At 60.5% G+C, this 230,686-nt stretch carries 180 protein-coding genes, 2 tRNA genes and 1 pseudogene (1 of these 183 only partly in view); 91 read left to right on the forward strand and 92 right to left on the reverse strand.

All coding sequences use genetic code 11. The features are described from left to right. Window positions 1–156: 156 nt before the first annotated feature. The 3 genes from VSP_RS25595 to VSP_RS25605 are packed head-to-tail and all read left to right on the forward strand — an operon-like array spanning window position 157 to window position 2,383. Window positions 157–681, forward strand: a complete 525-nt coding sequence (locus VSP_RS25595; RefSeq protein WP_009964288.1) for an RNA polymerase sigma factor — start codon at window positions 157–159, stop codon at window positions 679–681. Further along, the gene (locus tag VSP_RS25600) at window positions 678–1,136 is read left to right on the forward strand and encodes a hypothetical protein (protein ID WP_009964289.1); all 459 of its coding nucleotides are present in this window, start codon (window positions 678–680) and stop codon (window positions 1,134–1,136) included. Before VSP_RS25595 ends, VSP_RS25600 begins: the two co-directional genes overlap by 4 nt. A 41-nt stretch (window positions 1,137–1,177) precedes the next feature. Next, window positions 1,178–2,383 carry a PDZ domain-containing protein gene (locus tag VSP_RS25605; protein WP_009964291.1) on the forward strand — a complete coding sequence of 402 codons (1,206 nt, stop codon included), beginning with the start codon at window positions 1,178–1,180 and terminating at the stop codon, window positions 2,381–2,383. A 69-nt stretch (window positions 2,384–2,452) separates the two neighbouring features. Here the strand turns inward: VSP_RS25605 and VSP_RS25610 are convergent, their stop codons facing one another. The 4 genes from VSP_RS25610 to VSP_RS25630 all read right to left on the reverse strand — a co-directional run bounded on the left by VSP_RS25610 (window position 2,453) and on the right by VSP_RS25630 (window position 5,453). Continuing rightward, window positions 2,453–3,946 carry an arylsulfatase gene (locus VSP_RS25610; protein WP_009964292.1) on the reverse strand — a complete coding sequence of 498 codons (1,494 nt, stop codon included), beginning with the start codon at window positions 3,944–3,946 and terminating at the stop codon, window positions 2,453–2,455. Continuing rightward, window positions 3,946–4,248: a ribonuclease III domain-containing protein gene (locus VSP_RS25615; RefSeq protein ID WP_009964293.1), complete on the reverse strand. Its 303-nt coding sequence runs from the start codon at window positions 4,246–4,248 to the stop codon at window positions 3,946–3,948. Before VSP_RS25615 ends, VSP_RS25610 begins: the two co-directional genes overlap by 1 nt. A gap of 170 nt (window positions 4,249–4,418) precedes the next feature. Further along, window positions 4,419–4,601, reverse strand: a complete 183-nt coding sequence (locus VSP_RS42585) for a hypothetical protein (RefSeq protein ID WP_156346483.1) — start codon at window positions 4,599–4,601, stop codon at window positions 4,419–4,421. A gap of 174 nt (window positions 4,602–4,775) precedes the next feature. Continuing rightward, complete coding sequence (locus VSP_RS25630) at window positions 4,776–5,453, reverse strand: hypothetical protein (protein WP_009964296.1); 678 nt, start codon at window positions 5,451–5,453, stop codon at window positions 4,776–4,778. Between the two features lie 178 nt (window positions 5,454–5,631). Here VSP_RS25630 and VSP_RS25635 point away from each other — a divergent pair, with 178 nt between their 5' ends. From VSP_RS25635 to VSP_RS25645, 3 genes are all read left to right on the forward strand, one after another. Continuing rightward, the gene (locus VSP_RS25635; RefSeq protein WP_009964297.1) at window positions 5,632–5,883 is read left to right on the forward strand and encodes a hypothetical protein; all 252 of its coding nucleotides are present in this window, start codon (window positions 5,632–5,634) and stop codon (window positions 5,881–5,883) included. 137 nt (window positions 5,884–6,020) lie between these two features. Continuing rightward, entirely contained in the window at window positions 6,021–7,220 is a 1,200-nt protein-coding gene (locus VSP_RS37415; protein WP_009964299.1) for a sensor histidine kinase, read from the forward strand. Next, complete coding sequence (locus VSP_RS25645; RefSeq protein WP_009964300.1) at window positions 7,217–7,927, forward strand: response regulator; 711 nt, start codon at window positions 7,217–7,219, stop codon at window positions 7,925–7,927. Before VSP_RS37415 ends, VSP_RS25645 begins: the two co-directional genes overlap by 4 nt. A gap of 7 nt (window positions 7,928–7,934) precedes the next feature. Here the strand turns inward: VSP_RS25645 and VSP_RS42590 are convergent, their stop codons facing one another. Then, window positions 7,935–8,171: a sulfite exporter TauE/SafE family protein gene (locus tag VSP_RS42590; protein WP_156346485.1), complete on the reverse strand. Its 237-nt coding sequence runs from the start codon at window positions 8,169–8,171 to the stop codon at window positions 7,935–7,937. Between the two features lie 960 nt (window positions 8,172–9,131). On the opposite strand from VSP_RS42590, the gene VSP_RS40045 reads away from it, so the two are divergent. After that, window positions 9,132–10,019 carry a sensor histidine kinase gene (locus tag VSP_RS40045; protein ID WP_198141230.1) on the forward strand — a complete coding sequence of 296 codons (888 nt, stop codon included), beginning with the start codon at window positions 9,132–9,134 and terminating at the stop codon, window positions 10,017–10,019. A 119-nt stretch (window positions 10,020–10,138) separates the two neighbouring features. Here the strand turns inward: VSP_RS40045 and VSP_RS25665 are convergent, their stop codons facing one another. The 4 genes from VSP_RS25665 to VSP_RS25680 all read right to left on the reverse strand — a co-directional run bounded on the left by VSP_RS25665 (window position 10,139) and on the right by VSP_RS25680 (window position 16,273). Then, window positions 10,139–10,861 carry a superoxide dismutase gene (locus VSP_RS25665; protein ID WP_009964305.1) on the reverse strand — a complete coding sequence of 241 codons (723 nt, stop codon included), beginning with the start codon at window positions 10,859–10,861 and terminating at the stop codon, window positions 10,139–10,141. A gap of 143 nt (window positions 10,862–11,004) precedes the next feature. Continuing rightward, on the reverse strand, window positions 11,005–11,748 hold the full coding sequence (locus VSP_RS25670; RefSeq protein WP_157211062.1) for a superoxide dismutase: 744 nt from the start codon (window positions 11,746–11,748) through the stop codon (window positions 11,005–11,007). Window positions 11,749–11,969: 221 nt separating this feature from the next. Then, a complete protein-coding gene (locus tag VSP_RS25675) occupies window positions 11,970–13,391 on the reverse strand; it encodes a DUF1501 domain-containing protein (RefSeq protein WP_009964308.1) in 1,422 nt (473 codons plus the stop codon). A 20-nt stretch (window positions 13,392–13,411) separates the two neighbouring features. Then, window positions 13,412–16,273 carry a DUF1549 domain-containing protein gene (locus tag VSP_RS25680; protein WP_009964309.1) on the reverse strand — a complete coding sequence of 954 codons (2,862 nt, stop codon included), beginning with the start codon at window positions 16,271–16,273 and terminating at the stop codon, window positions 13,412–13,414. A 131-nt stretch (window positions 16,274–16,404) separates the two neighbouring features. On the opposite strand from VSP_RS25680, the gene VSP_RS25685 reads away from it, so the two are divergent. The 3 genes from VSP_RS25685 (at window position 16,405) to VSP_RS25695 (ending at window position 19,886) form a co-directional block, all read left to right on the forward strand. Continuing rightward, window positions 16,405–16,965 (forward strand): sigma-70 family RNA polymerase sigma factor, encoded by a 561-nt coding sequence (locus tag VSP_RS25685; RefSeq protein WP_009964310.1) that lies wholly within the window; start codon window positions 16,405–16,407, stop codon window positions 16,963–16,965. Beyond that, window positions 16,962–18,422 carry a DNRLRE domain-containing protein gene (locus VSP_RS25690; protein WP_009964311.1) on the forward strand — a complete coding sequence of 487 codons (1,461 nt, stop codon included), beginning with the start codon at window positions 16,962–16,964 and terminating at the stop codon, window positions 18,420–18,422. Before VSP_RS25685 ends, VSP_RS25690 begins: the two co-directional genes overlap by 4 nt. 120 nt (window positions 18,423–18,542) lie before the next feature. Beyond that, window positions 18,543–19,886 carry a Gfo/Idh/MocA family protein gene (locus VSP_RS25695; RefSeq protein WP_009964312.1) on the forward strand — a complete coding sequence of 448 codons (1,344 nt, stop codon included), beginning with the start codon at window positions 18,543–18,545 and terminating at the stop codon, window positions 19,884–19,886. 87 nt (window positions 19,887–19,973) lie between these two features. Here VSP_RS25695 and trpD read toward each other — a convergent pair whose 3' ends face one another. Next, window positions 19,974–21,011 (reverse strand): anthranilate phosphoribosyltransferase, encoded by a 1,038-nt coding sequence (trpD, locus tag VSP_RS25700; protein WP_009964313.1) that lies wholly within the window; start codon window positions 21,009–21,011, stop codon window positions 19,974–19,976. A gap of 165 nt (window positions 21,012–21,176) precedes the next feature. Between trpD and VSP_RS25705 the strand changes: the two genes are divergently transcribed. Continuing rightward, the gene (locus VSP_RS25705; RefSeq protein WP_029190758.1) at window positions 21,177–21,734 is read left to right on the forward strand and encodes a YqgE/AlgH family protein; all 558 of its coding nucleotides are present in this window, start codon (window positions 21,177–21,179) and stop codon (window positions 21,732–21,734) included. A gap of 225 nt (window positions 21,735–21,959) precedes the next feature. On the opposite strand, the gene metG is transcribed toward VSP_RS25705, so the two are convergent. From metG to VSP_RS25735, 6 genes are all read right to left on the reverse strand, one after another. Beyond that, window positions 21,960–23,543, reverse strand: a complete 1,584-nt coding sequence (gene metG, locus VSP_RS25710) for a methionine--tRNA ligase (protein WP_009964315.1) — start codon at window positions 23,541–23,543, stop codon at window positions 21,960–21,962. Window positions 23,544–23,613: 70 nt separating this feature from the next. Beyond that, window positions 23,614–23,970 (reverse strand): tetratricopeptide repeat protein, encoded by a 357-nt coding sequence (locus tag VSP_RS25715; protein WP_009964316.1) that lies wholly within the window; start codon window positions 23,968–23,970, stop codon window positions 23,614–23,616. Window positions 23,971–24,011: 41 nt separating this feature from the next. Next, window positions 24,012–25,568 carry a peptidyl-prolyl cis-trans isomerase gene (locus VSP_RS25720; protein ID WP_009964318.1) on the reverse strand — a complete coding sequence of 519 codons (1,557 nt, stop codon included), beginning with the start codon at window positions 25,566–25,568 and terminating at the stop codon, window positions 24,012–24,014. Window positions 25,569–25,678: 110 nt separating this feature from the next. Next, window positions 25,679–29,548, reverse strand: coding sequence for a tetratricopeptide repeat protein (locus tag VSP_RS37425; protein WP_009964319.1), 3,870 nt, complete (start codon window positions 29,546–29,548; stop codon window positions 25,679–25,681). 133 nt (window positions 29,549–29,681) lie between these two features. After that, window positions 29,682–30,332: an NAD(P)H-dependent oxidoreductase gene (locus tag VSP_RS25730; RefSeq protein WP_029190759.1), complete on the reverse strand. Its 651-nt coding sequence runs from the start codon at window positions 30,330–30,332 to the stop codon at window positions 29,682–29,684. Between the two features lie 105 nt (window positions 30,333–30,437). Next, on the reverse strand, window positions 30,438–31,562 hold the full coding sequence (locus tag VSP_RS25735) for a citrate synthase (RefSeq protein ID WP_009964321.1): 1,125 nt from the start codon (window positions 31,560–31,562) through the stop codon (window positions 30,438–30,440). Between the two features lie 261 nt (window positions 31,563–31,823). On the opposite strand from VSP_RS25735, the gene VSP_RS25740 reads away from it, so the two are divergent. Both VSP_RS25740 and VSP_RS25745 read left to right on the forward strand, forming a co-directional pair. Continuing rightward, window positions 31,824–33,077 carry a hypothetical protein gene (locus VSP_RS25740; RefSeq protein WP_075087367.1) on the forward strand — a complete coding sequence of 418 codons (1,254 nt, stop codon included), beginning with the start codon at window positions 31,824–31,826 and terminating at the stop codon, window positions 33,075–33,077. Between the two features lie 56 nt (window positions 33,078–33,133). Beyond that, window positions 33,134–33,898 carry a DUF2238 domain-containing protein gene (locus VSP_RS25745; protein ID WP_009964324.1) on the forward strand — a complete coding sequence of 255 codons (765 nt, stop codon included), beginning with the start codon at window positions 33,134–33,136 and terminating at the stop codon, window positions 33,896–33,898. Between the two features lie 66 nt (window positions 33,899–33,964). Here VSP_RS25745 and sucD read toward each other — a convergent pair whose 3' ends face one another. The 3 genes from sucD to sucC are packed head-to-tail and all read right to left on the reverse strand — an operon-like array spanning window position 33,965 to window position 36,512. Next, window positions 33,965–34,873, reverse strand: a complete 909-nt coding sequence (gene sucD / locus VSP_RS25750; protein WP_009964325.1) for a succinate--CoA ligase subunit alpha — start codon at window positions 34,871–34,873, stop codon at window positions 33,965–33,967. A gap of 42 nt (window positions 34,874–34,915) precedes the next feature. Beyond that, window positions 34,916–35,293, reverse strand: a complete 378-nt coding sequence (locus tag VSP_RS25755) for a VOC family protein (RefSeq protein WP_009964326.1) — start codon at window positions 35,291–35,293, stop codon at window positions 34,916–34,918. Between the two features lie 31 nt (window positions 35,294–35,324). After that, complete coding sequence (sucC, locus tag VSP_RS25760) at window positions 35,325–36,512, reverse strand: ADP-forming succinate--CoA ligase subunit beta (RefSeq protein ID WP_009964327.1); 1,188 nt, start codon at window positions 36,510–36,512, stop codon at window positions 35,325–35,327. Between the two features lie 166 nt (window positions 36,513–36,678). Between sucC and VSP_RS25765 the strand changes: the two genes are divergently transcribed. The 7 genes from VSP_RS25765 to VSP_RS25795 all read left to right on the forward strand — a co-directional run bounded on the left by VSP_RS25765 (window position 36,679) and on the right by VSP_RS25795 (window position 44,226). Next, window positions 36,679–37,125 (forward strand): ATP-binding protein, encoded by a 447-nt coding sequence (locus VSP_RS25765; protein ID WP_009964329.1) that lies wholly within the window; start codon window positions 36,679–36,681, stop codon window positions 37,123–37,125. Beyond that, window positions 37,122–37,478, forward strand: a complete 357-nt coding sequence (locus VSP_RS37430; protein WP_009964330.1) for an STAS domain-containing protein — start codon at window positions 37,122–37,124, stop codon at window positions 37,476–37,478. Before VSP_RS25765 ends, VSP_RS37430 begins: the two co-directional genes overlap by 4 nt. Before the next feature lie 19 nt (window positions 37,479–37,497). After that, a complete protein-coding gene (locus VSP_RS25775) occupies window positions 37,498–39,441 on the forward strand; it encodes a SpoIIE family protein phosphatase (protein ID WP_009964331.1) in 1,944 nt (647 codons plus the stop codon). 87 nt (window positions 39,442–39,528) lie between these two features. Beyond that, window positions 39,529–40,236, forward strand: coding sequence for a pseudouridine synthase (locus tag VSP_RS25780; RefSeq protein ID WP_009964332.1), 708 nt, complete (start codon window positions 39,529–39,531; stop codon window positions 40,234–40,236). A gap of 252 nt (window positions 40,237–40,488) precedes the next feature. Next, entirely contained in the window at window positions 40,489–41,010 is a 522-nt protein-coding gene (locus tag VSP_RS25785; RefSeq protein ID WP_009964334.1) for a hypothetical protein, read from the forward strand. A gap of 89 nt (window positions 41,011–41,099) precedes the next feature. Next, complete coding sequence (locus tag VSP_RS25790) at window positions 41,100–42,845, forward strand: amidohydrolase (RefSeq protein WP_009964336.1); 1,746 nt, start codon at window positions 41,100–41,102, stop codon at window positions 42,843–42,845. Window positions 42,846–42,885: 40 nt separating this feature from the next. Next, entirely contained in the window at window positions 42,886–44,226 is a 1,341-nt protein-coding gene (locus VSP_RS25795; protein ID WP_009964337.1) for a dipeptidase, read from the forward strand. Between the two features lie 16 nt (window positions 44,227–44,242). Here VSP_RS25795 and VSP_RS25800 read toward each other — a convergent pair whose 3' ends face one another. Then, window positions 44,243–44,941 carry a protein-L-isoaspartate(D-aspartate) O-methyltransferase gene (locus VSP_RS25800; RefSeq protein WP_009964338.1) on the reverse strand — a complete coding sequence of 233 codons (699 nt, stop codon included), beginning with the start codon at window positions 44,939–44,941 and terminating at the stop codon, window positions 44,243–44,245. Between the two features lie 159 nt (window positions 44,942–45,100). Here VSP_RS25800 and VSP_RS37435 point away from each other — a divergent pair, with 159 nt between their 5' ends. The 4 genes from VSP_RS37435 to VSP_RS25820 all read left to right on the forward strand — a co-directional run bounded on the left by VSP_RS37435 (window position 45,101) and on the right by VSP_RS25820 (window position 48,893). Then, complete coding sequence (locus tag VSP_RS37435) at window positions 45,101–45,763, forward strand: TetR/AcrR family transcriptional regulator (protein WP_009964339.1); 663 nt, start codon at window positions 45,101–45,103, stop codon at window positions 45,761–45,763. After that, on the forward strand, window positions 45,760–46,707 hold the full coding sequence (locus VSP_RS25810; RefSeq protein ID WP_009964340.1) for an HlyD family secretion protein: 948 nt from the start codon (window positions 45,760–45,762) through the stop codon (window positions 46,705–46,707). Before VSP_RS37435 ends, VSP_RS25810 begins: the two co-directional genes overlap by 4 nt. A 23-nt stretch (window positions 46,708–46,730) precedes the next feature. Then, a complete protein-coding gene (locus VSP_RS25815; RefSeq protein ID WP_009964342.1) occupies window positions 46,731–47,651 on the forward strand; it encodes an ABC transporter ATP-binding protein in 921 nt (306 codons plus the stop codon). 105 nt (window positions 47,652–47,756) lie between these two features. Continuing rightward, window positions 47,757–48,893, forward strand: coding sequence for an ABC transporter permease (locus tag VSP_RS25820; RefSeq protein ID WP_009964343.1), 1,137 nt, complete (start codon window positions 47,757–47,759; stop codon window positions 48,891–48,893). A 76-nt stretch (window positions 48,894–48,969) separates the two neighbouring features. On the opposite strand, the gene VSP_RS41410 is transcribed toward VSP_RS25820, so the two are convergent. Next, window positions 48,970–49,155: a CsbD family protein gene (locus tag VSP_RS41410; protein WP_009964344.1), complete on the reverse strand. Its 186-nt coding sequence runs from the start codon at window positions 49,153–49,155 to the stop codon at window positions 48,970–48,972. Window positions 49,156–49,281: 126 nt separating this feature from the next. On the opposite strand from VSP_RS41410, the gene VSP_RS25830 reads away from it, so the two are divergent. Next, window positions 49,282–50,040, forward strand: a complete 759-nt coding sequence (locus tag VSP_RS25830) for a TVP38/TMEM64 family protein (RefSeq protein ID WP_029190763.1) — start codon at window positions 49,282–49,284, stop codon at window positions 50,038–50,040. Here the strand turns inward: VSP_RS25830 and VSP_RS25835 are convergent. Then, complete coding sequence (locus tag VSP_RS25835) at window positions 49,946–52,360, reverse strand: endonuclease/exonuclease/phosphatase family protein (RefSeq protein ID WP_009964346.1); 2,415 nt, start codon at window positions 52,358–52,360, stop codon at window positions 49,946–49,948. The two genes, VSP_RS25830 and VSP_RS25835, sit on opposite strands and share 95 nt — an antisense overlap. A 40-nt stretch (window positions 52,361–52,400) precedes the next feature. Beyond that, the gene (locus tag VSP_RS25840) at window positions 52,401–53,663 is read right to left on the reverse strand and encodes a glycosyltransferase (protein ID WP_009964347.1); all 1,263 of its coding nucleotides are present in this window, start codon (window positions 53,661–53,663) and stop codon (window positions 52,401–52,403) included. A gap of 134 nt (window positions 53,664–53,797) precedes the next feature. Here VSP_RS25840 and VSP_RS25845 point away from each other — a divergent pair, with 134 nt between their 5' ends. Next, entirely contained in the window at window positions 53,798–54,217 is a 420-nt protein-coding gene (locus VSP_RS25845; protein ID WP_009964349.1) for an ATP dependent DNA ligase, read from the forward strand. 86 nt (window positions 54,218–54,303) lie between these two features. Next, window positions 54,304–54,723, forward strand: a complete 420-nt coding sequence (locus tag VSP_RS25850) for a hypothetical protein (RefSeq protein ID WP_009964351.1) — start codon at window positions 54,304–54,306, stop codon at window positions 54,721–54,723. Window positions 54,724–54,732: 9 nt separating this feature from the next. Here VSP_RS25850 and VSP_RS25855 read toward each other — a convergent pair whose 3' ends face one another. Then, the gene (locus tag VSP_RS25855) at window positions 54,733–54,930 is read right to left on the reverse strand and encodes a hypothetical protein (protein ID WP_009964352.1); all 198 of its coding nucleotides are present in this window, start codon (window positions 54,928–54,930) and stop codon (window positions 54,733–54,735) included. 181 nt (window positions 54,931–55,111) lie between these two features. Between VSP_RS25855 and VSP_RS25860 the strand changes: the two genes are divergently transcribed. Then, complete coding sequence (locus tag VSP_RS25860) at window positions 55,112–56,254, forward strand: ATP-binding response regulator (protein ID WP_009964353.1); 1,143 nt, start codon at window positions 55,112–55,114, stop codon at window positions 56,252–56,254. A 29-nt stretch (window positions 56,255–56,283) separates the two neighbouring features. Here the strand turns inward: VSP_RS25860 and VSP_RS25865 are convergent, their stop codons facing one another. Continuing rightward, window positions 56,284–56,526: a hypothetical protein gene (locus VSP_RS25865; protein WP_009964354.1), complete on the reverse strand. Its 243-nt coding sequence runs from the start codon at window positions 56,524–56,526 to the stop codon at window positions 56,284–56,286. Window positions 56,527–56,723: 197 nt separating this feature from the next. Between VSP_RS25865 and VSP_RS25870 the strand changes: the two genes are divergently transcribed. Beyond that, window positions 56,724–58,442 carry a 4-alpha-glucanotransferase gene (locus VSP_RS25870; RefSeq protein WP_157211065.1) on the forward strand — a complete coding sequence of 573 codons (1,719 nt, stop codon included), beginning with the start codon at window positions 56,724–56,726 and terminating at the stop codon, window positions 58,440–58,442. A 53-nt stretch (window positions 58,443–58,495) separates the two neighbouring features. Here VSP_RS25870 and VSP_RS37440 read toward each other — a convergent pair whose 3' ends face one another. Further along, window positions 58,496–59,479 (reverse strand): L,D-transpeptidase, encoded by a 984-nt coding sequence (locus VSP_RS37440; RefSeq protein WP_009964356.1) that lies wholly within the window; start codon window positions 59,477–59,479, stop codon window positions 58,496–58,498. A gap of 152 nt (window positions 59,480–59,631) precedes the next feature. Here VSP_RS37440 and glgX point away from each other — a divergent pair, with 152 nt between their 5' ends. After that, on the forward strand, window positions 59,632–61,764 hold the full coding sequence (gene glgX, locus VSP_RS25880) for a glycogen debranching protein GlgX (RefSeq protein WP_009964358.1): 2,133 nt from the start codon (window positions 59,632–59,634) through the stop codon (window positions 61,762–61,764). Between the two features lie 101 nt (window positions 61,765–61,865). Here the strand turns inward: glgX and VSP_RS40050 are convergent, their stop codons facing one another. The 7 genes from VSP_RS40050 to VSP_RS25915 form a co-directional block, all read right to left on the reverse strand. Then, window positions 61,866–62,450 (reverse strand): HD domain-containing protein, encoded by a 585-nt coding sequence (locus VSP_RS40050; RefSeq protein WP_053332391.1) that lies wholly within the window; start codon window positions 62,448–62,450, stop codon window positions 61,866–61,868. Between the two features lie 241 nt (window positions 62,451–62,691). Then, window positions 62,692–65,859 (reverse strand): efflux RND transporter permease subunit, encoded by a 3,168-nt coding sequence (locus VSP_RS25890; RefSeq protein WP_009964361.1) that lies wholly within the window; start codon window positions 65,857–65,859, stop codon window positions 62,692–62,694. A gap of 24 nt (window positions 65,860–65,883) precedes the next feature. Beyond that, window positions 65,884–67,149 (reverse strand): efflux RND transporter periplasmic adaptor subunit, encoded by a 1,266-nt coding sequence (locus VSP_RS37450; RefSeq protein WP_009964362.1) that lies wholly within the window; start codon window positions 67,147–67,149, stop codon window positions 65,884–65,886. Then, window positions 67,146–67,784: a TetR/AcrR family transcriptional regulator gene (locus VSP_RS25900; RefSeq protein ID WP_009964363.1), complete on the reverse strand. Its 639-nt coding sequence runs from the start codon at window positions 67,782–67,784 to the stop codon at window positions 67,146–67,148. The genes VSP_RS37450 and VSP_RS25900 overlap by 4 nt, the downstream gene beginning before the upstream one ends. Window positions 67,785–67,891: 107 nt before the next feature. Continuing rightward, the gene (locus VSP_RS37455) at window positions 67,892–68,980 is read right to left on the reverse strand and encodes a YncE family protein (RefSeq protein ID WP_157211066.1); all 1,089 of its coding nucleotides are present in this window, start codon (window positions 68,978–68,980) and stop codon (window positions 67,892–67,894) included. 188 nt (window positions 68,981–69,168) lie between these two features. After that, the gene (locus VSP_RS25910; RefSeq protein WP_009964365.1) at window positions 69,169–70,530 is read right to left on the reverse strand and encodes an ABC transporter ATP-binding protein; all 1,362 of its coding nucleotides are present in this window, start codon (window positions 70,528–70,530) and stop codon (window positions 69,169–69,171) included. Window positions 70,531–70,538: 8 nt separating this feature from the next. Further along, window positions 70,539–72,287 (reverse strand): ABC transporter permease, encoded by a 1,749-nt coding sequence (locus tag VSP_RS25915; RefSeq protein WP_009964366.1) that lies wholly within the window; start codon window positions 72,285–72,287, stop codon window positions 70,539–70,541. 231 nt (window positions 72,288–72,518) lie between these two features. Here VSP_RS25915 and VSP_RS42595 point away from each other — a divergent pair, with 231 nt between their 5' ends. The 3 genes from VSP_RS42595 (at window position 72,519) to modA (ending at window position 75,298) form a co-directional block, all read left to right on the forward strand. Then, window positions 72,519–72,935: a winged helix-turn-helix domain-containing protein gene (locus VSP_RS42595; protein ID WP_044133663.1), complete on the forward strand. Its 417-nt coding sequence runs from the start codon at window positions 72,519–72,521 to the stop codon at window positions 72,933–72,935. A gap of 94 nt (window positions 72,936–73,029) precedes the next feature. Further along, window positions 73,030–74,496, forward strand: coding sequence for an alginate export family protein (locus VSP_RS25925; protein WP_009964369.1), 1,467 nt, complete (start codon window positions 73,030–73,032; stop codon window positions 74,494–74,496). Between the two features lie 19 nt (window positions 74,497–74,515). After that, the gene (gene modA / locus VSP_RS25930) at window positions 74,516–75,298 is read left to right on the forward strand and encodes a molybdate ABC transporter substrate-binding protein (RefSeq protein ID WP_009964370.1); all 783 of its coding nucleotides are present in this window, start codon (window positions 74,516–74,518) and stop codon (window positions 75,296–75,298) included. A gap of 180 nt (window positions 75,299–75,478) precedes the next feature. Here the strand turns inward: modA and VSP_RS40055 are convergent, their stop codons facing one another. Continuing rightward, a complete protein-coding gene (locus VSP_RS40055) occupies window positions 75,479–76,306 on the reverse strand; it encodes an FHA domain-containing protein (RefSeq protein WP_009964372.1) in 828 nt (275 codons plus the stop codon). 117 nt (window positions 76,307–76,423) lie between these two features. Between VSP_RS40055 and VSP_RS25940 the strand changes: the two genes are divergently transcribed. From VSP_RS25940 to VSP_RS37470, 8 genes and pseudogenes are all read left to right on the forward strand, one after another. Further along, entirely contained in the window at window positions 76,424–76,930 is a 507-nt protein-coding gene (locus tag VSP_RS25940) for a hypothetical protein (RefSeq protein WP_009964374.1), read from the forward strand. An 83-nt stretch (window positions 76,931–77,013) separates the two neighbouring features. Continuing rightward, window positions 77,014–77,286: a 30S ribosomal protein S20 gene (gene rpsT / locus VSP_RS25945; protein WP_009964375.1), complete on the forward strand. Its 273-nt coding sequence runs from the start codon at window positions 77,014–77,016 to the stop codon at window positions 77,284–77,286. A gap of 124 nt (window positions 77,287–77,410) precedes the next feature. Then, window positions 77,411–77,647: a hypothetical protein gene (locus tag VSP_RS25950; RefSeq protein WP_009964376.1), complete on the forward strand. Its 237-nt coding sequence runs from the start codon at window positions 77,411–77,413 to the stop codon at window positions 77,645–77,647. A 497-nt stretch (window positions 77,648–78,144) separates the two neighbouring features. Further along, the gene (locus VSP_RS25955) at window positions 78,145–78,918 is read left to right on the forward strand and encodes a TorF family putative porin (protein WP_009964377.1); all 774 of its coding nucleotides are present in this window, start codon (window positions 78,145–78,147) and stop codon (window positions 78,916–78,918) included. Between the two features lie 672 nt (window positions 78,919–79,590). After that, complete coding sequence (priA, locus tag VSP_RS25960) at window positions 79,591–81,909, forward strand: replication restart helicase PriA (RefSeq protein ID WP_156345291.1); 2,319 nt, start codon at window positions 79,591–79,593, stop codon at window positions 81,907–81,909. A 76-nt stretch (window positions 81,910–81,985) separates the two neighbouring features. Continuing rightward, window positions 81,986–82,831, forward strand: coding sequence for a transglutaminase-like domain-containing protein (locus tag VSP_RS25965; protein WP_009964379.1), 846 nt, complete (start codon window positions 81,986–81,988; stop codon window positions 82,829–82,831). Between the two features lie 72 nt (window positions 82,832–82,903). After that, window positions 82,904–83,836, forward strand: a complete 933-nt coding sequence (locus VSP_RS25970; RefSeq protein WP_009964380.1) for a cation diffusion facilitator family transporter — start codon at window positions 82,904–82,906, stop codon at window positions 83,834–83,836. Between the two features lie 806 nt (window positions 83,837–84,642). After that, a pseudogene (locus VSP_RS37470) lies at window positions 84,643–85,811 on the forward strand (DHA2 family efflux MFS transporter permease subunit). 224 nt (window positions 85,812–86,035) lie between these two features. On the opposite strand, the gene VSP_RS25990 reads toward VSP_RS37470, so the two are convergent. Beyond that, window positions 86,036–88,126, reverse strand: a complete 2,091-nt coding sequence (locus VSP_RS25990; RefSeq protein WP_009964385.1) for a S9 family peptidase — start codon at window positions 88,124–88,126, stop codon at window positions 86,036–86,038. 199 nt (window positions 88,127–88,325) lie between these two features. On the opposite strand from VSP_RS25990, the gene VSP_RS37475 reads away from it, so the two are divergent. Beyond that, the gene (locus VSP_RS37475) at window positions 88,326–89,462 is read left to right on the forward strand and encodes a PepSY-associated TM helix domain-containing protein (protein WP_009964386.1); all 1,137 of its coding nucleotides are present in this window, start codon (window positions 88,326–88,328) and stop codon (window positions 89,460–89,462) included. A gap of 323 nt (window positions 89,463–89,785) precedes the next feature. On the opposite strand, the gene VSP_RS26000 is transcribed toward VSP_RS37475, so the two are convergent. After that, complete coding sequence (locus VSP_RS26000; protein WP_009964387.1) at window positions 89,786–90,763, reverse strand: hypothetical protein; 978 nt, start codon at window positions 90,761–90,763, stop codon at window positions 89,786–89,788. A gap of 261 nt (window positions 90,764–91,024) precedes the next feature. Here VSP_RS26000 and VSP_RS26005 point away from each other — a divergent pair, with 261 nt between their 5' ends. From VSP_RS26005 to VSP_RS26015, 3 genes are all read left to right on the forward strand, one after another. Next, window positions 91,025–93,307 carry a TonB-dependent receptor gene (locus tag VSP_RS26005; RefSeq protein ID WP_009964388.1) on the forward strand — a complete coding sequence of 761 codons (2,283 nt, stop codon included), beginning with the start codon at window positions 91,025–91,027 and terminating at the stop codon, window positions 93,305–93,307. A gap of 47 nt (window positions 93,308–93,354) precedes the next feature. Then, window positions 93,355–94,047: a Fe2+-dependent dioxygenase gene (locus tag VSP_RS26010; RefSeq protein WP_009964389.1), complete on the forward strand. Its 693-nt coding sequence runs from the start codon at window positions 93,355–93,357 to the stop codon at window positions 94,045–94,047. A 113-nt stretch (window positions 94,048–94,160) separates the two neighbouring features. Beyond that, entirely contained in the window at window positions 94,161–95,300 is a 1,140-nt protein-coding gene (locus VSP_RS26015) for a PepSY-associated TM helix domain-containing protein (protein ID WP_029190769.1), read from the forward strand. 460 nt (window positions 95,301–95,760) lie between these two features. Here the strand turns inward: VSP_RS26015 and VSP_RS26020 are convergent, their stop codons facing one another. Beyond that, window positions 95,761–96,993: an aspartate kinase gene (locus VSP_RS26020; RefSeq protein WP_044133664.1), complete on the reverse strand. Its 1,233-nt coding sequence runs from the start codon at window positions 96,991–96,993 to the stop codon at window positions 95,761–95,763. Window positions 96,994–97,239: 246 nt separating this feature from the next. On the opposite strand from VSP_RS26020, the gene VSP_RS26025 reads away from it, so the two are divergent. Next, window positions 97,240–97,767, forward strand: coding sequence for a C40 family peptidase (locus tag VSP_RS26025; protein WP_009964393.1), 528 nt, complete (start codon window positions 97,240–97,242; stop codon window positions 97,765–97,767). Window positions 97,768–97,844: 77 nt separating this feature from the next. On the opposite strand, the gene VSP_RS26030 is transcribed toward VSP_RS26025, so the two are convergent. Beyond that, complete coding sequence (locus VSP_RS26030; RefSeq protein WP_009964394.1) at window positions 97,845–98,414, reverse strand: c-type cytochrome domain-containing protein; 570 nt, start codon at window positions 98,412–98,414, stop codon at window positions 97,845–97,847. A gap of 214 nt (window positions 98,415–98,628) precedes the next feature. On the opposite strand from VSP_RS26030, the gene VSP_RS26035 reads away from it, so the two are divergent. From VSP_RS26035 to VSP_RS26050, 4 genes are all read left to right on the forward strand, one after another. After that, on the forward strand, window positions 98,629–100,398 hold the full coding sequence (locus VSP_RS26035) for a polyprenyl synthetase family protein (RefSeq protein ID WP_009964396.1): 1,770 nt from the start codon (window positions 98,629–98,631) through the stop codon (window positions 100,396–100,398). Window positions 100,399–100,458: 60 nt separating this feature from the next. Further along, window positions 100,459–101,868 (forward strand): NADase-type glycan-binding domain-containing protein, encoded by a 1,410-nt coding sequence (locus tag VSP_RS40065; protein ID WP_009964398.1) that lies wholly within the window; start codon window positions 100,459–100,461, stop codon window positions 101,866–101,868. Between the two features lie 92 nt (window positions 101,869–101,960). Next, window positions 101,961–103,277: an NADase-type glycan-binding domain-containing protein gene (locus tag VSP_RS26045; protein ID WP_009964399.1), complete on the forward strand. Its 1,317-nt coding sequence runs from the start codon at window positions 101,961–101,963 to the stop codon at window positions 103,275–103,277. Further along, on the forward strand, window positions 103,274–105,907 hold the full coding sequence (locus VSP_RS26050; RefSeq protein ID WP_009964400.1) for a CapA family protein: 2,634 nt from the start codon (window positions 103,274–103,276) through the stop codon (window positions 105,905–105,907). The genes VSP_RS26045 and VSP_RS26050 overlap by 4 nt, the downstream gene beginning before the upstream one ends. Before the next feature lie 325 nt (window positions 105,908–106,232). On the opposite strand, the gene VSP_RS26055 is transcribed toward VSP_RS26050, so the two are convergent. Beyond that, entirely contained in the window at window positions 106,233–106,670 is a 438-nt protein-coding gene (locus tag VSP_RS26055) for a hypothetical protein (protein ID WP_157211068.1), read from the reverse strand. A 195-nt stretch (window positions 106,671–106,865) separates the two neighbouring features. On the opposite strand from VSP_RS26055, the gene VSP_RS37485 reads away from it, so the two are divergent. From VSP_RS37485 to VSP_RS26110, 11 genes are all read left to right on the forward strand, one after another. Next, window positions 106,866–107,690 (forward strand): hypothetical protein, encoded by an 825-nt coding sequence (locus VSP_RS37485; protein WP_009964402.1) that lies wholly within the window; start codon window positions 106,866–106,868, stop codon window positions 107,688–107,690. Between the two features lie 193 nt (window positions 107,691–107,883). Continuing rightward, a complete protein-coding gene (locus VSP_RS40070; protein ID WP_009964403.1) occupies window positions 107,884–108,762 on the forward strand; it encodes an alpha/beta fold hydrolase in 879 nt (292 codons plus the stop codon). Window positions 108,763–108,809: 47 nt separating this feature from the next. Then, on the forward strand, window positions 108,810–109,058 hold the full coding sequence (locus tag VSP_RS26070; protein WP_009964404.1) for a hypothetical protein: 249 nt from the start codon (window positions 108,810–108,812) through the stop codon (window positions 109,056–109,058). A 38-nt stretch (window positions 109,059–109,096) separates the two neighbouring features. Then, window positions 109,097–109,378: a hypothetical protein gene (locus VSP_RS26075; protein WP_009964405.1), complete on the forward strand. Its 282-nt coding sequence runs from the start codon at window positions 109,097–109,099 to the stop codon at window positions 109,376–109,378. A gap of 12 nt (window positions 109,379–109,390) precedes the next feature. Beyond that, window positions 109,391–109,642, forward strand: coding sequence for a hypothetical protein (locus VSP_RS26080; RefSeq protein ID WP_009964406.1), 252 nt, complete (start codon window positions 109,391–109,393; stop codon window positions 109,640–109,642). A gap of 139 nt (window positions 109,643–109,781) precedes the next feature. Continuing rightward, window positions 109,782–110,237: a GatB/YqeY domain-containing protein gene (locus VSP_RS26085; RefSeq protein WP_009964407.1), complete on the forward strand. Its 456-nt coding sequence runs from the start codon at window positions 109,782–109,784 to the stop codon at window positions 110,235–110,237. Between the two features lie 119 nt (window positions 110,238–110,356). Further along, window positions 110,357–111,103, forward strand: coding sequence for a 2-C-methyl-D-erythritol 4-phosphate cytidylyltransferase (gene ispD / locus VSP_RS37495; RefSeq protein WP_009964408.1), 747 nt, complete (start codon window positions 110,357–110,359; stop codon window positions 111,101–111,103). An 86-nt stretch (window positions 111,104–111,189) separates the two neighbouring features. Continuing rightward, window positions 111,190–113,733, forward strand: a complete 2,544-nt coding sequence (locus VSP_RS26095; protein ID WP_009964410.1) for an MFS transporter — start codon at window positions 111,190–111,192, stop codon at window positions 113,731–113,733. A 101-nt stretch (window positions 113,734–113,834) separates the two neighbouring features. Further along, a complete protein-coding gene (gene rplU / locus VSP_RS26100; RefSeq protein WP_009964411.1) occupies window positions 113,835–114,149 on the forward strand; it encodes a 50S ribosomal protein L21 in 315 nt (104 codons plus the stop codon). Window positions 114,150–114,197: 48 nt separating this feature from the next. Then, window positions 114,198–114,455, forward strand: coding sequence for a 50S ribosomal protein L27 (gene rpmA / locus VSP_RS26105; protein ID WP_009964412.1), 258 nt, complete (start codon window positions 114,198–114,200; stop codon window positions 114,453–114,455). Between the two features lie 444 nt (window positions 114,456–114,899). Next, a complete protein-coding gene (locus tag VSP_RS26110) occupies window positions 114,900–115,340 on the forward strand; it encodes a hypothetical protein (RefSeq protein WP_009964413.1) in 441 nt (146 codons plus the stop codon). A 767-nt stretch (window positions 115,341–116,107) separates the two neighbouring features. On the opposite strand, the gene VSP_RS26115 is transcribed toward VSP_RS26110, so the two are convergent. Then, window positions 116,108–116,641: a lipocalin family protein gene (locus tag VSP_RS26115; protein WP_009964414.1), complete on the reverse strand. Its 534-nt coding sequence runs from the start codon at window positions 116,639–116,641 to the stop codon at window positions 116,108–116,110. Window positions 116,642–117,328: 687 nt separating this feature from the next. On the opposite strand from VSP_RS26115, the gene VSP_RS26120 reads away from it, so the two are divergent. From VSP_RS26120 to VSP_RS43205, 4 genes are all read left to right on the forward strand, one after another. After that, window positions 117,329–117,826 (forward strand): hypothetical protein, encoded by a 498-nt coding sequence (locus VSP_RS26120; protein WP_009964415.1) that lies wholly within the window; start codon window positions 117,329–117,331, stop codon window positions 117,824–117,826. Window positions 117,827–117,993: 167 nt separating this feature from the next. After that, window positions 117,994–118,644 (forward strand): hypothetical protein, encoded by a 651-nt coding sequence (locus VSP_RS40075; RefSeq protein ID WP_009964417.1) that lies wholly within the window; start codon window positions 117,994–117,996, stop codon window positions 118,642–118,644. A 275-nt stretch (window positions 118,645–118,919) separates the two neighbouring features. Next, window positions 118,920–119,462 carry a hypothetical protein gene (locus tag VSP_RS26130; RefSeq protein ID WP_198141232.1) on the forward strand — a complete coding sequence of 181 codons (543 nt, stop codon included), beginning with the start codon at window positions 118,920–118,922 and terminating at the stop codon, window positions 119,460–119,462. A 78-nt stretch (window positions 119,463–119,540) separates the two neighbouring features. Continuing rightward, window positions 119,541–119,996, forward strand: coding sequence for a hypothetical protein (locus VSP_RS43205; RefSeq protein WP_009964419.1), 456 nt, complete (start codon window positions 119,541–119,543; stop codon window positions 119,994–119,996). A 100-nt stretch (window positions 119,997–120,096) separates the two neighbouring features. Here the strand turns inward: VSP_RS43205 and VSP_RS26140 are convergent, their stop codons facing one another. From VSP_RS26140 to VSP_RS26155, 4 genes are all read right to left on the reverse strand, one after another. Then, window positions 120,097–120,315, reverse strand: coding sequence for a hypothetical protein (locus VSP_RS26140; RefSeq protein WP_009964420.1), 219 nt, complete (start codon window positions 120,313–120,315; stop codon window positions 120,097–120,099). A gap of 382 nt (window positions 120,316–120,697) precedes the next feature. Beyond that, window positions 120,698–121,369 carry a TVP38/TMEM64 family protein gene (locus VSP_RS37510; protein ID WP_009964421.1) on the reverse strand — a complete coding sequence of 224 codons (672 nt, stop codon included), beginning with the start codon at window positions 121,367–121,369 and terminating at the stop codon, window positions 120,698–120,700. Between the two features lie 15 nt (window positions 121,370–121,384). Continuing rightward, window positions 121,385–121,996, reverse strand: a complete 612-nt coding sequence (locus tag VSP_RS26150) for a riboflavin synthase (RefSeq protein ID WP_009964422.1) — start codon at window positions 121,994–121,996, stop codon at window positions 121,385–121,387. A 61-nt stretch (window positions 121,997–122,057) separates the two neighbouring features. Continuing rightward, entirely contained in the window at window positions 122,058–123,608 is a 1,551-nt protein-coding gene (locus VSP_RS26155) for a putative Na+/H+ antiporter (RefSeq protein WP_009964424.1), read from the reverse strand. Between the two features lie 116 nt (window positions 123,609–123,724). Between VSP_RS26155 and trxB the strand changes: the two genes are divergently transcribed. Then, on the forward strand, window positions 123,725–124,645 hold the full coding sequence (gene trxB, locus VSP_RS26160; protein WP_009964425.1) for a thioredoxin-disulfide reductase: 921 nt from the start codon (window positions 123,725–123,727) through the stop codon (window positions 124,643–124,645). Window positions 124,646–125,106: 461 nt separating this feature from the next. Here the strand turns inward: trxB and VSP_RS26165 are convergent, their stop codons facing one another. From VSP_RS26165 to nuoD, 17 genes are all read right to left on the reverse strand, one after another. Further along, window positions 125,107–125,862, reverse strand: coding sequence for a hypothetical protein (locus tag VSP_RS26165; RefSeq protein ID WP_009964426.1), 756 nt, complete (start codon window positions 125,860–125,862; stop codon window positions 125,107–125,109). Window positions 125,863–126,033: 171 nt separating this feature from the next. Next, window positions 126,034–126,924: a hypothetical protein gene (locus VSP_RS26170; RefSeq protein WP_009964427.1), complete on the reverse strand. Its 891-nt coding sequence runs from the start codon at window positions 126,922–126,924 to the stop codon at window positions 126,034–126,036. Window positions 126,925–127,118: 194 nt separating this feature from the next. Then, on the reverse strand, window positions 127,119–128,636 hold the full coding sequence (gene trpE / locus VSP_RS26180) for an anthranilate synthase component I (protein WP_009964428.1): 1,518 nt from the start codon (window positions 128,634–128,636) through the stop codon (window positions 127,119–127,121). 727 nt (window positions 128,637–129,363) lie between these two features. Beyond that, the gene (locus VSP_RS26185) at window positions 129,364–130,830 is read right to left on the reverse strand and encodes an NADH-quinone oxidoreductase subunit N (protein ID WP_009964430.1); all 1,467 of its coding nucleotides are present in this window, start codon (window positions 130,828–130,830) and stop codon (window positions 129,364–129,366) included. Window positions 130,831–130,841: 11 nt separating this feature from the next. Further along, the gene (locus VSP_RS26190; protein ID WP_009964431.1) at window positions 130,842–132,326 is read right to left on the reverse strand and encodes a complex I subunit 4 family protein; all 1,485 of its coding nucleotides are present in this window, start codon (window positions 132,324–132,326) and stop codon (window positions 130,842–130,844) included. A gap of 39 nt (window positions 132,327–132,365) precedes the next feature. Further along, window positions 132,366–134,219 (reverse strand): NADH-quinone oxidoreductase subunit L, encoded by a 1,854-nt coding sequence (nuoL, locus tag VSP_RS26195; protein ID WP_009964433.1) that lies wholly within the window; start codon window positions 134,217–134,219, stop codon window positions 132,366–132,368. 42 nt (window positions 134,220–134,261) lie between these two features. Further along, complete coding sequence (nuoK, locus tag VSP_RS26200) at window positions 134,262–134,579, reverse strand: NADH-quinone oxidoreductase subunit NuoK (RefSeq protein WP_009964434.1); 318 nt, start codon at window positions 134,577–134,579, stop codon at window positions 134,262–134,264. Window positions 134,580–134,621: 42 nt separating this feature from the next. Beyond that, window positions 134,622–135,185, reverse strand: a complete 564-nt coding sequence (locus VSP_RS26205) for an NADH-quinone oxidoreductase subunit J family protein (RefSeq protein WP_009964436.1) — start codon at window positions 135,183–135,185, stop codon at window positions 134,622–134,624. Window positions 135,186–135,251: 66 nt separating this feature from the next. Further along, window positions 135,252–135,785, reverse strand: a complete 534-nt coding sequence (locus tag VSP_RS26210) for a NuoI/complex I 23 kDa subunit family protein (RefSeq protein ID WP_009964437.1) — start codon at window positions 135,783–135,785, stop codon at window positions 135,252–135,254. Window positions 135,786–135,813: 28 nt separating this feature from the next. Next, window positions 135,814–137,007: a complex I subunit 1/NuoH family protein gene (locus VSP_RS26215; RefSeq protein WP_009964438.1), complete on the reverse strand. Its 1,194-nt coding sequence runs from the start codon at window positions 137,005–137,007 to the stop codon at window positions 135,814–135,816. Between the two features lie 3 nt (window positions 137,008–137,010). Next, entirely contained in the window at window positions 137,011–138,741 is a 1,731-nt protein-coding gene (locus VSP_RS26220; RefSeq protein ID WP_029190775.1) for an NADH-quinone oxidoreductase subunit G, read from the reverse strand. Window positions 138,742–139,535: 794 nt separating this feature from the next. Beyond that, complete coding sequence (locus tag VSP_RS26225; RefSeq protein WP_009964440.1) at window positions 139,536–139,775, reverse strand: hypothetical protein; 240 nt, start codon at window positions 139,773–139,775, stop codon at window positions 139,536–139,538. Window positions 139,776–139,810: 35 nt separating this feature from the next. Next, complete coding sequence (locus VSP_RS26230; RefSeq protein ID WP_009964441.1) at window positions 139,811–142,081, reverse strand: protein kinase domain-containing protein; 2,271 nt, start codon at window positions 142,079–142,081, stop codon at window positions 139,811–139,813. A gap of 64 nt (window positions 142,082–142,145) precedes the next feature. Then, complete coding sequence (locus VSP_RS26235) at window positions 142,146–142,619, reverse strand: type III secretion system chaperone (protein ID WP_198141233.1); 474 nt, start codon at window positions 142,617–142,619, stop codon at window positions 142,146–142,148. Window positions 142,620–143,286: 667 nt separating this feature from the next. Beyond that, on the reverse strand, window positions 143,287–144,678 hold the full coding sequence (nuoF, locus tag VSP_RS26240) for an NADH-quinone oxidoreductase subunit NuoF (protein ID WP_009964444.1): 1,392 nt from the start codon (window positions 144,676–144,678) through the stop codon (window positions 143,287–143,289). Further along, complete coding sequence (locus tag VSP_RS26245) at window positions 144,678–145,178, reverse strand: NADH-quinone oxidoreductase subunit NuoE family protein (RefSeq protein ID WP_009964445.1); 501 nt, start codon at window positions 145,176–145,178, stop codon at window positions 144,678–144,680. Before VSP_RS26245 ends, nuoF begins: the two co-directional genes overlap by 1 nt. A 36-nt stretch (window positions 145,179–145,214) precedes the next feature. Continuing rightward, window positions 145,215–146,474 carry an NADH dehydrogenase (quinone) subunit D gene (gene nuoD / locus VSP_RS26250; RefSeq protein WP_009964446.1) on the reverse strand — a complete coding sequence of 420 codons (1,260 nt, stop codon included), beginning with the start codon at window positions 146,472–146,474 and terminating at the stop codon, window positions 145,215–145,217. A gap of 275 nt (window positions 146,475–146,749) precedes the next feature. Between nuoD and VSP_RS26255 the strand changes: the two genes are divergently transcribed. Continuing rightward, complete coding sequence (locus tag VSP_RS26255) at window positions 146,750–147,961, forward strand: serine hydrolase domain-containing protein (RefSeq protein ID WP_009964447.1); 1,212 nt, start codon at window positions 146,750–146,752, stop codon at window positions 147,959–147,961. A gap of 806 nt (window positions 147,962–148,767) precedes the next feature. Here the strand turns inward: VSP_RS26255 and VSP_RS26260 are convergent. The 4 genes from VSP_RS26260 to VSP_RS26275 form a co-directional block, all read right to left on the reverse strand. Then, window positions 148,768–149,151: a hypothetical protein gene (locus tag VSP_RS26260; protein WP_009964449.1), complete on the reverse strand. Its 384-nt coding sequence runs from the start codon at window positions 149,149–149,151 to the stop codon at window positions 148,768–148,770. Window positions 149,152–149,196: 45 nt separating this feature from the next. Beyond that, a complete protein-coding gene (locus tag VSP_RS26265) occupies window positions 149,197–149,556 on the reverse strand; it encodes a YciI family protein (protein WP_009964450.1) in 360 nt (119 codons plus the stop codon). Window positions 149,557–150,141: 585 nt separating this feature from the next. Then, entirely contained in the window at window positions 150,142–150,657 is a 516-nt protein-coding gene (locus VSP_RS26270; protein WP_009964451.1) for a DUF1801 domain-containing protein, read from the reverse strand. Between the two features lie 237 nt (window positions 150,658–150,894). Next, window positions 150,895–151,602, reverse strand: coding sequence for a 3-keto-disaccharide hydrolase (locus tag VSP_RS26275; RefSeq protein WP_009964452.1), 708 nt, complete (start codon window positions 151,600–151,602; stop codon window positions 150,895–150,897). 183 nt (window positions 151,603–151,785) lie between these two features. Between VSP_RS26275 and VSP_RS26280 the strand changes: the two genes are divergently transcribed. Further along, on the forward strand, window positions 151,786–153,621 hold the full coding sequence (locus VSP_RS26280; protein ID WP_009964453.1) for an NPCBM/NEW2 domain-containing protein: 1,836 nt from the start codon (window positions 151,786–151,788) through the stop codon (window positions 153,619–153,621). Between the two features lie 337 nt (window positions 153,622–153,958). Next, window positions 153,959–158,053, forward strand: coding sequence for a choice-of-anchor D domain-containing protein (locus VSP_RS26285; protein ID WP_009964454.1), 4,095 nt, complete (start codon window positions 153,959–153,961; stop codon window positions 158,051–158,053). Window positions 158,054–158,362: 309 nt separating this feature from the next. Here VSP_RS26285 and VSP_RS26290 read toward each other — a convergent pair whose 3' ends face one another. Next, on the reverse strand, window positions 158,363–159,742 hold the full coding sequence (locus tag VSP_RS26290) for an L-serine ammonia-lyase (RefSeq protein ID WP_009964455.1): 1,380 nt from the start codon (window positions 159,740–159,742) through the stop codon (window positions 158,363–158,365). A gap of 121 nt (window positions 159,743–159,863) precedes the next feature. On the opposite strand from VSP_RS26290, the gene VSP_RS26295 reads away from it, so the two are divergent. The 7 genes from VSP_RS26295 (at window position 159,864) to VSP_RS26325 (ending at window position 170,763) form a co-directional block, all read left to right on the forward strand. Next, entirely contained in the window at window positions 159,864–160,790 is a 927-nt protein-coding gene (locus VSP_RS26295) for a dihydrodipicolinate synthase family protein (RefSeq protein WP_044133668.1), read from the forward strand. A 33-nt stretch (window positions 160,791–160,823) separates the two neighbouring features. Next, on the forward strand, window positions 160,824–162,152 hold the full coding sequence (locus tag VSP_RS26300; protein ID WP_009964457.1) for an aminopeptidase P family protein: 1,329 nt from the start codon (window positions 160,824–160,826) through the stop codon (window positions 162,150–162,152). Next, window positions 162,149–163,087, forward strand: a complete 939-nt coding sequence (locus tag VSP_RS26305; protein ID WP_009964459.1) for a proline racemase family protein — start codon at window positions 162,149–162,151, stop codon at window positions 163,085–163,087. Before VSP_RS26300 ends, VSP_RS26305 begins: the two co-directional genes overlap by 4 nt. Before the next feature lie 129 nt (window positions 163,088–163,216). Beyond that, a complete protein-coding gene (locus VSP_RS26310; protein ID WP_009964460.1) occupies window positions 163,217–165,544 on the forward strand; it encodes a prolyl oligopeptidase family serine peptidase in 2,328 nt (775 codons plus the stop codon). A 204-nt stretch (window positions 165,545–165,748) separates the two neighbouring features. Then, the gene (locus VSP_RS26315) at window positions 165,749–167,230 is read left to right on the forward strand and encodes a peptide MFS transporter (protein ID WP_009964461.1); all 1,482 of its coding nucleotides are present in this window, start codon (window positions 165,749–165,751) and stop codon (window positions 167,228–167,230) included. Between the two features lie 36 nt (window positions 167,231–167,266). Next, window positions 167,267–168,514, forward strand: a complete 1,248-nt coding sequence (locus VSP_RS26320) for an NAD(P)/FAD-dependent oxidoreductase (protein WP_009964462.1) — start codon at window positions 167,267–167,269, stop codon at window positions 168,512–168,514. A gap of 1,466 nt (window positions 168,515–169,980) precedes the next feature. After that, window positions 169,981–170,763 carry an AraC family transcriptional regulator gene (locus VSP_RS26325; RefSeq protein ID WP_009964463.1) on the forward strand — a complete coding sequence of 261 codons (783 nt, stop codon included), beginning with the start codon at window positions 169,981–169,983 and terminating at the stop codon, window positions 170,761–170,763. Between the two features lie 454 nt (window positions 170,764–171,217). On the opposite strand, the gene VSP_RS26330 is transcribed toward VSP_RS26325, so the two are convergent. The 5 genes from VSP_RS26330 to VSP_RS37515 form a co-directional block, all read right to left on the reverse strand. Continuing rightward, the gene (locus VSP_RS26330) at window positions 171,218–172,501 is read right to left on the reverse strand and encodes a PQQ-binding-like beta-propeller repeat protein (protein ID WP_009964464.1); all 1,284 of its coding nucleotides are present in this window, start codon (window positions 172,499–172,501) and stop codon (window positions 171,218–171,220) included. Between the two features lie 94 nt (window positions 172,502–172,595). Further along, entirely contained in the window at window positions 172,596–173,849 is a 1,254-nt protein-coding gene (locus VSP_RS26335) for a PQQ-binding-like beta-propeller repeat protein (RefSeq protein ID WP_009964465.1), read from the reverse strand. A gap of 222 nt (window positions 173,850–174,071) precedes the next feature. Beyond that, window positions 174,072–174,677 (reverse strand): CDP-diacylglycerol--glycerol-3-phosphate 3-phosphatidyltransferase, encoded by a 606-nt coding sequence (gene pgsA / locus VSP_RS26340; protein WP_009964466.1) that lies wholly within the window; start codon window positions 174,675–174,677, stop codon window positions 174,072–174,074. A 144-nt stretch (window positions 174,678–174,821) separates the two neighbouring features. After that, complete coding sequence (locus VSP_RS26345) at window positions 174,822–175,175, reverse strand: hypothetical protein (RefSeq protein WP_009964467.1); 354 nt, start codon at window positions 175,173–175,175, stop codon at window positions 174,822–174,824. 145 nt (window positions 175,176–175,320) lie between these two features. After that, window positions 175,321–175,725 (reverse strand): molybdenum cofactor biosynthesis protein MoaE, encoded by a 405-nt coding sequence (locus VSP_RS37515; protein ID WP_009964468.1) that lies wholly within the window; start codon window positions 175,723–175,725, stop codon window positions 175,321–175,323. A gap of 230 nt (window positions 175,726–175,955) precedes the next feature. On the opposite strand from VSP_RS37515, the gene gnd reads away from it, so the two are divergent. The 3 genes from gnd (at window position 175,956) to VSP_RS26365 (ending at window position 178,781) form a co-directional block, all read left to right on the forward strand. After that, window positions 175,956–177,395, forward strand: coding sequence for a decarboxylating NADP(+)-dependent phosphogluconate dehydrogenase (gene gnd / locus VSP_RS26355; RefSeq protein WP_009964470.1), 1,440 nt, complete (start codon window positions 175,956–175,958; stop codon window positions 177,393–177,395). Between the two features lie 771 nt (window positions 177,396–178,166). Then, window positions 178,167–178,472 (forward strand): hypothetical protein, encoded by a 306-nt coding sequence (locus VSP_RS26360; RefSeq protein ID WP_009964472.1) that lies wholly within the window; start codon window positions 178,167–178,169, stop codon window positions 178,470–178,472. Between the two features lie 18 nt (window positions 178,473–178,490). Next, entirely contained in the window at window positions 178,491–178,781 is a 291-nt protein-coding gene (locus tag VSP_RS26365; RefSeq protein ID WP_075088443.1) for a hypothetical protein, read from the forward strand. 538 nt (window positions 178,782–179,319) lie between these two features. Here the strand turns inward: VSP_RS26365 and VSP_RS26370 are convergent. Further along, a complete protein-coding gene (locus VSP_RS26370) occupies window positions 179,320–180,684 on the reverse strand; it encodes a glycosyltransferase (protein ID WP_009964476.1) in 1,365 nt (454 codons plus the stop codon). Window positions 180,685–180,771: 87 nt separating this feature from the next. Here VSP_RS26370 and VSP_RS26375 point away from each other — a divergent pair, with 87 nt between their 5' ends. After that, complete coding sequence (locus tag VSP_RS26375; RefSeq protein ID WP_009964478.1) at window positions 180,772–183,882, forward strand: glycosyltransferase family 4 protein; 3,111 nt, start codon at window positions 180,772–180,774, stop codon at window positions 183,880–183,882. Here VSP_RS26375 and VSP_RS26380 read toward each other — a convergent pair. From VSP_RS26380 to VSP_RS40085, 5 genes are all read right to left on the reverse strand, one after another. Continuing rightward, window positions 183,879–185,249 (reverse strand): hypothetical protein, encoded by a 1,371-nt coding sequence (locus tag VSP_RS26380; RefSeq protein ID WP_009964480.1) that lies wholly within the window; start codon window positions 185,247–185,249, stop codon window positions 183,879–183,881. The genes VSP_RS26375 and VSP_RS26380 overlap by 4 nt on opposite strands. A gap of 564 nt (window positions 185,250–185,813) precedes the next feature. Beyond that, window positions 185,814–187,949: an elongation factor G gene (gene fusA / locus VSP_RS26385; protein ID WP_009964482.1), complete on the reverse strand. Its 2,136-nt coding sequence runs from the start codon at window positions 187,947–187,949 to the stop codon at window positions 185,814–185,816. 873 nt (window positions 187,950–188,822) lie between these two features. Further along, window positions 188,823–191,126 carry an AAA family ATPase gene (locus VSP_RS41780; protein WP_009964484.1) on the reverse strand — a complete coding sequence of 768 codons (2,304 nt, stop codon included), beginning with the start codon at window positions 191,124–191,126 and terminating at the stop codon, window positions 188,823–188,825. A 13-nt stretch (window positions 191,127–191,139) separates the two neighbouring features. Then, complete coding sequence (locus VSP_RS40080; protein WP_009964486.1) at window positions 191,140–194,364, reverse strand: AAA family ATPase; 3,225 nt, start codon at window positions 194,362–194,364, stop codon at window positions 191,140–191,142. After that, entirely contained in the window at window positions 194,361–197,657 is a 3,297-nt protein-coding gene (locus VSP_RS40085; RefSeq protein ID WP_198141234.1) for an AAA family ATPase, read from the reverse strand. Before VSP_RS40085 ends, VSP_RS40080 begins: the two co-directional genes overlap by 4 nt. A 232-nt stretch (window positions 197,658–197,889) precedes the next feature. Here VSP_RS40085 and VSP_RS26405 point away from each other — a divergent pair, with 232 nt between their 5' ends. Together VSP_RS26405 and VSP_RS26410 are read left to right on the forward strand one after the other, a co-directional pair. Continuing rightward, window positions 197,890–198,630 carry an RNA ligase family protein gene (locus VSP_RS26405; RefSeq protein WP_009964488.1) on the forward strand — a complete coding sequence of 247 codons (741 nt, stop codon included), beginning with the start codon at window positions 197,890–197,892 and terminating at the stop codon, window positions 198,628–198,630. A gap of 31 nt (window positions 198,631–198,661) precedes the next feature. Beyond that, entirely contained in the window at window positions 198,662–199,780 is a 1,119-nt protein-coding gene (locus VSP_RS26410) for an AAA family ATPase (RefSeq protein ID WP_009964489.1), read from the forward strand. 969 nt (window positions 199,781–200,749) lie between these two features. Here VSP_RS26410 and glnD read toward each other — a convergent pair. Together glnD and VSP_RS26425 are read right to left on the reverse strand one after the other, a co-directional pair. Then, window positions 200,750–203,554, reverse strand: a complete 2,805-nt coding sequence (gene glnD, locus VSP_RS26420) for a [protein-PII] uridylyltransferase (protein ID WP_009964492.1) — start codon at window positions 203,552–203,554, stop codon at window positions 200,750–200,752. Window positions 203,555–203,606: 52 nt separating this feature from the next. After that, on the reverse strand, window positions 203,607–204,143 hold the full coding sequence (locus tag VSP_RS26425) for an adenine phosphoribosyltransferase (protein ID WP_009964494.1): 537 nt from the start codon (window positions 204,141–204,143) through the stop codon (window positions 203,607–203,609). Between the two features lie 170 nt (window positions 204,144–204,313). Between VSP_RS26425 and ccsA the strand changes: the two genes are divergently transcribed. From ccsA to VSP_RS37540, 5 genes are all read left to right on the forward strand, one after another. Then, entirely contained in the window at window positions 204,314–205,093 is a 780-nt protein-coding gene (gene ccsA, locus VSP_RS26430; RefSeq protein WP_009964496.1) for a cytochrome c biogenesis protein CcsA, read from the forward strand. A gap of 90 nt (window positions 205,094–205,183) precedes the next feature. Continuing rightward, the gene (hemA, locus tag VSP_RS26435; RefSeq protein WP_009964498.1) at window positions 205,184–206,272 is read left to right on the forward strand and encodes a glutamyl-tRNA reductase; all 1,089 of its coding nucleotides are present in this window, start codon (window positions 205,184–205,186) and stop codon (window positions 206,270–206,272) included. Window positions 206,273–206,300: 28 nt separating this feature from the next. After that, complete coding sequence (hemC, locus tag VSP_RS37535; RefSeq protein ID WP_009964501.1) at window positions 206,301–207,257, forward strand: hydroxymethylbilane synthase; 957 nt, start codon at window positions 206,301–206,303, stop codon at window positions 207,255–207,257. 61 nt (window positions 207,258–207,318) lie between these two features. Next, a complete protein-coding gene (cobA, locus tag VSP_RS26445) occupies window positions 207,319–208,845 on the forward strand; it encodes a uroporphyrinogen-III C-methyltransferase (protein ID WP_009964503.1) in 1,527 nt (508 codons plus the stop codon). A 36-nt stretch (window positions 208,846–208,881) separates the two neighbouring features. Continuing rightward, entirely contained in the window at window positions 208,882–209,700 is an 819-nt protein-coding gene (locus tag VSP_RS37540; RefSeq protein WP_009964505.1) for a biotin--[acetyl-CoA-carboxylase] ligase, read from the forward strand. Window positions 209,701–210,541: 841 nt separating this feature from the next. Here the strand turns inward: VSP_RS37540 and VSP_RS26455 are convergent. The 6 genes from VSP_RS26455 to VSP_RS26485 form a co-directional block, all read right to left on the reverse strand. Next, window positions 210,542–211,588: a heparan-alpha-glucosaminide N-acetyltransferase domain-containing protein gene (locus tag VSP_RS26455; RefSeq protein ID WP_009964507.1), complete on the reverse strand. Its 1,047-nt coding sequence runs from the start codon at window positions 211,586–211,588 to the stop codon at window positions 210,542–210,544. A gap of 1,495 nt (window positions 211,589–213,083) precedes the next feature. Further along, entirely contained in the window at window positions 213,084–213,653 is a 570-nt protein-coding gene (locus tag VSP_RS26465; RefSeq protein ID WP_009964512.1) for a polysaccharide biosynthesis/export family protein, read from the reverse strand. Window positions 213,654–213,692: 39 nt separating this feature from the next. Continuing rightward, the gene (locus VSP_RS26470) at window positions 213,693–215,891 is read right to left on the reverse strand and encodes a GumC family protein (RefSeq protein ID WP_009964513.1); all 2,199 of its coding nucleotides are present in this window, start codon (window positions 215,889–215,891) and stop codon (window positions 213,693–213,695) included. A 139-nt stretch (window positions 215,892–216,030) separates the two neighbouring features. Further along, window positions 216,031–217,251 (reverse strand): outer membrane beta-barrel protein, encoded by a 1,221-nt coding sequence (locus VSP_RS26475; RefSeq protein ID WP_009964515.1) that lies wholly within the window; start codon window positions 217,249–217,251, stop codon window positions 216,031–216,033. 113 nt (window positions 217,252–217,364) lie between these two features. Beyond that, entirely contained in the window at window positions 217,365–217,892 is a 528-nt protein-coding gene (locus VSP_RS26480; protein ID WP_009964518.1) for a hypothetical protein, read from the reverse strand. 37 nt (window positions 217,893–217,929) lie between these two features. Beyond that, a tRNA-Gly gene (locus VSP_RS26485) sits at window positions 217,930–218,003 on the reverse strand. Between the two features lie 308 nt (window positions 218,004–218,311). On the opposite strand from VSP_RS26485, the gene VSP_RS26490 reads away from it, so the two are divergent. Continuing rightward, the gene (locus VSP_RS26490) at window positions 218,312–218,959 is read left to right on the forward strand and encodes a tetratricopeptide repeat protein (protein ID WP_009964521.1); all 648 of its coding nucleotides are present in this window, start codon (window positions 218,312–218,314) and stop codon (window positions 218,957–218,959) included. Window positions 218,960–219,379: 420 nt separating this feature from the next. On the opposite strand, the gene VSP_RS26495 is transcribed toward VSP_RS26490, so the two are convergent. Both VSP_RS26495 and VSP_RS26500 read right to left on the reverse strand, forming a co-directional pair. Beyond that, complete coding sequence (locus VSP_RS26495) at window positions 219,380–221,248, reverse strand: ABC transporter ATP-binding protein (RefSeq protein WP_009964522.1); 1,869 nt, start codon at window positions 221,246–221,248, stop codon at window positions 219,380–219,382. Further along, window positions 221,245–223,311, reverse strand: coding sequence for an ABC transporter ATP-binding protein (locus VSP_RS26500; RefSeq protein WP_009964524.1), 2,067 nt, complete (start codon window positions 223,309–223,311; stop codon window positions 221,245–221,247). Before VSP_RS26500 ends, VSP_RS26495 begins: the two co-directional genes overlap by 4 nt. Window positions 223,312–223,906: 595 nt before the next feature. Here VSP_RS26500 and VSP_RS26505 point away from each other — a divergent pair. The 3 genes from VSP_RS26505 (at window position 223,907) to VSP_RS44030 (ending at window position 227,232) form a co-directional block, all read left to right on the forward strand. Beyond that, window positions 223,907–224,665, forward strand: coding sequence for a hypothetical protein (locus tag VSP_RS26505; protein ID WP_009964527.1), 759 nt, complete (start codon window positions 223,907–223,909; stop codon window positions 224,663–224,665). Window positions 224,666–224,755: 90 nt separating this feature from the next. After that, on the forward strand, window positions 224,756–226,768 hold the full coding sequence (locus VSP_RS26510; RefSeq protein ID WP_009964529.1) for a GNAT family N-acetyltransferase: 2,013 nt from the start codon (window positions 224,756–224,758) through the stop codon (window positions 226,766–226,768). 17 nt (window positions 226,769–226,785) lie between these two features. Then, window positions 226,786–227,232 (forward strand): ASCH domain-containing protein, encoded by a 447-nt coding sequence (locus VSP_RS44030; RefSeq protein ID WP_425509799.1) that lies wholly within the window; start codon window positions 226,786–226,788, stop codon window positions 227,230–227,232. On the opposite strand, the gene VSP_RS37545 is transcribed toward VSP_RS44030, so the two are convergent. The 5 genes from VSP_RS37545 to VSP_RS26545 form a co-directional block, all read right to left on the reverse strand. Next, complete coding sequence (locus VSP_RS37545; protein ID WP_009964531.1) at window positions 227,184–227,495, reverse strand: Fic family protein; 312 nt, start codon at window positions 227,493–227,495, stop codon at window positions 227,184–227,186. The genes VSP_RS44030 and VSP_RS37545 overlap by 49 nt on opposite strands. 120 nt (window positions 227,496–227,615) lie before the next feature. Next, on the reverse strand, window positions 227,616–227,915 hold the full coding sequence (locus VSP_RS37550; protein WP_157211071.1) for a hypothetical protein: 300 nt from the start codon (window positions 227,913–227,915) through the stop codon (window positions 227,616–227,618). 356 nt (window positions 227,916–228,271) lie between these two features. Continuing rightward, entirely contained in the window at window positions 228,272–228,937 is a 666-nt protein-coding gene (locus VSP_RS26525; RefSeq protein WP_009964537.1) for a hypothetical protein, read from the reverse strand. A 525-nt stretch (window positions 228,938–229,462) separates the two neighbouring features. Further along, window positions 229,463–229,536: transfer RNA gene (locus tag VSP_RS26540), tRNA-Arg, on the reverse strand. Between the two features lie 391 nt (window positions 229,537–229,927). Beyond that, window positions 229,928–230,686, reverse strand: the 3' portion of a protein-coding gene (locus tag VSP_RS26545; protein ID WP_198141235.1) for a substrate-binding domain-containing protein. 339 nt of this gene lie beyond the right edge of the window; only the last 759 of its 1,098 coding nucleotides appear in the window; its start codon lies off the right edge, out of view; the stop codon is at window positions 229,928–229,930.

The following is a 230,686-nucleotide window of genomic DNA, read 5'->3' on the forward strand; positions in this document are numbered from 1 at the left end:
CGCCTGCCCCCAAGACAGGCCAGGTAATTTCATTTATCCCCGCAACTCGCCGTCCATTTTTCCGGGCCATTTGAGGTCCTGTCTCAACATTTCTCCCTTTCTACAGACAAAAGTCCGCGCCCGTGCCGCTATCCCCGTGAATCACCTCACGCCTGCGTGGACGCCACCCCCTCAATCTCAACCACCTCCTGGAACTCGTGGCTTGGCCAACGCTCCCGCCAGTTCCTGCTCTTCGCCCGGTCTCAGACGCGGTGCGAGGCGGACGCGCACGACGTTCTTCAGGATTCCCTCGTGGAGACGTGGCGGCGAGCCGGACACAAGGCACCGGACGACGCCCTGGTGTACGCCACCATCCGCCGCCGGGCCATTGATCTCTTTCGCAGCACGGAACGGCGGCAACGCCGGGAACAGACTGCCTATGAAATCCTGTGGCTGGACCAGCCAGCGGACGGCTCCGGCATCGACCCCGACCTGGACGAAGCCGTCCAGCGCCTGCCCAATCACCTGAGGGAGGTGCTCATCGTCCGGATCTGGGGCGGGCTGACCTTCCAGCAGATCGCCCTTTCTCTGGACATTCCCGCTGACACCGCCGCATCCCGCTACCGCTATGCCCTGGACCATCTGCGCAAGGCGATGAAACAAGCTGAGGGCAACCGGCCCGCCTCCCCCCATTTGACATGAACATCGAAGATGACGAACTCGAGCGCCGCCTCCAGCCCCTCCAGCCTGCGGCGGTCCCTGAACCCCTGGCCGCACGGCTTCAGCAGGCCCAGCCGAAACGGCCTCACTGGTGGCACCTCACTGCGGCCATGGCTGGCGTGGCAGTGCTTTTTCTCGGATTTCTTCCTCCTGAAGAGGTCACCTCCCCCGCGCCCACTCTCGTTTCCCCTGTCACTGCCCAAGCCCCTGCTGAACCCCTCGAAGACCTGCGGGTCTTCCTCCCGATCGAGCAGACCAGCACTCTGGTGAAAGTGGAAAAGGTGGGCGTTCTCGAGACTGACCCCGAGCGACCCATCCAACTCATGCGCACCTTCTGGGTGGATGACGTGACTTACCGTGGTGACGACGGCGTCAGCACCTTCCAGCGCCAGGAATCGCGCACAGAGATCATCCCCGTAGCCCTTCAGACCTACTAGCCAGCCCTGACATTTCGCCATCCCCCGCCTTCCTCGATCCTATGAAAACACCACGCTTTGTATTTGCCGGGCTGCTCGCCTGCTCCCTGCCGCTGCCGTTTGTCTCCGCTCAGGAGGAAACGATCTTCGTCCCCGACAATGCCGGGACGGTGCCCCCCTTCATCCACCAACCGGCGGACACCCAGCCGACTCTCCCGCCTGAACTGGAAAGAGAATTCCTCCCCGTGCTGGCCGCAGCGGGACCAGATTCACCCGAAGGCCCCGTGCCCACGAGAGGTGCCAGGGAGTTCTCCATCAAGATTTCCCCTCCCGAAGAAGGGCAGACAGAAGCCGAGGTTCATATCCACAGGGATGGCGAAGAAATCATCCGCCGCGTGAATGTGGGCAATGCCCGCAAAGTTTTGATCGGCGGGGGCAAGATGCTCGCCGAGCGACTGCCGGGGCCTCACGGGCTGGCGATCGCGGGCGTTCCCGCCCTTCCCGCTGCGCCAGCCACCCCTCCGGTGGCCACGACCTGGCTGGGAGTCGCCACCGATGAAGCACCAGAGGAGGTGCGAGCCCAGCTGCCGCCCCTGACCGCTGGCACTGGCATCCTCGTCCGCAGCGTGGTGCCAGACAGCCCCGCGGCCAAAGCTGGACTTCAGCGCTACGACATCCTCGCCAAGCTGGATGACCAGTTGCTGGTGAACCCTTCCCAACTGCGCGCTCTCGTCTCGGGGAAGAAGGAGCAGGACACCATCAAGCTGACCGTCTTCCGAAAGGGCATCGATCTGGTGCTGGAGGTGAAATTGGGCATCCGCCTGGGAGGAGACGATCCGTGGAGCGTGTCCTCCTTTGTGACGAACACCCCGAGCGTGGCCGGTGCCTATATGGACCCTCTCATTTTCCAGACCAGGGCCCTCGTGGTGGATTCCAAAGGCAACGTCATCACCGCCACCACGGATGGGAGCCACGCTCCAGTGGAGCTTGAGCGGGTGCAGGAAGCCTTGAAGAAAGCCGGCGTTGGAGCCGACGTGATCAAGTCCGTGGAGAAGAATCTTGTGGACGTTCGCAAGCAGCTGGAGAAGTCCAAGACAGACCTGGAGCGCAACAAGTCCGAGACTCTGAAGAGACTGGAAGAGAGCGCCGAGAATCTCGCCAAAGCTCTGGAAAATGCCCGTGCCGCTGCGGAAAAGGCCCGGAAAGAGGCGGTCGAACGCCTCCATGATGACGCTGGGAAATCACCGGCACAGGAAATAAGACCCTGAGCCCCTTCCCCGCAAGCCTCCCCGGCTCCAGCCTGCCCATGACGCGGAGGCTGGAGTTTTTTGTCCACTCTATTCCGGCTGGGTTTGCGGTGCCCGCCAGGCTTCTTTCATATACCCCTCCAGCTCACTGACGATCCCGGGTTGGAGACTGGCGAGGTTGTTTTGCTCCCCCACATCTTCCTCAAGGTTGTACAGCTGCACTTCCAGAGACTTGGGCTGAACCGGCTGCGGTTTTCCACCTGCGTTTTGACCCATGCGAGCAGTCCCCGTGTTCAGATGAATGAGCTTCCACGGCCACCTGAGCACGGCCCGTTTGCCCCCCTGTTCATCGAAGTTCCAGAAAAGGTATTTGTGCTGCTTTTGCTCCCCATCCTTGCCGGTCAGAGTGGGCACCAGAGAGAGTCCGTCCGTTTCCCCTTCCAGCTTGGCCCCTGCCAAGTCCGCCACGGTAGGCAGCAGGTCCTGGAATCCGGAGACATGTTCACTCTCCCCCCTGGCCTTGATGGCAGCGGGCCAGCGCGCCACGAGCGGCACCCGGATGCCGCCATCCGTCATGCTCCTCTTGATCCCACTGAACGCGCCGTTGGAGTCAAAGAAATCCGAACTGTGCCCACCCTCAGCGTGCGGGCCATTGTCAGAGGTGAACATCACCAGCGTGTTCTGATCCAGGCCCGCTTTTTTCAAAGCCGCAAGCACGGCCCCCACCTGGTCATCCACAAAGCGCATCGCACTCGCAAACCCCTTTTCAACATCCGGCCAGTCCTTGTTCGCATATTCACCATAGGAGGGCACTTCCATGCCGTGCTTCAGCGGCGAATTCTTGCCCGCCTCATTGTTGGCGTGAGGCATGTTCAGGGCATAGTAAACAAAGAATGGCTGCTTGCCCGCAGCCCGGTCCCGCAGGTAGGTCTGGAGTTCATCGGCGATCAATTGCGGAGCAAACTGCCTCCGGCCATCCACGGTGGCGAAGCCAGTGTCTTCATGCCCTGCCTTGCGGCTGCCAGGCTCGGTGACGTTGTTCAGGGCCACCCTCTGCCCGTTGCGGATCAAATAAGTAGGATAGAAATTGTGGGCGTGGCTGGTGTCCACGTAGCCGAAGAAGGTGTCGAACCCCTTGCGGTTGGGATCATCATCGGGGAGCGGTTTCCCCAGACCATATTTGCCGAAGCAGGCCGTGGCATAGCCCGCCTGCTTCAACAGATTGGGCACGGTGACGTCGCTGTCTGGCATGGTCCACAGCCCGTTGCCACGCACCCTGCAGTGCCCCGTGTGCAGCCCGGTCAAGAGAACGCAGCGGGAGGGAGCACACACGGTGCTTCCCGCGTAGTGACGGGTGAGTTTCATTCCCTCAGCCGCCATGCGGTCAATATGGGGAGTCGTGAACGTCTTCTGGCCGAAACAGCCCAGATCACCATAACCCATGTCATCCACGAGGATGTAAATGATATTGGGCCGGTCAGCAGCAACCACCACCGAGGTGCCCGAAATCATCAGGAGCAGCCCCAGAATGCTGGATGCCCAGGACGCGAGTGTGGATCGAGGAGAGAGAAAGGCAAATGTCATCAGCGTTGCGAACGCTGGCGCTTGCCCTCTTGTTTCACGAACAGGGGCTCGATCTTTGCCTGAATGTGCGCAAACGCGCCTTCCAGGCCCTGTTCCTTGTAAACCCGGCCCACCTCAGCCTCCACCATCGTGGGTTGCCCCAATGAGTTGAGAAACTGGTTGCTCGTGAAGCGGCTCTTCAAATCCGCATCCACCTTCCCGTACTGTCGCAAGATCCACGACCGGGCATAGAGCTCCAGCACAGCATCGCCAAGCCAGGCGTCTTCCAGGTGGGGTTTGATGCGATCTTTCACTGCGGGCATGCCCCAGCATTCGCAAAAATTCCTCAAAACTCAAAAAACAAAATTCAGGTCCTTCCTGAAAACAGGGTTTTGGGCTCATCGCCATCTCTTCAATGGGGCAACACCAGCCACCGACATCAAAAAACGTGCCAGCTTTCGCCGGCACGTTTTGGAGGAAGACATCCCGGCCGTCAGTAAGCCCGGACGGTCTGAGTCTCTGTGACCCCTACCGAGGGACTGCGGTAGGTGGTCTGCTCTGTAGTGGTGGTGGTGGTGGTGCGAGTCGGGGGCGCACTCTCTTGCACGGTCTCACAGCTTGTCAGGCACAAAAGGGTTCCCAGAACCGCGGCGACAATCATCAAAATGGATTTCATAAGTTTGGACTCCTGGGGTTACTTGGAGGAATGGGTGGTCATCGATGTCGTTTCCATCGATCTCGACGTTTGGGTTTGACGGGTGGAGCTGCAACTGGTGAGCCAAAGGCCTGCCAGGATCAGGGTCCAGATAAGGGAGGATCGTTTCATCTTGTTTTTGTGGGCACGGACCGATTAACGGTCTGTTGAGGTTTCCGTGGTGGTGGTTTTCTTTCGCTCAATTTCCTGAGTGGGAGCCAGCTTCCCCTTTCGTACCACTACTCGGGAGACTACCATGGAGTCACCCACCTTCGTGTAATAGACCGTGACAGGGACCCCAGTCTTCACCACCGACACATCCACGGGCTTGCCGTCTTCGTCTAGGTAGGTGGTTGTCTTGCCATAGGTGTAGCTGACAGGATCGGGACTGCCTTCCGACTTGATCAAGAACCTTGACTCTCCCCACTCGCTGACAATCCCCGCAGCGTTCATGGCAGACTCCGCAACGATTTGAGCGGCGGCGGAGGAATTCACCACCTGGGCTCTTCCCAGCACGACTTTTGTTGCCACCAGCGATTCTCCTGCCCGGGTGTAGTGGACGGTCACCGGCAGTCCGGATTTCATCATGGCAATTTCCACTGGACTCCCATCCGCATCCACATAGTGAGTTGTCTCACTGGACAGGTATTCCACTGGTGCCTCCCCGGCGGCCTTGGTGATGATAATGGATTGAGCCGAGACTTTGCTGACAATCCCTTCCGATGCTACAGGGGCAATGGTCACTTCCACCAGCTGGGCTTGAGCGTGACTGAACGAAAACAATGCTCCTGAGAACACGATGGTCACGAGGAACTTCCGAGTAATATTGTGCATGGTCCCAACACTCGCTGATGCTCGCGCAGGTCGATATGGGGTGTAACCCTACCGGCTGGGTCACTCTTAACAAACTTCTGGAGACAACGAGAAATTTACGACAGTCTCCAGGTCCTCAATCGAAACCCATGGGCACTTCACCCCATTGGGCATTCCGGCATATCGCTTACATTTCTGGATGAGCACCCACTTCCGTTCATCATCCCGACGGGGAAGCATCGTCATCTTCCTGCTTTTTCTAGCCATCGCCTACCTGTTCAGCTTTGGCCCGGTTCAGGCCCTGTACTCCAGCGGCCGCATTTCCGGTCCCATGCCCAGAGATCTGGTGACGTTCTACAAACCTTTGCAATGGTTCTACTTAAACTCACCCATGGGCGCACCTATGGCCCGTCATGATGCATGGTGGGGTCGCCAGCTTAAGCGCTCCTAGCTTTTTAAACGTTTGCCCGCCTGCCTCCTTCCGATGATGCCCCCCAGGCATTCACGATCTGGTGCAAATACCCAACGAAAAGGGAGAAAACTGGGTCCAATCAGGCAACCGCCTTGTCGTCGAATCAGGGAAAATGCATGAACACAAAAAAATCTTCCCTGTCACAGACCTACCGGGCATCCCTCCGTGAGCATCTCGATCACCGCGGATCCGGTGAATCTGGCCTGAAGAACGCCCGACTCTTCGGCATCCAGGCTACAAAATCCGGCATGGAAACGCTGGCCCTTGCAAAGATCCATGAGGGGGCTCTGCGAAGCTTGCTGTCTGATGAAGCCTCACCGGCTCGCAAAAAAGCCAAAACGCTACGGGGAGCCGCCTTCTTCACAGAGGCCATTACCCCCATTGAAGAGACCCACAGGAGCATGCGGCAGGCCAACAGACGCCTGGAGAAACTTGTCAGCAGTCTGACCCGCCGGACTCATCAGCTCGCTGCATCCAACGACAAACTGAAACACGAGATCATCCACCGCAAATCCGTGGAGGCGTCCCTCATCACCAGTGAGACGACCTCCAGCCAGTTGCTTGCAAAATCCCGCCACATGCAAGAGGACCTGCGCCACCTCTCCCGCCGGCTGCTTACCGTTCAGGAGGAGGAGCGCAAACGGATCAGTCGTGAACTGCATGACGTCGTGGCCCAGGCCCTGACCAGCATCAATCTGCGGCTCATTACTCTGAAGACAGAAAGCAACTCAAACGCCAGAAACTTGCGTCGGCGAATCGCCATGACCCAGCGAGTGATTGAACGTTCCGTTGAGATTGTTCATCGCTTTGCCCGTGACTTGCGCCCCACGCTTTTGGATGATCTGGGATTGATTCCCGCCCTCAAGTCTTATCTGACCGCCTACATGCAGCGAACCGGCATCAGGGTCAGCTTCTCGGTTTCTCCCAACATTGAAAGCATCGACAGCACCCGTCGCACCGTTCTCTATCGCGTCGCCCAGGAGGCTCTCACCAATGTCGCCCGCCATGCTAAAGCCAGCCAGGCAAATGTCTCGATCCGCCTGCATGCGAACAACGTCAACATGCAGATTCATGACAACGGTTGTGGATTTCAGGTGGAGGGCAACGCCTTCGCCAGAAGCAGCAAATGCCTTGGCCTGCTGGGCATGAAGGAACGGGTGGAAATGGTGGGTGGCACCTTCGTCGTGGCCTCCGCACCCGGCAAGGAAACGACCGTCCAGGTGGAGCTTCCTGGCAAGAAAGTCCCCTCTCGTCCCCGCCCCTCCAAACTCGCTGCGGTCAAAGAACTGCCTGACTCGGCCCATCACTCCCCATGACCCCCATCACCGTACTCCTCGCAGAGGATCACACCATCGTCCGAGAGGGTCTGCGTGCTCTGTTGGAGCTTGAACCTGACATCGTCATTGTGGGACAGGCGGAGAACGGCCATCTAGCTGTGGAGTTCTGCCTCACCCTGTGTCCGGATGTGGTTGTGCTGGATATCGCGATGCCCCGCCTCAACGGACTGGAGGCCGCACGCCAGATCCTCAGGAGCGCAGCCCCTCCCAAGGTTCTCATCCTTTCCGCCCACAGTGATGATGCCTATGTCGAGCAGGTGATGGAGCTGGGCGCGTCCGGTTACCTGATCAAGCAAACCGCCGCCCATGCCCTCACCAAAGCCATCCGGGAAGTCTATAAGGGCAATAGCTTCTTCAGCCCCACCATCTCCCGACGACGGAATCACCATGCCCAAAAGGCCTACAACCAGGGGGATCTCCCTTCAAGAAAAGCCCCCTCCCGGCTCAGTTCCCGGGAAACGGAGGTGCTGCAACTCATCGCGGAAGGCAAGGCCAACAAGGAAACAGCGGAGATCCTTCACATCAGTGTGAAAACGGTGGAAAAGCACCGCCAGAGCCTCATGGAAAAACTCAACATCCATGACACCGCCAGCCTCACCCGCCACGCCATCGCCACGGGCATCATCGAGAGCAGCGTGCAAGTGACCATCCTGCAGGCCCTCCCTCTTCATCAGGGGCGCGAGTAATAACCTCCTAGTACCTTCTGGAAGACTGGCCCCCATACACGCTTCCACGCATCGTCCGTCCGTGGGAATCCCCGTGTTGTTCGAGATCGCTGTTGTTCCGTCCTGAATGGCGGCGGTCATGATTGCGATCGCCATCGTGATCATGACCGGCATGCCGGTCATTGTGATCATGGGTGTCCACGCAGCTCGCCAAGCTCAGAAGGATGGCTGTACCAGCCAGCTGTAGATAGGTTTTTGTTTTCATGGTCTATTTTCGGGAAGAGTTCGACAGGTCTTCCCAATATGGGATGACAAAGGACAACCCGGTTTCCCGGCTTTCACCTCGCACGAAGTTACCTGCAGTCGCCCGCACCCACCATGGGGTGTACACCCCATGGTCCGGCCTGCGTCGATGGGACTAAGTTAGGGCACAATGAGAGTTTTCCTGGTTCCATGGCTCCTGAGGCTTTGCCCGCCCGTCCGGGCAATTGGAACAAGGGTTGGGATTATCAACACGACAAGACTTGCGGTGATGGCGACCAGGACCGCTCCATCAGCAGGCATCTCACCTATTCTCAAGAGTGGCACCCAGATCCTGTGCGCAAATAAGCACGCCTGAAAACCAGGGCGGCACAGCTCACGGGTGGGCATACACCCCATAGCGGCAAACGTCAGCATCAACGATCATCTCTCCATGAAGATCACCATTCGACCACCGCACACCTTCAGACCACGTGGCTGGTCAGCATCGCATCCAAGCCCACCCCCTGCTGACGCCGAAACAGCAACCCCTGCAACGACGGATGCTGCGTGTGAGCCGGAAAAGCCAGCAGCGACGACCACGGGCTTCACATCCAAATCCATCTCCGCAGTGTACGCGTCCTAAACACGAGCCCGCCCGCCGTCCCACTTGGCTGAGGCCAGGGTTCCGCCCCATTCTTTTAAGCTTCTTCGCATGCACACTGACGAATCCATCTCCTCCTCCAGCTTTGGCGCCCCCCACAAGCAGTCGGAGATGGACTGGGTACCTACAGAGTTTCTTCCAGGCTTTGACCACCCGCAGCCCCGGCACGCTCCCAGCCTGGAGATGGTCCAACCGAACCTCTCATGGCATGCCCCGGCTTGCCCCCTCCGGAATGACCAGGCAGTTTCATATAACCATGCGAGTCTGGCAGCGGAGGCTGAAAGGAGGTCTCCCCAGGGGGGCCGTTGCCCGGGCTCCGCCATGAATGACGTCGTGCCCCCACGCATGCCGACAGTGATGGTGGGGGAGAGGTGTCGGGAGCTGGACTGTCTGGAGGCAAAACGCCAGAACAGCATCAAGGATCATTTTCTTGCCGTTCTCGCCCACGAGCTTCGCACCCCTCTCCAAGCCATCATGGCCTGGACGGAAGTCCTCGCCACAAGCTCTTCAGCCCCTGCTGAACTGGCTCAGGGTCTCGCGGTCATCAGGGAGAGTGCCAAAGGTCAATCCCGCCTGATTGAAGACCTTCTGGACGTGAGCAGGATGGTCTCTGGAAACATCCGGCTTGAGGTACAGCCCGTGGACCTTGCCGCGATCATTCAGCTCTCCGTCGATATGCTCAAGCCCCTGGCATGCTCCAGAGAAGTCCTGGTTCAAACATCACTCTCCCGCAGCCTCGGGATGGCTCACGCCGACCCCATTCGACTTCACCAGATCTTTGGGAATCTCCTGACCAACGCGATCAAGTTCACCCCACCAGGCGGTCACATCCATTTGCATCTGGATGGCACCCCATCCCATTTCACCTTCAAAATTGCTGACAACGGCCAGGGAATCAATGCCGCCTTTCTCCCCTATGTATTCGATCGCTTCCTCCGCGGCGATACCGGCACCACCCGGAGGCACGATGGTCTCGGGCTGGGCCTTTCAATTGTGAAACACCTCGTCGAACTGCATGGCGGCAGTATTCAGGCGGCCAGTGATGGATTGGGCAAGGGAGCCACCTTCACGGTATGGCTCCCCATCATCACCCCGCCCGCCCGCCCTGCCGCCAGTGCCAATATCCCCCTGCCGTTCAGCCAGCCACTCGAGATGGTCGTGGCGGCGGGCCAACATGCGGTGGCAGAGAGCAAATCGGCGGTCGCGTGATCGCGAGCAAGCAAACAGGCCAACAGTTCTTCAGCCTGAAAAAGAATCCCAATCCTGTCAGATTCACGACAAGATTGGGATTCGTTCAGACTCAGACTGAGTATCAGTGCTTTTCACTGTCAGGCAGCCGCGGCGGCATAGCCCTTGGCCACCTCGGCCCAGTTTACCACATTCCACCAAGCGGTGATGTAGTCGGGCCGCTTGTTCTGATACTTGAGGTAGTAGGCGTGCTCCCAGACATCGAGCCCGAGGATTGGCGTGCCCAGATCGCCGTCCGGTACAATGCCCTTCATCCAAGGATTATCCTGGTTGGGCGTGCTCGTCACTGCCAGCTTGCCGTCCGCTTTCACCACCAACCAGGCCCAGCCAGAACCAAAGCGCTTGGTGGCCGCTTCACCGAAGAGTTTCTTGAAATCATCCACACTTGAGAAAGTGCTCTGGATCGCGGCACCCAACTTGCCATCCGGGCCCTTGGCAACGCTGCCGGCAGGGGCCATCCAGCTCCAGAAAAGCGTGTGATTCACGTGGCCGCCGCCATTGTTGCGCACGGCGGTCTGGGAATCCGTCGGGAGGGCGGAAAGGTCCTTGATCAGTTCAAGTGCATCTTTGCCGCCCACTTTGGCAGCATCAAGCGCCTTGTTGAGATTGGTCACGTATGCGGCGTGATGCTTGTCGTGGTGAATCGTCATTGTCTGGGCGTCGATGTACGGCTCAAGGGCCTCCGGCGCATACGGCAACTTGCCCAGCTCCAGCGGAAACGCCGCGGCGGCTTGCAGAGGGGACGGCAACACGGAGCCCGCGACGGCGGCTCCACCAGCAACAAGGAAACTGCGGCGGTTCATAATGGGGAAGGGTGTGAATGGATTATTTGCCCTGCGTTGCCGCAGAAGCGGGAGGGAACCTCCTCCTCGTGGATCGAGGAGGCTAAGGTCCCCTTCTATACGCAGAAAAGCGCCAGTTTGGACTTCTTATTTTTGCCAGGGTATCATCGGGCAGTTGCCACGGCAAAACTCTGCTCCACCCGCGTCCAGTTGACGACGTTCCACCATGCCGATACATAGTCCTGACGTCGGTTCTGATATTTCAGATAGTAGGCATGCTCCCACACATCGAGGCCCAGAATGGGCAGTCCGCACTCCTCGTCAGGGACCAGCCCACACATGGCTGGATTATCCTGATCAGGCGTCGAAGTCACGATCAATTTCCCGTCTTCTCTCACGCTCAACCAAGCCCAACCTGAGCCAAACCGAGTCATGGCTGCCGCAGCAAAGACGGACTTAAATGCATCAAGGCTGCCATACTCTTTCTGAATCGCCTCCGCGAGACGCCCTTGGGGCCCCAGGGGAGACTTGCCCGGGGGCGTGAGGATCCGCCAGAAGATGGTGTGATTCACATGCCCGCCCCCATTCTGACGGAGGGCCATCTGCAATTCCGGAGTCACCCCGGCAGGTGGATGATTGAGCCCCCGAATCAACGAAAAGGCATTCGCGGCCCGGAGATTGCCCTTGCGAAGCGCCGCCTGCAGCCGGCTCAGGTAAGCGGCATGATGCACCTGATAATGGAGGCGCATGGTCTGGGCATCAATGTAAGGCTCCAATGCCTCCGGCTCGAATGGCAGAGGTTCAAGGTGCAACGGCACCCCTTGTGCGATAGGCGGAGTGGCCCCTTCGGAATAGACTCCCCCCACCATGGATCCTCCAGCTAGGGCGAGAAATGCACGACGATTCATGTGGGCAAGCGCGAGTTATTTTCGAATTTCGCAAAATTCTAGGGGGAGTAGCCTTCCCTCGACAAGGCTTTTTGAGACCCCGGCTGATTTCATTCTGCCCCCCAGACATCGCCAAGAGCTTATGGGATGAATTCGCAAACGATCGCGTCGGCAAAATTCCCGGGCCAGGGGGCCTTCAACCAGGGGTTTTTTTTCAACCCCCGCCGCACGGGAGGAGGGCCTTAGGCAAAGATCTCGCGCACCACGTGGCCGTACACGTCCGTCAACCGGAAGTCGCGGCCCGCGTAGCGGTAGGTCAGGCGCTCGTGATCAATGCCCATAAGATGCAGGAGTGTGGCATGCAGGTCATGCATGTGGACCTTGTCCTTCACTGCATAGTAGCCAAACTCGTCCGTCTCCCCGTGGGCATGACCGCTTTTCACGCCGCCGCCCGCAAGCCACATGGTGAAACCTTGTGGATTGTGATCCCGGCCATTCACCCCTTGCACGATGGGCGTGCGGCCGAACTCTCCGCCCCAAACCACCAATGTGTCTTCCAACAGGCCCCGTTGCTTGAGGTCCGCCAGCAGTCCGGCGATCGGACGATCCACCCGGGCACAGTTGCTCTCATGCCCTTTCAACAGCCCAGAATGCTGGTCCCAAGTGTAGCCCGTGGATACCTGAATGAAACGGACACCCGCTTCCGCAAAACGGCGCGCCAGCAGGCACTGCCGCCCGTAGTTGTCCGTGGGCTCCCTGCCGATGCCGTACAGATCCTTGATGTGATCAGGCTCACCCGCAAGGTTCATCACCTCCGGAGCCTCCTGCTGCATGCGAAACGCCAGCTCCATGGACGCGATCATGCCCTCCACCGGGGCCAGCCGCGTGCGCTCCAGATTTTCACGGTTCATGGCCTGCAACAGTTCCAGCTTGCGGTGCTGGCGCTCCGGGGATGAAGCAGAATCGAGGAAGCGAAAAGTCGCCTCCTTGCCCAGTTTCCCACTTCGTCCCACCGTCGTACCCTGGTGTGCCGCCGGGAGGAAGGCGGAACCATAGTTCCGCGGTCCCCCGTGACCGGCCGGGGGGCTGATGCTGACAAAGGCCGGCAGGTTGGCGTTCTCCGTGCCCAGCCCGTAGCTCACCCAGGCGCCGAGCGAAGGGCGCACAAAGTTGTCCGCGCCGGTGTGCATCATGCACACCGCCTGCCCGTGCGACTGCCCCTTGCTCTGCATGGAGCGGATGACGCACAGGTCATCCATGTGCCGGGCGACATTAGGAAACAACTCACTGCACCACAGGCCGGACCCGCCATGCTGCTTGAACGCCCAGGGAGAACCCATGAGTTTGGCCTGGCTGGCGGCCGCAGGATCCAGGTTGTCCGCGGGAGCAAAGGGCAGGCGTTTGCCGTCATCTGCCTGCAGCCGGGGTTTGTAGTCAAACGTGTCCACCTGTGACGGCCCGCCATGCATGAACAGGAAGATCACCCGCCGGGCTCGCGGTGCATGATGCAGACCGATGGGCAGCGCGCCTGACGCGCCCCCCGCAGCGGCCGAGGCCAGGCTGGAGAAGGCCAGTGATCCAAACCCACAGGCAGCGGTCTTCAACGCCGTGCGACGGCTGAAGGTGGGGGCGTCAAATCGATGGCAGGCAGAGACAGAGTTCATGGCAGGAAGGACGCAGGGTTTCAATCGAGGAAGAGAAATTCCGTGGAGGCGAGCAGGACATGGGCAAGGTCTGCCAGAGCCTGTTCGCGGTCCCTCCCTCCGTCACTCACGAAGCTGACGGCACGTTCCCGCTCCGCCGGATGAGGGGGGCGGCCGAGCACGCGCCGGTACAGATGGGTTACCCCATCAGGATTGTCGAAGAGATAGGCACCGGCACCCAGTTCTCTTGCCTGGGCCTGGAGCACCTCGCTGTTCAACAGATAGAGCGCTTGCGTGGGCACGGTGGTGGGGGTGCGCTCGCCCACCGTCACCTCGGGGTTGGCCGCATCGAACACCTCCAGATCGGCGGCCAGATTGTTTCTCGCCATCGGCAGATAGACACTGCGTACCGGGAGCTTGGCGGCATCGATCTTCCCGTCGAGGTCCTCGCCGTAGGAGCCTGCCGTGGCGTTGCCCCTTTCCAAGGTGAGCCGCCCTCCCAACAACAGAAGGCTGTCCCGGATCTCCTCCGCCGACAGACGTCGGGGCTGATGCCGACCGAACAAGCGGTTTTCCGGATCGACTGCGGCCAGCTTCGACTCTGGAGCTGCCGCGAGCCGGTAGGTACGGCTCAGCACCATCTCACGGATAAGTGCTTTCATGGAACCCCCACTTGCGCGAAACCGCTGGGCCAGATGCTCCAGAAGTTCTGGATGAGTCGGGGTCTCCCCCTGGATGCCAAAATTGTCCACCGTCCCCACAATGCCCCGACGGAAGAGCTGCGCCCAGAGGCGGTTCACCATCACCCGGTCCAGCAGACCGTTCTGGGGTCCGGTGATCCAGTTGGCCAGCTCCAGCCGGCCGCTGGCACCGGAGGGAATGACGGGCGGAGGCCCGGAGTACAATACCTGCGGGAAGTTCCGCGCCACCAGCGGTCCGCGCTGCGCCACTTCCCCGCGGATGCGGAGGTGGCAGTCGCCCGCATCCTCGGCATCGCGGGGTGCCATGGCCAGCTCCGCGTCTTTGAGTTCGTCGATCTGCTTCGTCAGCGCCTTGGACAGCTCTCCGGCCGACATCTTGAAGATGGGATCCGCCCCCCCTCCGCTCATCGCCAGCACTTCCGCCTCCCTGGCAATGTCCTTCACGGCCACAAACTGCACCGCGTCCACCATCACATAGCCGCTGGTGCCCCGGTTGCTGAGGATCACGTTGGCACGGGCCCCTTTCTTGAACTCAAACCGTCCCACGGGCTGGAACAATCCGGCCACGGCGGGCTCCTTCGTCTGGTCAAGGATGATTTCATGAACCCCATCGCCCGCTTCCACCGTGACCGGCACCGACTGGCTGCGGTTTCCACCCGGGCTGTAGGCCACCCGTACTTCATACACGCCGCTCTCCGGCAGGCTGCCGCGGAACAGCGCCTGTCTGCCGCCCTTCTCCTGGCGGTCGTCATGGATGTACGTTTCCCCGAACCGCTTGGGTGAGAGCGTTGAACTCTTCCACGCTCCCGTGAGCTCTGCATCCGCCTCATCGTACACCACTCCCGCCAGTGGCAGGTCATCCAGCGTCTTCTTGCCACCAGATTTCTGTTTGAAGTCTTTCTCCACCTTCAGCCTCATGATCAGCTCCAGGCGGGACACCTGTTGTTCCAACTCACCCCGCTGGGGCTCGGGCACCGGCAGCGGACGCTCCACCCAGCTGGCCACATTGACACAACCGTTGCGGGTCCCCATCACCACCTGGGTGGAGCGGAAGATGCCGGCTAAAGCGTAGTAATCCTGCTGGCTCACTGGATCAAACTTGTGATCATGACACCGGGCGCAGCCCAACGTCAGACCGAGGAAGGCCCGCCCCACCGTATCGATCTGCTCGTCCGCCACATCGAGCCGGATCTTCTCCTTGTCCCGCTCTGTGAGCATCTTGGGCCCCAGAGACAGAAAGGTGCTGGCAACGAGCTGCTCACGCCTCTGGGAATCAGTTTCCCAAGGCAACAGGTCCCCTGCGAGCTGCTCTTTGACGAAGGTGTAGAAGGGCTTGTCGGCATTGAAGGCACCAATGACATAGTTCCGGTACCGCCATGCCTGATAGTACGTGTAGTTGCGATCCCCGCCGTTGGAGTCGGCATACCGCGCCAGATCCAGCCAATGCCTGCCCCAAGTCTCGCCAAACGACGCATTCGCCAGCAACCGGTCCACCAGAGTCGTCAGTGCGGCCTCTCCTTCACGGTTCATGGAATCAACAAAAGCGTCAGCCTCCTCGGGAGACGGGGGTAGGCCGGTGAGGTCATAATACAGCCGGCGCACCAGGGCCCGGGCCGGTGCATCTGCGGCAGGTTGATGCCCTGACGCCTCCAGGCGGGCCAGGATGAAGTGGTCCATTTCTTCCCGAGGCCAGTCCGCCTGTTTAACGGCAGGCACCGCCACCGGTGCCGCATGGTGCTCACGATAGGCCCACGTCTTGCGGGCGGCAGCGAAGTCGATCTGCTTCTTTTGCGTGGCGGCCTCGAGTGCAGCTTCTCGTGGATCCGGGGCCCCCATGGCCACCCACCGCTCCAGTACAGCCACCTCCCCCGCGTTGAGTCGCGACTTGGGAGGCATCTGCAGATCGGGTTTCTCATAACGCACTGAGGCAATCAAGAGGCTCTCCGCCACCTTGCCCGGCACCACTGCCGGCCCCGCATCCCCGCCCATCGCCCAGCCTTCCCGTCGGTCCAGCAGAAGTCCGCCCTTGGCCTTGCCAGACTCCTGCGAGTGGCATTCGTAGCAGTACTTCACCAGCAGCGGGCGAACCTCATTTTCAAAGAAGGTGGTCCCTCCCACATCGTTGGCGACCGCCGATAGTGCGGATAGCAACGCCACCAGGATGCCTGGTCCAAGAACGCGAATGAAGCAATTCGAGCGCATGATTTGCTGAAAAAGGCAAAACCACTACGCGTTGGACACCTCTTTTTCTTCTGGATGTCCCAACAGGATAAAAATCTGCCGTGTCCAATGAGGTCAAATCATGCCTTGTTCCAGTAGTTGCGCCCGCTGCCATGAGCCCACCTTCCACTTTCACCCCACCTCCACCCGAGGACCGCACCGAGGCCTTCTTGCGGTTGCTGACCCAGCATGACCGTCAGCTCGCCCTGTACGTCACCGGCCTGGTACCAGCGGCTCAGGACGCCCAGGATATCCTGCAGGAGGGCAAGGTGGTGATGTGGCGTTGTTTTGACCGCTTCGAACTCGGCACCAATTTCCCCGCCTGGGCGCGGAAGATCCTTTTCCACCAGGTGATCGCGCACCGTCGGCGGGTGAAAAAAGAGAACACGGAGACCATAGGAGCACGCGCCCTGGAGCTGCTCAGTGATGAAGCAGAGTCAGCCATCACGGAAGGCCGCTGGGTGGCCCGCGAGCAGGCTCTGGCCCAGTGTCTGGCCAAGCTCAATGCCGATCATCGCAACATCATCCAAATGCGATATCGCGACGAAGCCTCGATCGACCGCATCGCCCGCGCCGTGGAAAGAACAGAGACTGCCGTGTACCGCCTGCTCAGCCGACTGCGACAGAACCTTTATCAATGCGTAGAACGCTCCAGCCAGACCCAGACCCCATGACCGACGCTGAACTCCAACAACTGGCGGACCTCGTGCATGCTCACATCGAGGGGCGGCTCACCCTCACCCAGCGCGAGGCCCTGGAAGTGGCCATCGAGGCTGGCGGAGCATCCCGTCGCATCATCGCGGATCTACTGCGAGATCACGCGGTGCTCCATTGGGACCACGTGGGACCGGAGGCGCAGGCCAATGGCATTGAACAATTCAGAGAAGGAGTTCATCCGGCTCCGGAAAGCGCCACCAGACCAATCAAGCTGAAGCGTGCCCTGTGGTTGCCGCTGACTCTCGCCGCGAGCGTGGCCCTCCTGGCGCTGGCGGCAGGGATGTTGATTGGCAGGCAGGTAGCGGAGCCTGCCACCTTTGCCACGCTGGTGCATGCCGACGCCGCCACCTGGGGCGGAGGCAGTCTGCCCACCGCCGTGGGGTCCCGCCTCGCCAGGGGCAAGTTTCGACTTGAAGAGGGGCTGGCCACCGTGAAATTCGACTCCGGGGCCACCGTGACCTTGGAGTCGCCCGCGGAGTTTGAAATCCAGGACGCCATGAACGCCAGCCTCGTGGCGGGCACCGCTGTCGCAGACGTGCCGGAGTCTGCGCACGGGTTTAGGATCGTGACCCCTTCCGCCCGCGTCGTCGATCATGGCACCCGCTTTGCCATCAACGTGGAATCGGACACCGGTGCCACACGCACGCACGTCTTTGAGGGACTGGTGGAGGTGGAGCACCCTACGACCGACAAGGTGGTACAACTACGCACCGGCCAAAAAAATCGTGTCGAAGGAGATCATCTGGACCCCGTGAGTCTGGGACCCGTGGAGGAACGGTGGTCCGCCCAACCCGCCACGGTGCTCCAACGGGGCAGGGAATGGAAGCTGATCTCTACCAGGGACGGCCGAGGCAAAGACGGGTACACCGCATCCGTTATCAACGAGCATACCTCCACCACTCAACTGCTGGTGAAATCGTCTGAGCAGAAGAGTGGTCCTCGCCGCAAAGCCTACCTTGGTTTTGATCTCTCCACTATCCCTCGCCAGAACATCAACGCTGCGGAACTCATCCTAACCTTTGAACCCACAGGGTGGGGGCTGGCCTCCGCCGTCCCCGACTGTGAATTTGAAGTCTATGCCATCACCCGTGAGGAACTCGAAAACTGGGATCCTAACCACCTCCCGTGGGCTTCTGCACCTGCCAATGTGACAAAAGGAAATGCAGTGGACCTCGCTGCCGCCCGACTGCTGGGAAGCTTCACGGTCCCCCGCGGGGTCCAGAAAGGTGAGTTCACTCTCCAAAGTGAAGCCTTGCGAGATTTCCTCCGGGAAGACGCCAACGGTCAGGTGACGTTGATGATCTTCCGCAAGACAATAGAGATCAACGACAACGGCCTGGTGCACGGCATGGCATCCTCCAGGCATCCGTACCTGCCGCCCCCTACTCTGGCGCTCAAGCTGGCAGACCCCTGAGAGCGCCTTGCCCATGAACCATCAGCTGCGTCATCTAAAGGTGGACAGTTTCTCCACCATCCCGTTGTATTTCCGACGGTTGTGTCAGTAGTGCCGCCGTTCCCGCGTTTGGGAGGACCCATGAAACGCCGCCGCTTTCTTGCCAAAGCTTCAGCCACCGCTCTGAGCCCACTGGCGTTTCCTGCCGTCGTCCGGTGCGCGGCCCCCAACTCCAAACTGCAGGTGGCATCCATTGGCGTGGCCCGAATGGGGGGCAACACCATGCGCAGCGTCTCCACCCACGGGAAGGTTCAGATCGTGGCCTTGTGTGACGTGGACGAACGCCACCTCGCCCAAGGAGCCCGGGAGTTTCCCAAAGCGAGAAGATTTCGGGACTGGCGTGATCTGCTCGCCAACCACGCAGACCAGTTCGACGCAATCACGATTGGCACGCCAGACCACATGCACGCGCCCATGGCCGTGCTGGCGCTGCGAGCCCGGAAGCATGTCTATCTCCAGAAGCCGATGGCCCCCACCGTGCACGAGTGCCGGGTGATCGCCCGGGAGGCGGCCAAAGCGGGCGTCGTCACTCAACTGGGCAATCAGGGGCGGTCCAGCATCGAGAGCCGCCTGATGATCGAATTGCTCCGCACCAAGGCGATCGGCCCTATCAAGGAAGTGATCCTGTGGGAGAATAAACCGCTCAACTGGTGGCCAGCCAACACGAACTTGCGCAAGCGGTCCGATCCCATCCCCACTGGACTGGACTGGGATGCCTGGTTGGGTGTTCGAGATGCCCGCCCCTATCATGACAGCACCTACCACCCCCAGTTTTGGCGGGCTTGGCGCGACTTCGGCGTCGGAGAATTGGGGGACATGGGCTGCCACCACTTTGACAGTACGGTGGACGGTCTCAATCTGGCCCCACCCTCCCGCGTCCGCCAGACCGCCACGGGCGAGTCCGGCGAAGGCCTCTGGGCGAAGCAGCGCCGGGTGGAGTTCGAATTCGGCGGACAAGCCGCCAACGACCTGATCGACGGGGACACTTTGAAGCTGTCCTGGACGGATGGCGACCTGACGCCTGATCCTTCCCGAATCCCCTTGCCGCAGGGCATGACCAAATTCCCCGTTTCAGGTGGGATTTGGATTGGCACCAAAGGCTCCATTTTAAAGCCCTACACCGTGCGCCCCTTCGTGATGCCGGAGAGCAGTTTCCCGGCGGAAAAGTATCCCAAGGGATTCGGCCGCCAAGATCACTACCATGACTGGGTTGACGCCATTTTGCAGAACGGGAAGTCCTGCGCCGACTTCGCTCATGCCGCCCGGCTTACAGAAACCGTGCTGCTGGGCACCCTCGCCGAGCACGCCCCCGGCCAGTGGCTGGAGTGGGACCGCTCCAGCATGACCGTGCCACATCGACCCGAGCTAAACGCGCACATCAAGCGCCCCTACCGGAATGGCTGGCAGGTGGAGGGATTGGGGTGAAGGGTTATTGGGTTGTCCGCCGCTCCCTGCAATCACAGCACGAGGAGCAAACGTGTGACTCAATAACCCAACCATCTGCCCTCCTCCCTAAATCCAATCGTGCAGCGCCCGCAGCTTCGCATGAGCCGCACCCCGATCGAGCAGCTCCTCGGCCATAGCGCGGCCCTGCCTGATGTCGGTGGCCTTGCCGACAATGACAAAGCCAGCAGCCGCGTTTAACACCGCGAGATCCCGCCGGGCACCTTTGATGGTTCCCGCGAGCACCCCTTCCAAAACATCAGCGTTTTCAGAGGCGGACCCACCTTCCAGTTCGCTCAGGCTGCCTTTGGGGAAGCCATGGTCGGCGGCATCCATCTCAAGGTGGCTGATAGTACCGTTCTCGATCTTCGCAATTGTGTTCTGGCCAAGCGTGGAGATTTCGTCCATACCGCGTCCGTCTTCCGTGCGCCCATAGACGACCCAAGCCGCCTTCCGCCCCAAGCGCTGAAGGATTTCTGCAAAAACCGGCACCAGCTTTTCATCAAACACCCCCACCAGTTGGTAAGGCGGTCTTGCGGGATTCAGCAAGGGGCCCAGAATATTGAAGATGCTACGCTGCCCCTCCGCGGCGAGGAGTTTCCGGGCCTCCAAAACCGCCTTAAAAGCGGGATGATAAATTTGGGCAAAAACAAAGCCGATCCCCACATCGCGCACACAGCGGGCGAGCTCAGCGGGAGGAAGATCGATCTTCACCCCCAGAGCCTCCAGCACATCCGCTCCGCCGCTCTTGCCAGTGATGCCACGATTCCCGTGCTTGACGATCGACACCCCGCCCGCAGCGAGAATGAACATGGCTGTGCTGGAGACGTTGAACAGGTTCAGCTTGTCCCCTCCTGTGCCCACGACATCCAGCATCGGTCCGGAAAGCGTGGCCGGATCAATCCCGGGAGACAGCGCATGCTCCAGAAACTCATTCACGAACCCAGCAATTTCAGCAGGCTTCTCCCCTTTCTGGGCCAGAGTACGCAGAAATGACGCCTTGCAGGTGGCCTCAGGCTCCGGATCAAGGAGGAAGGCTGCAGCTTCCCTCACCTGGGCGGGCGTCAAATCGTTTCCGGCTTTCAGATGTTTCTCCAGTTCTTGCATGCAAGAATACTGGGACAGGGCGGAGAGCCTCTCAAGCCTCAAACATCAAACTTCGCGTCAACTCCGTGAGTCGTATCCAAGACGTAGATTTACCGGAGGCTCCTTGCCATGCCGGGCAATGCACACTATCCTGCCGCAGGGCCAACCTTTTTCTGTCATACCCTCATGAATCTTGACGACAGCAAGCCTGAATCTCTCAGTGGTTCGCTGCTGGTGGCCTCCCCAGCATTGCGGGATCCCAACTTCTTTCACACGGTGCTTCTCCTTGCCTCGCACAACACCGAGGACGGAGCGTTTGGCTACATCCTGAACCGGCCGCTGGACAAGCGAGTGGCAGACCTCCTGGATGACAAGGATCTGGGACGTCTTGGCGAAGTTCCCGTATTCCTCGGCGGGCCGGTAGGCACCAACAAGCTTTCCTTTGCCGCATTCAACTGGAACTCCAAGAAACGGGAATTGCGGATGCAGACCCACCTGTCCACGGAACAAGCGATGAAGGAGCTGGACAAGGGCCGGTCGGTGCGGGGTTTTGTGGGCTATTCCGGGTGGTCAGAGGGCCAACTGGAGAATGAGCTGGAACAGAATTCCTGGATCACCTGCGCTCCGCTCTCCAAAATCGTAACGGCCCAGCCATCGACCGACTTGTGGACAACGGTGCTCGACGACCTGGGCCCCTACTACAAACTCCTGGCTCGCATGCCTGCGGATCCGTCGTTGAACTGAGTCAGGCTTGTTTGGGGAAAGCTGAGGGCGCTCCGCCAGAGGAGTGCCGTGCTCACCAGCGACTTCGGAAGCTCAAACGAGCCCCCCTCACACCCCCTCAACATCGGGCCCCACTTGCGGGGCTAAGGAGTGCGGCGTGAAGAGAACCACCAGGGGCTTTCGGTCGCGTTACTCCCTCGACCCCCGGCTGGCTGATTGAAATGCCTTCGGCATCTCTTCTGGTGGCTACTTGGCCTCCGCTTCCCCGAACTCAATACGCGGGAATAGGGGCACCGGTTGGCCGAGCTGATGCCCTTCCGACAGCAGCCCCCAAGCCAGATCCTTCACCTGAAACCCTTCCGCAGGCGTCCACCCCAACTGGAACTGCAATTTCTTGCAGGCTTCTGGCATGATGGGGCTCAGCAGGATGCTGACATGAGCGAGTGCTTCGGCCAGATGGTAGAGCACGCTGTCCAGGCGGGCAGCCTGTTCCGGGTCCTTGGCCAGCTTGAACGGCTGGGTCATGTCCACGAACTGGTTGGCATGGGTCACAATCTTCCACGCCTCAGCGATCCCGTTGTGAATCGCCCAGTTGTTCATTTCCTCGACATAGGCCGCAGGAGCCGCAGCCACGGTCTGACGGAGCGCCAGGTTGACCTCGTCGTCATACCCGCCGCCCGTGGAGAGGACGCCCTCGCGATATTTCTGGCACATGTTGAGCGCCCGGTTCAGGAGGTTGCCAAGTCCCTTGGCTAGCTCGTTGTAAGCAATCTGCATGCGTTCCTCACTGAGGTCCGCATCGTAGCCAGTGGACATGTCCCTCATGAGATAGTAGCGCAGGGCTTCAGGAGTAAACACGTTGGACACCTCATTGGGATCCACCACATTTCCGAGAGTCTTGCTCATCTTCTGCCCCTTGATGTTCCACCAGCCGTGGACAATGAGCTTGGGCATCTGGTCATCCGGGAAGCCCAGGGCATGCAGCATGATGGGCCAGTAGATGGCATGCGCCGGCACCAGAATGTCCTTGCCAATGACATGGGCATCCGCAGGCCAAATGCTCTGGAACTCAGGAAGCCCCTCATTGCCGACCTCGTCCGAAAGGTACCCGGCAAAGCTGATGTAATTCGTCAACGCATCGAACCACACATAGTTCACAAAACGCTCGTCGAACGGCAGCGGGATACCCCAGCTCAGGCGCTCTTGGGGGCGGGAGATACAGAGATCCTGGCCCACCGAGTTTTCAAGCGCATTGAGGACGTCGTTGGTCCGGAAGGCGGGAAAGATGAAATCCGGGTGGGACTTGATGTAGGCACGCAGCCAGTCCACATGCTCGCTGAGTTTGAAGTACCAGTTTTCTTCCTGGAGCTCAACCACCTCACCCCATTCCTCACCAAAAGTGCCATCAGGCCCACGCTCCTTGTCCGTGAGGAACTGTTCCTGACGCACACTGTAGAAGCCCGTGTAGCTCTGTTTGTAAAGCTGACCGGCGTCGTGCAACTTTTGCAGCATGGCACGGACGACTTTCTTGTGAGGCTCCGCCGTCGTGGCAGCCCAACCGTCGTACTGCACGCCCAGCTTTGCCCACAGTTCGATGAACTTCTGGGAAATGTCGTCCACGAACTGCTGTGGACTCACGCCTGCTTTGTCAGCGCTCTTCTGCACCTTCTGGCCGTGCTGGTCCACCCCGGTGAGAAAGTACACCTCGCGCCCGTTCAGCCGCTGGAAGCGGGCCATGACGTCCGCCAACACCTTCTCATAAGCATGGCCGATATGCGGCGGTGCATTGGTGTAGTCAATGGCGGTCGTGATGTAATAGGGCTTGGGCATGGACCTCCTTCCATGCTGCAAAAAGCTGCCTCTGTCATGGGGAAAAACACCCCCAGGCGTTCGCTCACGGCTAGACTCCGTCTTTGGGAGCCTGCACCACTTTCCCCCCCAGAGACAGGATCCGAGCTTTGCCTTTGGCGTCTTCCGCCTCGGCAATCTGGCCATTTTTCACGTACATCTGGGACAGGGCGGTCCAGGCGAGAAGATCGTTCGGGCGGAGGGTGGTGGCCATCAGGCCCGCACCGATGGCCTCTTTGACCTGTCCCGATTTCAGCAGGGCCATGCCCAGGGCATGCCAGCCGTCAAAGTAGGCCGGATCCAGCTCCACGGAGCGTCGGTAGAGGGTCACGGCCTCCTCAATTTCTCCGATGGCGACGAGGCCACTGGCCTCGTCATAGAGAAAGTCACGATCGGGGTTGTCACTCATGATCACATGTGTTGGCCACCCCGATCTCAGGAATCTGCCGGTTACTGAATGCCAAGAAGTCGGCGCTGAAGCGGCTCGGCATTTTCCTTGCCCTCGTCACGGCGACGCTGGAACCAAGCACGGAAAATGTCACCCTGCATCATGCCGTCGAGGGACTTCTCAATGTTAGCCTTGGTAGATGCGCCGTCATCACGCTTGCGAAGTTCCTTGGAGATCACGTACACGAGCAGAACGCCGTTCTCAGTCGGCAGGGGCTTTGTGAAGTGGCCTGCTGGCGTGGTACGAGTTTCGGCAGCAATTTCGCGTCCGTTGGTGCGATCCATCAGCGGGTTGGACGGGGAGAACTCAGGCAGCTGTTGAGGCGTGAGATTGGCTTCCTTGGCCGCTTCATCGAACGTCTTGCCGCCTTTGATGGATTCCTCAAGCTTCTTGCGAGCCTCGCTGGCCGCCTTGGTCATCAGTTCCTGGGCTTTCTGGCTGGTGAGCTGCTCTGCGACCTTTTCCTTCACCTCAGCCAACTCCTGCTGCTTGGGCTCTTCTTCCTGGGTCACGCTGAAGAAATAGTAGCCCTTGGCCCCCTCCACAGGATCACTCACCGGACGGTTTTGGGGGTCGATGCGGAAGATTTCGGAGACCAGGCCGGGCTCCTCTTTCAGGGCCTCAGGGGGAGCTTCCATGGTGAAGAGAGGCTCCGTCTTGAGTTCCACCTTGGCGGTTTTGGCCACGTCTTCAAGCTTTGCCCCAGGGGCGATCGCTGCCACCCCGAAGTCGTTCACCCTGGCAGCAAACTCGTTGCGGGCTTTGACAGTGTCTTCTGCATTGAGCTTTTCCACATCCGGCTTCGCGAACAGCACATAGGAGACAGCGCGCTTGGGTGCGGTTTTGAAAGCTTCCTTTTTCTCTTCGTAATACTTGGCAATCTCTTCATCCGTCGGCTTGGCGTCTTTTTTGAAGTCGTCCGTGATGAAGGGGATGGAGGCGGCTTTGACCGTCTGGAAGGTGGAAGCGTAGAGCTGCTTGGAAACATTGTTGTTCAGCACCGCGTTGCCAGCGACAATCTCGTGCAGGCGCTTGAAGCCAATCCAGTCACGCAGAACGTCGAAGACATCGGTGTCACGCAGCCCCAACGCGCCGATGTTGTTTTGGAACTGCTCGGCCACGTTGCCATCGAAGTTCCCGTCCTTGTTCTGGAAAATGGGCAGCTTCCGGAAGGCTTCACGAGCTTCTTCGTTGGTGGCTTGCACGCCGTTTTTCTCCAGTTCCTCACGAAGCACCAGGAGGTTGAACGCAAAGTCCACGGGGATCATCCCCTCAGCCTGGTATTTCTGAACCACAAAACCCATGGTGCTGGCGAAGTCGCCGCGCCCCGTGGGGGAAGAAAGCCCCATGCCATAGGCCAGACGGTAGAGTCGTTCCAAGCGGGACTGCTCAGCAAAGGTGTGCTCCTTGCCGTAAATCGTAAAGGCGGTGTCCTCTGCGGAATGCATGCCCGGCTCTTTCCGGTTGGTCTGCCCTCCCCAGAAGGTGAACGCAATGATGATGATCGCGGCAAGCGAGATCATGATGGGCTTGGTCTGGCGGCGAAGAAACTCGAGCATGGGAAGCGGGGTGTAGAGCGAGCGGCGAAGAAATGCCGCCCGCAGTCACGGTCAATCAGTTTTTACAGGGAAGCGCAGGCTTGGAGCAGTCAAATGCCCTCCATGGGCCATCAATAGGGGGCAGTGGCGGCCGTCTCCCGGGTCTGCACGGCGGGTTTGGGTGCCTGGGTGTCACGAATCAGCTTGTCCATGGTAGGATCAGCTTTCACCCCACGGGCCAGGGCATTTTTATAATGCTGTCTGGCCAAAGCCCAGTTGGGAGGATTGGAGGTGGCATAGAGGACCGCGAGATTGAAGTGAGCATCCCCGTAGCCGGGATCGATGGCGAGCGCTCCTTTGAACTCTGCCTCCGCCTTCGCACGGTTGCCCATTTTGGTGGCGATGATGCCCATATAGTGACGGGAGCGGGCGTTGTCGTTGCTCTTCTCCACGCTCTTGGCGAACATGGCATAGGCCTCATCCATCCTGCTCTGTTGGAAGTAGCTCACGCCCAAGCGGTAAAAGGCCACGGGATTTTCGGGATCGTACACCAGGCACTTCTGGAGCATGACTTCCGCCTCCTCATACTTGCCTTCTTGCAGGCGGATGCCAGCCAGACTGGTGAGCGCGGTGATGTTCTTGGGATTGGCACGGAGAACATCCTGGTAGGCCACTGCGGCCCCAGCATAGTCGGCGCGAATCAGCACCTCTTCCGCATGAGCCATGAGGCGCTCTTCCTCAGATGCATCATAGGCGAGCACGCGGCGGGGTGCCGCAACGGCCCCGGCTGAGGCGGGAGAGCGACCACTGGTGGTCTCCAGCGTCACATTCACCCCACTGGCAGCGAAGATCTCCTTCAACTGGGGTTCACTGAAGAGTGGCTCTTCCTCAACGGTGACCATGATTTTGCCTGCCGTCATCTCCTCAAGGTTCTGCATGAGAGCGATGGAGGAGTTCTCAAGCTTCTTCATCTCCCCAATGACGATCTCCTTCGCCTGGCGCTGGCGCTCCTGCTGCCGCAACTGGCGCATGATGATATTGCGGAGCATCTCGTTCTCCTGGGAAAGTCGGGCCGATTCTCCCGGACTCACAGTGCCAGCCACCTGGGTCTTCGGCTGCTTGTCCAGCTCACGGCTCAGCTCCTTGAGCTTGACGGTGAGATCTGCCACCTGGGTCTGGTAAACGGTGTTTTCCTGACGCAGCCGGACCAGTTCGCCCTGGATGCTCGTGATCTGAGTCTTGAGAGCGGAAATTTCAGCATCCTTGCGCATTCCTTCGTCTTTCAAATTGGCCACATGGAGAGAGGCCTCTTCCAGCTGTTCTTTGAGGCGCTGGTTCTCCGCCATCAGGCGACGCAGGTCTTCTGCCTTGGGAGCATCCTTTGTAGCGGCAGCCAGGGCTGCCTCCAGCTTCCGCTGCGAGGCATCTTTCTCCGCCAGCTGCATGCGGAAGTCGTCACTGCGGATGGAATCTTCCAGCTTCGTCTCAGCAAGCTCCTGCTGGAGCTGCTTGTAGAGAGCTTCTTTGTCAGCAAGCTGCTTCTTGAGTTCGTCGGCCTGCTGGGCCATGCGACGGGCCGCGGCCAGATCGATCTCCATCTTGATGAGATCTGACTCCAGCTTCTTTTCCGTGGCCGCCTTGCTGGCGGACAGCTTGGCCATCTCCTGCGACTGGAATTTCTCCTTCTTGGTGCTCTCAAGCTCCAGGCGCACCTTGGCGAGATCCGCCTCCAGCTGCTTCTGGGCGGCATCCTTTTCGACAATCATTCGCTTCATTTCTTCCGCCAGCGCTGCACCACGACGGGCCTCCACGAGTTCGGCCTCCAGACGGGTCAGTTCATCCTGCAGCTTCTTTTGAAGTACATCCTTGTCCACCATGGCCACGCGCAATGCCTCAGCCTCGGCGGCACCTTGTTTGGCCGCAGTGAGTTCAGCCTCCAGTTTCTGCTGGGTGGCCTCCATAGAAGCGATGCTATTGTTCAAGTCCGTGGATTTCACGGCCGTGTTGTTGGCCGATGCCAGCTCTACCCGCAGCTTCGCCAGATCCCCTTCCAGCTTTGCTTGGAGCGCATCCTTCTCCATGATCGTCTTTTTCAACTCGGCTGCCTCTTTCGCCGACTTTTGGGCCTGAGCCAGATCAGCCTCCAGCTTCTTCTGGGCGGCTTCTTTCTCGTTGATGGACTTCTTGAGTGTCGATGCTGTAGAGGCATCGGTTTTCGCCGTGGTCAACTCCTTGCGGGCAGCGGCCAGGTCCGTCTTCAACTTGGCGAGCTCTGCCGAAAGTTTTTCACTGGCCTCGTCCTTCTCCACGATGGAAGACTTCAAGCCCGGCACTTCCCCAGCTGTCTTCTTGGCGGCAGCAAGCTCCCCCTCCAACTTGGTTTGCAAGGCCTCCTTTTCCTTGATGGTTTTGCGCAAGGCGGTGGCACCAGCCGCATCCGCCTTGGCCGTCGTCAGATCTTTTCGCGCTGACTCCAGATCCGACTTCACCGCAGCCAGCTCTGTTTCAAGCTTCTTGCTGGCTGCATCCTTGCTGGCGATTGAAGCTTTCAGCTCATCCACTTCCTGGGCAAACTTCCTGGCATCGGCGAGTTCGGACTCCAGCTTCTTTTGAAGTGCTTCCTTTTCCGCGACGGTGCGGCGCAGTTCAGCAGACATGACCACGCCTTTTTTTGCGTCGGCGAGATCCACTTCCACCCGGGCAAGATCGTTTTCCAACTTCTGGCGCTCCAGATCCTTCTCCGCGATAGTCTTCTTGAGTTCCTCGGACAACATGGCATCCCGGCGGGCGGAGGCGAGTTCAGCTTCCAGACGACGCTGGGCCACCTCCTTCTCCGCCACGGTCTTTTTCAGATCCTCGTTCTCCTGGGCCTTCAGCCTCGCATCGGCGAGTTCGGACTCCAACTGCTTCTGAAGCGACTCCTTCTCTGTGACGTTTTTCTTGAGCTGAACGGAGACGGGCGATCCACTCTTGGCACCGCGCAGTTCCCCCTTCAGCTTCTCGATCTCGCTTTCCAGGTTCTTTTGAGCGGTTTCCTTTTCCGCAATGGTCTTGCGCAGATCGAGCGCTTCCTGGGCTCCTTTACGAGCCTCGACAAGATCGGCCTCCAGCCTCTTCTGGGCGGTGTCCTTGTCCGCCAGGAGCTTTTTGAATTCATCCGGCTTGTCCCGCTTGATGATGTCAATCTCGTTTTCCAAACGCCGCTGAGTCGCCTGTAGGGATTCCTTCTCTTTCAGCAAGGAGTCCATCACCTTGGTGGACTCTGTGAGCTGATTTGTGGTCTTTTCCAGGAGGTCCGACACCATCTTCACCTCGCTGCGCGCCTTCTCCAACTCAGACTTGGAGGTCGTGTCGCGACTCTTGGTTTCCCGGCCCAGGGAATTGACCTTCTCATTGAGGTCCTTCATCTGACGCTCAAGGAGCATTTTCTCCTGTTGGGCGCGGTTTTTTTCCTGGAGGGTGGCGTTGTAGCTTTCGTCGTAGGCCTTGATCTGTGCTGCCATCTCCGAGTTCTTGCGTTGCAGGGCAAGGTACTGCTTGGTGAGGTCTTCCACTGCCATGTTCCCCGCGGGCAATGCAGGCGGCTCGTCCGCAACGGAAGGACGGGACGCACCAGCCCCCCCGGATGATCGAGGGGAAATCGCCTTTGGGCTGGCAGGAGCCGCCGCAGTTGCCGCCGCCGCTACGGGAGCAGGCCTGGCCCCGCCCAGCTTGGCGGAAAGTTGTTCCAGGGACTGTTCAATCGCCTTGAGACGATAAGTCACCACTTCTGGCTGCCATTGTGGAAAATCCTGCGAAACCTTGGCGACCAGCTGCCGGGCTTCTTCGTACTTTGCTTGAGCACCCCCCAGATCATTTGATTGCTCCAGCTTCTCCGCCTCGTTTTTCAGCATGTAGCCCCTGAAGTAGAGCTCTCCGGCCTCGCCTCCACCGCTTTGCGCCAGGGCGGCAAGCGGGCCGATGGCCAGCCAGCACAGTACGAGAGAAAGATAAGTGCGCATGATGGGAAAAGGAGTCGGGATCATAAACTGCCGCCCTCCGCTTGTCTATCAAGCGGAATGCCACCCAGTCTCCTGATATTTGTGAATTGCCATGGGAATCCAAGGACAATTTAGCGTTAAAACGCCGTGAATTTCAGACATGCTCGATGACGTCTTCTGGCTGGAACCGCACCTTGGGCAGGTAGGCGTAGCGGTCATCCTCTGACCGATAGCCTGCGGGGCAGAGAACTGCCGTGGTGTAACCACGGGTGGCGAGCCCCAGCGCTTCGTCCATCTTTGCAGGAACAAAACCCTCCATGGGACAAGTATCGATGCCCAAAAGGGCCGCCACTGCCATGAACTGGCCCAGGGCGATGTAGGCCTGGCACTTGGCCCACTGCGCGAGGTCTTCCTGAGACATGCCGTGCACCAACGTCTTCATGACCATGTTTTTGAAGCCCATGAGCGCGTCTGGAGTGCCGCCACGCACCTCCGCCATGCGGAAGAGGTTGGCATCCACATCCGTCTCGGCATAGCCGTTACGCACGGCCAGAACCACGAGATGTGAAGCATCCGCAACCTGTCGCTGACGCCAGGCGTGAGGCACCAAGGCCTCCCTCACCACGGGATCAGTGATGACCAGGAACTTCCAGGGCTGAAGCCCATAGGAGGAAGGCGTCAAGACCAGCGACTCTTCCAGCACCGCCCAAGTCTCTGCCGGGATCTTCTTCGAGGGATCAAACACCTTGGTGGCGTAACGCCACTGGAGGGCCTCGATGACGGAGGAGGAAGAAATCGGAGTCATGGCCGGAAATACAAGACAAAAAAAGAAAGGGCCCAGGTGATCCAGGGCCCTTTGTTTCAAAACGCCCAGGACCAGTGGGTCAGAGGGCTCTACATCCACCTCGTCCTAGCGCTCGTCAATGGGAAGCACTTTCTGGCCGTAGGCCTTGCCCACGTACTCACTCAACGGGCGGAACAGGCGGTTTTCGGACCACTGCTCCAACACATGCGCGGTCCAGCCACTCATGCGGGAGATGGCAAAAATGGGGGTGAAAAGATCGGTCGGGATGCCGAGGCTGTAGTAAACCGTGGCGCTGTAGAAATCCACGTTGGCATTGAGTCCCTTTTGATCGCGCATGATGGTGGCGATGCGCTCTGACATCTGGATCCATTTTGGCTCACCCAATTGGTTGCTGAGCTTGATCGCCATTTCCTTGAGATGAGGTGCGCGGGGATCCAGGACCTTGTACACGCGATGGCCAATCCCCATGATCTTTTTCTTCTGAGCCAGAGCGTCCTCGACCCAGGAGTCCACTTTGTCCACGCCGCCGATTTCCTCAAGCATGTGGATCACACCCTCGTTGGCACCACCGTGAAGCGGGCCTTTGAGAGCCCCGATCGCAGCGCTGATGGCCGAGAACATATCCGAAAGGGTGGAGGCAACCACTCGGGCAGTGAACGTGCTGGCATTGAAGCCATGCTCCGCATGCAGCACATAGGCCACGTCGAGAGTCTGTTCAGCCTCCTTGCTAGGCACCTCACCCGTGATGAGATAAAGGAAATGCGCAGCTTCACCAAGATCCTTGCAAACAGGAGGAAGGGAGAGGCCCTGGCGGGCACGATGAAAATAGGCTGCCACGATCCCGATCTGGGAGACGAGCTTGATGGCGGTGGCCAACTCTGCCCCCATGTTCAGATCATGGCGCTGGGTGTCATAACAGCCCAGCATGGACACGGCCGTGCGCATGATGTCGATGGGCTTGGCGGACTTCGGCGCATGAACCAGGAAGTCGATTACCCCTTGGGGCAGCTCACGCTCGGCCCGCAGGGCGGTGGTCAGCGCGTCCAGCTCCGCCCGGTTGGGCAGGCGCTGGTGCCAGAGGAGGTACACCACCTCTTCATATGAGACCTTGCCAGCCAGCTCATTGATGTCGTACCCGCAATAAAAGAGGATGCCTTCCGCACCCTTCACTTCGCCGAGCCGCGTTTCCGCAGCAACCACACCTTCGAGACCTTTTGATACGACAGCCATGACAGAGAGTTGGTGAACGTTGAAAAGTATGCCCGTGATGCCTCCGCCAGGAGATCCTGTTCCAAGCGCGGTCACGGACAGGATTGTGTTAGCTGCGGGCCGGATTTCACTCAAGCGAAAACCGCGCCATCCGAGCCCCGATTTGCGCTTCTCTCATCAACTATGCCTTTGGCAAACCTGAGGCATACGGAGAGGTTTGCAGACATTCTTCTTACAATTTCAGATTTCCCCTGATTCTTCGGAAAAGACTACCCTGGGCTCATGAGAACTTCATTTTTGCCCTTGGTGGCTGTCCTCGCGACAACTGCCGTCGTCTTGTCGGCCGAAAACTACCACGTCCACGAGTGGGGGACGATGACCCAAGTGGCGGGATCTGACGGAGCGCCGCTGAAGTGGCACCAACCTTCGTCCGACCTTTCAGGCCTGCCCGGCTTTGTCGGACTCAATCTCTTTCAAGCCAAAAATCTGGGCAGCGCTCTGGTACGCATGGAGACGCCGGTGTTGTACTTCTATCCCCAAAGTCCCCTAAAAGGCACCGCGAGCGTGACGATGGAGAACGGCCGGATCACTGAGTGGTACCCTTTTCCCGCATCGCCCCCCACCAGCCTGACGGCTAAGGTGGGCGAACCCGTCAACCTTTCGGCCCCTGTGGAGTGGCGATTTGAGCTCCTGCCTCCGGATGACAAAACAGCTCTTGGCCAGATCCCTCCAGCGCCTCGCGGCCGGGGCGATCACTATGCCCACGCGAGAGAGGTGCCAGACGCCTGGATTGTCCGGTCAACCCATCCCACTGGCTCGACACAGGCAGATAAGTTCATTTTCTACCGGGGCGCTGCAGACCTGAACATCCCTCTGCTCGTCACCGCCCCCTCGGATACGGAACTGAGGCTGATCAACACCTACTCTGAGCCCATCACGAGGGCGTTCCTGCTGCGGGTGGAAAACAACCGTGCCTCCTGGCGCAAGCTGGAAACGCTTCCCGTGGCACCAAAGGACTCTCCCACGCTGGCGATCGAACCACCCGCAACCTCTGTGAACGAGGCAGCCACTTCATTGGCAGAAGCCGTGAAGCAGGAGCTCACCTCCGCAGGACTGACTCCTGCCGAAGCTGCCGCGATGGTCGCCACCTGGAAGGAAGCCTGGTTCAAGGAGCCTGGCACACGTGTCCTGGCTCTGCTGCCTGAAAGCTGGGTAAATGCGGTACTCCCCCTGAAACTGTCCCCAACACCCACGAAGGTGAAACGGGTCTTTGTCGCCAGAATGGAAGTGTTCCCCCCTTCCCAGGAAAAGGCGGTGGCCGCCTTGCTGGACCAGGCCGTGACAGAACGTGCCACTCCAGCCCTCGCAGCAGCCTTTCAAAAGCTCCAGATGGGGCGGTTTGGCTCTGCCGGACTCGAAAGGGCTGCGGCCATGAAACGATTGGCGCTACAGACAGCCTTCTACGAGCTGCAAGCCAGTGCCCAGAAGCTCCAGGCCTCTGCCGACGATACCCCTCCGTCTGCCTCCTCCAGATAATCACTGCTGAATTGCCCGCTTGACGCCGGGACACCTGGCCTGCCATGCTTCTAGCCATGGCAGGCAAAGCGGCTGCATCACCGCCAACCGACAACAGGGGCGCAACACTCGCCGCCAACCAGAAACACCGCCGCCATGTCCTGCGGTTGGCCGGGATCTTTTTGTTGGCGATCCTGCTTTCTGGGTGGGGCCCGCACTACCGTCACGACTGGCTGCTGGAGAATGCCCTGGTCATGGCTGCCATTCCAGTGCTCTACGCCATCTACCGGAAGCTCCCCTTCTCGCGCATGTCCTGGACTCTGGTCTGCATTTTTCTCTGTCTGCACGAACTGGGTGCCCACTACACCTACGCAAGGGTGCCCTACGATGCCTTCTTCCAGAACGCCTTCGGCATTTCCCTAAACGAAGCCCTGGGATGGGAGCGGAACAACTTCGACCGCGTGATCCACTTTATGTACGGCTTCCTCCTGGCCTACCCGATCCGTGAGATCTTCCTCTCACTCGCCAATGCCAGGGGATTCTGGGGTTATTTCCTTCCCCTGGATCTCACGCTTTCCACGTCCGCCTTGTTTGAACTCATTGAGTGGGCTGCGGCGGAGGTGTTTGGTGGCGACCTCGGAGCGGCTTATCTGGGCACCCAAGGGGATCCTTGGGATGCCCACAAAGACATGGCGCTGGCGGCTCTGGGCGCCCTGATCGCCATGGCCGCCACCGCCATCATCAACTTGCGGTATCATCGCGACTTTGCCCGTGAGTGGGCAGAGAGTCTTAGGGTGAAGAGGAAAGGCGTTAGACGTTATGGGTTAAGGGTTAGGAGTTGAACTTCGGCACCGGAGCGCCAGCCCACTCTTAACCCACAACACCTAACGCTTAACATCTAACCCATTCTACAACTTGCCCATGACCCGAAGGAGGGTCACGGCCATGTCAGCCGGGGAATCCGAGACGGCGATGCCACACTCTGCGAGGATCTTCTTCTTGGCCTCTGCGGTGTCTTCTTCACCGCCCACGATGGCACCGGCGTGGCCCATGCGACGCCCGGGAGGGGCGGTGGCTCCGGCAATGAAGCCGGCGATGGGCTTTTTGCAGTTTTCCTTGGCCCAGCGGGCAGCCTCAGCTTCGGCGCTTCCGCCGATTTCACCGATCATGATGATGCCTTCGGTTTCCGGGTCTTCGTTGAACATTTTCAGCACGTCGAGGTGGGAGGTCCCGTTCACCGGATCACCACCGATGCCAACGCAAGTGCTTTGGCCATAGCCGCGAGTGGTCAACTGCCAGACAGCCTCATAGGTGAGGGTGCCGGAACGCGAGACCACGCCGATATTGCCGCGCTTATGGATGTATCCCGGAGCGATGCCGATACGGCAACCGCCGTAAGACTTGTCGCCGGTACCAGGAGTGACGAGGCCTGGGCAATTCGGTCCGATCAAGCGGGTTTTGCTGCCCTGCATGGCGGACTTCACCTTGATCATGTCATTGACCGGGATGCCTTCGGTGATGCAAACAACGAGATCAAGTCCGGCGTCCACACCTTCCAAAATGGCATCGGCAGCGAAAGGCGGCGGCACAAAGATGACGCTCACGGTCGCCCCGGTCTGCTTCACCGCTTCATCAACAGTGTCATAAACAGGTACTTTGTGGGTGCCGTGATCGAACGTCTGGCCACCCTTGCCGGGAGTGACACCCGCCACAAGCTGCGTGCCGTAATCGAGCGACGCTTTCGCGTGGCGTGAACCAAAGTCGCCAGTGATACCCTGGACGAGAATGCGGGTGGAGGGATCAACGAGAATAGACATGGGGAAAGGGATAAGGGAAAAGGGTCAAGGCAAAAGGCTGGATTAAGAATGTCCCGGTTTTCGTTTATGGATGCAGATGGAGTTGCCGTCGGGATCGCTGATGAGCGCCATGTGGCACACGGGAGATTCGAAGGGCTCGCTATAGAAGGTGACGTTTTTGGACTTCAGCCATTCCAGAGCTTTATCAAAGTCCTCAACCTCGAGGGCCACGCCACCGCCATCCTTGCTGGGTTTCCAGTCGAGACTCATGTCTGTGATCGCCAGGACATGAGGTCCAACTTCATACTCAACCCACCCGTGGCCATCGTGTTCAAAGACGGAGGCCGGGGCAAGGTTGAGCGCCGTTTCGTAGAATTCACGGGCTCGAACCAAGTCGGTCACTGCGTAACCGGTGAAGGCAAATTCGGTGACTTTGAGCATGGCGGCGGTGGGAAGGGGAAGAGGTTAAGAGTTATGCCGCTGCAACAGCCGCGACAATTTTCTGCGCCGCGTCCGTCAGGTCATCTGCACCAGTGATGGCGAGACCGCTGTTGGCGAGCGTTTCCTTGCCTGCTGCCACGTTGTTTCCTTCAAGCCGGACCACGAGCGGCAGGCTGAGGCCGGTTTCCTGGGCGGCGGCGATGATGCCGGTGGCAATGACGTTACAGTCCATGATGCCACCAAAGATGTTCACCAGGATGCCCTTCACATTGGGATCGCCCAGGATGATCTTGAACGCTGCGGCCACCTGGTCTTTGGAAGCACCACCACCCACGTCCAGGAAGTTGGCAGGCTCGCCGCCGTGGAATTTGATGATGTCCATGGTGGACATGGCCAGACCGGCACCATTCACGAGACAGGCGATATTGCCATCCAGACCGATGTAGCTGAGGCCGAACTCACTGGCCGCCACTTCACGAGGATCTTCCTCGCTGGTGTCACGAAGCGTCACGATGTCCTTCTGGCGGTAAAGGGCGTTGTCGTCGAAGTTGAACTTGGCGTCCAGAGCCACGACCTGGTTGTCGGTGGTGATGGCCAAGGGGTTCACCTCCACCAGGGAGCAGTCGCTCTGAATGTAGAGCTTGTAGAGGGCGGTGAACAGCTTCACGGCCTGGGTCATGAGCGCACCGCGCAGACCGAGTGCGGCGGCGATCTTGCGGCACTGGTAGGCCTGAAGCCCGAGCGTGGGGTGCACGAACTCCTTGATGATCTTCTCTGGAGTCTTCTCCGCGACTTCCTCAATGTTCATCCCGCCTTCGGTGCTGGCGATGATGGCATGACGGCTGGAGCTGCGGTCGAAAAGGATCGCAAAATAGTGTTCCTTGGCGATGTCCACCGACTTGGCGATGAGCACCTTGCTCACCAGCTTGCCTTCTGGGCCGGTCTGGTGGGTCACGAGCGTCTGTCCGAGCATTTTCCCGGCGATCTCCTGGGCCTCTTCAGCGGTGTTGATGACGTGCACCCCGCCTTTGAAGCCATTGGTGAAGGTCCCCTTGCCACGGCCGCCAGCATGCACCTGGGCTTTCACGACCAGTCCGGTTCCTCCGATTTCGCGGGCGGCCGCTCCGGCCTCCTCCGCAGTGGCTGCCACTTTCCCCTTCGGGGTGGCGACTCCAAACTTCTCAAAGAGTTCCTTGGCCTGGTATTCGTGAATATTCATGGAAAAATGCCGTTGAATCTGCGGTGAACTGCACCTTGTACGGGAGACCGCGACTATGGAAACTGGCGCTCAAGCGTCAAGCAGGGAACCCAAGGATCTTATGAAGTCCTGTCCGCCCCGAGGAATGCCTGCTTGCACAAACCCTTAAGCAAGCAATAATTCTGCCATGCGGCCCGGTAGCCTCAGCACCAAGCTCAATGTCCACCTCCGCGAGACGGAACTGGTGGGCAAGATTGTGCGGGAGTTCGGCCAATGGCACGATGTGCCAGAGCAGACGGTGTTTCTGGTCAAGCTCTCACTTGATGAATTGGTGACCAATATCGTGGTCCACTCCGCCGGACAAATCCCCTGCGTCCGGGAGATTGTGCTACGCCTGACCACCAACCAGCACGAGCTTTGGGCGGAGGTTGAAGACGACGGTTGCGCCTTTAACCCTCTGGACCTCCCCATCCCGGATGTTGCCGCACCCCTGCAGGAGCGATCCCCCGGCGGCCTCGGCATTCACCTCGTCCGCAGCCTGATGGACCGGGTCAACTACAAACGCGTAGGCCAGCGCAATCTGCTCGTCCTGTCCAAGAAAGTGACTCAGCCCTCCGCCGTCGAACTGCCATGACCCTCGAATCCGAAATTTTGCCCGACCTGACGCTGGCCAAGCTGAGTGGCCAGGTGGACACACTGACTGCTGCAGAGCTGGAGATGAAGCTCGGGGACCTGGCCGAAGTCACAAAACGCGCCCTCCTCGTGGACTGCTCGGATCTCACCTACATCAACAGCGCTGGCCTGAGGGTCTTCCTGATTGTGGCCAAGAAGATGGAAACGGCTGGGGGCCTTTGCGCCTTCTGTAGCCTGACCCCGAACGTGCGGCTCGTGTTCGAGACCATCGGATTCGACCGCATCCTCAAGCTGTACGAAAACAGGGCGGTGGCACTTGAGCAAATAGCCCCACCCCAGGCGCAGGCCGCCTAACACCCCCTCTTTTCTCCAGGTGTTGTTCAGGCGGCTGCTTCAGGGATCTCTTCAATCGCGGTTCACGCGGCTGATCGTCATTCCCTCGGCCGCCTTTTTGCTGCTCGTGCTGGGTCTGGTGACGGCCCGTATCTTCCGGAGCGCTGTGGAACAGGCCCAGGGCGCGGCCCTGAATCTCGCCCGCATTCATGCCACGAAACTGGACCGCGCTCTGGCCGAGGCCGCCCGCGTGCCCGAGATGCACGCCCGCCTGCTGGAGAGCGGCTTGATCGAGGATCAGCAGACTCTCCACCGCTACCTGACGGATGTGGTCACCCGGACCGGAGGCATCTATGGAAGCTGCCTTGCCTTTCAACCCAACACCTTCGCCCCAGCCGAGCGCAACTACTGCCCCTACGCCTACCGCTCCGGAGGGAAGACAGAGTTCTCCCTGCTCACGCCACCCGCCTACGACCACTTTCTCTGGGACTGGTACCAACAGCCCAAGCGACTGGGTCACGCCATGTGGATCGAGCCCTTCTTCGATGAAGGGGGTGGCAATGTCCTCATGATCACCCGGGCGGTGCCGTTCTACCACACCAAGCCGGACGGCTCGAAGGGCGATTTGAAAGGCGTCGCCACGATCGACATCTCCCTCGACCAGATCACTGCCGGACTGAGTTCCGTCAAAGTGGGGGAAACGGGCTACGCGATGCTCCTGAGCACGGAGGGCCGCATCATCGCCTGCCCGGATGCCTCCAAGGTGATGAAGGTGCGACTGGAGGACCTCAATGCGGTGCTGGCCCATTCCATGATGCCCGGCAGCGAGGGCTTCATCAACACGTTCAATCCGCTCGACCAGAAGGAGGCGTGGGTGGCCTTTGCCCCAGTACAAACGGCCAACTTCATGCTGGCTCTGGTGTACCCGGCTGATGAGGTCTTTCGCAATGCCTATCGCCTGCTGGGCGAGATGCTCATCATTGTCTTTGTGGCGGTGTCGGGACTGTTCGTCAGCCTCTGGCTGGTGGCGCGATCGGTGAGCCGCCCGGTAAACAAACTGGCCGCCGCGGCACGGAGGATCGCTGGAGGTGATTTGGATCACCGGTTCAACGAGGCGGTGAACATTCACGAAGTGCATGATCTCGCCTCGGCCTTCACCAAGATGACGCGGGATCTAAAGATGCGCATGGAGGAGCTGCGCCACACCTCCGCCCTGCGTGAGCGAATGGAGGGGGAGCTCAATGCCGCCCGCCGCATCCAGATGAGCATGCTGCCCAAGCAGTGGTCGGACCGCGCCGACTGGCCCGAGCATGCCTCGATCGCCCTGCACGCCATCATCCAGCCGGCCCGCGAAGTGGGAGGCGACTTCTACGACTATCGTTTCCTGGATCCCGAAAGGCTCTCGATCCTCATCGGTGACGTCTCCGGCAAAGGGGTGCCAGCCGCCTTGTTCATGGCCATGACCCAGACCCTCTTCCAAGCGCATGCCAGCCCGGAGCGCACCGTTTCTGGCATCATGACCAGGGTCAATGACGCCCTCTGCGACGAGTCCCACACGGGGATGTTTGTGACCCTGCTTTACGCCGTGCTCAACGTGCGCACTGGAACTCTGGAGATCTGCAATGCCGGCCACCCCCCACCCTACCGCCTCAGCGCCGCCGGAGAACTCGACACCATGAAGAGCGACCGCAACCCCGCCCTGGGTCTGGTGCGCAACTTCGACTTCAGCACCGGCAGCTTCCAGCTCACCCCTGGAGACCGGCTGTTCTTCTATACCGATGGCGTGACCGAGGCCTTCAACACCGCCAAGGAGCTCTACACCCATCAACGGCTCGAAAACCTGCTCGCAGCCCACGCAAATCTCTCCGTGGACCAGCTCACCCAGACCGTCATCGCCGACGTGCAACTGCACAGCCTGAACCATGAGGCATCGGATGACTTGACCGTGCTGGCCGTCGGGTATGTGGGAAGAAAGCAAGGTTAGGAGTCAAGGGTTAGACGTTCAGAGCCTGCGCCTCCATCCCGGCTTCCCCTCTCATAGCGCATAACTCATAACTACCAACCTGCGTCCATGTTCCTCTCCCGACTGATTGCCAGGCACAAGGGCATGGGAAGGACGGCGGCGATGCAGGCCATCGCGGGCAAAAGGGTGAAGGTGGAGGATCAGGTGGTGACGGACGGGCAACATGAAGTGGATCGCTTTTCCACCGTCTGGCTCGATGACACCCTGGTCCAAGAGGGCGAGTCCGCGCTGTACATCATGCTGCACAAACCGGTCGGTTACCTCAGCGCCACCAGAGATCCTCAACACCCCACGGTCATCGACCTGATCGACCATCCCGCACGAGAGACCCTGCACATCGCTGGCCGACTGGACCGCAGCTCTTCAGGCCTGCTCCTGCTGACCAATGACGGACGCTGGTCGAGACGTCTTACTGAGCCTGGGGAAAAAGTGGACAAGGTCTATCTGGTCGAAACCGCCGAGCCCATTGCACCCGAGGCCGTGGAGCTGTTTGCCAAAGGGTTCTATTTTCACACCGAAGACCTGACCACCCTGCCCGCGGAGCTGGGAATCCTGGGAGAGCGTCTTGCGAGAGTCACCCTGCATGAAGGACGCTATCACCAGATCAAGCGCATGTTCCACCGGGTGGGGAATCGCGTCATTTCCTTGCACCGAGAAAGCATTGGATCACTCGTGCTGCCGGTGGAGCTTTTCCCCGGGCAATGGCGGGAGATAAGGCGTGACGTCCTTCGTTCCCAACCGACCCAAAAGGGATAGTGTCTCCTCGATCACTGCTTCCCACTCAGCCATGTCACTCGTGGCTGCGTTCGTAAAAGCGCGGTCAGGCCACTCACAGCCCAGTGCTTTCTTCCCACCCACGAGACCGCGCCAGCCACCGCACTCTGACGAGGCCAGCCAAATGCTCATCCCTCGCCCTCGCTCACAGCCCCGAGCACAGCTCCCAACCTGTCGATAGAGCCACCTATTTCTCCTGGGATTTCGCACGCTCTGTGCTAAGAATTCAGCCATATGATGCTCATTCTCGGCCTCGGAGCTTTGGCATTCATCGCCCTGGCGATGGCCAAGGGGGTAACCCGTTGGTTTGTGGACCGACAGATCGATCCTCTCTTTGCGCCGCTGCCGGAGGATGATACCAAGAAGGATGCCGATGCCCCCAAGGCGGCCCCTCATCAATGGACCATTCAAGAGCAGGTGGACAACAAGGTGGACCTGCAGACCCCTGAGTTCGAAATCCGCGTCTGGCTGGGGGCTAAGCACGGCATCGTGGGAGACGATGCCGCGGCTTGCATTGAAAAAGCCCGGAAGCGACAATCCGGTGCCGTTCGCGGCAAGTCGGCACTCGCCATGCTGGCCTGCCTGTCCGTCATGGTTGCCACGGCGATCCCCGTCGCGAGTGATTTCAAGAATCGAGAGATCGTGATGGCCAAGGACGCGCTGCTCCTCATGGGCCTGAGCTGTAGCACCATCCTCTTCGGCCGTTACCTCATCCGCACGATCACTGGCAAAAGCGACGAGCCCGTGCAGTCCTGAGAGGCAAGGCCGCGCTATGCGCCTCCCCACGCAGGGAAGGATCCTCCACGAGATGCACGAACGGCCCTTGTCCGTGCGTTTGTTCGTTCATGCGTCCGCTTCTCCTTCTGCGCACGGCATTTGCCGTCACGCTGTTGTCAGCCGCCTTCAGCCCATGCTGGGGCCAGACTGCCGCTCCCGCGTTGATCCTCCATCATGGCAGGGTCCTCACGGTGGATCCAGCCTTCAGCATCCGGGAAGCCTTGGCCGTGGATGCGACTGGCCGCATCATTGCCTGCGGCGGTAATCAAGAAGTGCTGGCCCTCAAAGAGACCAGCACGCAATTGATTGACCTGGCCGGGAAAACCCTCATGCCCGGCCTCATGGACTCCCACGTTCACCCCGGCGCTGCTCTCACGGAGTACGACCATGAGATACCCGTCATGGAGACCATCCAGGATGTGCTCAACTACATCGCCGCGCGGGCCAAAGCCACGCCCGAAGGTTCGTGGATCCACATCCGGCAGGTCTTCATCACCCGGCTGAAGGAACAGCGCTACCCCACCCGCCAGGAACTGGACGCAGCGGCACCCAAACATGCGGTCAACTTCTCCACGGGACCGGACTGCCTGCTGAACAGCCTGGCACTCCAACGGAGTGGCATCACCCGAGATTTCAAGATCACCGACGGAGGCCCTGGAAAAGTGGAGATCGATCCCGTCGCGGGTGAACCCACCGGCTTGCTGCGTGAGATGGGTCGCTTCGTAAAAATGAAGCAGCAGGTGAAGTCGCCCACTCCCGCTGAGGTCTATGAGCGCACGCGGGCGCTTTTTCAGGACTACAACTCGGTTGGGCTGACCGCGATTGGAGACCGCGGAGCGGGCCGGGCATCGCTCGACCGGTACGAGGAAATGAAGAAACGGGGTGAGTTGAGCCTGCGGGTGATGTGCTCACACACCTTCAACACCGTGGGCATGTGGCGCACCATCGAGCAGGGCATCGACGAGATTATCGCCCACCCGTTGTGCAAAGGCGATGACCGACTCCGCATCATCGGCACCAAGGTCTGGCTGGACGGCGGCATGCTCACCGGCAGCGCCTACATGAGCCGACCCTGGGGCATCAGCCAGGTGTACGGCATCTCTGATCCCGCCTACCGGGGCACGCTAAACATCAAGCCGGAGAGTCTGCAAAAGATGGTTGACAAGGTTACCGCCGCAGGGCTGCAATTCACCGCCCACAGCGTGGGCGATGGCGCGGTGCATACGCTGCTGGATGCGTATGAAAAGGTCAACACCGCCCACCCGGTGCGGGACACGCGGGCCTGCATCACCCACAGCAATTTCATGAGTGAGGAAGCTGTCCGCCGTGCTGCAGGCTTGGGGGTGATGATGGACATCCAGCCCATCTGGTTGCACCTGGATTCCCGCACGCTGTTGGGGCAGTTCGGCCAGGCACGCACCCGCTGGTTTCAACCGCTCAAGAGCATCTTCGCCGCTGGCGGTGTGGTGGGAGGTGGCAGTGACCACATGCAGAAGATCGGCTCCTTCCGCTCCGTGAATCCCTACAATCCCTGGCTGGGCATGTGGATCGCCATCACCCGGACGGCCCGCTTTCTCGACGAACCCATGCACGCCGAGGAGTGCCTGACCCGCGAACAGGCCATCCAGATGTACACGATCAACAATGCGAAGTTGTTGTTCCTTGAAACCCAGACGGGCTCTTTGCAGACGGGCAAACAAGCGGACATGATTCTCCTGGATCGCGATCCCCTGACCTGCCCGATCAATGAACTGGCTCAGACCAAGGTGCTCAAGACCTGGCTGGCGGGTCAACTGGTCTATCAGGCCCGCTAGTTTCAAAAATCCCCCCCTCACTTTGCCCGCCTCTGCACCCATGTCACTCTCCCGCCGTCAGTTGCTTCGTCGCACCGTTCACACCGCCTCGGCCCTTGTTGCTGCCCCATTGTTCAACATCCATGTCCGGGCCCAGGAAGCCGGAGGCATCTGGCGAACCGGGAACGACGTGATCGACCGCGCCCGGGAAACTGCGTTGAGCCTGCTCAAGCCCACCCCGGCCCAGTTGGAGCGGGCATGGGAACTGCATTACCAATCACTGGTCCTGGACAGCTACGGGTTTGCCCCGCGTGCCGCCATTGATGGAGAGAAATTTCAAGCCGTTGTGGAGGCCGGGGCAAGCCCAGCAGAACTGGTGGACCTGCGCGAGGAGATGTCCATGACCCGAAGCGCCACCGATCCTGCGGAACGAAAGGAGTTTCTGGAAGCCTTCCGAGCCGCAGGGGTCACCTGCATCTTTCAGAATGCGGGTGAGGAGGGCAACGATCCCCTTCGCTTGATCAAGCGGCTGGCCCGATTCACCCAGAAGACGGACCTCATGAAACCCGAGGTGACCAAGGCGGTGACTGCAGAGGATGTGGAAAGCACCCGAAAGGCAGGCGGAATCTGCCTGCTGTTCACCACCAATGGTGTACCTCTGCGCGGTGCCTGGGAAAGCACCCGTGATGAACTCCGTCTTGTGCGCATCTTCCAGCAGCTAGGGGTGCGCATGATGCACGTCACCTACAACCGCCGCAATCCGCTGGGAGACGGCGCGGGCGAACCCGACAATGGTGGCCTCAGCGACTTCGGGCATCAGGCGGTGGCGGAGCTTAACCGCGCCGGTGTCATTGTGGATGTGGCCCACTCCGGCTGGCGGACCAGCCTGGAGGCCGCCAAAGCCTCCACCAAGCCGATGGTGGCCAGTCACACCTCGTGCGCCAGCCTCTACAGACACATCCGTGGCAGGCCGGATGAAGTCATCCAGGCTATCGCCGACACGGACGGCCTCGTGGGCGTCTGCTGCATCTCACGCTTCTTGGGCGGCAAAGGGGACATCGTTGCGATGATGGATCACCTCGATCACCTGCTGAAAAAGTTTGGCCCTACCCATGTGGCCATCGGAACAGATGTGGGGTACCTCTCACGTTTTGACAAAGCGGAGCGTCTCAAAGTGAAACGTCGCGCGGACGGCAGCTCCCCACTCAGCGCCCCCGGCCCCTCCTGGGAGCACCTCTGGCCCAGGGATGACTTTCAAACCACCCTGGAGGCGGAGCAGAGCCTCGCCTGGACCAACTGGCCCCTCTTCACCCTCGGCCTGGTGATGCGTGGGCACAAGGATGAGGACATTCGCGCGGTTCTAGGGGGGAACATGCTGCGGGTGCTGCGGGCGCAGGCGTAGCAGAGCCCTGAAACAACTACTCCTCCGCCTTCCCCGTCATGGGCACAAACCGCACGTCCATCACCTGCTCCCGCTTCAGCTTGCCGTCTATTTTGCGAATCAGCACCAGGGACTGGGCGCCTTGCCCTCCCACGGGGATGATGAGGCGGCCGCCTTCCTTCAGTTGGTCGGTCAGCGGCTGGGGCACATGATCCGGCGCACAGGTGACAATGATGGTGTCGAAGGGGGCCTGCTCCGGCCAGCCGGCATAGCCGTCACCGACGCTCACCTGCACATTGTTATACCCTAGACGCTTGAGATCCTTCTCCGCCCGCCGGCCGAGGGGTTCCACGATCTCGATCGTAAACACCTCTTTTACAAGCCGGGCCAGGACCGCGGCCTGATAGCCGGAGCCGGTGCCGATTTCCAGCACCCGATGGGTGGGCTTGGGATCCAGCGCCTCCGTCATGAAGGCCACGATGAATGGCTGTGAGATCGTCTGGTCATGGCCAATGGGCAGCGGGCGGTCATCGTAGGCGTCAGATCGGAACTGTACAGGCACGAACTCATGCCGGGGCACCTCCAGCATGGCTTTCAACACCCCTTTATGCCGGATGCCACGGTCCGGGGCCTGAAGTTGAGTTTCCACCATGCGTCGCCTCTCTGCCGCAAAACGCCCTTCCCCGTCCGCCGCCTGACTGGCGGTGGGCAGCACGGGATCACAACCTGCGTTCATGGCCAGGAGACATGCGCAGCCTAGTGGTAGCAGTCGCATAGAGGAGTGGGTGCGACTTCGGCGCTGGATTGTTCAAAAATCCGCCCCCTAAACAGCGTCAGCAAAAATAATCCACTTTTTTTAGTCGCGCGTATAATTATACGACTGTATAGTTCCCTCATGCCCCGCCCTTCCTCCCATGTCGATGAGAAGCTCCTGGCTGCCGCCCGGGAGTTGCTCCCCTCAACGGGCTGTCATAAACTCAGCCTCCGCCAGGTGGCCAGCCACGCCGGAGTCAACCTGGGGATGTTCCACTATCACTTTGGGAACAAGGAAGCGTTTCTGGAGACGCTGATCAGCCGCACCTACGATGAGATCCTGGCGAGGCTGGAGCACACCTCCCAGCCCGAGGCCTCACCCTTGGAGAACCTGCGAACGGCACTCAATGCCCTCGGCCGCTGGGCCCGAGACCATCGAGAGCTCCTCATGCGGCTCGCGGCGGACGCCATGGCGGGCGAGCAGGTGGTGGTCAACGGTTTCGTCAAGAACCAGCCCCGCATCATCGGTACCATGGTGCCCCGTATGATGGCTGCGCAGGCTGCGGGGCAGCTTCCGCCGATTGCGGTGCCCCAGCTGATTGGCTTCATCGCCGGCAGCATCACCATGCCTTTCGTTGTGGGCACGGTGATGTCCAAGTTTGACCTCGTACCCGCCCCGCTTCTCGAGGGGCTGGAGAGCGCTGTCTTCAGTGATGAGGCCATTTCCCAACGCATCGACATGGCGCTCGCGGGGCTGCAATCGGCCCTGCCTCAAGCTCCCGTCTCCAACCCGAAACCGACATGAAAACTCTGCTTCCCATGCTTCTGGCCACGTCGCTGGCCCTCCCTGCATGCACCAGGAGCGATCCCAATCTGCTCAACGGCTACGTGGAAGCCGACTACGTCAGGGTGGCAGCCCCGGTGGCGGGCCGCCTGGTGAAACGCGACGTCATGCGGGGCGATGAAATCACTGCCGGAGCGCCGCTGTTCTCCCTGAATACAGATGATGAACTGGCTGCACGCGACGAGGCGGCGGCAAAAGTGGCCACCGCCGAGGCCCGCCTGGCCGATCTCCTTAAAGGTGACCGCACCGAGGAACTGGTGGCCAAGGATGCGAGCCTTCGCCAGGCGCAGGCTGCGCTGGATCTCTCTACGGCCGAATTGAAACGCGTGGAGCCGCTGGTGCGGTCCAAAGCGCTCGCCGCCGCAGACCTGGATCAGGCCCGCTCCAATGAGCACCGGGATCGGGCCAGGGTGGCTGAGCTCTCCGCACAGATTGTGGTGGCCAAACTCGGGGGTCGTCCCGATGCCATCGGAGCCGCACAATCCGAAGTGAAGGCAGCGAGAGACCAGCTCGCCGGGGCAGAGTGGAGGTTAAAGGAAAAGTCGCAGACCGCTCCGGCTGCCGCCCGGGTGGAAGACACCCTCTATGAAGCCGGGGAATGGATTCCCGCAGGCACACCCGTGGTAACCCTGCTGCCACCGGCGAACGTGAAAATCCGCTTCTATGTGCCGGAGACTCAGCTGGCCCGCCTCACCAAGGGGGCCAGCGTGGCGATCCACATGGACGGTTCCGCCCCCGTGCAGGCGACGATCAGCTTCATCTCCAACCAGGCGGAATACACCCCTCCAGTGATCTACAGCCGGGAGACGCGGGAGAAGCTCGTCTTTCTGTGCGAAGCCCGTCCGCAGGCTGCGGATGCCCCGAGACTGCACCCCGGTCAGCCGGTGGAAGTGCATCTCCCTTAGGAAACAACCCAAACATCGCGACCATGAGTGCCGTCATCGATGTCCGACACCTCACCAAGGCCTTCGACGGGCGGAAGGTGGTGGATGATTTCTCCATACGGGTGGAGGGAGGCCGCATCCACGGCTTCCTGGGCCCCAATGGCAGTGGCAAGACGACGACGATCCGCATGCTGTGCGGGCTGCTGACTCCGGATGCAGGAGAAGGCACCTGCCTGGATTACGACATCCGCACCCAGACTGCCGAGATTAAAAAACACGTCGGCTACATGACCCAGAAGTTCAGTCTCTACGAGGATCTGAGCATCTCGGAGAACCTCGACTTCATCGCCCGCATCTATGCCGTTCCCCGGAGAAAAGAGGTGGTGGCAAAGACTTTGGAGCGTCTCGGCCTGGCGACCCGCAGCCGGCAGCTCGCCGGGTCCCTCTCCGGCGGTTGGAAGCAGCGCCTGGCGCTCGCCGCATGTTTGCTCCACGAACCCAAGCTGCTTTTGCTGGACGAGCCCACCGCAGGCGTGGACCCCAAGGCCCGACGGGACTTCTGGGAGAACATCCACCAACTCGCTGCGGAGGGCATGACAGTGCTGGTCAGCACCCACTACATGGATGAGGCCGAGCAGTGCCATGAGCTGGTGTACATGGCCTATGGCAGGAAGGTGGTGGAAGGCACCGCTAGAGAGGTCGTGGACCGCTCCGGACTGGACATCTGGGAGGTGTCCGGCCCGGACCTTCCCAAGCTCTCCCGTGAACTCAGGCAGCTGTCCGAAGTGGAAATGGTGGTGCCCTTTGGCCTCACCCTCCACGTGAGCGGGCGCAACCATAGTGCCCTGGAGCAAGCTCTAACCCCCTTCCGCCAGCGTCCGGGCCTGGCCTGTCGCCGCATCAAGCCCGGTTTGGAGGATGTGTTCATCAGCCTGATGGACAAGAGCGTGGATAATTTTGGTTAGGGGTTAGATGTTGTGAGTTAGACGTTAGATGCCCCAGGCAACCCCAAATCAGACTCCACCCACACCTCATAACTCTTAACCTCTAAACCATAACTCTTCACCTCCATGAGTCACCGCTTCTCCCTCACCAGGGTTCGGGCCATCCTAGTCAAGGAGTTCATCCAGGTCCGCCGGGACCGGCTCACGTTTGCGATGATGATCGGCGTGCCGCTCTTGCAACTGCTGCTCTTTGGGTACGCGATCAACTCCGACCCCAAACAACTGCCCACAGCAGTGGTCTGCGCCGATCCCGGGCCCTTTGCGCGGAGCATGGTGAGTGCACTGGAGAACTCCGCGTACTTTGAAGTGACCCACAAGCCCGCCAGCGAGGACGAGGGTGACCGGCTGCTGGCGCTTGGCGAGGTGCAGTTCCTTCTGGTGATCCCCGCTGGCTTTGACCGCAGCTTGCAACGCGGTGAGCGCCCCAACGTCCTGCTCGCTGCAGACGCCACGGACCCTTCGGCGACCGGGAACGCCCTTAGCGTGATCAGCACCCTGGGCCGCCAGTCCATCAACCGGGAGTTGACCGGACCACTGGCGTCACTAAAGACCAGTGAGGACCCTTTTGAGGTACGCGTGCAGCGGCGCTACAATCCCGAGGGGCTGACGAGTTACAACATCGTACCCGGCCTCATGGGCGTGATTCTCACCATGACCATGATCATGATGACCGCGCTCTCCGTCACCCGCGAGCGGGAAAAGGGCACCATGGAAAATCTGCTGGCCACTCCCGCTCGCCCGCTGGAGGTCATGGTGGGAAAGATCATCCCTTATGTGGTCATTGGCTACGTGCAGGTGGGCGTCATCCTGATCGCCGCCAAGGTGCTTTTTCAGGTACCCATGCTGGGATCACTTGCCCTGCTGGCAGGTGCGGCAGGTCTCTTCATCGTCGCCTGCCTGGCCGTCGGGTTCACGTTCTCCACCCTGGCGAAAAGTCAGTTGCAGGCCATGCAGATGACCATGTTCTTTTTTCTGCCGAACATGCTTCTCTCAGGATTCATGTTCCCTTTCCGCGGCATGCCGGAGTGGGCACAGAACGTCGGCAGCATCTTCCCGCTCACCCACTTTCTCCGCATCGTCCGCGGCATCCTGCTCAAGGACAACACCCTGTATGAAGTCCTGCCCCACGTCTGGCCCATCCTTGCCTTTGTGCTGGTCGTCTCCTCCCTGGCGCTCAAGCGCTACAAGATGACGCTGGATTGATCAGGGCACAAAAGAAAGCGCCCAGCTGCAACCGAAGTCACAGCCGGGCGAGAATCTCACATGACAGATGCAGAAATCAAAGTTCCGCGATGAACTGGCGGACATCTTCCTTGCTTCTGCCAAGTCGTTTTTGAAGTCGGCCAAGAAGTTCGTCTTCTTTGCCTTCTTCAAACTTGAGGTCGTCGTCAGTCAGCTGACCATATTTCTGTTTCAGCTTGCCTTTGACCTCGTTCCAAGTGCCTTTCATTTGTAGCGTTGTCATGCCTCTGATTCGCGACATGGTGACGGCGTGGATGTCTCATGATTTTCAGGAAGAGCAAGTCTGCGGCAACCGTCCCCATCCAGTCACGCGATGGATGATTGAAGGGTGCAACCTTTTCCCGCCATCATGCCGACGCCCGCATCCAATCCCAAACCCGAGGAGCATCGCGAGCCGGGCATTTCCCTGCGGCAACAAGCCGCAGCCTGGTGGAAAAGACTCCGCCTCGTCAAAATCACCCTTCATCAGTGGCGACTAGCAGCCTTTCTGGTTGCCGCGTTGTTGCTGGTCTCGTGGTTGTACCGGCAGATTGATGTCGCGGGGCTACACGACCGCGCTGCCCACATCAGTGGGCCAGTGGTGTTTATCCTGATGACCGTGCTGCCACTGCTGGGATTCCCCGTGAGTGTGCTTCACGCGGTGGCGGGTCTCCGTTTCGGGCTGGGCTGGGGATTCGTTCTGGTAGCGGTTTCCATCTTACTACAGCTGCTTGCTGCACATCGCATCGTTGGCCTCGCCCCGAACTTCTTTGCCCGTCGGTTGAACGCCCTGCGCCGTCGTTTGCCGGATGCGGCGCATCAGCCTCTCACCATCTTCACCATGCTGCTGCCTGGTGCTCCCTATTCCGCACAGATCTATGTGCTGCCTCTGGTGGGGGTGCCGTTGAACATCTATCTGACGTGGAGTCTGCCCATCAATGTCGCCCGCAGCATTGTCGGTGTTGCGTTCGGCGAATTCAGCGACCGGCTGAGCCCGCTAACCGTCAGCCTGTTCCTGCTCTATGGCGTCATCATCATGGCTCTTTCGGCATGGTCGTTTCAGCGGCTGCGGAAGAAGATAGCCGCAGGTCGGCCACCAGCGGAAGATGATCCGAAGCCACCCGTGTGACTTGAGTGCGAGGAACGCGCAGCTTCTCCACCGTGAAGTGCGAGGAAATGAAGACGTGATCCAGCCGGATGAAGGGCTGTAGAGAGCTGAAGGTGTTCACCGGACGCCACCCCTTCGTGATGCTCTGCACATCCCGCAGAGCGGTGATCGCCAGTTTGTAGCCAGGGCTCCCCACCCCAAAGTTGAAGTCACCACAGAGCACGACCGGCTCCGTTTCCACCACAGGGCCGAGCCAATCCGGCCCCAGCAGGGACAGCATCTGGGCGACTCGCTCCCTGCTGCTGAGCCCAAGATGCGTGGCCACCATATTCACCACCTGTCCCTCCAGCGTCGTCCTCACCCAGATGGCGGACCGCGGCTCTGGCCACCAGTTTCCCGGATCGGCAGGGAGCAGCCCGGTCTTCACCACCTCCACCGGGCGACGACTCAGCAAGGCATGGCCATAGCGCTCCGCGGCGCGGGTAACCGTGGGACAAAACACCACCTCGTACCCCGTCAGCTCTGCCACCCTCGTGGCCTGGTCCTCCCCCCGAGAGCGTGATCGCCCATGCTCCAGCTCCTGCACTGCCACCAGATCAGGGGAGTAGTGGTTGATCACCCGGGCGATGCGTCGCGGCGAGACGCGTCCATCCATGCCGATGCAACTGTGGGCGTTGTAACTCATCACCCTGAGAACGGGTCCCTCCCCTACATCCGCATGGGGTTCGAGGTCACTATCACGTCCCAGATGATGCAGGGCGGCTGCCCGGAGTCGGTCCGGGCGGACAAAACCTGCTCCTCCCACAAGGCCGCGAGTGGCAGGCGGCACAAGCAGGAAGCCCTGCGTCTCCTCCGACCCCGCCCCGGCATGCGACCCGCGCTCCGCCGCAAAGGTCCAGCTCCGGTCCTCTGGCCCCCACCCCAACAGGACGAGGTCGCCTGAATTGGGGTTGTTGCTAAGCGTGGCCAGATCCTTCGCCAGCACCTCCCGCATGCTCTCTGGATGCCGGGCAAACAATCCCACGGCCCCGTCTGGCACTGAAGCCTCCCCGCCCGCGTGAAACCAGGTGATGCCGCCTTCCCGTTGTTTCATCAACACCCCCGGCACCTGTTTTTCCTGAACCAGCTGTCTGGCCAGGCGGATGCGCTCCTCGTCCTCCACGGGCCGGTTGAAATAGACATGCCCCACCGGTCCCACAGCCACCACGGAGAATCCCCGCCTCGCCTCGCCCTCAGCCACGGAAGCATCCTGATGGGAGCGCCGCTTTTGCGCCTGGGTATTGCACGAGGGATTGGACGTCACCGTGGCGTCACTATGGCGTGCCGTGGGCGGATCCACCCCCAGGCAGTCTGCAATCACCGCCTCAATGCCGCCTTTGACTTCCGTGGCAAAGGAGCGAGACCTCTCCTGCCCGTGATCGGAGAAGATCCACACCTGGTAATCCCGCCGGCGGGAGCGATGGGCGGCGCGATAGAGATTCTTGATGGCGCGGTCGATGCCCTTCAGCGACCAGTGGGCGAAGTGCGAACCCGGCCCGCGGCGATGGGCAAGCTCGTCGTAGCCCAGGAAGTTCAGGTGCACCACGGGAAGCCCGCGTGTGACATCCACCTTCCCGCCGATGGTCACCACCTCGCGCAGCCCGATGCCGATGAAGGTGCGCGAAAGCACCATCGACATCTCACGCCCCCAACCGTGCCCTTTGATCACTCCCAGGAGGGCCAGCGGCACTGCGATCACCAGCTCCAGCAACAAGAGTCCCAGGATGCGCAGGACAGCAGGGACGTTCAGCACCGCGAACACCAGCATGTTGCGAAACTTGCCTGACCGCCACATGTCCCCCAGACCATTGCTCGCCGCGCAGAAGTGGCTCTCCTCCAGGTCTGCGCCACCGGAGTAGATGTTGGACCATGAACTGCCTCCTTTGAGCAGGCCTTCGGCACGCGCTTGAAATTCCGCCTCAAACTTCTTCGCCCACTCGGAGCAGAACATCATCCCGGTCTCCCCAGTGGACCGATCCCGGAAGCTGAAGGCCGGCACCCCAGCGTGCACGCCGTAGTAAAGCTCCGCCTGCACCGCCGGGGTCGTGCTGGGCAGGCCGGAGTAGAAGGTGGTGAGATGATACTCGCTACGATCCACCAGCCGCTTCAAAAAAGGCATGCGCCCCTTTTTCAATGCGGCCTCCAGCTGATGACGGGCCAACCCGTCGATCTGGATCAGCAGGAGCCCGGGCTCCTCCCCCGTGTCTTCGGAGGCCCTAAGCCCCAGATGGCGGATGGCCCACTCACTGCGGCTCACGCGGCGACGGAGCCGGTGGAAGAAGGATTCTATGCGGTCAAACATCTTGGAAGGTGTCTTTCTTCAAACCCAACGAGTCATTTCCTCATACCATCAGCGCACTGACTACGGCATCTGCCCGTTCCGTAATGAGCCGCCACTCCACGCCGAGACGCTCCACCAGGGTGCCCCAGGGGCTTTGTTCGATCTCCTTGCGCTGACGCAGGGTCCCGCGTCTCACCTCCGCATAGAAGTCCAGCGCCATCTTGGCGCATCGCTCTTTCGAGAAGACATTGGCGGTCTCGCGGGCAGCCATGGCGCAGGTCTCGCGCATTGCCGGGTCGTCATGCAACTGCGTCAGAGCCTTGGCAAATGTCTGGACCTCTGCATCAGCAGGGAGCTGAATTCCATTCACCCCATCTTTCAAGACTTCCCTGGCTCCCGGAGCATCCAACGCCACCACGGGCAATCCTGCGGCCATGGCCTCTGCAAGCACGAGCCCCTGAGTTTCACTCATCGAGGCGAACGCGAACACATCCATGGCATGATACGCGGCCGCCAGCCTTGGGCCCGTCAATTTGCCCGCCAGATGGAGCCGGTCTGCCACTCCCTCCCGGGTGAGCGCGGCCCGCACTGTCTCCTCCGCAGGGCCGCTGCCCACCACCAGGAATCTGGCCCCCGGATTGATCTTCAGGAAGATCCCCACGGCTCCGGCCAGGTACTCCAGATTCTTTTCCGCAGCGAGCCGGCCCAGGTGGCCCACCACAAAGGCATCATCCGGGATCTTCAGTTTTTTCCTCATCCCCCGACCGTCCCCTGAGGAGAAGGCCTTGATATCTATACCGGTGGGAACCACCTTGACCGGCGACTCCACCCCACGCTCCTTGATCATCGTAGCAATGCTCTCGCTGGGAGCAATCACGCCGTCACAGAGATTGGCAAACTGGGTGGACAGATTGACCGCGACCTCGCGAAATGCTGGCGAATCAAACGGCACATAGTGGGTGTAGTCCTCGTACCGCGTGTGGTGGGTGAAGACGACCGGCACGTTCTTGCTGGCTCCCACCCGGAGTGCGGTGGCCCCAAGCAGGAATGGGTGGTGGGCATGGATGATGTCGGCCTGAAATGAGTCCAACCGCTCATTGAGGGCTCCTGCCATGGGCAGACAGACGGAAAAATCGCTTCCGTTGAAGTTCTGGATCGCCGGCACCCGCTCCACGTAGGACTCGTACCGCTTCGGTGGGGGCCGCCCCTCAAATGTAGGCGCCACCACCAGCACCTTGTGGCGCTGTTTCCGGTATTCCTCCGCAAAGGTGCTCACCGAGCGGGCCACCCCGCCCACAAGGGGGAGGTAGGTGTTGGTCATCATGCAAATATTCATCTGAAGTCTCTCCTGCGTATCGCATCAGACTGCCAGTCACGTGGCTTTTCCGTTACCAAGCTCAAGTTGATACCCGCAGCAGAAGAGGCACTTGCGTAGCTCCGAAAAAACCAACCTCCCTCATGACACTTTGCACCAGCCTCGTTCCTGCCGCGACATCGCTCTCTTCCTCCAAGCGCTCCCCCCTTCCTATCCTTTTTGCCGGGGGCCAGCTTCCAGTCTGGATTGGAGGCTACATTCCCGCGGGAAGAACGTTCGAGTCCCTGCTCGTGGGAGTGTGGGAACGCAAGGGCCTGCGCTACATTGGCTGCCTTCAAAAAAAGTGGAGCGAGCGCGAAAAGGCGGAAATCCTGGCGCAGATTGAGGAGATTCCCCTCAACCGCTGCCCTTTTCACAACCTCGAATCAGGCTCCGCCATCTTTCCAAAAGGCACGTCGCCACGCTGGCTCTTTCCCTCACTGAAGCTGACGGCCAAAGCAGAGGATCTGACGCCGGCCAACACTCAAGACCAGCCTGACCTCGCCCCTTTTCTCACAGCCTGATACGCCTTCTCATTGGGCGGTGATTTCCCTCCATCCATGGCGGGAGCACCACCCGATTCAGTGGGGGTATTCTCATCCTCACGGCTATGAAAACTGATTTTGACGAGTTCAAAGCGGCATTCGATTCCTACCTCGACCTGTGTGAAGAGCCTGTCGAGGGCATCCTCTTTCTGCGATACGAAGATCTGGAGGCAGCCAGCCATCTCCACACCATCCAGGATGAAGGTTTCACCCCGATCGTCGCCCTACAGGATCACATCGACACGCTGACAGACTGCCAGAACTACGCGGTGGAGCATGGCGTCACATCCACCTACATTTTTTTTAAATCGCACTCCTATCAACAGTGGCTGAATGCCCGCGAGTGGGTGGACAGCCCCGCCCATCGCGCCCAATGGGCTCAGGAGCAAGTCGATGTGGAGATCGTCCCGCACGCCTCCCGTGGCATCATCTGGTTCTACAGCACCGGGGTGCCGGTCCGTCAACTCGTGGATGTGCTTGAGTAGGCGGGCAGTTCAATGGGAGGCTTCGCCCTGGTCCGTAGGATTGGGCTGGCCTGTCTCCTTCATCTCCTCATACGCCTTTTCCCGGTCCTGACCGGTCACAGTCTCGCGTCCGTCGCGTTTTGCGATTTCTGCCGCACGCAGTTCCAGCTTGTCCGCACTGGCGGGTTGGGGCGGATCTTCTTGGGTCACAGCAGGTTTTGTCTTCATGTAAAGGGAGCTTTCCTAAGGCATCGGCTCCCACCTTCACCTCGGCCGCATTGGCTGGAGCATCGATTCTGGGCCAATCTGCCGCTACCCAGCCGGTAGCCCTCGATGACGGCTCAAGAGTTTCTGAATAGCACTCTCATTTGCCTACGATCACCCATCGGACACTTTGCGATAAACGATCATGCAGGTCTTGTCTTCAGGCGTGGCGATTAGCGGATTGGTACTGGTGGTGGATGATCAGGTCCGGAACCTCCAAATGGTGACCAATCTGCTCACGCATCGTGGATTTGAGGTCATTACCGCCTCGGGAGGCCGGGAGGCCCTGAACTGCCTCGCGACCAAGATCCCCGACCTCATTCTTCTGGATGTGATCATGCCGGAGATGGACGGCTTTGAAGTATGCCGTCAGATCAAGAGCAACCGGGCTACAAGCCATGTCCCTGTGGTGTTCCTCTCGGGCAGTGCCGATCAGTCTTCCATTGTACGCGGATTTGAAACTGGGGGTGTGGACTACATCGCCAAACCGTTTAACAAAGCCGAGTTGCTTGCCCGCGTGCTCACGCATGTGCAACTGGTGCAGGCCCAGCGCCGTCATGAGGCGCATCTTATGGAGCACAATCGCACACTCGGCATGATCGCAGAGGAGTGGCATCAGCCTCTCCAGCACATTGCCCTGCTGACAAAAAAAATCGCTGGACTCCATCGCCCGGGGGAGACATCGCTGGCCATGGAGGCGAACGCCCAGGTGGAATCCATGCTCACCTCCGTAGAACGCTTTCTGCACAAGCAATCGCGGGAGCAGGCAGGTCTTCATGACTCTTCCGCCAACACGGAACAAATCACCTCGAACCTGGAGACCCTGGCCGGCCGCTGGTATCTCACAGCCAAGCGCAAATGTGTGGACATGCGCATCACCAGCCCTTCGCAGGAGCCGCTGGTAGCGGCCTCCCCTTTCGCAGTGAGACAGATTGTAGATGCCCTCCTCTCCAATGCCATCCATCACACCCCCAGAGACGGCATGATCCAGGTAACCATCAACCGCAACAATGGGCAGGTTCTCTTCCAGGTCGAGGACAACGGGGCAGGGTTTCCGGATGATTATTTAAAGGAACCGTTCCACCCCTACGTGCGAGGTCAGGACCAGTCTGATGCAGCGGCCCTCGGCCTGGGACTCGCCGCCGCCAAGCGCACCGCAGACCGCATTGGTGCCACTTTCTCCATCAGCAATTCCACCCAAGGAGGGGCACTCGCCACCGTGAGCTTCCCCCTCCCGGCGGCATTGGTATCGTTTGCAGATCCGGCTCTGGCCGGAGCCGGTGCCTGATCACGGCAGAAACGAAGAGGGAGCGAAGGTCACACCCGGTCCTTCAGCCCCTGCTCACCGGCATGCTTGGCACAGTGGGCGCAGCAATAGATGCCATCTTCTGACTCAAGCCCATGACCGACGATTCGGCAGCCACAATGGCTGCACTGGGGCGCAAGCGCGTGGATGGCGCATTCAAAACTGTCAAAGGTATGGCGCTCGCCAGCGATGACGACTTCGAAGGCCTTGTCATAGACATTCCCGCAGGTTTCACAAGCAGTGGCAGCAGACATAAGATCCTCCTTTTTAATGGGGATTCGTGTGCCCCTGCCACGCCGGCTGTTTCCAAAACGTCGATGGTACTGTCATTGAGTGACAAAGCGCGAAAGTGGCCTTTCGCCCGAACCTTTTGGTCAGGCTGCCTGCTCAAGCCTCATTTGAGCCAGGGGATGGGCAGCTCTTCCCTGCCGCCAAACCGACCTTCTGGAAAATGTCCGCCCCCACCTTCAACAAGAATCTCGCGGGACTCCTCGTGCCCGTCTTCGCCCTCCGTCACGCCAATGACTTTGGCATCGGCGACACTCTGGCCATGAAAGAAGCCGTGACTTTCTGCAAAGAGAATCGCCTCGCGGTGCTGCAGACCCTTCCCATTCATGAGACGATTGGCGACCACAGTCCCTACAACCCCATTTCATCCCGCGCACTCTCCCCAGCCCTGCTGGACCTCTCTCCAGCCAATGTACCGGGGCTCACGGACGGCGTGCTCAGCCACTTCGCACCGGGTGCCTGGCTGGCACAACTCCGCGAAGGGACAGTGAAACACCACACGGTGCAACTCTTGAAGTTGCACATTCTACTGGCCGCGTTTCATCGTTTCAAGGCTGCGCAGGCGGAGAATGTCGACCTCTGGCATGAGTTCGAGGAATTTCAGAAGAATGCGGCAGACTGGCTGCCGGTTTACACCCTGTACCGCCTGCTCATCCGGGAATATGAGGGCAATCCGAACTGGACCCAGTGGCGGCCGGAGCACCACCGGGTAGAGGCTGCTGAAGGGTGGTTCGAGTCCCACCCGGAGCGGCGGTATCTCACCGAGCTGCGCCAGGGTTTCGCCTATGTGCAGTGGGTGGCCTGGCGTCAGTGGCAGGAGGTCCGCCGCCATGCAGACGCCTGTGGCGTGATGCTCATGGGAGAAATGTCCTTCGGCGTCTCAAAATCCAGTGTCGATGTGTGGGCCAGTCCAGAGCTGTTCGATGTGGAGTGGAACATGGGGACGAGACCCATCGTGTACTTCGATACCAACAAGGACTCCGAGCGGTGGGGCCAGAACTGGGGGCTTCCGCCTTACCGGTGGGAGAACCACCGATCCAGCGGCTTCGCCTGGCTCCGTGGGCGCATCGCCTCGGAGCGCCAGTTCTTTCACATCTGCCGGCTGGATCATCTCAGGGGTTACTTCCGGGCCTACATGTTCCCCTGGGCTGGCGGAGCCCGGCATACGGAGTTCGCGACGTTAACCGACGATGAGGTGCTCCGCCGTACTGGGGGACGCATGCCCCGGTTTGTCCCCGGCCCGGATGAAGATCCCGTCAGCGCCCGCATGAACGAGCTGCAGGGCCATGAGATCATCTCCGTGATGAAGGAGGCTGCGGGGGAAATGCATCTCATCGCAGAGATCATGGGAAACATGCCGGACTACATGCGCCGCACGCTGGATGACCTGGGGGTGGCCAATCTCGTCTTCCCCCAACTTGAACGCACCGACGACCGCACGCTTCTGCCTCCCTCCACCTACCGCCGCCCCAGCCTGGGGGCCTATGCCAACCATGACCATGCCCCCCTGGCCGCGCTGTATGAGCACCTTCAAGCCGGGGCCAAGGCAGATCTCCATGGTGATGCCGCCAAGGATCTTGCAAACCTGCTGGGCTTCGCCGGATGGTCGGCACCAGCACCCGACACGCTGACGGATGAACTCCTCCTGGCCCTCCAGGAGGCACTCTTCAAGACTCCGTGCGACCTCACCGTGCTCATGAGCAGCGACCTCCTCGGCACTCCACAACGATTCAACCTCCCCGGAAGCTATGGCACAGAGACTTGGAACGAGCGGCTGGATCACCCGCTTTCCACCTTCGCCAAGCACCCCGTCTTCGGTCCGCGCATCTCCCGGGTCCGAGAGTTAATTCAACGAACCCACCGCCTGCCAGAACAAGGTTGAAAACGAAACTCCACCACCTTCCAACCCCCAACCCTTGTAACCTTTAACGCCTCCTACTTCACCTCCACCTTCACCCCGGCCTTGACCAGACCGGCGAGGCGAAGGACATCCCAGTTGGCAAGACGGATGCACCCATGGCTGTCTGCCCGGCCGATCGAGTCCGGGGCCTTGGTCCCGTGGATGCCCAAGCCTTTGCGATCCAGCTCAATCCAGATCACTCCCACATCATTGTTGGGGCCGGGCGGAATCATCAGGAACTTACCGCTGCGCTCCCCTTCTTTGAGCATCTTTTCGTCGCGACGGAACTTGGGAAACCTCTCCATGCCCTCGATCGTCCAGATCCCCGTCGGCGTGCCGGTTTCCGTTGAGCCAATTGTCACGGGGAACGCCGCGGCAATCTTGTCTCCTTGAACCACCTCCAGCATGTTGTTGCTGCTGAGCACTCGCACCAGCGTTTTCCCCTGTCCCTCGGGCATGGCATGGCCGGGTGCAAAAGTCTTCACCGTGTTAACGTCAAAGGGCTCCACCTTGGGAACCAGCACCTCATCACCTTCCTTGAGAGCATCTGTCTTGCCCCCGTTGAGCTGGCGGAAAAATTTCTCGTCGCAGTGGAACTTCTCAGCCACCGCCTCGACCAGGCTGGCATACGGCAACCACTCCCGTTCCGCCTGATCCTCCGGCTTTGCCGGGACATCCCCCACCAGAGCCGCATCCTCCTTGGTCACCACATAGTGTGTGAGGGCTGATGACCCCTCTGGACCCACACTCGCAGTGGTGGCATCCACCTCGGGTTCCTGCCGGGGTACGGGGCCGTGGACTCGCTCGTAAATCTCACGGGCGGTCTGCGTGAACAGGCCGCCTTTGCCGTCGATCTTCCCCGGCCCATAGCCAGCCCGATCCAGAAACACCTGTAGCCTGAGCATGGACTCAGTCTCCGCAGTATAATAGAACTCAGGCACCTGGGCCACGCAGACATTGCATGCACCGGAAATGAGGAGCAGGGTGCCAGCCACGAGATTGCAGGGCCATGATTTCATGCTTCCGAATCGCGTCACTACGTGACCATGGCCGGGAGTAGAAAGGGCGAGAGCCCAAGCCCCGGAAATGAGCCCTGCTGGAATTCATCCGACCGTTTTCGGGGATTGCTCCGATAGCCCTGTGGACAACCCCAATGGCCGACTATTCTCCTATGTTCCCTACTCGATCTCCCATCCGTCCCGGAATCCACTTCCCACTAGGTGCCACTGCCGGACTGGACGGCACCAATTTTGCCATCTACTCCGCTCATGCCACCCGCATGGAGCTGTGCCTCTTCGATGGGCCCAAGCTACAACGGGAGACGCGCATCTCCCTGCCCGAGTGCACGGATCACGTCTGGCACGGCTTTGTTCCCGGCGTCAAGGCCGGCCAGGTGTATGGCTACCGGGCGCACGGTCCCTATGAGCCCGAGATGGGCCACCGGTTCAACCCCCAAAAGGTCCTGCTTGACCCCTATGCCAAGGCCATAGGTCGACCCATGGTCCGCTGGGGCCCCTCCCTCTTCGGCTACCGTACCGGGGCTGCCAGGGAGGACCTGAGCATTGACCGGAAAAACTCTGCGCATCTGGCGCCTCTGGGCATGGTGATGGACACACGCTTCGACTGGGGGGGCGACGAACCGCCCCGCGTGCCCTGGAGGGAGACCGTCATCTATGAGGCCCACGTGAAGGGTTTTACCAAGAACCTGGCCGCCCTTCCGGAACATCTTCGCGGCACTTACGCTGGCCTCGCTTCAGATCAGGCCATCCGGTTCCTGAAGGATCTGGGCATCACCACGGTGGAGCTTTTGCCGGTGCACCACCACCTGGATGACGCCTTCCTCCTGGAGAACGGCCGGACGAACTATTGGGGCTACAACACACTCTCTTTCTTTGCCTTTGAGCCGGAATACGCCGCCTCCCGTGATCCCCATGAAGCCATGCGCGAATTCAAAGGCATGGTGAAACGGCTTCATCAAGCCGGGCTGGAGGTGATACTGGATGTCGTGTACAATCACACTGCGGAAGGCAGCCAGCGCGGGCCCACCCTCTCTTTGCGCGGGCTGGACAACGCCTCTTATTACCGGCTCTCACCGGCCTCCGCCCGCTACTGCGAAGACTTCACCGGCTGCGGAAACACTGTCAACACCATGAACCCCGCCGGACTCCGGCTCGTGATGGACAGCCTCCGCTACTGGGTGACGGAGATGCATGTGGATGGCTTCCGCTTTGACCTGGCCAGCGCCCTGGCCCGTGAGGCGCATGGCTGGGACAAGCATGGATCCTTCTTTGATGCCATCGGCCAGGATCCCGTGCTCAGCCAGGTCAAGCTCATCGCCGAACCCTGGGATATCGGCATGGGCGGCTACCAGGTGGGCAACTACCCCACAGGATGGGCGGAGTGGAACGGCCGCTATCGCGACCAGATCCGCCGCTTCTGGAAAGGCGTGGATGTCGCCAACGACGCCGCCTTCCGCTTCAGCGGCAGCGCGGATCTCTACAACCATAGCGGACGGCATCCCCAGGCCAGCATCAACTTCATCACTGCCCACGATGGCTTCTGCCTGCGCGATCTGGTGAGCTACAATGACAAGCACAATGAGCGCAACGGGGAGGACAACCGCGACGGAGCCAACGATAACGAGAGCTGGAACTGCGGACATGAGGGTGACCCCGCCCCGCCGGAGGTGCAGGCACTCAGGAAACAACAGGCCAAAAACTTCATCGCCACCCTCTTCCTCTCGCAGGGTGCCCCCATGCTCGTGGCCGGGGACGAACGCTGGCACACCCAGCAAGGCAACAACAACACCTACTGCCAGGACAATGAACTGACCTGGCTGTCCTGGGACTGGCAGGACGACGCGGTCGAGATGCGGGACTTCACCCGCAGCGTCATCGCTCTGCGTCGGGAGGAAGCCGTCCTCTCCCGCAAGTACTTCCTCACCGGACAGTCCCATGGCCCCAATCTGCCCAAGGACGTCATCTGGTGGAACCCTGAAGGCAGGGAAATGGAAGGAAGGGACTGGGAGGCAGGATTCACCCGATGCTTCGGCATGCTTCTGCCCGGAGCCGCCCTGCAGTTGAAGCACGAGGACGGCTCCCTGCTAAGGAGCAATACCGTGCTCGTACTGATCAACGGGCACTATGAAGATCTCACCATGGTGTTGCCCGCCACAGACGGCACAGGGGACTGGACCTTCCGTCTTACCACCTGCGACCGCGTGCCAAGGGAGAATTTCGTGAGCGGAGCTGAGGTCAATCTCCCGGCACGGAGCCTGACTGTCTTCACCTCCGCGCCTGAATGAGCCCCTCAGGCAGTCAGGCCCCGCCGACACCGGCGGGGCTTGACCGTCCTCCCTCACCCCAAGAGGATCAGGAGATAGACTCGCAGGGTGCATGGCCCCGTTTACGGCTTTACCTGCAGGATGGTATTTGCCAGCATCTGCCGCGCCACCCGGAGATTCACAGGCAAAGGAGCACGTTTCATGGCTTCGAGGAACAAAATGGCGTTCTCGATGGTGTGGATCAGGTCGGGCGAGTGGAGCCGGGCAATTAGATTGTCCATCAGATCTGCCACCTTCACCGCCACTGCCACATCCGAGCCTTGCAGCACCTGGGTGATGTAGTCAGCTTCAGGCATCTCTTCCTGACGGGTGAGAGCCTGCACTGCCAAGGCCACACTGGTACCGAAAACGGCCTCCACCAGACCGGGGTCTGTGGGAGTCTTCTCCAGCACATCATGCAGCAGGGCCACCACTGAATACTCGGGAGCATCCAGCAAGAGGACGTTGTGAACAATATTGGCCACGCGATAGGCATGATCCGCCTCCGGTTCGTCAGGATCACTGCGGCGGAATCCATCCAGATGGCGATTGGCGAAGGACGCTGCCTTCAGCACATCAGAGTCGGTGGAATCAAGGTAGAGGAATTGCGCCATCCCTACCACAGGATTGGCGTGGGCCTGGAGGGGCATGCTGGATAGAAGGGTCATGCGTCAAATGGGGGTTTGGGGAGCGCGAGGGCCCGATGGCCCGCGCACTCTCACTTGGACGGAAATCGCATGCCAACGCGCAACTGGGTGCAGTCGTTTCATCCGAATCCACCTGCCCCTGAACGAGTCACCAGCCCCTCCCCTGGTATTCTTTCGCCAATGTGGCGACAGCCCCCTGCGACTCCCCCTGGCATCCCGGCTTCGCCTTTCTCACAGCAGAAGCCGGGGACAACTCCGTCATCTAGCCTGCATGCCCTGGCACCGCCGCGGAGGGCGTCTCCGCCTCCGCCTCCTTTTTCGGCGGTCCAGAGATCTTTTCCGCCAGAGTCTGGACCTCCTTATAGAGCCACGGGATGAAGAAGACTCCGATCAAGGTGGCGGCAGTCATGCCAAAACACACCGCCGTACCCAAACTCTGTCGGCTGGCTGCACCGGCCCCGGAAGAGAGCACCAGAGGCACCACCCCCAGGATGAAGGCCAGGGAGGTCATGATGATCGGCCTCAGCCGGAGCTTCGCCCCTTCCAGCGCTGCCTCCTCAATGCCCATGCCAGCTTCCCGCCGCACCTTGGCAAACTCCACAATCAGAATGGCGTTCTTCGCCGCCAGACCAATGAGCATCACCAGACCGATCTGCACGTACACATCATTGGTCAGCCCCCGCATCCAAGCACCGAAGAAGGCTCCGAATACGCCAATGGGCAGGCCAAAAAGGACCGCAAAGGGCACAGCCCAGCTTTCATACTGGGCAGCCAGCACAAGGAAGACGAACAAGAGAGCCAGACCTAGAATGATGCCCTGCTGTCCGGCCGCCTGTTTTTCCTGCAGAGCCGTGCCCGTCCATTCGTAGCCGTAGCCGTCCGGAAGGTTTTCCTTGGCCAGCTCTTCCATCGCCTCAATGACCTGGCCTGAACTCACTCCAGGAGCCCCGGTGGCCGTTATTTCCGAGGTCCGGTAGAGGTTGAAGTGAGGCAGCAGATCCGCGCCGGTGCTGGACTCCACCTTGGCGAAGGTGCTGAAGGGCACCATGCTCCCGTCTGCGCTGCGCACGTAGATGTTGTAGATGTCCTCCGGCACCATGCGATAGGCCGGCTCTGCCTGCACCTTCACCTGGAAGCTGCGGCCAAAGAGGGTGAGATCATTCACATACAGCCCACCCAGATAGCTCTGCAGGGCGCCAAAGACGCTGTCCAAGGGTACGCCCAACGTCTTGATCTTGTCGCGATCCAGATCCACAAAAGTCTGCGGCACCTGCGTGCTGTAGAAAGAGAACACCCGCGCCAGATCCGGCCGCTGGGACGCGGCAGCCAGCATTTTGTTGGAGACCTCCTGCAATTCTTCGGGGGAGCGGCCGCTCCGGTCCTGTAGTTCAAACTGCACGCCCCCGGCATTGCCCAGCCCCTGAATCGGCGGGGGCGAGGTCGGGATGATCATTGCTTCCGGGATCTGGCTCACCTTGGCATAGATGGCAGGAACGATTTGTGCCACCTGCTCAGACGGGTCGGGCCGCTCCTTCCAGTCCTTCAGCGAGACAATGCAAACCCCGGCATTGGAACTGCGCGCCCCACTCAGGAGGTTCAGACTGCCGATCGTGATCACATCGCTGACCCCAGGCGTCTTCGCGAGGATGTCCTCCACCTTCCGGAGCACCTTGTCTGTCCTCTCCTGAGAGGCTCCATCAGGCAGCGTGGTGATCACAAACAGGTAGCCCATGTCCTCATCAGGCAGGAAGGAGGTGGGAAGTTGTTTCAGCAATCCAAAGGTTCCGGCGTAAAGCCCTGCCAGCAGCACGAGGGCGATGACCGCATAGCGGATAAGCCAGCGGCAGATGCTTACATAGTGCCCGGTGACGCGGTCAAACCAGCGGTTGAACGCAGCCAACCCCCGCCCCAGGGGACCCCTGGGCGGCTCCCGGTGGCGCAGCAGCATCACGCAGAGTGCCGGGGTCAGAGTCAATGCCACCAGCGCGGACAACATCACCGACACGGAAAGGGTGATCGCAAACTGCTGGTAGAGCTTGCCTGTGATGCCGCCCATGAATGACACCGGCACAAAAACAGAACACAATACCAGGGCAATGGCGATGACCGGCCCCGACACCTCGTGCATGGCCTTGCGTGTGGCGGCCAGCGGGCTCAACCCCTTCTCGATATGGTGCTCCACCGCCTCCACCACCACGATGGCGTCATCCACCACCAGACCGATGGCAAGCACCATGGCGAACAGGGTGAGGGTGTTGATGGTGAAACCGAGCGGTCCGAAGATGGCGAATGTCCCGATAAGAGACACCGGCACCGCCAGCATGGGGATCAGGGTGGCGCGCCAGTTGCCCAGGAAGATAAACACCACCACGACCACCAGCACAAAGGCCTCCGCCAGGGTGTGAATCACTTCCTCAATCGACGCCGTCACAAACAGTGTCGTGTCGAAGCTCACCTTCACCTCCATCCCGCTCGGGAAGGCGGTGGCCAGCTCATTCATGCGCTTCTTGCAGGCCTCTGCGGTATCCAGCGCGTTCGCGGTGGGGAGCTGGAAAATCCCTATGAGCGCTGCCGGAGAGCCATTGATGCGACCGAAGCTCGCGTAATCCTTGCCCCCCAGTTCCGTCCGGGCCACGTCTCGCAGCCGTACTACGGTGCCGTCCGCCAGCGTGGTCAGCACAATTTCCCCGAACTCATCCGGCTGCACGAGCCGGCCCTTCACATTCACGGAGAACTGGAATTCCGTGCCTTTCTCCGCTGGCGGCGCACCGATCTGCCCTGCCGCCGCCTGCACGTTTTGCTCGGCCAGCGCCTTGGAGACATCATTGGCAGTCAGCCCCAGTTTGGCCAGCTTGTCCGGCTGGAGCCAGACCCGCATGGAGTAGTCCTTCTGTGTGAAAATCTGGACCGCCCCCACCCCTTGCACACGGGCAAGCTCAGACTGCAGATTCAGGAAGGCGTAGTTGTTGAGAAAGAGGTCATCATAGGTGCCGTCTGGTGAGCTGAGAGCAAAGACCAGCAGCATGTCTGGAGACTGCTTGGTCACGGTGATGCCGTTTTTTGTCACATCCGTGGGCAGTTTGGGCTGGGCCCGGGCCACGCGGTTCTGCACATCCACGGCTGCATCGTCGATGTTCTTGCCCACCTTGAACGTCACCTTGATGGAGCTCTGGCCATCACTGGTGCTTCCGCTGGACATGTAGAGCATGTCCTCCGCGCCGTTGATTTCCTGCTCCAGCGGGGTGGTGACCGTCTCCTCCACCACCTTCGAGCTCGCCCCCGGGTAGGTGGCGGTCACCTGAATGGTGGGGGGCGTCATGTCGGGGTAGCGGGCGATGGGCAGCGAGCGCAACCCCAGCCAGCCTACCAGCAGGATCAAAATCGAGATGACCATCGCGAACACGCGACGGTTGATGAAGAACTGGGCCATGGTGGTCTCCGGTGAAGGTGGATGTTACTTGCCGTCGTTCGCTGCCGGTTTCTCTCCCGAGGGAGCCGCGGGTGCAGAGGGTGGGACAGGGGCGGCCTCCGGCGCTTTCCCTGGAGCGGGTGCAGTCGGCGGAGCAGGCTTGCCCCCCTCGTCCGTGCTGGCCTGTTGCGGGTTCACGACCATGCCAGCCCTTGCTTTTTGCAGCCCTTCCACCACCACTCTTTCGCCTGGCTTGAGTCCGTTCGTGACGATGAAATAATCTTCAAACCGGTCCTTGGCCACGATGGAGCGCTGCTCGACCTTGTTGCCCTCGCCCACCACCATCACCGACTGTACGCTCTGTGTGTTTACCACCGCCCGCTGAGGCACCAGCACCACATCCGGCCGCTCCTCCGTCATAGCCCGCACCCGGCCAAACTGGCCCGGCTTGAGAAGGCCTTCGGCATTCGGGAAGGACACCACAATTTTCAGCGTTCCCGCCTTGGCATCCAGTGCACGATCCGCAAACTCAAATTTGCCGATATGCTCATAAGTTGTGCCATCACTGAGAAGCAGGCGGAACTGCATGGCCGCGCTGTGTTTTTCCCGCGCCTCGTCATCCCCCATGAACCGGCGTTGAAAGCGGATGTAGTTCCCCTCCGGCACGTTGAACTGCACCCGCATGGGATCCACGATGGACACCACAGCCAGCAGCATGGTGTCAGAGCTGCTGCCCACATAGTTTCCTACATCCACGAGGCGGGCTCCGATGATCCCGTCAAACGGGGCCCTCATCACCGTGTACCCCAGGCTGAGTTCTGCGGAGGTCAGGGCCGCCTTCAAGGCCAGCACCTCGGAGTCTGCCACCCGGGCATTGGCATTGGCCGTGTCCAGATCCTGCTGGGAGATCGCATTCTGCTTTACCAGAGGCACCAGCCGTTTGGCATCCGCCCGGGCTCTTTCCGCAGTGGCTTCAGCTTTGGCGACATTTGCCCTCGCCTGCTCCACTGCGGCTTCGTAGGGCTTGGGGTCAATCTCAAACAGCAGATCCCCTTTCTTCACCAGCCCCCCTTCCCGGAAGGGTGCCTGGGTGAGAAACCCCTGCACTCGCGCCCGGATCTCCACCGTGGCCGCCGCCTGCGTCTGCGCCACGCTATCTACAAAAATGGGCACCGTTCGCTGGATCGTCTGGGCCACGATCACAGCCGGGGGCGGCGGAGCCATGGTCTGCTGCTTTTTTTTCCCACAGGCGGGGAATAACACGGCAGCGGTCAAGACTGCCGCCAGGTGGGGAACTGCTTTGAGTTTCATGGAGGAGTGGATCGGGAGATGGAACGGAGCGCACATTCGGACACAAACCGGGCCTGGGCCTTCCACGATTTGGGTGACAGCAGCCCTGACGCCCACTGGCGAAACAAGGCCACGACCATCCCCTGGATGACCATGGTAAAGAGCCGGGGATCCCCCGGACGGAACTCACCTGCCCTCTGCCCTGCCGCAATGCGGGCAGCGAGCCAGGATTCAAACCTGTTTCTCAGGGCCTCCAGCCGCTTCTGCGAGGCGGGCTCCTTCATCACCTCCACCCCTTCCGAGAAATAAATCTGGATGAGGCTGATATCGCGGCTCGCATACTCAACCTGAGACTCCACCACCACTCGCAGTGCCTCATGCGGACCCGCCGCGGCCTTCACCGCCTCTTGAACATGGCGCGTCACGCCAGACATCTGTCGCTCCAGCAGCCCCATGAAGAGGTCCTCCTTTCCGGAGAAGTAACGATAGATCGCACCGGTGGCATATTCCGCAGCTCGGGCAATATCCTCCATGGAGGTGCGATGGTAGCCCTTCGCCGCAAATTCCTGCGCCGCTGCCGACAGCAGCCCCTCGATCTTCCTTTCCCGTTCCCGGGTCCGGCGATCGGCTGTCTGTAGCTGTGAATGAGTATTCACGTTCCTGAATACGTATTCACTTTTGCAATTGGATGTCAAGCGACGAAAAAAATGCCAACCCCGTCTCGAGGCTGGCATCATAGACTCTTAGAGGCGGGCGCCTCAGGCTATTTCTTCGCCCAGGCCAGACCATCAGCCACCTTGCCCACATCCACCAACGACTCCACCTTCCACGCTTTTAGATCGATCACCGCCACCTGGGCGCTGGCGTCACAAGACACATAGGCCTTGGCTCCATCGGGGCTGACAATCAATGCCTGGGGAGCGGCGGGCACGTCCACGGCACGGCCCAGCTTCATGGTGGCCAGATCCACTTCCACCACCAGGTTGCGGTTGATGATGGTCACCAGCAGGGTTTTGCCATCAGGGGTGGCCGCTGTGCCATAGCCGTAGTCCGGCAGAGGAATGCTGTTCTTTACCGTGTTCGTCGCGGTGTCCACCACCACCAGGAGCGGCTGCACCTGATCCGAGGTAAAGGCCAGCTTGTCATCCACAGACAGGGAGATGCGCTGGGTACGCGGTGCCACCTTGATGCTGGTGAGGAGCTTCCGGGCCTCCAGATCCAGCACCGAGACCGTGCCGGATTCCACATTCGCCGTGTAGCCGCGCTTGCCGTCTTTGGAAACGGTCAGCATGTGGGACTCAGGATGTCCCGTCGGCACGGAGCCTAGAATCTTGAAAGTCTTGGGATCAATGACGGCCACCGAGTTCTCCAGCTCTGTGGTTACGTAGAGCAGCCCCGTCTTCTCGCAGGTGATCGGGCAGTGCGGCCGCACCCCTTTGCCAAAGTCGATCGTCGCCACAATGGCCTTCTTTTCCAGATCGATCACGCGAATGAGCTGGCCATCCGTGCCCGGCTTGCCCACGCCCGAGTTCCCAAAGATGGGGACAAACGCCAGCTTGCCGTCCGCCGAAGCTGACACCTCATGCCCGGTGATCCCCTCTTCCGGCACCACCGCGATTTGTTTATTGGTCTTGGGATCGATCAACGATAGCGTGCGGTCCCCTTTGTTGGTGACGAGCACGGTGCCCTGCACCACAGGGGCGACAGTGCTCTCCGCAAGGGACGCTCCGACAAAGGCCAGCAAGGAAAGGGCCCCCAATGAGATGACCTTGAGGATGCGGGGACGCGCCACGGGGAGACTTGCGCCAGGAGGCAAAGAAGGGATGGCAGACGAGGTGTTGCAGGTGCTCATGAAGGAAGGAATGAACGAATGAGAAATGCGAAACGAGGGATGGGGCCAGCCCGCATTCTTGCCCTTCCCGCGTGCGGTTGAAAGCGCAAAAAAAGGGCGGCCTGCAGGTTGGCAGGCAAAAAGAACGCCCGCCCCACGGGTGATCTTGCCGTCTCCGGCAAACGGGACGGCGAATTGTCCCGTTGGGTTCACGCCTCCTTCTCTTCGGCCTCGTCCAGCGGGACAAACACAGTCTGCGAGTTTGCATTGTAGTCCATGATCCCCGCATAGCGCCCCCAGGCGATCATCGTCTGGAGGATCTTCTCCGGATTGTCGTAGGGCAGAGCGGTGGCAATGTCCTTGAGGATACGTTCGGCCTCCACCTCATCCTCCAGCTTGAGGTATTCAATCACGATGTGAAACAGCCTGAGCTTGTACACCTGGTCGGAGAAAATCTTCTTTCGCCCCTCCCGGTCGGCTGCCAGGAATTTCAACCCCAGTTCGGTGAGGTACACATCGTTTTTCGGCGTGTCCACCAGCTCCAGGATCTCCGCCGCCTTCACCAGGGAGATAGTTTCCCAGAACTCACGGCCAATCTCATTGGAGATGTCGTAGATGTTTGTGAAATCTGGAGAGTCCCTCAGGATGCTGAGCAGGCCGAGAATCTGGCCCACCGGCACCAGGGGTATGGATTCCATGCGGCTGCGCGCCCGGGACACTGGCCGGCCTGAAACCAGAAGCGGCTCAGGCGGCAGGTCTGGCAGTGTAAGGGTGGTGATGGTTTCGTGAATTGTGGCCACAAGCCGTTGGAACTCCGGATCCCGCGAATCCCGCGGATAGGGCAGGTTGTTCTCCAAAACCAGGCCCAGTCTGCCGGGACGGGGAAAGAGAATGCAGATCCGGGTGGCCATCTCCACGGCCTCCTCAATGTTGTGAGTGACCATGAAAATGCTTTTCAGCCCGGAGTCCTTCTTCTGCCAGAGGCCGATCATCTCCTGGCGCAGGTTCTCCGCCGTGAGGACGTCCAGGGCACTGAATGCCTCATCAAGGCACAGAATCTTTGGCTGGGAGACAAGAGCCCGGGCGATGCCCACCCGCTGACGCATGCCACCAGAGAGCTCCCGCGGATAGGCCGTGTGGTAGTTGCTTAGACCAATGGTCTCGATGGCCTTCTCTACCGCGATGGCCTTTTCAGCCCGAGTCATGCGGCGGGACATGAGCCCCACCGCCACATTCTGCTCCACCGTGAGCCAGGGATAGAGGGCAAACGTCTGGAAAACGATGGACGCATTGGGATTGATCCCCTTGAGCCGCTCCCCGTAGCAGAGCACCCTCCCGGTGCTGGGCTCCGCCAGTCCGGTGAGGCATCGCAAGATGGTCGACTTGCCAGATCCTGACTGGCCCAGCAGGGCGAGGAGCTCACCCTCATGCACCGCCAGGTCAATCTGGTCCAGCACCTTGAGTTCCCGGCCTCCCGCCAGATTGAAGGTCTTGGAGATGTTGCAAAGCTCCGCGATAACTGGACGGGCGGGACCCGCATCAGACGGCAGGAAGGCAGAAGTCGCATTCATGGCAGGGTTCAATCAAGGCGGAAACGGCGCTCCGCGAGGCGGTAGAGTCTCCGCCAGAGCACGCGGTTCATCAGTACGACGAAGAGAGACATCATCGCGATGCTGCAGATGATGACAGGCTTGTCTCCCTGGTGGGTGGCCTCGGCAAGAGTGGCCCCCAGCCCATTCGCCTTGAGCTGTGTTGGTCCCCAAGTCGCCAGTTCGGCGACGATGCTCGCGTTCCAGGCACCTCCGGCTGCGGTGCAGGCACCCGTCACCCAATAGGGAAAAATGGCAGGCAGGATCAATGTGCGCCACAGGTTCCAACCACGGAGCCCATAAGTTCGCGCCGCTTCCTTGAGGTCGTTGGGAATCGCCATCGCCCCGGCCACCACATTGAAGAGGATGTACCACTGGGTGCCCATGGCCATGAGGAAGATGCTCCCCCAGCCCATGGGAATGTGCCAGGCCACATAGAAGCCCACCACAAAGGGGAAGGTCATGTTCACCGGAAAGGAAGCTGCCATCTGAGCCAAAGGCTGGGCAAACCGCGCCACCCCAGGCCGCAAGCCAATCCAGACCCCCACTGGCACCCAGATCAGCGTGGCCAGGGTGGTCATCACCAACACTCGCAGCAACGTGAACAGGCCCGCCATCGCGATGTTTCCCATTTGAGCCGGAGAAACATGGTCTCTAACGTTCACAACCGCCGCCACCAGGCCAGTGGCGCATTTGCTCCCCACCCACGCCAGCACGACGAGCCCCAATCCCCGCACCACCAGAGACCCCATCGGCACCCGCGATTGCGGTCTCGAAGGTTCCACGGTCGTCAGGCGGAAGGTCAGATGACGGATCCAGTCACACAGGGGCTCAAGGCGGTGGTTGAACCACTCAAAGACATACGCCCTCCTGAGCAGGTCATAGAGCCAGGAACGGGGTGGCGAGCCGGACTCCGTCAGCTCCATCCTGTACTTGTCCGCCCAGGCGAGCAGCGGCCGCCAGACCAGTTGGTCACTGGCCAGAATGATGAGCAACATCGCCGCAACCGCCCACAGGGCCGCCCGGTTGTCGCCCGTTTCCACCGCCGAAGCCATGTAGGAACCCAGCCCCGGCAGCTTGATGTTCTTGTTCATGACGCTGATGGCCTCGCTCTGCGCCACAAAGAACCACCCCCCGCCAAAGGACATCATGGAGTTGAAGATCAGGCTGTGCATGGAGGCAGGGAGCTGCACCGTGGTGAAGCGCTGCCAGCGGTTCAGCCCATACGTGGAAGCCGCCTCCTCCATGTCTGCAGGTATCGTCACCAGGGAGTTGTAAAAGCCAAAGGTCATGTTCCAGACCTGGCCGGTAAAGATGGCAAAGATGCACGCGCACTCGACCCCAAACAGGCTTCCAGGAAACAACGCCATGAAACCGGTGACCGTGGCGGAGAGAAACCCCAGCACGGGCACGGACTGCAGCACATCCAGCGCAGGCAGGATCACAGCCCGGGCCACGCGATTTTTCGCAGCCGCATACCCCACCACAAAGGTAAAGACCAGGGAGCAGGCAAAGGCCATCCACATGCGCAACAGCGTGCGCCCCGCGTAGTAGGGAATGTTCCAGACAGAGGTGTCCAGGGGTGGAGCCTTGGCCTCGTCAAAATGCACCCACATACCCCTGCCAAAGTGGAGCACACTCCACAACAGCCCCAGCAGGGCCAGCATCACCACCAAGTCCACCCAGCCAAAACCCTGCCTGCCACCAGCAGGCGTGAGGTTGGCAGATGGGGCATGCATCTCTATTCAGACTGCTGCGGGGTCGGAGGCCGCTCAGGCCGCAACGCGAGGGTAAGCCCAACACCGCTCTGGTCAACCACTGCCGCGACAATGAAAACTTTTCCATCCCGCGGATCGCTCTGCGATTCTGACGGCTCACACTGGCCGCGTTCAGGCCCCCTCGTATTTTTCGGCCCCTGTCAGCCGCACCTTGGAGGTTGCCGCTCTGGCGGAATCGCTCTACGCTTCCCGATGCAAACGCCTGTTGACGTCGTCCCAGGATTCAATCTCCAGCCACGACTGCGAGTCTTTGCCGGCTCGGAAATGGTCCTTGGCTGGGGCAAGATCATGCTGCTCAAGCTCATCCGGGAAACCGGTTCCATCGCGGAAGCAGCGCGAACCATGGACATGTCCTACAACCATGCCTGGAACCTCATCAGGATCATGAACAATAATTTCAAAGATCCCCTCGTGGCAGCCTCCCGTGGGGGCAAAGGCAAAGGCGGTGCCCAGGTGACGGAGGCAGGCGAAAAGGTGCTGCGCCTCTACGAGGAAATGGCGGAAGAGTGCCTCAAAGCCACCCGCAGCCAGTGGCGAAAAATGCAAAGTCTGCTGCAAACCTCCACCCCCCAACCGACGTCCCAAACACAAAATTCAGCAGAGGAATGACTCGAATGAATATACTTTCAATTGGATATCATTGACAGAATATATAGCCTGCCTTCTTCTTGCGGCACCGCTCACAACCGGCGGCACTCCCCATATGAAAGCCAGGCCTCTGCCTCTCAAAACACTGCCTCTGGCCTTGGCCGGACTCCTCCTGCTCGGCCACACGGCAGCAACCGGACTCCTGGCTGGCACGACTGCCGCCCCTGCCGCGGACAAAAAGCCCCTTAGCGCCGGATTGCTCAATGATGCGCTACGCCTGCAGAACCCGGCGTTTGATGCCTGGGACATCGGCGGCCAGTTCCGTTTCCGCTATGAGTTGAAGGATGATGCCGGAGTGGTCGCCAGCCAAGACTTCCTCAGCCGTGGGGTGGACAATGACAATGATGTCTTCCTGTTTCGCGAGAAGCTGCACATTGGCTGGCAGCCGGAGTCCTGGCTCAAGCTGTTTATGGAAGGCCGCGGGGCTCAGGCGGAATCCGACGACCGCGATCCCAGCCCTGAGCAGGATGTCTGGGACCTTCATCAGGCCTATCTTCATTTCGGCGATCCCAAGCTCTTCCCCCTGACCCTGAAGCTCGGCCGCCAGGAGATGACCTACGGCGACCAGCGTTTCGTCGGCATCGGCGACTGGAGCAACACGGGGCGAAGCTTCGACGCTGCGGTGCTCCGCTACTCCTTCAGCAGCACGAGCTGGATCGATGCCTTCACGAGCCGCGTCGTCATTCCCCGGGATGATTATTTCAATGAATCCAACGAGTACGACCAGTTCTCCGGCCTCTACGCCTCCGCCCAGAGTCTCTGGACCGGAGTGGAGACGCAGGCGTTTTTCCTCGCCCGCAACGTGAGCGGCAAGTCCCCCAACGCCATTGCCCCCGGCATCGGCGGCCCTACGGAGCGCGACGTGTACACCTACGGCGTGCGCCTCAAGTCCCTGCCGGACAAGTTCGGCCCCTGGGACTTCGCCTTTGAAGGTGCCGGCCAGTTTGGCGACATCGTCACTGCTGGGGTGGAGCGCGACCTCCAGTCCTTCGCCCTCACGGGCACAGTGGGCTACACCCTCCGCGACGTCTGGGCCAAGCCCCGTATCGCCCTCGGCTACGACTACGCCAGCGGCGATTCCAATGGCAGCGACGGGGATCACGAGACCTTCGAGCCCCTGTTCGGCACCAACCACTCCTTCTACGGAGTGATGGATCTCGTGGGTCTGCGCAACCTCAGCAGCCCCAGGATCTCCTTCTCCGTGAAACCCGCCAAGGGGCTCGCGCTCTCAGTGGACTACCTCCTCTTCTGGCTCGCCGATACCAGCGACTCCTTTTACCCGGAGTCCGGCTCTGCCCGCAGCAGCAATGGTTACGGGAAAAACCCACAGTACAGCTCGTTCGTTGGCTCTGAACTAGATATTGTGGCCAAGTATGCCTTCAACTCCGCCACGGAGTTCCAGCTTGGCTATGGCCACTTCTTCCCGGGCGACTACATCAAGAGCTCGGTGGGCAACGTGCCGACGAACGGCGGTGCCACCGGAGGCGACTGGCTTTACGTACAGGCAGTATTCAACTTCTAACCGCCCCCACATTGCCCGGATGAAAACACGCACTTTGGTATCCGCCCTGACCGCTCTGGTAATGGGCAGCCTGATTCCCCCTTCCCTCTTCGCCCAGACGAAGGAACTACGGGTGTCGGCCGCCGCGAGCCTGGCTGACGTCCTCAAAGAGATTCACACCGGGTTTGAGAAGACCCACGGCATTAAAGTAGAACTCAATCTTGGTGCCTCCAGCGCCCTGGTCAGGCAGATCGAGGCCGGAGCGCCGGCGGACGTCTTCATTTCAGCCGACGCCTCCAAAATGGACCAGCTTGAGAAGGCCGGGCTCATCAACACCGCCACACGCGAGGACCAGCTGTCCAACGCCCTCGTGGTGGTGGTGCCTGCGGACAGCAGCCTGGCCATCACTGGAGGCAAGGACCTGCTGAAGCCGGAAATTCGCATGCTTGCCCTAGGCGCCCCCAAGGCCGTACCCGCCGGAGTGTACACCAGAGAATGGCTCACCAAGCTGGGCCTCTGGGCTCAAGTGGAGCCCAAGGTCCTGGCTACGGACAACGTCCGCTCCGCCCTGGCTGCCGTGGAGTCCGGCAACGTGGAAGCTGGAGTAGTGTACAAAACCGATGCCGCGATCACCACCAAAGTGAAGGTTGCCTTTGAGGTGTCGGCCACGGAAGGACCAGTCATCACCTACCCCATGGCCGCCCTGAAGGAGGCAAAGAACGCCGATCTGGCCAAGCAGTACCTGGAGCACCTGGACACGCCGGAATCGCATACGCTCTTCCAAAAGTACGGTTTCATCGTGCTTCCTGAGCCGAAGCGCTGAGTATGGCAAGAAGAAGGGGGCAGGGCCCGCACCCGGCGAAGCGCTGCCCCCCTCCCACCATAAAAAAGCCGGAGCAATTCGCCCCGGCCAGTTGAAAGGATCGCTTTCTGGACCATTGGCCGCCGCTGGGCAGGACACCCTTGCCCCATCGGCTCCATCATCAACTCATACGAACACGTCCTAGTTCATTTCCATCATTGCCGGAGCCGCTGGTTTGGGGGCCATTTCCGACATGGTGCCATCCCCACTCATCGCGGGGGCCATGTTGGACATAGGAGCATCTCCATTCATCATGGAGGGAGCGGCGGGCGCAGGTGCCGGCTTGGCTGGCGCACTGGCACGCGGAGCTGGTGCTGGTGCTGGTGCTACAGGGGCCTTCCCCTCGCCTTTGGTGGCGGGAGCGGCATCTTTCTCCACTCCGTCACTGGCCTTGTCCCGCACTTTTTTGATGACATCGCCAATCAGGAAACCACCTGTTTCCACCCCGTGCCGGACATGCAGCCCCACTGCGAAGGCCAGGACCAGGAACAAGAGGAAAGTCAAAAAGCCAGCACAGCCCGAGGACTCCTCATACTGTTGCACCGGGCGCGTAGAGCGACGCGGACCTGGGGCGACCGGCATCGATCGGCTCGTGGCGTACTTGGACGCCACCGGAGCAGTGGCTGCCAGGGGGACCGGGATGGGGACCGGGGCCGTGGGTACGCCCCGGGTGATCGGGGCCACGGAAAGGTGCACCACGGCGGGAATATCGCCGAACATCAGCTGATCCCCGTCTTCTAAACGGGCCTCCTCCACCTCCACTCCATTCAGGCGGGTGCCATTGGTCGTGCCCAAATCCTGCACGTAGTAACTGTCCCCCCGCTGCCGGATGGTCGCGTGGTGACTAGACACTGAAGAACTCGGCAGCACCACGATGCTGTCGGTGTGACGGCCGACCGTGATGACTTCGGCATCAAGCTCGATTTCGATTTCCGTGCCGTCTTCCAGAGTGAAAACTATCCGCGCCATGGTGGTGCTATAAGGTCAATGTTGGGGTGAGAGGCGTTTTCGTTTGAACAATCGGATGCAATCCAAAGCATATTCTCTATACTTTGCGGAAAGCGGCGGATACTAGCCCTGTTTTTCATGAGCGCGAATGCTATCTTTACAAAGAGCCTGCTTGGAGCAGGCCGGTCATCGGTGCTGGAGTTTCTCAAGGCAACCACCTTGGTGGTCGCCGTCTTTGCCCTGTTCGCCGGTGGCGAAACCAGGGCTGATGAGGCGGACGATTCCGAGGCCGCCATTATCAAACTCGCGGAGCAACAGGAGAAACTCGGATTCGATTTCCGGGCGGACATCTGGCAACGGGAACTGAAACCCGACCTTGGAAAGGCGGTGCGCATCCAGCTTTTCAAGGGCAACGAATACCGGGTGTGCGTGGCCGTTCCGCCGAAAAGCGGTGTCCAGATTGCCGCACACGTCCTGGATGCGGAGGGCAAGCCTGTCGAGTCCAAGGTGGAAGCTTCCGAGGGCGGCTGGGGCGTGACCCTTCATGTCACCCCCAAGCGCACAGGTGTCTTTATGGTGGCCATCCGCCGCTCCGGCGGCAAGGACAAGGCGACCATTTGCGCCATGATCAGCGGGTACAAGTGATACTTCCCGCCAGAAACTTGGATCATGCGCTTGACAATTGTTTGGGCATGATCTAAACACTTCCCCCTTTCATTTAGCTCCCTATGGCCAACATCCGCTCTTCAGAGAAAGACATCCGCAGAACGCAGACCCGCACACTGCGCAATCAGGCGAACAAAAGCCGGATCCGTACACTGCGTAAGAAGGTTCTTGGAGCCGTGGCCAAAGGTGACGCGACTGCAGCCCAGACCGCGTACAACGAGTTCGCCTCCGCTGCCGACAAGGCCGCCAAGACCAAGGTGCTTCACAAGAATACCGCTTCCCGTCTGAAGAGCCGCGTCGCCGCCCAGCTTGCCAAGGTTGGCGCTGCCAAGTAATCTCCGGGAGTCGCTGGCACATCTTTTGTTTGCAAAAGGCGCGGTGCATGCCGCGCCTTTTTTTGGTTCGCATGCAATCTTTAGTGCCCAGACGTCGCAGGCAACGTAATACTCAGCACAACCCATGAGTTCCCCAAGCGAATCCCATCGTGAGCGTCTGAAGCAGGCTCAGAAAATCATGGAGCAGCCGTTGGACTACAAAGTGTGTGAAGGCTGCGGCTCCATCGTGACGGTAAGAACGACGGCGTGCCCCAGTTGCCACGCCTACAAATTCGATGAGACAGAAGTTCGGGTCGTGGCCCAAGCCAAAGCTTTGGCCAAGCGCCAGGCCAACTCGGTTTTGTCCTCAGATCTCGCCTAATTTCCATTTGAGCGAATAGCAGACCTTGATCCAACAAGGTCAGGGTTCAGCACCTCCCCCTTTCAGCCCAGCAGGAGCCTGAAGGGGTTGCGGGATTCATCCCTCTGAAAAAATCAGGTTCCAGCCCCCCCTCTTCCCCATCGGCGCTTTCAACAGCGTGCGGAATGAATGGCAGGAGGGCGCTTCGCAGAATTCAGCCCCCTTTCAAGACGGGGCTCTCTGTGAGCTTTCCAGCTCGGCGAAAGTTTCCCCTACACAGGTGGCATTCTCAATACTGCCAACAACTTCTCAATATTAAGCGGCACGTAGGCACATTGTGTGGCCCAACGAATGTTCAATCTTGGGCAAAAAAAACACAAAAACACTTCACAGCCCAGAGTTTACTGCTAATTTCGGGCATCCAAATACAGCAATTTCCCACACCACTGTTCATCACAGCGCTGCGGGATGTTGATGCGCTTCGGATGCCCAAACAACAACCAAACACAACAAACTGCATGAAATTGAATACCTTGCTCATCCCAGCATTGAGCGCGGCGTTCGCAGCCTCGGCTTACGCCGGCGCTCCCGCCAAAGCTCCCGCCCAGGTTCAGCCCCCGATCGTTGAGGAAGACACCTCCCTTGGTTTCTCCCTGACGGCTGGCTATGACACCGACTACGTCTATCGTGGTGTGCGTTTCGCCCAGAACCTTGTGACGGTTGCTGTTGACGGCAACATCCCCTTCACGGACGTCCTCTCCTTGAACGTGGGCGCCTGGTTCGGCACCTCCGCTGACGACTCCTATGTCGGCACCGGTGACTCCTACCATGAACTCGACCTCTACGCCGCCCTTCTGGCCGACCTCGGCCCGGTGACCGTGGGTCTGAAGTACCAGTACTACCTCTTCGAAGGTGACGCTGGCGACGTGCTCGACGACATCAACGAAGTCGGCGTGCTAATCTCCTCCACCGTCGGCCCTGTTGACGTGATTGGCGGCGCTTACTACGACGAATCCGCTGATGGCTTCTACTTCGAAGCTGGCGTTTCCAAGAACATCGCCATCACCGATCGCATCAGCCTCGTTCCTGCGGCGCTCGTGTCCTACGCCATCGACTACTACGGCGTGGACGGTTTCAACCACATCAAAGTTAGCCTGGCCGCTCCGATCAAGCTGACGAAGACCGCTACCCTCACCCCCTACATCGCTGGCAACATTCCGATCGACGCCCTCGATGACCTTGGTGAAGAAGACCGCGTGTACGGCGGCGTGAGCCTCAGCGTCAGCTTCTAATCGAAGCCTGACCAGAGCAAACGCTTCCAACTCCTTTGGAGTTATCCAGCCCCCCGGTGCAAGCCGGGGGGCTTTTTTGTGTCGGGTTGAGAGTCTGATGGAACTGACCAAGGAGCGAGCGTTGCGCCTCACCCATCCCGCAACGCGCATGGTTGTCAGGTTAGCGAGATGCAAAGCCCGGGCGGAGGAGCATCCCATTTCTTCATGGCCGGAAGCCCCACGCCAAAGGCGTGATACACAATAGGAGCACGGGGTCAGACCGCGAAGCGGTCGCCACCCCGGGTAGCAGGAGGTAGTGATGGAACTCCAAAGGAGTTCTACAAACCGTCCAGATCACCTGCAGACGACCGATCTGCATACGACGGACAACTCAGGGACTCGGCCACGGTTTGTAGAACTCACTTCGGAGTTCCAGTTCATCCGCCCATGTACCCAGGGTGGCGGCTCGTTCCTCACCTGACCCTGGGCTTCTATTTTGTATGACTCCCTTGGCGTCAGGGTGCTCGCGCTTGAAAACAATGAGCCTCTCAACCTGGCCCATACGCGTATGACCAGGGCGCAGCCCCTCTCAACCAGCGCATCGTCTCAACCAGCGCATCGTCTCAACCAGCGCAGCGTCTCAACGTGCCGCTTGCGGCCCACTCCCAACAGGGCATGATGCCCCCTCCCCGCATGAACGAATCTGCCAGCTCTCCACGCAACGAACAACCTCAGTTGTTCGCAGAGCTTGCAGGGTCGGGACCGGAGAAGGTGGCCCAGACTTCTCGCGGCGTTGCGCGGGTGTTGCTCGAAGAGACCGCCCTCGAGCTCGATTATCTGATCCCCGAGCAACTCGCCCACCGCGTCAGCCTTGGTTCGCGGGTTCACGTCCCTCTTCAGGGGCGCAAGGCGGTGGCAGTGGTCGTTCAGTTGCTCGATTCCTCCCCATTTGGCGGCAAGCTGCGCCCAATCTCGGACACGATCACCTCCCGGCCCATGTTCACCGGGCCTCTTCTCAAGATGGCCAACTGGATGGCCACTTATTACCTCTGCCCGGTGCGGCAGATCCTGCGCACCATGCTTCCGGAGGCCGTTCGGAGCAAACCAGAGAGCTTCCTCTCAGACAGCCACATCACCCTGGTGGGGAAACTCTCCGCGGAAGAAATGGCCAAGCTACACAAGGCAGCCCCCGTCCAGGCCCGCATCCTGGATCTGCTCCAGGCCAACAGCAACGAATCGACGCTGAGCTACCTGCGCAAGCAACTGCCCCGGGCAACACAGGTGATCCACGTACTGGTCAACAAAGGTCTCGTCACTCGCAGTGAGGTTCGCGTGGAGCGTGATCCGTTTCAAGAGGAGGAGTTCCTCCCCTCCGCCCCGCTCACGCTCACAGAAGAGCAGGCAGTCGTGTTTGCCGGAGTGCTGAAAGCACTGGAACAGCCCTCAGAAGCGCGCCCCATTCTGCTGCACGGGGTCACGGGCAGCGGCAAGACAGAGGTCTATCTCCAGGCCATCGGAAGGGTGCTGGAGAAGAACAAAACCGCGCTGGTTTTGGTTCCCGAGATCAGCCTGACCCCGCAGACAATCGAGCGCTTCAAGTGCCGGTTCGCGGAGCGAAAGCAGCGCATCGCCGTGCTTCATAGCCACCTCTCGGATGGCGAGCGGCACGACGAATGGTTCAAAATCCACGAAGGACGCGCCGACATCGTCATTGGTGCCCGCAGTGCGATCTTCGCCCCGCTGGAGAACTTGGGCATCATCATCGTGGATGAGGAGCATGAGCCCAGCTACAAGCAGGAGGAGGCCCCTCGCTACAACGCGCGGGACCTTGCCGTGGTTCGCGGAAAGATGGAAGGTTGCGTCGTCCTGCTCGGCAGCGCCACTCCCTGCCTTGAGACCTTTGAGAATGCCCGGAACGGCAAGTATGACCTGCTGGGCATGACTCGCCGGACTGATGGCAAGGAGTTGCCCCTCATCCGCATCGTGGATATGCGCCTGGAAAAGCGGAAGACCAAAGACGGCTTCAGCATCCTGAGTGAAAAGCTCCGCCTCGCCATTCAGGGCCGTCTGGACAAGGGGGAGCAGACCATTCTATTCCTGAACCGCCGGGGCTTTCACACCGCCCTCTCCTGCATGGAGTGCGGTGTGGTCTGCCAGTGTGAAGACTGCGCAGTACCCTTCACTTTCCACAAAAAGGAAGGTCGGCTGGTCTGCCACATCTGCGGCATGCGGCGGCTCGCCCCTCGCAAATGTGAAGCCTGTGGTGAACCCAAGCTCAGCTACACCGGCTATGGCACGGAACGCGCCGAGGAAACCATCCGCACGGTGTTTCCTCAAGCCCGGCTTGCCCGCGTGGACACGGACACCATGCAGCGCAAGAACCAGCTCCGCGACACGCTACGGGCTTTTCGCAGCCAGAAGCTGGACATCCTCATCGGCACCCAGATGATCGCCAAGGGTCTCGACTTCCCCAATGTGACCCTCGTGGGCGTGCTCAATGCCGACCTCGCCCTGAGTATGCCGGACTTTCGTGCGGCAGAGCGCACCTTCCAATTGCTCACCCAGGTGGCGGGCCGCGCCGGCCGCGGCGAGCGCAAGGGGGAAGTGTTCATCCAGACCAGCACCCCGCACAGTCCGGCAGTGCAGTTCGCCCGTCACGGGGACTATGTTGGATTCACGGAGCAAGAACTGGAGCAACGCCAGCAGTGGCACTACCCACCGTACACCCATGTGGTCTTGATCGGATCCCGCGGCAAGCAGGCCAACCTCGCGGAATTCGCCCTCCAGACTCTCGCTGGACGACTCAAGCAAAACCTGCCTTCGGAAACCCGCATGGGTGAACCCTGCCCCAGCCCCCTTGAGAAAGCCCACGGACAGTACCGGTTCCAACTCATGCTCCGGACAGAAAAGATCCGGCCTCTTGTCGCCCATCTCCAGCGTACCCTTTCCGAGCTTACCTTTCCCGAGGAAGTCATTGTCACTTGGGATGTGGACGCCATGTCCCTACTGTAATGCTCTCACTCTCGCATGCCCCTCAGGCTCAAGCTTCCCGCTTGCCATGCCTCCCACGATTTGCTAATTCTTGACTATGCAGACCGCAAAAACCGACCTGCGCCATTTGCTCAAGCTGCTGGATGACGACACCCCTGTCGTCCGGGAGGCGGTGCGCACCCGACTGGCCTCGCTTCGGCGGGAGCTGCCTGAACAGCTCCTTGCTTTGGGCGAGCCGCTGGATGAAGAGCAGGAGCGGTTGCTGAGTGAAATTTTCGCACCGGTCTGCCGGGAAGAGCTGGAGGACACTTGGTTGTCCTGGCGCTGGCTTTCCACGCCGCAGGCTCGTCTTGAAGAGGCCCTGGCGCACCTCTCAGCCTTCTTGAGCGGCTGGCAAGCACGCGCCGATGAACTGGGCCGCAAGCTGGATTCCCTGGCCGAACAAGCGGTAAAAAAGGGCAATGCCTACGATGCCCGCAAGCTGGCCGAGTACCTGTTTGGCGGTCGCGGCCAGGAAGCCTGCCTCCGCGGCAACAGCAAGGATTACTACGCCGCGAACAACAGCAATCTGCTGTGGGTGCTGGCAAACGGTCAGGGGAACCCCCTTTCCCTCTCCTGCATCTACATATTGGTGGGCAAGCGTCTTGGGATCAAAATCGAAGGTTGCAACTTCCCCGGCCACTTCCTGGCCCGGGTGGAGCACGACGGCCAAACCTGGCTGGTAGATTGCTTTAACCGGGGCCGCTTCATGCTGGCGGAGGATGTCGCCAAGCACCATCCCGCGGCCAATCCCTCCATGGAGGAGATCGTTCACGAATCTGCCACCGTGGAGACCGTGGTCGCCCGCGTGCTGCGCAATCTGGACGAGGCCTTCGAACGCGAAGGCAACATGACGCAACGGCAGGTGGTGCGCCGCCTGATGCTCAAGCTGATGGAAGAATAAGCGCCCCGGACGGGGTGCCTTCGTTGACTTGAGGCACCCGCAGACCATGGTGCCTTCCTCTCTGTTGCGCCCATGGCCTCCGCCCCCCCACAACTGACCCAGCATCGCATTGCCATCCGCACGGTGGTGAGAAGCATCATTGCCAACGCCACCCTGGCGTCGGTGAAGATCACCACTGGCGTGGTCGGGCATTCCTACGCGCTGGTGGCGGATGGGATCGAATCGGTTAACGATATCATCTCCTCCATCATGGTCCTGATCGGCCTGAAGGTGGCCCAGATCCCCCCCGATGCCGATCACCCCTACGGTCATGGTCGCGCCGAGCAGCTCGCCGGGTTGTTTTCCGCCCTGTCACTCCTATCGGCTGGCGGCGTGATCGCGTGGGAGAGCATTCACAACATTCTCCATCGCCACACCTCGCCTGCATGGTTCACGCTCCCCGTGTTGATCCTCGTGATCATCGTCAAGGAATCCATGTCCCGCTACGCCCTGAAGAAGAGCAAGCTAGCGGGCAGCACCGCCTTGCATGGGGACGCCTGGCACCACCGGGCAGATGCCATCACTTCCGCCGCAGCCGTAATCGGCATCACGATCTCCCTCATCGGAGGAGATGGTTATGAGATGGCGGATGACATCGCCGCGCTCGTCGGTTGCAGCATCATTTGGGTGAACGGCTTCATGCTGCTCAAAACCGCCCTTCATGAAACCATGGATGGCGTACCTCCACAGGAACTGCAGGACGAAGCCCGCACGATTGCCTCCTCTGTGGCAGGTGTGGAGATGATCGAGAAGCTGCGCATGAAAAAATCCGGCCTGGGTTATCTCATGGACATTCACGTGCAGGTGGAGGGATCACTTTCCGTCGTTGAAGGGCATCGCATTGGTCATGAAGTGCAGCGCACGCTCGTGAACTCTGAGTGCCACATTCTGGATGTGGTGGTGCATGTGGAGCCGTATTCGGGAAGTGCGCAGCGGGCACCCGTGGCCCAAGGTGCGGTGCGGTGATGGGTAGGTGCCGCGAGTACGGAATGAGCTAAATGTAGTGCCGAAAAATGGGAGATGCCGGCCCGCCAGCCCCCGCCGTTACGAGAACGACCTCTTGCAACTGCGGAACTTGGCTAGCCCGCATTTGTCATGCCAAAGGCATCCCTGGCGGCAGCCAGGGACCGGGCGATTTTGACGAGCCCTGTCCCTGGGAACGCGCCTAATAATTTTGCACCCTGTGGGGTGCAAGAATGGCGGTGCCTTCGAGGAAGGCCATTCCATTCTCGCACGCATTCGTATCGGTCATGCCGAAGGCATCCCAGAAGGTAGCCAGGGACCGGGCGAGTGAAACGAGCCCTGTCCCTGGAACGCCCGAAAATGTTGCATCCTGAAGGGATGCCAGCGAGGTTGTTTTCTCGATCAAATCAACCACCATGCCCGGCACTTCTACGTCCTTGCATTACCACTTGGTCTTCAGCACCAAGAATCGTGAACATTGCATTTCCCGCGAATGGATGGCCCGCACACCACCACGAATATCTGGGTGGCACAGTACACGGACTTGGCGGCATTCCTGAAGGCATCGGTGGCGTCGCAGATCACGTCCACCTTCTCGTGGGTCTGAAGGCAACGCACTGCCTCTCGGAATTCGTGCGAGACACCCCCGTCCGTCCGCGCCGCCGTTCATGATCGTCACCGACCCGTCCCGCCTTTCGCCGCTGGCCGCCCGCCAGGGGTGGCTGCCGTGGGCCGTCCTGATCACCGCATCTCTGGGAGCCATTCTGGAGGTCATTGATGTCAGCATTGTCAATGTGGCTCTCACCCACATGCAGGGGAACCTGGGGGCCACCCTCTCAGAGATCAGCTGGGCGTTCACGGGCTGCTCCGTGGCGAACGTCATCATCATACCCCTCACTGCGTGGCTGGGGCGGCGGTTTGGCCGGAAGACTTATTTCCTCTTCTCCCTTGTCCTCTTCATCGCCTCTTCCATGCTCTGCGGCCTGGCGACATCGCTGCCCGCATCCTGCAAGGTTTGGGCGGTGGCGTACTGCTGGCCAATGCCCAGTCGGTGATCTTTGAGTCTTTCCCTCCCGAGCGTCGGAGCCTGGCCCAGGCGGTGTTCGGACTGGGGGTCATCACGGGCCCTGCCATCGGCCCTATTCTGGGCGGCTACCTGACCGACACCCTCGGCTGGAGGTGGATCTTCTTCATCAATCTGCCCGTCGGCATTGTTTCCGTGATCCTGGCCATCACCTTCCTGCCTCAGGACGATGCTTCTCAGAAAAAGACTGGGGAGAGCGTGGACTGGCTCGGAATCGTCCTCCTCACGATCGGCCTCGGCAGCCTGCAGACCCTGCTGGAGGAGGGGCAGCAGGATGACTGGTTTGCTTCCCGCTTCATCACTGGTCTGGCAGTAACCAGCGCCGTGGCCGCCACCCTCTTTGTGTGGCGGCAGCTCACAGTGAGTCATCCAGTGGTAGATCTTCGGGTACTGCGCCACCGCTCCGTCGCGGCGGGCAGCCTGTACTCCGTCGTGCTCGGGGCTGGTCTGTATGGGGTGATCTTTGCCGTGCCGGTCTTTGCGCAGAATTACCTTCACTTCAATGCCATGCAGACGGGCAATCTCCTCGGCCCGGGAGCGATCACCTCGGCTGTGGTCATGATCATGCTGGCCAGGGTCACGAAGTTTGTGGATCCCCGCATACTGGTCGCCATGGGGGGCCTGCTCACTGCCCTGGTGGCGTTTCAACTCTCCCACATCACCACCCAGTCAGGAGCCAATGAACTCTTCTGGCCGCTGGTGATGCGCGTCGGGAGCAGCGTGTTGATGTTTCTGCCGCTTGCCCTGCTTCCCCCTGACAATGCTTCTGGCAACTTCACCAAGGTCGTCCAGCGCGTACCGGTGAAGATCACTTTCGACCCCACCACCCTCTCCGGCATCCGCCAGCAGGTCCGGCCAGGACTTTCGGCCATTGTAAGCATCGCGGTGAAGTGAAAAGCAATTTTATTTAACCACAGAGGCACAGAGAACACAGAGGAATGAATTTTTAGACAGAATTAACGGAATTAACAAAATTTAGGTTCCCGATTCAGGTCTCTGTCTTCCAGAACCTGAACCCCAATTCCGTTAATTTTGTTAATTCTGTCTAAACTTCAGTTTCAGTCTCTGTGTTCTCTGTGCCTCTGTGGTTAAACCCAATAACCCCTCCCAACCCAGACTCACTTCCCGAGCTCCCTCAAAATAAACACATACCTCCGCGCCACATCCTCCAGCTGGGCGTAGCGGCCGGTGGCACCGCCGTGGCCGGCGTCGAAGTTGGTTTCCAGCAGCACGGGGTTCTTTCCTTGATGCAAGGCACGGATCCTGGCCACCCATTTGGCAGGCTCCCAGTAGGCCACCCTGGGGTCATTCCAGCCGGTGGTCACGTAGAGGGAGGGAAAGACCTGGGGTTTGACATTCTCATAGGGCACATAGCGCCGCATGGCATCAAACACCGCGCGATCCTCTGGATTGCCCCACTCCTCATACTCGCCCGTTACGAGCGGGATGGCGGGGTCGAACTGGGTGTTGAGCGCATCCACAAAGGGTACATCCGCCACCACGGCACGGAAGAGACCAGGCGCCCGGTTCAGGATATAACCCATGATGAGCCCGCCGGCACTGGCACCGTAGCCGACCATGCCCGCTGGAGCGGTGTACTTGAGCTCCACCAGCCGCTTCGCGCACGCAAGGTAGTCGGTGAAGGTCACCTCCTTTTTCAGCACCCGTCCGGCTTCATACCAGGTCCGGCCGAACTCCCCTCCTCCGCGCACCTGCGCCGTCGCCAGGGTCACGCCGCGATCCAGCAGGCTGAGCCCACTGGCATCAAACCACGGATCGCTGCAGGAGCCGTAGGAACCGTAGCCATCCAGCACCAGACCCGCAGTTCCATCCAGCGGCAGGTCCTTGCGCCGCACAAGCCAGACAGGAAGCTTCACCCCATCCTCCGCCGTAGCCTCCACCTTCTCCACCACATACTTTGAGGCATCATACCCCGATGGGACTTTCTTCTGCTTGAGCACCTTCAACGTCCCGGTCTTCAAGTCCAGATCCGCCACAGTGTAGGGTGTAAGGTACGAGGTATAAGCCACCCTCTGGGTGGAGGTTTGATAGTCAGGCGTATCCTGGGCATCCATCGAGGCCCCCTCCACGGGCGCCGTCACCCAGCGCTTCTCCATGGTTGCCGCATCCACCAAGAAGACTCCCGGCACCCCTTGATTTCTCGCACCGACCACCAAATGAGTGGCATAGGCCTCCACCCACTGCAACGCCTCCTTTTCATCATAAGGCCAGAGTTCCTCCCACTTCGCGATGCCCCCCTCTGCGTCTGAGGCCACCAAGAGGCTGCCGTTGGTTCCCTTCAGGTTGCTTACGGAGTACCACTTGCCCTCCCGGTGTGCCAGATTGTGCCGCATGCCGGGCTGGCGCGGGATCAACACCGTGGCCGCATCACCGGGACGATCCAGGGAAAGCACCCGTGTTTCCGTGGTGTTGGTGCTGTTGCATTCGATCAGCAGGTACTTGCGGTCTTTAGACGGGAAAATGCGTACATCGAACTTCCGGTCGGTCTCTTCATACAGCACCACGTCTTCCTTGGCAGGAGTGCCCAGAACATGGCGCATGACGCGGTAGGACCGCTGGACCTCGTCAGGGGTGGTGTAGAAGACGGTGCGATTGTCATTTCCCCACACGGGGCCCATGGAAAAGGCGGTTCCAGGAATCACATCTGGCAGCAGCTTCCCGTTTGCGATCTCGAGAAAGTACAACGAGTACACGTCGGTCCCATCGTGGTTTTCCTTCCAGGCCAGCAGGCGGTCGTCCGGGCTGACGGACGCTTCTCCTCCAAGGAATACAGGATGACCTTGAGCACGCTGGTTGAAGTCGAGCATGATTTCCTCGACTCCTCCTGCCGTCTTCTTCCGGCACAGGGTCTCATACTCGCTGCCGGCCACATACTTCTCATAGTATAGGTAGGCTCCGCGCTGGACGGGCACACTGACGTCCTCATCCACCACGCGCGCGCGCAGTTCTTTGAGCAGGGTCGAATAGAGAGGCTGGAGCCGTTTGAAGTATGCGCTGGTGTACTCATTCTCCGCCACCAGGTACTTCCGCACCGCCGGATCATCGCGATTCTTCATCCACGAATAGTCATCCGGACGGGCCTCCCCATGCTCCCGATGCAGGAAAGGCCGTCGTTCGGCTTTGGGAATCGAATCTTTCCCTACAAGAGGGGTCACCAGCACGAGGGAAGCGAGGATTCTCCAGACCATGCCCGCTCATAACCCTCTCAGTCGAAAGGTCAACCATCGGCCAAGAAGCTCAACAAGGGAAAGCAAATGCCTATTGCATTTGAGACCCAGACGCAATATCTCTAAACCTGTCCAACCTCTCTCCCACCCCCTCACTCCACAACATCGGCGTTCCCGCCTGCCTCCCGCAGCCCTGCAACCAGACGCCCCTTAGCATTCCATGAAGCGCTTCCTCTTCAATCTTCACTCCTGGATGGGCCTGATCGCCGCGCTGGGACTCATTGTTATCGGTCTCACGGGCAGCATCCTTGTCTTCAATGAGGAGATTGACCGGAACATGGCACCGGGAGAAGTCATCGTGAGCCCGACCCCCGAAGGGAGGCTGCCTTACGATGCCCTCCTCGCCAGTGTGCGCAAAGCCGTCCCCGGCTACGTCGTCACGGGGTGGTCAGTCGCTAATTCTCCCACCAAGGCAGACCAGTTCTACGTGGTGCAGGAGGGCACTAGCGAATGGCGCTCTGTGAGGGCGAACCCGTACACGGGTGAAGTCCGGGGTACACCCACGGAGTCCAGCAAGACGCTGACGGGCTGGCTTCTGGAGCTGCACTACACGCTCTTTGCAGATCACGCGGGACTGATCATCGCTGGCTTGTTCGCCACGCTGCTGTTCTTTCTTGGCGTCACCGGCGTCTGGTTGTACCGGGGGTTCTGGAAGACGCTCTTCCTGCTGCGCTGGGGTCGCAGTGCCCGCATCTTCTTCTCAGACACTCACAAGATGGTGGGCATCACCACCGTGGTGTTTAATCTGATCCTGGGCTTCACCGGAGCCTGGTGGAACTTCAGCCACATCTTGCATCACATGCTGGAAGAAGAGCATGTAGAAGAAGATCCTCCGATACATCGCACCTTCGAGGCCCCTGGCACCTCCATCGACGCGCTGATCGCCAAGGCGGAAGCCAAAGCCGCCGACTACATCCCCGGCTATATCTCCCTGCCTACCACTGAGAAGGATGACCTCGTTTCCTACGGCAAGCTGGCGTCCTATGGCCCCTTCCGCAGCAACTATGGAAGCGTCGCCACCTTTGATGCCAAGTCTGGTGAGCTCAAGGACTTCACCGATGTGAGCCAAGGGGGGGCTTGGGCTCAAATTCTGGACAGCTTCACCCCTTTGCACTACGGCACCTTTGGCGGCCTTCCGGTGAAGATCCTCTGGTGCATTGGCGGCCTCGCCCCCGGCATCCTTTCCATCACAGGCTTCCTCATGTGGTACAAGCGCAAGTTTCCCAAACGCCGGAAACAAACCGTGAGTGAACCCGTGGGTGCCCGCGAAAAAGGCGAACTGGAACCAGCCAACTGATCCGGTTTTAAAAAGCAAATCCTCCGAGCCCGTGTCAGTTCTCAAAACGGCCTGTGTCCGGGAAGCTCGGGGAGAGCACGCAGCACATGACATCACATCCGCCTGACGTTGAGGTGGTGATGGCGGTGGGGAGGAAGCGGATGCAGAAGCCCCCCCCACCTGATCATCTTCTTCGGAAGTACCCAACGTTGGCCTGTGTTAGAGATCCCCGCTGGGGATCAACTTCGAGCTGAGACGGGCACCTCCAGATAGGTGCAAGCGATGGCTTGATGCTTCACCAGCGATCGTCTCAAACACGTCCTCGGGAAAACTCCCTTCCCCCATCACTTCAGATAGCTCTGCCAGGCTTTGGCACTGGCCTCGCCGGGGAACCAGCAGGCGATGCGTTTGTTTCCTTTGAAGTCCTTGTAGGGGGCGACCTCCTTCGTGCCCAGATCTCCCAACCAGCCATCCTGATCCTTGATCTTGATCAGGCCCGGCCCGCTCCCGCCCGTGCTCCGGGTGGTCCGTTGCCCCAGAGCTGGCCGACCCGTCTCTGCCGCAGGGTTTGCGGCCCCCAGTCGGAGTGTGATGGCATCGTCCATGAACGGACGGATGGCCTCCAGGGTTTTCCCCGCTTCATGGCCTTCATTGGGATGATCACCGATGGCCCACACCGCACCACTTTTGCGCGCCTGGGTCCAGGAGTCCTGGTTGCTCTTGCGCCAGTCTGGCTTCTCCTTTGCCCCCGTCGTGAGGAGCACTGGCACCTCCAGTGCGTCGCGCACGTCAGACGGGCCTCCTGCGGTGGCCTTCGTCACGGCCATCACCACCACCCGCTTGGAGTGCAATCCCGTGAAAACCCGGCTCAAGTTTGCCCCCGCTGAGTGCCCCCAGAAAGCAAGCGGCCCCGTCGCGATCTCCGGATGCTGCGCAACCTTCGCCGCCTCCGCCAAGGCCTTTTCCAGAAGTTCCACAGTGGCCGGCATCATCTGATACCCCGCCTCTTGATCATCGTCCTTCAGGTTGCACGCCAGCAACGCAAAGCCGTTCTTGGTCGCCCAAGCCTGCCAGTTCGCATCGCCCGCCAGACCACGACCGTCCCCGTTTTTGCCCGGAATGAGGAAGAGCGTACCCCGCAACATCCTGACATCATCCGGGGACCAAACTCGAAACTGGGCTGCCTCCAGATCGAGAGGAGTCTGGGGACCGAGATCGATTTCACCGCCGCCCGCCACAAGTTTCGAGCCAGTCGATACCACAAGGGAAACGACCACAATCAACGCGAATCGTTTAAAAGGAATGATTTGCGTCAATTTCATGTTTGTATTTTCTCGACAGAAAAGCATAAAACTCAAGTTTTACCAAGTTAATTCGAGGAACACTTCTTGACCAAGGCCGGGCTAAAAAAGGTGACAATCCGATCAGAAACGGGATTGACTATCTGTTGCGACTGCGTCTTGATTGCGACGCAATTGAGACCCAATCGCGCCTACTCCCCTCAAGGGCCGGTCAGCATCTCTTTTGCACTCTCACAACAACCTGTTCCGCCCGGCACCAACCGGCGGAAGTCCCGCACATAAATGAAGCAACGCAACTCATCCAAGACCAAGCGTCAGCGCATCGCCCGCGAAAGCGTGGCGGTCACGACGCTTCTCGCCACCGCCAGTTCTCTGACGGCTCAGACCGCCCCGGCTCCCGCTCCAGCTTCCGAACCGACTGGCACCCAGCAGCTTCCTGAGGTCGTCGTTTCCGGCGCTCAGGTGCCGCTTTACAAGCCCCAGGCAGTGTCTTCTCCGAAGTACACCGGCCCCCTTCGCGACGTTCCCCAGACCATCACGGTCATCCCGCAGGAACTCATGAAGGAACAAGGTGCCACGTCTCTGCGCGATGTGCTCCGCAACGTCCCCGGCATCAGCATCCAGGCGGGTGAAGGCGGCGGCGGCCCTGCTGGCGACAACTTGTCCATCCGCGGCTTCAACGCCAAGACGGACCTCTTCATCGATGGCGTTCGCGACTTCGGCGGTTATTCCCGCGACCCCTTCAACATTGAGCAGGTGGAAGTGGTGAAAGGCCCGTCCTCCACCAACGCCGGGCGTGGATCCACCGGTGGCTCCGTCAACCTCTCCACGAAGCAGGCCAAGCTTGATCCCTTCTACAGCGGTGAATTCACCGGCGGCTCGGACAATCTGTTCCGCAGCACGATCGACATCAACCAGCCGCTCTGGGTGAATGAAGGCAACCCTGGCGTGCAGGGCACCGTAGGCGGCAAGGGTGCCAAGGCCGTCCAGCCCGTCGCTCCCACGCCGACCACCGGCTCCGCCCTCCGCATCAACGGATTGTACCACACCCAGGATCTTCCTGGCCGTGACTACGTGGAAAACGAGCGCTGGGGCGCTGCCGCCTCCCTCGTTTTCGGTTTGGGCACCGACACCCGTCTGTCCCTGAACTACCTGTACCTTGAGCAGCACAACGTGCCGGACTACGGGATCCCCTGGATTCCTGAAACCGTCACCGATCCCCGCCTCACGAAGTACCACAACAAGGCGGCCCCGGTCTCCTACAGCAACTTCTACGGCATCCTGGACCGAGACTACGAAGATATCGTGACCCACATCGCCACGGCGATCCTTGAGCACGACTTCTCCGCCAACCTCAAGCTGCGCAACGTGACCCGCGCCGGACTCACCACACGGGACTCCGTGACCACGGCTCCCCGCTTCGCAGGCACCGGCTCCACTCTGAACCGGCAGTTCCAGTCCCGCGACCAGGAAGACGGCATCCTCTCCAACCAGACGAACTTGATCGCCGAGTTCGACACCGGTGCCCTCAAGCACACGCTCACCACGGGTGTGGAATTTTCCTGGGAACAATCGGAAAACAAAGCCCGCGTAGCTGACGCAGCTCCCCAGACGGACCTGTTTCACCCGAACGCCCTCGACCCCTACACCGGCACGATCCGCTACAACGGTGCCCGCCAGGAAGCTGATGTGTTCTCCGCTGCCGTTTACCTCTTCGACAAAGTCGAGCTGGGTGAACACTGGGAAATCAACGGCGGTCTGCGCTATGACTACATCGACACGGACTACACCTCCGTGGACGACCATGGCTCCAGCACCGACCTCAACCGTGAAGACAACCTTCTCAGCTGGAGAGCCGCCCTCGTGTTCAAGCCCGCCGACAACGGCAGCGTGTACTTTGCCTACGGCACCTCCTTCAACCCGGCTACCGAACTGCTCGTGAGCAGCTCCGCATCCTCGATCATCAACCAGTTCGACACCGATCCGGAAGAAAATCGCAGCTATGAACTCGGCACCAAATGGGACCTCCTCGACGAGAAACTGTCCTTCACCGCCGCCCTGTTCCGCACGGAGAAGTCCAACGCCCGCACCGCAGACCCGGCCGATCCTACCGCGTTTGAGCTGAGCGGCGAGCAAGTGGTGCAGGGCTTCGAAGTGGGCTTTGCCGGTACCATCACCGACAACTGGCGCATCTTCGCGGGGTACACCTACCTCGACAGCGAGATTGAAGAGTCCCTCAACCCGGAAGAAGTGGGCAAGCACGTGTCCAACACGCCTGAGCACTCCTTCAACCTGTGGACGGTCTATGACCTTCCCGCTGGCTTCCAGATCGGTGCCGGTGCCCAGTTCGTGGACTCCCGCTTCAACAACAACATCAACCAGCGTCTCGCTCCCAGCTACTGGGTCTTCGACGCGATGGTGGGGTACAAGGTCAACGAGAACGTCTCGCTCCGCGTGAACTTCTACAACCTGGCTGATGAAGAGTACATCGACCGCGTGGGCGGTGGCCACTTCGTCCCAGGCGCCGGCCGCTCCGTGGCCGTCTCCGCTGCGATCAAGTTCTAAGCTCGCATCCCTCCAGACATAGACATCTGTTTAAATAGCCTTACTCCATGCTGATTCGCATCCCTGACGTTCTCACCCCTGAACAGGTAAAACACGCCAGAGCGCTGCTGGACAAGGCGGAGTGGACTGATGGCCGGGCAACCACCGGCTATCAGTCCGCCAAAACTAAAAACAACATGCAGCTCCCCGAGGGGCATCCCGTCGCCAAAGAGCTGGGAGGCCTGATCTTGGAAGCACTGGGCCGGAACTCCCTTTTCATGGCCGCGGCGCTCCCACTCCGGGTCCTGCCTCCCATGTTCAACAGTTATGCGGGAGGCCAGGCTTTTGGCACCCATGTGGACAATGCCATCCGGCAGATTCCTGGCACCGGCCAGCGCATCCGTACAGACATCTCAGCCACGCTGTTTTTCAGCGAACCCGAGGACTATGACGGCGGGGAACTCACCATTGAAGACACCTACGGTGTCCAACAGGTGAAGCTGCCCGCAGGACACATGGTCCTTTACCCTTCCACAAGCCTCCACCAAGTGACCCCGGTCACACGTGGGGCGCGTGTCAGTTCGTTCTTCTGGATCCAGAGCATGATCCGTGATGACGGCCAGCGGTCCCTCCTGTTTGACCTTGATCTGTCCATCCAACGGCTGGCACGGGATCTCGCAGGAAACCCTGCCGCGGACAAGACTGCGGTCCAGCTTACCGGCGTGTATCACAACCTTCTGCGGCAGTGGGCGGAAATGTGATGACGGCGTGAGCCTCCAGATGAAACTTCTCTACGTGACGGCACACCGGACAGGGTGCCGTCACTTGCATATTCACCTCATTTCAGTTGCTCGTAGGAAAAACTGCCTTCTTCATGACCGCCGTCGTTCGACTCCTTCGCAAAACCATTTTCTGGCTGCACCTCATCGCGGGCTGCGCAGCGGGCATGGTCATCCTGCTCATGTCCCTCACGGGTGCCACGCTCATGTACGAGCGACAGATCCTGGAGTGGGTGGACGGTTACCAAGTCACACCCACGGTCAACGCCAGCCGACTGCCACTGGAAGAACTGGCGGCAAAGGCCACTGCGGCCAATCCCAAACAAGCCCTGACCGCATTGACAGTGGAGTCCGATGCCCACGCCGCCGTGATGCTTTCGTATGGCCGTGAAGCCACGCTATACGCCAACCCCTTCACAGGAGAACTTCTGGGCGCAGGGGCAGCGAAAGCGCGGGACTTCTTCCATTTCGTCACGGAACTGCATCGCTGGCTGGCCTTGGAAGGCACGTCACGCGACACCGGCAAGGCCATTACCGGTGCCGCCTGTCTCGTCTTCCTGTTCCTCGTGATCAGCGGTCTCTACCTGTGGTTCCCCCGCCGTTTCACCTGGCATTTCATCAGGCGCATTATTTCCTTTGACCGCCGGCTGACGGGCCGAGCCCGGGATTGGAACTGGCACAACGTCTTTGGCTTCTGGGCCTGCCTTCCCCTCCTGTTCATCATTCTCACCGGGCTCGTCATGGCCTATCCATGGGCGAACAATCTTCTCTTCACCCTCACCGGCAATCCACCGCCCCCGCCTCGCGCCCAGCAGGCCCGGCCTCAGGGCGGGAAACCCGAGCCCGTGGCATTGAGCGGCCTCAACCACGCGTGGGACACCGCCGTGGCCAAGGTGCCCACCTGGCAGAGCATCACCGTCCGCCTTCCAGCCAACGCCAAGGCCCCCGCCATGCTCTTCATCAGCGAGAGCCATCAAGGACGCCCCGATCTGAAGTCGCAGCTCAACGTCAATCTCGCCAGCGGCGAAGTCGTCACCTGGGAGACCTTCTCCACCCACAACCTCGGCAAGCAGTTGCGCTTCTGGGCTCGCTGGGTCCACACAGGTGAAGCTGGTGGCTTCATCGGTCAGACGATTGCAGGACTCGCCGCCCTCTCTGCCGCCGTGCTCGTGTGGACGGGCATTTCCATGTCCTGGCAGCGCTTCCGGCGTCGCAAGGGCGTGGCGGCGAAGTAGGAATGGTTAGCTCTTGAAAGCGGTTTGTAGTTCAAACTTTAGTTTGCCTCAGTCCGCGAAAGACCATCTGAAGCAAACTAAAGTTTGAACTACAAACAGAGCCCCGCCAAAGCGACTGCAATTCTACGTTGGGTGGGGAGAACAGGGAAACTACTCCGCAGGAGTTGCGGCGGCCTGGCGGACGCGACCGTATCGTCACTTCCGCGAACCCCACCTCCGCTTCACCTTCATTGGTGCTGGACTCACACAGGACTCCCCAAAGCGGTGGTTCCCGGTCGCACTCCTAAAACCGACTTCGTCGTCAGGTGTTGAATGAGTTGGACTCTCCCAAATAGCGTCGGCTTGCGATGCCTCAGAACCGCTCGCCCCGACGGGGATCGTCGGACTACGCCTCAAACACAAAAAAGGCCGGACTTCTGCAAGCCCGGCCCTTTCAAAACTTCGATGATCGTTAGCCCAATCAGGCCGTCGGCGCTGCGCCATCCAGGCCGAAGGCCTCGTGCACCACTTTGGCGGCTTTTTCGATTTCCCCTTCCTCGACGGTCACGGCCGTCTTGATTTCACTGGTGGAGATCATCTGGATGTTGATGCCAGCGTTGGCCAGGGCACCGAACATCTTGCTGGCGACGCCGCTGTGGCTGCGCATGCCGATGCCGACAATGCTAAGCTTGGCCACACCCGTCTGAGAGCGAAGCTCGACCTTGTCACCCAGCTCAGCCAGCACAGCCTGCAGGGCGGCCTCAGCCTTCGGCAGATCGGCGGCACTCAGCGTGAAGCTGATGTCGGTCTCATTGTCCCAGCTCACGTTCTGCACGATCATGTCGATCACGACGCCCGCCTTGTGAATGGCACCGAAGATCTTCGCGGCCACACCCGGACGGTCCGGCACATCATCAATCGTGATCTTCGCCTGATTGCGCTCAAGGCTCACACCACGGACGACGACGGATTCCATGCCAGGTTCTTCTTCTTTCACAAGGGTGCCAGGGTTGTTGTTCATGCTGTTGCGCACCTCAAAGCGTACGCCAAATTTCTTTGCAAACTCGACGGAGCGGCTCTGCATCACCTTGCTGCCGCTGCTGGCCATCTCCAGCATTTCATCATAGCTGATCACATCGATCTTCTGTGCGGTGGGCACCACACGGGGATCGCAGGTGTAAACGCCGTCCACATCCGTGTAGATCTGGCAGAGATCCGCCTTCACTGCTGCCGCCATGGCGATCGCCGTAAGGTCCGAACCGCCGCGACCAAGGGTCGTGATGAGGCCATCCCGGGTCTGCCCCTGGAAGCCAGCCAGAATCACGATATTGCCCTCATCAAGCATCTCGTGGACTTCGGTGGGCGTGATATTGGCGATGCGGGCCTTCGTGTGCACGCCATCGGTCTGGATACCGGCTTGGGCACCCGTCAGGGATACTGCCTTGCCACCTTGGGCATTGATCGCCATCGCGGTGAGCGCAATGGTCTGCTGCTCACCCGTGGAGAGCAGCACATCGAGCTCACGCTCCGTCGGGCTCTCAGAGACATCTCTAGCCAGCTTCAGCAGGCTATCGGTGACGCCAGACATGGCGGAGACCACCGCGATCACTTGATGCCCGGACTTCTGAGTCTCCAAGACACGACGTGCCACATTGCGAATGCGCTCGGGCGTGCCCACCGAGGTGCCACCATATTTCTGAACGATCAATGCCATGTGCTTAGCGTGCGTGCGGAACGTAAAATCCAGCGAAAAGAGCGCGGATTCTGGCACAGACGAAGCAGGGTGCAAGTGAAGCTTTACGCGGAAGACACCTCCAGCCCACCCCAGATTGCCTTTTGCGCAGTGAGGTCGGCCGGCGCGCCCCCTATCCATCCGCAACGCCATATTAGTTTACACCACTGAATTATTTTATTGTATTTATGGTAAACAGGGTTATTATTGCACCATCTCCATACGGTTATGGTCTCCAAGCCTGCACTCCCAATCTCCAGCCTCCGCCGCGTCACTTCGTGGTGGCCGATTGCGCTGCTCATGGTCTTCCTGCCGTCCGCATTCCAGTCCACATGGGCGCGGGAGTACTTGGAATACAATGGGCGGCTCGCCTTTGCACCTGCGTCCGTACCCAAGGCCGTCCACCACGCCGTAGCTGCTGCCAACTCTCTCCAGCGCAAACCGTATCGGTACGGGGGAGGACACCGGGTGCTGCATGATCGCGGCTACGACTGCTCGGGCACGGTTTCCTATGTGCTCTACCACGCGGGATTGTTGCGGGGTCCCCTGGCCTCCACCCAGTTTCGCAACTACGGGGCCCCCGGTCCCGGCCGCTACATCACCCTCTTCGTGAAGGATGGCCACGTGTTCATGTCCGTCTGCGGTCTGCGTCTGGACACGAGCGACTTTGGGGCCGGACGAGGCGACGGCCCGCGCTGGCGCCCCACGGCACGTTCTTTCAAGGGATATCAATTGCGGCATCCACCGGGCCTGTAATCTCCGCCTGGCCGTGTTCAAAAAACGGCCCGCCCCGTTCTGGGCGAGCCGCACAGTAGGGTGGAAGGAGGGCAATCTTACTTCAACCCGGCCTTGGCCTGAGCCTGACTTTCCGGGGAAAGCTTGCTGAGAGGGTAGTTGTACACCTGCCCGTTGGCCATGCGGAGCACGACGTTCTCGCCGTCCAGCTTGAGCATGGTCGCTTGAATGATCCGGCCTTCGGTATTGGTCCAGTTTTGGATCGCCGCAGGTGGAGGCATGGCTGCCGCCGTCGAAGGTGCGGCAGGCTTTTTGCTGCCATCCAGAGAGGCCCCTTCTTCAATCCACTGTTTGATTTTGGCGATGTTCGCCTCCGCCAGATTTTTCTTGGGTGGCATGTGGGCATCGTCATCCAGCTCCACCACCAGCGTCGTGTAGAAGTGGCTCTCCTTCAGGTTGCCGGGCTCAATGGTGCGGCCAGGCCCAATGTCCTTGGCAAAACGCTCCAGATTGTCGAAGACGAATCCCCCCTTTTCCTTGCCCGACTCCTCAGAGTGGCACTTGTAACATTCGGCTTTCAAGATGGGCTGGATGTCACGCTTGAAGTCCACCGCATGGACGGCAGCGGCGGGGAGAGCGACGAGGGCGGCAGGCAAAATGAATTTCATGGGCGGAACAAGAACGACGGTCCAATTGGCCCCCTTAGCAAAAAATGGGCAAAGTTGGACAATTTCAGACCGATCCAGCCCATGCCTCATTTGCCCGCATTTGCCATGACTTTCTGCAAGACAACCTCATCTCAAAACGGTTAAGACAAGGCGGTGCTCCGGTTCGTAAACGTAACAGCCGCTTCATCTCCCCTTTTTGCCTGACTCCCCCGCCATGTCCACGGTCGCCGTCCGCTCCGCCCAGCTCCCGCCCGCAGTGCCCATCACGGTACGGCGTTTCCGCCAGCCTAAAAAAAACATCCCGCAGACGAAGGTCGAGCGGGATCACATCCTGGGCACCATCCGCAAGTATCTGGAGACCGCCAAGCTCGTCCCACCGGCTCCCTTGGATGAGATGCGCTACCACGCGGAGAAGATCGTGGCCGACAACAACTTCAACCCGATCTATCGCGACTACATTGGGGTGCTCCTGAGCAATGAGCTCTGGCGTGAAACGCTGGCCACCATCCCCTACGAGAAACGGTTGCTCCTCATGCCCAAGTGCCTGCGGGTGGAGAGCAAGTGCCCGGCCCCGTTTGACGAATTTGGCCTGCTCTGCAAGCAGTGCGGCCTCTGCACCATCCAGGACTTCCAAAATGAGGCGGAGAAGCTCGGCTACGCCGTCCTCGTGGCTGAAGGGTCCGCCATCGTCATGAGCCTCATCCAGACCGGCAAGATCGAGGCCATCGTGGGCATCTCCTGCCTTCCCGTGCTGGAGCGCACCTTCCCCTATGTGGAAGCCGCCGCCATCCCGGCCGTGGCCGTGCCCCTGCTCCAGGACGACTGCATCGACACCACCGTGGACATTGACTGGGTGTGGGACTACATCCACCTCACCAGTGAGGACAAGACCCGCCGCCTGAACCTCAACAAGCTGCACGAGGATGTGCGCGAGTGGTTCACCCGCGAGAGCCTCGATGCCCTCCTCGGCAAACCGCACGACCGGACCGAGGAAATCGCCCGCGAATGGCTGGCCCGCGCCGGCAACCGCTGGCGTCCCTTCCTCACAGTGGCATCGTATCAGGCCCTGCGCGAAGATCCCGAAGGTCCGCTCAGCGATGACCTCAAGAAAGCGGCCATTGCCGTGGAGTGCTTCCACAAAGCCTCCCTCGTTCACGATGATATCGAGGACAACGATGCCCAGCGCTACGGAGAAGCCACCCTCCATGCGGAGCACGGCATGCCAGTGGCCCTGAACGTGGGCGACCTCCTCATCGGCGAAGGATACCGCCTGCTGGCCGACTCCAACGTCCGTGCGGACTACCGCACAGCCATGCTGAAGATCGCTGCGGAAGGCCAGCGCGAGCTCTGCCGTGGCCAGGGTGCCGAGCTCCTCTGGAACAATCATCCCGTGGCGCTGAGCAGCACCCAGGTGCTGGAGATCTTCCGCAGCAAGACCGCACCGGCCTTTGAAGTGGCCCTCAAGATCGGCGCTGCCCTCAGCGGCCGTCTCGATGAAGTGGAAGAGGCTCTTCATGAGTACAGCGAGGCTCTCGGCATCGCCTACCAGATCCATGACGACCTTGATGATCTGGGCGACGACTCTGCCACGGACAACACTGTCGCCATCCGCCCCAGCATCGTGCTGGCCCTCATCCGCGAGCGCGGCAAGGGAGAGATCAAAGACACCATGGAGAGGCTCTGGAATGGCGAGCTCAAGGAATCTCCTGACAAGGCCACGATCCGCGCCTGGGCAGAATCCAGCACCGCCCATGAGAAGGCCATGCTCCTGCTGGAGAGCTACAAGGAACAGGCCGTACGCAGCCTTCAAGGCGTGGACAACGCCAACCTCAAGGGGCTCCTCCGTCGGGTGATCGGCAAGATCTTCAACGACCTGGAGATCAAAGGCTGGTGCCGCGAGTTCGAGGTGAAGAATGCCACGACCGAGGCCAAGGAGGCGGGTGCGGTTGCGACACCTGCTCCTGAGCCCGCCCCTGCCGCCTGATGCCTCGGACGTCAGCCTTTTCTCTTTGCCATATCAGCCGCTGCCCTTACGTGTAGTGTCATGCACACGCGTAAGTGGCTTCGTCTCGTCTTGGGCGCAGGTCTTGTGGCCCTGCAATTTGCGACTCCTGTCCTCGGCAACGGGGGAGGCTACGTCAAAGGTCTGGCCTCCAGCGGGGCTTTCAAACCGCTGAACATTGAGCAGGTCCAGATGTTGTCTGAGAAACTCGACATCGATCTGCACATCGAGCACGCCGAGATTCGCATCGAGTACGTCCTGCACAATCCCGGTCCCAAGGTCACGGTGGAAGCGGGGTTCCCCTCAGCGATCGCTGTGGATCCCTACGGCGAGGTGGATGCGGAGCCCATGACGATGAAACGGCTCGCGACCAAGCTGCCCCTGGAGGCGTTTGAACTGAAAGCCGACAGCAAGTCGGTGAAAACCACCATCAAGCCCGACGACCTGAAGCTCGATTCAGTGGAGTCCCTTCCATCCGATGGTGAGGATGGCGGCATCACAGTCAAAGCCTGGCACATCTTCAAGCTGGACTTCGCCCAAAGGCAGACCCGCAAGGTCACTGTGAAGTACCGCAATCCCTACTTCGGCAGCTACATGTATGTGTCTGACGACAGCCGGATCAGCCCCCTGACATTGACGTATCTTTTCTCCAGTGCCGGCGCGTGGAATGGTCCCATCAAACAAGGCAGCGTGACGGTGAAGGCCGTGACGGCCAATCCAGAACTGATCCAGTTCAGCCATCCCAAGCGATTCGAGAGGGACGGCAACACCTGGCGGTGGCTCTTCACAGACTTCGAGCCCACCCTGGAGGACGATCTCGTCATCACCACGCGCCCCTTGTGCTTCGGGCAATCCGTTTACAACCAGAACCCCAACGGCGAGGTCGAAGACTACAGCCGCACCGAGTATGTGGGATGGGGTGCCGTCAAGAACTACGAGGGCAAGATGGGCGGCAAGTGGGAGTTGCATCGCTACGACTACAAGGCCACCGCGTCTTCCACCCTCACTCCGGGCAGCGGGCTCCGCTATGATCCCCAGCTTCTCGCTGAAGACGACTCTGACAGCGGGAGCACGGCGTGGGTCGAAGGTGCCAAGGGCGATGGCATTGGCGAATCCGTGACGCTCACGCTGGCGCAACCCGCCAAGCTCAGCCGAATCGGGATGGCCAACGGCTACACCAAGTCGGAGGACATCTACCTCAAGAACAACCGCGTGGCCCGGCTGGATGTGAGCATCAATGGCGGGAAGAGCTTTCCGGTGGAAGTTCCTGATGAGCGTCTCACCTCCGAGCTCTTCTACTTTGACCTGCCTGCCCCCACCGAGCCTGTAATTTCCGTGAAGCTCACCATCGCTGCCGTGTACAAGGGCACGAAGTACAGCGACACCGCCCTCTCGGAAGTGGTGCTGGTGTCCCCGTTGGAGAAAGAGCCAAAGATCCGGGCTTCGCGGTGACAAACGTGCATACGCCCTTTCAAACAATGGGAATCTTGCACCGCACGTGCCGTTTGTGGAGTGCACTATTGTTCGGCGCTTTCAGCCTCATAGTGACATCGGCTCATGGCAATGGCGGAGGTTACTCGCAAGGGTTGCTGTCCACAGGTGCCTTCAAGCCCTTCGGGGTTGAGCAGGTGGAAATGCTATCCGAGCATCTCGAAATCGATCTCCACATCGAATATGCAGAAGTTCGCATCGAATACGTCCTGCACAATCCGGGGCCGAAAGTTACCGTCGAAGCGGGATTCCCCTCTGCAGTGAATGACTTGAGGTGGGGAGTAAATTCTCTTGTGAAGACTCCCTTTGAAACATTGGTGAAGCTGGAGAACTTCCATCTCGCCTCCGACGGCACGCCTCTGGAAGTCTCCACCGTTGCTGACAACCTCAAGCTGGGCGGCAAAACGATTGGGGGACCTTCGGACAACCGGACCACTATTAAAGCGTGGCATGTCTTCAAACTGGACTTCAAAAAGGGGCAGACGCGACGCCTGATCGTTAAATACCGCAACCCCTATGCGGCGTTTGTCACAGCGATCTCGAGTGGGTGGAGCCGGAGCGCCACCAGCTTGTCCTATGTGTTCTCAAGCGCCGCTTCCTGGGCCGGACCAATCACTCAAGGCACGGTGATCATCAATCCAGTCTCAGTGGATGCCGGGCAAGTCGAGTTCAGCCATCCCAAACGATTTACAAAAGATGGCAACCGTTGGATCTGGAGGTTCTCTGACTTGGAGCCGACACTCGAAGATGACCTGACGGTCATCACTTCTCCTGCTTGCGCCATCCCCGATGACGTGATGTTCGTTGATCCCAGCGATCAAAAAAATGCATCTACCGCTTATTATGTGTGTAGGGGAGACAGCCCTCGCGACGGCGGCGGACGCTGGGAAGTTCATTCAAAGGATTACCAAATCGATGCCACATCCACCCTCCCTCCCGAGGGTTCGCTCAGTTTTGCCGCCGAAGCACTCAGGGACTTCTCTCGCAAAACCTGCTGGGTCGAAGGTGCTCCTGACCCTGGCATCGGAGAAGCAGTGACCCTTACCCTGCCCAAACCGGGCAAGGTGGCCAGAGTCGGGCTGGTCAATGGCTACGCCAAAGACCAGCAGCTCTATGAGGCTAACAATCGGATCAAACGACTCGATGTGAGCGTGAATGGCGGCAAGCCCTTCTCAGTCTCCGTACCGGACGAACGTCTCACCACTGAGCACTATTATTTTGACCTGCCGCAGCCGAACAGCGCCGTCAAGACGATCAAGCTCACCATTGCCGAAGTGTACAAGGGCACCCAGTTCGACGACACCTGCCTGACCGACATCGTATTGGTCACCCCTCTCTCCAAGGCCCCCAAGCTCTCTCCAACAAGGTGACCAAGATCATTCCATCGGTTCTGCGCCAACCCTCTCGCCTGTTTTTATCCTGTGCGGCACTGACGTGCGCAAACCTCCTCCACGCGGCAGCCCCGTCGCTCCCTGTCTGGATCGAGGAATCCCATGCAGGCAGCTTCTATTTCCTCGCCCAGACGCTTCCGCTGAACGAACCGCACACCCTGGTGCTGTTCGACGCCCACAGCGATGCCTCGGCCATCGCCAATTCGGATCGGATCCGTGAGGCCATTCGCAAGGTGCCCTCTGTGGAAGACAGAGCCGCCCGGCTGCAACGCTGGCGGCGGCAGGGCGCCATCCAGTGCTTCAACTGGATCGAGCCGCTGATGCCCGCCCCGATTGCGGAGGTGATCTGGGTCTCGGCACGCAGGCTGCCCGCGGAAGAACGCGCGAGGCTGGAACAAGATGCCCGCGAGTATCTGGATGCGCATGAGGAAGGTCTGCCCCGCGATGCCGGCCCCCTTGCCCCCAAGTTTCGAACCCTGGACTTCGAGCAATGGCAGGCAGAATCCGGTGCCTGGCCGATCGAGCGCCCCTTCATCGCCAGCATCGACCTGGATTACTTCGCCGCGCTGCCAGATGAAAAGCTCGCACCCGAGGTTCACGAGGTCGTGACATCGGTGCTCGACAAACGCGGCCTCAAGGCCCTCTGCTGGGCCCTCTCCACCCCCTGGCTCAAGTCCCCCGAACAGGCAGACAAGCTGCTGCACGCGGCTCTGGACGAGAGCTGGCGCATCTCCAATGCCGAGGTGCGCTGGGAACCCTTCGCCATCACAGGCTCTGATCGCTCAATGATGGCGAGGCTCAGGGAGCGGAAGGGAGAACAGATGCCGTCGTTCGACCTCAGTAAAGCCTCGTTGGCTCTTCGCACCAAGGCTCTGCAACGGTGGCGACCAGCTCACACAGAATACGAGCGGCCACGGCTGGAAGGAATGCTGACCGACTGGAGGGCTGACTCGTTTCTGCCTGACATTTCCATGTCCGATCGCCCCCGGGAGCCAGACGGCAGCTACCGGCTTGAGGCCGGTCAATCAGCCGTTGTCACCATGAACCCTGCCCCCACCGGTGCACGGGTGCGCTGGTGGGCCCTGCAGCCGGAAAAATCCGTGTACCGCGTCACTGATGTGGACTTTGGGTTTGCCAGCAAGGCCCCTCGCTGGATTCAGCAACAGCCCAGATTGATCGCTGAGGGCACCGTTCTGGGAGAGTTGGATGTCGCCGCGTTGAGGCCCTTTCTGGATCCGCACCATCACTGCGGCACCGTCCCGATCTATGCGGAGGTCATCCGCGATGGTGAATCGCGATTCAGCAACGTCCTGACTCTGCGCGTGAAAGCAAACGGCTCCAGTGGTCTCCACGCCGCCTGGAGCGAGCAGTTCGTCCTGCCTTACATCTTTGGCTCCACCTGGATTCAAGATGGCCAGCGCTCAGGGCCGGAGACCGGCTGGGGCGCAGATTGCGCCAACTTCCTGATCGCGGGATTTCACGCGCAAGGCTGGCGTCTGCCCTGGGGCAGCCCGAGAGACCTCCGGCAATTCCTTGAACCCTGGCAGGGGCCCGTGGAGAGCGACAAGGGCTGCGTGATCGACTTTGGTGCCCATGCCGCCGCACTGTGGCAGGATCTCCCGCCTCTTGGCGAGCTCAACGATGCCGACCTCCTGGTGCACCAGCTTGAGGGAACCGCTGCCGTGCTTCCCTTGGGCGAGTTGAAGCAGGGCCGCCCTGTTCCGAAGATCCTGCAGCTGCGCCAATCCAAAAAGACACTCACGACCGTTTTTGGAGGGGATGTGATGCTGGGCCGCCGGGCAGCAGAGACGCTGAATCGAGGAAACAATCCCCTGGCCTCCTTGAACACCCCGCTGAGCGCCGCCGACCTCGCCGTGATCAATCTTGAGTGCGCCTTGCTGCCCCAAGGTGCCAGCCCAGATGCCAAAGCTCCGCTCTCGGCGCCAGCCCGTGCGGCCCGGTTGCTCAAGGAAATGGGCGTGGACGCCGTGACCCTGGCCAATAATCACTCCATGGACCGCGGCGCAGCAGGGCTACAGACAACAGTTTCCCTCCTCGATGAAGCCGGGCTGAAACACTGCGGCGCAGGAACATCGGGCGAAGCCTCCCTGCAACCACTCATCCTGGAAGCCCAAGGACTGAAGATGGCCCTCTTCTCCGTGTATGATGATGAGGGGACCACTCCTTCGCGCAATGAAGGCCCCATGATCGCCACCACCGCCTCTTCCGATGCCCTCATGAAAGCCATCGCGGCAACACGGGCAAAGTCGGATCTTATTGTCATCATGCCCCACTGGGGCCGGGAACACACCCACACGCCCACTGTTGAGCAGCGAGCCCTTGCCGCAGCCTGGCTGGATGCGGGCGCGCATCTGGTTGTCGGCACAGGCCCCCATGTGGTTCAGCCACTGGAGCACCTTTGGGGCGGCAGCGTCGCCTGGTCCTTGGGGAATCTGGTGTTCGATGGCCCCGGCCCCACGCGCGAATGGAGCCGCGGGGCACTGTTGGAAGTGACGTGGGATGCCGAAACGTTGCGGTTAATCCGGGCAAGGTTGCGGCCCGTTCAGATTGCGGATGATGGGACCGCGGCGCCTGCGGAAGGGTGGTGAATCCTCAACGTCTCGCCAAAGTTCATCAGGACAAAAAGTCCGACTTCAGGGAAGACTTGGACAACGTTCAGGGTTGGCAGTCAAAAAAATTAAAGAAGGCTGAAGACGCGACCTCGTCAAGCCTGCCCGCCTCACACATCTCCGCCTGTGACCCTGACGAGAAGTGAATGGCACTGGGCATATCGCAGAGTGCAAACTCGCGGTGGCATCAGTCGTCATACGCTCTGACCGCTTAAAAGCGGAACTCCAACCCGCTCCGCTCCCGCCAGAGGAGAGGAAGGGACACAGCCGTCCCAGTTGTGCGTGTTACCGGCGTCCCGCCGGTTCAAGTTCGGACAACACCCTGTTCATTGTTGCAACTCCAACGCCACCAAAGCCCTGCCCCCACCCAAAACAGCAGCATCATGGGCTTGTCTGGCAACCAAGGATGATCTTGGGCTAGAAATACATACCTATGATTAAGGAAAAACACCTTGAAGACCAATGCAGTCACCAGCAGCCCAGCGAAACACCATGCACCTCTCTCCGAGAGCGTCCGTCGCGGCCACACTCCGGCATGTCTGCCCAGGACGGTCAAAACTGCGATCTGCACCAAGTATGCCATGAACCGCAAAACAGGCTCAATATCGTCATGCCAGCATGCCAGAGCCGCGCCAGCAGTGATTGCCATGAGATAGAGAAAACGAAGATAGCAGTTTGCACGAGCCATCCCCGCCGGGAATGGAACCTCAATGTCGGTCGGTCGAGCAGGATTGGGATTCATGATGTGATACACACAAAACTGACATCCCTCCGCGAAATTGGCAAGGCAAACGCAGCAAAACGGGCACAGCTACCGATGAAACAGCTGTCCCGGTTGTGCGTGCTACCGGCATCCCGCTCGTTCGCGAGCAAATCATGCAAACGTTTTCGTCATGCGACTCACGTATGCTGAAACCGACGCCCCGCACCCCGCCTCATGTCGTCTGCCCCCCTCGACGCAGGCACCATTGACGCAGGCATCATTGACGTGATCAATACAACCTGGGGTTTTATCAATTCGCCAGTGAACGGGTGTGGAAGCTACTTGCGACTCATGAAAGCCAGGTCCATCGACACCTCCCCGCCCCCGTCCCAGCCTCAAGTCTCTGACCTTGCGTCTGCATCCGCCCGATGGAAACTCCCCGCGACGCTTCGGTGGGGTTTCACCGCCTTCATGGCGGTGCTGGTGCCGATCTACTGGGTGCACTACGGACCCGCGAACTTTCTCTACTTCTGTGATGTGGCGTTGTTCCTGGCCCTGGCGGCGGTGTGGACGGAGCGACCGATCTACGCCTCCATGGCAGCGGTGGGGGTGCTGGTGCCGCAACTGTTGTGGTGCGTGGATCTGGTGCTGCATCTGGTGGGGTTCAACTACGCGGGCATGACCAACTACATGTTCGACGCCAACAAGCCGCTCTACCTGCGGCTCCTGTCCCTCTTCCATGGCTGGCTGCCGTTTATGTTGCTTTTCATCGTGGCGAAGCTGGGGTATGATCGACGGGCGCTCAAGGCCTGGACGACGGTGGCGGTTGTCCTCTGCCTGGTGGGCTTCTTTCTGCTGCCAGCTCCAGGGGAGGTCCCGGCGGGGAGCCATGATGCAGTGAATGTAAACTACGTGTATGGCATCTCTGAAACCAAGGCGCAGACCTGGATGGCCCCGGGGCTCTATCTCATCTCCTGGATGGTCACGCTTCTTGTGGTTTGCTACCTGCCCGCGCATGCGTGGCTCAGGGCTCGCTACGGGAAAGACACAAGAGTTTAAGACGTGAGGAAAATCTTCAAAAGCCAAACTTCAAACTTCAATGTTCGAGCCTTCACTGGACGAACTGATTGAAAAGGAACTCTGCTTACATCGAACCTAGATACAGCTTCCGCAGGCTGAAGACTGTACCCTGTACAACTTCCCGCCCATCGCCCACAGGATTACTGAATCACCGAATTACTGAATTACCGAAATGCCTTTTCTTACGCTCCAGTCTGGGCGAAAGCTTGCCTATGAAGAGTACGGGGACCCGGCCGGGGTGCCTCTGCTTTATTTTCACGGCTGGCCAGGCTCGCGGCTTCAGGGGGAGTTGTTTCATTCTTCCGGCGTGAAGCACGGGCTGCGCATCATTGCATGTGACCGTCCGGGGCTGGGCAAGTCGGATTTTCAACCCGGGCGGCAGCTCCTGGACTGGCCGCCTGTGATGCAGGAATTGGCGGACCACGTGCAGGCGGAGAAATTCCATGTCCTGGGAGTGTCGGGTGGCGGGCCATATGTGCTGGCAGTGGCGCATGCAATGCCTGAGCGACTGCTGAGCGCAGGAGTCATCTGCGGAGCGCCCCCGCTGAAGCTCGTGGGCACGCAGGAACTGATGTGGACCTACAAGCTGGCACTCTGGGGGCAGAGGTACACTCCCCTGCTCCTGGGGCCGGGCCTGGCAGTTGCTGCACGGTTCCTGGGGCTGCCTCAGAACCACAGTGCCACCCGGTTGTACATGAAACAACAGTGCGACCGGGACCGCCTGGCGATGAGCGATCCAGAGCTCTACCGCATCATGACCCGTGCCGGCCGGGAGTCCTTGCTCTCCGGGGCCAGAGCCGTCAGTACCGATGGCAATATTTACTCCTCCGACTGGGGCATCGACCTCGCCTGCGTGCAATTCCCCCTGCGCTACTGGCATGGGGCGCGGGACAACAACATCCCGCCCGCCCTGGTGGAACGGTTTGTGAAACGTCTGCCCCAGGCCACGCTCACCATCCTGCCGGAGGAGGGTCACTACTCCCTGCCCATGCTGTGCGGCGGCCAGATCGTGGCGGAACTCCTTGGAAAAAACAGTGGGACTGAGACCTGAAAAGATGCTAACTGGAAGGTGAAGAGCCATATTGGGAGGATCCCGCCATGAGTGAACACGACGCTGATTCCAACTCCCAGTCTGGCTCAGGGGGATCCGGTTGGCTGTTGGGCGTGGTGGGAGTGCTGATTTTCTACCTCCTGAGTCCTGGTCCCCTGGTCGCGGTGTATGGAAAGTCCACCATGCCGCCCGCTTGGGTGATTGCGTACATCACCCCGATTGCCTGGTGCTGCAAACACTCCAAGCCCATCGAGAAGTACTATGGCAAGTATCTGGAACTCTGGCGTCCCCGTTAACGAGTTGTCCACCGCCACCCACCCAACCCAGTTCCGCCATGCAGCCCCAGCCTGAAGACACCCACGTTGAAAGTGGCCCGGACTTCTCCCACGAGCGAGAATCCTCTGCCGCCACATTCTGGGTGTGCGGCATCCTGGCGGCCCTGGTGTTGTATATCCTCAGCCCGGGAGTCTTGGTGTACTACCAGCGTTCTGGCAGCCCGCCACCTCCAGAATGGATTCGCATGGCTCTGTACCCCTTGGAGTGGTGTTATGAGAATTTCGGGCCCGTGAAGGTCGCCTATGATGCCTATTTCAGAGCTCTCTCGGGGCATCCCTAGCCTCCCGCCCCCATGCGCGATCCTGATGCTCCCACCTCATCTGCGCCACCCAGTTCGGGAGCGGCCTGGCTCTGGGGCGTTGGCAGTTTGTTGATCCTCTATCTCCTGAGCCCGGGGCTCTTCGTCGTATTCCACCATTTCGGCGCAACTCCGCCGCAATGGCTGAACTCCGTCCTGACCCCCATTGCCTGGGCCTGCCAGGAGTTCCCGTTCGTGAGCCGGCTGTACGATCTCTACCTGGCCTTCCTGGGTGCCCCGGTGTAGCAGCCTCCCCCGGAACGAGAGCCGGGACGGCCCTTCTACAATGAGCTGAGCCACCCCCACCAAGAACCCAAGCACAACGCACCAAGAACCCTTCTTCCCATTTGCCTCCTTCCCCAATCCAGTCGAACACATCCCCTCTATGAGCCAGATCTCTGCACGCATCACCGAAGACATGAAGACCGCCATGAGGGCGAAGGACACCGTGGCCCTGAACGTTGTCCGCGCCCTGAAGTCCGCCATCAAGTACGCCGCCATTGAGAAACACGGTGCCGATGGCGATCTGGACGACGCTGAGGCCCTGGTGGTGGTCCGCCGCGAGATCAAGAAGCGCCAGGACTCCATCTCCCAGTATGAAGGTGCCGGCCGCACGGACCTGGCGGACAACGAGAAGGCCGAGGTGGCCGTCCTGGAAAAATACCTGCCCGCCGCCATGAGCGAGGCCGACCTGATCAAGCTGGTGGAAGACGCGATCGCCGAAACCGGGGCCGCCTCCAAAAAGGACATGGGCAAGGTCATGAAACTCGTTCAGGAGCGCAGCGAAGGCCGCGCCGACAACAAGGCAATCAGCACCGAGGTCTCGAAAAGGCTGAGTTAAGAGTTCTTGGTTCTTGGTTGCAACGCTGGTCGCAACCAAGGACTCCTCGAACCCCGAACTGCCCACTGCCCACTGCCCACTGCCCACTGCCCACTGCCCACTGCCCACTGCCCACTGAAATGCCCGCCAGCCCCCATTCCACTGCGCGACCCAGAACCACCGCCATCATCGTGGCAGCGGGGAGCAGTCGGCGCATGGGGTTTAACAAACTGACGGCGGAGTTGCTCGGCCAGCCGGTGCTGCGCTGGACGCTGGCGGCGTTTGATGCCTGTCCGGACGTGGATGACGTGCTCGTGGTGGTGGGCGATGCCACCCGCCCCCTGGTCACCGCGTGGGTGGCGGAGGGCGCCTTCACCAAGCCGGTGACCCTGAGCGAGGGCGGCGCGGAGCGGCACCTGAGCGTGCATGAGGGCCTCAGGAAACTACCGCCGGGCACCACCATCGTGGCCGTGCATGACGGGGCCCGGCCCCTCATCACTCCGGTGCAGATTTCCGCCTGCATCACCCGGGCCCGGGAGGTGCAGGCCGTGGCCTGTGCCCGCCCCGTGGTGGAGACGCTCAAGCGCGTGAACTCCCAGGGTGTGATCGAGGGCAGCATTCCCCGCGAGGGGGCCTGGATCATGGAAACGCCGCAGGTGTTTGACCGCGAACTGCTCTGCACCGCCTATGAGCGCGTCATCCTGGACGGCCTGCTGGTCACGGACGAAGTCTCCGCCGTGCAGCACCTGGGTGTGCCCGTCCAGGTGCAGGACAATCCTTCGCCAAATCCGAAGATCACCTACCCGGCGGATTTGGAGCTGGCGGCACAGTTGCTTTCCGGCTACGCCGGAGACACAAGACTTGAAGACAAAAGACCTGAAGAATAGCTCTTGGAGCGCCTCGTTCATTCCACGATTTTGCCATCCTGCGGAGCCGCTTTTCCCTTTTCCCCCTTCCCTTTTCCCGTTTCGATATGTCTTCTTCTCCGGTTTCCTCCATAGACGCCGCTGCCACCCCGGAGCTGGACGGGGTCGCCACGCTGCCTGCCGCCAACAGCCGCTCGTTTTCCGCGATGATCGCGGTGCAGGCGCTCAACGCGTTCAACGACAACTTCGTCAAGATCCTGTTGATCGCGTTTGCCGGCGTGGTGGCGAAGGGGACGGACCTGGGCACCTCCATGCAGCTTTATCTGGGGGCAATCTTCTCCTTGCCGTACATCATTTTCGCCCCGGTGGCGGGCTGGTTGAGCGACCGCTTCTCCAAGCAGCAGGTCATCTTCTGGATGCAGGTGGTGCAGGTCATCATCTTCGCCTTCTTCCTCGCCACGTTGTTGCTGAAGCAGGCCCAGCTCTCCCTGTTGCTCAGTCTGGGCTGCTTCTTCCTTTTGGCCACCCAGGCGGCGTTCTTCAGCCCGGCCAAGATGGGTATTGCCAAGGAGCTCGTCGGCTCCCGTCGCCTCGGCTCTGCCAGCGGCATCCTCCAGTTGACCAATTTCATGGGCATCCTGGGCGGCATGGGTGTGGCAGGCTACTGGTTCAGCCTGCGGCTCAAGTCGGGGCTGGATCCCTGGGACGCCGTCTGGCACCCCATGGTGGTGGTCACCATCGTGGCCATCGTACAGATCTTTGGCTCCCTGCTCATCATGCGCACGCCGGAGCATCGTGACGTCAAGTTTCACAAGGGGGTGTGGATCGAGCACTTCGGCCACATGAAGCTGCTCATCTCCCAGCGGCCGCTGCTGCTGGCCGCCATCGGGGTCACCTACTTTTGGTTCATGTCCTACACGGTGGGAGCCATCCTGGTAACGCTGAGCCACGACTTGCACCCCAATGATCCCGCGGCAGCCACCCAGGCCATGTCCATGATGCCCGCCATGCTCGGCATCGGCGTCATGGCGGGCAGCCTCCTCGCCTCTGCCATCTGTCGGCGCCGACTTGAGCTGGGTCTCGTTCCACTCTCAGGTTTCGGCCTGGCTCTAACGCTGCTCTGGACCGGCCTTGCCCCGGTCAGCCCGTGGATCTACATGGCCCTCGTCGGTGTTGGCCTGGCAGGAGGTGCCTTCATGACCCCGCTCTACGCCTTCGTGCAGGATCGAGCCCGTCCAGATGAGAGGGCCCGCATCCTCTCCGCCATGAACCTGATGGACAGCATCGGCGGCGTGGTGGCGAACATGGTTCTGGTGAAGCTCATGATTCACTTCGGCGTACCCTCGGCCTGGCAAATCCTGGTGCTGGTGCCTCTCTCGATCGCAGCCGCCATCTTCATCACCAAGCTGCTCCCCCGCAGCCTCCTCATGATCATCGGCCGCGCCATCGTGGTCGCCATGTACCGCCTGCGCTCCCACCATGAGGAGCGCACGCCAGACAAGGGCGCAATCCTCCTCCTGCCCAACCACACCAGCTACACGGACGCCCTCATGATCGGGGCCACCTGCGAACGCAAGGTGCGCTTCGTCATTCTGGAGTCGCTCTATGAGATCAAGGCGATCCAGTGGGCGCTCCAGGTCTTCGGCACCGTGCCCATCTCACCGGTCCGGGCAAAGGATGCCATCCGCACCGTGGCGGATTCCCTGAAAGCGGAGCAGGCGGTGGTGCTCTTCCCCGAGGGGCAGCTCACCCGCAACGGTTACCTGAACCAGATCAACAAGGGCTACGAGCTCATGGCTCGCATGGGTGGCGATGTGAAGGTGCAGCCGGTGTGGATCGATGGTCTGTGGGGCAGTGTCTTCAGCTTCGACCAGGGCCGCTTCTTCACCAAGCGCCCCCGCACCTTCCGGTACGCGGTGAGCACGTGGTACGGCCATCCCATCCCGGCCAAGGAGGCCACGGTGGAACGCATGCGGCAGGAACTTCTGGCGCTGGCGGCGGAAGCCTTTGCCGCCCGGGCGGCGGTGCAAAAGCGCCCAGGCTACACCACGGCGGAGGGCAGGAAGCTCACCGAGACGGAAGCCCGCATCACCCAGCTGAACACCCTGCGGGTGCTGCACACGGCCCTCATCTGGAAGGATGACAGCCTCCTGTGCCTGCTGCCAGCCAGCCACCCGCTCCACGCCACCTTCACCACCGGCCTGCCCGACCACCAGGACGTGACCGTCTTCACCCGCGCCCAGGACGTAGTGGTGCAGGAGGGGAAGAAGCTCGTCGTCATCGGCGATACCGCCAGCCTCACTGGCTACACGGCACCGGCCGGAGCTTTTGTGCTGCATATCCTTGAGACTGCGGACGTCCCTGGCGGGGTCAACACCCTCCCTGAGGTGCCCAAGGCCCTCTACGACGCCGCCACCGGGGCGTTGCTGACCCTGAGCGTGCCCCACCCCGACATGCCCATCGGCGAAGAAGGCCTGCAGGTGGGATACAAGGCTGGCAGCTTCGGCCACTTCCTGCCCAGCCTGGCCATGAGCTCCGAGAGGGGCGACCTGGTTTTTGGTGCCATCCTGCCCGGTGGCGTCATTGAGACCCGTGTGGTGCTTCCTGGTGCCCAACTGGACGAAATGGGCTTTGTTTTCCCCGGGTCATGAGCAGTGAATTGCAAAAATTCCTTGCCCTCACCCCCACCCTGTGCCAATCTCCCGGCCCTCCGCGTACCCTTTGGAGGTTCTAATTAGTGTTTCCCAGGCTTATGTCATACGCAGTCATCAAAACCGGCGGCAAACAGTACCGCGTCAACGTCGGCGACAAGTTCGACGTCGAAAAGCTCGTGGCCGGTGAAGGCGACGTGGTCACCTTCAACGAAGTTCTCGCTGCCGGCGAAGGCGAAGCGATCCGTTTCGGTGCTCCCTTCATCAGCGGTGCCACCGTCGAGGCCAAAGTGCTCAAGCAGCACCGCGCCGACAAAGTGACTGCGTTCAAGTTCCGCCGCCGCAAAGGCTATCACCGCACCAAGGGTCATCGCCAGTTGATCACCCGCGTGCAGATCACCTCGATCAACGCCTAATCGCGACCGAGCTCACCCCACCCCACTTCACGAGAGAAAGGAACCGATATGGCTCATAAAAAAGGTCAAGGTAGTGTTAAGAACGGACGCGACAGCCAGAGCAAGCGTCTCGGCATCAAGAAATTTGGTGGCGAAGCCGTCATCGCCGGCAACATCATCTGCCGCCAGCGCGGCACCAAGTGGAAGCCCGGCACAGGCGTCGGCCTTGGCAAAGACTTCACCATCTTCTCCCTTGTGGACGGTAAGGTGCGCTTTGACCAGGACGGCCGTCGCGTGAACGTGGACGCCGTTGCGGTTTCCGCGTAAGCGACCCGGCTTACTTGAAGAAAAGTTTCAACCCTGCGTGTGCTAGTGCCACGCAGGGTTTTTTTGTGCCTGCGCGGACGGGGATCAATTTGGGTGCAAGGACAGACCCGTCGTGCGCTTGGAGGCGGGAAGGCCGCCAACATCCGTTTTCTCCCACCGCCATAACACCCCCACATCAGGCGGATGCGATATTGTGTGCTGGCTGACGTTCGCGGCAAGATGCCGCGAACAGCGCGCAGGGATGCGTGCGCTCCCCGAGCTCCCCGGGCAGCTTCCAAACTCCCTTGAGCGCGACCGATGCCACGGCGGCCCCCGGCGGTGCGTGCGGCCAGCGTACCACCTGTTCGGTTCAGTTCAGTTCATGTCATTTTAGGTCCGCGCAGTCCAGGCTGGTGTGATTCATCTGAACGCTTGCCGCGAAAGCTGCATCTTATCTGAGCAGCGATGAAAAAACTCCCCCGTCCGGTATTCGTCTTGGTGCTGGTGTTTGCCACACTCCTGGGGTCATTCGTCAGCGGTGCAGGAGCCGTTGAAACCGCCAAGTGGAACTGGAGCCCTGAGATCCCTGCCGCTTACACAGCCAAATCCTCTGCGCGCGCGCATCGGACCGTGGCGGCGATAGAGGCCTACTTTAAAGAAAACCAGGGCGCGCCAGACATTCAGAAGATGATTGCCCACTTCGGCACGCCCGATGGCGTGAGTAGTCAGTTCATGAACTCTCTGACCAAGGGAACTGCCGAGACCTCAAAGAGCGCGTACACCCTCCGCTTTGTGCTTGATGACGGCGGCGAGATGCACCTCTGGGATGGCAAGGGCGATGGCACGAGGCCCGGCCTCGTCATCCGGTACGAGGAGGGCGGGAAGGGGCATTTGTTGTGGAAGTAGGCAGCGGTGAGTGAGTGAATATCGCCCCTTTGCTCCGGCTGAGGACAGCCGGACTACGATCTCGGGTCCGTAGCAGGGTTGGAGTACCGTCCCGCATTCGGGACGAATGCCATCAGGGAAAAGGTTGGGCAGAGCGATCAACGCCGTTGCATGATGAAACTGAGGACCAACGGACCGGAGTCATACCAGCCTGGGGCAGCGCCCCAGATTAGGGGTTGAAAGAGAATCGGAGGGCTGAAGGCCCGGCCTCATCCATCCTGCCCACGACGAGCATTCCTGAATGCCCCCGGGCCTACAGCCCTCAACATCTATAACCAACGCCAACCTTGGGCGTTGCCCAAGGCTGCTATCATGCCGGGCTTTCAGCCCTCAGCTCGTTCGCCAAAGGCGAATCTTCGACCTGACCAGCTTTTCCCTGATGGCGTTGGCGTTTATGCGGTCAATTCACGTCACCCCAGATGTCGCAGCGAAGGCAGGGGTGAGGACGGGAGTAACCGTGTCCATGGTCGTGAGTCAGTCATCATTTGGCGTGACCGCGTAAACGCGGAACTCCAACCCTGTCGGCGATGTCGGGAGGAAGTTGGACAGATTGGGGGCCAGAATCGTCTGGAAGAGGTGCGATTGAGATCTGGAATGAGGAATGAGTATGGGGAGATTGGATGTTGCTTCCCTCCGGTCCGGCACCGGGGTTGGAGTGCCGTCGCAACACCGATCCCCCTCCCTTCAGCACAACCTCTTTCCTATTCCCCCCTCATCCCTTTTCCCTTTCACCCTTGCTCCACCTTTTCCAACAGACCCACATCGTACCCGATTTCTCTCGCCCGATTCACGAGCGTCTCATAAACCTCTTTGTCCATCTGCGGTGTCCGGCTGAGGATCCAGAGGTATTTCCGGCTGCCCTCGCCCACCATTGCCCATTGGTAATTCTTGTCGTCCAGGGCAAGCACCCAATAGTTTCCTGAGGGCAGGAAGGTGAAGAACTTGACCTTGAGTTTGGCACCATTGCTTCCTGAAACCGGGGTGGCCACGCCCTCGATGCTGTCCGGCTTGCCATTCTTCATGGCGCGGTTCACCACCTTGACCGTCCCATCGGGCATGGAGAGGTAGTTCGCGGTAACATGGCTGGCCCCCTTCTCAAAGGAATGCGGGAACCGGGCGATCTCATACCAGGTACCGGTATAGCGTTTCAGATCCACTGAAGCCACGGTGGGCGGGGGACCGACGTTTGATTTGGAGCCAGTGGCGCAAGCTGCCAGAGCCAGGAGACCGATGCCACCAAATATCAGCGTAGAAGTTTTCATTGTAGGGAGAAAAATGACGAATCTTTAGTCCGTCCCAGATACGTCTGCCCCCCCTTCCCCGGTTGTTACCCGCCTGTCAGGTGGCCAGTTGAGTTGGCTCGACGGAGTTCCCTTTGGCGCAGCCCATATGCCATGCCCCCCCCCGGGGGGGCCAGACCTACGACAGGCTGCCGGACCCAGAAACTGGCTGGGCATAATGAAAAATGCAGCGCACTCGGGCCCCGGCACTGAGCGTCAAGGGCGAGAAGCCTTTCGCAAAATGGGTCTGGATGGCTCTTCGCATCCCCCGCAGGACACGGACGAGTTGCGGGAGGGGTGTTGGCAGCCCGCTTGGACAATCCGGTGAGCGCAGCCTGCCGGGTCGTCCCCTCCTCGCTGGTGCCTGTAGCTGGTTTTGAAAATTTCTGTAACCAGCGACTGCTCCCGGTCAGACTTCCCATTGCGGAGATGCGGCTCCGGCCGGTTTTCTGCCAGTCTGCTAGTGAGTTGAGCGTTCAGTCAGTCAGTTTGTTGGTCGGTCAAATAGTCGAATTGCCTGTGGGTAGGCACTGCGGCCGGTTGCGTCCTGGGTCAGGGAAGCAACCGGCCCTTTCTTTTTTGTAGGTCTGCCCTGAATTTGTCGTTCCATTCCGGCCAGCCTGTGCCTAGGTGTGCCGGCCTTTTCCTTTTCCCAGCTCTTCTTTTTCCATGTCCCGGCTTTCCTCCCTCCTGCTCGCCGCCACCCTGCTCCTCACCCTGGCCAGTTGCGCGGACCCTATGATCCAGCAGCAGATGGACGCCCGGAAACTGCAGATCAACAACGAGCCACGCGGGGACTACTTCATTGGCCGCCGCTACTACATTGAGCGCACCCAGTTCTGGGGTTACATCCGCCGTCCGGGCCAGAGCTGGGACACCTCCCGCCTGGTCGTCATTAACGAGAACCAGAAGAGTGCCCCCGATCGCCTGCCAGAGATGCCCGCAGACGGCGGCAATGCCCACGGCTACGATCACAACCGCGAGTACCGAATGTGGGGCCGCTTCACCGGCCAGACCATCTACGACCCGAACAGCGACCTTTTCCTGCCTGAGTTCCAGCTCACGAATTATGAGTTGATTTCCCCCGCCCCCGGCTGGCTCTTCCACCCGAAGGAGAAGTCTGACGGCAAGCGCCTGCTCCGCTTTGAGAAGCAGGAGTATCCGTGAGACGGAGGCCAGTGCGTCAGTGGGCAGTGCGTCAAGGCTTTGGGTGGGAGGTCGTAGATGGACGGGCCTGAGCCGATGGTTGTGAGGGGGAGACCTTGCAATTCCTCCGGGTCAGAATTCCCTGCCATTTTTGTTGCTCTCTCCTCCCCCTTTCCGCATCTGATCCCATGACCTTGGAGCAACTCATTCAGGAAGGTCGTAAACTCCAACGACCCTGCGTCTTCCTGCGCCCAGAAGGCGAAGGCCCTCCAGCTGCCATCTGGCATGAACGGGAGGAGAACGAAGAAGAGATCGATTCCACGGGACATCGCCGCTGGCTCACGATTGACACGCGCCATGTGCCGAATCTGCTCCCCACCGCCTCAGGCTGCATGAGCATTCTGACGGACGAAGAGACCTTTCAGTCTGGACGGGTGGAAGCGGCTCCTGACCTCGACTCCATGCACGGCACGGCTCTGTATGCCCACCTGGCCTCCGTGCTGCCGCCACTGGAGGCTCTGTTTGCAAGACCTTCCGACGCCGTGCGAGAATGGATCCTCTCCCACGGCTGGGAACCCGGTTGGGGCTACGAAAACAGCTTCAAAGGCAGCAATCTGGCGGATGATTACCAGCGCCTCTGGCAACAAGAGCATCCGATGTATTCTGACTCTGACATCTATGCGGTGCTCGGAGGCTGGCACTTCCCCATGCCAGACGGGGATTGGAAAGACCTGATCGATGAGCATCTCCTGGTCTTCACCCTGCGCGATTCAGAACCCTGGGTCGAGGCGTGGCGCACCCGTGCAGGGGACTACAAGGTCATCCAACGGACCACCTGACAGCACCAAGACGCTTCGCGACTTTTTGGAAACGCTGGAACGGATGGGGCTCTTCAAGAGAGGGCATCACCCACCGCGAAAAGGGGCGGCCTTGTTACTGGCCTTTTTCCCCAACCTACCGCAAAATAGGACACCCCTAGATGAACGCGAATTCAACTCCACCCCCTCCCACTCCATGTCATGTGCGCGGTGGTGCACGCATTGGGTTCGTCAACTACACGTGGCCGCTCGCCACCCTGGATTGTGATGCCAGCCAGCTTTGTGTGGCCACCACGATGTTCGGGCTGTTTGAAATGGGCCGGTATCGGCTGACTCGCGATCAGGTTGTTTCCATTGAACCTTATGGGTTCATTCCGGTCATCGGGGACGGGATTCGCATCCGGCATAAATCGCCCGATGTGCCGGAGAAGATCATCTTCTGGTGCAACCCGGACTCAACCCTCAAGGCCATCACCAATACGGGCTTTATTCCTGCCGGGCAGGCAGGTGGAGCGTCATCAGCCAAGGCATCACGTGGATTTCCCCTGCGCATTGTTCCCATCGTGATCGCGGTGGCGATCTGGAACGCGCTTTTCGTCCTGCAGATTTTCCTTGGGGACAGCACCAACGCTTTTCCCGGACCGCTCATCCTGGCCGCGGTGGCCTTGCTCTTCGGCACTTCGGTCGCAGCGCTTCGGCTACCGGGCTTTCAGGCATTGCTGCTGAAACCGGGCCGCAGCTTCGAGGAAGTCCGTCCTGTTTTCCTGCTGCTGACGGTCATTTCAGGACTGATGCTACTGGTCTTCACCCTGCGCTGGGCAGCCAAACTCTTCACGTAGCCCCCAAACCAAGCACTAGGCACCCAGAACCTCCCTCCTTTACATCCTCACCCTCCCGCCTACTTCTTCCTCTCGTACATGAGCACGCAAAGTCCATATCATCGCAAAGGAACACCGGGCGGTCCGGGATGCCGGGTCAACCTCCTCCCTGTACAGGGCCCGACGGCCCAGGGAACGACCGCGAACTTCGCCCTGCTGGATGCGGGAAAGGAAGCCTCTGAGGTCGAGTTGCTGCGCACCATCGTCAAAGGTCTGGGTGTGAAGTGGGGCAACGATGATTTCGGCTGGTGGGCGGCAGTACCGGAGAAGCCGATCAGCGCCTTTGCAGCGGCCCTCTACAAGGCCGCCACGGATCCTGCCGTGGCGAACAGCCCACACTCCCTGTATCGGGAAGACGACAACGGGGGTCGCTTCCACGTCGGCGATTTCGAAACCCGCCGCGCTGCGGAGGAGCGCGCCAAGGAGCTCGCCTCCGGCGGACACAAACAGTACTTCTTTGTGGAGCCAATTGTGCAGCCTCCGGGCCAGGCGTGAGGAGCACGAGTGCTGGATGATGCACCAGCCCGGGTCTGGAGATCACTCAAAATCTCCAGACCAGACGCTCCACCGCGGAAGTGACCCACCTCGTGCCGCCTCACTTCTGAGGCTTGTCCCGCACGATCTCCATGGCGGCAGCATAGCCCTGTACGTAATCGGTCAACAGCACCGAGCCGAGAGTCAGCCTTGTCCAAGGCGCATTCAGAGTTTCCTGCACAGACTTGGCATGCGTAGCCACTTTGTCCTCTGCGTTTGCCGATGACAGGACATTGACCAGCGCCGACAGGATTAACAAGAGAGGCAATGGACGGTTCATGGTGGTGAACTTAAAAGCTGATGCTACTCCAATAGCGCATCGCGCAGCAAGGCGACATCCTCAATGGGAGAGTTCTCCGGGAACGCGATTTCAACGAAGCGTTTCCACTCAGGGTGAAGCTGGTCAAAGGGGTGCCGCTCCAGAGGAAGTCGGATGAAACAGAGTTCTCCCCGACGGCACCCAACCTCACCAGCTTAGCCGCCAGCCATGTCTGGGTGCCGCCCGACTGGCATCCCCGGCAAGGTTCCGGAAATTGCACGCAGCATGCGTGCGCCCACCGGGACTCCCAAGACTCCCGCAGGCACCAAGGCGCTCCCACTTTCCATCCAGCCTCAACACCTTGACTGCTGACGCACTGCCCACTGACGCACTGACGCACTGGCTATTTCCTCAGCTTCTTCAGCTTCCCGGCCGCCAGTCCGTACAAGGCCACGGGGGCGAGCGCACTCAACACCACGGCCAAGCCCGGACGATCATGTCCCAGGTCACCGATGGCGGCGAAGGTGAACCCCAAGGGAGCGGTGCCGCACAGAAGGCTCACCCAGAATCTGCGCCAGGACATCCCGGTGAGACCGGCCATGCAGGCCACGGCTTCTGGCAGCACGGGCATCCAGCGGGACAGCGCGACAATCCAGCCTCCTTTATTTCCTTGAAACACTTTCTCCCCTTTCCTCAGCCCGGCGTCGCCCGCCAGCCAGAGGGCGGCGCGGTGGCCGAAAAGGCGGCAGAGCCAGTAGGCCACGATCCCGGAGAGAGCGGACCCGACGATGCTGGCGACACCGCCCCAGAACCAGCCGTACACCAGGCCCAGGGCAGACATCACCACGGTGCCAGGCACGGGCAAAACGAGGTCCCCTACCAGCAAGACGATGCCTCCCACCCAGGCCCAGGGACCCAGAGATTCCATCCAGCGGCGGGCGCCTTCCAGGGAGAAAGTTTCCTCAAACCACTGGCCCCAGATGCAGAAGGGCAGGATGATCAGCACCAGCAACACCACGGCCAGCAGCCAGAAGCGCGAGCGATGCGGGGCACGAGCGGGCGGATCTCCAGCCATGGCGGGGTGGTGTCGTCAGGAGCCCACGGTCGGTTTCACCTGTACCAGGCGCTCAAGGTGCTTCGCCAGCATGTCGAACTCCAGGTTCACCCGATGGCCCTCCTGTTTGCCAGGCAGGTGCGTGACGGCATGGGTGTGAGGAGTGATCCAGAAGGTCATGCGATCAGGCTGCAGATCCGCAATGGTGAGGCTGATGCCATCCACGCAGATCGAGCCCTTGTGCACCACGAGATGAGCCCACTCCGGGGCAAGGCCCACGGTGAACTGATGATCCATGCCCACTTTTTTCAACGCGAGGATGGGCGCGGTGGTGTCCACATGCCCCTGCACAAAGTGGCCACTGAGCCGGTCACCCAGGCGCAGCGCCCGCTCCAGATTCACGAGGCTCCCTTCCTTGAGTTCACCCAGGCTGGTGACCTTCAAGGTCTCGATCAGCAGATCGAATGCCGCCGTCTGGGCCATCCCATCGAACTCCGTCACTGTCAGGCAGCAACCGTTCACCGCCACACTCTCCCCGAGGCTCAGTTCCGCGGCCATGGGCCCCACCTGCAAGACGAGACGCGCCCCGCCCTCACGGAAGACGATGCTCTGAACAGTCCCAACGATTTCAACAATGCCTGTAAACATAAACAAACGGAACTATGACAACAACGGGGATGAGGCAGAAGAACTTTCCTGAACCCTCCACCTAGCCCATGAGCGGGCTGCGGAGGATCAACAGGATGAAGATGCATACGACCGTGGGCAGGAGGGCGGCCAGGGCAAGTTTTCCGGGTTGAATATTGCCCGCGAAGTGATGCCCCAAAAGGCTCTGCCCCGCCGGGTTGGGCGCATTGGCGATCACCGTCATGCCCCCTGCGGCCACAGCCCCGGCCACCACTGCGTATTTGGCAAAGTCCCCCAGTCCAGGTGCCTGGGCGGCCAGGTAGGTGATGGCGGCATTGTCGTTGAACATGGTGAGCACGGCCGCACCCAGCAGCAGCCCCCACTCCGGCAAATCGGCACTGGTGAGGAGCGGCTCGATCCACCAGGACTGGCACCGCCCATGCACGATGAGCGCCCCCAGGAAAAAGCCCACCAACAGCGGAGACCGCAAGGAGACAGGGCTCTGGTGGTGGCGCGTGGCTTCCACGAACCCGAGGAAGAACAGGAACCCGCCGACGAAGAGGGCCGGGTAGTGATTGGTAAACACCGTCCAGGCCAGGAAGGCCAGATGCACGGCCGTCACCTCCCGTGGCACCGGCTCCTCCACCCGGTCATCCGCCTTGGCCCGAGCCCCAGCCGAGGCCAGCGACTTCAGTTCCTTGCGAAACACGAGGAAATACGCGGCGTTGTTGATGGCGATGGCCACCACCATCTTCCAGCCAATGTTGCCGAAGACGATGGCGGTGTCCCACTTCCACGGGGCCGCCACCATGAGAATGGGCGGTGCGGCAAAGTGTGTGAGCGTGCCACCCACGCTGATGTTCACGAAGAGCAAGCCCAGGGTGCCGTAGGCAAGCATGCGACTCGGCACGAGCGCGTAAAGGCGACGGGAAAGAAGCAGGGCCGCCAGGGTCATCGCAGCAGGCTCGGTGATGAGGGAACCCATGAGCGGGGCCACCGTCAGAATGGCCAGCCACCATGCTGCAGGAGTGCTCCGCCCCAGGGCCGCCACCCGGCCAATGCAGGCCTCAGCGAACTTTACCACCGGACGGGAGGCGGCAATGGCCATGATGACAATCACAAAGAGCGGCTCCGTGAAATTGACATCGTGCCCAAGGTAGTTCCGCAGATCCGCCCACCCGTGGAAGAACAGAGCAGTCCCGGCGAGGGCTATAATCCACAACCCGAAGACGGCCTCCACTTCGCCAAAGAAATGCAGGGTCACCGCCCAGAAAGAGACTCTTTCCGTGTCATCACCGTGTTTTTCCAGATGGCGCTTTTCCAGATCATGCGCCCACTCCCGGAAGATCCCTGCCACAAAGGTGTGGATCACAGCCAGGACGAAGATGATGGTGGCGGCCACGTTGAACGGATCCTGCGCCGCCCGTTCCTTGATCATCTGCCAGGCACCTGCGCCCTCCACATGTTCATACAGCGACAATGGCTTGGGAAAGTGGGAGAACTGCGGGTGCCCCTCATAGACAGGCGTCCCCTGCTCCGCCGCCCATCCGGTCCCCAGAAGTGTAAAGAAGAGAAGGAGGATGGCAGCCCAGTTCCCGAGCGGTCGTATCAGAGAGGGGGATGGATTTCTCATGGAATAACAGGAGCGCCCCCCCCTCCCACCGTCAACCAAAGTCGGTCTGGAAGGGTGCGAAACCCGTTGCACCCCTTCACCCCTGCGCTAGGTAGAATCGTATCCAATTGCCCACCATGGAAAACGTCATCATCATCGGCACCGGCTGCGCTGGCTATACCGCAGCCATCTACACCGCACGAGCCAACCTGACCCCGCTGCTCCTCTCCGGCAGCCAGCCCGGCGGCCAGCTTACGACCACGACTGACGTCGAGAACTTCCCCGGCTTCCCCGAAGGGATCATGGGGCCGGATCTGATGATGAAAATGCAGGCCCAGGCCGAGAAGTTCGGCGCCCGCATTGAGTACTCCCAAGTCGAGAAGGTGGAAAAGACCCCTGAGGGTCACTTCGACCTCACCATGGCCGATGGCAAGGTCCTACAGTCCAGGACGGTGATCGTGGCCACCGGGGCCTCCCCACGTCACTTGGGCCTGCCCAATGAGAAGTCCCTCATCGGTCGCGGTCTCACGAGCTGCGCCACCTGCGATGGCGCCTTTTACCGCAACGTCCCGGTTGCCGTCATTGGCGGCGGCGATTCCGCTGCCGAGGAAGCCAACTTCCTCACCCGCTTCGCCAGCACCGTGTACCTTATTCACCGTCGCGAGGAACTCCGCGCCTCCAAGATCATGGCAGACCGTGTGCTGGCCAATCCGAAGGTGAAGCCGATCTGGAACAGCACGGTCAGCGAGTACCTCACCGACGAGAAAGGCGAAATGCGCGCCGTGACGCTGAAAAACCTCGTCACCGGCGAGGAGAACGAGCTGGAACTGAAGTGCGTCTTCGTCGCCATTGGCCACGTGCCAAACACCCAGTTCCTTAATGGTTCCGTGACCACGGATGAAAATGGCTACATCGTTCAGACGGAAGGCACCCGGACGAACATCCCGGGCCTCTTCGCCGCTGGAGACGTGGCTGACCACGTGTACCGCCAGGCCATCACTGCTGCCGGCCAGGGCTGCGCTGCGGCGCTCGAAGCGGAGCGTTATCTGGCCCACTGATCTGGCCCTGCTGAAGCCAAAAGGCTGGAGGACCGAAGACCAAAGACTTGAGAAGCGCAGGAGCGATTGGCTCCTGCGCTTTTTCGTTTCGTGCGGGGAAAACTCGCGCCGCATGCAATCCATCTCCCCTTGGTGAGCGCAGATACACAGCTCCACACCCAGCCTTCACACGCAGGGGACGAGGGTGAGGGAGGGAGTTTTGACCTCCGTCTCGCGGTTCGAGATTTCACGGCATCAGGGGCAGAGCGTCACCCAGATGCGCGAGGGCCTGCGAGCCGGCGTCATTCAGAGGAGGAGGAGGAGGACGTCACGGGCACGATGCGGAATGAGCGGGGCGGGAAGAGGATCATGGGACGTTTGATGCCTGAGCCGGATGGCACATCCGGACTACGCCTGTGGTGACCTCATCTGCACAGAACTCCTGTCTTCTGTCTCGCCTTTTCGCGGGGGTCAGGGCCGGGTCACGGTATCACCACAGGACGTTCGAGGATTTTATCCTCGTTCTCGCCATCGAACACCACGCGCACGCTGCTGATCTTCTCGCGGTACTCGGGGTGCGACTCGACGATCCACTTCTGCACAAACTGTTCGATGTCTTTGCGGGCAGTTTCTTTGACCACAGGGACATGCTGGTTGGCGCGACGTTCCAGCTCCGGAGTGAGGTTTTTCTCCAGTTCCGCCAATAGCTGGGATCCATCGAAGCGGAACCAGCCGTCCTCCGACCTCTTTTCCACCCCGGACGTGTCAAACGCTACGGGCAGGCTGGGATAAATGGCAGGCACTCTGACGACGAGCACTTTATCTTTGATCTGCGTGCCCTTCAGTTCGGAGAGCTTGATGTGAAAGCGGTAGGAGGCGGGCACCTTAATCTCGCTGGTGGAAGTTCCGAGGTACACCTTGCCCCACGCAGCGAACCGGGCATCGCTCTTGCTGAAAAGCTCCATCGTCTTCAGCGGCGAGGCGACTTCCAGCACATCGCCATGGGTCCGGCCAATATCCACCAGCACGCTGCTGGCCTTGACCGTGGTCACGCGGCTCACAAAGCCGCCAGACAGCTTGTCCACCATATCCCGGGCCGCACCGCCCACCACGAATACCAGAATCACACCCGTCACCACGACCGTGATGAAAATGATCAAAAACGCCTTTAGACAGCCCGACATGGACTGCGATTTTGGCGAGGAGCGCCGGGAATGGCTGGTGGCGTAATTGCTCATGACCTAGTGGAACTCGACACGGTCAGGGCGGCCGTCTTTCCCGTCAAGCAGAAGGAAGGATGGTGTGGGTAGCGATGGATGCAGCCGCCCGCAGACAGAAAAAACCTGCCAGAGGGGCGGTGTGCAGCAACCATCTCGGCCAGGCGGGCCATCAGGAAGCAGCCCCAGGCGTCAGCGAAGCTGGCGGCCGCTGCCATTCCCGCGGAACCAGTCATCACGCTGACGGCGCAACTCCTCAAGCCGGGAGGCCACGAGATCCTTGTCGCGCCCTGCCTGCTGGACAAAGTGGTTGTTGGTGCCGTAGGCGCGCCAAGGGCCATTGGGGACCTCGTCCACCTCAACGAAGCGCCAGTCGATCTTCGTGTTGGTCTTGAAGCCGAGATAGTCCCGGACTGCCGGGGAGACATCAATGCCCGCCCCATTGTTCTTGGGGTTGGTGGGCCGGCCATCTCCAAAAACGTACTCCACGTCATCAGTCAGGAAAGGGCCGCAGTCGCTCCACTGGGCGTAACAGACACGGTCACCAGCCCGAATGGCAATCCACCGATCTCGGCAGACCGATTTGCCCGACTCCCGAAACTTCTCTTTGAACCAGGGAATGAAACGGGCTGCGGTGGCCTTGGTCGTTTTGTAGTCAATACAGTCGTTGTAAGGCAACGCCACGTAGAACGGGTTTTGCTTGGGCACGAAGCCCGCAGGGCGGTAGTCTGGAGCCCGCCGGGAGGGATCGGGATCGTCGTACCCGCCAAAACTAGCCGTCCATTGAGTGTCCCAAGAACTCGCCGTATTGGGCGTCGGATTGTTCTCCGTGGGCAGCTCCCCCACCCAGAACACCGTGGCCACGATGTCAGTCTTCCACGGATACCGGGTATAGGTCGTCCGGGGCAGAGTGGGCGCGAACACCCGCGGCAGCGGAGCGAAGGCAGGGGGGGCCGTTTGGGACTCCAGCGTCTGACGGGATACGGAAAGCGCTCCCAATGAGGCACTTTCACTGGTGATATTGGCGGCGACCGGCGTCAGCGTTTGCGTTTGGGCAAAGGCGGCTGATGCGGCTAGGGCCACCAGCGAACAAATTAACGGTTGGGTCAACTGTTTGCTAATCATGATTTCCGCAGGGGGTCGGGCGTAAAGGTGATTTTACCATGACCAAGCTTCGAGGTGCAATCCTCGAAGCCAGATTTGTTATAAAATTTCTACAACTCGCCCTCGATGACCGGGCAATGGAATAAACGTTCCCCGCCCCCCGGTGGTTGTCATTATTTTGAGGAAGACAACTCTTTCGCTCTCTGAAGACCCCGAAGCATGCCTCTCGCTTTATTCAAGGTCTCTTGATATTCATAGGTTGGATCAGAATCAGCCACCACACCAGCACCAGCCTGGACGTAGGCCTTGCCATCTTTCAGCACGCAGGTACGCAGGGCGATGCAGCTGTCGAGAGTTCCATCGAACCCGAAGTAGCCCACGGCACCGGCATAGGCGCAGCGCTTGCTCTTCTCCACCTCGTTGATGATCTCCATGGCGCGTACTTTCGGCGAACCACTCACGGTACCGGCCGGGAAGGTGGCGCGCATGACATCATAGGCACTGCGCTCCGGGGAGAGCGTGCCCTCCACATTGGAGACGATGTGCATGACGTGGGAGTAGCGCTCGATCACCATCAGTTCGTTTACTCGAACCGTGCCGTATTCGGAGACTCGGCCCACATCGTTGCGGGCCAGGTCCACCAGCATGATGTGCTCCGCACGCTCTTTGGGATCAGCCAGCAGCTCCGCCGCCAGTGCATCATCCTCGGCCGGAGTGGCCCCCCTCCAGCGCGTGCCGGCGATGGGGCGGATCTCGATCTTGCCGCCGATGCACTTCACGTGCACCTCCGGGGAGCTGCCCACGAGGGAGAAGCCGTCCGGGAAGTTGAGGCAGAACATGTACGGCGAGGGGTTCACATGACGCAGTGCGCGGTAGAGGTCCACCGGGCTGCCGGTGTATTCGGTCTCGAACCGCTGGGAGGGCACGAACTGGAAGATGTCCCCCGCCTTGATGTACTCCTTGCCCGCCAGCACCATGGCCTCGTACTCGGCCTGGGTGGTGTTGCCGCTGGGGGCGGGCACGTTGTTTCCTCCTTCCGGCGCAAACGCCTGGAGGGTGCGCACCTGAAGCGGGGCCTCGAGCTTGGCCACCAGTTCGTGGATGCGGGTGTTCGCCCATGCATACGCGGCCTCAGGCGTAGCGTGGTCGGGCATGAACACATTGGCCACGATGGTGAGCTTGCGGTGCTTGTGGTCAAAGATGATGACCGTGTCCGCGATCATAAAGACCATGTCCGGCACGCCCAGCTCGTCCTTGGGCGGCGGCGGCAGAGTGGGTTCAAAGAAACGCACCATGTCGTAGCTGAGATAACCAACGGCCCCGCCGTGAAAGACCGGTGAGGGTGGCGGCATGGCCGGCTTGAACGCGGCCATGATGTCCTCCAGTTCCTTGAGCGGGTCGCCTTCTGCCGTGTAGGTGCGGGTGGCCCCCTTTTCCTCAATAGTGATCTCCCGCCCACGGGCGGTGAAGACCAGACGCGGGTCACTGCCCAGCAGCGAGTAGCGGCCAGAGTGCTGGGTCAGTTCGGCCGACTCCAGAAGAAACGCGTGCCGCCCGTCGTGAATGCGCTGGAACGCCGAGAGCGGCGTCTCATAGTCGGCAGCCAGCTCCACCCAGACCGGCACGAGATTGCCATGAGCGGCACGTGCCTTGAAAGTCGCGAGATCGGGTTGGAGATACGGGGTGAGCATAAGAGCGAGATTTGAGCACGAACGCAGAGGGCCTGCACTGTGCACCCGGCTAGGAGAGCGTGCAAGTTCGGTGCGTCGGTGCGTCAGCGGGCAAGGTGTTGGGAGTGGAGGTGAAGGAGGAGGCCGGGGGGGCCTGCGAGTGGTCTTGGGGAAACTGGATGTCGTACCAATTTCGGTTTACTCAGGGGCGTGGCGGCTCGGTCCGGCGTCCCTCCGGGACGCGAGGTTGAAGGGGACGCGGGATCCGGTGGTTGTCACCACCGGCTACAGTCCGACGTCCCTCCGGGACTGAATACAAAGGCCAGCGAGTGCGCTGGGAATTGGGCGCCCGGGTGGGTGGGCGTACTGGGCACGAGCGAGGGCTTTGAAATTGTACGGAGTCCGGTGTCGAATGCGGGATTGCCTCAGGCGGTCAGGGGTAATGCGAACTGAGCAAACTAAAGTTTGTACTACAAACAGCTTCTGGCTTCCGCTGAGGGGGGAGGTTGAGGGTGCGCATCCCATTCGACTGAACCGGCGGGACGCCGGTGTCACCGAGTGCGGGTCCCGTCCCGGAGGGACGATGGATGGTAGCCGGTGGTGACAACCACCGGATTGCGCCATTTCCATCTGCCTCGCGTCCCGGAGGGACGCCGGACAGGACGGCGGTCGGCGTCCTCGAATCCAGTTATCCGGGCACAAAAAAGGGGAGCAGCGCTCCCCTTCTCTGAAAACTAAAAACACCCCCTTACTTCACTACCGCAAACCGAATCAGATCTGGGTACACGCCCACCACCAAGATGGCCGCGACGAAGACAGCGAGGCTGACTTTTGAGAGCAGGCCGAGATCGGGGTTGGGGCCTTCGGTCTGGCCGTCGGCCTTTGAGTAAACGGCCAGGATGACCTTGAAGTAGTAGTAAAAGCCCGTGGCAGCACCGATCACGGCGATGGCGAGGTAGGTGTAGTACCCTTCCAGCACAGTGGCGAAGATGACGAAGAACTTGCCCATGAAACCGGCGGTGAGGGGCAGACCCGCCAGGGAGGCGAGGGCGATGGCGAGAGCAAGACCGAGGGTTGGGTTGGCGCGGCCGAGACCCTTGAGGGAGGCGATGTCTTCCCCGTAACCCTTGGCGCGCATGGCGCTGAGGATCAGGAAGCAGACAAAGGTCATCGGCAGATAGGTGGCCAGGTAAAACGCGGCGACTTCACCGGAGGTCATCTTCAACCCACCTGTGTGAACGCAGGCGAGGGCGACGAGGAGATAACCGGCGTGGGCGATGCTGGAGTAACCGAGCAGACGCTTGAAGTTGGTCTGGGCAATGGCGGCCAGGTTGCCGAGCAGGATAGTTGCACCACCGAGAATGAGCAGGATCTGGATGACCGGGCCAGCAACTACCGAGCCGGGCGTCAGGAAAGTGCCCACGATGCGGGTCAGCACCACGAACCCGGCTGCCTTGGAGCCGACCGAAAGGAAGGCCGTAACCGGAGTGGGGGCACCTTGGTAAACGTCCGGAATCCAGATGTGGAATGGGACAGCACCCACCTTGAAGGCGAGGCCTGCCAGCATGAGCCCGGCGGCGAAGAGGATAGGAGCGGAATTGCCTTCCCAATGGGCCAGCTTGTAAGCAATGCCGGAAAGCGAAAGCTCACCCGTCATGCCGTAGAGCCAGGACATGCCGTAAACCAGAAGACCGGTGCTGAGAGCCCCCAGGATCAGGTACTTCACCCCGGCCTCCAGGGAGGCTGCGCTGCGGCGCATAAAGGCGACCAGCACGTAGAAACTCACGGTCACCAGTTCCAGTGCTACGAAGATCGTAATCAGGTCCACGGCGGAGGCCATGACCATCATACCCACGCAGACAAAGAGCGGCAGACTGTAGAACTCACCCAATCCCGCTTCCTTGGTCCGCTCTGGGTGAGTGGCCACGAATTGGTTGATGATCGGGGCGTACTCCAGGGAGATGATGATGGTCGCCAGCGTGGCGATGATGGCAAAGCCCTTGTAAAAGAGCGCCAGGGGATCCACCACATAAAACTCTTGGAGCGAGTCCGGGACGCTGCCAGCGGCACCGCTCACGACGACGGCCAGGGCTGCAAGCAATCCGCCAATCGCCGCGTAGGCAATGAGCTTGCGGGGCATGTTGGCAAAGGACTCCACCAGCAGGAGCACGAGGCCGAGCAAGCCGAGACCGAGTTCGAGGGACAAGGGAGACATGGCAGTTTACTTCACTTCAAACCGGTCGCCGCCAAGGAGACCTGAACAACGTTCAAAAGAATGGCAGGATAGAGCCCGACCACCAGGAGCACGGCGGCAAGGAGGAACATCGGGACGCGCTGCAACAGCGACGGATCGCTCATAAAATGGCCGGCGGAAGGCTGGCCAAAGAAAATCTTGCGATAGGCACGCAGCATGTAAACAGCGCTAATGACCACACCCCAGAGGGAAAGTATGGTCGTGACCTGCAAGAAGGTGAAACCCTCGCTGGCCTGGAAGTTCTTGAAGGTGGAGAGGAAGATAAGCACCTCCCCGGCGAAATTGGCCAGGCCGGGCAGACCGATGGAGGCGAAGGCACCCACACCAAAAATCAGGCTCAGGAAGGGCGCATTCGCCGCCAGGCCGCCGAGCTTGTCGAACTCCAACGTGCCGAGCTGATTGCGCAGGCGGCCGCAGAGCATGAAGAGAAGGGCCACAGAGATGCCGTGGGCGAACATGAGGAGGACCGCACCGTTCTGTCCCAGAGCGTTGCCAGAGGCCAAGCCCAGAAAGATGTAACCCATGTGCATCACACTGGAGTTGGCGAGCAGACCGTCCAGGCGGCGCTGATGCAGCGTCACAAAACCCATGACGAGGATGTTGCCCAACAGCATGTAGAGCAGCGCGTGCTGCACCCAGGGGGTGTTCGCTCCGGTTGGCAGGAGCGGCAGAGCGATGCGAATGAGACCGTAGAGACCGAACTTCTTGAGCACGCCCGCGTGCATCATCGCGATCGGTGTGGGAGCCGCGGCATAGGCCGGAGCCGCCCAGCTATGGAACGGAAAGAGACTGACCAGAGTGCCGAAGCCAACGAGCAGGACAAAGAAGTTCGCAGCAGCGTATTTGGCGTACGGAGCATCAGCGGCCAGCGGCTTGAGGGCCAGGAGGTCAAACGTGAGCTTGCCCTTCTCCGGGCTGCAATACCAGACCACGCCCAGAAGACCCGCCAGGAGGATCAGACTGCCCACGCCGAGGTAGATGGTGATACGCCACGCGGCGTCCTTCTTGTCCCCATGGCCGAAGAGGGCAATCATGAGGAAGGTGGGGATGAGCGCCAGTTCGTGGAAGGCGTACAGGAAGAAGATGTCCGTGCAGAGGAAGGCCCCAAGAGCACCGGAGGCAATCAGCAAGGTGGAGGTGTAGTAGATGCGCTCCTTGTCCACCAAACTCCAGACGGCGGCCAGCGTCACCAGCACGGTGAGCAGCGCCATGGTGAGACTCAGGCCATCCGCCCCCACGGCGAACTGGATGTGCGGGCTGGTGAGGACGGTGCGAGCGTGGCGGAAGGCCATGGCCCCATCTGCACCATGCAGCGACTGGTAGTTCAGGAAGGCCCAGCCCACCAGCACCAGGTTCAGTAGCGACGCCGCCAGCGCCGTAACACGGGCGGGCGAACCCAGCCAGATGACCAGCGCGGCCAGCAGGGGCAGCAGGATGATGATTTCGAGCAGGCTCACAGTCTTGAGTAAAAAGGGCTTCGCTTAAAGGCTTGGGACTCAGGGTTTCGTGGAAAAGAACACCGCCAGGTAAACCACGACGACAATGCCCAGACCGAGCACAAAGGTATAGGCCTGAAGGCTGCCGGACTGTAGGCCGCGCATCCAGCCCCCCAGTCCACTGGCCAGTGCCGCAGGGAGGCGCACGGTCAGACCGTCCACGAAGATTCTTTCCAGAGCAGTGACCAACCAGGCAAAACGGTCCTGTCCATACTTCACGAGACCAGCGTAGAACTCGTCGATGTAGAACTTGTTGGCGAAGAGCGGGATGTTCACCGGATCCTTGTCCGCGTTCTTGTAAAGGCGAGTGGCGGCGAGGAAGCCAACGATGACGGCCACCAATGAGCAACCCATGACAATCTTCGCTCCAGCACCTTCATGATGATTTGGCACGAGCGCTTGAAGCGGCTCTGCCAGGAAGTGGTAGCCCGCCAAAACGGAGGGGAAGGCCAGGACCACCAGAGGCAGGATCATCACCAGCGGAGCTTCGTGAGCGTGATCTGCATCCTTGCTGCGAGCTTTGCCAAAGAACGCCACCACGACCAGGCGGGTCATATAGAAGGCGGTAAGCGTGGCAGTGAGGACAGCCATGGCAAACAGGATGCCATTGCCGTGGCCATGCTCAGGATACGCCACCGCAAGAATGCCTTCCTTGCTCCAGAAACCAGCCATAAGAGGCACACCCATCAGGGCAGCAGTGCCGATGGCGAAAGTCCAGAACGTGACCGGCATCTTTTTCCTCAAGCCACCCATTTTCCAGATGTTCTGCTCGTGGTGGCAGGCGTAGATCACCGCACCGGAGCCGAGGAACAGCATCGCCTTGAAAAATGCGTGCGTGTAAAGGTGGAACATCCCCTCTTTGGGTCCGCCCAAGCCCACCGCCATGACCATGTAACCGAGCTGGGACAGCGTGGAGTAAGCGAGGATCTTCTTGATGTCGCTCTGCTGGGTGGCCATAAGGGCCGCCATCAGCGCGGTGATGCCGCCGATCCAGGCGATGATGTCCCCCGTGACATGCGAGGCACCGATGATGAAATAAACACGCACCAGCATGTACACCCCGGCCGCCACCATGGTGGCGGCGTGGATGAGGGCGGACACGGGCGTGGGGCCTTCCATGGCGTCCGGCAGCCAGACATGCAAGGGAGCCTGGGCGCTCTTGCCCATGGCACCAAGGAACAATCCAAGACCAGCGAGGGTGATGACCCACGGGAAGTGGTCCTTGATGTGATTGAGCGCGCCGCTTTCCATCGAGCCCTGAAGCTGGGAGATGGAGACGTGGCCGGTGAGCCCGAAGAGGATGAGAATGCCCGCCATGAAGCCAAAGTCACCCACGCGGTTCGTGAGGAAGGCTTTCTTTGCGGCATCGGCTGCCTCGGGTTTCTTGAACCAGTGGCCGATGAGCAGGTAGGAACTGACGCCGACCAGCTCCCAGAAGATGAACATCATCACCAAGTTGTCCGCCAGAACGATGCCGTTCATGGAGAACATGAAAAGTGAGAGCGCGCCAAAGTAGCGGGCGCGCGCATCGTCATCCTTCATGTACCCGAGCGAGTAGATGTGCACCAGCATGCCGATAAAGGTCACGATGAAGAGCATGCCGCGGCTCTGCGTATCCACCACGAACCCTATGTCGGCTGTAAAGGTGCCTACCTTCAGGTACTCATACAAAAGCAAGCCGTTGGGCTGGTCTGCCGCATCCAGGAAAATGAGCGCACAGCCGAACATGATGACGGACACGCCGGTCGAGACCAGGTGCGCCACATTCTTGAGCAGGCCGTGAAACAGCAAGATGACCAGCGCCGAAGCCAGCGGCAGCAGCAGCACGGTTCCTGTCAGTGAAATGGGTTCCATCGTGACGATATGAGAAAAGAAAATGATCCTTAACGGCGCGGGTTAGCCCTTGAGCTTCTCCACCGTGGTGATGTCCACACTCTGACGCGCCCGGAAGAGCGCCACAATGATGGCCAGACCCACGGCCACCTCAGCGGCGGCCACGGTGATGGTGAAGAAAACGAGCGCCTGCGCATTGTAGTCCGGCAGACCTTCCACAAGGCGGAAACGGGAGAACGCCACGAGCGTGAGATTGGCGGCGCTCAGCATCATCTCCAGGCACATGTAGATGGTCAGGATGTTGCGGCGGACCACGACGCCAACTAGGCCGATCGAGAACAGCAGGCCGCTGACAAGGAGATAATGGTTGAGGGTGACCATGGGAGGCTCTCGGCAGGAATCAGTTCGCTCAGTTGACCAGGCTTAGTTCACTTCACGCTTGCTCAGGATGACGACCCCGATGGTGCCAACGAGCAGGAGCGCCCCCATCAACTGGATCTGGAAGGGGTAGCGGTGGAAAAGGGCCATGCCGACAAGCTTCGTGTCTGGCAGAGACTTCTTGGCGAGGTCTTCTTTGATGGTCGGAAGCTTCTGGGTCTCAGCCGCAGCCTCAAAGTGAATCGGCACATCGGCGACGGTCTTCTTGCCAGCCTCAAGGCCGCCCAAGATCATGCCAAGCTGCACAATGAAGACGATGGCCAGCAGCGCCCCGCCCACCACGGAGAAGGCGTTCACCTTTTTGAGCGCCTCCGCCTTGATGTCCAGGAGCATGATGATGAAGAGGAACAGCACCATCACCGCGCCGGCGTACACCAGGATCTGGATGATACCGATGAAATAAGCGTCGAGGCTGATGAACAACGCCGCGAGACCCGCGAAGCTCATGACCAGGGAGAGGGCGCTCGCCACCGGGTTCCGCAACACCACCACCATCAGGCCAAAGACCAGGGTGAGCGCAGAGAAGAGGTAAAACAGAACGGCGGGCATGAGATGCGAGCAGGAATGATGCGAATGCGGTCGGGAGACAGGAGAAAAATTAGGGGCGGGACTGGACTACTTCAGCTCGTTCCACTTGTTGACGAGGCCTTCACGCACCCCGCCGATTTCATAGAGCTTCTTCTTGTCGTGGACCATTTCCGCACGGCTCAGGCCCGTGATGGCGTAGTCCTTGCGCAGGAAGATGGCCTGCTCCGGGCAGACTTCCTCACACATGCCGCAGTAGATGCAACGGATCATGTCGATGTTGAAGAGGCGCGGGCGCTTTTCGACCTTGGCCCAAGGATCCGTGGAGGGGATCTCCTCCGGGATGATGGTGATGGCGCGCGGGGGGCAGATGAACTCGCAGAGCTGGCAGCTCACGCAGCGTTCACGGCCATGTTCGTCAGTGACGAGGGCGGGCGCTCCGCGGTAGTGGTCAGGCAGGTTCGCATCCCACTTTTCCTCGGGATACTGCATGGTGACCTTCTTCTTGCCCCTGAGAATGGCAATGGCGTGGCCAAGCGTGATGAGCAGGCCCTTGGCAAGCGTGGAGATGAACCACTTCTCGTGCCATTTGAGTTTGGGGCGTTGTACAACAACCGTTGCCATAGGGCGTGAGGGAATCAGGTCAGAAAAATCAGTTCGGGAGCCACACGATGAGCGCGGCAGTGAGAATCACGTTGGCGAGCGCCAGTTCAAACATGACCAGCCAGCCTAGCTTCATGAGCTGGTCATAGCGGAAGCGGGGCAGGGTCCAGCGCACCCAGATGAAGAAGATGATGAAGCAGACCACCTTGGCCAGGAAGCAGCCGATGTGCAGCAGGCCGAGCCAGATGGGCGTGGCCCCTTCCACATAACCGAGACCAATCTGGGAACCCCAAGGGATGCTCCAGCCGCCGAGGAAAAGGGTTACCGCAAGACCGGACCCGATGATCATGGCCGCGTACTCGCCCATGAAGAACAGGGCGAACTTCATGGAGCTGTACTCCGTGTGATAACCGGCCACGAGTTCCGTTTCGCACTCTGGAAGGTCGAACGGTGCCCGGTTGGTCTCCGCGAACATGGCGACCACGAAGATAATGAAGGAGATGAAAACGGGGATCCAGAGGACGAGGCGCTTGAAGGTGAGCCCTTCACCCCAGAGCGGGAGGAGGAGCCAGCCGTTCTTGTCCTGGTACTGGGCGATCTTGGAGAGGTTCAGGTCTCCGAAGATCATGAGCACAGGGATGATGGAAAGGCCCAGCGCGATCTCATACGAGATCATCTGGGAGGTGCTGCGCACGCCGCCGAGGAAGGGGTACTTCGAGTTCGAGGACCAGCCTGCGAGCACGATGCCGTACACCCCAAGGGAGGCGATGGCGAAGATGTAGAGAGGGCCCACATTGAGGTCGGCAATGACCAGCTTGATGGGCTTTTGCAGCCAGGCACCTTCCACGCCGAACTTGGCCAGCCAGCTCAGGTCCAGCTCACTGCCGAAGGGCACCACGGCGGCGGTCATCATGGCCGGCACCATGACCAGCGCGGGCGCCAGCCAGTAGTAGAATTTCTTGACGTGGGCGGGAGTGAAGTCCTCCTTGAGGAAGAATTTCAAACCATCCGCCAGCGGCTGGATGAGGCCCGCCAGAGGGATGTCCTTCTTCCCGCCGAAGAGGGTGAGCGGGATGCCAGTGCGGTTTGGCCCCACACGGTCCTGGATGATCGCACTCACGCGCCGCTCAGCATAAACTGAGTAGGCGACCATGGGCAGGATGACCATGAAGCTGAAGAAAACGATCTTCACCGCCGCAGCGATGATGAAGGCGAGATTGATGCTGTCCAGAAAGCTTCCCATGACTTATCCCACGATGATGCCTTTGGCCTTGCGCTCGCGTTCCCGCTCCAGCAGAGGCACTTTTTCGCCCGTTTCCATGACCTGCACACCCAGTTCGCCGATGCGGGCGAGCGTCAGACCACTGAAAATTTCCACGTCGCCAGCCATACGCTTGAAGACGTCTTCCACGCTGTGAATGCCGTTGGAGCCAGCATAGGCGAGGATGATGTCGCGCAGGATTTCCCAATCATCGCGGGCCTCGCCCGGCGAGTTGACGGCCTTGCTCAGACGCTGAAGGCGGCCCGTGACGTTGATCATGCTGCCACGCTTCTCGGCATAGCTCGCCGCAGGAAGCACCACGTGAGAGAGCTCAGCGGTGGCGTTGGCCAGGATGTGTGAGGAGGCCAGGAAAGTCAGCTTTTCAAGAGCGGCCTTTTCCAGACCAGCCTTGATGAGGTTCTCACCCAAGGCGAGCACCACCTTGATGGCCCCGCTGTTGATGCCAGCGATAATCTGCGGGAGCTTCGCACCCGGTTCAGTGCCCCAGATGGCGCGTACGCCGTTGCTGTTGGGGTTCTGGTCGTCCGCGCGGAGGTAGTCGTCTCCACCGCCGGTGCGGGGCACAACGTCGTAGTTCTCGATGCCAACCGATTTGACGAGAGCGTGGGTGAGATAGAGCTCCTCATTGGTCATGCGACCGGAGGCAATCACCGCAATCTCGGTGGCTTTCACGCTCCGGAGTGCCTCGGCGACCTGATTCACGGCCAGTTTCCACGTGGTAGGATGGTGGCCGTTGCTCTTCTTGACCAGCGGCTGCGTCAGACGGTAGTCACTGTTCACAAAGTGGAAGTCCAGGCGGCCCTGGTCACACATCCACGTGGAGTTCACGTCGTTATTCTCCCGTGGCGTCTGGCGGTAAACTTCGTTCTGACGGCTGCTGATCTCAATATTGCAACCGCGGCCGCACTTCGTGCAGAGGCTCTTGGTCTCCTTCAGGAACCAGACTCGCATCTGGAACCGGAAGTCATTGGAGGTCAGCGCTCCCACCGGGCAGATGTCCACGGTGTTGAGGGAGTAGTTGTTCTCCAGGCGCTTGCCAGGGTGCACTGCGAGCGTGGTGTAGCTCCCGCGCTCGGTGAAGCCCAGCACGGGATCATCGGCGATCTCCGCCGTGAAACGGATGCAACGGGAGCACATGATGCAGCGCTCGTCGTCCAGACGGATGCGCGGCCCGATGTCCACGTTTTTCGGCTTCTTGACCTTCTCTTCACGGAAGTGGCTCTCGCCATTGCCGTGCTCGACGCTGAATTCCTGAAGGCGGCACTCGCCAGCCTGGTCGCAGATAGGGCAGTCCAGCGGGTGGTTGATGAGCAGCAGCTCCATCACCCCTTTGCGGCACTCCTCGCTCAGCTTGCCCTCGGTGCGGATCCCCTGCCCTTCGGCCACGGTGTTCGCACAGGCAATGACCGGACGCGGCATCCAGCCGATCTTGGCCATCCCAAATTCATCTTTCTCCGGCTCCTGCCCGGGTGCGGGACGCGGGGGCATCCCCATTTCCACGAGGCACATACGGCAGTTGCCGGGCGACGTGAGCTTGGGGTGGTAACAGTAGTGCGGCACCAGCGCCCCTACCTGACGGCAGGCTTCAATCATGCGCGTCCCCTTGGGGAACTTGTGCCAGACCCCATTAACCTGCACGTTCACCAAGTCCACGGCGGGTGGTGAAGCGGGGGCAGTTACGGCAGTGTTGCTCATGGAATGTGGTATCGCCCCACTATTTGTTTCAGGGAAGATCCAGCAAGCTGAATTTGTGAAATTTTTCACAAAGTCGGGTGTTGAGCCAGTGCGGCAATGGGCAGAAGCCAGTTGGCAGTAGGCAGTGCGTCAGTGGTCAAGGTGCTGAAAGCGGGAGGATGAGAGGGAGTCAGGGGGCTTGCGTGGGTTTGGTTCTTGGTTCGCCCGGGACTCGGACGCCGGGAGGCAGGATGTGCGTCAGGGGGCAACGATCCGGCGTCCCGCCGGGACGCGAGGGCCAGGAGATGGCGAGGTCCGGTGGTTGTCACCACCGGCTTCCGTCCGATATCCCTCTGGGACTGGCAGCAAGTGACACCGACTTCCTGTCGGTGCGTGGTACCGGCGTCCCGCCGGTGCAGTGGGCGAGCGCGGACTCCCGGAGGGTGTGGAGCAATCCGCCGCTCTTCGATCCCCTGCCTCACTATTACCCCTCGCCACCCATCGCCTCAGGTCTTCTGTCTTGTGTCTTCAAGTCTTGTGTCTCCCGCGCTGCGGGTCGGACTACGCCCGCAGCGTCGCCACAGGGGTAGTCCGGTTGTCTTAACCAGCTCAGGCAACGGAGGGGCGAGATGGTGCACACGACCGATGGAGGACCGGCGCAGATGGCCGTGCGCCCGTCCCGGAGGGACGCCGGAAAGCGAGAGATCTCCGATGGACCCGCGATTCCCCTGCCCTCCCATGAAGCACCCGATACCGCAGCTGAACCGGCGGGACGCCGGTAACACGCACAGGCGGGACGCCTGTGTCACCTCCTCTCAGATGTCGCCATCGATCTTCGAAGATGAAGCCCCGTTGGGAATGGGATGCTGGAACTGCTGCCCGGGGAAGAAGGCCTCCACCAGGGCCACGCCCAAACCCTCGGCACAGTTCCCAGTCCGGCCAAGGTCGTCGTTGATCCCCTGGCCCAGCATTTCGACGAACTGCTCACTGTTTTCGAGTCCCCGATGACATCCCGGCACGATCTTCCCAGGCCCGGCGGCCGCGCCGGGTTTCATGAAATCACAAAAACTCCACGAGGCATGCGTCACAATCAGAGCTGGGCGACCCGCTTGGCGGACTCCTCAATGGCAACACGGCTGCTGCCAGAGGAGGTCAGTATTTTAACAAACTCCCGCACCTGCGGGTTGTCGAGGGCCAGCTCGCTGAAGTAGGGATCATCGAGCGCCTGCGCCACGCTGATGCGCTGATCTGGATCACGGTGCAACAGCTTGTCGAGCAGAGCATCGAGACGCTCATCCGTGGGCGGCAGAGTGTCGGGATGATCCTTAGCCCAACGTTCGAGACGATATTCCGTAAAGGTCTTGGTGCCATCCTGGGCGTACTCAGCGATGTTGGTCGTGGTGCGCCCGGAGTTGCTGCCTTCAAACGGGGAGCCGCTGCCGTGCTCACCCGAGTAGGCCAGCTCACACATCGTGATGCCGAGCGCCCAGACATCCACTTTGGTGACATCCAGAACCTGGCCCGTAGTCACGCCTTCGCTCCTCTGAAGGCCCTTTGCGAGGGCGTCCAGCCCGCGGGTGGCCTCGCGCCACGCGGCCACCAGTTCATCCTTGTTGGAGTCCTGCAGTCCAGCTCGTTGTTGAATGTCCAGAAGCGTCCCCTTGACGCGTTGGAACTCCTCGATTGGCGCCTGATTTCCCAGTTGCCCACAGGCCGCCTCATAAGCCTCAAGATCGATGGAGGTGATCCACTCCTTGTCCATCAGACCGCGCAGCAGGGACTTGTGCGGGGGAAGTTGCATGAGTTCCAGAACCTCTGGAGGCAGATACGAGGGGGCATCAGGGAAGTGGTAATTCGTCGGCACCTCAAAGCGGCCCTCCTGCAGCCTCACCCCGGTGCCCAGGTCCCCCACTTTGCCCACACCATCGCGCCCCAGAAACACGTTCACCCCCTTGAAGTCAAGGTGCCCCACCCCGTTCTGATGGATGTGCCCCAGACCGCGGGCCATATCCCGGCACATCAGCCCCATGGCTTGCTGGCGCACGCGCCCCTGCTGGTCAGGCGAGAGACCAGTGAGCATTTCTGAGTCCCACAGCTTTCTGCCCATGCCGGAAACATCCCCATTCGGGCAGTACTCAAGGCAGATGGTGGTGTTCTTGCCATTGTGAATGATTCCCTCCAGGCGGACGAGGTTTTCGTGCCCGGCCTCGCCCTGAGCCTGACGGTGAATCTCCGCTTCATGGTGGGATTCACGGGCCTTCTCCCGCAGTTTTTCCGAGCGCTGATCCCCCACCATTTCGCTCACACCTTCGTCCAGCGGCTCTTTGACCACGATCGCGCCCCCGTCCTGCCCCTCGTAAATGTACACGCTGCCGAAGCCGCCTTCGCCAAGTGCGGCACCTCCTGCGCTGACGGGGACATCCTTGCCCCCTACCCCGCCCTTTGGCACATAGTGTGATTGTCCCACGACGAGACTGCCATCCGGGAGAATGCCGCCATGCGCATCCGTCAAGCCATTCACCATACCCGCATAGAGTTGGTCCATGGCCGTTTCCACCATGTCCCAGGCACGATCAGAGCCATTCATCACCTCATTGGACCGGGGCTGCGAAACAAAGATCTGGTTAAACAACTGCTCCTTTAGCTTCGTGCCAGAGCTGTTGGCAAACTTGTCCCCATCCACACCACGATGCCGCAGATCGACGACCAGGCGATTTGCCATGTCCCGAACAATCCCATCAAGCACCTCCTGGTTGCCCGTTTCCACAGCAAGCATGAAGGGCTCATAGGTCTCTGAGAGAGTGCCTTGGGGGCCATAGACATCTGATCCCAGATCCTGCAGCCCAGGTTCCTGCATCTGCGCCTTCAGCTTGAGCAACTCGCCGCGCACGAACTCCTTTAAGCCCGCAATGCGATCCGCGAGCCGGGCCTTGGTGGGCTGGCTGCCATAGTTGTCCAAAGCATCGGACAATCGTTGCAACACTTCCATTTTTTCCCCGGGAGCGTGGGATGGCAGATTTTGATATGCGTCTGCCATTCGTTTGATATCCTGGAGATGGCTGCTTCCGGTCCACTCAGTGCGACCCATTTTGCCGGGGAAGATACTGAGAAAATTGGACAGACGACGGCTCGCCATCTCCTCCGGCGTCTTCTTGAGGAGAGCCTTGATGCCCGCCCGGCTGATGACCTGATCCGACTCGATGCCGCGGTCACGCAATGGTGCCAGCGACTCCATCTGCAGGGCCTTCCCCTTGATCCTGGCAGCAAGGGAGGGATGGATCACTTCCGTCTGGCCCCCACCCTGTTCGGGTAGAGGAGCCAACTGAGTGACGGGAGTGTGATGAACATTGGCAAGGTTCATGAAGTCAGGCGATAGAAGGGTTGCGGGCGCGGTCTCGTGGCGACATGGAGGGAGGCGGGCCTCATCAGATGCGGACGAAATTACCCAGGGCCGGCTCCATCTCCGTGCGACAGGAGGATTCCGGCATCGTGATGGAGACCCCGCCCCCGGCCAGACGCTGCTTCCAGTGCACGGCCCAGTTTACAAACTGGTTCAGCACTTCCACAAACTCCTCCGCCGAGGCATCGGCGAGCGAATAACTGCGGTTTAGGAAGACCTCGCCCGTCTCACGCAACAGGCCAAAGGAGGTGCAGGGGCCGATCTCGCTGTCGAAAAGCTGGGCCTCCAGCAGGACCTCAAAAAACGCCTCCCGCCCACTGGCGGGCACCGCCCCGAGGGGGGCGTACACCACCACAGTCTCATGATTGAAGGGGGACCTCTCCAGCAGCACCGTGAGCTGGTCATCAACGCGCAGGGCGGCTACTCCAGTTTCCGCAAGCGAGAGAGATTCCAGAGCCAGTTCGTGGGCCGTCAGTTCGAGAAGGTCTTCGAAGTTCATGTAGAGCATGGGCTTGAATGACAGTGCATTCAATCGAGGCACCGTGTGATCCATACTCTGACTGGCTGGGTATAAACGTTACACCACAGATTAAAGAAACTGCAATCCCCCGCCCGGGTCCAGGCCTGACTCTGGCAAAGTCTCCAGAACACGATGCGCCACCCTGTGAAAATCGCCCGCATGCATCAGTTGGGACAGGCAGCTATCTCAAGACTGAACCACGCCCAGCCACCGCTTGCGCCACTTCCCTTCGCACCTCTCAAGGGTGGGGGCGCCCGAGAGCCGGGAGAGCCTGAGCAGAACGGACCGACCGCGCGCGTTTGGGGTGGATGCCAAGGAACCAGCCTTGAGGCGGCCGCCCCAGATCGAAGCTGATCCCCAGCGGGGATCTCTACGATGGGCACCTCCCAGGACGATGATCAGGTGGGAAGGCCGACCGCATCTGCTTCCCCCCCACATTAACACCCCCACGTCAGTCCCCAGCTTCCTTGGCAGGCCATGCTCTTGGCAGCAGATAAAGCAAGATCACATCCTGAAGGGATCCCTGCGCATATCGCCGTCAGACATCAACGGCTGAACTGGCGGAAAGCCTCTGTCACTGCCCAGACACAAAAAAGGGGAGGCATCGCTGCTTCCCCTCCAATGAAAACTGAAATCTCCGCCGCCCCTACCTCAGGCCCGCCGCAGCGAGCAAGGTCTCAGGATTTACCACCGCTTGTTCCAGCTCGGGCTTGGTGTCGCCGATCATCTCCTCACGGAACTTCTTCACGAAGCTCTGAGTGGGCCAGGAGCAGGCTTCACCGAAGGCGCAGATGGTCTTGCCTTCGATGTTGTTCGCCACGCGCTCCAGCTCAGCCACGTCGGAGGGGCTGGCTTCGCCGGCCACGATGCGGTCGCTGATCTTCTTCATCCACAGGGAACCTTCACGGCAGGGCGTGCACTGGCCGCAGGATTCGTGGGCGTAGAAGTTGTTCAGGTTGTTGATGACCCAGGTCATGGAACGACTGTCGTCCATGATGATGACGCCGCCGGATCCGGCCATGGAGCCGCAGGCGGCCATGGTGTCAAAGTCCATCGGGATGTCCATGATGCCCAGCTCGCGACCGTCGCGCAGCTTGAAGACTTCATCGGCGCGGAGCACCTTGGCGGAGGATCCGCCGGGGATGATGGCCTTGAGCTTGCGGCCGGGCTTCAAGCCGCCGCAGAGGTCGTTGATGACCTCGCCCATGGTGACCTTGCCCACCTGCACTTCGAAATAACCCGGCTTCTGCACATCGCCGCTCACGCAGAGGATGCGGGTGCCGGTGTTGTTGGGAGTACCCAGCTTGGCGTACTCCTCACCGCCCATCTCCAGGATGTGCTTCACGTGGCAGAGAGACTCCACGTTGTTCACAATCGTGGGGCACATGTAGAGTCCTAGCGCCGCAGGGAAATAGGGAGGCTTGATGCGCGGATAGGGGCGCTTGCCTTCCAGGGACTCGATCAGGCCGGTCTCCTCACCGCAGATGTAGGCACCAGCGCCGCGGTGGACGAAGATGTCCAAGTCATACCCGGTGCCCAGGATGTTCTTGCCCAGGAAGTTGTTGGCCCGGGCTTCTGCCAGCGCTTTCTCCAGGATAATGGCGGCTTCAGGAAACTCCTCCCGCACGTAGATGTAGGCCAGGGTGGCCTTCACGGCGAAGCAGGCAATGACCATGCCCTCGATGAGCTGGTGCGGATCCTGGTGAAGGATGTAGCGATCCTTGAAGGTGCCGGGCTCGGATTCATCCGCGTTGCAGATGAGGTACACGGGCTTCGTGTTCGTGGGCGGGATGAACCCCCACTTCACGCCGGTGGGGAAACCCGCACCGCCACGACCGCGCAGGCCGGATTTCTTGACTTCGTCAATGATGGCCTGGCGCTCCATGCCAACGGCCTTCTTGAGCATCTCATAGCCCCCGTTCGCCACGAAGCTCTCGATGGACGGGGTGTACCCTTCACGATCGATGTTGCGGAAAATCAGGCGATGCTCCCGCGCGTGGGGCTGCTTGCCGGCTTTGTAGGTAATGGCGGCGCTCATCACTGATATTGCTTCAAAAGTTCTGCCGCGGCCTGAGGCTTCACGGATTCATGGAAATCGTCTTCCACCATGCACACGGGGCCGAAGCCGCAGCTCGCGAGACATTCCGCGAATTCGATGCTGTACTTCCCGTCCGCGCTGACGGCGATGGGGTGGTGGTGGTCCACATGGGAGCGGTCGATATCCGCTGCCTTGCAGAGGGACTCCATCAACTCATAGCTGCCAGCCATGGCGCAGGAGAGCGTGCGGCAGACGCGGATGTGGAACTTGCCCGGGGCGCTCTGGCGAAAGCCAGGGTAGAAGGTGACCACCTCCAGCACCTGAATGGGCTGCAGGCCGAGCTTGGCCGCCACCCAGTTCACCGCATCATCCGTGATGTAGCGGTACTCATGTTGCATGAGGTGAAGCAGAGGCAGCACGGCACTGCGTTTTGAGACGGGGTAATGCGTGATTACCTCATCAATCTTGGCTTCCAACGCTGCGGGCACTTCTAACGCCATAAGGGAAAGGGAACGTACGATCCGGAAAATAGGGGCTTAGCGGTCACACTCGCCCATCACGAAGTCAAAGCTGCCAAGGATGGCAGGCACGTCACTGAGCATGTGCCCGGGCAGGATCTTGGGCAGGATGCTCAGGTTCACAAAGGAGGGGCTGCGGATCTTCAGGCGATACGGGACGCCGCCGCCCTTGCTGCAAATGTAGAAACCGAGCTCGCCCTTGGGGTTCTCCGCACCGAAGTAAACCTCACCGGCAGGGGCATCGAGCCCCTGGGTGGCGACGATGAAGTGATGGATGAGCTCCTCCATCTTCATGAGCACGCCTTCCTTCTTGGGCAGGCGGTTCTTGGGGTCGCCCACGTTGACGGGGCCGCCGGGCAGGTCGGCCAGCACCTGATTCAGAATGCGGATGCTCTGGCGCATTTCTTCCATGCGGCAGAGGTAGCGGTCGTAGCTGTCGCCAGTGGTGCCGACGGGGATGTCGAACTCGTACTTCTCATAACCGAGGTACGGGTGCGCCTTCCGGATGTCGAAATCGATGCCGGTGCTGCGGAGGTTCGGCCCGGAGATGCCGAAGGAAAGGGCGTCCTCCTTGGTGATGATGCCGAGACCCTGGGTACGGTCGAGGAAGATGCGGTTGCGGGAGAGCAACGCGTCCATCTCATCAATAACCGGAGGGAGCTCCTTGAGGAAGGTCTTGAGGCCGGAGATAAAGGCCTCGTTCATGTCCCGCGTCTGGCCACCCACGCGGGTGTAGCTGGTGGTGAATCGGGCACCGGTGAGCTGCTCGCTCAGGTTGTAGATCTTCTCACGTTCCGTGAAGGTGTAGAGGAAGACGGACATGGCGCCCACGTCCATGGCAAACACGCCCACCCCGAGGAGGTGGGAGGAGATGCGGGCCATCTCACAGCAGATCACACGGATGGCTTCGCCACGCTCAGGCAGCTTCCAGCCCATGAGCTTCTCCACCGCCATGGCGTAAGCCACGTTGTTGGCGAGGGGGGCAAGGTAGTCCAGACGGTCGGTGTACGGGACGAACTGGTTGTAGTGCATGTTCTCGGCGATCTTTTCATCGCCGCGATGCAGGTAACCGACGTCCGGGTCCGCCTTCGTAATGATCTCACCATCAAGCTCCAACACCAGACGCAGCACCCCGTGAGTGGCTGGGTGGGAGGGGCCCATGTTGAGCACCAGTTTCTCGCCGATCATGTCCGACACGGCTTCTTCGTGACCCTGAGCATACTGCGCAGCCTTGGCTGCGTTGTCGGGCGCTTCGATTTCTTGGACCGTCGTGGGCATGCTGGATGGCGGGAAGTCTGGGACTACTCTACTAAAACGGACAGTGCGCGAACTGGCGACAGCGGCAAGCCTAATTTGTGAAAAATTTCACAAGCGCGGGGTGAGGGAGTCAGGGCTGACAGGGAGCTTCTGGGAGGAAACTTCAAAATTCAAGAGGGAGCTTGTTCTCCTGCCGTCCAATGCCCCCACTCCATCACTCCATCACTCCATTGAAGTTTGAACTTTGAAGTTTGGCTTTTGAAATTCCCCCCTCCCACCCCGTATCCATCCCCACGATGCGCCCGCACTTCCTCCTTCTCCCCCTCCTCGCACTCTCCGTCACCTGGCAACCCTGCCAGGCCGAGAAGCCGCTCAGTCCCATTGCAGCCAGCCTCCGGCCCTTCGTGGCGGACCAGACGATCTCTGGAGCGGTGGCCCTGGTGGTGAACAAGGATCAGATCCTGTCGCTGGAGGCCTTGGGCCAGGCGGACCTGGCGGTCAAGAAGCCGATGACGGAGGACGCGATGTTCTGGATCGCCTCCATGACCAAGCCGATGACAGCGATGGGGGTGATGATGCTGGTGGAGGAGGGCAAGGTGGAAGTGGATGCCCCGGTGTCGAAGTACCTGCCGGAGTTCAAAGGGCAGATGCTGGTGGCGGAGAAAACCGCTGACAAGGTGGTGCTGAAGAAGCCAGCCCGGCCCATCACGGTGAAGGATCTCTTCACCCACACGAGCGGCCTGGTGGGCAAGAGCCCGCTGGAAGATCAGGCGCTGGATGCGCTGTCGCTGCGGGAGGCGGTCTTCACCTACGCGATCAGCCCCCTTCAGTTCGAGCCGGGGTCCAAGTGGCAGTATTGCAACCCGGGCATCAACACCCTGGGACGGATCATTGAGGTGGTGAGCGGCCAGCCGTATGCCGAGTTCATGCAGGAGCGGTTCTTCACCCCGCTGGGCATGAAGGACACCACCTTCTGGCCCACCGATGCCCAGATGGCGCGGATCGCGAAGTCCTACCAACCCAAGGCGGACAAGAGTCCGGGGCTGGAGGAGACCACGGTGAAGTATCTCACCCCTCCCCTCTCCGATCGCAAACGCATGGCCCTGGCAGCGGGCGGTCTGTTTTCCACCGCTGGCGATCTCTCCCGCATCTACCGCATGATCTTGAACGGCGGAGAACTGGACGGGAAGCGGTATCTGAAGGCAGAGACGCTCAAGCAGATGACCACCAACCAGACCGGCGACATGAAGGTGAGCTTCTCCGACGGCATGCACATGGGCCTGGGCTTCCACCTTGTGAATGAACCCCAGGGCGTGACCGCCGCCCTCAGCTCCGGCAGCTTCGGCCACGGCGGAGCCTACGGCACGCAAGCGTGGATGGATCCCACGCGGGGCCTGGGCATCGTGCTCCTGATCCAACGGGCAAATTTGCCCAACTCCGACAAGTCAGACATGCGGGCGGCGCTGCAGAAAGCGGCAGTGGAGATGTACGGGAAGGCCGCGCGTTAGACAAAAGACTGGAAGACGAAAGATAGAAGACCTGAGAAATGAGCAGGCAGTCCGGGGCGGAGAATGTGATCATGGGCGCGACGCCTACTGATCCGTCCCGCATGCGGGACGGATCTCCAACCCCGGCGCGAACCCAAAATCTCACATGGAAGCACCGCAACCCTGTTGACGAGGTATCGCAGCCTGGGCAGCGGAAATGAACGGGTTATTTCCATGAAACATTCGCACCGTGGATGGAGTTCCGCCTTTAGGCCAATGCCATCAGGGAAAAGGTTGGGCAGAGCGATCAACGCCGTTGCATGAATGAAACTGAGGACCAACGGTCCGGTGTCATACCAGCCTGGGGCAGCGCCCCAGGTTAGGGGTTGAAAGGGAATCGGAGGGCTGAAGGCCCGGCCTCATCAATCCTGCCCACGACGAGCATCCCTGAATGACCCCGGGCCTACAGCCCTCAACCTCTAAAACCAACGCCAACCTTGGGCGTTGCCCAAGGCTGCTATCATGCCGGGCTTTCAGCCCTCAGCTCGTTCGCCAAAGGCGAATCATCGACCTCACCAGCTTTCCCCTGATGGCATTGGCTTTTAGGCGGTCCGGAATGTCCAAGACGTACTGAGCAAGCTAGAGATTGAACTACTATACTTCCCTTCGTTAACATTTCGAATTTTTAAAGTGCTGAAAAAGCCGAAAGCATCACGCAGAGAAGTATAACAGAGCCAGGGAGTGCAAGCGTCCTGTAAACATCACCCCTCCCCCATCCAGTTAATCCTTCCAAAGTCTTGTTAATTCTGTCTCCGAAAAGAGGCCCCTCACCGTCCCATCACAGCCAAGACACCCGCGGTGCCGATCGTCAGAGCCAGGAGATACATGGCCACCTTGTGCACCATGATCCATGCGCGGCGTTTCTTTTTGCCAAAGAGCATGACGATGCCGCTGATGAACAGGGCGATCAGTGATGGACCCGCGCAGGAGAGCGCCGTGATGCTCGGCGACATGGTGGCACTTCCCAACGCAGATTCGATGGCGCTCATGCAGGCCCCGATGGCCATGGCAATCACGAAGAACAGAGCGATGTGAAACCCCAGCCAGCCGAGTGGGTAGGGCTTGGGAGAACGTGCCAGCCGGAAGCCCACGGCCACGGCAGAGCCAAAGATCAATGCGGTCACCAGAAAGGTGAGCAGAATGGAGGTCATCAGGTGAGGTCCCTTCGTTGTGAAATGATCCGATGCGGAGCCGGGCTACTTCCCACTGGTGGCGAAATAAGAACCTGCGAGGTCCCGCACCCCGATGCAGGCAAAGGCGGCAGAGGGATGACGGGCAGCCCATTCCAACGCATCATCGAGCTGGGGCACATCGATCACGACGAAGCCGCCAAGGAACTCCTTGGTCTCGGCATAGGGGCCATCATGCACTTCGCGTTGACCGTTCCGCAGGGTGACCATGGTGGACTTCTCCGGCACGTCCAACCCGGCTCCGGCGACAAAAACGCCCGCGGCCCGCAGCGCCTCGCCATAGGCCATGCCGGCGGCTCTCGCGCTGGCGACATCGTACTGGTCGCCAGCCTCTTTGTTCATGTGCACGAGCAGAGCGTATTTCATAGGGATCGAATCGACTAAAGGAGCAGGCATGGATTGCAGAAAGGATCGGTGCCGCAGCGCAAGCCGCGCCATCGACACCCCGCATCGATGACGGGTCACCCGGCCGCATTTCGACATTTCGGGAAAAAGAGTCCAAAAAAGTTGGGGCTGGAGAGGTGGGGACCGTGAGGCCCCTCCAGATTGGGTGCGCAACGATGCCTGAACCTATCGGAACTTGGTGACATCGTCGACAAGGCGAAGCTCGCAGACGCTTCATATAGTGCCTCCTCACGTCGACAACTACACGGGCGCTGGATGGTTGGCGATCAAAGACCAGTGAGCAACCATGGCGTCGTGAGCCATCAGGGTGTGTAAGGATACGAAGGGAGTTTGAGCATGCCCTCTGCCGTGCGGCCTCCCTCGCCGGTCGTAGTTGTCGACGTGAGGAGGCACTAATTTCCCCGTCTGCGACGTCTGGATCTCGGAGCGCAGTCGCGTGCCCAAGGGATACGCTCAGGCCGCGAAGGCTGCATTAACAATCACCCCCTGACACTCCCCCCTGCTCCCCCATCTTGTTAATCTGTCAAAAATCTTGTTAATCCTGTCTCACAACTTCTCCCCAGGCAACTCACTGGCCTGCTTCACCCAGTCCGCGAACTGCACCTCATCGAAGGGCTTGTCTTCGTAGATGTCGAGATAGCGGGTGTCCTGGCTCTTCGAAGCACCGGGAGGCACGGGGTTTAAGGAGAGACCGCGGAAGAAAGTGACCTTCACGTACTTGTTGAAGCAATGGTAGGAAGTGAACCATCCCTGCCCTTCCAACCCGTAGAAGGGTGAGTTCCATTTCACGGCCTTGCACACCTTCGGCACCGTGCGCTGAATGATGGCATCGAGTCGCCGACCAATGTCGCGTTTCCACCCCGGCATGGCGGCGATGTAGGTTTGCACGGGCGCGTCACCATCGCCCTTGGCGATCTGCGGATTGCCGCCGGAGAGCAGCACCACCTCCCCGGGTTTCGCCGGCTTGAGCGGCGCAGACTTGGTGGCAGCTTTGCCTGCCTTCTTAACTGACGGGGCCTTCTTTGCGACCTTCGCCGATTTCTTGGAGGGATTTTCGGCCATGGGGTGGGTTTAGCAGAGTGTGGCCCGGGTTGCAATGAGGCATCTGGACAAGGGTGGCAATGACGCGGTGGAGGAATCGAACTCAACTGCGCCTCAAACGTTCTTTCGCACCCTGAGCAATCTAAAGATTGAACTACGAACAGAGCCCCGGCGCACGAGGCAGTTGGAAGCGGTTCGTAGTTCAAACTTTAGTTTGCTCAGTTCAGTACGCGGCGCTCAAGTCTTGTGTCTCTGTTCCTACATCGGCGTGATCACAATGTTCCGGTACGCCACGGGACCATGGTCACCCTGGAACATGATTGGACCTTCGGGCGCCTCCTTGCCAGTCACACCTGAAGGCGTGGGTCCGGGCATCTCCAGATCCTTGTGAAGCAACTGGCCATTGAGCTCCACCTTGAGGAACTTGGCATTGGCGATTTTCTTGCCAGCGGCGTCGAACCTGGGAGCCTGCCACTCGATGACAAACCTCTGCCACTGGCCGGGGGCCTTGCTGGCATTGACCGACGGCACCGCCGCACCGTAGATCGCGCCCATGTCGCTGGGCTCCATCTTGGCTTTGCCAAAGGAGTCAAACACCTGCACTTCGTACTCGCCCATCACATAGATGCCGGAGTTGGACCCCTTGGGCACCATCACCTCCAGCTCGATGCGGCAGTTCCCGAACTTCTGCGTGGTATAGAGGTCCACGCTGTCTCCGTGCTTGGCGGCGAGGTTGACGAGGGCGAGGCCGTCTGCAAATCCGATTCCAAATCCGCGAGCCTGCAGGAGTTTTTCATTGGCAGGATCCACCGACGCCAAGGCGGTGGTCCATTTGTTGGTGCCCTTGCCGGGCTTGGTCTCCCAACCGGAGAGATCTTTGCCATTGAAGGGTTTCACAGGATCGGCTGCGACCAGCGGGCTGGAAAAAGCCAGCGCGAGGAGAAGGGAGAGAGGGCGAACTTTCATGTGGAATACGCGTAAGAAAACCAGAAGCGCCTCCAGTACGCACCAGAAAAACCCGTTCTTCACGCCAAATGCCCACCCGAATTCCCATCTTGTTAATCTGTCCAAAATCTTGTTAATCCTGTCTAGACACCGCGTCGCTTCCTGAACCGCGTCCCAGATCTGAAACTCAGGCCATTTGTTCTGATGTCCCTCTCCCTCCGCCCCTTCCTCGCCCTCTGCGGACTTGGTCTTTGCCTCTCACTCGATGCGGGCGCAGCCACGCCGCAGGAAGAGATCGCCACCCAGGTGCCCGCTGCCCGGAAGATCCTGGACACCTGGCAGGCGGATCAGCCACAGAAAGAGGAACGCTACTTGCATCTGGTGTACTGGACCCCGAAGGACCGGGAACCTGCCCCGAGATACCGGGAGCGGCTCACGAAGATCTTGGAGCACATTCAGGCGTTCTATGCCCGGGAAATGGAGCGCAATGGCTTGGGCCCTCGTACCATAAAGCTGCAACATGAGCAGGATGGCCTGGTGAAGATTCATCTTGTGAAGGGAGATGCCCCCTACTCCGACTACGCCGTGCAGAGCGGGGGCAAGATCCGCAAGGAATGCCTGCCCGTGCTGGAGAAGGCGGGGCTGGATGCGGAAAAGGAGACCATCGTAATCTTCTGCAACATGTCCAACTGGGATCCCATCAAGCAAACGATGTCCCAGAACAGCCCCTACTACGCAGGCGGCACCAACCGCAATGGCACGGCCTGGCAGGTGGACTCCCCGCTGCTGGACCTGGACCTCCTGGATGACAAGGAGCCCTTCCTCCAGGATGGCCAGTACGGCAAGATCTCCTACGGCCGCTACAACACCATCTTCATCGGCGGCGTGGCCCATGAGGTGGGTCATGCGCTGGGGCTGCCTCACAACAAGGCGCGGCCCGACCAGGCCGCCCTCTGGGGCACGGCGCTCATGGGATCAGGAAATCACACGTACAGCGAGGAGCTGCGCGGTGAGGGCAAGGGTACTTTTCTCTCCCTCGGTGAGGCTCTGCGGCTCGCCTCCCACCCCGTCTTCTGCGGGTCGGTGAAGGGGTTCGATGTCAAACCCAACGCGGTGATCAGCGAGGCAAAGCTCACGCCATCGGCCGAGGGCAAGTCCTTCACCTTCAGCGGCCGGGTCACGGCGGATCCCCCAGTGTATGCGGTCATCGGCTACATGGACCCCGCGGGCGGCAGCAACTATGACGCGACCACGCGCACCGCCGTGCCGGACAAAGAGGGGCGCTTCACGCTGGAGTGCGATGCCTTGAAAAGTGGTCGCGCGGGCATGCTGGGAATTGTGGCCGCCCAGGCCAACGGAGCGATGAGCTCCTTCGCATCCCCCGGAGCGGAGCGAACCTTTCCCTACTATGTGGAGGCCGATGGCCGGGTGGACCTGAGCGCCACGCATGCGACCGAGGCCCTCGCCCCCCTGATGAAAGCGGTGAATGCCCGACAAGAAGTGGGCGTGCGGCTGGCACTGGATGAACTGGCGAACCAGAACGTGGAGCCCCGCATTCTGGAAACAGCGCAGGTGCTGGCCGATACCCTTCAGGGCAAGGCCGGCCCTCACCCTTCCCAAGTGGACGGCAATGTCTGCCATCTGTCCGATGCCGCCACCCTGGAGGTGGAAGTGGGCTATGGTCGCCCGTTGGTCAATCGCCTCCCTGCCCCAGACAATCTGCTGATCGCAGGCAGCCGCCTCTACCCACGCGGTCTTTATGCCCATGCGCCTGCCCGGCACGTCTGGGATCTGGGAGGCAAGTGGACCCGCGTCAAAGGTGTCGCCGGACTTGCTACCGGACATGACGGCTCCGTGAACTGCCTCATCATCGGGGATGGTCGCGCCCTCTGGCGCAGCCCGAAGCTCCAGGATGGGAGCGCCGTGGAATTCGATGTCGAGGTGAAAGGCGTCCAGAAGCTGGAGTTCAAGGTGACTGACGGCGGCAATGGCAACGGCTCCGACTGGGGCGTGTGGCTGGACCCGGTGGTGGGACGGTAAGACTGGAAGACAGAAGACCTGACCGCTACGCGTGGGCGCAAGTCTTGGGGTCTGGGGTAGGTGGAAGCTGTGCAGAGTACAGACTGCCTCAGGTGGTCGGTCATAGACTGAGGAAGGGTAGGTTGGAACAATCGGCAGCGCACTCGGCACATTCGCCTTGAAAAGGGTTTGGTGCCGAGGCGTTGGCCACGGTAAGGTAAAAAACGCTTCCCCGTGTCAGGATTTTGCTTAAATTGCCATCCTGAACGCCCCCATGCACACCACTCCCCTCTCTCTCATTCGCCGCCTAGGCCCGCTTGCAATTCTTACCATCGCCTGCGTTTGGGGTGCCCCACTCATGGCTGCCTCGGGCGATGTGGACACCAGCTTCGGCTCCGGCCTAACCATTGACCAGACACCCACGACCATTGCGACTCAGCCCGACAGGAAGGTTGTCCTGGCTGGAAAATCATTTCTGGTCAGCGGTCGAATTCGCCACGGGTTATTTCGATTGAATGAGGACGGCACCCCGGATATCACTTTCGAGCCCGAAACTTACCCTGGGGCCGAAGTCAGTTCTCTGGCAGTGCAGAGCGATGGGAAGATTTTGGCGGCAGGCATCCTCTCCACCTCCGCCTCTGAAACACCTCGTGCCACGGTCACCCGATATTTCCCTGATGGGAGACTCGACACCACTTTCCAGGCCCCCGTCCTCCGCGGCCTCTGGGAGTCAGGAAATACACGTCACGTATCGATCCTGTTGTGTCCGGATAAAAAAATTCTCGTTAGTGAGGTGGAGCAGTACAGCTCTTTCAGCAGAGCCTACCTACGCCGGCTGAATGCCAACGGGACTTTCGATACCAGCTTTGATCGGGACTACTTCTTTGATGGAGGCTCCATCAAGTCCCTCGCCCTTCAACCAGATGGCAAGATCATCGTCGCAGGCAGCTTCGAGTCATTTTATGCCGGATCCACCTATGGGGCCGGCCCCAACATCAGCCGACTCAACGCTGATGGCTCCATCGATGCGGCATTCACCCCGGTGCTGGAAATTCATCCGTACAACGAGATCCAGAATGTCCTGGTCCAGCCCGATGGAAAAATGCTTGCGGTGGGAGTCATGAGGTATGAAGGCGAGACCGCATACGTCCAAGTCACACGCCTCCTCGCCAATGGGGCCCGGGACACCGATTTCACGAGCCTGCCGGTTGTTGGCTCCCCGTACTACATTTTGAGAGCCGCGCTACAGAGCGATGGCAAATACGTGCTTTCCCTCCCTGGCACCCTGCCAACCGATGTGGCTTGGCCTGGGAACTTGCTGCGCTTCAACAGTGACGGCACACGCGACACCACCTTTGTCGGGAATACAGGTCAAGACGTCTCCGCCCTGGCGCTTCATCACGATGGGAAGCTGGTGTTGGCCGGGCCGTTTCCTGAACGCGTGCAAAGACGGCTCAATGACACTGGTGCGCGACAGCTCACCATTCCGCAAGCTGGCAGGGTGCGTTGGGCTCACACGGGAGCCAGTGGTGCCCCATCACGTGTGGCATTTGATTTCCTCAATGCCCAGGGCACGGTGACCTCTACCGTGTTTCCGATTTACGGATCGGGCTACTGGGAATGGTCGGGCACCATTCCCGCTGGCAACGGTGCCATTCAGGCCCGTGCCGCCTGGGCCGGTCATCATGATGTGCAGACGATTGCCTTGGGAACCCCCTCCCCAGAAATCGCGGTGAGTCAACAGGGCAGCAATCTCGCGGACAATACTTCGACGGCAAGTTTTACAGACGGCACTCCAGGCATTGCCACAACACGAAGCTTCACCATCATCAACACGGGGCCTGGTACACTCACAGGAATCAACACTTCCATCACAGGTTCCCAAGCAAGTGCCTTTCAAGTGATAGCCCCGCCCACAGCAGCGCTGGGCTCCGGAGAGTCCACCACGTTCTTGGTGAGATTTCAACGCACCAGCGTTGGGGACTACAGCGCCGCCCTTCACATTGCCAGCAATGACGCGGACGAAACATCCTTCGACATCGCCCTTACGGGTAGCGCCACCGCGGGCACTTGGAATCGCACTTTCACTGAACCGACAAGCGGCGCGGTTCCATCCGAGGGATTTGACGCCACGGGACAGGTATTGGGCACGATCATTCTGGATCTAAATGCAGATGCCGCCACAGAGTTGGTGCTGGTAGACAACACCTCATCCAGCCCGGTGACGGGACAGTTCTCAGGCCTGCCGGATCGCAGCATCGTTGCGGGCACCTACAGCCCCACTTACGGCTCGAGGCAGGTGAAACTACAAATCCGGTACGACGGAGGCACTGGCAACGACATTGTGTTGATACTGCTCAACCCCGCCCAACTGGACCGCGACTTCGTCGCCCCTCCAGATATCACGGTTCATGCCATGGCAGAACAGCCGGATGGCAAGATTTTGATCGGCGGTGATAACAATGTGAGTTCGGCCCGCAGGCTTCTCCGTATTGATGCTGCAGGCAACGTGGACCCGACCTTTGACACAGGCACCGGCCCCAACGTGAACGGTGTGTACTGTGTGGCAGTGCTCGACGATGGCAAGTTTCTCGTGGGGGGCACCTTTGATACGTTCAATGGAGCCTCCAGACCCAAGCTGGTGCGCCTCCTCCCGAATGGCTCGGTGGATTTCACCTTCCATGCACCCACCATCACGAAAACGGTGAATGTCCTGCGCGTACTTGCGGATGGCAGGATTCTCGTAGGGGGCGCCAATGACTTGGGAGTTCGTCGACTCCTGCCTGATGGTGCAGACGACACGACATTCCTCTTCAATCGCGAAGGACGCCCCGTGACCTTCGCTGGAGAAATCAACACCATCGGGATCGCCCCAGACACCACGCTGGTGATAGCTGGGAGAATGTACTACGCCTATCCCACGGGCACGCCTACGCTGGTCATGGCCCGACCTTACGCCTTCCGGTTTACCGAAAATGGGCAACTCATCGGCATGATCGCCCAGACAGCCGATGGAGAGTTTCTGGTAGGCGGTCTTGGCATGCTTCCAAATGGAAAAATAATCGCCGGAGGAGGAGGCAAAAGGAGCATGATGCGCTGGTCCGCCGATGGAATGGTGGCAGAGTACATTCACAGCGGAGCGGCGGGAATGGCTCCCGCAGCTCTGCAAACGGACGGCAAAGTCTTGTCCGTTCTCTACGGCCCCGCCCCTTACAATTGGGTCGGCCCAGAAAGTTATCATCCCCCAAGTGGATCAAGAGTTCGCCGATTGCTGGCAAATGGCGATGATGACTCCTCCTTCGATCAAGGCAGCGGCACCGGATCCCAATGGATCGAACATCTTTGCCTGCTATCCTCAGGCAAAGCACTCGCGGCCGGGCCTTTCACCAACTACGACGGGCTTACAGCCCAACGCCTGGCTTTGTTCGTGACCAGCGCCGCCACCAACCACCTGCACCGCACCAGCCAGAGCGCCATCCGCTGGAGACGGGGCGGCGGGGCACCCGAGGCAGATTCGGTCACCTTTGATGCCTCAGGTGACTCAGGCCAGACATGGACACAACTGGGCCAGGGCAGCCGGGCGGCGAATGGGGAATGGGAAATTACTGGGGCCACCATGCCAGCCATCGGCTTGATCCGCGCCCGGGCCCGGGTGGTGGGGGGACGCTACAACGGCAGCAGCGGTCTCGTGGAGTATGTGCAGGCCTATGACTCCAGCACCCCGGAACTTGCGGTCGAGGCACCAGGTGGGGCCGACCTACAGGTGGAGAGCGCGTTCTACAACTTCGGCCTGGTGTCGCAGAACGCAGCCGTATCGCGGTCGTTCACCCTGCGCAACACCATCGGCGGCACGCTCAATGTCAGCGCCGCCACCACAGGCGGCCAGCAGAGCGATTTCGTGATCACGACGACTCCCGCCGCGAGCTTGACGGGCGAGCAATCCACCGTTGTAACCGTCACGTTTACCCCGGCTACTCTGGGCACACGCACCACCACACTGCAGATCACCAGCAATGACACCGATGAAAGCCCGTTCCTCGTGGAGCTCACTGGTACAGGTGTGACCGCGCAGCAGGGATGGCGCTACCAGCATTTCAACACCGCCAACAACACCGGCGATGCCGCGGACCTGGCGGATTTTGACAAAGACGGCCTGGCCAACCTAATGGAGTTTGCCTTCGACCTGGATCCGAAGTCAGGCAATGCTTCCAACGGAGCAGCCAAGCTCCCGGAGCCGGTGGTGGAGGGTGAATACCTGGTGATCCGGTTCACGCCCCCTGTAGCGGGAGTGGCCGCCGGATTGACCTACGGAGCCCAGGCGAGCGCGACGCTGTCGGCGGATTCCTGGACGCCGGTTTCCAATACCGGGACGGGAGGCGTGCATGAATACAAGATCCCGCTGGCCGGTGCGCTGCGGTTCATGAAAGTAACCGTGAATGGTGGTGGGAGTTGAGATGTAGCCCAAGGAGCGGCGGTTTGTGCTTGCACAACCGCCGGTGGTGAACGGAGGGGGGCAATTGACAAGTCATCTTGATGGTCTTGAAGACAGGCCGGGGTTTCGTTCTGATTCACACCATCTCACCACTCCCCTCCCCTGAGGTTCCCGGCAAGATGCCGGGAACGGCACGCAGGATGCAAGCGCATTGAACCGGCGGGACGCCGGTAGCACGCACAGGCTGGAAGCCCGTGTCCCCCCTGACCTCAGGTCTGATGTCTGGCAGTCTGGCAGTCTGGCAGTCTGGTGTCTCCGCGCGAAGCGCGGCTAACACTCCGTCACATTCACCGCCAGACCGCCGCGGGAAGTTTCCTTGTACTTGCTGCTCATGTCGGCCCCGGTCTGGCGCATGGTGGCGATGACCTTGTCCAGGGAGACGGTGTGTTTCCCATCACCGCGCAGGGCGAGGCGGGCGGCGTGGATGGCTTTCACGGAGCCCATCGCGTTGCGCTCGATGCAGGGAATCTGCACCAGGCCGCCCACGGGATCGCAGGTGAGGCCGAGGTTGTGTTCCATGCCGATCTCGGCGGCGTTTTCCACCTGGGCTGGCGTGCCACCGAGGGCTTCGCAGAGGGCTCCTGCGGCCATGGAGCAGGCTACGCCCACCTCTCCCTGGCAACCCACCTCGGCACCAGAGATGGAGGCGTTGAGCTTGTAGAGGATGGCGATGGCGCCAGCCGTGAGCAGGAAGCGAACGATCGTATCCTCATCCTTCACCCGATGCACGCGCACCAGGTAATGCAGCACCGCAGGGACGATGCCTGCAGCACCGTTGGTGGGGGCGGTCACCACGCGACCACCAGCGGCGTTTTCCTCGTTCACGGCCATGGCCCAGAGGCTCACCCAGTCCAGCGCGACGAGCGGATCCTGCAGGGCAGCCTCGGGACGATCGGAGAGTTCTTGAAACAACTTGGGCGCGCGGCGCGGCACCTTCAACCCACCTGGCAGGGTGCCCTCACTGCGACTGCCCCGCTTCACACAGGCCTGCATGGCGGCCCAGACCTTGAGCAGGGCTTCACGCGTTTCGGACTCAGGGCGGAACGCGGCCTCATTCGCCAGAGTCAATCCGCTGACGGAGAGCCCTGTCTTTTCACAGAGATCCAGGAGCTCGGCCCCGCTGCGGTAGGGATGAGGCAGCACCACCTCCTGGGAGGGCAGTTCATCGCGCTGGGCGGCGCCCTCTGGCACCACGAACCCGCCGCCAATACTGTAGTACACCTTGGCAAGGAGCTCGCCCCCGTCTGCATCATACGCGACGAAACGGAGGCCGTTGGGATGGGCGGGCAGGCTCTCGAGCCGATGAAACAACAGGTCCCGCTTTTCCTCAAAAGGCACAGCATGGCTGCCGCCCAGGTTCAGCATCCGCTCGCGCCGGATGCGCTCTAGGCGGAAGGGCACCTCATCCACATCCACACTCTCTGGCAGCTCGCCCTCCAGGCCCAGGAGCACCGCCTTGTCCGTGCCGTGGCCCTTCCCTGTCAGCGCCAGGGAGCCATACAGGTGTGCCTCCACCCGGGCGGTCAGATTGATGAGCCCCGCCTCCGCCAGACGATGGGCAAAGCGACATCCCGCCCGCATAGGCCCCACGGTGTGGGAGCTGCTCGGCCCGATGCCGATGGTGAACATGTCGAGGACGGATAGGCTCATGGAAAAGGGGTCGCTTCCATTGTCTATGACCGCACCGCGCAAAGTGATTGTGAAAAAATCCCACTTTGAACGGGGAATTCAGACAAGATCCCGGCCGCAGCCGTGGCTAGCGTGGGGGACGATGAGCACCACCCACCCTTGGACCGGCGTCTTTCCGGCCATCACCACCCAGATGCACCGCGACGGCTCCCTCGACCTGGACGCCACCGCCGCCCACGCGGAGGTCCTGATCCAGAGCGGCATCCGCGGACTGATCTTCCTGGGTTCCCTGGGGGAAAACCAGATGCTCTCCGCTGAGGAGAAGCGCTTGGTGATGCAGGAAATGGTGCGCGCGGTGAAGGGGCGAATCCCCGTGGTGACTGGCGTGGCGGAAACGAGCACGGCGGAAGCTGCCACCTATGTGCAAGATTGCGAGGCCGCCGGGGTGGATGGCTTCATGCTCATGCCGGCCATGTGCTACAAGACGCCGGATCCGGAGGAGACGTTGGCGCACTTCCGCACCGTGGCAGGGGCCACCGGATTGCCCATCATGATCTACAACAACCCCATCAGCTACGGGAATGACATCACGCCAGAGATGTTCGCCACGCTGGCGGAGGTAAAGAACTTCGTGGCGCTGAAGGAGAGCTCCGGCAACACGCGCCGCATCACGGACCTGCGCAACACCGTGGGCGACCGCTACGCCATCTTCACCGGGGTGGATGACCTCGCACTGGAGTCCGCGGTTCTAGGCATCGACGGCTGGGTGGCCGGCACGGGGATCGCCTTCCCCAAACAGAATCAACATCTCTGGGACCTCATGCAAGCCGGCCGCTGGCAGGAGGCGGTGGCCATCTACCGCTGGTTCACCCCACTGCTGCACCTGGATGTGCACATCAAGTTCGTGCAATACATCAAGCTCTGTGTGCAGGAATGCGGCCTGGGCAAGGAGTGGACGCGCGCGCCGCGACTGTCACTGAGTGGCGCAGAGCGGGAGGCCGTGCTCAAGGTCATCCATAAAGGTATTTCCAGCCGACCCACGTTGGAGTCCGGGGAAACTCATTTCTAATTCATACTTCATAATCCATAATTTCCCCTTCCGATGCGCTACTCGCCAATTGATCCGCAACTCTTCACCGGCAACCGCGCCCGTCTCTCGGCGCTGATGCAGCCCAACTGCCTGGCGGTGGTGAACAACAATGATGTGCTGCCGACCAATGCGGACGGCACGTTGGTGTTGCACCCCGGGGCGGATCTCTTCTACCTCTGTGGCGTGGAGCAGGAGGAGTCCATCCTGTTGTTGTTTCACGGTGCCCATGAGGCGAAGAACCGCGAGATCCTTTTCCTTCGGGAGCCCACGGAGCATGTGCAGATCTGGGAGGGGACGAAGCTCAGCAGGGAGGAGGCGACCAAGATCAGCGGCATCGCCCGGGTGGAGTGGCTGGGAGCCTTCCCAGGCATTTTTCACGCCCTGATGTGTGAGGCAGAAGGCGTGTACTTGAATGCCAACGAACATCCCCGTGCCCAGGTGGTGGTGGAGACGCGGGAGGCGCGGTTTGTGAAGGAGACGCGGGAGAGCTACCCGCTGCACAACTACCTCCGGCTGGCGCAGCTGCTGCACCAGTTGCGCACGGTCAAGTCAGCAGACGAGGTCACGCTCATCCGGAAGGCCTGCACGATCACGCGCGATGGGTTCGACCGCGTGGCCCGCTTTGTGAAGCCCGGCGTGACGGAGAACCAGGTGGAGGCTGAGTTTGCGCATGAGTTCATTTCCCAGGGAGCAAAGTTCGCCTACAGCCCGATCATCGCCTCCGGGGCGAATGCGCTGGGGCTGCACTACATCCAGAACAGCGCCGTGTGCAGGGAGGGCGAGCTGCTGCTGCTGGACGTTGGCTCCTCGTACTACAACTACTGCTCTGACATGACGCGGACCATTCCCGTGAGCGGCCGTTTCACCCCGCGCCAGCGGCAGGTGTATGACGCCGTGTTCCGTGCCTACACCACCTGCGCAGCCGCCTTGAAGCCGGGGCTGCTGGCCAAGGAGTGGCGGACCATCGCCCAGGAGACGGTACAGAAGGAACTGGTGAACCTGAAGCTCATCACCATGAAACAGGTGCGTGCGCAGGGTCCGGAGAAGAAGGCACTCATGAAATATTTCATGCACGGCGTTGGCCACCCCATCGGCCTGGATGTGCATGACGTGCAGCCCGCGGACGCACCTCTGCAACCCGGCTGGGTCATGACTTGTGAGCCGGCGATTTACATCAAGGAGGAGGGAATCGCCGTGCGGTTGGAGGACACACTCCTCATCACGGAAACCGGGGCCCAGAGTCTCATGCACGACATCCCCATGGAGGCCGATGCGATTGAAGAATTCATGAACGCGGGCTCCGTGAAGCCAAAATCCAAAGGAGGGAAGCGACGGTCATGACAGCAACCCTACAACGCGTGGCGGTGATCGATTCCCACACCGGGGGCGAGCCGACCCGCACGGTGATCTCCGGCGCTCCCGACCTGGGGCCTGGCACCGTGGCGGAGCAACTCGCGGTCTTCCGCAGCCAGCACGATGACTTCCGCCGTGCGGTGGTGAATGAACCCCGCGGCCATGACGTGATGGTGGGCGCGCTGCTGGTGCCGCCGAGTGATACCTCGTGCACGGCAGGCGTGATCTTCTTCAACAATGTGGGCTACCTGGGCATGTGCGGCCATGGTACTCTGGGGGTGATCATCACCCTCGGCCATCTGGGGCGCATCCAACCCGGACCGCTCAGCCTGGAGACGCCTGCAGGGGTGGTGCAGGCGCATTGGGAGGGGGGGGACAGAGCCAGCCTGACCAATGTGCCTGCCCGCCTCAAAGCGCGAGACGTCACCGTGCAGGTGCCGGGTGTGGGCGTGGTCACCGGTGATGTCGCATGGGGCGGCAACTGGTTTTTCCTCGTGAACAACCACGGGCAGACGCTGAGCCGTGAGAACATCCCGCGCCTGCTGGAAGTTTCAGGAAACATTCGCCAGGCGGTGAATGCGCAGGGTCACCCCAAAGTGGATCACGTGGAGCTCTTCGGCCCGCCGCAATCGGGCGGCAACTCACGGAACTTCGTGCTCTGTCCCGGCGGAGCGTATGACCGCTCCCCTTGCGGCACGGGCACCAGTGCGAAGCTGGCCAGCCTGGCCACGCGGGGACTGTTGGAGCCCGGGACACCCTGGGTTCAGGAAAGCATCATCGGCAGCACCTTCACCGCCTCCTACACCTGGCTGGACCGCGGGGCCGGCACCCTTCTGCCCTGCCTCAGCGGCACGGCGCATGTGTGCGCGGAAGCCACGCTTTTGCTCGACGATACCGACCCCTTCTGCTGGGGTATCAGGTGAGATGGGGGTATGAGTTATGAGAAATACGCAGGCTGAAGCCTGTACCCCGTACGACTTCGCCCCCAACGCCTTGCCCACTGACGCACCGACGTACTGACGCACTTACACACCGGCAACACCGCTTCCACGATGTACTACACGCACCTCCTCGTCTCACTCGCACTGCCCGTGCTAGCCGCCGCCGCTCCGCTGGATTACCCTGAAGCACGCGCCCTGGCTTCCCGCACTGAGAACACGATCTTCCGCGCGGAGGTGCGCCCGCACTGGCTGGAGGACGGGCACCAGTTCTGGTACAGCGTAAGCACCGGGCCTGAGAGCAAAGAGTTCGTGCTGGTGGATTCTGTCACTGGCACAGTGCAGCGGGCCGCCACTCTGGAAAAGCTGGGCCTGCCGCCGAATGGTCGTGAGGTGGACATGCCGGTGATCCGCGGCACCCGAAGCACCGGCCCCAAGTGCCACCTCCGGGTGCTGAATCAGACGAAAGAACCCGTCGAGCTCTTCTGGAGCGACTTCGACGGGCAGCGGCGCAGCTATGGGCGCATCCAGGCGGGTGATGCCCGGGAACTGGAGACCTTCGCCGGCCACGTCTGGGTGGTGGTGAATGCGCTGGGCAAGCCGCTGCGCGCGTTCGAGGCCCGGGAAGGTACGCTTGAAGTGACGGTGGATGGCACGGGCGAACCGCCCAAAGATCCGCGCACGGAGAAGCGGGAGGATCCCCGCCTCTCTCCCGACAAGAAATGGCGCGTCGAGTTTCGCGATGACCAGCCCTACCTCGTGAACCTGGAGAACAACGAGGCCTCGAAGCTGGAGCTGCCCGCAGAGGACAAGACCCGCTGCAGCGGTCCAGTGCAGTGGTCGCCCGACTCACGGCATGTCGTCTTCATGCGGCAGCACGAGATCCCGGGTCGCAAGATAAGCATCGTGCAGTCCTCCCCGGCCGACCAGTTGCAGCCCCGGGTGCAGACGCTGAACTATCTGAAACCGGGCGATGAGTTGCCCCGCCCCCGCCCGGTGCTGGTGCGGGTGGCGGAGCGTCGGGCGATGATCCCGCACAACGCGTTGTTTCCCAATCCCTTTGCCGAAGGCCCCGATCTGGATGTGCGCTGGTCTGAAAACGGCGATGAGTTCTACTTCAACTACAACCAGCGCGGCCACCAGCTTTACCGCATCCTCGCGGTGAATGCGACCACGGGCGCGGTGCGCACCGTGGTGGAGGAGACGAGCAAGACCTTCATCGACTACACGAACAAGACGTACCGCGAATGGCTGAAGGGCATGGGTGAACTGCTCTGGACCAGTGAACGCGATGGCTGGTGCCACCTCTGGCTCTATGATGCGGCGACGGGCCAGCCCAAGCTCCAGGTGACCAAAGGTCCCTGGGTGGTGCGAAAGGTGGAGCATGTGGATGCCGTGAAACGCCAGGTGTGGTTCATGGCCGGAGGAGTGCGGCCGGAGGAGGATCCCTACCACCTGCACCTCTGCCGGGTGAATCTAGACGGCACCGGCTTTGTGAGGTTGACGGAGGGCGATGGCACGCACAAGATCACCTTCTCCCCCGACCGGGCTTGTTTCATCGATACCTGGTCCCGCGCCGACCAGCCGCCCGTCACGGAACTGCGCCGCAGTGCCGATGGCAGTCTGATCAAGGAACTGGAGCGCGCGGACATCTCCGCCCTGCTGGCCACGGGCTGGACCCAGCCAGAACGCTTTGTGGCCAAGGGACGCGATGGGAAGACGGAAATCCATGGCATCATCATCAAGCCGGCGGGCATGGATGCCAAAAAGCCCTCACCCGTGCTGGAGGAGATCTATGCCGGGCCGCACGGCAGCTTTGCCCCCAAGGAATTTGGCCGCCTGCTCCGGCAGCAAACCCTGGCGCAAATGGGGTTTGTGGTCGTGCAGGCGGATGGCATGGGCACGAACCATCGTGGCAAGGTCTTCCACGACGTGAGCTGGAAGAATCTCAAGGACGCTGGCTTCCCGGACCGCATCGCCTGGATCAAGGCGGCGGCCGCCACCAGGCCCTGGATGGATCTGAACCGCATAGGCATCTATGGCGGCTCCGCCGGGGGCCAGAGCGCCATGCGCGCCCTGCTGGATCATCACGACTTCTACAAGGCCGCCGTGGCGGACTGCGGCTGCCACGACAACCGCATGGACAAGATCTGGTGGAACGAGCAGTGGCTGGGCTGGCCGGTGGATGACAGCTACAAACTCAACTCCAATGTGGAAGACGCCGGCAAGCTGCAAGGGCACCTCATGCTGGTGGTGGGTGAGTTGGACAAGAACGTGGACCCGGCCTCTACGATGCAGGTGGCCAATGCCCTGCAACGGGCCGACAAAGACTACGAGCTCCTCATCGTGACCAACACCGGACATGGCGCGGCCGAGACGCCGTATGCGAGCAGGAGGAGGGCGGCGTTTTTTGCACACTGGCTGGGAGCAGGGAAAAATTAGGAATGCTGAATGAGGAATGAGGAATGGAGCATCAATTCGGTCCCAAGACTGCTGTGGCAGCCATGAAACTGAAGCACTGGGCCGCGGCAAACTTCAAACTTCAAACTTCAAACTTCAAGCATCAGGAAGCCGAAGCCAGCCCCGCTCAGGACGCCATTTGCGACACCTTGCCCACTGACAACTGCACACTGCCCACTGGCCTCTATGACAGCCAACCCACCCACCGGCACCCTTCCCGCGAAACACCCCCGCGGCATCTACACGCTCTTCTTCACGGAGATGTGGGAGCGCATGAGCTACTACGGGATGCGGGCGCTGCTGATCCTGTACATGACCGCCTTGCCGGTGGAGGGCGGCATGGGGCTGCCGGACAAGGTGGCGGCGGCCATCTATGGGCTCTATGTCTGCGGGGTCTATCTAGTGGCGCTGCCGGGTGGCTGGCTGGCGGATCGTCTGCTTTCTCCTCGAAAGGCCGTCCTGTATGGCGGCATCATCATTGCGGCAGGCCACCTCTGTCTGGCTGTTCCCGGAAACCGGACGTTCTTTACCGGTCTGCTGCTGGTCGTGATGGGCACGGCATTGTTGAAGCCGTGCGCCAGCTCCCTGGTGGGCCAGCTCTATCCTGAAGGCGGCGCGAGGCGGGATGCGGGATTCACGCTTTTCTACATGGGGGTGAATGTGGGTGGTTTCCTCGGTCCCCTCATCTGTGGCTGGCTGGGGGAGAAGTTGGACTGGCACTGGGGCTTTGCCGCCGCAGGTGTGGGCATGGTCGCCGGGGTGATCCAGTATGCGCTGACCCAGCATCACATGGGGGATGCGGGAGTGCACCCGGCGCATCCCAGTTCCACCCCCAAACGCCACTGGATGGCGGTGGCGACCGCTATCGCGCTCTTGATGCTCGTGGCAGGGCTGGCGTTGGCAGGGGTGCTGCCAATTGATCCCGTCCGCGTGGCCAAATACACCAGCCTGGTGCTGGGCGGCATGGCCGTGGCCTGGTTTGCCTGGGCTTTTGCCTTTGCCGGACTGACTGGCGACGAGAAGAAGCGACTGGGCGTGCTGGCCATTCTTTTTGTGGCCTCCGCGCTGTTCTGGTCAGGGTTTGAGCAGGCAGGTTCTTCCATGAACCTTTTTGCAGAGCGGTTCACAGACCGGCAGATGTTCGGCACGGAGATCCCCACCGGCTGGTTCCAGTCCATCAACCCCGTCTTTGTCATCCTTTTTGCCCCGGTGTTTTCCTGGCTGTGGCTGGCGCTGGCGCGGCGCGGCTGGTTCCCCTCTGTGGCCACCAAGTTCGCCTCCGGCCTGCTGTTGCTTGGGCTGGGTTTTGTGGTGCTGCAATTCGCGGCGCAGATCGCTCTGGCCCAGGGGAAGGTGCTGCCAGTCTGGCTTCTGGGCACCTACCTCCTGCTCACCTGGGGGGAGCTTGCTCTTAGCCCCGTGGGTCTCAGCTACGTCACCAAGCTCGCCCCGGCGCGGCTCACCACCCAGTGCATGGGCATCTGGTTCCTCGCCACGGCCATGGGCAATCTCCTGGCCGGCCTGCTGGCGGGTGCGGCGACGGATCACGAGTCTTCTGGTGCCATGCCCCGTGTCTTCCTCCAGGTGGCCATCACCTCCGGCATCGGCGCGGTGATCCTGGCCCTGCTCGCCCGACCGTTCCGCAAATGGACCGCAGGGGTCAGCTAGTTTTCGCCTTATCCTTTTCCCCTTCCCCCCCCAAGCATGTCCCGGCACATTGTCATCATCGGCGGCGGCGTCATCGGTCTGAGCACCGCGCTAGCCTGCCTGAAGCGCGGCCACCGGGTCACGGTCGTGGAGGGCGATCCCGCACGGCGAGGTGCTTCGTTGGGAAATGCCGGCATGGTGGTGCCAAGCCACTTTGTGCCCTTGGCCGCCCCTGGCATGGTGGCGATGGGGCTGAAGTGGATGCTGAGCCCGGAGTCGCCGTTTTACATCAAACCACGTCTGAACTGGGACCTGATCACCTGGGGGCTCAAGTTCTGGCGGGCCAGCACCCAGAGGCATGTGGAGCGGAGCGCCCCCCTGCTGCGGGATCTGAGCTTGGCCAGTCGCAAGCTGTATGCGGGCCTGGCGGAACAAGAGGACTTCGGCCTGGTGAAAAAGGGCCTGCTCATGCTCTGCAAGACGCAACACGGTCTGGACGAGGAGGCCGTGACGGCGGAGAAAGCCCGCGCCTTGGGCATCCCAGCCGAGATCCTGGACGCCCGAGCCACGGCCGCGCTGGACCCCGCCGTGACCATGGACATTGCCGGCAGCGTGTATTTTCCGCAAGACTGTCATCTCCAGCCGGACCGGTATGTGAACACGCTGCTGAGACTGATCCGGGCGGCGGGCGGCGAGGTGCTGGATGAAGTGGCCGTGACGGGTTTCAGGAAATCTGGCAGGCGGGTGATCGCGGCCATGACCTCGGCGGGTGAGATTGAGGGAGATGAATTTGTGCTGAGCGGCGGCGCGTGGTCGCCGGAGCTGGCGGCTCAGTTAGGGCTGGGGTTGAAGCTCTCCATGCAGGCCGGACGCGGGTACAGCCTGACCCTGCCAGAGCCCGTGGAACTTCCGCAGATCTGCGCCATCTTCACCGAGGCCCGCGTGGCGGTGACCCCCATGGGCGGCGCGTTGCGAGTCGGCGGCACCATGGAGATCGCGGGCATGAACGAACCGGTCAACCCGCGCCGGATCGAGGGCATCTTGAAGGCGTTGCCGCAGTATTATCCAAAGTTCAAGCGGGAGCATTTCACAGGCGTCACCCCGTGGCATGGCCTGCGCCCCTGTCCGCCGGATGGGCTGCCCTATCTGGGGCGCACGAGCAAGGCGGAGAACGTGATCGTGGCCACCGGGCATGGCATGATGGGGTTGAGTCTCGCCCCGGTGACGGGCGAGGTGGTGGGGAGGCTTGTCGATGGGGAAGATGCGGGGTTTGACCGGTTCGAGTTGTTGTCGGTCGAACGATGAGGTCAGGGGTGGTTGGGAGTGGGAGGGCGGTCAAGGAGTCGAGGATGGCTGGTTGTTCGCGGCTCCGGAGTTCAGTGCGTCAGTGGGCGGTGCGTCAGTGCGCCAGAGGGAGGACGTTTGGGCGGTCTGGGTATGGCGAGCCGAAGTGACACCGGCGTCTCGCCGATGCGTGGTCCGGGCGTCCCGCCCGGTCAGGGATGGGTTAGAGTGGTGGGACGAATGGGCCTCGCAACGCCTGAGAAGAAAGCCCCCAGCAGGGCGTCTCGGGACCTGTCTGGTGATCAAGGGTTCGAGCCGGGGTTGGAGTACCGCTTTTAAGCGGAATCACGCTCCACACGTCCCAAGTCGCGAATGTATCCCGACACTCCCAAGCAAGAGTCAGTTGATTATGCACATTCTGCTCCGGGGAAACATCACGGAACCCTCGCATCCTGATTCCGCTTGAAAGCGGTACTCCAACCCTGCTGCGAATCTGCGGGGTGGTTTGGCAATCGGCCTCAGACAATTGCAACTGGGGAGCGCAAAGCGCTTCCACTGGTTCTATCCCCTAACTTCCCTTCCCCCAGCACCCCCTTCCATTGGGATTCAAGCCAAGAGTAGTCCGGTTGTGCCAACCGGTCCGACGCCGTAGGGGAGGGCTCTCTTCCCACGGCACGACGTCTCAACCGCCCAGCATCTCGCCTGCGATCGCCCACAGCTCACCTGTTCATCTTGTTGTATGCAGGACGGGTGATCATGATCCGGGACATCATATATGCGCATCCCTCGCGGTCACAGAGGTCACCTTGGGTTTGCGATGCATTCCACGATTTAGACATCGCATACAGGGAAGCTAGCGCCTGCCAAGGAACCTCAATGACTGACGCGGAGGTGTTGATGGCGGTGGAGAGAAAGCAGATGCTGTCGGCCTTCCCACCTGATCATCCTCCGCGGAGGCACCCAGAGTTGACTCGTCCCGCCTTGCGGGACTCGTCCAACCACTGGGCTGTGCTAGATATCCCTTTCAGGGAATAGCTTCGGGCTGAGCAGAAGATGGTTCCTTGGCGGCCACCCTAAATGCGCGCCAGTTGGTCTATTCTCCTCACATCGACAACTACGACCGATGTGGTTAGCCTCACGCCAGGAGGCAACGTCAAACGCCCTCTGGCTCCACACACACACACCGATGGCTCACGCCTCAACTACCACCCACTGGTCTTTGATCGCCAACCACCCAACGCCGCTGTAATTGTTGACGTGAGGAGGCTCTAACTGAAGCGTCTGCAAGGTTCGCGTTCTCCCCGCTGCCTCCAAGCATCGACAGACCGTGGCGCTCCACAAGCAGGCCGCGAAGGAAGATTGGAAAATGTCTGAGGCCGATTGCCAATCGGCGGCACGGCAGACAGCCAGTCTGCGCTACGAAGGAGCACGAATCTCTCGCATCCCCGAGGGACGGTGTATCTTCATTCTACCCACCCTAGCCTCCCATGCCTGCCTCCCCTACCCCGCCCAACTTCCTGGCCAATCTGGCGGGATTGGGGGCGCTGGATGAAGCGGTGGCGCTGCCTCTGGAGCGCCTTTTTGATGATCTACCGAACCTCGTCTTCTTCATCAAGGATCCGCAGGGGCGGTACCGGTGCGTGAACCGGACGCTGGTGGAGCGCTGCGGGTTTGATCAAAAGGCGGCGCTGCTGGGTCGGCGGCCGGGTGAGCTCTTCCCCTCAGCGCTGGCATCCAGGTATGAGAAGCAGGATGAACGGGTCATGCAGACGGGCAAGCCGCTGCTGGATCAACTGGAGCTGCACCTGTATCCCAGTGGTCGCCGGGGCTGGTGCCTGACGAACAAATATCCTCTGATCACCCCCAAGACCGGGCAACCCGCGGGCGTGATGGGTGTGTCCCGGGATGTGGAGACGCATGCCAAGGGCGAAGCCGCCCGAGGTTTCCCGGAACTCGCGGCGGTGCTGGATCATGTGCAGGCGCATCTGGCGAATCCGCCCTCCGTGGAGGATCTGGCGGAGTTCAGCGGGCTGACGGCACACCACTTTGGCCAGCTCGTGGAGAGGTTGTTTCACATCACCCCGCGGCAGCTCATCATGAAGATCCGTCTGGATGAAGCCCTGCACCTGCTGGCGCAGACGGATGACAGCCTCACGGACATCGCCGTGGCCACCGGGTTTTGTGATCAGAGCGCGTTCACCCGGCATTTCCGCAGGATGACCGGGTTGCCGCCCGGTGCGTTTAGGGCGAAGCGGGTGGTTGGTGGTTAGGGCTCCGTGCTTGGTGCTTGGGCGCGGCGCGATCGGAGACTGGGGTTATGTTCGCAAGTTCAAACTTCAGTTTGCCTCAGGCGGGCTGTTGCGAGCTTCAGGTTGGCGGGCAGGCGTAAACCGATGCGACCGCACATTGTTCCGGTGACGCCAAATGGAACTTCAGCTTCACCGCCTAAAGGCGGAACTCCAACCACGGTGCGAATGCAGCGGACAGTTTGGAAGTGCAAATGCCCTGTTCGAGGTTTCCTGAAACTTGAGCAGCGGGAGAGGACACCTCACTTTGTTGAAGATCCGCACCAGGGTTGGAGTTCCGCCTTTAGGCGGTCAGGAGATGCTCACCACGTCCTGAGCAAACTAAAGTTTGTACTACGAACAGCATCCAGCTTCCGCAAGGCAATGGACGACCTCAGACAACTCAATTGTCCAACACCTTGACCACTGACGCACTGGCTCACCGGCCTATACACCAAAGGTTCCTGTACCCGCGAATAAACAGCTCCCCGTCTGACACGGCGATGGAGGCGATGACGCGCTCGCCGAGGGAGTTCGTGGAAACCAGTTCAAACTTGAGGGCGGCTTTGAAGATGAAGCAGTCGCCGCCCTGGTTCACGGCGTAGAGGAGATCGCCGCTGCGCACGAGGGAGGACCAGTTTTGGCCGCTGGGGCCGGGGCCTTTGAGGCGCTCGCTCCAGACCATCTCGCCGGTCTTGAGATCCCGGCACTCGGCGATGCCGCCATCACTGAGGATGTAGTGCCGCCCTTCATAGAGGACGCCGCTGCCGATGCGCTGGCTGACTTTGGGCAGATGCCAGAGGCGGTGGGTGGCGGTGACATCCCCGCTGCCGCCGGCCTTCACGGCCAGAGCCATGCCGCCAAAGCCGCCCATGCCAACCACGATGCCATCGGCCTCGGAGTAGAGGGGTGAATTGTACACCAGGGGGTTCAGCCCGGCGCAGGTCCAGAGTTCCTTGCCCGTTATGGGATCGAACGCGCAGGCGCGCCCCGGGTAGGTCATGATGAGCTCGTAGCGACTGCCGACCTTCCGCAGCAGCGGATCGCTCCAGGAGCCGAGCCAGGTTTTGTTCCCCTCCTCGCCCGAAGCGCCGCCGGGTTCCTTGTGCTCCCAGAGGGTCTTGCCCGTCTTCTTGTCCACACAGAGCAGGGCGGTGTTCTCCCCGGGGCCGAAGTTCAAGAACACGCGGTCACCGGCCAGCACGGGTGAGGCGGCATTGCCCCAGATGTGATGTTGTTTCCCGAGATCCGTGCGGTGCCAGAGCTCCTTCCCGGCGAAGTCGTAGGCATAGAGCCCGGCGGAGCCAAAGGAGACCACGACCCGCTCGCCATCGGTGGCGGGTGAGGCGGAGCAGTAGGGGTTGGTGGCGTGGGTGGTCTCGGGCTCGGTGTAGCTCACGCCCTGCTGCCAGAGCACCTTGCCGGTCTTGCGATCCAGGCACAAGAGCTCGCGTCGACCGCCCGCCGCCGCCTGGGTGAGGAAGACCTTGTCCCCCCAGACCACGGGAGTGGAGTTGCCCCGGTCCGGGAGGGGCACCTTCCACTTCACATTGGCGGAGGTGGCGCTCCAGGTGGTGGGCAGGCCGGTCTCCTCCGTGACGCCATCGCCACTAGGCCCCCGCCAGGAGGGCCAGTTGGCACCTTGAACCTGGGCCAGCGGGTGCAGGGAACCCGCCAGCACGAGACTGGCGGCCAGGGAGCCGAGGAAGCGCGGTGTTTTCATGGTTCGAGAGGTCACACAGGGAACAGGTCCTCCACAAAACCACTCCGCGCCCTCCCCCGCTCACTTTTAACTTTTCACTCTCAACTTTTTACTTCTAGCCTTTCACATCATAGCAATGGATCAGCTCCTGATCGCGCAGGTAGAGCTTGCCACCGCTGACGACGGGATGGGTCCAGATCTTGCCCTTGGGGTTGCGCTGGGCGGTCTGGGGTCCGAGCTGGAAGCGGCCTTTCTCGTTCCACCCGTTCGGGGAGGCCTCGATGAGCACCACGTTGCCGGAGTTTTCCTCCAGGAGGTAGAGCATGCCATCGGCGCAATGGATCGCGCCTTTGCCCAGCTTGCCGCGCTCGGCCCACTGGACTTCGCCAGTCTTGAAGTTCTGGCAGGTCCAGCCACCCTTGTCGGAGTGGCCGTAGAGGTAGTCGCCCACCAGGATGACGCCGCCGTGGTGGTTCACCATGTTGGTGTTCTCATACAGGAACTCGGGCTCGCCCGTCCCTTGCAGCTTTACGGACTTGCAACCCACGCCATAACCGGCGGCCACATAGACCTGTCCTGCATCGTAGATCGGCGTGGGAATCACGGCCGTCTTCCCGGGGAAGGCCACCTTCCAGAGCACAGAGCCGTCCTTGGCGCTGATGCCGGCAAAGTTCTGCATGGTGAGCTGCACGTACTGACGCACGCCGTTAAACTCGATAGGCACGAGGGAGGCGTATTGGGCGCCATCCGTCCACTCAGAGGATTGCCAGACCTGCTTGCCGGTCAGCTTGTCCAGGGCGAGCACGGCGCCCTTGGTCCCTCCTGGAGTGACGACCACCTGATTACCATCCACCAGCGGACTTTCGCAATAGCCCCAGCCGGGGACCTTGCCGCCAGCATCAGTCAGGCTGGCCTTCCAGATCACCTTGCCATCCTTGGCACTGACACAGGCGAGGTCGCCCTTGCCACCCAGGGCATAGACGCGATCGCCATCGACGGTGGGGGAGCTACGCGGGCCGTCGCCCCAACCGTTAGTCAAAAGCGGGCCGATGCTGACGGTCCACTTCTCCTTCCCGGTGGCGACATCCACGGCGATGAGGTGTTCCTCGAACTCCTTGGCCCCCAGGGTGTAGAGCGTGCCGCCCACAACGGCAAAGCCGGAGTAGCCCAGACCGGCCCCCTCAAAGGTCCAGACCTTCTTCGGGCCATCGGCGGACCAAGATTTCAGCAGGCCGGTTTCTTTGGAGATGTCCTTTCGGTCGGCACCGCGGAAGGTGGGCCAGTCATTGGCTTGGGAAGAGGGCTGGAAGGAGGCGAGCATGCCCGCAAAGGCACACAGCGTGAAGGCGGTGGAAGAGAAGGTTTTCATGGCAGGCAATGGGGTAAAACGCCGTCGCGTTTTCAAAGCTTGCCAGAAACGACCGCGCTTCTGAAAGATTTTTCACTTTCACAAAAATATATGCGCGATGGCGCATGCTTTTTTAAACTTCAAAATTCAAATGCCAAACTTCAACATGGGCCAGCCGTCACAGGGGCACCAAGCCCGCCCCCTGTGAAGTTTGACGTTTGAATTTTGAAGTTTTGCCCTCCCTCACGCATCTCCAAACAACCGCCGGTTCTTCCAGAAGTAGCTGAAGCCCGACACAATGGTGAGGCCAGCCATCATGATGATGCAGATGAGGCCGAAGACGGCGGGGGAAAACGGGACCCAGGAGAAGGCCGGGGCCAGCCAGCGGAACATCGGCTCAGCCGTAGAGGCGTAGAGCAGGAAGTAACAGACGGTGATGATCTGCCAGACCATCTTGTGCTTGCCCAGCTTCTCCGCCGCGAGGACAACCCCGGCATTGGAAGCAATCTGGCGGATGCCGGTGACGAAAAACTCACGGGCGAGAATGGCGATCACGATCCAGACATCCAGAGCGATCTTGCCATTGGGCAACGGCACCTCCGGCGTGGCCAGCATGATGAGCGCGGCCGTCATAAGGATCTTGTCCGCCAGCGGGTCCATGAGCTTGCCGAAGTTCGTCACCAGATTCCGGCTGCGAGCGAGGTGGCCATCGAGGTAGTCCGTGATCGACGCCAGGGCGAAGACCAACAGGGCGATGGAGATACGGTTGGCCAGGGGCAGATGGAACAGCACCACAAACACCGCCGTGAGGATGAGGCGAAGGACGGTGAGCTGGTTGGGAAGGTTCATGGAGTCGATGATACTGGCAGGCGCGGCGGACGGAAGCCGGAGGGGACGGGGCTTGTTAGCCGCGGTGCCATCCCTGTGTCAAACCACGATTCGGTGAGAGAAGATATTTCCCAAGATTCGCCCGGTGAGGGGCTTGTGGGGGCGTTAAGCCACCCGCAGCGCGACAAATCCGGACTCCCTGCACACGGCGGCGGCGGTCTCGACGGAGAGCACAGTGCCCACCGCAGCAAAGATCTTCATGCCCAACAGGGCAATAACCACATCATACGGAGCCACCTGCAGCACCAGTGCCAGGGTATCCACAGTGGGAGAATCCGGCAGCACGACGGCCTTCTGGGGCCGCATGTGCCCGCCTAGGGATGGCAGGAGCGGGCCAAGCACCTCTTGGGCGGTGTATGCTTCGGTAAGGTCGGAGCACCCGTCTGGCAGGAGGATGACGCGCGGGGTTTCCGCGCCCTGTGGGTACACGTGAAACTCGTCAGCGTCGTCAGCACTCATGGAGCTCTGGGGGCCGTTCCGCCCGCACCTCGGAATTCCTTGTTTTAGCTCAAACCGGGCCGGGAGGGGAGGGCAAAAGACTTCAAACTTCAATGTCGAAGTCCTGTGGTCACGAGCCGGAACGCTGAAGTTTGAGATTTGGAGTTTATTCCGCCTTCACCCACACCGGCTTCTTCCAAATGGGCACGATGGTCTTGATCTCTTTGAGGTACCAGCGGCAGATCTCGAAGGCCTCCGCGCTGTGCTTGGTCCATACGCGGATGAGGATGCTGGGCTCCCGATCGGCCACGAAGCCGAGGCGGTGCTGGATGAAGACGCGGTGGGGCAGCTGCTCGGCCTGGCCACGCTGGCAGAGGCGCTCCAGCTCCTTTTCCGCCATGGGGCGGTACACGCTGTAGTCGATGCCCGAGATCGGACGCCCCTCCTCCTGGCCACGGACGGTGCCCAGAAACTGGACCTCCGCCCCCTCCTCTGCCGCAAAGACGGCCGGGGCGGGCAGGATGGGATCGGCAATCAACTGGTACTCAAACGGTGACGGCAGGGCGGACATGGACAGGTGACCATTCCGACACCCCGGCGAAACATCAAGTTCAAGTGCCCTCGCCCCGCTCCCGTGGGAGTCACGGCAACCGGGGGCAAAGGCCGTCCTCTCCCCGGGCTGGCTCATGGCCCCCATGAATAATTTCCCGTTTGCGATTTGCCTCAGGGAGGTTAACTCCCTCCCCGCCCAATTCCGGGCGTCGGGCGTCTCAACACACCGCCAACCACCTACACCCTACCATGTCAAAAAGCGATTTCGGACTCATCGGCCTTGCCGTGATGGGCCAGAACCTTGTCCTGAATGTGGAAAGCCGCGGCTTCCAGGTTTCTGTTTTCAACCGTACCGGCTCCGTCACCGACGAGTTCATCGCCAAGCATCCGGGCAAGAAACTGGTGGGAGCGAAGACGCTGGAAGAGTTTGTGCAGAGCCTGGCCACGCCCCGGAAGATCCAGATCATGGTGAAATCCACCGCGGTGAAGGACAGCGACCGTGACGCGGTGGACGCGGTGATCGAGCAGCTCATCCCCCTCCTCGACAAGGGCGACATCGTCATCGACGGCGGCAACAGCTTCTACCAGACCACGGAGCGCCGCGACGCCTATCTCGCTGAAAAAGGCCTCCGCTTCATCGGCGCTGGCGTTTCCGGCGGTGAAGAAGGCGCCCGTAAAGGCCCCTCCATCATGCCCGGCGGCCCTGCCAGTACCTGGGAGGTGATGAAGCCCATCTTTGAGAGCATCTCCGCCAAGGTGGACGGTGAGCCCTGCGTCATCCACATCGGCCCCGGCGGCGCTGGCCACTACGTGAAGATGATCCACAACGGCATTGAGTACGGCGACATGCAGCTCATCTGCGAAGCCTACAACATCTTCAAGCACGCTGGCTTCACGACCGCTGAGATTGCTGCGATCTTCAACGAGTGGAACGAAGGCGACCTCCAGAGCTACCTCATCCAGATCACCGGCAAGGCCCTTGAGCAGGTGGACGCCGAGACCGGCAAGTCCGTGGTCGAGCTCATCGTGGACAAGGCCGGCCAGAAAGGCACCGGCCAGTGGACGCTCCTCAACGCCGCGGAAAACGCGGTGGTGATCAGCACCATCAACGCCGCCGTGGAGGCCCGCATCCTCTCCAGCCAGAAGAAGCAGCGCGTGGCAGCCAGCAAGGAGCTGACCGGCCCGACCGCCAACATCACGACCGACAAGGCTGAACTGGTGAAGAAGGTGCACGACGCCCTCTACGCCTCCAAGATCATCTCCTACGCACAGGGTCTGGACCTCATCAAGACCATGGGCGAGAAGAAGAGCTGGGGCCTCGACCTCGGTCGCATCGCCGCCATCTGGCGTGGCGGTTGCATCATCCGTGCGCGTTTCCTCAACCGCATCACGGACGCCTACCGCACCAATGCCAGCCTGGTGAACCTGATGCTCGACCCGTTCTTCAAGGGCGTGCTCAGCGAGACCCAGCAGAACTGGCGCGAAGTGGTGTCCCTCGCCACCCTGAACGGCATCCCCGCTCCGGCCTTCTCCGCCTCCCTGGGCTACTACGACAGCTACCGCGCCGAGCGTCTGCCGGCCAACCTGCTGCAGGCCCAGCGCGACTTCTTCGGTGCTCACACCTATGAGCGCCTGGACAAGCCCGAAGGCGAGTTCTTCCACACCGAGTGGCCTGAGGTGATTGGGTGATTGGGGTGTTGATTGATTGACTGTTAATTGAGAGCGGGAGATGGCATTGGCCGTCTCCCGCTTTTTTGTTTGGGGGGGGAATTGGACGTTAAGGGTTACGAGTTAGATGCTCGGAGTGGGAGTTTGGAAGCTGTTTGTAGTTCAAACTTTAGCTTGATCAGGACGCGCTACCCCAGATCGACTGAGGCAAACTGAAGTTTGAACTACGAACCGCTTCCAACAACTTTGCGATTGGGTTGTTTCCTTGTTTGCCAAGTGTGAAAGGCCACGCCGCAACGAACGCAGGGATATTTGCCACCAATGAATCCACACACACCATTGCATCGAACCCGGAGGGTTCACCATGCATAGCCACGGGTCGACCAAGCGTAGCGAGGGCTACCCGTGGACAGACGTCCAGACCTGCTACCACGGAGTGGTAGGCCCATCGCGTCGCCCACCCCCTCAGTTTCCCCGCAAGTTCACTTCCGTCCGGGCAGTTCAATACTTCGCGCCTTCGTGCCTTTGTGTGAGAATACGCATTCCCCGCTCCGGCGAACCGGGCCGATTGCCAATCGGCGGCACAGCAGATTGACAATCTGCGCTACCAGGCTGCGGTGTGTTTGGTGGCATTTGGTTCTCGTCCAGGAGGGACGCTGGACAGTAGGCGGTGGTGCCAACCACCGGATCACAACGCCCTTCCCTTGGCGTCCCGGTGGGACGCCGGATCGTGGCAACCCCCTTCTCTCCCCTTGCCTCCTCTACCGCAAACGGGGTATTTTCCATCCTGCCATGAAACCTCTCCTCATCGCCTCGTTCCTGTTCGCGCTGGTCCTGGCCGCGCCTGCGGCGGCCCCGCTCTCTCCTGAAGCCAGGGCGGATTTTGCGTGGTTTGAAACCCTGGGATTCCCCGCTACCAAAAATGCTGAATCGGCGGAAATTCGCCGAGCCGATGATGAAGGCGAAATTAACACCCCGTCGAGACTCACATTTGTTCTTCAACAGAAGGAGGAAACTTCACTATTCTGGACGCCTATTTGTGTCCTGTGGGCAAACGAAGAGGAGAAACAGCCACTTCGCCCCGCTTTGACGAGTTGAATTAAATGGCCAAGTCTCATGCCGAACGACTCTCCTGCCGACCGCCTCGTGAGGTTTGGAAGACCCGCGGTCCCCATGCTCATTGAGGCGCTCGCAGACGAACGACCGACCCGATCTGTCAACTTCAGCCGAAGCTCCTGGTTTTCCCATCGCATGCTCACTGTGGGCGACTGTGTCGCCATTATTCTGTCAAAGATTGCTGGCCAGAACTTTCGATTTCATCATCCGGATCATGTTGAGGAACTGCCGCCCGGTGAATATGATCGCGTCCGTCAGGCGGTCCAGAGTTGGTGGGAGAAGTCCAAGTGACATGTCAATGCGCGGATCCGAGGTCCTCCTGGGACCAACTCCGAAGGGAGTCTGCTTGTAGTTCAAACTTCAGTTTGCCTCAGTCGGTTTTGTCCTTGTGCAGCTGAGCAGACTGAAGTCTGGACTCCGTACAGCTTCCAAATGTGCTCGATCCGGCGTCCCTACGGGACGCAGATGCTTCAACCATCACTATCCGGTGGTTGTCTCCATCGGCTACATTCCGAGGCCCCTCCGGGACATGGTGCAGAGGGGCTTGGTTCGTAGTTCAAACTTCAGTTTGCCTCAGTCGATCAAGGGTCGTGCGCCAAGAGAAATCCCGCATGCGGGATTGAACTACGAACCGTTTCGAATCGCGCGCGGACGAAGAGGACTTCGCAGTCTCAGGGGCGCAGCGACTGAGCGGGGCTGGCACCACCGCCCCCTTTATTTCCTCGATATTGTCAGGGTGCGGAGGAAGATCTCACCGGCAAGATGCCGGCAGCACGCACAGGCGGGACGCCCGTGTCACCATCCCAGCATGGGTGTCTTGGAGCTTGCCTCATCGAACCATCCACCGGGGCAAAAATCGCCTTGCACCCCGAAAACGGTCGAGCCTCTGACGGCTCTCCTTGAGTTGGGACTGGAGCTTGAGAATCTGCGCGTTCGCGTTCCGCAACTCGCACTGTGCCGTCGAGAGTTCCGCAGCTTGATCAAGGTTTCGAATCTCTTGAACCGACAAGGCCCGGCCTTGGTTTTCGACAACTGCCTCCCGCTCGCGCAGCAGTGCCGCCAATGATTCACAGTGCGACCGGGCTGCGAGAGCGTCCCTGCGGACCTCTGCGGCATCACGCACCGCTTCCTCGCACGAGGAAATGATGATGCGGGCTTGGCGTTCACGCTCTTTGAACTCCCGGCAAATCCAAGTCATGTAAGCGGATTCCGCAGCAGCAGTCGTGGTCGGGAAATGAGGATGATCGGCGGGCTCCTTTTGCCCAAGCGCCTGTTCGTAGATAAGGATCAGCTTCGCGACAGCCCCCTCGAGCGAAGCCTCTGTCCGGATGCGCTGGGTCACCAAGTGACAATCCTGAGGCGAGTAGCGTGATAGCTCCTGAATGAGATGGTCCACGGACGGAGCGGGACACTGCGAAGTGAGGGAAAGTCCAAAATTGTGTGCTCGATAGGCATCAAATCGCTCAGGTGTCACAAGCCCGCCCAAGCCATGAGCATCTGCAGCCAGCACGGCGCAACCACTCGCCATCCCTTCCAGCGCGCAACGTCCCGAGGCGACCACCAAATCGTAGAGCGGAAGAATGTTCTGCGGACACCGCGTGGTGTTTCCTACTTTTTGCCCGACCAGATCAAGGGTGGCACCCATATGACGGGCCACCTCAGTGAGCTTCTCAAAAAGTGGCGAGGACCTTCCGAGCTGATTACCAAAGACCAAGATCCGGGCGATTTTGTCAGGCAGCGGGCCCCTGGCCTGGAAAAGTTCCGTATCGACAAAATTCAGCAACATTTCCACCTCCGAGGCGGGAACACCGTGTTCCGTCACCAGCCTTTCCCGGCACGGGGCGCTGACGGCCACATAGCGGCGCACGCGGGGATGTTTTACGGGGATTTCCTCCCAGGGCAGGAAGCCATGGCAAAAGTGCACCACGGGCACTCCCGGGAACCGGAGGATGGCGGCCATGGTGTCCAGGTGATGTTGCCCGTGGATCAAATCAGGCGGCTCGGCGAGATTGGACAAGTCATCAATGACAGGAACCGCCATGGCCCTGAGTTCTGACGCCACCTCCCCCAGCTCGGTACTGAAGGCAATTGGGAACCACCCCTTCGCCTTCAGAAGCGGGGCAAGGTCTTTGACAAACAGCTCCGTACCTCCTCTTTGGTTCAGGGAATTATTCGTAATGAGGAGGCGTTTCATCAAAAGATTCTATTTGCACCCACTGTTCCGTTGACCACTCCTGCCTTTAAAAGTAAAGCGGACTCCGCCCTCAGAGGAGGCTGGCCTATGAAAGATGTCTATCAGGAAAGTGATCACCTAGTCAAGAGGGCACGGCAATTGATTGTCAAAGTGTGCGAGCGCACCTCCAACCGCAAACTGTGCTCGAAAGCGCTCGCCGCATACGACATGCAGCTTGAGGCGGCGAAGCAGTCAAAGAAGAAGACAACTTTCCTCGAATGGGCAGCCATTCAACAGTCAGCCATCGCGACGGTGGTGGATCTCCTGCGTCAAAAGCGCCGCGGTTTCCTGGGCAGAATTGGCATTCGCTCCTCAGAAATCAGAGAGTTGGAGGTGATTGCCAAACGACTGCGAAAGCTTCGAACCACCGCTCCCAAAAAGGCAGGCACCAGCCCCAAGCCGGCATCCTCGCAGACGGGAGTTCCATTCTTCGATGAGGCCTATTACTTGAGTCAGTGTCCAGAGGCAAAACTGTCGGGCAGGACACCGTACGAACACTACAAAAATGTGGGATGGAAGCTGGGCATGGATCCTCACCCGGGATTTGCAACAAAGTGGTATCTTGCGCATAGTCCGGACGTGGCAGCCTTGGGTCTGGAGCCGCTGAAGCACTATCTGGAGGAGGGATGGAAGGATGGACGGTCCCCCTGCCCCACATTTGGCAAAGCGGGCACGGGTGTCAGCCCCCCTCCCTGCTCACGGCAGATGAGTGAAGCCGACAGCCTGGATCTCATTGACCGGTTGTTTCTCAAATCGTGGCGCGACGAAAGGAATCTACGCCAACGAAAGACATTGGAGCCCGGCCAGATTCACGTGCTGGTGGTGGGTCACGAAGCATCGCTCACGGGCGCTCCGATATGCCTTCTCAACCTCATTCGTGAACTTCAGGAGACTGGCATGGCCGTGTGCTGGACCCACCTCATTTCCGGCGGTCACTTCCTCAAAAGCTACGCTGCGGAGGCCCCCACGCTGACACGGGGGGAACTAGACAAAGTTTCCACCTGTCCCGATCAGGCCGTCGCCCGGCTGGCCCAGTGGTTCTCCAAGCTTGAGGGACCCAAGGTAGTCCTGTGCAGCACGACGGTAACCCATCACCTGGCTCACATCATCGCCGCCTGCCGGCTTCCTCTGGTAGGATGGATTCATGAGATGCCCACTTTCAACAAGAGCCATATCGGCCATGCTGAAATGCTGGCCTACACAGCGATCTGCAATCGTGTTATCTACCCTGCCGAACTCGTACGAAGAGCCAACGAACAAGAGTTCCAGCTCGACCGGGCGAAAGGGACAGTGATTCACTACGGCGGAGATCACCGCCTGGAAGACCCTGGCACAGGCGCTAAAGACTTTCACGAACTCGCGGGGATCCCCTCCGGATGCAAGATCGTTCTGGCATCTGGCACGGCCGACGGAAGAAAGGGGCCGGATCTGTTTGTCCAGGTCGCGGGGAAAATGATGAGCTTGCTCAAGGAGCAGGGTCGAGAGGTCGAAATGCCCCACTTCGTGTGGATTGGTGCCCACAACGCCAGCTGGGGCCCGTGGTGCTTGCACGACGCAGCGCGGCTGGGAGTCGCCCGCTTTGTCCACTTCCCAGGCACTCATGATTGTCCGGAACCGCTCTATGGCCAGGCCGACGTGTTCATCCTCGCCTCCCGCGAGGAGCCGGTCGGCCTTGTTTGCCTGGAGGCGTTGCGCAACGGCGTCCCCGTGGTCCTGTTCCAAGGCGTCAGCGGAATCGTGGAATATTGTCCCAGAGGCGTCTATGAGGTGCCCTATCTGGACGTGGGAGCGATGGCCTCCCAAGTAGTGGACCTGCTGACTCCTAATCCCATGGGGGAGGGCCCGATCAACAATCAGGACCTGGCAGTTCAAGTCTGGCAGAGATTGCGGTGGGAGCGGGCTGCCCGGGAGTTCCTCACCGTGTTCAAAGAAGAGGAACGCAAATTCCGGTCTTCCCGCCGGATACTCATTGTGTCCTACGGTCAGCCTCCTCTAAATGACGCGGACTTGGTGGATGGAGGAGCACTGCGCAACTGGCGCCTTGCCGTGGGTCTCAAGATGCGGATGCCCGATGCCTCCATCACCCTCGCCTTCCACGAAACGGGCCTCCGCACCACCCTCCCCGCGGTGGCCGATGGTGTGATTCTGTGCTCTTGGAATGAGAAGTCACTTCCCACTCACACGGCGCACTCGGACGTGGTCATCATCAGCTATGGCTTTGGCGAAGTGTCCTTGAAAACGGCCTGCAATTTGCGGGAGGACCAAACGCTGGTGCTGGATTGCTATGTGCCGGCCTACCTTGAAGTGGCGGCGAGAGATTCCAGCGAAAAGATGCGCGAACATCTGCAGTACGAGATCTACCGCGACCAATGGAACCTGATCCTCAAAAAGGGCCACCTCTTCCTCTGCGCGAACGAGGCACAGGAAAGGTTCTACACCGGCGTACTGTCGGCTCTGGGGTTGTTTAATCCCCTCAACTACGGGAAGAACCCCATCTTGCGGGTGCCGTATGGCATTTCCCGCGAAGAGCCCCAGGCGTCTTCAGCACCGTGCACCGCCTTGTTGAGCCATCCCACCGCGTGGAAGCTCCTTTGGTTTGGCGGCGTGTACCCCTGGTTTGACATCCGGCACTTGATGGATGCGACAGCCCTTCTGAACCTTCGTCACCCCACGGAACTCATTGTGGTGGGAGCCGCCAATCCCTTTGTTGATCAGCCGGACTTTGTAGCGAGCGCCCAGGCAGCGATCGACCACGCACAACAGGAACACCTTCGCGGCATCGTTCACTTTAAGGATTGGGTGCCGTACTCCCAACGGGCCGATTGGTATCTCGATGCCGACGTAACGGTCCTCATTAGCAAGCCGGGGATAGAAAACCAGTACGCCTGGAGAACGCGGCTGGTGGATTGCGTTTGGAGCGGCTCTCTGCTGGCCACAAACGGCGGAGACCCACTGGGGGATGAGATCGCGGCCAACGATGCCTGCATCCGCTTCAAGCAGCTGAACGCCGAAGCGATCGCCACCGAATTATATGAGGCATTGAGCGCCCCTTCCACCGTGGAACGCAAGCGCAGGAACCTCCGTGCCATGAGGGAAAGCCTATACCTGGACGCCGTCGTGACGCCGCTGGTGGACCATCTCCGACCCGTACTTTCCTAGCCCTTAGGCGGCGTCGGAACACCGGCTCTCCTCCACCGTGCCCATCTTCTTTTCCAGTGCTGCCCCCCGAAGAGCTTGCTTAGAAACGTAGGGCGGGCCTTGCGTTTTGCGAGCTCTGCATCCCGATAGCGCAGCGCTTTGGACAAAGTCCGAAGTTCTTCCTTCAGCGATTTGATGCGCGTGTTCTTTTCACCCTGGTCCGCCACCAAGGATTCGTGCCTCACCTGGAGTTCCTGCAACGCTTCATGCAGCCTTCCGCAATGTTCGTCCAGATCCACACACTGCTTCTGGAGATCAGTGCACTGGGCCTGGAGTTGACGATAGTGCTCCGGGGAGCAGGCCCCGATGCGTTCCCGAAGATCCAGGATCGTTTTGCCCAGACTGGTGGCGATCACCCGGATCTGGTCGCGGGAGAATGAGTACTCCTCCCCAGGAGGAGGGCTCTCAATGGGATCATACTCGTAGCGGTGCTGGGGGTCGATCCGGCGGTTGACCTGCTCTACGGACTCGCGAATCTGCTCCCACAGGGAATCCTGAGCACCACGGGAGGGGACAATAACTTGCGCGCGGACATGCGGCAACTCCTGACAAAGGGGATCAGAGACAAGCTCTCCACTGGGGCCGAGAGAGACGTTCAGCCAGCGCTGGAACTCCAGCTCGCCATGCGTCATGGACCGGTTCACGATCGCAGCGGGAGGATGCATCAACTTGTGCACGGGAATCTCCAGCCAGCTTGCGGCAATCACCGCTAGCTGGTCTTTGACCACGGAATAGTTGACCACATCTGTCTCAATGCATGGCCAGCGGTCGAAGAGATTCAGACAAGCCAGGACGCGGGGAGGCAGCAAGGATCTGGGTGTGTAGCCTTCAATAGCCCGTGTGTCTCCCGCCCGCTTGATGGACTGCTGATAGCCCGAGAGAATCTGCGAGATTGGATTCCGAATAAACAGCAGAACCTTGATGCGATCATATCCCTTGGCCTGCGCCCATCTTACGAGGCGCTCGACGCGCTCTTCTGCGCCAATCTCGCCCCAGTAGTCCTCCCATGGCGATCCGGTCCAAGGTGGGGACACTGCTTCGATCAGAAACGTGAAAATCCACTCCGAGCTGAACAAAGTGCCACGCACATCCGGATCTGAAGACCCCAGAGAAGGCTCGCCTGCTTCCGGATTTGCCCTCAGATAGCGCTCGAAGAACATCCCGTTGCCTGAGGTAATCTTCGCGTCAGCCGCCAAGTCACAGCTGGAATTCCACGGATAGTCCAGTCCCTGAGCCCGGAGCACTGATGCGCTACAGGCAAAGACAGACTGAAGGTAGCTTGTCCCGGTTTTCCCATGTCCGATGTGAAGATAAAGAGTCTTGGCCATAGCGAGAAAATGAGAGCCGGGAACGAAGGGGGCTCTGGCAGGTAGAGTCCCCAGAAATAACACTCATGCCGCACCCTTTCGAGAACTTTGTCACGAACCGTTTTGATCAGGCGCGGCGCGGCGGCAGCCAATTCAGGAGAAGAGAAATCCGGGAGTGCATCGTGGCAGGCGGAGCATCCGCCCTACAGGAGAGGCTGTCGGGGAGGAGATCGGTGGCAGCTTGGAGACCTGGATCTCTAAAGCGGGAGGGGTAATTCGACCAGGTTGAATCTCGATATTTTGTACGTGCTCGGTGTGGCGACTGAGCGGGGCTGGGAACCCCCGCCTCCTTTAAAGGCATCCGAGCAGCTCAATCCTTTGTGCCTTCGTGTGCGAAAACGCGTTCCCCGCTTCGGCGAAGCGTGCCGATTGCCAATCGGCGGCACAGCAGATTGCCAATCTGCGCTACAAAAGAACCGCTGACCAACACCTCGAACCCTCAGGCTTTCACCATGAGCGTTCTTTAACGTCAGTCAGCGGTTCCTCGTATTTCTTACCTAGCTACTTGCTCCACCTTGCCTCACCTCACCTCACCGCACCTTCCGGGGCGGGTTCGTATCCTGACGGGGTCATGGAGTACGAGGCGCGGCCTTTTGACAGGCTGCGGATGGCACCAGCGTAGCCGAACATCTCTGCGAGAGGGACCTCGGCAGTGACGATGGCCAGGGCCTGGGCATCGGTCCCGGCTTCCATGCCCGTGATGCGGGCACGGCGGCGGTTCAGGTCACCCAGGATGTCGCCTTGATGCTGTTCCGGCACAGTCACCTGCACCCGCATGACGGGTTCGAGGAGCAAGGGCCGGGCGGCACGCAGGGCTTCGCGGAAGGCCTCCCCGGCAGCGAGGCGGAACGCCTGCTCGTTGGAGTCTTTCACATGCGCGGCACCGTCCAGGATCCGCACCTGCACATCCACCACGGGGCTGCCGTTGAGGACACCGTTGCGGGCGGCCTCTTCGATCCCACGATGGACGGCCGTGAGGAACTTGGTCGGGATGGTGCCGCCGGAGACGGCGTCTTCCACCGACAACCCAGCGCCGCGCTCCACCGGCTGGACAGCCAGTTTGACGCGGGCATACATGCCAGAGCCACCATTTTGCTTTTTGAGCTCATGGTCGGCTACGGCCGTCTGCCGGATCGTCTCGCGACACGCTATCTCGGGAGCACCGGCGCGGGTTTCCACGCCATGCTCACGGGACAGTTTCTCCCGGATGATCTCAAGGTGCAGCTCACCCATGCCGGCAATGAGACATTGGCCGGTTTCTTCATGGGTGCGAACCTGGAAAGTAGGATCTTCATCACTAAGTCGGGCCAGCGCACTCGCCAGCCGGGTTTGATCGTTGGAATGGGCTGCCTCGATGGCCATGCTGACCACCGGTTCAGGAAACTGCGGGGGCTCGAGAAGGATCTCGCGACCGGCACCGGGCAGACACAGGGTGTCCCCCGTGCCCACGCTCTGCAGGCCCACCACCGCACAGATGTCGCCCGCGCCCACGGCATCCAGTTCATCACGACGGTCGGCGAACAAACGCAGCAACCGGCCGAGACGCTCTGTCTTGCGGGTACGAGGATTGAAAAGCTCCATGCCCTTGTGCAGACTGCCGGAGTACATGCGAACGTACACGAGGCGGCCTGCCTGGGGATGACGCACGACCTTGAAAGCCAGCGCCGCCACCGGCACCTCTGCAGGCACCGGACGCAACGCGGCCATGTCCACCGGGGAGGGCAGATAGTCCACCACGGCGTTCAGCAAGGAAGTGACCCCCACATGACGATAAGCACTGCCACCGAGCACGGGCAGGAAGCGACCGGCAAGGGTCTGCCGACGCACGGCCTGCTGGAGGACGAGAGAGGGCACCTCATGACCTTCCAGCCACAAGGCCGCCACCTCATCATCCAGACTCGCGAGGGCCTCGACCAGATTGGCACGAGCGATCTGCACGCGTTCTTGCTGGGCTTCCGTGAGCGCTTCCACCGATTGGGAGGGAGGCGATCCGGGTTGCGAGACAAGGGCACGTTGATGGATCACATCGAGCTGACCTCGAAGTTCGGACTCGCTGCCGTCGGGCAGGACGATGGGCCAGGCGTTGGCACCGAGCCTCTCGCGAAGCTCCTGCACCACGCGCTCGAAGCTGGCTCCAGCGCGGTCCATCTTGTTGATGAACGCGAGACGGGGCACGCCGTAGCGGTCGGCCTGTCGCCACACGGTTTCACTCTGGGGTTGCACGCCACCCACGCTGCAGAAGACGGCGATCATGCCGTCCAGCACACGCAGGGAGCGCTCAACCTCCGCAGTGAAGTCCACATGGCCCGGGGTGTCGATGACGTTGAGACGATGACGCTCACCCGCATGAAGCGGGGTCACACCACCCTCCGCGAGCGGCGTCCAATGAACGGGCACGGCAGCGGAGGAAATGGTTATTCCCTTGTCGCGTTCGATGTCGGAGAAGTCGGTCGTCGTGTTGCCATCATGCACCTCGCCGGCCGAGTGGATCGCGCCAGAGTGAAGGAGGATGCGTTCGGTCAGCGTGGTCTTGCCCGCATCGATGTGCGCGGCAATGCCGATGTTGCGCAGTTTCTCCAGCGCCTGGGCCTGGTTGGCGGTGGCGTTGATGCTTCGGGTTTGGTTTTGGGCACTGAGTTGATCGTTGAAACGGGCACTCATAACTGAAGAGAGTTCACTGACAGTTGGCGCTGCTCCCCCGGCAGGATCCATCTCACGGGATCCTGAAAGCACGATGTGGATGTGTCTTGAAGACAAAAAAGCCCTGTCGCGTCTTGCGGCAGGGCTCCCGGGGGTAAGCAACCAAATCTGACAGTGTCCGAATTCTCTCTCAGGAGAATGACCACGTCATCCCGAGCCCTTGCCGAAGCAGGGCTGACTGAATTATTTTCAGGACACGGGGTTTCATACGTGGATGGGAATGGATAACATGGATGGATAAGTTGTCAAGAGGCGAGGAGGAACCACTTATAGACACTTATGGAACGCTAATAAAGGAATCCAGAGTTGGGTAGGGAGCGTAAAGGGGGATCAAGACGCCAGACTTCCGGACACCCGACGTCGGACCTGAGGTCAGGGGTGGTGTGAATGGGCCGTGAACAGTCTGCTCATCGCCTATCTCCAGCAGGGCGACCCGTATCCGATCTTTTGTGAAGCTTCGTGCCGGAGTTGGAGTACCGCTTTTAAGCGGAATCACGCCCCGCATGTCCCATGACGTCCATCCCTCCCCATGCCTCCTGATTCCGCTTAAAAGCGGTACTCCAACCCTGCTGCGGTGCTGAGGCGGTGAAATTGATTGGGCCAGTCGGGGAGGAGTTGGATAGGCTGGCGTGAGGTAGCGCAGATTGGCAATCGGTATCAGTTGCCGGAGGGCCGGGGATGTGGGGTCTAATGAAGAGATGCCCAAGGCTGCGAGGCTTTGTTTGTAGTTGCTCGTCAACGTTGGGCTTGTAGCCACATCCTCTTCGAGGAAGAGCTTTGACTGAGCCGACTAAAGTCGGTACTCCAACCCGGCTGCAGGCTCGCATTGCCGATTCAGGAGTCAACACCTTGACGCACTGACGCACCGGCCCCTGGCTCCCAATCCGCCACCAACGCCACCTCCCTCGCCACGGGATGGGCGACGAGCCAGCGGGCTACGGGGGTGACGACGAGTTCTTCCAGGCGACGCTGGAGGGGGCGGGCGCCGTAGATGGGGTCGAAGCCTTGTTCGCAGACTTTGTCCAGGAGGGTGGGGCTCACTTGCAGCTTGATGTCGCGATCCCGCAGGCCTTCGCGTTCTTCCAGGCTGGCGACCTCGCGCAAGGCGATGGCTTTGACGGCATCGCGGTCGAGGGGATCAAACACCACCACCTCATCCAGGCGGTTGAAGAACTCGGGGCGGAAGAACTGGGCCGCAGCGGCGGGATCGACGCGGGCGGAGGCTCCGGCATCGCCCGGGGTGAAGCCGAGGGAGCCGCCTTTCCGGGCACCAAGGTTCGATGTCATAATGATGACGGTGCTGCGGAACCAGGTGGTGCGTCCGAGGGTGTCGGTGAGCCGGCCTTCGTCGAAGACGTTCATGAGGGTGTCGAAGACCTCGGGGGAGGCCTTTTCCACCTCATCCAGCAGCAGCACGGTGAAGGGGTTCTGCCGCATGCGTTTGATGAAGTCAGACGGCTCCCCACCGGCCTCGCCCAGAAGGCGGCGCGCGGCGTCGTAGCCCGCGTACTCGCTCATGTCCAGGCGCACCATGCGGTCGGCGGCCTTGCGGTTGGGATAGAGGTAATCCCCCAGCGTCTTGGCGAGCTGGGTCTTGCCCGTGCCGGTGGGTCCGGTGAAGAGCAGGACGGCCAGAGGTCGCAGGGGATCGTTGAGACCGGCCTTAAACTTGGTCAGGGGGCGACAGACCGACTGCACGGCACGGGGCTGGGCCACGACGCGCTCGTTGAACCACTGCGCCAGAGCTGCGGCATCCAACGTGGCTTTCTCATCCAACAGCCAGTCGGGCAGGCCGGTGGTGGTGGCGAAGAGCCCGCGCATGTGGGTGAGATCCACGGCGGGCGCCGCGGCCTCGCGCGCCCGGTTGAGCGCCTCGTGCATGAAGCCGAGTGGGGTTCCAGGAAATCCGGCATAGGGCTGAAACCGTCGACAGAGCCGTCCGGCCTCGCGCGCGGCATCGGCGGTGAAGTCGAGCTGCGTCTGGTCGGAGAACGAGCGGGCGGCCTGGTCCAGAATGCGGGCCTGCTGCGCCTCGTCGAGCGGCTCCATGCGCACGACGCCCAGGGCATCCAGAAAGGCGGGCAGCTCGCGCTCGCAGGATTCCACCTCCTCCGGGGTTGCCTCCACCACCACGCGCAGTTCCCCGGTTTGCAGATAGGGTACGAGGAAAGCCGCCAGGCTGCTGCCCGGGCTGGAGCCGCCCAGACGCAACAGCTCCTGGAGGCTCTCCAGACAGAGTACGCCGTCCAGAGCACGCAGCTCTGCGATCACCTTCTCCAACTGCTCCTGCCACTGGCCCAGCCAGCGCTGCCCGGCGATGAGGCGCGACCCGCTGGAGATCCAGAAACGCTGGGATCGGGCTTCGCCCGGGCCCAGGCCGAGTTCACGCTCCACCTTCCGCGCAGCATCCACCAGCACCGCCGTCTTGCCGCTGCCGGGGCCACCCACCAGCAGGGTGCTGCCCTTGCTCAGGTCCAGCCTTGCCTGGACTCGGGCAACATCCGCCTCCCGCTCCCAGGTGCGCACATGGCGGCGGATCGCGGGTGAACCGACGTGCTCCGCCACCTTGCCGAGGTGCTCGGGAGGCTCCACGCGGACGCTGTCCTTCTTCTGCCACGGGGAGTACACGATCTCCTCCAGCCGACAGTCCATGGGCGGCAGGTAGCGCAGGAGGGCAGCCGGGTTCTGTCCCTTCAGTGCCTGTCTGGCGTAGTGCAGCGCCATTTCCTCGATCCGATCTCCCCCGGGCAGCTCGAACTGCACATCCAGCGTGGGCAGCAGGGCGCAAACCAGGCCGCTCTCCCGCCGGCCCACCACACAGGGCAGACGGAGCTGCACGGGCTCCTCACAGGGGAGGGTGCGCTTCCGCTGCCCATTCCCGGCCACGAGGAACTCGTACTCCGGCACGGCCGAGACCTTGACCGTACGCAGCGTGGGTTCCAGGAAATCTGGCGCAATCAGCCACAACATCCCGTCCCGGTCCACTGCGGTGAGGTATTCCTTGAGCTGGCGCAGCACATCCGCCGTCGAGACGCCGCTGGCCGTGCCGTCGGTGGCCGAGTCATTAAGAAGACGACCACTCCAGGCGCGCTCGCCCGTCTGCCAGAGGACCACGGGATGACGTTGGGATTTGGGCATGGGAAATCAGGGGTTATGCGTTTTCCACCTCTTCGATCGGCAGGCCATAGACGTAGGCGAAGTCCATCACTCCGTCGTCAAGGGAGTACTTGTGGGCAACGAGACCAGTGCGTAGATCGACAAGCATGGCGTCCAGTTCCAGCTTCTCAATGATCGACGGATCAGCCTGCAACATAGGCCCTTCCCAAGAAGAAACGTGCGTGGAGATCGAGCTCAGTCCACGCGGAGAAATTCTGGCAAAGGTGCCACTCTGCGATCGGATCAAATCTGATGCGCCGTGGGCGGTCACTTTTGCCCTATCAATATCGGGGTCAATCTCACCGTAATCCCCAAAGGCATGCTGGGCCCAGCAAGGCCGATGCGAGTACATCACGGGATAACCAATGGGGGAGTCCAGCCTCAACACCCACTCCTGGGGTTCCACAAAGTCGGGCTCACACACGCTGTACAGATACCGGGTGCGCCAGAGCAAGCGCAAGATTCGCCCACGGATTTCATCCATCGGACGAGCCTTCCCCAAGACATCCTCAATCGCATGCGAGGCGAGGCGCTCGGCCATCAGGTCATCCAGGAGAGTTACAAGCACCTCTTCCGGCAGCACGTGCAGCACGTCGCGACGCCGGGGCGGATGCGGATTGCTCGAGCGTGCCGCCATGGCATGCCTTCTCGCTTTTTCCTCCCCCTCCAGGAAGTCTTCACAACGCTCCAGCCCAAAGCGGAGGCGACTGATCTCGCCGCGTAGATGGTAGTACCAGGCCTTCATGGGCCCCACATCGTCGCTAGGTTCATCGAACTCCCAGGCATCCAGTCGATCAGTCGCAGCATCCAGCACGGCATGCGCACGCGAGAGGTCTTCCCAGAGCACCTCATCAGGCACTTCCACCGGAAACGGCAATCGGACATCAACCTGCTTGACGGTGTGAAGGTGAAACTGAAGCCGCCCTTCTGGATCAACTGTCACCTGGAATCGAGCCGCACGATCCCACGGCATTCCCAGCAACTTCTCCGCCAGCGGTTCCACCAGATAGGTCTCCACTGCCCGGCGCAAAGCGCGCGCCCCGAATGCGAGGTCAAACCCACGGTCTGCCAGCGCCTTCACAACATCATCTTCCAAGCGCACATCCACGTGCCGGTCCTGCAAGCCCTGCCGGTTGAGCGCCCTCTCTGCCATGGTTCTGGCGAGATACACGATGTCCCCTTTCCGCAGCTCGTGGAAGGGTACAATACGGTCCAGCCGGTTGAAGAACTCAGGTCGGAAATGTTTGCGGGCCGCTTCAATGTAGTGCTCACCGCCTGGAATCTCCTCTGTCGCCGCAAATCCCACACTTCTGCTGCCAGCGCCCGCACCAAGGTTCGATGTAAGAATGATGATGCAGTTGCAGAAGTCCGCCGTCTGCCCCTGGGCATCCGTTAGCCGCCCCTCCCCCAGCACCTGGAGGAGCAGGTCCAGCACATCCGGGTGGGCCTTTTCCACTTCGTCAAACAGCAGCAGGCTGAAGGGCTGCCGCCGTACACGGGAGGTGAGCAGACCACCCCGCCCTGCACCGCCAATGAGCCGCAGGGCGGCATCGGCACCGGAGTACTCATTGAGGTCAAACCGGAGCATTTTCTCCTCACTGCCAAAGACGAACTGCGCCAGTGCACGGGCACACTCCGTCTTGCCCGTGCCCGTAGGGCCGAGGAAGAGCAGTGTCCCCATGGGGCGGTGGGCATCCTGCAGCTCAGCCTTTGCCATGAGGACGGTGTCCACCATGGCAGCAATGGCTGGCTCTTGACCCACAATCCGCTGACTGAAGGCACCCCGCAGTCGGGCTCTGGGGAGCGACTCTCCCGCATCCAGCATTTTCTTACGGATGCCGTGGCGGCTGGCGAACCACTCCAGCACCGCCGGACCGTCCACCACCGTCCCGCCGGCGGATTTCAAGCCCTGGGCGAGGGCCTGCACCATCTCCACCGCCTTGCCGGGGAAGGCCCGCGCCCTGGCGAAGCGCTGCTGGAGCTGCATGACCATCGGCACCACATCCAGGGTGAACCGTGTCCTCGCCCCCAGCGGCATGGCCTGCAAGGTGCGCACCAGGATGCGGAGCGTTGTTTCATCATCCGTCTCCCGCACGTGCATGACATGGAACATGCTCGCAAAGGCGCGATCCATCTCACGCAGACGCGCCCAGACCTCCGGCGTGGCCTCAGCGAGGATCGCGACGGGCTCATGCTCCTGCCGGGCTTTCAGCACATGGCCCAGGGTGAGCTCACTGCCGGAGCTCTTCCCTGCCTCAAAGAGACCGGGCAGATCATCCAGCACCAGCACATGCCGGCGCTTCCGCAGTTCTGCGAGCACGACCGTCCAGCGCTCCTCCCACTGGCCGAGGTAGGACATGCCGCTGATGACGCGCTGCGGCGAGACGTGCCAGAACTGTCCACGACGCGACACCTTGGGAGACTCGATGATCCGGCGCACGCACTCACGGATGAGGGCAGTCTTGCCCACCTTGGGCGGGCCCACCAGCACCACCATGGGGACATGCGGCGTCTTGCGGCTGAACCAACCGGCGAGTTCCGTGAGTTCCGTCTCCCGCAGCAGGGCCCGCTGCAGCTCCTGGGGATACTGGCGATCCAGACTGCGTCCTACGCGATAGAGTTCCTTCTGCCCGTCCATGGGCTCTTCCTGCCCCAGGGCCACATGGCGGGTCTTCTCTGCGGCCACCCGCTGATTGCCGGGCACCACGACGTTGACATGGGAGACATGCGGTTGGCTCCCGGAACTCCACGGCTCCAGGTCCACCACCTCCTCAGATTCCTTCTCCAGCTTCCGGAAGTGCTCGGTGAGCACCCTCTGCAACACATCCTCAAGCCGGGTGCCCGCCGGCCACAGGAAGGTGAGCCCCTCCCCGCGTGGCAGGACGGCCAGACGGCGCTCGCCGGAGTCAAACACGGCCACGAAGAACTGCGCCTCATACGAGTGACGGCGGAGTTCAAGGCGCAGGCGCACGGAGTGGCCCGTCACCTCCGGGCTGAAGCTCCAGGTAAGCAGGGAGCGATGGTCCAGCCCGGTCACGAGCTCCGCCAGATGCCGCTGCAGACGGTCTTCCAGCCGCTTCAGTGCACGGTCCTCCTGGGGATCCGTCTCCTCCCAGTGCGCGCACAGCGGTGGCAGTAGCGGCCGCACGCGGAAGCGTGCCTGCCCGCCCGGCTCGCGGTGGTGGTCCACATACACGGGAATGGATAGCTTGCGGTTCATGAAAGAGCCTCCCTCAACAGTTGTTGGCGCATTGCCCCCAGCAGCCAGTCCGGATCAAACTTGCCACTCTCGCGATCGCCAATGGGGCCGTCCTTCACGGTCTGTTTCACGGGATCGTACTGGCGGCGGATCACGCCGCTCTCCAGTTCCGGCTGGCCGACCAGGCCATCCAGAGCGAGGTGGAAGTCCTTGAGTTGCTTCACCGGGGGCTCCAGCACATGCACGGTGATCCGGCAGGTCCAGTCCGGCGGTTGCCCCAAGTTCGCGGAGTTACCCTTGGCATTGTCCTGGTCGCCCGGCAGGCGGCTCCGGCGGGAGAGATGCAGGCCGCCCTCCCCTTTGAGGTAGATGGGAGCGCGACCCCCGGTCACCCAGAGCACGATGGCACTCAGCTTGTCACCATCGGCCTTGGCGAGGGATTCACAGAGCACGTCCTTTTCATCCACATCCACAAAGGCGCGGAGGCCGCTGGCGTCGCGCTGGCGGACCGGCACCTCCTTGGCAAAGTAGCCCACCTGCACCTTGCCCCCTACAGCCACGGCGAGCGCGCGGTACACGCGGACGAAATCCACCAGACACACGCCCGGCTGCCCGCGGAACTCCAGCACCAGTGTTTCAGGGGGCGGCTGAAACATTTCCAACGCGGTCAGCGCCATCTCCTCCACATCATGTTGTTTGATGGGATCGTGCGCTGGCGCATCGGCGGGGCGGCCGTGATGCAGCGCCAGGATGAGCGTCTCCTCATGCTCGGTCTGGGTCTTGTGCGCACCGTCCACGGTGGTGACACATTCCTTGAGCGCCTCATAGCGCGGGTCATGCGCCACCCAGGCCTCCCCACCCCGACGGCGGCTCTTCAGCTTCAGCCGACGACGACGGGCCTCCAGCACGCGGAGGTTCCCGCTCAAGGCATTCATCAGGGTGCAGATGCGCAGCTGGGCCAGATACTCCCGGATGCGTGTCACGTACTCGAGCCTGTCTTGCAGGATCTGGATGCCGGAGAGATGCTCCGCCTGCTGGAGCGGCTTGGTGAACTGAAACTTCACTTTGCCATCCGCTCCCAGCTCAGCCTTCACCAAGCTCTTCGGTGCCAGAGTGACGGGCAATTCTGCCGAGAGCGGAGCCAGCAACTCTTGAGCGATGCGTCGCTTCAGCGGACGCGCGCCATAGCGGGGATCATACCCCTCCCGGGCCAGATGCTGGATGAGAGGTTCCGCGACCTCCAGACGCAGCTTGCGCCCCGCGAGGCCGGGACGCTGGGCGATCGCCGCCAGCTCCCTGCGGGTCAGGGACTCCACCACCTCCTCAGAAAGCGGGCGGTAGGGCACGATGGAATCGATGCGGTTGAACATCTCCGGGCGCAGCACGGCCTGCACCGCGGCGGTGAAGTGTTCCACAGCGTTCCGCCACGTCTCCCCGTCCTGCTGAAATCCGAGCCGCCCGCGGGCAAACTCCCGGGCACCGAGGTTCGAGGTCATAATGACCACGCAGTTGCTGAAGTCCGCGGTGCGACCGGCCGCATCCGTGAGGCGGGCCTCGCCCAGCACCTGCAGCAGCAGATCAAAGACGGCGGGGTCCGCTTTCTCGAACTCATCCAGCAGCAGCACGTTGAAGGGCTGGTCCCGCACGGCGGCGGTGAGCAGGCCCTCACGACCATCCTGGCTGCCGCTCACCAGACGCTGGGCGCTCCAGGGGTGGTTGTACTCGCTCATGTCCAGGCGGATCATGCGGTCAGCTGCTTGAAAGAGGAACTCCGCCAGGGCCTTCGCCATCTCCGTCTTGCCCGTGCCCGTGGGCCCGGTGAAGAGCAGGGACATGAGGGGGCGTCCGGGCCGGGTGAGCCCCGCCTTGAGCCGGGCGATCATGGCCACCACGGCGGCAACGGCATCCGGCTGGCCCTGCACCCTTTCCTCGAACCACTGCCGGGCGGCATCCAAATCCAGCGGCAGAGCGGGATCCAGCAGACGCCGGGGCATGCCGGTCTCCTTGGTGAAGGCGTCATACACCTCCGCCTCCTCCACCAGGATGTCGGTCGCAGACTTCTCATGCAGACGCCGCATGAAGCGCAGCGGGGCGCCGGGGAAGGCGGCATAGCCCATGAACCGGCGGTGCAGGGCCGCCACGCGGTGCAGAGCGGGCCGGGTGAAGCGGGCGCGGTCACCCGCCATGGCCACGGAGGCCGCGAGCAGGATGGCATCGGCCCGCTCCGGTGTTGGCTCCTCCACCTTCATGATACGGAAGGCATCGCCCAGGCGGGGATCGATACGTTCCACCACGCTGAGTTGCTCCGGGGTGCACTCTGCGATGACCTGCACCTCCCGCCGCACCAGGTACGGACGAATAAAGGAGGCGATGCTCTCATTTCCTGCGCTGCTCTGGCCCACGTTGAGCAGCTCGAAAAGGCTGCCGAGGTGCAAGACTGCCCCCAGCTCCCGCGCCCGCAGGAGCAGCTCGCGACAGCGCAACTGCCACTGGCCAAACCCGCAGGCCCCGGCGATGAGACGCGCCCCGCTGGTACGATGAAACTCGCACTGCCCCAGGCCATGCTCCCCGCGATCCGCGGCCAGCTTCTGGACGAGGGCCGTCTTGCCCACGCCGGAGGGGCCCACCAGCAGGATGCTGGGCTTGTTTTCCAGGTTCAGGAGCCGCGCCAGCTGCGCCACCTGGCCCTGCACCTCGAACACCCGCGGCTGGAAGATGCCCTCCATGCGGGTGCAGAGCTGTGCAAGCGCATCCTCCTTGCCGGGCTCCTGGTTGCGTTGTTTCCAGCGCTCCTTGGCCGTTCCCAGATTGGGCGTCCATTGCAGGCGGGTGAGTTCCAGCGTGCCGCGTTCCAACCGGGCGAGTTCCAGCAGATCCCGGTTGAAGCCTTCCCGCTTGATGGCCAGGAGCACATGATCTGCCAGCATTTCCGGCAGACGTTCACGATCCGGCGCGATGACGGCGATATTCAAAGCGGGCACCGTGGCGACCGCATGGCCCCCCTGATCCCAGACAACGGCTTCCAGGGTGACTGCAACGCCCTCCCGCCAGGCCTCGCTGCGCCGCGCAGGCTCCACGGTGAGCTCCACCTTGGCCAGGGCGGGCTCGCTGCGCACGAGGCGGCGGTTGAGCTCATCCAGCGGATGTTTGCTGAGGATTTCCTCTGCCAGATCCAGCAGCTCGCTGCGGGCACGACGCACCCGGTTGCCAAAGGTGGCCGCCTCCGGCACCAGCAACAACTCCACCAACACCTGATCATCGCCCTCAGGGCTCAGTTCAAGGGTCCGGGTGACCAGGTAAAACGCGGTGTCCATTTCCGACATGTTCTGCATCCAACACAAAAGGTCAGCTAAATGCCAGCAAGACGTGGATGACACACCTGCGTTTTTTAACAGGTCCCCTGCAAAAAGGCGCAGTTGAGATTTTGGCTGCATGGGAGATTCTTCGCCCCCGCCTGGTGCGCCTCGGATGCCCTTGAGAATTTCGGCCGGCAGGAAAGAAATCCCCTCGTTTTCGGGATCAGATTCACCTTCACTCCCCACCCCCATGGGAGCTTCACGCGACAACTTCATCAAGTACCCCCGCACGCCGCATCTCTTTGGATCAAAGGGCACGGACGATGACAAGCACCTGGGGCTCAAGGCCTCGGCGGCGTTTGTCAAAGATCCGTCGCTCATTGTGGAAGAGAAGCTGGACGGCACCAATGTGGGCATTCACTTCCTCACCAACGGGAAGCTGTTTCTGCAATGTCGCGGGCATGAGATCACAGAGGGCATGCACCCGCAGTATGATCTCTTCAAGCAATGGACCGCCGTGAAACGCTCCGTGCTGGAGACGATGCTGGCGGACCAGTACATCCTCTTTGGCGAGTGGCTCTATGCGCGGCACAGTGTGCACTATCGCGGTCTGCCACATTACCTCTTTGAGTTCGACATCTATGACAAAGAGGCCGGGCACTTCCTCTCTCTGGAGCGTCGGCTGGAGCTGTTGGAGGGCACAGGCATCCCCACGGTGCCGGTGCTGCATGAAGGAGCTGCCACACAGGAGAAGTTGCAGGAGTTGATTGGGGTCTCTGCGTTTGAGGCAGAGTTTGTGCATCCTGGCGCGGGTGCTGTGGATCATCGCATGGAGGGTCTGTATCTGCGGACCGAGGCCGATGGCGTGGTCACTGGCCGGGCCAAAATCGTGCGACCGGAGTTCGTGGAGAAGATCAAGGAAAGCACGCACTGGCAGCATCAGGTGATGGTGCCGAATGAGCTGGACGCGAATGCCGACATCTGGGCGTAGTGAAATTAGGAATTAGAAATGGAGTGCGGCGATGAGAGATTGGCAGGACATTTTGAAGGGCTCCAATGAGGAGATCATCCGCTGGGCGGCGGGGAGTGATTGGGCAGATGCCATGCGAGCGTGCCAGCAGGATGCGATCTGGCATGCGGAGGGGGATGTGTGGACTCACACTCTCATGGTGTGTGCGGAGGTGGAGAAGCTGGAGGGGTACGAGGAACTTGGTCGCGAGGACCAGCTCAAGCTGCTGTTCACCGCGCTGTTGCATGACTCCGGCAAGCCGGCCACCACCGCACTGGATCCGGAGACCGGGAGGTTGCGGTCATTGAGGCACTCCATTGTCGGAGCGAGTCTGGCGCGGGGCGTTTTGGCGGAGCTGGGATGCCCGCTGGAGCTGCGTGAACAGATCGTGCGGCTGGTGCGTTATCACGGTCGGCCGCCGTATCTCCTGGAGAAGGCGCACCCCGAGCAGGAAGTGATCCGTTTGTCATGTCTGGTGAAGAACCGGCTGCTCCATCTCTTTGCCCTGGCAGACACCCGGGGTCGCGATGCGGGGGAGACCATGCGGACCGAGGAGATGCTGAACCTCTGGCGCGACGTCGCGGTGGAGCACGGGTGCTATGACGGACCTTATCCTTTTGCGAATGCGCAGGCGCGGTTCCTGTATTTCCGGGAGGCAGTGGGCGATCTGCACCATGTGCCGCATGAGGATTACAAATGCCGTGTGATCATGATGAGCGGACTGCCCGGCGTAGGCAAGGACACCTGGCTGGCACGGAGCCGGCCGGAGCTGCCGGTGGTGTCCCTGGACGCGGTGCGGGAGGATCTGGATGTGGATGCCACCGACAATCAGGGACGCGTCATTCAGGAGGCGAGAGAGCGTTGCCGCCAGCATCTGCGCGCCGGGGAGGACTTTGCGTTTAACGCGACCAATCTGACCGTGAGTTTGAGGAAACGCTGGGTGGATCTGTTTGCCGGGTATGGTGCGTGGATTGAAATCGTGTATCTGGAGGATGAGCTGCGGGCTGTGCTGAAGCGGAATGCCGGGAGGAAGGATCCGGTGCCCGCGAGGGTGATTGAGAAACTGGCGGGCAAGGTGGAGGTGCCGGATGTGGCGGAGGGGCATCAAGTGAGGTTCGTGGTGCTTGGTTGAGGGAGAGCTGATCGGAGTGATGGAGTGGAATGGACGTCATGGGACGTCTGGGGCGTGATTCCGCTTAAAAGCCAATGCCATCAGGGAAAAGGATAGTCTTGCTGTTTTGGGTTGGTGAGCCTCGGAGTGGCGATGGTGCATTCGCTATACCGGTGGCAGGAATGCCACTTCAGAAGGGCCGAAGGTCCGGCTTCATGCCAGCCTTGGGCAACGCCCAAGGAATAGATGACAAACCAACCATTGAGGGCTGAAGGCCCGGCCTCATCAAGCCTGCCCACGACGAGCATCCCTGAATGACGCCGGGCCTACATCCCTCTATCTCCTAAAGGCCTGACGAACCTTGGGCGTTGCCCAAGGTTGGCATGAGACCGGGCCTTCGGCCCTCCGCTCGTTCCCAAATGGGAGACAATGAGCCTCGCCACTTTTTCCCTGATGGTATTGGTCCCGCATGCGGGACGGCACTCCAACCCTGCTGCGGAGCTGGGGCGGTGAATTTGATTGGGCCATTCGGGGAGGAGCCGGATGGGCTCGCGTGAGGTAGCGCAGATTGGCAATCGGCATCAGTTGCCGGAGGGCCAGAAGAGTGGGGATTGATGATGAGATGCCCAAGGCTACGAACGGCTTCGATCAGCTTCGCGATAGATTATTTCACCTCTTTGGGCAACTTGGATGCGCAAAGCGTTCCCGGCAAGATGCCGGGAACAGCACGCAAGATGCGTGCGCACCCCGGCTGCTGGTTTGGGGGTCATGGGCGCTGGTGGGCTGATAGGGTTATAGGATATCACAAGGGACGCGAAAGCGGCGGTTCCCGCACGCACTCCACAGCGACTTCGTCGCCAGGTGTTGGGAGCTCGGAGTATAAAGCTCGCGCTACTGACCAGCGATGTCGGAGGAGGGCAACATCGCGTGCCCTCCCCGGCTTTCCCGGATTCCCGCTCTACTGAACTACTGTTTTACCGAGCCACCGAACTACCTTCTCAGCGCGAGCATGCCGCTGCTGTTCTGTCGCCCGAAGGAAAACACGGCTTCTTCGAGCTGGGCCTGCAGTTCCTTGAGCACGTCTTTGTCGGTCACTTTCTGCTCGGCTTTGTCCTGGATGTAGATGGCATCCAGAGCGACGCCTTTTTCGGTATTGATGCGGGCATGGCAGATGTTCAGGCCGAGCTGGCCGATAGCCATGAAGATGTCATAGAGGAGACCGATGCGGTCCAGGGCCTGGATCTCGATGACGTTGTAGTCGGTGGTGAGATCGTTGTTGATGTACACGCGCTGGGGCACCTCAGCGGCAACGTCTTCCAGCCCTTTCAACGAGCGGCGGTTTTCCTGGATGGCCTGACTGAAGTCGAACTCGCCAGTTTCAAAGGAGGTCTTCACGCTGGACTCCACGCGGGCCTTGGTGCGCTCGTTGGTGACCGGGGAGAAGTCGGTGCGGCAGACGCGGAAGACGTCCAACACGACGTCATCACTGCGCTGGTAGAGATCCGCACTCAGAATGTTGATGTTCTGAGCGGCGAGGGCGCCGGCGATGCGGGCGAGGAGGAGGTGACGGTCCCAACAGCAAACGATGAGCTCGCTGCAGCCCTGCTCGGGGTGCTCCACCCAAGTGAGGGCGGGGAGGAGGTCCTCCTGCGAGGTCCCTTTGGCCACGTTGCGGAAGAAGCCGCGGAAGGCCTCGATGTGGAAGGCGATGATGTCTGGGCTGCGGAAGTTGAAATAACTCCGCGGCATGTGCTGAAAGTGCGCGGCGATCTCGCGCTCGTAGTAGGAGTCCAGCTTCTTGCGCACCTCCCCCTGGAGCTCCTCCAGCGGGGCGGTGATGCTGCTGATGAAGTCGGACGGATCGTTCAGATAGCGAACCGTGTTGTGGTACAGGTGGAGGATGAGGCTCTCCTTCCAGGAGTTCCAGCTCTTGTCGCTGGTTCCCCGGGAGTCGGCCAGGGTCATGACGAGCAGGGCGTCCAGGTTCTGCTTGTTTCGCATGATCCCGGCGAACTCGGAGACCACCTTGGGGTCGTCCAGGTTCTTCGTGGTGGCGGTGCGGTAGAGCGTGAGGTGGTGGTCCACCAGGAACATGAGGAGCTGGCGGCGGGAGCCCTTGATCTGGAGGCGGCGGCACACGCGGTTGGCCAGCTCGGCGCTGGCGTCCGTGTGGGTGTTCGTATTGAGCGCACGGCCGGAGTCATGCAGGAGCAGGGCCATGTACATGATGTAGGGCTCCTGCATCTCGCGGAAGAGGCGCTTGTAAAGCTCCATGCCCTTCTGCGGGGTGGCATCGGCCAGTTCGTCCATCTTGTCGATGGTGCGCAGGGTGTGCTCATCCGCCGTGTAGCGGTGGAAGAACTCATGCTGCACCAGGCAGGTGAGCGCGCCGAACTCCGGCATGTACCGGCCGAGGAAGCCCACGCGGTGCATCTGGCGGAGCACGCGGGACACATCCCCACGCTGGCTGAGGATGGCCTCAAAGCTCTCCCGCACCGCCTTGTTGTAGCGGAAGGTGATGTTGATGAGCGCCCAGCTCTGCTGGACCAGATGAAACAACTCCGGACTCAGGCGCAGATGGCGCTGCTGGGTGTGCACGAAGAGGCGCATGAGCCGCGGCGGATCCTCCACGAAGATCTTTGGGTGCTCTGCGTAGAGGCGGTCATTCTTGGCCACAAAGCCGTCGAACTTCTCCACCTTGGGCACGGTCTTGCGCAGCAGGCGGGCCACCAGGCTGGGCTTCCCATTCTCCACAGCCTGCAGGTGGTAGCGGTCCATCAGCTCACTGCAGCGGTGCAGCATGTTGCTGCTGTGCATGTAGTAGTCCCGCATGAAGACCTCAATGCGGTTGAGGATCTTTTTCTGGCGATAGCCCAGGTTCGTGGCCACAACACCCTGGAGGCGGAGCGTGAGCACATCGCTCTCGCGCTTCTCGATGTAGTGCATCTCCGTGCGCACGCGGAGGATGAAGTCGTAGGCGCGCTCCATGTCCTTGAGCGAGGTGGCGGGGAATTCCGCCTTCTTCACGATCTCCTTGAGGTCAATCGTGCGGTACTTGGCGTAGGACATCCAGAGGGCGTTGTGGTAGTCGCGCAGACCGCCGCAGCCGTTTTTTACATTCGGCTCCTGCACGGAGGCGGTGTCCTCGTGCTTCGCGTGGCGCTCGGCCAGGTCCTTCTGGCGCATCTGGAGGAACTCGATGTCGCGCCCGTCCATGCACTCCTTGTCGAAGCGCTGCTCCAGCTCGGCAAAAGGCTCCGGATCTCCGGAGACGAGCCGCGCCTCGATGAGGGCGGTCTTCACCTGGTTGTCGCTGTTGGCCTGCTTGATGGTCTCCCCCACGCTGCGGGTGGAGGAGTCCCCCACCTTGAAGCCGGAGTCCCAGAGCATGGTGAGGAAGGAGGAAACAAGCTGGGCCAGTCCGGCGGGGCTCTGGCTGCTGTTGCCCGAGAGGAGGAAGAGCACGTCCACGTCACTGCCCGGGTTCATCTGGCGGCGGCCGTAGCCCCCGGTGGCCACGAGGCTTATCTTCGTCTTCGCCAGCATGCCAGCATCTGCCCCCAGCAGCATTTCATGCCAGAGATGCTTCAGCACGGCATCGATGAGATCCGAGCGCATGCGGCAGATCTCCATGCCGCTGCCGCCAGCCCGGTGCAGCATGCGCAGCCGCGCCTCCTCCACCTTGCGGAACCTCTTGAAGGCCCGGAGCACCTCCGTGTTGGACCTGGACTTGCCGGTCGTGTTGGCGAGGGCTTCCCGGGCGCGGGTGGAGAGCTTCTTGATGAGCTGGGGCATGTGGGACGGCTGAAGGAAAATTTACGCTGGGAAAGTCTGAGGGGTAAGGGGGTCAGAAGGCGAGCACAGACTTCACCGGGCCGAAGCGGGTGATCTTTTCCCGCCCGCTGAGGAAGGCCAGCTCAATGAAAAACACTGAGCCCAGCAGGGTGGCCCCCATGGCCTGCACCAGTTCCAGCGCCGCGCCCGCGGTGCCGCCGGTGGCCAGCAGATCATCTGCCAACACCACCCGCTCGCCGGGCAGGAGGGCGTCCTCATGCATCTCCAGCGAGGCGGTGCCGTACTCCAGGGCGTAGTCCACCCCACGGGTCTTCCAGGGGAGCTTGCCCCGCTTCCGGGCGGGAATGAAGCCGCAGCCCAGGCGGGCGGCCAGCATGGCACCGAAGATGAAACCGCGGGCATCGATACCCACCACCTTGTCCACTGTACCCCATTCTGCCGAGGCCTCCACCATGGCGTCCACGGCCAGTTTCAGGAGGTCGGCGTCCGCCAGCACGGGTGTGATGTCCTTAAAAAGCACCCCGGCCTGGGGGAAGTCCGGCACATCGCGAATGGCAGTCTGGAGGCGGAGGAGGGAGTCTTCGTTCATGACGGGTCAGGAGGGGCGGGCCAAAGTGCATGCGCGAGGGCCAAGGGCAAGCACGTAGAATAGGGAGAGCAGACAGCGGGCCTTTCACCAGCCCGTAAGAGCCACTTCCTCTGCGGAAAGCCCGTCCCGCGCTCGACATCCCCCGCTGTTTGGTCCACATTTCCAATCCCATGGAACTCACCCGCCTGCTCCTGATCCTCTCCACTGTCGCCTTCGTGGTGGGCGTGGTGCATGCGATCGCCGCCCTGCGGGCCGGACGCTGGCAGGAGAACAAGTGGCAGTTTCTCCCCATGGCGGTAGGCTTCGCATTCCAGTGCGCCTTCCTCTACCTGCGTGGGGAGATGCATGCCCGTTGCCCGCTCACGAGCCAGTTTGAGGTCTTCATCTTCATTGGTTGGTGCATTGTTCTGCTCTATTTCCTGGTGGGGGCCACCTACCGGCTCTCCCTGTTGGGCCTATTCACCGCACCCTTGATCGCCATTCTTCAGACACTGGCGCTCCTCATGCCGGACAACCCCGGGGCCGTGAAGCACGTAAAAATGTCTGTATGGGAGCATCTGCACGCCCCGCTGGCGATGATCGCCTACGCCGCCTTCGCCCTGGCGTGCATCACCGGCGTGATGTTCCTCCTGCAGGATCATCTGCTGAAGAAGCACCGCATCCACGCCCTCTTCCGCCAGCTCCCGCCCATTCATCACCTCTCCCGGGCCATCATGCGCATGGTCGCGCTGGGCGTGCTGCTGCTGGCGGTGGCCATGATCTCCACATTCAAGATCCACCTGGCCATCAGTGCGGTGAAAATGACCGTCTCCTGGAGCATCCTGGGTCTCTACACGGTGATCCTGCTGCTGATGTGGCGCCATACGCTCTCCGCCCGCCACACGGCCTGGCTCTCCGTGCTGGGCTTCATGGTCCCCTTTCTTTCCCTCTGGGTCGTGATCGGCCGATAGCCCGCCCCTTTCCTTCCGTTCTTTTACGCCCCGCCTCCCCCACTGTCTCCCTTCCCCCCCAACGCCTCCGCTTCTCATTCCCCACCCTCCATGCTTCTCTGTCTTGGCCTGAACCATCGCACGACTCCCATCGAGTTGCGTGAGCGGCTGGCGTTTGCCGAAAGCAAGCAGCCCGAGGCAGCGCAGCAGATCAAGAATCTGCCGGGCTTTGAGGAGAGCACGGTCATCTCCACGTGCAACCGGGTGGAGATCTTCACCTCATGCGATCACAACAGCCCTGAGCAGGGGCTGGCGGTCCTGCACGACTACCTGGTGAACCATTTCCAGCTCACCCCCGCCCAGCGGGAGGCACTCACCACGTACAAACTGAGCCACGCCGATGCCGCGCGCCATCTCTTCCGCGTGGTGAGCGGGCTGGACTCCATGGTGCTGGGGGAGACGGAGATCTTTGGCCAGGTGAAAGCCGCCTACAATGTGGCGCTCAAGGCCGGGGCCACAGGCCGCACGCTCAACAAGCTCTTCCAGCGTGCCTTCAGTGTGGGCAAGCAGGTGCGCAATGGCACGAACATCCAGCGCGGCTCCACCTCTGTGGGCAGCGTCGCAGTGGACCTGGCGGAGAAGATCTTTGACCTGAGCCAGTGCCGCGTGCTCTTGATCGGTGCTGGCGAAATGAGCCGCACCTGCGCCCAGAGCCTGCTCTCCCGTGGGGCGAAGAGCATCTTCATCTCCAACCGGTCCTACGACCGCGCGGTGGAGCTGGCCCAGGAGATGGGCGGCCAGGCCCTGCGGTTCGATGAATGGGAGGGCGCCCTCCACGATGCCGACATCATCATTAGCAGCACCAGTGCCCCCCACTTTGTGGTGAAGCCGGAGCTCATCGAGCCTGTGATGCGCAAGCGCCATGGCCACTCCCTGCTCATCATCGACATCGCCGTACCACGCGATGTGGACCCGCACGTGAACGAGATCCCTGAGGTGTACCTCTACGACGTGGATGCACTCCAGGCCATCGCCGATGAAGGCCGCCGCGAGCGGGAACGCGCCCTCGCCTTGTGCGAGGAAATCATCGAAGAGCAGTTGCGCAAGTTCGGCTATCAAGAAGATTCCGCCTCCGGGACCACCCTCCAGCGCGAGGAGGATGGCAATCCCGTCCTACCGCTTACGCCCCGCAATTCCTAACCGTAACCCGTTTTCCCCTTCGCCCGCCTTGATCTCCCAATTCACCGACACTCTCCGACTGGGCACCCGCGGCAGTGAACTTGCCCTCCGCCAGGCGGAGATGGTAGAGGCCGCTCTGCACGCCGCCCACCCCTACCTGCGGGTCGAGCGCAAGGTCATCGCCACCACGGGTGACAAGCGCCCGGACCTGCGCTTCTCCGAGTTCACCGAAGGCGACCGGCTGGACAAGGGCATCTTCACGAAGGAGCTCGAGATTGCCCTCGCCAGTGGCGAGATCGACATCGCCGTGCACAGCCTCAAGGACGTGCCCACGGTGCTGGACGAGAAATTCTTCATCGCCGGCGTGCTGCCGCGCGCCCCCATCGAGGACGTGCTCATCTCCCGGGAAGGCTACACCCTGGCCACCCTGCCTGCCGGGGCCAAGGTGGGCACCAGCAGTGTGCGCCGCATCCGCCAGCTCCAGTGGTTGAACCCGGGCGTGGAGTGCGTAGAAATCCGTGGGAATGTGCCCACGCGCATCCGCAAGCTCTTTGCCCCCTCTGATCTGGATGCCATCCTGCTGGCCCGTGCCGGGCTGGAGCGCCTGTCCCTGCTGGATGGCGAGCATGTGGTGGTGGATGGCCAGCCGCTGCATGCGGTGATCCTGGACTGTGAGGAGTTCCTCCCCGCCGCAGGCCAGGGGGCCATCGGCATCGAAGCCCGCGTGGATGACGCGCACACCCTGGAGTTCCTGAAGGCGATCAACCATGAAGAGACCTACGCCCGCGTCACCGCAGAGCGGGAGTTCCTCCACATCCTCAAGGCTGGCTGCCAGACACCCATCGGCGCTCACACCTTCCTCGAGAACGGCGTGCTACAGATGAAGGTGCGCGTTTTTGACGAGACCGACCCGGGTCGCCCGCCCAAGGAGGTGACCTCCACGGAGCCCTACCACTCGCCCAAGGGGCTGGCAGCAGAAGTAGCCGCCCTGGTCACCGCGCTCTAGTCTGCCCCGTCCGTTTGTTTGTTCTTTCGTTATTTCCTGCCATCTCCCTCATTCCTCTCTCATGCCAGCCGCCTCCAAGTCCTCCTCCACCGGCATCTGTTACCTCGTGGGTGCCGGCCCAGGTGATCCGGGCCTGCTCACGATCCGTGGGAAGGAATGCATCGAGATGGCAGACGTGGTGGTGTATGACTACCTGAGCAACGTGGAATTCCTCCGCTACGCCCGGCCGGACGCGGAGAAGATCTATGTGGGGAAGAAGGCCAAGGATCACACGCTCTCCCAGGAAGGGATCAACAAGCTCATCGTGGAGAAGGCCCGTGCGGGCAAGATCGTCACCCGTCTGAAGGGCGGTGATCCTGTGCTCTTTGGCCGCGGGGCGGAAGAGGCAGGCGAGCTGGTGGATGCGGGCATCGCGTTCGAGATCGTGCCCGGCATCACCTCCGCCATTGCTGGTCCGGCCTATGCGGGCATCCCGGTCACACATCGTTCCCATTGCTCCCAGCTCACCATCTTCACCGGCCATGAGGACCCCACCAAGCCGGAGAGCTCGCTGGACTACGCGAAGATCGCACAGGCCGACGGCACGAAGGTCATGCTCATGGGCGTAGAGCGGATCGAGGAGATCACGAAGAAGCTCATCGAGAACGGTGCCAAGCCGAACACCCCCATCGCGCTCACCCGCTGGGCCACCACCGGCCGCCAGCGCACCATTGAGGGCACGCTTGAGACCATCGCAGGCATCGTGCGGGAGACCGGATTCAAGGCACCCGCCGTTTGCGTGATCGGCACCGTGGTGCTGGAGCGTGACAAGCTGAACTGGTTTGAGAAGCGGCCGCTCTTTGGGAGGCGCATCGTGGTCACCCGCACCCGCCAGCAGGCCGGTGGCCTGACCAAACAACTCAGCCTGCTGGGTGCAAGCGTGCTGGAGATCCCCACCATCAAGATCGAGCCGCCGCAGGACCTGAAGGCCTTTGGCCAGCTGGTGATGGACTCCCACACGTATGAGTGGATCATCTTCACCAGTCCCAACGGAGTGGACCGGTTCTTTGAAATGTTCTACAAGCTCTACGATGACGCCCGCAGCATCGGCGCGGCCAAGATCGCAGCCATCGGACCCGGTACCGCCGAGCGCGTGAAGGCCTACCACCTGGCGGTGGACCTCATGCCCGAGAAGTTCGTGGCCGAGGGGCTGATCAAGGCCTTCAAGGACCAGAGCGTGGAGAACCAGACCGTGCTCTGGGTGAAGGCGGAAAGCACCCGCGAAATCTTGGGCAACGAGCTGGTGGGCATGGGTGCCATCCTGGATGAGGCCATCGCCTACCGCACGGTGCCGGAGGACGCCGATCATGAGTCCATCACCCAGTTCAAGGAAGAGGGTGCGGATGTCATCACCTTCACCAGCAGCTCCACCGTGGAGCATTTCCTTGAACTCAAGGTGCCGCTGCCAGAGGGCATCAAGGTGGCCAGCATCGGCCCCATTACCTCCGACACCCTGCGCAAAAACGGCATGCGGATCGACATCGAGGCCAAGGAGCACAGCATCCCCGGCCTGGTGAAGGCGATTGAAAAGTATTTTGGCTCACTGTGAGGAGCTGGGAGTTCATTGTTAAATGTTGATTGTCCTGTGTCGCTTGCTCCGGAGTACACTGCCCTGCAGCCCCGCCGTCTGACGACGGCGCTGGCCGGGCATGCTCTGGGCACGGAGGTGCAGGTTCATGAAACTCTGGCGTCCACGAGCGATCATGTGCGGGATCTCGGCAGCGCCGGATACCCCCACGGGCTGGTCGTGCTGGCCGAGGAACAAACCGTCGGCCGAGGCCGCCGGGAGAACCGATGGAGCTCCCCGCCTGGGCAGGATCTACTGCTCTCCGTGCTGCTGCGTCCTGAGGTAAAGATGGACCTCTGGCCCCGCACCACCACCTTCGCCGCGCTGGCCATCTGCCGGGCGATCGAGTCGTTCCACGCCAGCCTTCAGCCGGCGATCAAGTGGCCGAATGATGTGTATCTCAACGACCGCAAGGTCGCCGGCATCCTGGCGGAGACTTTCACCGGCGGTGGCAGTGCCTACATGGTGCTGGGCATCGGCCTGAACGTGAACACCACGACGTATCCACCCGAGCTCAGCCAGCAGGCCACCTCCGTTCGACTGGCCTTGGGCAGCAGCACGCCCCTGGACCGGAACACGATCGCCATCTCCCTGCTCAAGCACCTGGACCACCTGCTTTCCCGCTATGACGAGCACTATCCGCAGGTGGTAGATGAAGTCCGGCAACGCAGCTGGCTACTGGGAAAGAAGCTGACCGCCATGGTGGACGGCGCAGAAGTCCGCGGCGTCGCCGCCACCTTGAACTCAGAGGGGCATCTGGTGGTGCAGCGCGAGGACGGGAGCGTGATGACGCTCACGAGTGCGGAGCAAGTGAGGCCCGTAGGGCTGGGGAGTTGAGATGTGCCGCAAGCGGCACGTTGAGACGCGTTGCTGGTTGAGATGCTGCGCTGGTTGAGGCGCTTCGCTGGAGTGGATGGAAGTCTGGGGCGCAGCGTAGCGCAGATTGGAAGAGTTGGCAAAGCACGAACAGGGCGGTGCATGACCCATCTTCCCAGTGCAGGTCCGCACCAGGGTTGGAGTACCGCTTTTAAGCGGAATCAGGATTCGCATGGCCCTTGATATCGCTTCCGATGGAGCGGCTGGCGACAACTTGGAGGCCCCCGGGAAGGGTTCACACCATGGGACGCGTGTGACGTGATTCCGCTTAAAAGCCAATGCCATCAGGGAAAACGCATCGTCTTGCTGTTTTGCCTTGGCGCGCCTCGGAGCCGCGATGGTGCAACCGCCACGACTCTAACTGGTGAGCCCCATTCAGAAGGGCCGAAGGTCCGGGTTCATACCAGCCTGGGGCAACGCCCCAGGGATAGATGGCCAAACTACCCTTGAGGGCTGTAGGCCCGGTGTCATCAAGTCTGCCTATGACGAGCATCCCTGAATGACGTCGGGCCTACAGCCCTCTATCTCCTAAAGGCCTGACGAACCTTGGGCGTTGCCCAAGGCTGGCATGAGACCGGGCCTTCGGCCCTCCGCTCGTTCCCAAATGGGAGACAATGAGCCTCGCCACTTTTTCCCTGATGGTATTGGTCCCGCATGCGGGACGGTACTCCAACCCCGCTGCGTGGCAGAAATGGTCGTTGGGATGCATCCTCCAAGGAGAAGCATTTGGGCGCATGCGCGTGCTCACCTCCACCGCGCCTCAGTCCACCCCTTGCCTCTTACCATTCACCACTTGCCGAAACTACGCTCCCACGGGCTCTGGCCCATTCTCCCGACGCTTCCGGACCCGTTCAGCTCCCCTCGCCTTCCTCGTCTCATTGAACCACGCGGCCAGGAGGCACACGCTGAGCAGCCCGACGAACACCAGCGCCACGCTGGGCAAGGACAAGGTTTGGCCGATCTTGCGGTCCCAGGTCATGCCACCGCCGGCCGGGAAGGCGTGCAGGAGGATGATGTGCAACATGTACATGAGGAGTGACTCGCGCCCTGCCAGTTGGAGCCACTTGGGGGCCGCCAGGCGGGACACGGCTTTCACGAGCAGGATCAGTCCCAGCAGCCAGCCGAGGCGCTCCACGAAGAACAAGGGATCGGTATTGGTGAACGGCCCTGAAGCAAGCTCATAGCCGCCCCAGGCCATGGCCACGGCAAGCACGGGCCAGAACCAACCATCGAGCCTCCAACGGCTGGCCAGACTGCCCGCAGCACAGAATCCCAGCCAGGGGAAGAGCGGGAACAAAGAGCCCTCGGCGCGGTTCAGCCAGCCATCCACCATCGGCCAGCCCGTGTGCCACCCCGTCGCCATCGGGGCCGCCAGGACGAAGAATCCCAAAAGGCCCACGGACACCGCATCAAACCACCGGGGCCGGAGCTGCCCAGCCAGCAGCAGAATGCCCAGGCTTACCCCCAGGCAGGAGAGGACATCGATCTGGAAAAAGTGCTTCCAGCTCGCCAGGCCAAAGTCCCCCACCCCCCAAAAATGCCAGGGAATGTGCAAAAGAAAGCTCAGCGCGACCACGAAACCCAGGCGTCGCCAGCGGGCAGCCGTGGCCACGGGACGGCCCAGCTCGTGGCTGCGACGAACGGACCTCCCCTGGATATAGCCAGCGATCCAGAGAAAGGCGGGAGCGACCAGACCATTGAAAAAGCTCAGTTGCGAGCGCCACCCGGCAGTGTCGTAGCCAGAGCTCAGGAAGACGTTGACCACGTGGGTCTCGATCATGCCCACCACCGCCAGGCCACGCAAAAGGTCGATCCAGGCAAGGCGATTGGCGGCAGAACGGTCGGACATGAGGGATGGCGGCCCCCTTTATCGCCTCGGATCAGGGGTCAGACAACGGATTTCAGGGGTAGATGGACGAGGAAGGGCGGCCAGGGCGTAGTGGGAGAATTGGGATCCAGGGGCTTCGGAGCTCAGTGCGTCAGTGGGCAGTACGTCAGTGCGTCAGGAAGTAGTGGCTTGAGGGCACGGGGTGAGCTGGGATTGGGAGCTGTTGGAAGCTGTTCGTAGTTCAAACTTTAGTTTGCCTCAGTCGAGCGTCTGTAGGACTGGCAGAGCCTCTCGGGCATGGGTACGTGAGGGAGAACCTCAACCCCTCCAGCGACGGTTGCCGATTGCCAATCGGCGGCACAGCAGATTGCCAATCTGCGCTACGCTGTCACCTGCACGCATGCCTACTCACCAAGCTTGTCCTCACCTTGCGCAGCCAAACCACCGTCTCCGCTTCGCAGCAGGGTTGGAGTACCGCTTTTAAGCGGAATCAGGATGCAAGTAACCCTTGATATTGCCCGCAGTGAGTCATTCCAGACCAGTTGGCGGTTGCCAGGAAGTCCTGGGCAGGATTCACGCCATGGGACGTGTGAGGAGTGATTCCGCTTAAAAGCGGTACTCCAACCCCGGTGCGGACCTCTTCTGGGAGTAAGGACTCCTCACCGCCCTGCTGAAGTCCTTTCAACGCTTCGTGCCTTTGTGCCTTCGTGTGAGAAAAATGCATACTCCACTCCGGCAATCTGTGCCTCGGCGCTGAACACCTCTACTCCGGCCAGGATGACGATGCTTTCGAGGGACCACGTGATACGGGATGTCTATGCCCCCTGAACATAATCGCAGGTCATGAACTTGGTGAAGCCCCAGCACCTGAGGGCAAGGAGAGCGGGTACAACAGCCGTGCAGATTTATGTTTCAAACTGAAATCCCACACCAGAGTGAGCAGACTGGTCACAGCAAACGCGGCCACAACAGAAACCGAGAGGACAGCGAGACTCAAGACAGTGGATGAGGTGTGCGGCCTGGGAAGAGTTGGAGGGCGAACTTCACTTCGAGCCAGAAGAAGCCGAGGAAGGTCCGCATGCCGAACTCCATGGTGTCGCCTGCGGCTTCCCCGCGGGACCAGAAGGATTTGGGCCTGCCGTTGCCGTTGGCGGTGGTCGCGGCGGGCTGGCGGTTTTCGCTGCCGGTTTCTACAGGTGGATGATCCCCAGGGTGAATCGGTCAGTGACGGCGGATCTTTTTTATCCGATGAACCGTCGTTTGGATAGAGAGAAGTTGGTGGGTGAGATGAAGCGGCGCGATGAGGAAGCGCGGACTGACCGCTTAAAAGCGGAACTCCAACCCTGCTGGCGGCAGCGAGAGGGTAGATGAATAGGTTGCGGCTCGGAGTCCATTGATGCCGGTTGCCAATCGGCGGCACGGCAGATTGCCAATCTGCGCTACGCCATCGCCACGTCCCTGACCTCAAGTCTGATGTCTGGTGTCTTCTAGTCTTGTGTCTCCCGCGAAGCGGGTCTCACTGCGGCACATGGATCCTGTCCCCGGGTTGGGCCTGGATGGCGGCTTCGGCACCATCGGCACGGCGCAGGTCGAGCTCGCGGGTCTGGCCGCCGCGGGTGAACTTCACCTTCTTCATGCCGGCAAATTCGGTGGGGCCGCCGGCACTGGTGATGGCGTCGTGGATGGTCATGCCGGGGGTGAGGCCGATGCGGCCGGGAGCGCGAACCTCACCGCTGACGTAGATGACCTGGGTGGCAGCTTCGCGGTTCGGGGTGACTTGAACGGTGGGGTGCGTGAAGATCTCGGCGCGCTTGTAAGCACTCTCAATGTTCTTCTGCAGCGTAGAAGGACGCACTCCGGCGGCTTTCACCTCACCGATGTACGGGAGATTGATGGAGCCGTTGTCAGCAATGTCATAGCTGTTGGAAACAACTGTGATCTCCTCTGCGGGCACACCGGAGAGTTTGATCACGATGCTGTCTCCGGTGCGCAGGACGGACTCGGTCGTCTGCTGGGCCATGGCAGGCCCGAACATAAGGCTGCAGAGGAGGCCGATGAGGAGGGCTCGGAAAGTGGAAGTGACCATGAACGGAATTCCTTTCAGGAGTGGGGCCTTGGCTTCGTCTTAGAACACATCATCGCCACCGGCGCTTCCACGCTGGCTCCGCGTCTCGGGTGCATCCTTGGCCTTGCGTTGTTTCCTTGAAGAAGTCTGGCGTGTGCCCTTGGGGGCATCCTCGTAGTTGGGCGTGTTGTGATAGTAGCCGTAGTACGTGGTCTGGTAGCTGTAGTTGCTGTCGCTGCGAATGTCCACGCGGTTGAGCGCGACGCCGACGATGGAGCCACCGACCTGCTCAATGGCCTGCTTCACACGGCCGAGGATGTGGCGTGGGATCTTGCGGTGCTGCACGACGATGAGGGTCATGTCGGCTTCTGCCGAGAGCACGCTGGCATCGCTGACGCCGAGGATGGGCGGGGAGTCGATGAGCACGAGGTCAAAGCGGCTCTTCATGTCCGCGATGAGGTCGGTAAACTTCTGGGAGTTCAGCAGGCTGGCGCAGTCGGCGGGCATGATGCCGCTGGGCAGGAGGTAGAGATTGTCCACCTGGGTCTGCACCACCACTTCCTCCAGCGGCACGTTGCCGGTGAGGTAGTTGCTCAGGCCAAAGTTGTGCGGCACATCGAAGAAGGTGTGCTGGCGCGGGCGGCGCATGTCCGCATCGATGATCAAGGTGGTGTAGCCAGCCTGGGCGCAGACGGTGGCAAGGTTCACCATGGTGGTGCTTTTGCCTTCACCGGGGCTGCCACTCACCACACTGATGCAGTTGGCATTCATGTCCTTGCGGTTAAACTCGATGTTCGTGCGCAGGATGCGGTAGGCCTCGGCATCGGGCGTGACTCCGCTGGAGCGGTGCAGGATGCCCACGCCCTTGGGGATCACGGCCAGCACGGGCACGCCCATGATGGACTCGACCTCGTCCATGCTCTTCACACTGGTGTCGAGGTACTCAAGGAAGAACGCCAGCCCCAGGCCGCAGAGCAGGCCCACCACCCCGCCGAGGAGCAGGTGCAGTCGCACATTGGGCTTCACAGGCGCGGTTCCGGGCTCCGCGGCCTGGTACACGGTCACGGGCGTCTTGGTCATCTGCTGGTCGATCTGCTTTTGGGAAAGCGTGTCCTTCAGGCGGGTGGCATCCTGGCGGAGAATCTCCCACTCGCGCTGGGCGGCGAGGAATTCCTGGTGATCTGTCTGCGCCTGAATGGACGTGTCCTTCTGATTGTCGCGCATGCGCTCCGCCTCGGTGAGCTGCTTCTGAGCGGTCTCCACGCGGAAGGTGAGGTTCTTGCGATAGTCCTCTGCCGCATCCAGCAGCATGCCGCGAGTCTGCAGGATGGAGTCGGCTATGCCCTTCATGGTGGGGTGCTTGGGGCCGAGACCGGCATTGCCCAAGTTCTTCTGCTGGATGAGGAGATCCTGGTAGGTGGGGCCGAGTTTTTTGATGGTCTCGTTCTCCACACGCAGCTCACCTGCCTGGCGGATGAGGTCGTCCCCCTGCAGAGAGCGGAGTTGCTCGATCTGCGCAGTCATATCGCGGATCTCACGCTGGATCCTGCTGACGTCCTTGATCGTGTCCACCAGAGAGGTGCTCTCCGGGGTGGAGACATCATCCTGGTTGGCGGCGCGGCCCACGGAGCCCGGCATCTCCACGATGCCGAGACGCTTCTTGATGTCGAGCACCTTGGCGAGCGCCTGCGTGGCCTGCTCTTCCTTCGCGGCGATCTGGGCAGTGATCTGGGCCAGCGCCTTGTCCGTACGCTCATTGTCGAGCGCCAGCCGGGTCTCCTTGTAACTCTCCGCGATCGAGTTGGCGATGTCGGCAGCCAGCTTGGCGTCCTCATCGAAGTACTCCAGCGTGATGAAGTCACTCTTCATGCTGCTCTGGGGTTCCAGATTTCCCATGAGCTTGCCCGCAGCGGCGGCCTTGTTGGGGGCGTTCCAGCGGGCCACGAGGTCGAGCTTGTCCACCACGCGGTCGAGGGTTTTGCGCTTGGAGAGGATCTCGAACTGGGTCTTGAGGAAGCTGTCTGAAGACACGGCGAGGGCATCCCCCATGTGCCCGATGACGCGGGCATCGCTCTGCACCCGCTCGATGACCATCTCCACCCGGCCCACGTACTTGCGCGGCATGATGTAGGTGATGATGGCCGCCACGCTAAAGACGAGGAGGAAGGTGAGGAAGATCAATCCCAGCCGGTTGCGCACGATCTGCCAGTAGTCCTGGGCGTGGCGCTGGATCTCAAGACGGTTGGGCGTCGTGCTCATGGCAAGGGGTCATTTTGAGAAAACTCCGGCCCAGGGGTCCGGCAGTGCATCATACCTCATACCAGCCGCAGCGGCTCCACCTTTCCGCAGAGTGTGGGGGAGGCTCTGCCTGAATGAGGTGTCCATGGGCAGGAGAGGCTCAGAACACGGCGTTCAAGCCGACGCTCACCCGGTGTCGATCATACTCTCGGAAGGACGAGTCCGACGAGATCGTGGTGTAGCTGTAGTTTGCGTCCAGACTCAGGTTGTTCCAGAAGTTGTAGCTGAAGCCCAGGCTGGCATTGACCTCATCTTCGGAGGAGGATTCCACCTCCTGGTTCCCCTCGAAGTCGCTGTGCACATAGTGCAGTCCGAAGTTCCCGGTCAGGCTCTGGGTGAACTGGTAGCCAGCCACCACACCAGTACGGTAGGAGTAGCGGGAGTCATAGAGGGACATTTCCGAGGCGTCATAGCCCATCTGCGCATACCAGCGCAGGTTGCTGCGCCGGGTGAGAGCGTAGTTGAGGGCACCTTCCACATAGGGGGCGCTCTCGTCTGAGCGGTCACTCTGGTAGATCTCCACCCCGGCGCGGAGGCTGCCGGAGGAGCGTTCGCTCCAGGCTTTGTCCACCCCCACCAGGATGTAGTGGCTCATGTAGTCCGGGCTGGGCACCTCCCCGTCCAGATCGGTGGCGGGATCATTGGCGAAGCGGGTGTAGCGGAAGCGGTACTCGGCCGTCAGCTTCGTGGTGCGGCTCAGAGCATAGCTCACCTGCTGGCTGATGAGGTGGCTGAGGCGGTCCTCAAAGTCGGCCACCGTTTCATCGTCCGTGTAAATGACGCCGTCGATGGTGTAGCCGGTGGTGGTGGCCACGCGCTCACTCCAGGCATAGGCCACAGACGTGTTGTTGTACCCGTAGAGGTACTGGCCCGCCCGGCGGCCCGTCGTCACGCCGATGCCGTAGTTCGGCTCCGTCTCATAAGTGACGTAGAGGTTGTTGCTCACCTGGAGGCGGCGGCTCACCTGGTGCGCGACGTTGAACGCGACGCGCGCGGTGTAGTCATAGTCCTCTCCTCGAACCGTGTCATCAAGGTAATAAATCGTGCCCAGGTCCACGCCCACGTTCCACTTGGTCGGCGCGGTGTTGTTGGCATAGGTGAGCCCCACCCCAGCCTGGACAAAGGCGGACTCTTCATTCTCCAGCCCCATCGAGTCGTACTCGGTCCTGTCATAGCCCACACTCGCCCCCGCATTGAAGGTCAGCGGTATTTCGTCGAGATAATCTGTGGATCGCCCGATACCCAGCAGGCCCTGCCCCTGCAGGGCGGGTGCCAGTGACAGCAGAGCTGTCAGGGGGAACAGGGCGAGTGTGACCTTCATAGAAAGCTGAGGGTGCGGGCTCAAGATGCCTGATGCGTAATGTGCGGAGCTAAATAATCGGAGACTGAAAAAAACGGGAGCAAGCGGGGGTCTGATGCCCACGGGAGAGAATTTTACTTCTGTTTCGCCTTGGACGGGGACAGAGGATTACCCCGGGGCGGCGGGGTGCGTTTTGGATTGTCCTGCGTGATCACCACCCCACCCGCCGCTGGCTGAATGAGGTAGATGCCGCGGATGTCCGCAGGCGCCGTCTTGTAGTCAGCATCCAGCTGCACCTCAGGCTGCACCGCGATCACCTGCTTCACTTCCTTTCCACCGGCCCGCTGGGCCACCATCGCGTTCGCACACTCCGCGATCAGGGAAGAACGGTTGGGGGCCACATTCGTCGCAGTGAGCATGATCTGCTTCACCAACTCCTCTGTGGCGTGGGAGGCAAGGATGGCGGCCTTTACAATTTCACACGCGCAAGCCTCGTTCTTGACCATCGCATCCTCAACAATAAGGAGAACCTTCGCAGGTTCGACTTCCACTTCTGATCGCACTTTATCAGCAACGAGATCGCATTCCGTCAGGTCGCCAGCCATAATCACGGGGGAAAACGCCGCAGCGAGAGCCGTGGTGAAGAGCAGGTGAAGCTTCATAACTTGCTGATTCTGAGCGTTTTAGACGGTTTGAAAGTGGAGCGGGCAACGGGAATCGAACCCGTCTTGCTAGCTTGGAAGGCTAGCGCATTACCACTATGCTATGCCCGCAGTATTGATAACCAACAACCTAATCACAATAATTTCAAGATAATTTTTAGAAAACTTTGAAATTATTAAAAAACTAGAAGTCGTTATAATCCGTCTCAGCAAGGTTCTTCATCCAGTAAATGATACTGGCAGGCTTATAAAAACATCAGGTTCGCAGATTTGCAAGGCGCGATTGTGGCAAGGCCCAAATTTTAGGTTTTTTTCGTTCTCATCCCGTTATTCGCAGCCTGGAGACTTCTGGATGAATGTTTTCCTTTTCGAGCCGGAGTCGGTCTGATAATTTTTTTTCAACAGCATTCCCTCTGACCATGACTTCGCGAACCATCGTCAACATCTGCGTCGGCACCTTGTTCGTTCTGGCAGTTCTCTATGTGATGGGAAAATGGAATTCCCCTGACTGGCAGGAGAATCCCATGTACCCACTGATCTCCATCATCATGTTGGCGATTGTAGGCGGGGTCTTCTTCGTCACGGTGGTCTTGCCCAAATTCGGCGACGCGATCGGCACGGTGATGTACTCCTCCGGCGAGGAAGTGGAGCAGGATGAAAGCATGAAGGCCGTGGCCCTGGTGGCCAAGGGCGACTACCACGGGGCGATCAAGGAATACGAGAAGATGATCGCAAACAAGCCGGAGGATCCGTTCCCGGTATCTGAGATCGCCAAGATCTACTCGGAAAAGCTCCACGCCCCCGATCAAGCCCTGGTCATCATTCAGGAGAACCTGGAAAACCGGGAGTGGACGGAGGAGAACGCCGCATTCCTCATGTTCCGCCTCTCTGACATCCACATGGCCACCCGGAACTACGATGCCGCGAAGGACATCCTGGAGCAAGTAGCCGGCAACTTCCCCGGCACCCGCCACAGCGGCAACGCCCGGCACAAGATCAACGAGCTGGAGCAGCTCCAATATAAGGAGATCGCAGCGCAGCGGGCGAAACTTTCGAGTCAGGGGTAGATGGGAGTGGTGGGGGCGGCTAGGCGTGCTGGGTGCTTGGGAGTGGCGAGACCATCGCGAACGCGTTTCGCGATCCCCAGCAGAGCGGTGGAGATCCTGCCTGGTGAGTCGAGGTCCGCGCCGGGGTTGGAGTACCGCTTTCAAGCGGAATCAGGATTCGCGTGACCCTTGAGGAGTCCCGCCCTGGAACATGCTCGCCCGGCCGACGACGGCGTAGCGCAGACTGGCAATCTGCTGTGCCGTCGATTGGCAATCGGCACGGTTGACCGGAGCCATCAGACCTCCTCAAACCAAAGCACCACGGTTCGATGTCCCCCAGAAATCGCAGCGGGGCATCCCTACCCCGCCCCCAGCATCGCAGGCTGAAGCCTGTCCTCCCTACAGCTTCAGCCCCCAACACCTCCCCCACTGACGCACTGCCTACAGACGCACTGGCTTCTCCACAGCCGCATCCAGGATCTGCCCCACCTGTTCATTTCTGAACTGCTGCGTGTACAGCGCATGGTAGTGCCCCCGGGCGGCCATGAGCTCGTCATGCGTGCCGCTTTCCAGGATCCTTCCTTTCTCGATCACCAGGATGCGGTCCGCCCCACGAATCGTAGAGAGCCGGTGGGCGATCACGAAGCTGATGCGACCTTGAAAGATCGCCTTCAGACCCTTTTGGATGAGCTGCTCCGTCTCCGTATCGATGGATGAGGTGGCCTCGTCCATGATAAAGATACGCGGATCGGCCAGCAGCGCCCTCGCGAAGGACACAAGCTGCTTCTGTCCGGTGGAGAGACGGTTCCCGCCCTCCCCCACATCGGTGTCATAGCCCTTCTCCAGCGCCCGAATGAAGCTGTCCGCATTCACACTGCGGGCGGCCGCCTCCACCTCGGCATCAGTCGCATCCAGCCTGCCATACCGGATGTTCTCCCGCACGCTCCCGCTGAACAGGTGCGGCCCCTGGAGCACGATGCCCAGGTTGGAGTGATACCACTCCAGGCTGCGGTCGCGGAGGTCCCGCCCGTTCACCAGGATACGTCCGCCAGTTGGCTCATAGAATCGCGCGGCGAGGTTCACGATGGTGCTCTTGCCCCCGCCGCTGGCCCCCACCAGGGCAATGGTCTGCCCGGCTTCCACCTTGAGGTTGAAGTCCTTCAGCACCGGCTCCCCCGTCTGGTAGGAGAAGTCCACATGGTCAAAGGCCACGCTGCGGATTTCCCGCTCGTAGCCATCCGGGGCCAGATCCGGAGCCCGGTCAGGACGATCCCACAAATGCAACCGCGCCCGCACCTCCTCATGGTCGAGGATCCCCGGCACCGTGGCCAGCAGGCTCAGCACCCTCTCGCCCGCGGCCTGGGCCCCCTGCATCTGCACCAGCGTCTGCGCGATCTGGTTGATGGGGTTGAAGAACTGCCCGGCGTAGAAGATGAAGGCCACCAGCGTGCCCAGGCTCAGGGTGCCGCTCATCACATCCGCGCCACCACGCCACAGGGCGATGCCGGCCGCGACGCTGCCCAGAGTGAGCACGATGGGAATGTACACCGCCGACTGCAGGGCGTTCTGGATGGAAACGCCATACATGTGGGTGGATAACACCTCGAACTCCCGCTGGTTCTCGTTCTCCCGCACCAGGGACTTCGTGGTGCGCAGCCCCTGCAGCTCCTCCGCGTAGGAGGCAGTGATCATGGAGTTGTACTTCCGCGTCTCGCGGGAGCTGAGCAGCAGCTTCTTCTGAAACACGGCACTCACCCACACCAGCGGCGGCACCACGGAGAGCACCAGCAGGCCCAGCAGCGGCTGCAGCACCACCATCACCACGGCGATCATGAAAACCAGGCACACCGCCCATAGCACATCCAGCGTGCCCCACGCGATGATGCGGGCCAGCTTGTCGCAGTCGGAAGTCAACCGCGAGATCAACCAGCCGGTGGGCCGGTGGTCGAAGTAGGCAAATTCCAGCTCCTGCAGTTTTTTGAAGCAGTCCTGCCGGATGTCGTGGCTCATGTTGTTGGAGAGCCCGCCCGCCGCATTGATGAACATCCAGACGCCTACGGAGAGTGCCAGGGCGGCCACGAAGTACACCGTGGCGTAGGGCCACAGGTTCACCTGCTGCTGCTGGGCCACGGCATCCACCGTCCAGCGGGTGATGAGCGCGAAGCTGGCGTCGCAGAGGGCAATGCCCACGGCGGCAATGGCTAGAGGAGTCAACAGTTTCTTATAGGGCAGCGCATGTCGGAACACGCGCCCCCAGAGCTTGAGATCAAGCTTTTCACTGAAGACATCTTCTTGAGGTTCGTTTTTCATCGGCTGGCAGGGACAGAGGTTAAAGCCGGGGTGGCAGCAGCTTGGGCCGCGGCCAGGTCAGCAGGGGCGGCAGCGGCAGTCGAGGCCGCCGCGAACTGCTCGTCATTGAGGATCTCTTGCTGGGCGGCGTTCTGAATGGTCCAGAGGCGACGGTAGAGGCCCTCTTGTTTCAGAAGGTCCTCCGGCTGCCCCTCCTGGATGATCCGGCCCTTGTCGAGCACGATCACCCGGTCGGCATGGGCCAGAGTGGAGAGCCGGTGGGCGATGACCAGCGTGGTGCGCTGCCCATGGCGGCTGCGCAGGGCCTGCAGGATGTTGGTCTCCGTCTCCGCATCCACTGCGCTCAGGGCATCATCCAGCAGCAGCACGGGCGTCTCCCGCAGCAGGGCACGGGCCAGGGCCACACGTTGACGCTGCCCACCCGAGAGGGTGACGCCACGCTCACCCACCAGGGTGCCGTAGTCGGCGGTGAAGGTGTTGATCGTGTCATGGATGTCTGCGAGTCGCGCCGCCTCCTGGATCTCCTCCTTGGCCGCGCCTTCGCGTCCCAGGCGGATGTTTTCCCCAATCGTCTTGGAGAAGAGGAAGGGTTCCTGCATCACCACGCTGAATTGGGAGCGCACCCACTGGCGGTCCAGAGTGGTGAGTTCCTGACCGTCCAGGCGGATCGAGCCGGAGCGGTAGTCATAGAGCCGCAGCAGCAGGTGCATGATGGTTGATTTCCCTGAACCCGAAGGCCCCAGGATCGCCAGCGTTTCACCCGGTCGCACGGTGAAGCTGATGCCATTGAGCGCCGCGCTCTTGCCGTCGTGGTCGAACACCAGATCCCGCGCCTCGATGCCACCCTGAAAAGGATCAGGATGCCCACCGGCAGGGTCCGGCTTGCTTTCCTCCGCCTCGCTCAAGATCTCGCCCATGCGGTTCAGCGCCACCGTGGCCTTGCCCAGGTCCGTGAGCGTGCGGCCCATCTGACGCACCGGCCAGAGGAGCATGTTCAGGAACATGATGAAGGCGAACAGCGTGCCGACCGTGAGCGTGCCCTGGGAGATGAACCAGGCCCCGGCAATGAGGACGATCCCCTGCTGAATCAGCACAATGAGATCGGAGGTGGACCAGTACCACGCCATAAGGCGCAGCAGGCGCAGACTCCGATCCCGGTAGAGCTGGTTCGGGGTGGCAAACTTGTTGATCTCGAAGCTCTGCCTCCCAAAGGCCCGCACCACACGCAGGCCGGTCAGGTTCTCCTGCACCACGCGTGTCACCTGTCCTTCCGCCTCATCCACCTCGCGGAACAGGTGTTTCACCCGTCCCACATAGATGTAGCCAAAGAGCACAATCGGCACCACCAGGACAAAGGAGATCGCCGTCATCCGGCCATCGAGCAACAGCATCACCGGCACCGCCGTCAGCAACATCAGGATGGCATTGCTGATGTCCACCACCTGGGTGGAGAGCGCCATCCGCAGCGTCTCCACATCAGACGTGCAACGCTGGATCAGGTCACCCGTCTCGGCATGGTCATGGTACCGCGTCGGCAGCCGTTGCAGATGATCGTAGAGCCGGTCCTTGAGCCGCCGGGCAATGCCGTCGGAGGCCTGGGCCGCAAACCGACCCTTCAGGTAGCTGAAGACACCCGCGAGCACCGTCAGCCCCACCATGACCAGGGCTGGCAGCCAGAGATGCTGGCGCACCAGATCCGCCCCACCCATCCAGGAGATCAGCACCGTGGAAAGCACCGCTTCCGGTGCCTCTTTGGCCGGAGTTGCTCCAGGCAAGACACCCGACTTCAGGGCAAAGTCGATCGTCGCACTGCCCACCAGGGGGATGAGGTAGTTGATCACGGTGAAGACCAGCAGCGCCACAATGGCCAGCGCATATTGACCCCGGAACCCCTGCATCAGGGTCCAGAGCAGCGCCGCCGGAGCCTGCTTGGGCTTTGTCTTGGTCTTGGACTTCAAGTCCGAGTCCGGTTTGCTATATGAGTCCGGATCGGCGACCGGCTGCCCCCCTGTATCAGAGGCGGCCGGATCGGAGGGCGATGAATCACTGGATGAATTTCCCATGGGAGTGGAGGGCTATGAGAGGGTTGCAATGCGTGGGCAGGAACTGACGAACGAACTCGGGCGACTGGGACGAAGACGGGAACAGACCGAAAAACAGACAGAGAGGCGAAGAGGCGGATTCTGATGGCGATGCCGAAAGGAGCTTTCGGAAGAGGAACACTGACGAAGGGGCACTGACCGATTTTGCGGCAGCGGGGGCGTTCCTTCCTAGACGAGATGCCTGCACTTTCGATCTGGTCCGGTCTGCCACCCGCTCTCTGGCTTTGGTGGAGGAACTGGCTGGACGGATCTCGAAAAGGGAATCAAGTCAATCAGCGATCAGGCAGCTCTCCACCCCTGGATTGTTCCAGGAGACGCCGAAGTACGGGAAGAGCATCGCGTTCATAACGACGCTAGATTGTCACGGGGAATTGAGACTGGCAAGAAGTTTTTGAGACCGACTCGGTGGACGGGGCGCAAACAGTGAATTTTACTTAATCTTCACAGCCAGTAATTGCGATAAATCCACTCGTCATTCCGCTTTTTTCCGTCATCAACAAATTGAACTAATTGCAAGATTTTGTTGCGTTAAACCAACAAAACAGCATCAATCAAAATGGCCTTCGAAAAAGAGAAATATGCCGCATACCACCAAGACGTGATTGAACTCATCAAGCAGAGTCACGATTGGGAGAATTCAGAAGGTTTTATTGCAGATGGCGTAATCAATTCAGATACCTACTCTCAGCAGAAACTACGGGTGCTCTGCGTATTGGCCGAGTCTTACGGCTATGACAAAAATGGCGTCACGGACATCCAAAGTCAGTGTGCAGAAAACGACCTTCTTGGCCTTGGCAGTCCTGCTGTGAAATCTGTAAGAAGACTCACCTCTCTACTTTGGGCCCTGCTTTCTTCGCTCGAACACGGCCAGGAGATTGAGGAAACTGCCCTACACGGTCTGTACCGTTGCAACCCAAACAACCTGGATCGCCTTCAACAAACCCTGGCCCGACTGGCTTGGATAAACGTTAAGAAAGCTTCCAGGGCCGACGGCACAAGAATGGATGCCTTGGAAGTTTTCCGACATGCGACCGAACGCAATGGCAGTATATTGGCGAAGCAGATTGACGCGACATCACCCCATCTGATAATCATTTGCGGCGAACAGCCTTTCCGAGCCCTGCACTCGCTAAATCTACTTGGAGAAAATGTCCATCTAGGGAAAAAACTACAGCTCCAAGGAGGTGAAAACGGCCCTCTGGTCGTTGAACTCTCGCATCCCGCAGCGCGCACATGGAACTCCTACAAGAAACTCCACACAATTCTTAGCACGTTATTCCAATCGATACAAACATCCAAATCCTCGCTGTCATGAGGTTCACGATTTCCGGCACAATGCAACCCCGATGAGCCGCATTGCTTGCTGCATGACCCAGCCACGTGACTTTCTCACTGTTACCTGCCGATGAGCGTTCTAATTTCCGCAATAAAGGACACATCCAGATTCGACGAGATTTTTTCACTCTACCGGAAACACGCGGATATCCTTGGATTCATGCCTCGAGGAGCCTTTGAAGATGCCATTGCGAAAGGAACCTTGCTTGCTGCCATCGAGAACACTCAAGTTCTCGGATATCTACTCTACAGAGTTGCGCGCAACCGGGCATCCATCGCCCACCTTTGTGTAGGCGCAAATCAGCGAGAGAAAAAGATAGCCAGACAGCTCATTGACCGACTCAAACTGATCACGAGCAATCTCGATTGCATCACACTTAGATGTAGGAGCGACTACGAGGCAAACAAAGTTTGGCCGAAGTTTGGCTTTACCCCTAGGCTTCGAATCAAAGGAAGGGGCATTGATGGCACAGAACTGATCATCTGGTGCTGCGACCACGAGCGCGACGACCTCTTCTCATACGGGACTAGCTCCAAGACGCGCGTCGCAATCGATGCGAACGTCTTCTTTGATCTAATAGATTCATCTCGGAAAAATCACTCTACTTCCTCATCGCTCACTGAGACTTGGATCGACGATACAGTTGAGCTTGTAGTTACCTCAGAAATTCTCAACGATATTGAACGTTGCCCTGACATTCAGAACCGAAGGCTCAGCCAAAATCGGGCTTCAGAGTATCCTATGGTTAGCCCTGCAACTGCCAGAGTAGACTCCATAGCAGCACAGCTGCGCGAGGCGCATCCAGAACTTGCCACCAACGCTCGCGGTGAATCCGACCTAAGACATCTGGCAATTGCAATAGCCGATGGAGTTAAGTATTTCGTGACCCGCGACCAGCTAGTGCTTGAAAAGTCACCTGAGATTCTTCAGGACTTTGACCTTCATATACTTGAACCTGTCGACCTGATTGGCCACCTTGATATACTGGATAGAGAATGCGAGTATCAGCCACAACGGCTACATGCTACTGCGATCACATCGATTCGCGCTCGCTCCGATGATATAAAAGGGCTTGTCGAATCTTTCGTTTCCAAACCCGAAGAGAAGCGACACGACTTCAAATCTTCCTTGGATAGTTACTTGACGAATCCGCGACAGTATAATGTTCAACTCACACAGAGTGACCAAAAGGAACCCATCCTTTTGAGCGCGATCGAAGACTCTACAGAAGGAACACGATTAAAACTTCTGCGACTAGCATCTCACCCGCTAGCTCCAACAGTGCTGCGACATTTACTGATGCGCATCATTCGCGAGCATGCGAACAAGGGACAACGCTCCCTCCGCGTAGACGAGCCTTTGCTCACTACTGAAGTCAAGTCTGCATTAGAAGAGCTTGGGTTCTATTGCCACAACAAAATCTGGATCAAGCCGTTGCTGAGAGGTTTTTTGAACAAGGAAGAAATACAACCCAACACGCATCCAATTGCCACTCCCAGCAGCTATTTGGAAGATCCTGATCTTCTAGAAAGCTTCATTTGGCCAGCGAAAGTCGACTCACCTGATATTCCCAACTACTTGGTCCCGATTCGTGCTGAATGGGCAGAACACTTCTTTGACCTAGATCTGTCCTCAATGCGATTGCCGGGGATCTGTTCAGTGCGCCCAGAACTGAATTTGGGAGTAGAGTCTGTGTACTTTAGCGCCGCAAAACTCCACTTTGCTGCTCCTGGTCGCATTCTCTGGTACGTAAGCAAAGGGAATGAGAGCCTCGGCAGCATGGAAGTCAAAGCGATTTCCCGCTTGCGGAGCGTTGTCCGCGGCGGGCCGAAGGAACTATTCAAAAGGTTCCGGAGGCTTGGTGTTTATGAGTGGGATGACGTATACAATGCAGCCAACAAAAACGTCAATACAGAGCTCGTCGCGCTACGCTTTTCCCATACGGAACTTTTCAATTGGCCAATCAAACGCTCTCAGTTCGCAGAGCTTGGAATAAAAGGAAGCTTGCAAGGGCCTAGAAGTATTCCATACAGCACATTCAAAACAATCTATAACCTAGGCACCCTCGGCATCTCCAAATGAGTTCCACCGCAGTCTTAATGTCCATTAAGCCCAAGTACGCAGATCTGATTTTCTCAGGCGCGAAGACTGTCGAATTGAGAAGAGTTTGTCCCAAACTCAAGCCTGGAGATTTGGTCCTTGTATACGCGTCTGGCCCTCGCATGGCGCTAATTGGCAAATTTGAGGTTAAGGGCATTTTGTCTGGCAAAAAGTCTGCTTTTTACGATGAATTTGGAGCATCGTCAGGAATATCCAGGGCAGAATTCAACAGCTATTTTTCAGGAGTCGCAACGGCACACGGAATTCAAATTGGCAGAACTTGGAAGCTCAAACCCGAAACCTCCCTCAACGTGCTGCGTCGACGATTTGAGGGCTTTCACCCCCCTCAATCCTATCGCTATTTGCTCGAGTTTGAGCACGCTAGTCTTACCGCATCTCAAGGAAACGAGTCTACTGCCTCCACCCAAGGCAGACTCAATGCGTGAAAATACAGCCTAAATCCCTGCTTCACGATGGACGCCACCATCTCAACGAAGGCTTCCTGCTCGCCATGAACATGATCGGCATCCAGCGCCTGATAGTAAGCCAGGCGACGTTCTACGGGCAGAATCGCAGGCGGGTAGCCCGCCTTCATCAGTTCCAGGTTCATGAGCAACCGTGAAGCTCTCCCGTTGCCGTCCACAAAGGGAGGGATCTTCAAGACGTCGCAGTGAACCCGCGCAGCCCGCTCGACGGGATGCAGACTCATCGCCTCGCTGATACCAAGCGGTGAAACGCTCCATCAGTTCCCGCACCACGACCTGGTCAGGCCGACAGATGCTCAGCGCCAGCAATTCGCACGTTCACCGTGCGGTAGCGTCCTGCATTGTTAGAGTTTCAGGCCTGCTAGCAACTCCTTTGCTCTTTGGCTGATGTCAGGGTCCGTTGTTTCCATGAAGATCAACGCCACCGCTTCTTTTGCTTTGCTTTCAGGCAACTCTAACCCTTCCGCCACATGGCGGGCATCATCAGGCGTGATGTCGTTGCCAGCCTTGAGCTTGGCTTCGATCAGATTCTTAAACTTCGTTTGGCTCGCTCGTTGTTTTTTTCCGAGCCAGACGAAGCCTGACATAGCGCAGGCGGCAAGCGCCGCAACGGCGATTATTAGCATGACATCAGGTGTTTCCATAGTCACCTGAGTAGGACCAAAACTCAGGAACTCAACAACAAAGAAAAAAGTTTCACACCGCCTGCAGCTGCGTCCGGAGGCTTGACAGCTCAGTACGTGCCAGATCGCGCTCGCCAGTCAGTGCGGTGATCTGGGCCTGTAGTTCACCCTTGCCCTTGAACATCGCAATGGCCGTGTCACCCCCCCCGGCTTCACCGCCTGAGGAACCGCCGCTGGCGGAGCGTTCGAGGCTTCAGGAGCCCTCTTGCCAGGCTCGCCAGCAGGGGCTCCACGGGCGCAGCACCCGGACTACCGCTGGACGGCGCGCCGGAGGCATAGTCATTGGCAGGATCGAAAACGTTGCCTCCCTCGATATGTCAATCAGCAGGATCTTCAGCCAGAGTTACCAACTCGCGGTGCACCTGATTCAATTGGTTCGTAAGATCTATCAAACGCTGCGCACCATCAGCAATCGATTGCATTTGTTTCTTATGCGCTCGATGTCCTTTTAGCCCCTCAATATACTGATCCACCATCAGACTGCTATTTCCCCTCAGTTCTTCGATCCTTTCCTCCTGACGAGCGATTCGCTCATCTAATTTGGCCACCTCGGACAGATGATGGGATAAGGTCTGTTCGTATCCGTTGATCGACAAGTCCTGCTGATGCTCTCCGAAAACATGAGGATGCCAGGCAAGCAAACGATCTTGTTCTTGGCGAATGAGCACGGGAATCGCGGCCAACAGCGCTGACAGGCGCGTTACTTTAACTTGGTTGTGTAGCGCATTAGCCTGATCGCTTAGTTCCTTTGTATTAGCTCGAAGTTCCAGACGCTGCAAAGTGAGAGTTGCAAACGTCAACAAGAACGCCATCCCAGCAACCAAGGCTGCGAACGCGTCAAACCAATTAGATACGCCGTCCTTGCTGTTCCATTGAATCACCAAGGCTATTATCCACCCGGAAATCAGCAGAATAATAGACCAGTTGAACCGATCTGCCTCGCCTTCTGGGACTTGCGGCCCTTCATTATTTGCTCCTAACATTCACCAAGATTGACCAAAGTTGGAAGGGTGCAATAGAATCATTCGAGCAACTCGGCCACTACATGCGCAAGGGTAGGCGTGAGACCATCCACTAGGCCGGCCTGCATTGCTTGATCAGCGTAGAACCACTGCCACCACTGCGGAAACCGCGTGGAGAAGTCACCCCCCATGTGCCCCATCTGCCGTTGTTATTTCCTCAATTGACCACCCGCGATGTCGCGGGTGATGCAGCCGCCGCTGCATTTAGGGCCGAGGATCGACTGCGCGCTCCAGCAGTAACCGGCGGCCATTGATCATGCCGCAATCCAGCTGCCAGCCGTAGTTGCCAGAAGGATACTTGCGCCTGCGGACTTTCATGATCCCACAACATAAAAACGCGTAACGTCCACGTCACGCCTAAGATGTCACGAATGGTCACGAACCGTCCCGAATGGGCACCTAATGGCTCAGGCGGACAGAGAGATGGAGACAAGCAAAACCTCTGATGATGAGGTGTTAGGAGTGCTTTCCGTTTGTTAGAGAAAGCGCACCCGTCAGGATTCGAACCTGAAACCTTCTGATCCGTAGTCAGATGCTCTAATCCGTTGAGCTACGGGTGCTTGTGTCGTTCGCAGATCGTGTCGGCGAGGGATTGGAAGAATAGGCGGAAAGCGGTTTTTGTCAAACTTCGGGCAGAGATTTTTTCAGATTTTTTTGAGCCTTGGGAAGTTGAGAGCAGATGGGTTGGATGGGGCCGGGAATGCTGCGATCCCGTTCAGGTGAAGAGGCTTGCGACTTGGACTGGCTCACCCGCATGGGCTGTCGCGCTTCGGCCAACCTCATGAATCCTTCGTGCCTTTGTGCCTTCGTGTGAGGATTCAGATCTTCCGTTCCAGCGAACGATGCCGATTGCCAATCGGCGGCACAGCAGATTGCCAATCTGCGCTACGCTATCACCCGGTCCCTGACCTCATGTCTGGAGTCTGATGTCTGGCAGTCTGGTGTCTCCCCCTAAATTCTCGGCTTGGGCGAGCCTTTGCTCTGGAGCGTCGCGGCGAGGTCGCCGGAGGCGAGGACGGGGAGGAGTTCGTAGCGGGGCTTGGGCGTGTAGTTGGGATCGTCGAGAATCTTCACGCAGATGTCCCAGGCAAAGTCCACCAGCGGCGGGACGTGGACGGTGGCGTCGATCTCTGAATTCACCACGAGGCTGAGTCCGCCGCCGTTGCCGGGGTTGCCATCGAGTCCGAGGATCAGAAGGGAGTCGCGAACGGGAGGCTGGGCGGCACGAGCCGCGCGGGCCGCGCCGAAGGCCATGAAGTCGCCGTGGCAGAACACGACATCGAACTGCTTTTGCAGACGCAGAGCATCATTGAAACGATAGCCAGCCTCCTCCGCCGCCCAGTTGGCAGGGGCGTCATGCACCAGGACCACCCCGGGGGCTTTCTGGATCGCGGCCTGGAAGGCGGTGGAAACCGCTTTCGAATACGCATTACCCTCCGGCCCGGTGATCTGCACCACCCGGCCGACGGTCTCCGGCCTGCCTTCATCCGCGGACTTCTGCTGCAAGGCGGAGACGACAAAGTTCCCGGCCAGATCGCCGATCTTGGCCTCCTCTACATAGAGCGCGGTGGTGCAGGCCTTCTCCGGCAGGTCCTTGGAAAACGCGATGATGGTGACGCCAGTGGCTTTCAGTTCTATGAGGACGGGCACGAGTGCCTGAGCGTCCACCGGGAAAACGAAGAGATGCGTGGCCCCCTGGGCAACCTGCGT

Source organism: Verrucomicrobium spinosum DSM 4136 = JCM 18804 (assembly GCF_000172155.1).
Lineage (GTDB): Bacteria > Verrucomicrobiota > Verrucomicrobiia > Verrucomicrobiales > Verrucomicrobiaceae > Verrucomicrobium > Verrucomicrobium spinosum.

What these genes read in the sequence shown, in the direction of transcription:
- VSP_RS25600 (WP_009964289.1), top strand. Translation starts at nt 678, where the DNA reads ATGAACATCGAAGATGACGAACTCGAGCGCCGCCTCCAGCCCCTCCAG.
- VSP_RS25605 (WP_009964291.1), top strand. Translation starts at nt 1,178, where the DNA reads ATGAAAACACCACGCTTTGTATTTGCCGGGCTGCTCGCCTGCTCCCTG.
- VSP_RS25610 (WP_009964292.1), bottom strand. Translation starts at nt 3,946, where the DNA reads ATGACATTTGCCTTTCTCTCTCCTCGATCCACACTCGCGTCCTGGGCA.
- VSP_RS25615 (WP_009964293.1), bottom strand. Translation starts at nt 4,248, where the DNA reads ATGCCCGCAGTGAAAGATCGCATCAAACCCCACCTGGAAGACGCCTGG.
- VSP_RS42585 (WP_156346483.1), bottom strand. Translation starts at nt 4,601, where the DNA reads ATGAAATCCATTTTGATGATTGTCGCCGCGGTTCTGGGAACCCTTTTG.
- VSP_RS25630 (WP_009964296.1), bottom strand. Translation starts at nt 5,453, where the DNA reads ATGCACAATATTACTCGGAAGTTCCTCGTGACCATCGTGTTCTCAGGA.
- VSP_RS25635 (WP_009964297.1), top strand. Translation starts at nt 5,632, where the DNA reads ATGAGCACCCACTTCCGTTCATCATCCCGACGGGGAAGCATCGTCATC.
- VSP_RS37415 (WP_009964299.1), top strand. Translation starts at nt 6,021, where the DNA reads ATGAACACAAAAAAATCTTCCCTGTCACAGACCTACCGGGCATCCCTC.
- VSP_RS25645 (WP_009964300.1), top strand. Translation starts at nt 7,217, where the DNA reads ATGACCCCCATCACCGTACTCCTCGCAGAGGATCACACCATCGTCCGA.
- VSP_RS42590 (WP_156346485.1), bottom strand. Translation starts at nt 8,171, where the DNA reads ATGAAAACAAAAACCTATCTACAGCTGGCTGGTACAGCCATCCTTCTG.
- VSP_RS40045 (WP_198141230.1), top strand. Translation starts at nt 9,132, where the DNA reads ATGAATGACGTCGTGCCCCCACGCATGCCGACAGTGATGGTGGGGGAG.
- VSP_RS25665 (WP_009964305.1), bottom strand. Translation starts at nt 10,861, where the DNA reads ATGAACCGCCGCAGTTTCCTTGTTGCTGGTGGAGCCGCCGTCGCGGGC.
- VSP_RS25670 (WP_157211062.1), bottom strand. Translation starts at nt 11,748, where the DNA reads ATGAATCGTCGTGCATTTCTCGCCCTAGCTGGAGGATCCATGGTGGGG.
- VSP_RS25675 (WP_009964308.1), bottom strand. Translation starts at nt 13,391, where the DNA reads ATGAACTCTGTCTCTGCCTGCCATCGATTTGACGCCCCCACCTTCAGC.
- VSP_RS25680 (WP_009964309.1), bottom strand. Translation starts at nt 16,273, where the DNA reads ATGCGCTCGAATTGCTTCATTCGCGTTCTTGGACCAGGCATCCTGGTG.
- VSP_RS25685 (WP_009964310.1), top strand. Translation starts at nt 16,405, where the DNA reads ATGAGCCCACCTTCCACTTTCACCCCACCTCCACCCGAGGACCGCACC.
- VSP_RS25690 (WP_009964311.1), top strand. Translation starts at nt 16,962, where the DNA reads ATGACCGACGCTGAACTCCAACAACTGGCGGACCTCGTGCATGCTCAC.
- VSP_RS25695 (WP_009964312.1), top strand. Translation starts at nt 18,543, where the DNA reads ATGAAACGCCGCCGCTTTCTTGCCAAAGCTTCAGCCACCGCTCTGAGC.
- trpD (WP_009964313.1), bottom strand. Translation starts at nt 21,011, where the DNA reads ATGCAAGAACTGGAGAAACATCTGAAAGCCGGAAACGATTTGACGCCC.
- VSP_RS25705 (WP_029190758.1), top strand. Translation starts at nt 21,177, where the DNA reads ATGAATCTTGACGACAGCAAGCCTGAATCTCTCAGTGGTTCGCTGCTG.
- metG (WP_009964315.1), bottom strand. Translation starts at nt 23,543, where the DNA reads ATGCCCAAGCCCTATTACATCACGACCGCCATTGACTACACCAATGCA.
- VSP_RS25715 (WP_009964316.1), bottom strand. Translation starts at nt 23,970, where the DNA reads ATGAGTGACAACCCCGATCGTGACTTTCTCTATGACGAGGCCAGTGGC.
- VSP_RS25720 (WP_009964318.1), bottom strand. Translation starts at nt 25,568, where the DNA reads ATGCTCGAGTTTCTTCGCCGCCAGACCAAGCCCATCATGATCTCGCTT.
- VSP_RS37425 (WP_009964319.1), bottom strand. Translation starts at nt 29,548, where the DNA reads ATGCGCACTTATCTTTCTCTCGTACTGTGCTGGCTGGCCATCGGCCCG.
- VSP_RS25730 (WP_029190759.1), bottom strand. Translation starts at nt 30,332, where the DNA reads ATGACTCCGATTTCTTCCTCCTCCGTCATCGAGGCCCTCCAGTGGCGT.
- VSP_RS25735 (WP_009964321.1), bottom strand. Translation starts at nt 31,562, where the DNA reads ATGGCTGTCGTATCAAAAGGTCTCGAAGGTGTGGTTGCTGCGGAAACG.
- VSP_RS25740 (WP_075087367.1), top strand. Translation starts at nt 31,824, where the DNA reads ATGAGAACTTCATTTTTGCCCTTGGTGGCTGTCCTCGCGACAACTGCC.
- VSP_RS25745 (WP_009964324.1), top strand. Translation starts at nt 33,134, where the DNA reads ATGGCAGGCAAAGCGGCTGCATCACCGCCAACCGACAACAGGGGCGCA.
- sucD (WP_009964325.1), bottom strand. Translation starts at nt 34,873, where the DNA reads ATGTCTATTCTCGTTGATCCCTCCACCCGCATTCTCGTCCAGGGTATC.
- VSP_RS25755 (WP_009964326.1), bottom strand. Translation starts at nt 35,293, where the DNA reads ATGCTCAAAGTCACCGAATTTGCCTTCACCGGTTACGCAGTGACCGAC.
- sucC (WP_009964327.1), bottom strand. Translation starts at nt 36,512, where the DNA reads ATGAATATTCACGAATACCAGGCCAAGGAACTCTTTGAGAAGTTTGGA.
- VSP_RS25765 (WP_009964329.1), top strand. Translation starts at nt 36,679, where the DNA reads ATGCGGCCCGGTAGCCTCAGCACCAAGCTCAATGTCCACCTCCGCGAG.
- VSP_RS37430 (WP_009964330.1), top strand. Translation starts at nt 37,122, where the DNA reads ATGACCCTCGAATCCGAAATTTTGCCCGACCTGACGCTGGCCAAGCTG.
- VSP_RS25780 (WP_009964332.1), top strand. Translation starts at nt 39,529, where the DNA reads ATGTTCCTCTCCCGACTGATTGCCAGGCACAAGGGCATGGGAAGGACG.
- VSP_RS25785 (WP_009964334.1), top strand. Translation starts at nt 40,489, where the DNA reads ATGATGCTCATTCTCGGCCTCGGAGCTTTGGCATTCATCGCCCTGGCG.
- VSP_RS25790 (WP_009964336.1), top strand. Translation starts at nt 41,100, where the DNA reads ATGCGTCCGCTTCTCCTTCTGCGCACGGCATTTGCCGTCACGCTGTTG.
- VSP_RS25795 (WP_009964337.1), top strand. Translation starts at nt 42,886, where the DNA reads ATGTCACTCTCCCGCCGTCAGTTGCTTCGTCGCACCGTTCACACCGCC.
- VSP_RS25800 (WP_009964338.1), bottom strand. Translation starts at nt 44,941, where the DNA reads ATGAACGCAGGTTGTGATCCCGTGCTGCCCACCGCCAGTCAGGCGGCG.
- VSP_RS37435 (WP_009964339.1), top strand. Translation starts at nt 45,101, where the DNA reads ATGCCCCGCCCTTCCTCCCATGTCGATGAGAAGCTCCTGGCTGCCGCC.
- VSP_RS25810 (WP_009964340.1), top strand. Translation starts at nt 45,760, where the DNA reads ATGAAAACTCTGCTTCCCATGCTTCTGGCCACGTCGCTGGCCCTCCCT.
- VSP_RS25815 (WP_009964342.1), top strand. Translation starts at nt 46,731, where the DNA reads ATGAGTGCCGTCATCGATGTCCGACACCTCACCAAGGCCTTCGACGGG.
- VSP_RS25820 (WP_009964343.1), top strand. Translation starts at nt 47,757, where the DNA reads ATGAGTCACCGCTTCTCCCTCACCAGGGTTCGGGCCATCCTAGTCAAG.
- VSP_RS41410 (WP_009964344.1), bottom strand. Translation starts at nt 49,155, where the DNA reads ATGACAACGCTACAAATGAAAGGCACTTGGAACGAGGTCAAAGGCAAG.
- VSP_RS25830 (WP_029190763.1), top strand. Translation starts at nt 49,282, where the DNA reads ATGCCGACGCCCGCATCCAATCCCAAACCCGAGGAGCATCGCGAGCCG.
- VSP_RS25835 (WP_009964346.1), bottom strand. Translation starts at nt 52,360, where the DNA reads ATGTTTGACCGCATAGAATCCTTCTTCCACCGGCTCCGTCGCCGCGTG.
- VSP_RS25840 (WP_009964347.1), bottom strand. Translation starts at nt 53,663, where the DNA reads ATGATGACCAACACCTACCTCCCCCTTGTGGGCGGGGTGGCCCGCTCG.
- VSP_RS25845 (WP_009964349.1), top strand. Translation starts at nt 53,798, where the DNA reads ATGACACTTTGCACCAGCCTCGTTCCTGCCGCGACATCGCTCTCTTCC.
- VSP_RS25850 (WP_009964351.1), top strand. Translation starts at nt 54,304, where the DNA reads ATGAAAACTGATTTTGACGAGTTCAAAGCGGCATTCGATTCCTACCTC.
- VSP_RS25855 (WP_009964352.1), bottom strand. Translation starts at nt 54,930, where the DNA reads ATGAAGACAAAACCTGCTGTGACCCAAGAAGATCCGCCCCAACCCGCC.
- VSP_RS25860 (WP_009964353.1), top strand. Translation starts at nt 55,112, where the DNA reads ATGCAGGTCTTGTCTTCAGGCGTGGCGATTAGCGGATTGGTACTGGTG.
- VSP_RS25865 (WP_009964354.1), bottom strand. Translation starts at nt 56,526, where the DNA reads ATGTCTGCTGCCACTGCTTGTGAAACCTGCGGGAATGTCTATGACAAG.
- VSP_RS25870 (WP_157211065.1), top strand. Translation starts at nt 56,724, where the DNA reads ATGTCCGCCCCCACCTTCAACAAGAATCTCGCGGGACTCCTCGTGCCC.
- VSP_RS37440 (WP_009964356.1), bottom strand. Translation starts at nt 59,479, where the DNA reads ATGAAATCATGGCCCTGCAATCTCGTGGCTGGCACCCTGCTCCTCATT.
- glgX (WP_009964358.1), top strand. Translation starts at nt 59,632, where the DNA reads ATGTTCCCTACTCGATCTCCCATCCGTCCCGGAATCCACTTCCCACTA.
- VSP_RS40050 (WP_053332391.1), bottom strand. Translation starts at nt 62,450, where the DNA reads ATGACCCTTCTATCCAGCATGCCCCTCCAGGCCCACGCCAATCCTGTG.
- VSP_RS25890 (WP_009964361.1), bottom strand. Translation starts at nt 65,859, where the DNA reads ATGGCCCAGTTCTTCATCAACCGTCGCGTGTTCGCGATGGTCATCTCG.
- VSP_RS37450 (WP_009964362.1), bottom strand. Translation starts at nt 67,149, where the DNA reads ATGAAACTCAAAGCAGTTCCCCACCTGGCGGCAGTCTTGACCGCTGCC.
- VSP_RS37455 (WP_157211066.1), bottom strand. Translation starts at nt 68,980, where the DNA reads ATGAGCACCTGCAACACCTCGTCTGCCATCCCTTCTTTGCCTCCTGGC.
- VSP_RS25910 (WP_009964365.1), bottom strand. Translation starts at nt 70,530, where the DNA reads ATGAATGCGACTTCTGCCTTCCTGCCGTCTGATGCGGGTCCCGCCCGT.
- VSP_RS25915 (WP_009964366.1), bottom strand. Translation starts at nt 72,287, where the DNA reads ATGCATGCCCCATCTGCCAACCTCACGCCTGCTGGTGGCAGGCAGGGT.
- VSP_RS42595 (WP_044133663.1), top strand. Translation starts at nt 72,519, where the DNA reads ATGCAAACGCCTGTTGACGTCGTCCCAGGATTCAATCTCCAGCCACGA.
- VSP_RS25925 (WP_009964369.1), top strand. Translation starts at nt 73,030, where the DNA reads ATGAAAGCCAGGCCTCTGCCTCTCAAAACACTGCCTCTGGCCTTGGCC.
- modA (WP_009964370.1), top strand. Translation starts at nt 74,516, where the DNA reads ATGAAAACACGCACTTTGGTATCCGCCCTGACCGCTCTGGTAATGGGC.
- VSP_RS40055 (WP_009964372.1), bottom strand. Translation starts at nt 76,306, where the DNA reads ATGGCGCGGATAGTTTTCACTCTGGAAGACGGCACGGAAATCGAAATC.
- VSP_RS25940 (WP_009964374.1), top strand. Translation starts at nt 76,424, where the DNA reads ATGAGCGCGAATGCTATCTTTACAAAGAGCCTGCTTGGAGCAGGCCGG.
- rpsT (WP_009964375.1), top strand. Translation starts at nt 77,014, where the DNA reads ATGGCCAACATCCGCTCTTCAGAGAAAGACATCCGCAGAACGCAGACC.
- VSP_RS25950 (WP_009964376.1), top strand. Translation starts at nt 77,411, where the DNA reads ATGAGTTCCCCAAGCGAATCCCATCGTGAGCGTCTGAAGCAGGCTCAG.
- VSP_RS25955 (WP_009964377.1), top strand. Translation starts at nt 78,145, where the DNA reads ATGAAATTGAATACCTTGCTCATCCCAGCATTGAGCGCGGCGTTCGCA.
- priA (WP_156345291.1), top strand. Translation starts at nt 79,591, where the DNA reads ATGAACGAATCTGCCAGCTCTCCACGCAACGAACAACCTCAGTTGTTC.
- VSP_RS25965 (WP_009964379.1), top strand. Translation starts at nt 81,986, where the DNA reads ATGCAGACCGCAAAAACCGACCTGCGCCATTTGCTCAAGCTGCTGGAT.
- VSP_RS25970 (WP_009964380.1), top strand. Translation starts at nt 82,904, where the DNA reads ATGGCCTCCGCCCCCCCACAACTGACCCAGCATCGCATTGCCATCCGC.
- VSP_RS25990 (WP_009964385.1), bottom strand. Translation starts at nt 88,126, where the DNA reads ATGGTCTGGAGAATCCTCGCTTCCCTCGTGCTGGTGACCCCTCTTGTA.
- VSP_RS37475 (WP_009964386.1), top strand. Translation starts at nt 88,326, where the DNA reads ATGAAGCGCTTCCTCTTCAATCTTCACTCCTGGATGGGCCTGATCGCC.
- VSP_RS26000 (WP_009964387.1), bottom strand. Translation starts at nt 90,763, where the DNA reads ATGAAATTGACGCAAATCATTCCTTTTAAACGATTCGCGTTGATTGTG.
- VSP_RS26005 (WP_009964388.1), top strand. Translation starts at nt 91,025, where the DNA reads ATGAAGCAACGCAACTCATCCAAGACCAAGCGTCAGCGCATCGCCCGC.
- VSP_RS26010 (WP_009964389.1), top strand. Translation starts at nt 93,355, where the DNA reads ATGCTGATTCGCATCCCTGACGTTCTCACCCCTGAACAGGTAAAACAC.
- VSP_RS26015 (WP_029190769.1), top strand. Translation starts at nt 94,161, where the DNA reads ATGACCGCCGTCGTTCGACTCCTTCGCAAAACCATTTTCTGGCTGCAC.
- VSP_RS26020 (WP_044133664.1), bottom strand. Translation starts at nt 96,993, where the DNA reads ATGGCATTGATCGTTCAGAAATATGGTGGCACCTCGGTGGGCACGCCC.
- VSP_RS26025 (WP_009964393.1), top strand. Translation starts at nt 97,240, where the DNA reads ATGGTCTCCAAGCCTGCACTCCCAATCTCCAGCCTCCGCCGCGTCACT.
- VSP_RS26030 (WP_009964394.1), bottom strand. Translation starts at nt 98,414, where the DNA reads ATGAAATTCATTTTGCCTGCCGCCCTCGTCGCTCTCCCCGCCGCTGCC.
- VSP_RS26035 (WP_009964396.1), top strand. Translation starts at nt 98,629, where the DNA reads ATGTCCACGGTCGCCGTCCGCTCCGCCCAGCTCCCGCCCGCAGTGCCC.
- VSP_RS40065 (WP_009964398.1), top strand. Translation starts at nt 100,459, where the DNA reads ATGCACACGCGTAAGTGGCTTCGTCTCGTCTTGGGCGCAGGTCTTGTG.
- VSP_RS26055 (WP_157211068.1), bottom strand. Translation starts at nt 106,670, where the DNA reads ATGAATCCCAATCCTGCTCGACCGACCGACATTGAGGTTCCATTCCCG.
- VSP_RS37485 (WP_009964402.1), top strand. Translation starts at nt 106,866, where the DNA reads ATGTCGTCTGCCCCCCTCGACGCAGGCACCATTGACGCAGGCATCATT.
- VSP_RS40070 (WP_009964403.1), top strand. Translation starts at nt 107,884, where the DNA reads ATGCCTTTTCTTACGCTCCAGTCTGGGCGAAAGCTTGCCTATGAAGAG.
- VSP_RS26070 (WP_009964404.1), top strand. Translation starts at nt 108,810, where the DNA reads ATGAGTGAACACGACGCTGATTCCAACTCCCAGTCTGGCTCAGGGGGA.
- VSP_RS26075 (WP_009964405.1), top strand. Translation starts at nt 109,097, where the DNA reads ATGCAGCCCCAGCCTGAAGACACCCACGTTGAAAGTGGCCCGGACTTC.
- VSP_RS26080 (WP_009964406.1), top strand. Translation starts at nt 109,391, where the DNA reads ATGCGCGATCCTGATGCTCCCACCTCATCTGCGCCACCCAGTTCGGGA.
- VSP_RS26085 (WP_009964407.1), top strand. Translation starts at nt 109,782, where the DNA reads ATGAGCCAGATCTCTGCACGCATCACCGAAGACATGAAGACCGCCATG.
- ispD (WP_009964408.1), top strand. Translation starts at nt 110,357, where the DNA reads ATGCCCGCCAGCCCCCATTCCACTGCGCGACCCAGAACCACCGCCATC.
- VSP_RS26095 (WP_009964410.1), top strand. Translation starts at nt 111,190, where the DNA reads ATGTCTTCTTCTCCGGTTTCCTCCATAGACGCCGCTGCCACCCCGGAG.
- rplU (WP_009964411.1), top strand. Translation starts at nt 113,835, where the DNA reads ATGTCATACGCAGTCATCAAAACCGGCGGCAAACAGTACCGCGTCAAC.
- rpmA (WP_009964412.1), top strand. Translation starts at nt 114,198, where the DNA reads ATGGCTCATAAAAAAGGTCAAGGTAGTGTTAAGAACGGACGCGACAGC.
- VSP_RS26110 (WP_009964413.1), top strand. Translation starts at nt 114,900, where the DNA reads ATGAAAAAACTCCCCCGTCCGGTATTCGTCTTGGTGCTGGTGTTTGCC.
- VSP_RS26115 (WP_009964414.1), bottom strand. Translation starts at nt 116,641, where the DNA reads ATGAAAACTTCTACGCTGATATTTGGTGGCATCGGTCTCCTGGCTCTG.
- VSP_RS26120 (WP_009964415.1), top strand. Translation starts at nt 117,329, where the DNA reads ATGTCCCGGCTTTCCTCCCTCCTGCTCGCCGCCACCCTGCTCCTCACC.
- VSP_RS40075 (WP_009964417.1), top strand. Translation starts at nt 117,994, where the DNA reads ATGACCTTGGAGCAACTCATTCAGGAAGGTCGTAAACTCCAACGACCC.
- VSP_RS26130 (WP_198141232.1), top strand. Translation starts at nt 118,920, where the DNA reads ATGTTCGGGCTGTTTGAAATGGGCCGGTATCGGCTGACTCGCGATCAG.
- VSP_RS43205 (WP_009964419.1), top strand. Translation starts at nt 119,541, where the DNA reads ATGAGCACGCAAAGTCCATATCATCGCAAAGGAACACCGGGCGGTCCG.
- VSP_RS26140 (WP_009964420.1), bottom strand. Translation starts at nt 120,315, where the DNA reads ATGAACCGTCCATTGCCTCTCTTGTTAATCCTGTCGGCGCTGGTCAAT.
- VSP_RS37510 (WP_009964421.1), bottom strand. Translation starts at nt 121,369, where the DNA reads ATGGCTGGAGATCCGCCCGCTCGTGCCCCGCATCGCTCGCGCTTCTGG.
- VSP_RS26150 (WP_009964422.1), bottom strand. Translation starts at nt 121,996, where the DNA reads ATGTTTACAGGCATTGTTGAAATCGTTGGGACTGTTCAGAGCATCGTC.
- VSP_RS26155 (WP_009964424.1), bottom strand. Translation starts at nt 123,608, where the DNA reads ATGAGAAATCCATCCCCCTCTCTGATACGACCGCTCGGGAACTGGGCT.
- trxB (WP_009964425.1), top strand. Translation starts at nt 123,725, where the DNA reads ATGGAAAACGTCATCATCATCGGCACCGGCTGCGCTGGCTATACCGCA.
- VSP_RS26165 (WP_009964426.1), bottom strand. Translation starts at nt 125,862, where the DNA reads ATGAGCAATTACGCCACCAGCCATTCCCGGCGCTCCTCGCCAAAATCG.
- trpE (WP_009964428.1), bottom strand. Translation starts at nt 128,636, where the DNA reads ATGCTCACCCCGTATCTCCAACCCGATCTCGCGACTTTCAAGGCACGT.
- VSP_RS26185 (WP_009964430.1), bottom strand. Translation starts at nt 130,830, where the DNA reads ATGTCTCCCTTGTCCCTCGAACTCGGTCTCGGCTTGCTCGGCCTCGTG.
- nuoL (WP_009964433.1), bottom strand. Translation starts at nt 134,219, where the DNA reads ATGGAACCCATTTCACTGACAGGAACCGTGCTGCTGCTGCCGCTGGCT.
- nuoK (WP_009964434.1), bottom strand. Translation starts at nt 134,579, where the DNA reads ATGGTCACCCTCAACCATTATCTCCTTGTCAGCGGCCTGCTGTTCTCG.
- VSP_RS26205 (WP_009964436.1), bottom strand. Translation starts at nt 135,185, where the DNA reads ATGCCCGCCGTTCTGTTTTACCTCTTCTCTGCGCTCACCCTGGTCTTT.
- VSP_RS26210 (WP_009964437.1), bottom strand. Translation starts at nt 135,785, where the DNA reads ATGGCAACGGTTGTTGTACAACGCCCCAAACTCAAATGGCACGAGAAG.
- VSP_RS26215 (WP_009964438.1), bottom strand. Translation starts at nt 137,007, where the DNA reads ATGGGAAGCTTTCTGGACAGCATCAATCTCGCCTTCATCATCGCTGCG.
- VSP_RS26220 (WP_029190775.1), bottom strand. Translation starts at nt 138,741, where the DNA reads ATGAGCAACACTGCCGTAACTGCCCCCGCTTCACCACCCGCCGTGGAC.
- VSP_RS26225 (WP_009964440.1), bottom strand. Translation starts at nt 139,775, where the DNA reads ATGAAACCCGGCGCGGCCGCCGGGCCTGGGAAGATCGTGCCGGGATGT.
- VSP_RS26230 (WP_009964441.1), bottom strand. Translation starts at nt 142,081, where the DNA reads ATGAACCTTGCCAATGTTCATCACACTCCCGTCACTCAGTTGGCTCCT.
- VSP_RS26235 (WP_198141233.1), bottom strand. Translation starts at nt 142,619, where the DNA reads ATGAACTTCGAAGACCTTCTCGAACTGACGGCCCACGAACTGGCTCTG.
- nuoF (WP_009964444.1), bottom strand. Translation starts at nt 144,678, where the DNA reads ATGAGCGCCGCCATTACCTACAAAGCCGGCAAGCAGCCCCACGCGCGG.
- VSP_RS26245 (WP_009964445.1), bottom strand. Translation starts at nt 145,178, where the DNA reads ATGGCGTTAGAAGTGCCCGCAGCGTTGGAAGCCAAGATTGATGAGGTA.
- nuoD (WP_009964446.1), bottom strand. Translation starts at nt 146,474, where the DNA reads ATGCCCACGACGGTCCAAGAAATCGAAGCGCCCGACAACGCAGCCAAG.
- VSP_RS26255 (WP_009964447.1), top strand. Translation starts at nt 146,750, where the DNA reads ATGCGCCCGCACTTCCTCCTTCTCCCCCTCCTCGCACTCTCCGTCACC.
- VSP_RS26260 (WP_009964449.1), bottom strand. Translation starts at nt 149,151, where the DNA reads ATGACCTCCATTCTGCTCACCTTTCTGGTGACCGCATTGATCTTTGGC.
- VSP_RS26265 (WP_009964450.1), bottom strand. Translation starts at nt 149,556, where the DNA reads ATGAAATACGCTCTGCTCGTGCACATGAACAAAGAGGCTGGCGACCAG.
- VSP_RS26270 (WP_009964451.1), bottom strand. Translation starts at nt 150,657, where the DNA reads ATGGCCGAAAATCCCTCCAAGAAATCGGCGAAGGTCGCAAAGAAGGCC.
- VSP_RS26275 (WP_009964452.1), bottom strand. Translation starts at nt 151,602, where the DNA reads ATGAAAGTTCGCCCTCTCTCCCTTCTCCTCGCGCTGGCTTTTTCCAGC.
- VSP_RS26280 (WP_009964453.1), top strand. Translation starts at nt 151,786, where the DNA reads ATGTCCCTCTCCCTCCGCCCCTTCCTCGCCCTCTGCGGACTTGGTCTT.
- VSP_RS26285 (WP_009964454.1), top strand. Translation starts at nt 153,959, where the DNA reads ATGGCTGCCTCGGGCGATGTGGACACCAGCTTCGGCTCCGGCCTAACC.
- VSP_RS26290 (WP_009964455.1), bottom strand. Translation starts at nt 159,742, where the DNA reads ATGAGCCTATCCGTCCTCGACATGTTCACCATCGGCATCGGGCCGAGC.
- VSP_RS26295 (WP_044133668.1), top strand. Translation starts at nt 159,864, where the DNA reads ATGAGCACCACCCACCCTTGGACCGGCGTCTTTCCGGCCATCACCACC.
- VSP_RS26300 (WP_009964457.1), top strand. Translation starts at nt 160,824, where the DNA reads ATGCGCTACTCGCCAATTGATCCGCAACTCTTCACCGGCAACCGCGCC.
- VSP_RS26305 (WP_009964459.1), top strand. Translation starts at nt 162,149, where the DNA reads ATGACAGCAACCCTACAACGCGTGGCGGTGATCGATTCCCACACCGGG.
- VSP_RS26310 (WP_009964460.1), top strand. Translation starts at nt 163,217, where the DNA reads ATGTACTACACGCACCTCCTCGTCTCACTCGCACTGCCCGTGCTAGCC.
- VSP_RS26315 (WP_009964461.1), top strand. Translation starts at nt 165,749, where the DNA reads ATGACAGCCAACCCACCCACCGGCACCCTTCCCGCGAAACACCCCCGC.
- VSP_RS26320 (WP_009964462.1), top strand. Translation starts at nt 167,267, where the DNA reads ATGTCCCGGCACATTGTCATCATCGGCGGCGGCGTCATCGGTCTGAGC.
- VSP_RS26325 (WP_009964463.1), top strand. Translation starts at nt 169,981, where the DNA reads ATGCCTGCCTCCCCTACCCCGCCCAACTTCCTGGCCAATCTGGCGGGA.
- VSP_RS26330 (WP_009964464.1), bottom strand. Translation starts at nt 172,501, where the DNA reads ATGAAAACACCGCGCTTCCTCGGCTCCCTGGCCGCCAGTCTCGTGCTG.
- VSP_RS26335 (WP_009964465.1), bottom strand. Translation starts at nt 173,849, where the DNA reads ATGAAAACCTTCTCTTCCACCGCCTTCACGCTGTGTGCCTTTGCGGGC.
- pgsA (WP_009964466.1), bottom strand. Translation starts at nt 174,677, where the DNA reads ATGAACCTTCCCAACCAGCTCACCGTCCTTCGCCTCATCCTCACGGCG.
- VSP_RS26345 (WP_009964467.1), bottom strand. Translation starts at nt 175,175, where the DNA reads ATGAGTGCTGACGACGCTGACGAGTTTCACGTGTACCCACAGGGCGCG.
- VSP_RS37515 (WP_009964468.1), bottom strand. Translation starts at nt 175,725, where the DNA reads ATGTCCGCCCTGCCGTCACCGTTTGAGTACCAGTTGATTGCCGATCCC.
- gnd (WP_009964470.1), top strand. Translation starts at nt 175,956, where the DNA reads ATGTCAAAAAGCGATTTCGGACTCATCGGCCTTGCCGTGATGGGCCAG.
- VSP_RS26360 (WP_009964472.1), top strand. Translation starts at nt 178,167, where the DNA reads ATGAAACCTCTCCTCATCGCCTCGTTCCTGTTCGCGCTGGTCCTGGCC.
- VSP_RS26365 (WP_075088443.1), top strand. Translation starts at nt 178,491, where the DNA reads ATGCCGAACGACTCTCCTGCCGACCGCCTCGTGAGGTTTGGAAGACCC.
- VSP_RS26370 (WP_009964476.1), bottom strand. Translation starts at nt 180,684, where the DNA reads ATGAAACGCCTCCTCATTACGAATAATTCCCTGAACCAAAGAGGAGGT.
- VSP_RS26375 (WP_009964478.1), top strand. Translation starts at nt 180,772, where the DNA reads ATGAAAGATGTCTATCAGGAAAGTGATCACCTAGTCAAGAGGGCACGG.
- VSP_RS26380 (WP_009964480.1), bottom strand. Translation starts at nt 185,249, where the DNA reads ATGGCCAAGACTCTTTATCTTCACATCGGACATGGGAAAACCGGGACA.
- fusA (WP_009964482.1), bottom strand. Translation starts at nt 187,949, where the DNA reads ATGAGTGCCCGTTTCAACGATCAACTCAGTGCCCAAAACCAAACCCGA.
- VSP_RS41780 (WP_009964484.1), bottom strand. Translation starts at nt 191,126, where the DNA reads ATGCCCAAATCCCAACGTCATCCCGTGGTCCTCTGGCAGACGGGCGAG.
- VSP_RS40080 (WP_009964486.1), bottom strand. Translation starts at nt 194,364, where the DNA reads ATGAACCGCAAGCTATCCATTCCCGTGTATGTGGACCACCACCGCGAG.
- VSP_RS40085 (WP_198141234.1), bottom strand. Translation starts at nt 197,657, where the DNA reads ATGGACACCGCGTTTTACCTGGTCACCCGGACCCTTGAACTGAGCCCT.
- VSP_RS26405 (WP_009964488.1), top strand. Translation starts at nt 197,890, where the DNA reads ATGGGAGCTTCACGCGACAACTTCATCAAGTACCCCCGCACGCCGCAT.
- VSP_RS26410 (WP_009964489.1), top strand. Translation starts at nt 198,662, where the DNA reads ATGAGAGATTGGCAGGACATTTTGAAGGGCTCCAATGAGGAGATCATC.
- glnD (WP_009964492.1), bottom strand. Translation starts at nt 203,554, where the DNA reads ATGCCCCAGCTCATCAAGAAGCTCTCCACCCGCGCCCGGGAAGCCCTC.
- VSP_RS26425 (WP_009964494.1), bottom strand. Translation starts at nt 204,143, where the DNA reads ATGAACGAAGACTCCCTCCTCCGCCTCCAGACTGCCATTCGCGATGTG.
- ccsA (WP_009964496.1), top strand. Translation starts at nt 204,314, where the DNA reads ATGGAACTCACCCGCCTGCTCCTGATCCTCTCCACTGTCGCCTTCGTG.
- hemA (WP_009964498.1), top strand. Translation starts at nt 205,184, where the DNA reads ATGCTTCTCTGTCTTGGCCTGAACCATCGCACGACTCCCATCGAGTTG.
- cobA (WP_009964503.1), top strand. Translation starts at nt 207,319, where the DNA reads ATGCCAGCCGCCTCCAAGTCCTCCTCCACCGGCATCTGTTACCTCGTG.
- VSP_RS26455 (WP_009964507.1), bottom strand. Translation starts at nt 211,588, where the DNA reads ATGTCCGACCGTTCTGCCGCCAATCGCCTTGCCTGGATCGACCTTTTG.
- VSP_RS26465 (WP_009964512.1), bottom strand. Translation starts at nt 213,653, where the DNA reads ATGGTCACTTCCACTTTCCGAGCCCTCCTCATCGGCCTCCTCTGCAGC.
- VSP_RS26470 (WP_009964513.1), bottom strand. Translation starts at nt 215,891, where the DNA reads ATGAGCACGACGCCCAACCGTCTTGAGATCCAGCGCCACGCCCAGGAC.
- VSP_RS26475 (WP_009964515.1), bottom strand. Translation starts at nt 217,251, where the DNA reads ATGAAGGTCACACTCGCCCTGTTCCCCCTGACAGCTCTGCTGTCACTG.
- VSP_RS26480 (WP_009964518.1), bottom strand. Translation starts at nt 217,892, where the DNA reads ATGAAGCTTCACCTGCTCTTCACCACGGCTCTCGCTGCGGCGTTTTCC.
- VSP_RS26490 (WP_009964521.1), top strand. Translation starts at nt 218,312, where the DNA reads ATGACTTCGCGAACCATCGTCAACATCTGCGTCGGCACCTTGTTCGTT.
- VSP_RS26495 (WP_009964522.1), bottom strand. Translation starts at nt 221,248, where the DNA reads ATGAAAAACGAACCTCAAGAAGATGTCTTCAGTGAAAAGCTTGATCTC.
- VSP_RS26500 (WP_009964524.1), bottom strand. Translation starts at nt 223,311, where the DNA reads ATGGGAAATTCATCCAGTGATTCATCGCCCTCCGATCCGGCCGCCTCT.
- VSP_RS26505 (WP_009964527.1), top strand. Translation starts at nt 223,907, where the DNA reads ATGGCCTTCGAAAAAGAGAAATATGCCGCATACCACCAAGACGTGATT.
- VSP_RS26510 (WP_009964529.1), top strand. Translation starts at nt 224,756, where the DNA reads ATGAGCGTTCTAATTTCCGCAATAAAGGACACATCCAGATTCGACGAG.
- VSP_RS44030 (WP_425509799.1), top strand. Translation starts at nt 226,786, where the DNA reads ATGTCCATTAAGCCCAAGTACGCAGATCTGATTTTCTCAGGCGCGAAG.
- VSP_RS37545 (WP_009964531.1), bottom strand. Translation starts at nt 227,495, where the DNA reads ATGAGTCTGCATCCCGTCGAGCGGGCTGCGCGGGTTCACTGCGACGTC.
- VSP_RS37550 (WP_157211071.1), bottom strand. Translation starts at nt 227,915, where the DNA reads ATGGAAACACCTGATGTCATGCTAATAATCGCCGTTGCGGCGCTTGCC.
- VSP_RS26525 (WP_009964537.1), bottom strand. Translation starts at nt 228,937, where the DNA reads ATGTTAGGAGCAAATAATGAAGGGCCGCAAGTCCCAGAAGGCGAGGCA.